This is a genomic window from Sphingomonas sp. NIBR02145, from assembly GCF_027359115.1.
In the GTDB taxonomy this organism is placed as follows: domain Bacteria; phylum Pseudomonadota; class Alphaproteobacteria; order Sphingomonadales; family Sphingomonadaceae; genus Sphingomonas; species Sphingomonas kyeonggiensis_A.
This window is the reverse complement of record NZ_CP114791.1, coordinates 1,450,001-1,680,686: the sequence shown is the minus strand read 5'-3', so window position 1 is coordinate 1,680,686 and position 230,686 is coordinate 1,450,001. Positions and strand designations below refer to the sequence as shown.

The following is a 230,686-nucleotide window of genomic DNA, read 5'->3' as shown; positions in this document are numbered from 1 at the left end:
ATGACGACCGGTCGCAGCCCGCTCCAGCCGGCAGGCGCCATCACCGGGAAGGTGTAGGTCATGTCCGGGGTAGGGCGCAGGTCCTTGTCGCCCGGGAAGCGCGCCAGCACCGCGGCTTCGTCGGCCAGCTCGACATCCACCGTATAGACCAGCTGGATCGCATTGCGCCGGCGCGCGTCATTGCCGCGGCGATAGACTGCGTGGCTTTTCAGCTCGGCGGGCGCGATGCCCAGCCGTTTGACGATCGCCTCGGGCAGGGCCTCAGGCGAATGGTCGAGCGGCAGATAGAGTCCGGAGAGGCGAAGCATCGCGAGCCTCTAGCGGCTTATCGTCCGCGCCTCAAATCCCCGCCGCCTCCGGTGACGGGGGGCTGGTGGTTCAGAGCCTCGTCTTCAGCCAGGCATAGGCCTGTTCGCGGACGCCGGGCGGGAAGTCGTGGTTGCCGCCTCCGGTGACGGGGGGCTGGTGGTTCAGAGCCTCGTCTTCAGCCAGGCATAGGCCTGTTCGCGGACGCCGGGCGGGAAGTCGTGGTTGCCGCCGGCCTCGTCGAAATAGATGGCATCCAGCGTTTTGCCCGATCCCTTGGCGCGGGCATGCGCGACCATGTCCTCGGTCTCGGCGACATGGCGCAGGCTCGCTTCGCGCCACTCGCCCCTGGTGCCCCATTCCCAGCGTCCGCGGGTGAGCAATATGTTCCGCGGCGCGATCATCGCCAGATAGTCGGCCGAGCGACCCAGCGTCGCCAGCCCGGGCAGCGCGATCGCGGCCGAGCGGCGCTTGATGGCGTCCTCGCGGTAGAAATTGATCAGTTCGAAGAAGCCGCAGGACGAGATGCCGGCCTTGGCGCGCCTGTCGGCGGCCATCCAGTAGGTCATCGCCATGCCGCCCGCCGAGTGGCCGATCCCGCCGATCCGTCCGGAATCGACATAGGGCAGGCTGGCGAGCAGGTCGGTGGCGACCATCGCGTCGAACACGTCCTTGCCGATCGAGTTGCGCCCGCGCAGCAGCAGCTGGCCGACGCGGTGGTCGTAGAGCTTGCTGTCGCGCGCATTGTCGGCCGGGGCGGCGGGGTCGAGGCTGCGGCGGCGCTCGGCGTGGTAGAAGCGATCCGGGCAGAGCACGACATGGCCGCGGCGGAACAGGTCGAGCCCGTAGAACAGGTTGGCATCCCCGGCGAGGCCGGCGGGCTCGGCCTTGCCGATATGATATTGCGGCCCGTCCTGGTGGAAGGCGAGGATCGCCGGCAGCTTCTGCCCGGCGGTGTGCGCCGGCACCAGCAGGTAGGCGCGCACCCGGTCCTCGGGTTCGCCGAGCGGCGGATAGGCGGCTTCCGCGAGATATTCGATCTTGAGCCGCTGCCCGCCTTCGATCCCGGTGGTCTCCAGGACAGTGAATTGCGGCTTGGGACGAGGCGGCATCGGGCCGAACAGCGCGAGCAGGGCGGAATCGCGTGCCTTCGGCGCCGGTGCGGCGGCCCGGGCCGGGGAGGGCAGCATGGCAGGCGCGAGCGCGGCGGCGACGCCCGCGGTCATCGCAGAACGGCGCGAAAGCGTGTGATCCCTCATGAAATCCCCTCATGGCTACATTTGTAGCGTGATCGCCCGTGTTAGTGCTTTAGTCAAGTGCCACGCCGTGCCGCCCAAAGCGTCGCCGCCTGGCCGGGAGTCTTGCTTGCAATGTAAGTTTCGTCTGGTTCCCTCCTCCCCATGCAGGGCGCGCATGGCATCATCGACAGGGTCGCAGGCCGGGCGACCAGGGGAGCGGAAAACCGGCGCCCCTCAGCCCATGCTTCGTAAACTTCCGCGCCGCGCGCGCCCTCCCATCGGCCCGTTTCCGCCGCAATCGCTTGGCAGTGCATCGCGATACCACTAGAGGGACCCCATGACCGACCGCGCTTCCGTCTTCGAGACCGTCACCGCCCAGATCGAGCCCTTCAACAAGAAGGGCGTCGCGCTGACCGACAGCACCACCTTCGCCGGCGACCTGGAGTGGGACAGCCTCACGGTGATGGATTTCGTCGCGGCGATCGAGGACGAGTTCGACATCATCATCACGATGAACATGCAGGCCGAGATCGAGAATATCGGCCAGCTGGTCGACGCCGTGCAGAAGCTCAAGGGCTGAGCCACGTGACCGACAGCCTGAACACCGCCGACGCGCTCCCCGCCAACCCGGCCGCCGTCGCGCCCGAAACCGACCTGATGTCGAAGTTCGATGCGCTGATCAACGAGCGCGAGCGGCTGCTCGCCAGCGGCGTCACCGACCCCTATGCGGTGGTGATGGAGCAGGTGAAGTCGCCCACCGAGGCGGTGATCAAGGGCAAGGACACGATCCTGCTCGGCACCTACAATTACATGGGCATGACGTTCGATCCGGACGTGATCCAGGCCGGCAAGGACGCGCTCGACAAGTTCGGCTCGGGCACCAATGGCAGCCGCATGCTCAACGGCACCTTCCACGACCATATGGACGTGGAACAGGCGCTGCGCGAATTCTACGGCGTCTCCGGCGCGATCGTCTTCTCGACCGGCTACATGGCCAATCTCGGCATGATCTCCACGCTCGTCGGCAAGGGCGAGTATGTCATCCTCGACGCCGACAGCCACGCCTCGATCTATGACGGTTGCAAGCAGGGCAATGCCGAGATCATCCGCTTCCGCCACAACAGCGTCGAGGATCTCGACAAGCGCCTCGGCCGCCTGCCCAAGGGGGCCGGCAAGCTGGTCGTGCTCGAGGGCGTCTACTCGATGCTCGGCGACATCGCTCCGCTGAAGGAAATGGTCGAAGTCGCCAAGAAGCACGGCGCGATGGTGCTCTCGGACGAGGCCCATTCGATGGGGTTCTTCGGCCCGAACGGCCGCGGCGTCTATGAGGACCAGGGCCTGGAAGGCCAGGTCGACTTCGTCGTCGGCACCTTCTCCAAGTCGGTCGGCACCGTCGGCGGCTTCTGCGTGTCGAACCACCCGAAGTTCGAGGCGATCCGCCTCGCCTGCCGCCCGTACATCTTCACCGCCTCGCTGCCGCCGAGCGTGGTCGCCACCGCGGCGACTTCGATCCGCAAGCTGATGCACGCGCACAACAAGCGCGCGCATCTGTGGGAGAATGCCCGCACGCTGCACGCCGGCCTCAAGGAAATGGGCTTCAAGCTCGGCACCGAGAACCCCGATTCGGCGATCATCGCGGTGATCCTCGAGGACCAGGTCCAGGGCGCGATGATGTGGCAGGCGCTGCTTGAGGGCGGCCTCTATGTGAACCTCGCCCGCCCGCCGGCGACCCCGGCCGGCACCTTCCTGCTGCGCTGCTCGCTCTGCGCCGAGCACACCGCCGAGCAGATCCAGCGCGTGCTGGGCATGTTCAAGGCGGCGGGCCAGGCCGTGGGCGTCATCGCCTGATATCGGGCATCCCTGGTTCCCCGGCGAAAGCCGGGGCCCGGGGTTTCTCTGCCGGGCCGCCTGTGGCCCTGGGCTCCGGCTTTCGCCGGGCAATAGCCAGGCCAAAGCGGGCACCGCGAGTAACGATCCGTCCCAAGGACGCTTTCCTACGCCGTCAGGGTCGATTAAAACCGAGCCCGTAATGAGTGAGAGTAACACCGCTCTGGAGCGTGCCGTCCGGGCGACGAACTGGCGGATGGCATTGCTCGGCGCGCTGGCGCTGCTCGGGATCGTCGTGCTTGCCGCCGTGGCGGTGATCCAGGCACGTACCGATGCCGAGCGCGATCGGGCGATCGCGCGCCAGCAGCATACGTTCGAAGTCATCATGCGGGTCAGCCAGCTGTCGGGCGCGATCCTGGGGGCGGAGGCGGCGCTCGGCCGCTATGTCGTCAGCGCCGACAAGAATCTCGGCCAGCAATATAGCGCGCGATGGGGCCGCGCCTCGGAACAGCTCAACCGGCTCCGCCAGCTGCTCGCCGACAATCCCGCCCAGCAGGCCCGCATCGTCCGGCTCAAGCAGGCGTTCGATGCCCGCGGCAAGGAACTCGATACCACCGCGCTCTACTCCTCCTACAAGCGGCACAGCGATGCCTGGGGCAGCTATTACCAGGTCCGTGCCAGCCCGGCGCGCAGCCAGCTCGAATCGGTGCTCACCGAGATGGTCGATGCCGAGCGGGTGACGCTGCGCCAGCGCAGCCAGGCCGCTGCCGATCTCGTCGCCAATTCGGGCTTTGCATCCCGCCTGCTCACCGGCTTCGGCATATTGATCGTGCTGGGCGCGGTGCTGCTCGGCTGGATGGCGATCGAGGCGCAGGGCGAGCGCGCCGTCGCCGATGCCAATGCCGATGCCGAGCGCGAACGGGCGGAGGAACTGCAGGAAGCGGTAGCCGAAGCGACCGAGCAGCTCCGTGCCGAGGCCAGCGAGCGCGAAGCCGCGCAGGACCAGCTCCGCCAGGCGCAGAAGATGGAGGCGGTTGGCCAGCTCACTGGTGGAATCGCGCATGATTTCAACAATATGCTGGCGGTCGTGCTGGGCGGATTGGAACTGGCCAAGCGCCATCTCCACAATCGCGGCCCCGATGCGCAGAAGCATATCGAGAATGCGATGGAAGGCGCCAACCGTGCCGCCGCGCTCACCCGCCGCCTGCTCGCCTTCTCGCGCGCCGAGCCCCTGCTGCCCGAAGCGGTGGAGGCCGGCACGCTGATCGAGGGCATGACGGATCTGCTCGATCGCACGCTGGGCGACGGGATCGCGGTCACCACTGCCGATGCCGGCAGGCACTGGCGCATCTGGGTCGATCGCCACCAGCTCGAGAACGCGCTGCTCAATCTCGCGGTCAATGCCCGCGATGCGATGGAGGGGCAGGGTACCCTCAGCATCAACACCGGCGGTATCCGCCTGGCCGATCACCAGGTCGGCGAATGCCTGGCCGGCGATTATGTCTCGATCGAAGTGGGCGATACCGGTCAGGGGATGACGCCCGAGGTGCTCGCGCGCGTGTTCGAGCCCTTCTTCACCACCAAGCCGGTCGGCAAGGGCACGGGCCTCGGGCTCAGCCAGATCTTCGGCTTCGTCCGCCAGTCGGGCGGCGAGATCGGCATCGATACCGCGCCGGGCAGGGGCACCCGCGTGACGCTCTATCTGCCGCGCCATATCGGCGAGGGCGAAGCGGCCGAGGCTTCCGCCGAATCGGGAGACGCGCCCGCGCATATCGGCCGTCCGCTCGAGATACTGGTGGTCGAGGACGATCCGCGCGTGCTGGCGGCGACGCTCGGCGCGCTCAAGGAGCTCGGCCACAGCGCCACCGGCTGCGATGATCCGCAGGCGGCGCCGGGCGCGCTCGCGCTGGTGCCCGGGCTCGATCTGATCGTGTCCGACGTGCTGATGCCCGGCCAGACCGGCCCGGAGATGATCGCCGCGCTCGGCGATCGGATCGAAGGGGTCGCGGTGCTGTTCGTCACCGGCTTCGCGGGCGAGGCCGATGCCGGCATCTTCAAGGGCCGCACCGTGCTGCGCAAGCCCTTCACCATCGCCGGGCTCGAAGCGGCGGTGAACGAAGCCATGGCCCATGAATCGCGCCGCGCCGGCAGGGCGGCGGCGGAGTAGCGCTGTCATGCTGAACTTGTTTCAGCATCCAACGTGCAACAGGGGAGGCGCTTGAGCCTCCTGCCCATCGCTCGTCGATAGTTGGACCCTGAGACAAGTTCAGGGTGACGAAGGAAGAAGGCTAGTCCGCCTTCGCGACCACCGGCTTGTAGTTCACCACGCACCAGTCCGGCGCGCAATTGGCCGCGGCCTCGATGATCGCGGCATAGCGTTCCACCACCGCGCAATCGGTGCCGGCGGCCTGGAGGAGGATCGGCCGGCGCGGCGTCTCGCGCGCGGCGCCGCTGGCGAAGTCCTCCAGCGAAGTGTCGCTGGCGCGCAGGACGCCCCACAGCGCCTCGCCGCCATTGTCGCGCACCTCATGGGCATTGGCGCTCTTCTTCGGCAGCTTCGTGCCCCATTGCGCCGACAGGTTGCAGCCCTTGTCCGGCACGGTCAGCGACAACAACGCGATCGAAAACAGGATCATGGCGGTTACTCCTCGCCGGGATGGCTATGCCCGTGATGCTCCCCCATCGTCCGCGAAAGCTGCGCGGCGGCGATCTCGCGGGCCTTGTCGCGCGGCAGGCCGAGTGCCCGGGCCATTGGTGCGCCGAGCAGCGCGTCGCCCACGGCCATCAGCACCAGCTGCAGCGTCTCCTCATGCAGCGAATGCGTCTTGTCGTCATGCCCCTCGGCCAGCTCGTCGACCAGCCGGTGGATCGCCTCCAGGATCGGGTCGAGCGCATCCTGGTTGCCGGTCAGGATCATCCAGCTCGCCAGCGCGCCGGCTCCGCCCTTGTCGAACGCGTCGAAGGTCATGTTGACCACTTCGCGGTCGTCATGGTCCGCCCCGGCACGCGCGCGCATCACCGCGGCGCCGATCTTGCCGGTCACGCTATCGGCGATATTGGCGGCCAGCGCCTTTTGCAGCCCCGATGCCGAGCCGAAATGGTGGAGCAGATTGGCGTGCGTCCGCCCGATCTTCGCCGCCACCGCCTTCAGCGTCACTGCGCCGGGTCCGGCCTCGAGCAGGAGTTCGCGCGCGGCCTCGAGTGCGGCGTCGCGGGATTCTTCGGGTGAAAGGCGTTTGCGTGGTGCGACGGTCATGTTCAGCGGTAAGCCCCCAAAGACACCGCTTACGGCATGATTTCCAAGGGGGAAAGCCGGTAGATCATACAATTCGGCCCGCAAGCTGCTCCCGCGAAAGGGACTCACCGCGGGCCCGACATGGAAGATTTGCGCCGCTATCGGCTCATTCGGTTCCCCGGCGAAGGCCGGGGCCCATTTTCGGCGCAGTTGGTTGGGGTGGTCAAACCTCTCGAACACCATGGCAACTGGACCCCGGCCTTCGCCGGGGAACAGCTGGATCAATGATGTTGTGACGGCCTCACGCTGCCATTCGGTGGTCCTCGTCCCCGCCGCCGCTGCAATCGCCCTCGCACAGGTCGATCTCGTAGCGGGTGGTGGGGGCTTCGCAGCCGCGGCCCCGCGAATAGATCGAGACGAGCTGGCCGGTCGGGCGGAAGCCCAGCTTGCGCAGCACCCGGCCCGATGCGGGGTTGTCGATGAAATGGCCGGCGGTCACCCGGCGGATGCCGCGTGCCCGCGCTGCCTGCAGCACCGCGCGCCCGGCCTCGGTCGCGATGCCGCGGCCCCAGGCGTCCGGCGTGTACCAATAGCCGAATTCATTGGGCTCGTCCTTCCACACGCTCAGGCCGGTGCCGCCGATCAGGCGCGTGGCGCCGTCCCGGTGCTCGAACACCAGGAACTTGGGATCGACGGGATCCTCGAAGCTCGAGAGGAAGGTCTCGGCCGCTTCCATGGGGTAGGGCCATGGCGCGCGCGACAGGTTGCGCACGACATTCTCATGGCCGATCGCCTGCATCAGGGCGGTGGCGTCCTCGGGCCAGCCGGGGCGCAATGTCAGTCTCTGCGTTCGCACGAACATGACCGTCTCCTTGGTCCTGCGACGCCCCACGCCACGTTTGTGTGACGAGGTTGTTGCGCCGTGGTGTCAGGGAGGAAATAAAAAAGGGAGCCGGGGCGACCCGTCTCCCTTTTCAGCTGGTTCGTTCGTCGAACCCGGGTCACCCTGGTGGGCAACCCGGTCGGTCACCCGATGTTATTCGGCAGCTTCCGCAATCATGTCTACCGAGCAGAACTTGCGGCCAAGCTTGCCTTCCTTGAACGACACGCGGCCGTCGACGAGCGCGAAAAGGGTATGGTCCTTGCCCATGCCCACGTTCACGCCCGGATAAATCTTGGTGCCGCGCTGGCGCACGATGATGTTGCCGGCGACGACTGCTTCGCTGCCGAACTTCTTCACGCCAAGACGACGACCGGCCGAATCACGACCGTTACGCGAAGAACCGCCTGCCTTCTTATGTGCCATGGTCTATACTCCTCGTATCTTCGCTTACGCTTCCGCGGCCGGGGCTTCAGCCTCGGCGGGAGCGGCGGCCTTCTTCGCCTTCGGCGCGGCCTTCTTGGCTTCCTGGGCACCGATCGCGGTGATCTTCAGGATGGTGTGGTTCTGGCGGTGGCCGTTCTTGCGACGATAGTTGTGGCGACGGCGCTTCTTGAAGACGATAACCTTCTCGCCCTTCGCCTGCGCAATGATCTCGGCCGAAACGGTCAGACCGTCGGTCGACTTCAGCTCACCACCTTCGCCGGCGAGCAGAACGTCGCCGAGCGTGACCGTCGAACCGGCCTCGCCGTCGAGCTTCTCGACAACGATCTTGTCTCCTGCGGCAACGCGATACTGCTTGCCGCCCGTGCGCACGATAGCGAACATCGGGTCTCTTCTCTGGTTCAAATGCTTGTGCCCGCCAAGGTTGCACCCCGGCAGGAGGAAGGGCGCAGCTAAGGGAGAGAGTCGCCGAAGTCAACCGGTAACTACCCATAAAGGGCAGTTTAGTGACGGTGCGTGCGCTTCAAAGTGTAGCGGCCGCCGGTATAGCCGTCGAAAAGCCCGTTGATCGCGGGGTGGTCGACCGGTTCCTCGCTGTCGTCGGCCACCAGGTTCTGCTGGCTGACATAGGCGACATAGCTCGATTCGTCGTTCTCGGCGAGCAGGTGGTAGAAGGGCTGGTCCTTGCGGGGGCGCACGTCCTCGGGAATCGCCTCGTACCATTCCTCGCTGTTGGCGAAGACGGGGTCGACGTCGAAGATCACGCCGCGGAACTCGAACTGGCGGTGGCGCACCACGTCGCCGATGGCGAAGCGCGCGGTCGCGACGGCGGGCATCGGAACTCCGGGCTCAAGGGGGGAAGGGGAGGCGCCGGGGGCTTGAGTCATGGACTTAATCTAATATCTCTTCGTTTAGGTACAAGGATGCGCTTGCAGTATCCGAAACGCTGCGCTAGGGGCCGCCCCTCACAGCGACCGACGCGGAGTTTTCCGCGCAGTAATCGCCTCGCGGAGAGGTGGCAGAGTGGTCGAATGCGCCGCACTCGAAATGCGGTTTACGGGTAACCGTAACGAGGGTTCGAATCCCTCCCTCTCCGCCATTTACGCCTTCTCATAGCGTCTCAGCTTGTCCCAAGTCGTCTCAAAAAATGAGCGATTTCAGATACTTGCTGAAAATCATTGTCTCGGTTAGTCTCAAGCAGGATCGGGGCAGCGCGCCGCAATTGGTGGTACCTTGTAGGGTACTGAATTGCGGCTCGGCCTTTTCGGGGACGATCCAACGACCAGCTGACCCATGGCGGGTACGGGTCTTGAACGGGAGTTCGAGACTATGACCGGCCGCACGCTCAATCGACTCACTGCCACCAAGGTCGCGGCGCTAAAGGAGCCCGGCAAGTACGCGGATGGGGGTGGTCTGTACCTCCATGTGGACGCATCAAGGCGCCGCTGGCTCTTCCGCTACTCCTGGCGAGGGTCTCGCTGCGAATTCGGCCTGGGTAGCGCCCGGTCGCTCTCGCTCGCGAAGGCGCGTGAGCAGGCAGCGGAGTGCCGTGAGCTCATTCTGGAAGGGCGAAACCCGAAGCTCGCTCGGGGCCGGGGCCATGATGCGATTACCTTCGGGGAGTTCGCCGACCAGTATATCGAGACGATGGCCCCCGCCTGGCGGAATCCGAAGCACGTGGCCCAGTGGAAGATGACGCTTACAAAATATGCTGCACCGCTTCGAAGACTAGCGATTGCGGACATCGGTACCGACGAGGTGATGCGGACGCTTCGACCGCACTGGTCCCGCGTTCCGGAAACGGCGGACCGGCTTCGCGGGAGGATCGAGAATATCCTAGACGCAGCTAAGGTTGCGGGCTTCAGAGATGGCGAAAACCCGGCCAGGTGGCGAGGGCACCTTAACCAGTTGCTCCCCAAGCGTCCTGGATGTCGCGGTCATCATGCGGCGCTGGCTTTCCAGAAGATCAGGCCGTTCATGAAGAAGCTCCGGACTCGTCCGGCTAATGCGGCTCGAGCGCTTGAGTTCCTCATCCTGACCGCAGCGCGGACCAAGGAAGTGCTGCTGGCAGACTGGAGCGAGATCGACCTCAGGCAGAAGCTCTGGATCGTACCTGCCGAGCACATGAAGGCTGGGCGCGTGCACCGAGTTCCCCTGTCAGATCCCGCGCTGGAAATTCTGCTTGCGACCCCCGAGGACAAAAGAAGTGGTTTCATCTTCAAGGGCGAGGGATTGGAAAAGCCGCTCACCATTATGGCAATGCCGATGCTGTTGAGGCGGATGAAAGTGGACGCGACCGTGCATGGTTTCCGTTCTACCTTCAGGGATTGGTCATCTGAGGAGACAAATTATCCCAATGAGGTGTGCGAAATGGCGCTCGCGCATAGCATTCCAGGAAAAGCGGAAGCCGCCTATCGCCGAGGGGATCTCCTCAAGAAGCGAAAGGCCCTGATGGACAGCTGGGCGAAGTATTGTGGGCCGCACCCCATGCCGAAGGTGAAACCGGCCTGAGCCAGGTCGGGCATCGCGGCGGGCGGAGCTGCGGTGCCCGACTATCTGGAAGACATGAGCAGGCTGGCCACGCGGTATCGCTCTTAGCCAAGGGATTATTGCATTATTCCGCTGGAGGCATTGTCCACGGCATTCCTGGCATGTCTAGATCCAATCGGCCGAAGGCGAGGGGACGACCGTCCGCCTGCTCCTCGGCCGCGAGTCCAGGCAGCTGGGCGCCGACGAATATGGGCTCGTGTCTTCGATGGAAGCTGAAGGCGGATCGGAGACGGTCCTCGTCGTCGAGGATGACGGCGAAGTTCGCGCCTACACCGTCGGCATCCTCCGCGAACTGGGCTATCGCGTGGTCGAGGCGCATGATGGGACACTCCGCGGTGCGCCTGCTCGAGCGCGACGATTTTTCGATCGATCTGCTGCTTACCGATGTGGTGATGCCCCAAATGTCGGGCGAGGAGCTCGCGCATACCGCGCGCTCCATGCATCCAGACCTGAAGGTCCTGTTCGCCTCGGGCTACACTCGCGACGCGATCATGCGGGACGATCGGCTCGAATCTGGCGTCGATCTGATCACCAAGCCATTCACCTACGCCACGCTTGCCGCCAAGGCGCGCGAAGTGCTTGGACGCTAGGGCGCCGGCGCGCGATTACATCGTCGCCAGTGTGTCCCCGGCGACCTTCCGCACCAGCTCGACAACGGAGGTGGCGGCGAAGCGCTGCATGATCCGCGCGCGGTGAAATTCGACCGTTCGCGGGCTGATGGCCAGGCGCAACGCGATCGCCTTGTTGCTGGCGCCTTCCTGCAACGCGAGCACCACTTCGCGCTCGCGCGCCGTGAGCTTGCCGGACAGGGCGATAAGCTGGGGGTCGGTGAGCGAAACGGGTGCGGCGCGCGCGCCGTACCTGTGCGCAGTGATCAGCCAGCCGGCCGCGTTGTTTGCGCCATCGAACGGCTCGGCCGTGACATACAGCTCGACGGCGCCGAGTGTGTCGCCTTCGATCACCCCGGTCCAGCGGCCCTGCGATGCGATCTCCGACATCGCCGCGTCCACATCAACGCCAAGCACACCCAGAATCGCCAGCCCATGGATGGCGTCTGCCCCGCCACCGAGAAGCTGGTTAATCGCGGGGTTGCGGAAATGTGCGGTAAAGTCGCGGTCGCAAACGGCGACACCAATGGACGAATGATCAATCGCTGCGAGGACAAAGTCGCACGAAGAAAACCCGAATTCGCGTCCCGGAGAAAGTTGCAAAACTCCCGAAATAAAGATTTCCTCCCGATGCAGAACTATCTGTCTAAAACAATTTTTTCATAAGATCAGTTATTTGGCCTAGTAGTCATACGAGTATCTACCTTGAAAGGTTGCGGCTAAGCGAAAACTAATCCGGGGGGACCTGATTCCAGGAGACCGGTTTAGATGTTCGTTTCGCACGTGATGGCGTCCGCCACCCCTGCAACCAAGTTGCGCCTCGCGCTTCTCGGTAGCGTATCCACCGCCGCAGCAATGCTGCTTCTGCCCACCAGCGCATCCGCGCAGGCGACCACCTGCTCGCAGACCGGCACCACGATCACCTGCGTCGATGGCGCGGCCACCGTGCTGACGGGCACCACCACCGCCGGCAATACGACGATTGCAGGCCCCGGCCTGGTGACTGTCGATGCGACCAGCCCGGCAACGACGACCTATACCGCCACCGGCCCGATTTCGACGACGGGCGTGACCGCGGTCAACCTGACTTCCACCGGCGGTGCGCTCAGCCTCACCCCTGCTGGCGCCGGCGCGCCGGTGAATATCAACGTCACCGGCGGTGTCGCTGCCAATGGCGTCACGCTCAATACGCTCGCTCAGCCTGCCACCTTCACGGTCGGCAACATCGCAACCAGCGGCGCCAATTCGTTTGGCGTGCTGTCGACGGCCGGCGGCGACCTTACGCTGCGGACCGGCAACATCAACGTCACCGGTGCGAACAGCACCGCGATCGACGCCGGCGCCCAGACCGGCGCCATCTCGACCACTGCGGGCAACATCACCGCGACCGGCCGCGGCATCCGCACGGTCTCGGCGACCAACGGCGCGAACACCGTTGTCGTGGGCAATGTCGTAACGGGCGATCGCGCGATCCTCGCCAATGGAGGCACCGTGTCGGTCACCGCCGGCAACGTCACCACCTCGACCAACGGCGCCACCACCCCCGGCGGCTACGGCGTCGCGGCGCAGGGCTTCACCGGTAACGTCACGGTCCGCACGGGCTCGGTCAGCACGGTCAACGGTGCTGGCATTATCGCCAACGCGTTCAGCGCGACCGGGGCGATCGACATTGGTGGCTGCCCGAGCGTGACCACGACTGGCGACAACGCAACTGCGGTCTCGGCACAGGCCGCTGGCACCGGATCGGTGACGGTTAATTGCGGCGCGCTCTCTACGACCGGCCTCAACAGCAATGGCGTGTTCGCGACATCGGTCGGCGGCAACATGGCGGTCAACATCGCCTCGGCGACCACCTCGGGCATCGGCTCCTATGGCGTCACCGCCAACACCATCGGCGCCGGCACGGTCACCACCAATGCGGGGGTGATCACCACCACCGGCAATGGCGGCACGGGCCTGTACATCCGCGCGGCCACCGGCGCGATCGATGCCGGCTACGGCAACATCACCACGTCGGGCATCGCGGCCGGCGTTAACAGCGCCAGTGCTCTAGATCTTGCCTCAACCGGCACGATCAACCTGCGCGGTAACGGCTCGACGCTTCGCACCAATGGAGCCGGCGTGACCGCCGCGCTCGTCACCGGCGCGGGCGTCACGGGCAATCTCGGCAACGTCACCACCACGGGTCTCGGCGCGCAGGGTGCGATCATCACCTCGACCGCGCCGATCAACCTGACCGTCGGCACCGTGGCGACGACCGGCAATGGTCTGATCGTCAACGCCGGCACCAACGCCGTCACGCTTACCACCGGTGCTGTAACCGCGACCGAGGCGGGCGCGACCGGCACGGCCGTCAATAGCACCGGCGCGGTGACCTTCACCGGCGGCAGGCATGCGGCCAATGGCGCGAACGCGCTTCGCATCACCGGTGGTGCTGGGGCGATCAACGCTTCTGTCGCCGGCGCCGGGACTACCGGCACCGGAACTGCGGTCGTCATCACCGGCACCGGCCCGGTGACGTTCGTCAACAGCGGTACGATCACCACCACCGGCGCCACGTCTGACGGCATCAACATCGTTACGCCGGGCACCATCGCCATCACCGGCGGACAGGTTGCCACCACCGGCGCCAACAGCCGAGGCATTGTCGCCAATGGCGGCGGGGCAGTCACCATTTCGGCGACCGGCGTCACCACCACGGGCGCGACGTCGAATGCGATCGTGGCGAACAGCACGGCAGGCTCGGTTGGCGTCTCGCTCAGCGGCACAAACAACTCGGCCAGCCTTGACGGCGTGAGCATCGCGGCGGCGACCACCGCCAATCTCGCCCTGACCTCAGGCACCCTCACCGGCCTCAACAACGGCGCAACGATCACGTCGGGCACGGGCACCACGGTGACCAACGCCGGTACGCTCGGCGGCGGCAACTATGCCCTCGCGGTCACCGGCGGCGCGGCGACGGTCAACAATAGCGGCACGATCAACGGCCGCATCCTGCTGACCGCCAATGGCGATACGGTGAACAACACCGGCACCTTCAATGCGAACAGCAACAGCGACTTCGGCGCGGGCGCGGACGTGTTCAACAACAGCGCCACGCTCCGCGTACTCGGCCTGGCGACGACCGCCGGAACGGTCACGCTCACCGGACTGGAGACGTTCAACAACAGCGGCCTGGTCGATCTGCGTAACGGCCATGTCGGCGATGTGCTGGTTCTGCCGGGCAGTTATGCCGGCAACGGCGCGGCGCAGCTCGGCGTCGATGTCGATCTTATTGCTTTCACCGCCGACCAACTGCGCATCGGCGGCGCGGCGACGGGAACAACGATCGTCTCGGTCGCCGCGCTCAATAATGTGCCGGCGGTGCTCAGCACCAGCGCAGGCGCAGTGGTGGCGCAGGCCGGCGCGGCCTCGTCCGCAACGGCGTTCACGCTCGACGGCGGCAGCGTCGATCAGGGCCTGATCCAGTATGGCATCGTCTACAACCCGACGACCTTCGCCTACAGCCTAGTCGCCACGCCCGGCGTCGGGGTCTATCGCGCATCGCTGTTCGCCGAAGGGGTGCGCAACCTCTGGCTGCAGTCGGGCGACAGCTGGTCGGGGCATATGCGCGAGTTGCGCGACAATGTCGCCGCCAATGGCCCCGGTGGTGCCGGCGGTCGCGTCTGGGCCCAGGTGCTTGGTCAGGTCGAGCAACGCGGCAGCAACCGCAGCTTCGCCTTCAACGGCGTCACTACCCCGGTCGATCTGAGCTACAAGCAGGACTATTTTGGCGGCCAGATGGGCGTGGATCTGGGCGCTCCGGTGGGTGAGGGCGGATTCGCCTTCGGCCTGACCGGCGGCTATCTCAATTCCAACCTGAACTTCGCCAACTCGCCTGACCGGATCAACTTCGATGCGGTCAATGGCGGTGTCTATGCCAGCCTCAACGCCGGCAGCTTCTTCGTCAACGCGCTCGCCAAGTACGACTATTATTGGGGCGACAATGTCAGCATCTCGGGTCGCTACACCCAGAAGCTGAAGGGCTCGATCTATGGCGGCAAAGCGGAGGTAGGCGTCCGCTTCGGCAGCAAGCTCTGGTTCGAGCCGGCGGCAAGCGTTTCCTACACGCATTCCGATTTCGACAATTTCGGCAATGCGTCAGGCAATTTCGCTTTCAACGACCAGGACGGCGTGCGCGGCCGTGGTGGCGCGCGGATCGGCTTCACCAGCGATATCGGTCCCGCCAAGATGACGCTCTATGGGGGCGGCAACTATGTCCATGAGTTCAAGGGCCAGGACCAGGTCACCTTCACCAGCGGCGGACAGACGGTGCGCTTCGGCAACCAGCGGCTGAGCGACTATGGCGAAGGGCTGCTGGGTCTGAACATCGGCTCACAGCGCGGAGCGATCAGCGGCTTCTTCGAGGGCCGCTATGCCGATGGTGGCGATTATGAAGGCTATGGCGGCCGCGCCGGGGTTCGTTTCCGCTTCTGATCTTGCGAGGGGTGTTCATGGGTCGTCTCGCAAGAGACGGCCCATGCGCATTTGGACGTGTGTCGTTATGCCAACGCTGAAGCAGGGAAACCGCATCGGTCGCCCGGCTTCCATCTCAGTGGGGCCGAAACTTGAGCGCGCGGTGCCATGCCATGCACGGTGAACGCGTCGCCCCCCAGGCGAAAAAGCTTTGCCATTGTGGCTTGCGACGATCGCGCCTTCGCGGCGAGCCTTCGAGTCAATCCACAAGCGCCGGCAGATCAGTATACGGCATCACGGAGATTGCCGAACATGGTAGCGATCCTTCGATCGCCGATGCGGTCCTGCAGAAGCCAGATTTCGCGGCCTGATCGAGGCTGAGGCGAACGCGGAGCCGACGGGCTGCGGCGCTACGCATTCCCGGGTCAAGCGCGGCGTGCCTCGACGCGGCGTGCAGGTCGCGGGAGCCGCGGCCCTTGAGGCGCGTTCAATTGCGATGCCGCGCAAACTCAAGGTCTTCCGAACTGCAATCGGCTTTCACGATGCCTATGTTGCCGCCGCCAGCCAAAAGGCGGCGCTTGAGGCCTGGGGTGCTGCGGCAAACTTGTTCGCGCGCGGTGCCGCCGAGCTGGTGAGCGATGCCGAGTTGTCGAAGGAGCCGCTTGCCCATCCAGGCAAGGTCATCAAGCGCCTCCGCGGTAGCGAAGCCGAGCATTTCGCTGCCCTCGAACGGGCGAGTGCGGCAGATAGCCGGCGAGAACCCCAAGCATCGGCTGCGCCAAAGAGAAAGCCTCGCCCCCGGCCCGATCGTAAGCCGCTCGACGATGCCGAGGAAACCCTGGATGGCGCGCAGCGTGCGGCCGAGCAGCTAGAGCGGGACTTCCGCGAACGGGAGCGAAGGCTTGCACACGAGCGCCAGGCGGCCGAGCGCGCGGCAGGCGAGCTCGTGCGAAAAGCCCGATCGGCGCGCGATGCCGAGAAGCTGCGCTACGAAGAGATGCTGGCGCGCTGGCGAGCGTAACCTCCTACGCGAGAAGCGCTAGGCGGCCCACCAAGGCGGGGAGGGAGGTTGTGATCCTTGCGATCAGGCGTCTCTGCCGAGACGCAGATCAACGGCGTCGCAGAATTTCACAGTCGACAGCTTGAGGCCGTCCGCCGCTTCGATATCCACATGCCCTCGCAAGTCGAGCAAACCCTTGCTCGTCACTTCGTCCGCAAGGATGGCCCGGACGCTCGCGATGGCAACGCGTTCCGCCTCTGCGAGGCTGCCGCAATCCTGGCCTTCTTCATCGAGGGCGGTTCCGAAGCCGTTGTGCACATGCAGGTGATACCTTGGCATGCTGCCAAAACTTACCGGATCTCGAACAGTTTCCGGCGCTCTAGTGGTTGAGGTGTACCTTGGGCCACAATGAGTCCCATAGGCACATGAGCATCCTGACCTGCGGACAGCGCTCATCCCCCCAATTCCGCTGCGCGCCACGTGGTGCGGAAGGAAGTGCGGGTTACCCGCCGCGCGTTGCAGGCAGCTTCGATGTCGAGAATGAACGACAGGGGCCGATCGCGCGCATCATGCTCACGGACCGGGCTCGGCAACTATTCTGGATAGCGCAGGCCGGCGCGGCAGTCCGGGCGTAAACCACGCCACTAACTATGTTGGCCGCATACCGATGCCCGGACGGTTACCCGGCACAACAGCGGGCATGCGGCCGTTCGACACTCGGGCGCGGTTCTGGCTGTTCTGCGTCAGGAACACCGCAAAGAAGGGAGGCATTGTGGCCGCGGTGCATGATGGGGAAGGGCTGCCGAAGCTGAAATCGGTGGGGCGGAAGCGTTGCAGCCGCGGAACAAAGCCGACCAGTATGGATTGCTCTGTCAGGTCTTCAGACAGGGAGAATTGAAGTGGGTTGGATCATCGCACTGATAGTGGGCGGCATTGCCGGCTGGCTGGCCAGCATGGTGATGGGTCGCAACGCCTCTATGGGCATCGTCCTCAACATCATCGTAGGCTGTGTGGGCTCGATCATCGGCAATTGGCTTTCCGGTCCGCTCTTCGGCGTCCGCGGCAGCGTGCAGGAATTCTCGCTGACCGGACTGATCATCGCATTTATCGGCGCCGTCGTGTTGCTCGGGATCTTCAATCTGGTGCAGCGCAGCCGCGTTCGGTGAGGTTTGACGTACCGTCTGCTGCACTGAGCAGCAGGCGGTACGCACCATCCAGGTAAGGGGCATTTGATGCGGACCAATATTCCTGACCTACGACCCGGGTCTTAGAGACGGCATCACGGAATGCCGGATCAGTTGATCTCCCGCTCGCGTGCTACAAGCCCATCCTCTTCAGCTTTGCTTCGATCTCTCCGGCCACGGCTTTGTTGCGGCTGACCTTGTTCAGAAGCGTCCAAAGCCGGGATGCAGCGTTGCGATAGGCTTGCCGCCTCGTGCGCCGCGCTGTGCGCGTGACATAAGGGGCGGGCAAATCGAGCTTGCATTCTTCCGCTTCCAGGAGTGCCTCTACGACCGCCAAGGCGGCGCGAACGCCTTCGGCCCGACCGGCCCGAAACTCTGTGCTTTCCATCCTGCCCTTTCACATCGATCCGCGAGAGACTCGCTTCAGCCCCCGCCTCGCCATGCCGGTTGGGGAAGCTTTCCGCCAGCGCCGCCCTGCGAGACGGCGAGGTCAAACGCATGCGCCGATGATATGATGAGGCGCTGTCAGCTGGCCTCGTCGCGGGCTTCCGGAGGTCAGGGAGGAAGGTAGATTGGGCTGCGGCAGTGCCGCGGCCCCGGGAAAGCGCTTTGATGGCTTTGCCCCCGGGTGGGTTCGGCGCTAGAGCCGGCGGAATTCGGCAAGCGCCGCACCAGTTGGAAGCCAACCAAGCATGCAGATCATCGTTCGCGACAACAATGTCGATCAAGCGCTCCGCGCGTTGAAGAAGAATCTGCAGCGGGAAGGCGTCTATCGTGAGATGAAGCTGCGCCGGCATTATGAGAAGCCTTCTGAAAAGCGGGCGCGTGAGCGCGCCGCGGCGATCAGCCGCGCGCGAAAGGCCGATCGCAAGCGGGCAGAGCGCGACAAGTAACAAGGGACGACACGCGCTGTCGTCTTCGACAAGAGGGTAGGGCACTGAATTGTCCGCTCTTCCCAGCGAAAGGATTTCCGTGTCGCTTGACGGCCCCCGCCTCGCTCCTCTCTCCGGTGCAAAACCGGATGCACTTGTCATTCTGATCCACGGATATGGGTCGAATGGGGACGACCTCATCTCCCTGGCTCGGATGATCCAGCCAGCGCTCCCCCACGCCGCCTTCGTGGCGCCCAACGCGCCAGCGCGGATGCCAGGGCTCGCCGAGGCCTATCAATGGTGGCCGATCGACACCTTTTCGATGGCGGAACGCGCTGCGGGGGCCGACGCGGCCGCGCCGGGGCTCGATGCCTTCATCACGCAGGAGTTGAAAGATGCCGGCCTGCCGAGCGGTCGGGTCCTCCTCATTGGTTTCAGCCAAGGGACAATGATGGCCTTGCATGTAGGGTTGCGTCGATCGGAGGCGCTGGCGGGGATCATCGGAATCTCGGGCATGCTCGTCGCGCCGGAGCGGCTTCCGTCGGACATTGCAAGCCGTCCGCCCGTGCTTCTCATTCACGGTACCGAGGATGACGTCGTACCGTTCCGCTCGATGAGCCTGGCATCAACGGCTCTTGCTGAGGCTAGCGTCCCGGTAGAGGCCCATGTTTCCCCAGGCGTGGCGCACAGCGTAGCGCAGGATGGCCTCGCGGCCGCAGCGGCATTCGCTAGCCGCCTCCTAGGCTAATGTCCCTGCGCGACGGGATCAATCCGGCCTGCGAACCATCGAGCCAAGTAGGCCGGGTGCGCCAATGTGAAACGCGTGCGCATGTCAGATGAAGCCACTGATATAAAGGAAAGCGGGTCAACTATGCTCGCCAACTATGGCGACACGGATCTTGGTCGTCGCTCGAGCATGGCACCTTGAAGGAAGCGGCACGTCCAACGACGTCACTATGAGCTTGAGCTACTCGCCCTCAAGCCAGATCGTCAGTCAGGTCCGCACCAACGACGCCTATGCGCGGGGTGGAGCATCTCAACGTCAATCGCCGCTATACGTCGAACGGCTTCAACCGGCTTGCCGCTTCCGGTGGCGTGGGCTTCAGCCGTGACTTGCGTGGCCATCTGACGTTCTCCCGGACTGATAGCTCGGATATTCCTCGGAGAATCTGCTGCTTATGCTTTGTAGCCGCCCCGACGCGAATTGCTGTCCGTGGCCGGGGCGGCCCCTCACCGGTGTCGTCCGGGTGAGGACTTGCACCGGCATAGATGGAACCACCGGGCGCGCTCATCGTTCCCTCCGCGTTCCGAAAGGGGCGCTGGGGCGCGCGCTGCTCTCGTCAAGTTTCTCGCGTCCCGGCTCTACCTTGACACGAATATGAGCTGCTTCCTGCACCTGTCAGCGAGATCGGCCGAGTTTCTGCGGTTGTGGCCGCCCGGTCCGCTATTATGGCTGGTCACTGCGGGCACCGGCGGACTCCTCATCTTATTTCCACGATAGGGAGACGGCACCGCAACTGGCCCGCCGTTGCCGAGCGCCCTCGGCGCCCAGCAGACAGCTTGCGGCGACGTTCCGGGCTCTACAGCGACTAGAGTGCTGCACGGCTCGCGGCTGCCAGGATCGCCGGCGCTGCCACGATCCTGCGCTGATGATAGCGAGTGAGCTGTCTGACGAGCAGGGCGGGCGGCTCAAGGCTGGGCGCGGCACGAGGAGCCGTTAGCCTCCGCTTGATCGGCTACTTGCCGAAGGCGTCACAGCGAGACTGCCATCGACAGCAATAGGCCTATCTCAACGCCTTCCTGGTAGTGATTTTGGGACCCCCGCAAATCGTGCAGACATCGCTGAGTCGTTCAAAGTGGTCGCTCCCGACCCGCTCGCGCGCAGCCTGGTTTGCTTGGGATTTCCAAGAAAGGCTCAGCTTCTCGGAGATGCACTCGTCGCAGATCGGGGCCGGCGCCAGCCTCTCGATCAGGCTTCGGACGCGCTCCAAAATCGTGGGTGTTCCCTGCATTCCTCCCCCTATGAAGGGGATCCGACGCACGAGCAACGGACGCTCCGGAATGGACACACACAACCCGGAACCTGCGACGTCGCCGACCCGAGTAGGCTGACGTCGTTTGGTTTCAGCTCCAGGTCAGAATCAGGCGGCCGTTCGCCGGCACGCGATAGTCGATGCGGTCGGCGGAGCTGGAGTGAGGGCGTAAGGCATCTCCGCCCACCGTGACGAGCCTGACGCTCGGGAGCTTCCGCCGCTTCCGGCGTACGAGACTAAACCCGGCCGTGCAGGTCTCTCCGCCATCCAAGGTCAGAGTCAGAGCATTGTCGCCCGTGCGTTCGCGCGCGCGAACGAAATGATCGCAGTGGACAAGGAAGGGCGCACCTTCGACCTGGTGAAAGGCACGCGTCGCGAAGACCATCGCCGCGCCCGCCCCATAGACCTCCTGGCCGACCTGGCCGGCAAGCTGCCCGTCGGGATAGAGATCCTCGAGCGGGAAGGAGAGCTTGCGATCGACATGCCCATTGGTCTCGCGCTGCTTCGGCGAGATCGCCTCGGGCGGCAGTGCGTCGGGATAATAGTACCAGGCGCGGTCAAGCGCATATTTGCAATATTCAGCGATCAGCATGCGCGCGGCCGGCTCAAGGTCGGGGCCGCTATCGTCGAGATACTTCTCGAAGGCCGTGTAGGCATCGAAGCATTCGTAGATCGCCATGTACGGCGCATCTTGCAGGCATGTCGCGCCAAGGAAGTTACGGTAGTGGACGGCGAGCTCGAGCTCGCTCTCCCAGATTTCGCAATTGTGGAAGAAGCTGGCGAGATAGACGTAGCTCTGCTCCAGATACACATCTTGCGAGGTGATCCGCCACAATCGCATGCACGCTGCGGCGCCCCACGCGGTCAGGTTCGCCTGATAGTTGATGCTGAATCGCAGCCCCACCGCGGCGTCGATCGCCCCACGCGCCTCGTCGAGGAAGCGCTTCTCGTCAGTGAGCTCGAATGCCTGGAGCATCACCCAGGCATAGACTCCGCCGACATCCGTCTGGCCGCGGCCATCCGCCCCAGCGATCTCGGTGATCACCGAGAAATCGGTGACGTTATACTGGACCGGCCATTTGTACTCGAAGTGCTGGGCTGCCTTAACTCCATAGTCGATCGATTTCAGAAACAGTGCGCGCGCCTCACCGTCGCCATCCAAGGCGAGGCGTCCCAGGTTCAGCATCGGATGATAGAGGTACCAGCTGTCCACGGCATTTGCGTCCTTGTCGTCGCCGACATTGGGCAAATAGCGCCGCATCGCCTTGAGCTTCGGATCGTAGAATTTGCCCAGGCCAGCCTTGAGTTCCGCTTCGAGCGGATGGGGTTCTCCCTGCCACTTGCTCCAGTCGTGGATCGCCGCAACGATCGACATCTGAACCATGCTGTCGGGATATTCGGCCGCGGTGTAGGGATGAATGTAGCGGTGCCCATAGTGCCGGATGCTCGCCTCGGGCGCTTCGTCCAGATCGCATAGCGTACGTTCGGCACGGTCGATCCAGTCGCGAAAGTCGGTACGCGGCTGGTCGATCATCCTGTAGGCGACGCCGAGCATCTGAAGGAATTGCCGGGCTGATTCACGTTCCCCGGAATCGGTTTGGTGCCGGAAGACCAGGATCGCGTCGGAGAGAGTGACTTCGGCTCCGGCAGGCAGCGGCTCGGTTGGCGGGGTGCCGCTCTGTGTTGGCGTCGGCGGCAGATAGCCGAGTTCGGGCCAAACGCCGCCCACAGCGCCGTCGGGGCTCGTCTTGGTTGCGCGATAGAACGGATTCATCGCGGTGAGGTTCTGGAAGTATAGGACATTGCCGAACGCAGGCTCATCGAGGCGGAAATAGAGCAAGCCCGAATTGAGTCCGCGTTGCCCCGCTTCGACCGTGCCGGACGAACCTAGGGGATCGTCATTAGCGTCGAGCGGATACAGGTCGCGCGGCAGGAACGGTACAAGCAGGGATTCTGAAGGGGTGAGCGTCACCGTAAGGCGCAGGTGCTCGAGTGCGTCTTCGCCGACGCGGACAACAATGAGATGTTCCCCGAGTATGCTCGTCACCCGAAGCCGCACGGACTCGCCCGCTTCCGGTTTCAGCTTGGTCACCTCGAACTCATCTGGGAGATAGGCGGCACGTAACGCGAGACCGCCTTGCTCCTGACGTCGGATCAGCGCCCAGACGGAATCGCGGCTGCGGACCATTTCAACGTCCAGCGCGCCGACCGCGCAATCCGCAATTTTCTTGGTCGCGCCTTCCGCAAGCGCCCGGCGTAGCGCCAGGACGAAAGGAGTGGCACTCGATGTCTTCGATTTGAGCGCGGTTGTCGCCATGCCTTCTCCGCTGATCTGGGTAGAACAGGCACGCAAACCGGCCGTCCCGATCTCCGGTTCCGGCACCACCTCCGTTCCTTGACCCAGGTTATGAAGATTCCCTCGGTATCAACTTACGGTCGGAACGACGCCTTCGGCCGGAGGTTGGTGTGGGCAACCACTAGGAGACGGAACATGGCCGACAAGCAGCCGATGCAATCGGATGGCGGCGCAAGCAAGCGCGCGCCAGACGGTGTCGAAGATCCCGCATCGAATGGTGAGAGCAAGGGCGGCGCCTACCCCAATCCGCATACGGACGGCGACGGAGGCCATTTCGATGGCGGCCAGAGCGACAAGGGCTATGAAGGGCCTGAAAATCCGAACGCCACCACCGGCTCGGATCGGTAACGGACACGAAGCTTCGCGGGGTTCTCCTGCATTTATCCTCTTGCGCGCGCTTTGTTCGGAACTCCCCCTGCCACATGGGGTTCGAGCGGCGAGGAGATGTCCATGTCAGACTTAGCCGCCCCCCCCGCCCGAAACCTGTCCGACGCGCATACTGCAATGCCAAGCCTTGATGGGCGCAAAGCGATCATCACCGGCGGCACCACCGGGATCGGGCGAGCCATCGCCACTCTGCTTGCCTCGGAGGGCGTCGACGTGTTCGTCTGCGGTCGGGACCCGCAACATCTCCAGGACGGGCTCGAGCGCATCCGCGAAGTCGGGAAGGGCGACGGTATCGCGATCGACCTAGCCGAACCGGAAAGCGTCGACCGCTTCGTTCAGGCAGCCAAGGGCTACTTCGGGGATTTCGATATCGCGATCGTCAACGCAGCCATCCCAGCCCAAGGCGTGACCAAGATGAGCGCTGACGAGCTGCGCTACGCGATCGCGACCGACTTCACCGCCTATCTCACGACTGCCCATGCGGCGGCGGAAGTGATGAAGGACAAGGGCGACATCGTGTTCATCGGATCGGTTTCCGCCCATATCTTGGGGGCGGGATCCAGCGTTTATGCCGGCATGAAGGCTGGCGTTGCCGGTTTTGCCGAGGCACTACGCAAGGAGCTCGCGCCGAAAGGCATCAAGGTCTGCAATGTCGAGCCTGCAAAGACCGGCGCTGATTTCCAGTATCAAAGTTTTACTGCAGAAGAGCAGGCAGAGCAGAATCGCAACGAGACGATGCTCCGCGCGGAAGATATCGCTGTCGCGGTGCACTTTGTCCTCACTCAGGCGCGCCGCGCGAACGTGCAGCAGGTTGTTATCGCGCCGCGTGCACGAGGTGAAGAATGAGCGGCTTTCCGATTGATCGCCTGATCCTTGGCCCGGACGACATCGACCTGACCCGCTCGCCGCTGGCGGGGCAATTCGAGGCTGAGACCTATGTGCTCGGCGCCTTCAACCCCGCGCTTACCAGGCTTCCCAACGGCAACCTTGCTATCTTCGTGCGGGTGGCGGAAGCGCTTCGCCGGCCGGTCTTCGATGGCTATATCCACGCGATCCGCTGGGAGGAGGGCAAGTATGTCCTCGATGCCTGGTCGCTCGAACTCGTTGACACCGCAGATCCCCGCAAATTCCTTCTTCGCGGCGGGCGGTGGAAGGTCATGGCGCTGACCTCACTGTCCTGGATCCTGCCGGTCGAACTCACCCCCGACGGCCTCGAGATCGTTGAGATCCATTACGACAAGGCAATTGCGCCGCAGGGCAGCTTCCAGTGCTACGGCATCGAGGATGCCCGGGTCTCGAAAGTCGGCGACCGCTGGCTGATGACGACCTGCTCGGTAAGCCCGGAGCGGCATTCGACCACACTCTACAGCTCGGACAACGGTCTGGACTTCCGTTTCGAAGACATCGTCCTCGATCACCAGAACAAGGACATGCTGATCTTCGAAGGCCTGGTTGACGGCAAGTACTGGGCACAGACCCGGCCGCTCGGAGATTTGTATTTCACCTATCCTCCAGGGAGCGAATGGCGCGGCGGTCCGTCGATCAATCTGGCGACCTCGCCGGATGCGCTGCATTGGAAGCCACACCGCGAGCCCGGCATCCGTCCGCACGCGGCGACGGTCGCGACCGCACGGATGGGCGGCGGCACGCCCCCGATTCTGACCGATGAGGGTTGGCTGACCCTGTGGCATGGCGTCGAACCCAAGGAGATCGTCGGCATCTACCGGACCTATTGGTCGGTCCTAGACCGGGACGATCCCGCGAAGGTCATCCGGACCAAGCACAGCGCGCTGCTCGAAGCAGCCCCCGATCTCACCAAGCCGCTCGAAGACAAGATGTATGTCCGCGACGTGGTATTCACGACCGGGATCGTCGATGCGGGCGACCATTATGTCGTAGCTTCGGGCGAGGCGGATCTGGCCTGCCGCATCACGCATATCCCCAAGACCGTCTTCCAGGCGGAACGGGTAGGGGTGGCCGCCTAGCCTGCGGCCATCAATCTCGGAATTTCGCCAGGCAGCTCTCGGGCAAGGAAGCCGATCTTGCCCGAGACCGTCGCACGGTTGCGCCCGGCCTCGCCGTGCAGCCAAACTGCCCAGGCGGCGGCAATGCGGGGCGCCGCCCCGCGCGAAAGAAGACCGCCCATGATGCCGGCGAGCACATCGCCGGAGCCGCCGGTCGCGAGACCGGGCCCGCCGCCCTCATAGCAAAGCACATCCTCGCCGGGCGCGGCGATCCATGTCTCGGAGCGCTTGAGGACGACAGTCGCGCCGAACCGCTCCGCCGCCGATCGAGCAAGGGCCTCCGGCCTGTCTCTCACCTCGTCCTCGTCGCATCCCATCAACTGCATCATCTCGCCGGGATGCGGCGTCAGTACGACACGGCCACCATGACCGCGCACGGCATCCGCGCAGCCGCTCGCGCCGCCGATCGCTGCTGCGTCGAGCAGGATGCTGCGCTCTCCAAGGGGTTTGGCCAGCAGCCGGCGCACGATCGAGGATGCAGCTGAGTCGGGTCCCATGCCCGGGCCCAACACCAAGGTGTCGCACGCTTCCAGAAGGTCGAGCAGTCTGGCGACTGCGCTCGCGGCGATCTCTCCGGTCCCGTTTACCGGCAGACCGAACACCGCAGCCTCGGGCATTGCGATCCCCAGCGGAAGAGCGGCCTGCTCGACCGTGGCCAATTGGACCTTGCCGGCCCCGGCACGAAGAGCCGCTTCGCCGGTCAGCGCGAGGGCGCCGGGAACGGTGAGCGAGCCGCCCGCCACCAGCACGCGGCCGCGCGCATTCTTGTCGGTCTCCGCGTCGACCCGTGGAAGCGGATGGACGGTTAGCCATTCGGCACGTAACGCGATCATCCGCGCGCCGCCACGGCCCGGTCCGGCTCGCTCGTCACCTCGGCAACCGGATCCTGTTCGATCGAGGCAATTTCATTGTAGCGCACCAGCTCAAGGCCGCCATCTTTCCCCTTCGAAGCGTTGAAGCGATATTCCGTGACGGAGCAATTTGCGACATCGCCCTTCCTGTCGATCGAGAGTATCTCTTCCTCGCTCAGATTCTCGATGATGTAGCGCAGGCAGAGCACCACCACTTGGTGGCCGACGATCATCACATGTCGTCCGCCGTAGTGAAGCGACACGGTGTCGAGCAGGCTACGCAGGCGCAGGATCACGTCGCACCAGCTCTCGCCACCGGGCGGACGGTGATAGAATTTGCCGAGCAGACGGCGAAATTCCGCCTGTTGCGGTAGCTGCGCCGCGACGCCGGCGGTGGTGAGCCCGTCGAGAATTCCGAACTCTTTCTCGCGCAGCCGCTCGTCGACGCAAACGGGTTCGTCCGGCGCGGCCCCGCCGGCGTCGCGGAAGCGGCGGGCGGTCTCGCGCGAGCGGACATAGGGGCTGGAAAGGATGACGTCCGGCTGACCGTTGCCCTGACCGTCGGCAAACCAGCGGCCAAGGGCGTCGGCCTGCTGTTCGCCCAACTGCGACAGCGGTACGTCAACGTCACGCATGTCGATCGGAATGCGCTCGAGGCCCGCGGCATGAGCTGCGTCGCGCGCGACATTGCCGGCGCTCTGGCCATGGCGGACCAGCCAGAGGCGCGCTGGCCAGCTGGACGTTTCGGCCCCGCTCACGCGCTACCGCGCCGACGCCGGGTCTCCCAACCCTTCTTCGCGGCGGCGGAGCGTTTCTCCGCGCTTTGGCTGGAGCCGCCTTTTTGGCCGCCTTTGCGGGCGCTATCGTGATTCTGTTTTTTACCGCGTCCCGAGCCGGACTTCTTGCCGCCGCCTGACTCCTTGTTCACGGTCGCCCAGGCGCGGCGCTCAGCTTCCTTCTTGGGCGTGCCTCGATCCTCGTAACCCTCCTCGATATGCTCGGCCTTACGCTTCTGCTTGTCGGTATAGGCGCTCTTGTCACCCTGCGGCATGGTCCTCTCCATCGACAGACGCGCTTTTCAACGACGCTGGCGGGAGAATGATCCGGTCGCGCGCAGGAGGGAATTTGGCATGGCGCCGCGCCGCAATGGGACGTTGCCGACGACCTAGGCGCGTCGGTTCGATCGCGATCGTCACAAGGCACTTGGCGCCTATATCCGGCAGGGTGCCGTTCAAAAAGAGCAGGCGAGCCACCCTATCGTCAACTGACTCTGCGTGGTGCCAGCTAGAGGAGCAGGGAGGAATCGACCCCGGGCGGAGCGCCATGGACTTGGCGGACCTTCAGGCTGCCGGGTGGGAGGATGCGGAGTATATCGGCTGCCGGTATCGCGGGATCCAGCCAAGCCGACCATTGGTCGCGAGCCAGAGGAATTATCTGGCGATGGTGATAGGGCGCGACGTCTGAGCCGGCGTCAAGAGTCAGCATCGTAAAGGCTTCGCCGACCTCCGGATGCTTGCGCCAGATGCCGGCAATAGCGAACCAGTCATGCTCCTCGAGCGTGAACAGCCATTTGTTCTGCCGCTTCTGTTTGGGGTCTTTCGCCTTGGTGAATTTGTAGAAGCCGTCCGTCAGGATCAGGCATCGGTTGGACTGGAATTCCCGGCTTTCCGCGCGATAATTATAGACGGGCTTTCCCGTCGGCCCCGGCCAGCTCCATCTGCGATTGAGGAGAGCTCCACGCGCGCGGGCCCCCGCCACACTGGCGACGATCGGCGCGATATCGGTGATCTTGATGTCTTCGCGGGCTGCGACATTCGGCGTGCCCTCGGGCGTGTCGATCGCGATCTCGAGCTCGTCGAAATCCTCCATGATCGAGGCGATATCGACCTCGTGGCGATAGTCATTGCACATGGCGAGCTCCCGATTTGCACCTCGAGCATGTTCGCATTATGTTCTCACCATGCAAGCAAGGCCCTTCGAGTCGGATGCACCCTTTGGCAGCCGCAAGATCATCATCCGGCGCAATCCGCGCACGGGCAAGCCTCAGGCGATCGAAGCGAGCTGGGGTCTCGAGCCGTGGGAGCCGGAGGGCAAGCCGTTCCGCTTCATCCGTTCCGAGGGACGCAGCTTTCCGCATCAGCGCTGTCTCGTGCCAGCGAGCGAGTTCCAGGTAACCAATGGCGACCGCAAGTTCCGGGTCACGCTCGACGACGGCAACTTCTTCTATCTCGCCGGCATCTGGCGGCCTTCCTCGGGTGAGCGCGACGTCAGCTACGCGATCATCACGATCGAGGCCGGACCGGATATCTTTTTCTATCAGGAGCGGCAGGGCGCGGTGTTGCTGCGGCGGCAGAATATTGCCTGGCTCGACCTCGCTCAGCCCGAGTCCGAGCTGCTGCGCGCGCTGCCGAAACATAGTTTTCATATCGAGGAAGTGGGCCCGAAAGGGCTCGCCGATCGCCAGCGCATGCTGGCCTTCTGAAAGGGCTTACCCATGTTCGCGCAAACATCGCCGGTTGCAGCCCCAACGTCTTTCGGCAGCGCCACCGAGCGCCTGAACGCGGTGCCCCTTGTCGGCGGGCAGATCTCGGCAGCGCTCGAAGTGCTGCGCTGCCGGCGGCGCATCGCCAGGATCCGCGGTCTCAGGCAGCGGTGCTGCAACCCTATGCGCGCGATGCAGGGTTCGCCGATGACGCGCTCGCAGGTGCGGCGCTCCACGCGCGCGTCACTGCGCTGGCGAAATGGACGGCGGCCCATGACCCGCTCCGCCAGTCCGACGCCGAGGCCATCGTCGAGGCGGCAGCACGGCATCCTCTGGTGGAAGGCGAAGCCGGAATCGGGTTCGAGGCACCGGCCTTTCAGGAGATGATCCTCTTTATCGAGGAGCTGCCCTGGTAGGCTGGCACCTATCGCTTCAACCGATTGGCCCGGCGCTACCGCGCAAGATAGGCCCGGACTGCGTCGGCGCTGTTGCCGACGGCATCGACCGCTTCCTGCAAGCGCTCCCGGCTGACGCCGAACTTTTCCGTCCAGTAGGAAACTTCATAATCCTCGCCCATCGCGACGCGCGAGCTGTCTTGCGGTCCACGTAACGTCTTGTCGTCTGCCATGCTCAAGCTCCTCTTGTCTGATCTTCCAACCTTCCGGATTCTCAAGAGTTTCCCAATGCTTGGCGTGACACGGAACGAACCCGCCTTGAATTGAGTCTAGGGACGATGAAAACGTCCGCTTCTACCGCACGTCGCGCGCGCCCAAAATCGGATCGGGTAAAGGTGCCGCCGCCGTTTAGGCCGGTACAGCTTGCCCAGCTTGTCGATGCCGTTCCTTCGGGCGACCGCTGGCTGCACGAAATGAAGTATGATGGGTACCGGGCTTTGATCGCGGTCGGCGGGGGCGAGGCGCGCGCCTATACGCGCTCCGGTCTGGACTGGTCGGACCGTTTCTCGGCCATTCTAAAAGAGGTTGCCGGGCTCAAGGTCGATTCCGCTTTGATCGACGGCGAGTCTGTCGTGCTGGACGCGAACGGCAAGTCGAGCTTCCAGGCGTTGCAGGGCGCGCTCAAGGGCGCGCCCGGGACGATCGACTATTTTGCCTTCGATCTGCTCGAGCTGGACGGCGAGGATCTGACCGGACTGCCGCTGCTCGAGCGCAAGGAAAAGCTGCGTGCCATCCTGCCGGAGGATAACCCGCACCTGCGCTACTCCGAACATATTCGCGGCAACGGTGAGAAGCTGCTCGCGAATTTCTGCAGCGCCAATCTCGAAGGCGTCATCTCCAAGCTCGCCACCGCAAAATATGTCGGCTCGCGCAGCGGCACCTGGGTCAAGACCAAGTGCATCAAGCGCCAGGAATTCGTGATCATCGGCTGGACGCCCTCGGACAAGTCGCGGACCTTCCGCTCGCTGATCCTGGGTATCCATGAGGATGGCGCGCTGCGCTATGCCGGCAAGGTCGGAACGGGGTTCAATACCGCCGAGCTGCTGCGTCTGATGGAGATCATGGCGCCGATCGAGCAGAAGGAGCCGACGGTGAAGGCGCCGCGCGCCGAGGTACGCGGCGCACATTGGTTGAAGCCCAAATTGGTCGCCGAGATCGCCTATACCGAGATGACCAACGAGGGCACGCTGCGGCATCCCAGCTATCTGGGGCTGCGCGAGGACAAGAAGCCCGAAGCGGTCGTGCTCGAGGTCGAGGCGCACGTCGAATCGGCTGCTGTGCCGGCAGCGTCCAGCGTCAAGATCAGCAACCGCGACCGCGTCATCTTTCCGGAATCGAGCATCACCAAGGGCGCGCTCGCCGACTATTATGCCGCGGTGGCGCCGATCATGCTTCCGTGGTGTGGGAGCCGGCCGATCAGCCTGGTGCGCTGTCCGCAGGGCCGTGCGAAGAAGTGCTTTTTCCAAAAGCACGATGCCGGCAGCTTCGGCGACACGGTCAAGCATGTCGGCATTCTCGAGAAGGACGGGCATGAGGAGCCTTATCTGTTCGTCGACACGGCCGACGGGCTGCTGACCTGCGTGCAGATGGGGACGATCGAATTCCATGGCTGGGGTGCCAGGATCGAGGATGTCGAGAAGGCCGACCGGCTGGTCTTCGATCTCGACCCTGACGAGGGGCTGGACTTCGAAGCAGTGCGAAAGGCCGCCTTCCATTTCCGCGACATCCTGAAGTCAATCGGACTCGAGACGTTCCCGATGGCGACCGGCGGCAAGGGCATCCACGTCATCGCGCCACTCGTGCCCAAGGCGGAGTGGGCCGAGGTGAAGGACTTCGCCCATCGCCTTGCCCAGGCGGTGGCGCAGAGCGATCCGGAGAATTTCACTGCCGCCTTGCCCAAGGTGCAGCGTAAGGGCCGCATCTTCGTCGACTATCTGCGTAACCAGCGCGGCGCGACCGCGGTGATGCCTTACGCGGTACGCGCGCGTCCCGAGGCGCCGGTGGCCGCGCCGATCACCTGGAAGGAAATGGAGACGATCGAGAAGCCGTCGCATTTCCATATCGGCGATGCTGCGGAGTTGGTGAAAAGGGCTGCATCCAAGGCGCTGTCTGGATGGGGACGCGCGGATCAAGTGCTGCCCGACCTGTAAAGTTCAGGAATACCAGCATACCACTCGGCATAGGGGGTGTTGCGCGCCATGCGGCGGTTATAGTCCTCGGAGCCATCGCCCCACCATACTGGCCCGCGTTCGCCGAGCGCGCGCTTTGCTCGATCGACTGCAGCACGCCCACTGTTCTGGGCATCCGCGTCGGCAGCGCGGCGAGCCATTCGGACCGCCCGCCGCGCCGTCATCAATTCGTGAACCAGTTTTTCCCGCTCGTGCGCGGGAAGGGATGGGTCTGACATGCGCCAGAGCCGCCCGCGGACCACGAAATAACGCCCATCGGGCGTAACGGGATTTTTGCCTGCCAGGCGCATGTCTTCAAGGATCCCCAACCTTCGCCGCGGCGATCTCGCGTGCGGTACTGCAGACTGCCAGCCATCGGGCGCGGTCGGCCTGCGCATCGGGCAGTGCGCGGTGGGCGGGCGCTTCGCCCGACGCGCCATTTTCGTTCCGCGTCAGGATCGCTTCGATCGCCGCTGCGAGATCTTCGTCCGCCAGCTTCGGCGTCAAGATCGACAAAGCGCATTCGCGCAGCGCCTCGGCGGTGCGTCGCAGCCTCAGGCTATGGCGGGGATAGCCGGCGGCGCGCAGCAGGGCGCTGAGCCACTTGCCATCCCAGGACGGCGCGCTCGCCAGCAGATCGTGCCCGGTAAGTTGATTGATCATGCGCTGGCTGACGAGATCGTGCGGCGTGCCATGCAGGGCGAGCGTCTCGCACGTAATCCCATGGATTGCTTGGGCCTCCTCGTCCCAATCGATCCAGGCGGGCGCCGGACGGATCAGATGGGTCTCCGAACGCCCGTCGGCGAATATCCAGGCGACCTCGATCGGATAGCTATGCTTGCCGAGCGACGAGGCTTCGAAGTCGAGAAAGACCAGCATTGGACCGGAACGACTGCAGCACGACAAGGCTGCATATGCGAAGGGCCGCCCCTTTCGAGACGGCCCTTCCATTGTCATCCGAACGCGGACAGCTCAGCCGAGCCGGACCCCCGCGGTGGAGGTCATGCTCGAAGATCCTGCCGCGCGCGGCATGTGACAATGAGACATCTGACCACCTCCTTTCCGTTGTTGAACGATCAACTTGATGTGGGAGCCCGGATCGGATTTTCAATCGGTCAAGACATTGGAGCGGCAGGAATTTCGGCGATTCCTCATGATCGGATCGCCTCGACTTCAAGCGCCCTCGGCCGGAATCGCAACCCCGCTTGGCGGCGGCTCCTCGCCAAACACGCTGCGCCCGCCATAGCTGTGCGAATTGTGGCGTTCCTCCGCAATCAATGCTTCTACCGACGGACCGGTCGCGCTGGATTCCAACCGGCGCGCCTGGGCATCGAGTCGCCGGATCGCGTCGAGTTCCTCGCTGTGGCCGAGCCGGGCATGGCGGACCGCGGCCTTCATCACCGAGATCGTATGGTCGTAGACCTTGATCGGCACGGGATAGGGATGCCGGTCCTTGCCGCCGTGCGCGAGCGAGAAGCGCGCCGGATCGCTGAACCGGCAGGGTGCGCCGTGCACCACCTCCGCGACCATCGCCAGCGCGCGCACCGTCCGGGCGCCGACGCCCGGCACGAGCAGCAGGTCGGCGAAATCCTTTGGCCCTTGCTCGGCGGCTGCGGCAAGCGCGCCGTGCAATCGGCGGCCGATGATATTCTCGGGGCGGACATCGTGGTGATCGGGCAGCACGAGATGCGGCAGCAACGCCTGGGCATCGGGCGGGGCGGGCGCCTCGAAGCGCGCGAGCTCGCGGGCGATGCCGTCGGGACCGATCGAGCCGAGCAATTCGAGCTGTCCTTGCCGCGATGCCTCCGCCCGCCGGTCGGCGAGATTGACGATGACGCCCTGGTCGCGCCCGTCGATCGCGGTATGCGGCGCGTCGACGAAGCTTTCCAATCCCTCGCTCAGCCAATGATAGCGTCGCGCCTGGCGGCGATCGCCGTTCATGCCCTGCTGGACGATGACCCAGCGGCCCTCGTCGGTGACGATGAAGCCGTGGAGATACAGTTCGAAGCCATCCTGGACGGCGGCGCTGTCGACCTTGGCGACGAGGCGGCTGGCATGGCCTAGAGCCGTGCCGTCGAGCCCGGTGCGCGCGCCGACGGTGAGCAGTTCGGCGGGCGTCGCGCGGCTATGCTTGCCGCGTCCGCCGCAGACATGGATGCCGAGTTCGTGCGCGCGGGGCGCCAGGCCACGCTTGAGCGACCCGAGCACGCTCGTCGTGATGCCGGACGAGTGCCAGTCCATGCCCATCACCGCGCCGAAACACTGGAACCAGAAGGGATGGGCGAGGCGGCGCAGCAATTCGTCGCGGCCATATTCGAGGACGATTGCCTCGACGAGGATCGTGCCGAGCTTGGTCATGCGCTCGCCGAGCCAGGCCGGTACGCGTCCCCCATGGAGGGGCAGGTCGGCGCTGCCGCCCCGGCGGCTCATGCCGGAAGCATCCCGCGACGCTCAACCCGCGGCCAGGCGATGATCTTAGAGGGCGGCTGCGCGTTCATGGCAATGCACATAGCAGATCGGGAACAGATTGTGAACAACGGGTCGAGCCAAGAAGGGAATGATGAGGCAATGGAGATCATCCGGTTGCCGCAAGGCGAGGCGGCTCCGGTCGACAGCGACTGCATCAGTGTCGACACGGTCGAGGGTGGATTCCGGTTGACCGGTTCGCTGCTCACCTCCGAGGAGGGCTTGCCGACCGAGAGCAGCCGGGTCAGCCGGCCATAGGCCATGCGGTCGGTCGAATAGACGAGCAGCCCGGTCTCGTCCGCCAGGTCGAGCCGGCAGCCGGCGATCGAGCGCACGCCGGTGGCGCGCTGCGCATCCCACGCACGGACGATTCCGGCGACCGAGTTGCGGTCGGCAATCCCGAGCGCAGGCATCTCGAGCATCGCCGCGGCGGCGAACAGCTCCTCGGGTGAAGAAGCCCCGCGCAGGAAGCTGAAATGCGTCGTGACCTGGAGTTCGACGTAGCGGGAAGCGGACATCGGGCTTCGCTTTCGGCAAAACATCGTTCCCTATATGTTCTTGTTCCGCGTGTCGATTCCAATCGCGCCGGCCCTGCCGCGCTTTCTCTACCGGCGATGCATCGGGCTGACCCATGGATTGGCAAGACTCGGAAACGAGGTGATTCGTTCCTTTTTTGTTCCTAATGGGATGAAAGAGTCAAGCGAGCGGCCGCCGGACGCTCGAAATCGGGCCTTGCAAGACGGGACGGTCAGGGGCCTTCGTGCAGCGGGTCGGTGCGGGGCTCGGGCGCTTCTACCGGGCTCGCGCGCAGATCGTCGACGGGCTCGCCGAGCGCGGCCGCGATCATCCGCTGCCAGACCGCGATGTCGCCGGCGAGCTCCATCTCCGCATCGGGCTCGCGCAGCGTCTTGAGCACCGCGATCGCATCGCCCTCGAATTCGTGCCACCGGTCGACGACCGCGCCTGCCGCATGGGCATCGTCGCCGTCGGCATTGGCGCTGAGACGCTGTCCGGCCAGCACCCGCGCGATCCGTTCGACCGCGCCCGTCGTTGCAATGTCCATATCCTGCTCCTCCACCGCGTTCCAACGATCGCCGCGCCCGGCGTTGCGGAGAGCCGGGCGCGCAAGCACGGGCCGCGATCTAGTCGCCGCCGCCCTGGCCGCGCAGATAGGTCTGGACCGCATGCGCGTCGCTGCCGACCGCACTAACTGCTTCCTCGAGTTGCGCGCGCGTCACCGAGTAACGGTCGGCCCAACGCTGCGCGGCTGCGGAGTCGTTCAGGTCGATCGTGGTAGCCTTGCGGTCGGCGATGCCCGGATCGCCCGCGGTGCCCGCGCCGATCGCCGGATTGCGCGCCGCGGTGCCGCCCGTGCCGTTCTTGTCGCCACTTTCGTTCGCGCCGCCGGCGGCGTCGCGTTCGATCGCGTTGCTATAGGCAGCGCCCTCGTCGGCGACGCCGGCCTGCTCGCTCTCCTGGGCGGCCCGTTCGGGCGTGGCTGGTCCGCCATGGGCTGGGTTGCGGTCCGACATCTGCATTTCTCCTCGGCACGACCAACCTATGGCCGGGGCCCGGGGTTCCTGCACCTTACGCTACCGGACCTTTCTCGACGCGTTGGGGGAAGGGGAGGGCTCAGCCGCTGGGTCCGGGCCCGGTCTCGCCGGCAACCTTGATGTCTTCGGCCGTGCCCGGGATGCGCGAGGGCTCGATGCTGTCGTCATCGCCGCCCGATTGGTTGGCAGCGTCCTTCTCGGCTTCGGGTCGGGAGAAATCGGCTGCGCTGCGACTATCGTCGGGCCCGGCGCTGACCTCGGCCAGCGGATCCTCTTCGCCGGTCTGGGGAATGCCCTGATCGTCCTTGACGGGCGAACCGGGCCGCGGCGCGGAAGGTGCGCCGGAACCATCGACATTCGCGTCGTTCGTCCAGCGGCCATCCGGCGTCGATGCGGTGCCGGTGACGTTGCGTGAATCCGCAGGTTCGAGTTCGCCGCCATGGCCTGGCGCCGGTGCGTCGCCGCTCCAGCGTCCGTCCGGCGTATGGGCAGTCCCGGTCACGTTTCGCGAGTCCCTGGGCTCCAGTTCGCTTCCTCCGGCCATCGTCGCTCTCCATCAAACGCCGCATCGAGGCGGCCTGGTTTCAAAGCGCGCCGACAGCGCCGGGAGTTCCGGCGATCGCGTCGATCGGCGCGCGGCGAAGCGAAAGCGGAACGCGGGGCCGCTTCGAAACGTCTGTCCCGCGTGAAGATCGCGACCTACAATGTGAACGGCGTCAACGGACGCCTGCCGGTGCTGTTGCGCTGGCTGGAAGAACGCCAGCCCGACATCGTCGTGCTGCAGGAGCTGAAGGCGCCGCAGGAGAAGTTCCCCGAAACGGCGATCCGCGACCTCGGCTATGATGCAATCTGGCATGGCCAGAAGAGCTGGAACGGCGTCGCGATGCTCAGCCGGGTCGGCGAGATCCACGAGACGCGCCGCGGCCTTCCCGACGATCCCGACGGCAGCCAGAGCCGCTATATCGAGGCGGCGGTCAACGGGCTGCTCATCGGCGGGCTCTATCTCCCGAACGGCAATCCGCGGCCGGGCCCCAAGTTCGACTATAAATTGCGTTGGTTCGACAAGCTCATCGAGCACGCCGCGGGGCTGCTGGAATCGGGCCTGCCGGTGATGCTCGCCGGCGACTTCAACGTCATGCCGACCGAGCGCGACGTCTATAAGCCGGAGCGCTGGCTCGACGATGCGCTGTTCGCGCCCGAGGTGCGCGAGGCCTTTTTCCGGCTGACCGGGCAGGGCTGGACCGATGCGCTGCGGACGATCCACCCCGACGAGATCATCTACACCTTCTGGGATTATTTCCGGAACGCCTATGGCCGTAATGCCGGCCTCAGGATCGATCACCTGCTGCTCAGCCCGATGCTGGCCGACCGGCTCATCGACGCCCAGGTCGACAGGCATGTCCGCGGCTGGGAAAAGACCAGCGATCATGCGCCGGTCTGGGTCGAGCTTTCCGACAAGCCCAAGCGCAAGCGGCGCCCATGACCGACAAGTCGCATCCGCTCGCCGACACGGTGCCGATGGAGGCGAAGCTGGTCGAGGCGTTACCCGCGCAGGGCGCGTGGCAGTTCGAGCCCAAATGGGACGGCTTTCGCGCGATCGCCTCGCGCCTGGGCGGCCATGTCGAGCTGCGCTCAAAATCGGGCAAGTCGCTGGCACGCTATTTTCCCGAGATCGTCGCTTCGCTGCTGGCGACCCGGTCCGACGATTATGTCCTCGACGGCGAGCTGATCCTGCCGATGGACGGCATCCTGTCCTTCGACGCTCTCCAGGCGCGGCTGCATCCGGCCGAAAGCCGGATACTCCGCTTGTCGCACGAGACGCCGGCGCAATTAATGCTGTTCGACTGTCTCGCGCTGGGCGGCACCGGACTGGCCGACCGGCCGCTCGCCGAACGCCGCGCGGCACTTGAGCGCTTCCATGCGCGTGACGGCAGCGCGATGCTGCTGCTATCGCCCCACGCCTCCGACCTGGCGGGCGCGCAGGCTTGGCTCGCCGCCAGCGGCGAGGCTCTCGACGGGGTCATCGCCAAGCCGCTCGACCAGCCCTATCGGCCCGGCGAGCGCGCGATGCTCAAGGTCAAACAGCACCGCACCGCGGACTGCGTCGTCGGCGGCTTCCGCCGTGCCAAGGACAGCCAATCCGTCGTTTCGCTGCTGCTCGGGCTCTATGATAAGGCTGGGCTGCTCAACCATGTCGGCTTCACCTCCGCGCTTGCGAAGCAGGACCGTGCCGCGCTGACCGAGCGGCTGGACGCGCTGATCGCGCCGCCTGGCTTCACCGGCAAGGCACCGGGCGGGCCGAGCCGGTGGAACGACGGCAAGGAAAGTGAGTGGCTGCCGCTCAAGCCCGAGCTGGTCGTCGAGGTGAGCTTCGACCAGGTCACCGGCGACCGCTTTCGCCACGGAACCGGCCTTGTGCGCTGGCGGCCCGATAAGGCGCCCCGGCAATGCCGCATGGAGCAGCTCGACTATGCGCTGCGGCCTTCGGAACTGGCGGATGTCAGCGGACCGCGCGGGTGATCCGTGCTTCGTCGATATCTTGCGCGAGCCGCTCCACAGACAATTGTGGCCTCGCTCACTTTTTGCCGTCGCGAACGGCGCGTGCCTGCTTGTCGAGCTTGTCCGCCTCGATATCGGCATTCCCGCGAATCTGATCGCCCCGGCTCTCGAGCGCCGCAGCATCCGCGTTCCGCGCCCTGCGATCGGCCGCTTCCACTTGGTCCTGCGCTTGGCCCTGACGCTGGTTCGGTCCATCGCCTGAGACATTTTGCCCGTTTGCCAGCGCCTCTGCCTGGTCCTTTTCGCGGCCCGCGCGCTCGTTAGGTCCCTGGCATGCGCCGAGCGCCAGCGATGCCAGGATCATTGCCGCCAGCGCCGCGCTCCGCATCAGCGTCCGGCCTGGGGTGACGCGCCGGAGCGCCCGTCCAGAGGCGGCTCTCCGGCGACCGCCTGCCATGCCTTGCCGATGCCGTACTGGACGGCCCAGCCAAGCGCATAGGTGGCGAGGACCGGTGCCAGGAAGCGAATCGCACTTTCGGCGACCGTCCCGACGATCGCACCCTTGATCCCGCTGTCGCCATCCTGACGGTCGATCGCGGCGCCGATCAGCGCGCCCAATAAATTGCTCATCGCCATACTCCTTTTCTGCAAAGCGCATGCGGGACGGGCAACGTTCCGCGCGGCGCGAAGCCCCGGCGAAGGTTTCCGGACTGGGCAGGGCCAGATCGTCCGCTTCGGCGCTAGGCTGGCGTTAGGGGAGGCCTGAGCGCGCGGCGATTTATTTCGGAGCGCATGCGCCCGCGTTCGATTCCAACGGGTTATAGCTTCACAATCCGCCGCACGAGGGAATGCGTCCTGTCGATCTCGCATCGACAGATGGCGTGCGCCTGCACGACGCGCGGCGTCACCGAGAGGAAAATTCATGAAGCTCTATATTCTTGCCGCGCTGGCGACCATCGCCAGCACCGGCGCGATCGCCCAGGACCGCCAGTCCTCGCCACACAACCCGGCCATGAAGGACAGCCGCGTCCATGCAGTCGCCCGTCCGGCGCGCGGGCATAGCTCGTTCACCCAGAGCCAGGCCCGGGGACGCATCGCCAAGGCCGGCTTCACGAAAATCAGCGGCCTTCGCAAGAACAATGACGGTGTCTGGCAAGGCCGCGCGATGAAGCACCGCCGCCCGGTGACGGTGATGCTCGACTTCAAGGGCAACGTCACTTCGCGCTGATTCATTGCATTTCAGGAGTATTGAATATGACCAGGACCATCACACGCCTGTTCGACGACTATTCGGACGCCAAGACCGCGGTGACCGAGCTCGAGCGCATCGGCGTTCCCCATGACGATCTCAGCATTGTCGCCAACGACGCGCACGGCAGGCACAGTGCCGACCGAGGCGACAATGACGGTATCAATGAAGATGGCGACGTCACCCGCGGCGCCTCTGCCGGCGCCGCCATCGGCGGCGTGGGCGGCCTGCTCGCCGGCCTTGGGCTTCTCGCGATTCCCGGCCTCGGCCCGATCGTGGCTGCCGGCTGGCTGGCATCGACCGCAGTCGGTGCGGCGATTGGTGGCGCCGGCGGCGCGGCCACCGGTGGTATCGTCGGCGCGCTGAAGAATGCGGGCCACACCGATGAGGAAGCCGGCGTCTATGCCGAGGGCGTCCGCCGCGGCGGAACGCTCGTCAGCGCGCGCGTCGAGGACAACCTCGTCGGCGAGACCGAGGCGGTGCTCGACGGCAATCGCGGTGTCAGCGCCGGCGCCCGCGGATCGGACTATAGGCAGTCCGGCTGGACCGGCTTCGATCCGGACGCGGCGCCGTATAGCACCGGCGAGATCGACAGCCATCGCGCTGCCTATCGCCGCGAGCCGACCGTGATGTAATCGATGGGGAGGCCGGCCATCGCGCCGGCCTCCTTACGCCACGCATTGCCGCGAACGCGGGCCGGCGCGCCGCATCGGCGCCTCCAGCCTGGGTCAACCGACCTGACCGCCGTCAGCTGACGAGGTTTGCACGGTCGCCGATTTGGATATGCCGTGCGGCGCGCCGGTGCAGCGAATTCGGGAGGTGCTCCGGCGTGATGAACGTCGCGGCGATTGATCGGTTAGCACCTGATGTCGGACATATTCTACTGGCCTCCGGAGCCCTATATCTCGGCGCTGGTCGGGATCGGCGTGCTGATCGCGCTCGTCGCGTGGCTGCCGCTTGCCTTGAAAAGGCTGCCACTGTCGCTTCCGATCGTCTGCATCGCGATCGGTGCTGCCCTGGGCCATTATGCGCCGACACCGGTGGTGCCCTTGCCCAGCGCGCATCCGGTCTTCGTCGAGCACTTCACCGAGCTCGTCGTCATCATCGCGCTGATGGGGGCCGGGTTGAAGATCGATCGGGTGTTCGGCTGGAAACGCTGGGCTGTCACCTGGCGCCTCCTGGGGCCCACGATGCTTCTGACGATAGGCGGGGTTACCTTGATCGGCGTTTGGGTGCTTGGCCTGCCGCTCCCGCTCGCCATCCTGCTCGGTGGGGTCATGGCGCCGACCGACCCGGTCCTTGCGGCCGATGTCCAGGTCGGCCCACCAAAGTCGGGCGAGGACGACGAGGTGCGTTTCGGGCTCACCTCCGAGGCGGGCCTGAACGATGGACTGGCCTTTCCGTTCGTGAATCTCGCGATAGCGCTGGCGGCAGCGAGCATGACCGGCGAAGCCTGGGCCACGAAATGGGTCCTTCATAGCGTGATCTGCGAAATCGTGGCCGGGGCCGGCATCGGCTGGCTGGTCGGCCAATTGTTCGGATGGATCACGTTCCACATTCCGGCCGAGAGCAAGCTGGCGCAGACCGGCGACGGCGTGATCGCGATCGCGGCGACGCTGATCACCTACGGGCTCTGCGAGATGGCGCAGAGCTATGGTTTCCTCGGCGTCTTTGTTGCCGCCATGGCCATTCGGCATGCGCATCGCAGCCATGAATTCCAGCGCGAAATGCACGACTTCACTGAGCAGATCGAGCGGATTGCAATGATGGCGGGTCTGCTGCTGTTCGGTGGCGCCCTGGTGAGCGGCCTCCTGGCACCCCTCGGCTGGCCGGAGATACTTGCCGCCGGTATCATCTTGCTCTTGGTGCGGCCGGTGGCCGGCGCGATAGGCCTTCTAGGCTTCAAGGCCGGACGCAGCGAGAAGATGACCCTGGCCTTTTTCGGGATCCGCGGCGTCGGCTCCTTCTACTATCTCGCTTACGGTCTGAACCATATGGAAGGGGGAGATCAGAGCCGGCTCTGGGCATTGTTGAGCCTCGTGGTCCTGGTCTCGATCCTGCTGCACGGGCTTACGGTCACGCCGGTAATGCGGTCGCTCGACCGTCATCACGGGCGCGATCCGGATGCGGACGAAAGCTCCCCTGGCCACGCCGCTTAGCCCAACTTGCTTCCGTCATGCGCCCCTCTCGCGGGGCTGAACGATGGCGCGATGTCGCTGTGCCCTGCGGTCGCGCGTTGCGGACATCGCGCGAGCGCGATGGCGTTTTCTGTCCGCGTCCGCGGACTGGCGCGGTGGGCGTCGCATCCCTGTGGTCCCGCCGCGGCGCGCCGCAAGCCGGGCGTTGCCCGGCTCCTCCACTGCGTTGCGGCCCTGCGGGTGCGGCCCGCCTCGTCCGGCGGGACCGGCGGTCCTGCTCCTGCCGCCCACCCCGCCATTCCGGCCCGGGTCGCGGTGTTTTTAGCAGGAGGAGGGCAGGGCGATGCGCCTGAACCGCAAGGGCCGTGTCCGCTTGGCGCGGTTGGAGGCTGCTGTGGCGACGATGGAGGACACCACGCGCGAGATATTCCTGATGCTCCGGGTGGACGGTCTGGCCTATCCCGAGATCGGCGCGCGGCTCGGGCTGTCTGTCGCCGAGGTCGAGCGAGGCTTCGTCGAGGCCATGGTGCATCTGACTCGCTTCATGGACGAAGCGGAGCGCGGGGAGGGCGACTGAACGCCTTTGGACCCGATGGGTCTTGCCATCTCGGCTTTGCCTGCCACAGGTTGCGGAAACACCATGCGAACCGGCCTCGATCATCTTCCCCAGTCCAAGCAGCGCGAGCTCGGCCATGTCGTGCGCGTGCTGATCGAGGAATTCGAGGCTGCTCATGCGATGGGCACGCTGAAGTGGAAGAAGGCAGGGCGCGTCTTCAAGATCGTGCTCTACGGCTCCTATGCGCGTGGCGACTGGGTCGACGATCCGGTCGGCGGCTACCAGTCCGACTATGACATCCTGATCGTCGTCAACGACGAGCGGCTGACCGAATTCGAATTCTGGTCGGCGGCCGAGGACCGGCTGATGCGCGATGCGACCATCACCAACGTGCTGAGCGCGCCGGTCAACTTCATCGTCCATTCGCTGGCCGATGTGAACCATCAGCTCGAGCGCGGCCGGCCGTTCTTCATCGACATCGTCGGGCAGGGGATCGCGCTCTACGAGGCGGAAGGCTTCCCGTTCGTGCAGCCGCGCGATTTGCCGCCCGAGGAGGCGCGCGCCGAGGCGCAGAAGTATTTCGATGAGTGGTTTCCGAGTGCGGAGCGCCGCTTGGACCTCGCCATGACAGCATTGTCGAGGGGCTACTTAAAGGAAGCCGCATTTGACTTTCATCAGGCGACTGAGCGGTTCTACCACTGCGTGTTGCTGGTCTTCCGGCTCTACAGCCCGAAATCGCATAGGCTCAAATTCTTGCGCTCCCACGCTGAGGAGGTGGCGCCCGAACTGGTCGCTGCCTAGCCGCGCGGAGACAAATTCAGCCGCCGCTGTTTCGAGTTGATCCGGCAGGCCTATGTGAACGCCCGCTATTCGCCGCACTACGAGATCACCGATGAGGAACTCCGCTGGATCGGGGAACGGGTAGCCGCGCTCCAGGCATTGGTTCTCGAAGTTTGTGAGCGTCGATTGGCAGCGAACGGCTAGTTTTGGGCCGGTTACGGAAAGTCCGGTTTTGGGCTGCCACCACGCGATAGCTGCCGTTGGCGAGAGGTATCCTCGAACGACAGGCGGCGCCCCACTAAACGCCGTTCGCCGATCCCTAAAGCGATCGTCGCTGTGGTGCCTACGATGTGAATTTTGCCGCCGTGATGGCCGCCCGTTTTCCTAGCTCTAATCTACGCTGTCGGCGACCGTCCGAATAATAGCAAGGTTTGCCCTGGGCATGTGCTATGATGCCAGCAAGGCCGAGTCCGCCATCACTCATGCGTGCGGCCGTGTGCTCTACATAGGACTTCATTCCGGAGAAACCTGGGGGCCGAAAGGACTCCACGTGCCCGACACAGCATCCGAAGCTCCCGAGCTGAGCCTCAATCTTGCCATGGCCGTAGTCGCATCGTCGCATGCGCCGGTGTTGCTCCTCGACGAGAATCGCGTTGTGGTCGGGGCCAGCGAAGCCTTTTGCGACGCCTTCGGCATCGATGCCGACACCATCGCAGGCCGTGAGTTCGCCAAGCTGGGTGCCGGCGAATGGGCTGTCGCACAGCTCCAATCGCTGCTGAAGGCGACCGCGTCGGGCTTGGCCGAAGTCAAGAACTATGAGTTCGACCTGAAGCGCGAGGGACGCGCGTCGCGCTGCCTGGTTCTAAATGCCCACAAGCTCAATTATGGCAGGGGCGAACCAGTCAGGCTTTTGCTCGCCATTGCCGACGTAACCGATGCCCGGATCGCGGAAAAGATGACCGAGGATCTGATCCGCGACAAAGGGATGCTCCTTCAGGAGCTCCAGCATCGCGTCGCCAACAGCCTTCAGATCATAGCCAGCGTGTTGATGCAGAGCGCTAAGCGGGTGCAGTCCGAGGAGGCGCGCGCACATCTGCACGAGGCCCATCACCGCGTGATGTCGGTGGCCGCCATCCAGAGGCAGCTCGCCGTGTCCTCGATCGACCGCGTCAGGCTCGGGCCATACTTGACCCAGCTGTGCGAAAGCATTGGCGCATCGATGATCCACGATCCCGGTCAGATCAGCCTCAACGTCACCAGCGACGAGAGCAGCGTGAATGCCGAGGTGTCGGTCAGCGTCGGTCTGATTGTCACCGAACTCGTCATCAATGCGTTAAAGCATGCCTTCCCCGAAGGGCGGCGGGGCAAGATCATGGTGAACTATGGTAGCCAGGGGCCCGTCTGGAGCCTGTCGGTGGTGGACGATGGCGTCGGCATGCCGAAGCAGCAGTCCGGGGCGTCTAAGGCGGGCTTGGGCACCAACATCGTCCAGGCACTCGCCAAACAACTCGAGGCGCATATCACGATCTTCGACGCGACACCCGGAACGGCGGTATTGTTGGAGCATGGCGAGGGCGGTCCTGGCATAGAGCCCGTCGCCGCTGTCTAAGCATGGCCACCGCCTCCAGCGGGAACTACGGCGGACTTATTGGTCAAAGGGCGGCTCGTCCTCGGCGACGCGAAGCGCGCATTCGGCGAGCGCTGAAGGATGTATCCTAACATTCTCGAATAGAGCCAATAATAATTATTGGCGATCATAAAATAAGATCTACAAATTATATTTGATTTTATTTTGGACTTTTGCGCGGGCCGAGCTGTTCTGTACATGACAACATCCGTAGTTAGGAACATAGATCATGAAGAACATATATCTTGCGGTCGCCATATTGGTCGTCGCGGCTCCCTCCTGGCCCGCGCTGGCACAGCCCAATCAACCTCGAAACGAACAGCGCGGGGACCTCCGCGCGGCCGACCAGGAATATCATGGGGACCGCGATGCCGACAATTCACGCGAGGGTCGCAAGGCCCAGCGTGCGTATGCGCGCAACCTCGCGGAAGCCAATCGCAACGCGCGACAGGCCAATCGCGGCTGGCGCAGATACGCCAATTATGACTGGGATCGCCGCGAACCCGGAATGAACCGCTATGACGCTGGGCGCTACTATCGCAGCGGCAACTACTATCGTACCCGGACGCTTGCCGCGAACGACCGCATCTATCGCGGCCAGAACGGGCGCTATTATTGCCGTCGCTCGGATGGCACGACGGGGCTGATCATCGGCGCCGCCGCCGGCGGACTGCTCGGCAATACCCTCGTGCGCGGCGACAGTCAGGTCCTGGGAACATTGGTCGGCGCTGCCGGCGGTGCGTTTGCAGGTCGAGCGATCGAGCGGAACGGCGTTCGCTGCCGATAAAGCTAGGCATCACAGGGAGGATGGCGGGAAACCGCCACCTTCTTCGAGAGGCCGGTGCCGGTATCGGGTGATCTGAATCGCCCTTGCCAGACCGAGTGCAAGAACTCCAGGCGCTGGAATTACCTATCGAACTGTACCTTTTCATTACCTGCATTCTGGCCGCAGTAATCGCACTGCTTGTCAGCGTGTGTGTCTGGACGCTGTGGAATGACGCGCGCCAGCGCCGGATCGCTCGGCGAAGTGAGCTATGATGGCTGGTGATTGGACAGTCTCCTCAACATGCTCGGTGTTCGCGGGGCCACGGCCTCCGAGGCTGAACGCAATCTCGGGCAATTCTCGCCTCCTGCGGCTTCCGCAGGATTTCCGACGCCATTGCCGCCGGATCCCGGAACTCCGCTAAACGACCGCTTCCGCCGGACCGCTTGCCGATAGCGGCCAGGAAGAATCACCCCTTCTCCGCCGTTCAGGCATCGCCGGGTTGATTTAGAAGCCGCCGGGCGGCTTCCGCCCCCCCCCAAGCAGCCTGTCGCCAATCCACCCGTCCTCCGCCGTTACAGTCCAAATGTGCCCAGCCATTGATCGCGGTCCCAGTGAGACCGGTTGTGCAGGGTCATCGCCCTAACAGCACGAGAAGCGGACGCGCTCCGCCTGTGCGACGAACGCTGGTGTTCGGCAGGCTTTTGGCGCGCGAGGCTGACGCGTTGGGTCGACCGAGCGGAATCATTACTAGAAATAAAAGGCATGAAAATCTCCGCGTCAGAGCGGAATCATGGATAATAAGCAGTCGTGTTCAAGCTATGAAATCACGGCACGATGCAAGGTATATGCTAACGGCATTTCACCTATAACAGTCCGACATTTGAAATCGGCAAATAGTTTAACTGCGCCCTTGCGATCCATCCTCGCACGCATGACATAGTTTAAGCGATCCTGAAGCTGATGCGTCGGCCCTTCGAACCGCCCGAGACAGCAAGTAGGATGAAAAGCCGATGTTTCTAGACGACCGCGACGCGCTGGCAGGCAACGAATTGCCCCTGCCCTGGAACACACCGCCCTCCAACCAAGGATCGAGCGAATGCCGCTGGTGTTGGCGCTTCATCTACGCGCCAGCGCTCCCATGCTCGGTCGAAGTGCTCCCCGGGCTCGCCGATATGTTGACATCGTCCGGGTTCGGAGACCGATGCAAATGGGAACTCGCTACTCGCATGCCTGCAAACGGCGCGCTCGCGGGAATACCCCTGTGACCAGCAAGCACCAGCGCTGGACCCAAACCGCAATCAACGACCTGAGAAGTGGGATTGCAAACGGGCTGGAAGTTGAGACCATAGCCGACACATTAGGGCGCACCGTGGAGGACACTAGAGCGATGGCTTTGCGGCTCCGTCTGCTCGTGGCGAGATAGCCGGCCATTGAACCGTTAACCTGACTCCGCCCCCTGCCGGCGGTAGGCCAGGCTGATCCGGTCATGTACCAATCACACCGTTGGTCAGCGCAAATGCGACCATATGCGACCGGTTCCGCGTTCGAGTCTTGAGACGTATATGGTCGATATGGCGCTCCACCGTCCGCGGAGCAATCAGGAGCTTCTTGGCGATCTCCTTTGCGGAAAGACCAAGCGCGACAGATTGTAAAACTTGAAGTTCTCTCGCCGTCAACCACTCGTTGGGCGCGTCGCGTTCGTCCATGGCTTGTCCAGTTCTGAGCGGAGAAGTGTCAGAAAACGCTTCGGCAACATCGGGAAAGCAAAAGGCCTCGATGAAAGTATATTTAGCGTAGGTTATAATATATTCTTAGTAAAGCGCTGAATTAATTTTTCTCCGCAGCGAGCTGATTTGCATCAAGTTGGGTGGAACAGAACTCGCTCAAACCGGCGCCGCTCATGCGCCACCGGAGCTGCAACCGAGCTTAATCGTGGAAGAGATTAGGCTACGACTGCACTGCAGGCGGTCATTACGAAAGAGAATGACAGAGCTCGGGCTCGAGCCCTCATCCACTCGCATTCCATCGCGACCAGCGGCTTTTGGGATCGCTCCCATATGACGACTATTGGAACGCAAGGCGGGCGATGGTGAGGAGGCCCGCGCCGACCGCTTTCCACCCACTAGCCGTCCACCCACCGCTTGAGTGAACGACGGCTTTGGTGATGGCTCGCGGATCGTTCGAACGGCCGAGATTGGGGCGCGTAGCTGACCGGCGGATCACGCGGGAGCCGTCCAGCGGCGTGCCCGGTAACAGATTTAATAATTGCGTGGTCAATATCCGCCGAAGCCTTCCGGCATAAGCACCCCTGCTCTGACAATCCGGACTAGATGGCCCAGTGCGCCAACCTCGCGCTGTGCCTTCCAGGCAGCGCCGATGCTCCATGCCGCTTCCTTCCCCTCCACAGCCAGAAGCCTCAATCGACCGGGAAGCAATGCTTCGGAACTGGCTGGTACGATGGCGCAGCCCAGCCCTGCTGAAACCAGTGCGAGGACTGTCTGTATGTCATCGGCTTCCTGCACCACCTTCGGATCAAAAGCGGCGGAGCGACACCAGGTTCGAACTTGGGCGGCGAGCCCAGGTCCCCGTGCCTCCCGCAGCGCAATGAAGTCCTGTGCTGTGAGCCACCCCAACAATCTCGCTCCCGAAGGGATGTCCAGATGCTGCGGAACTGCGATCGCAAGACGGTCGGATGCCAGCGGACACGACGTTAGGTCCGGTGGTGCGGGCATACGAATGAAACCGAGATCGAGTTCGTCCCGTCTAAGTCTGTTGACCTGCTCATGCGAAGAGTAGTCATTCATTGATACGGACACGCCGGGATGCGCGGCACGGAAGCGAGCGACGAGCCATGGCGCGACCGCGATCGTCGACAGCCCGAAACCAATATTCAAATGGCCGATCTGACCATCGACGGCACCACGCGCATCGTGCAGCAAGGCATCCGCATCCCGGACAAGCCGCCGAACCTGAGGAAGTAGAAGGGTCCCGAGCGGAGTCAGACGCACCGGCTGCCTGTCACGATCGAAAAGTTGACCACCAATTTGCTCCTCGAGCGCTCGGATCCGTTTCGTCAGCCCAGGCTGGGTAATGTGCAGTCGCTCGGCGGCATGGCCAAAATGACCCTGATCCGCAACCGCCAGAAATGCGCGTAGTCGTTCGACGTCCATTCCAATCAGCTATCACAGGCAGCCATATGTTTCATTGGAGTTTTGCAGCGCGAAGCTGGCATCGGTGTCTCAGGAGGACCCTATGACCAGAAATCTTTGCGTTGCGACTGTCCAGTTCCAGCACCAGGCGGGAAACAAGGACCATAATCTTTCTCGCATCGAACATTTTGCCCGACAGGCGGCGGCCTCGGGTGCCCAACTCGTCTGCATGCCGGAGATGTGCATTTCCGGCTATTGGCATGTGCCTTTCCTCGACGAAGCAGGACTGCATGCAATCGCGGAGCCGGTGGACGGCCCGAGTGTCCTGCGTGTGGCCTCACTCGCACGACATCTCGATCTCGCAATTGGCGTCGGCTGGCTCGAACTCGGCGAAGACGGGCGTCTCTACAATGCCTATCGGGTGTGCTTCCCGGATGGCAGCGGCCATACGCACCGCAAGCTCCACGCCTTCGAGCATCCGCTGATCGCGTCCGGCGAGCGCTACACGGTTTTCGACACCCCTTGGGGCGTGAAGCTGGGCATTCTGATCTGTTGGGACAACAATCTCGTCGAGAACGCACGCGCTTGTGCCTTGCTCGGAACCGAAGTCCTGCTGGCACCGCACCAGACAGGAGGAACCAACTCACTCAGCCCGCGAGGCATGAAACCCATCCCCGTCGAATATTGGGAGGAGCGCCATCTCGAACCCGAACGATGCAAGCAGGCATTCGCGGGCCCAAGCGGCCGAGCCTGGCTTATGCGATGGCTCCCTTCGCGTGCGCATGACAACGGGCTTTTCATCGTTTTCAGCAATGGCATAGGCCGCGACCAGGACGAGGTTCGCACGGGACACGCGATGGTCCTCGACCCCTATGGAGACATTGTCGAGGAGTCAGCTTCGCTGGACGACGACATGGTCGTGGCCCAACTTGACCTGAGCCTCATTGCTACGAGCAGCGGGCGGCGATGGATGCGCGGACGCCGACCAGAGCTCTATGCGAGACTGACCGAACGGGACGGAACCGAGTTGTCGCCCCATGCGACCCGGTTCGGGGGCAACGGCCGCGCCAGGGTATCGGCATGCTCAAGCGAGTAGAAGCGCGAATTGGCCGGGCAGATCGCATCCGCCCGGCCTAGATCTCTCTCAGGCAAAAAGCGGCCTGAGATCTGCGTTCCGAAGAGCTGTCGCGCCAGAAACCACTCAACAGCGGACACCGTTACCGAATGAACGAACGGCCGCTATCGGGACTTGCGACAGTCAGGCCGAAAGGCAGCAACTAGGGCGCATTTCTGCCCGGCGGCTTCCGCCAGCAGCAGCTAGTCGGCTCTTGGGCCGGTTGCAGACCGGCAGGTTTGGGACCGGCAGCTGGCTAAAGCGGCCGTTGCGCGTTCACCCTTTCAGGACCGAAGCCGCTGGACCGAGATATCCAGCAGCCCCGTCCAAATCCCCCGATAGCCGGTCGGATCTTTCACTGATCGGGCCAACCGTTCCGGACCGACTCAGGCCTTCGCCTTAACGGGCAGCCGAAACGGTGCGCCAAGGCGATTGAAAGCATTCATCGCTGCAATTGCGATGGTGAGATCCACTAGATCCTTCGGTTCAAATGCTGCCGATGCGGCCGCATAGGCTTCGTCCGAAGCATGGGTTTCGCTTACGAGTGTAACCTCCTCGGCCCAGGCCAGTGCAGCACGATATTGCTCAGGGAAAAGATGCGGCACTTCCGCCCAGACCGGGACCAAGGCGACCTTGTCGACCGACATCGTCTTCAGCAGGTCGCGCGTGTGGAGGTCTATGCAATGCGCGCAGCCATTGATTTGTGACACCCGTAGGAACACGAGATGTATCAGCTCCTCCGGTAGGTTGGTGCCGGTTGTGATGTAGTGGTGGATACCGAAGAGAGCCTTAGCGCCCTGTGGCGCGACCTCGTGCCAGATCAACCTTTTCGTCTCGCTCATGATCATGTCCTTAGCCTGTGGCGCCACTCAGCGGCGCTCCCGCAATTGACGAAACAGGATGGACCAGTGTGACATCTCCGGCGAAATTTTTCCGTGCGGGGCGGAGTGCATGTCACTACCGGGCACGCTGCTTCGTCTTGTGGGCATGATTATGAAGGAGACATTGGTGCCGACGGGCATCAGCGGAAATGCCGCCGATCGACGGAAGGAGCGACGTGAACAGCGCACCTCCATATTCGAGGCCGAACGCAGCCGCTTGAACCGGCTCGCTTACCGAATGCTCGGCTCGCTCAGCGATGCCGAGGATGTCATCCAAGATGCCTGGCTGCGATGGGATGCGGTCGAAGATGATATCGGCTTCCCTGCGACCTATTTGACCCGGATCGTTACCCGCTTGTGCCTTGACCGCAAGAAATCGGCGCACGCAAAGCGTGAAACCTACATCGGGCCGTGGCTGCCCGATCCGCTGATCGACTTCATCTGGCAGGACGAGACATTCGCCGACGACATCACTTTCACGCTTATGCTGGCGATGGAGCGCCTGTCACCTCTTGAGCGGGCGGCATTCCTTCTTCACGACGTGTTCGACGTTTCCCTGCCCGAGGTAGCCGTGACCTTGGAACGAGAGCCTGCCGCCGTGCGTCAGCTCGCGTCACGAGCCCGCAAACATGTTCAGGCGGCTCGGCCGAGATTCATTATCAAGGCAGCCGAGGCGGACAGGCTTGCACGCGCCTTCTTCACCGCCGCGCGGGATGGAGACACGGCCCGACTTTCGGAAATCCTGGCGCAGGACGTCCAGATCCATACCGATGGCGGTGGCAAGGTGCTCGCCTTCCGGAATGTCGTACGAGGCATGGAGTTTGCACTTCGTGTTTTCGCCGCGGTGCGTCGCAAGAATGCGCCACCGCCAACGCTGGTTCGCACCGTGATAATCGATGGTTTGCCCGGCTACATCAGTGCCGATCAGGGTCGCGCATTGCAAACAACGGCGCTCGAGATGCAGGACGGTAAGATCGTTGCGATTTACATAGTCAAAAATCCCGACAAACTTGCTCATATTTGGCCCTCAATCTCGGAGGACGACCGTTGACAGACGGGTCTAACTGGTCCCATTTTTTGCCGGTATGGACAACGCCGAGCTGAATGAACGCTCGGCAGCTTTCGCGGACCTACCGCTTCAAACGGAATGACCGGGATTGGGGCGCATTTTTGCCCGGCGGCTTCCGCCAGCAGCAGCTAGTCGGCTCTTGGGCCGCTTCCCGCCTATCCCCTATTGAGCAATCGCGCAGGGAAAGCCGACCTTCGTTCATCTCTCTGCTTAAGCCGCAAGATTCACAACCGGTCGTTCGCAAGCGCCCCTAGCCGCACTTTCGAACAGGCTGAGAATGTCGCTCAAACTTTAAATGCTTGAGGGAAGGCACGACGCGCGGCTGACACGCTTGACCAAAAGTAATGTTCCATGTTTGTTCTATTCGCTGCATCCAGCGAGCAGATTCAGGGATAGGTCATGCCGGCGTCCGCCCAACCGACATTATCCGATATGCTTGACAGCTGCGACGCCGGCATGGGATGCGCGACTCTTCTTCGATTCCGCGACCGATCCGTCCGTGCTGGCATGCGACATTGTCGGCGACGATCCCGAGGGGTTCGACCTTGCGAGAGTGGGCTGCTTCTCCGCAGTGCTACGGGGCGACGACCCCGTCGAGCATGTGCTGCTGAGCGATGGTCTGCATCGTCTTCGACTGGATGTGCGGGGTGGGACGGTTACGCATGCCCCGGTTTGCTTTCGCTTTGTCTTCGACGGACTGCGCAAGATCGACGCTCCGCTGCTGACATTGCAGCGTTTGGTCGCCGTCGGTCGGCGGGGCGTCTTGCCGCTTGGGCTGTTCGCCGCCGAGCGCCGGGCGGAACGTTGGATCGCCGCATTGCGGGCCCTCGACGCCCGAGAGGCCGGTGCCAGCCAGCGCGATGTGGCCGAGACCCTGTTTGGGGCAGACCGGGTGCGCGCGGACTGGGCGGGATCGTCCGACTATCTGCGTTCGCAGGTCAGACGCATGCTTGCCTTCGGAACGCGGATGCGCAGCGGTGGCTGGCGCGCCTTGCTTGCAGGCACCGGGTAAGTGATGCCGGTGGGCGGGCGTGCCGGCACCGCCGGCACGCCCGCCGATCAGACCTGGACCGCGGTGAGCGTCGTGGTCTCGGGTTTTGCCAGACCGCCCGCCTTGTAGCCGGCGATGAGCTCCTGCTTGCGGGCGCGCAGCTGGTCGCCGAGCGCGTCCATATCGAGCCCGGCCTTGCGCGCCTGGGCGAACATGCCCTCCATGCGCTGCTCTTCTTCGCCGATATGGTGCTCGATCTGCTCGGAAAGCACCGAGACCTTGGCGTCGTAGAACTCGTCGGACGGCGCGCCCGCCTCGATCTCGGCGATCAGCACCTTGGCGCCGTCATGCTCGACATAGGCTTCCTTGAGCAGGTCCTCGTCGATCTTGCCTTCGCAGGCCGGATAGAAGATCTCTTCCTCGATCTGCGCATGGACGGTCAGCTCGAGGCAGATCTGCAGCGCGATCTTCTGCTTTTTGCCGTCGCCGGTTGCCTTCTCGAATTGCTCGAACAGATCTTCCACCGTGCGGTGGTCGGCCTTGAGAAGGGCGATCGCGTCCTGTTTGGTATCGGCCATGGGAATGCTCCTTTCGGACACAACAAGAGGCGGAGATACTCGTTCCGCTTCCGTGCCCATTGCGAGTCGTTCGCAGGCTTGGCGTCAGGACCAAAGCGCGCGTCGATAGGCTTCGAAGCAGCGCGCGCCGCATTTGAGCCGGATCAGGGCGCCTTCGGCCATAGCCGTGGCACGCGCCGGATCCTCCTCGACCGCCGGACGGATCGCTTCCTTGTTCCATTCGATGCTGTGCTTGATGTCGAGCACGGCATGGACCGAGAAATAGCGGCGCTCCTTGCCCGACAGGCCGATCCGGCCCAGGCCATCGGCGACCATCGCCGAGCGACCCGGCGCGGTCAGTTCGATCACGCCGAGCGCACCCACCGAGTGCCAGGCGTAGCGCCGGTTCGTCGCCATCGCGGTCATCGCGTTGGCGAGCGCGAGGCTTTCCCAGACCGTGCGCTCGATCGACGGCGACACCTGCAGCGTCTCGACGAGCGCGTCGAGCATAGGGCCGTGCATGCCCTTGGCGGTGCCGTGGCCCATCTCGTCCCAATAGTTGCGCGCGAGTTCTAGCTTGGGGCGCGTCGGCAGCTTGACCTGCGTCATCGCGACGAGGTCGTCGAACCCCGCCTCGCCGGCGGCTTCCTGTTCGAAGAACCAGCGCAGCTGGTCGCGGTCGGCCGTTTTGGCCAGCCAGGGGAAAAGCGGATCATTTTGGCCCGAGCCGGTGGCCTTGAGGGCCTCGAACCAGGCGATGAAGCCGTCAGCATCGGTCGGGGCGGACGCCGCCTCGTCCGTCACCTCGGCGCGCAGCTCCTCGAGAAACGCGCCTTCGAGGCGTTGCATGCGGATGTCGCGCTCGAAGGTCTTCTGCCAGTCGAGGCTCGGGAAACCGGGTTCGAGGCGTTCGCGGTTCCAATGCGCGAGGCCGCGCTGGAAGCTGTCGGTGAGGAATTGCGATCGTCGTTCGGTTTCGAATTCAGCGGCTCTGGTCGCCATGGGATATGCTCTCCTGTTGCGCGCCAGAACCAAGCAAGAGGATGGCATGTTCCCGCTTCGCCGCCAAACATAACCCAGGTTATCGAACTAGTTGCGGGAACTCGGCGGTCCGGCGCGCCGCGCGGAACGATCGCTTCGCGATGCGTTGTGTTGGGTAAGGAGCATTGCCATGACACGTCCGAACGAACCCGATGCCGACCTTCGCCCCAAGGCCGGCAAGCGCCCCGTCCTCGCCAGACCCGTGGATCCCGGGGCAGGGGCCAAGATCGGCACTGGCGGCGGCTATTCGTGCCAGGAATATGAATGCGCGGGCCAGACGGAATGGCGTGCCGAACAACAACGCCGTGCGCTACCCGCCGACGGCGCCGTGCACGGCAGCGGCGCAGGCACGGGCGGCGGCAATCCCGGCGAGGATTACGATCCCGACAGTCAGAACGGCTCGGGCTATCCGCGCACCGGCGCCGAAGGCGAAGCGCAAATCGAGGCTGCCGAGGATCAACCCTAACCTGCTTAGTGTACCCTTATCCGATTGAGACCCAAGACTCTCCCGGCACGCGCGATGTGGCGCGAGCGGCGAGGGAGAGACGGATGAGCACCTTGATCCTGTTCGGCATCGGCATCGTGGCCGGCCTGATCGCGGCCTTTCGGCGCGGTCCCGGCAGGCGGTTCGTCTTCCTGCATGTCCTGGTCGGGATAGTCGGCGCGATGGTAGGCGGCGTGCTCGTCGCGCGCTTGCTCGGCGACAAGGCCTATCACCCCGATCATTTCGATGCCGGGGCCAGCGCGTGGGCTGCGGGCGGCGCGTTGCTGTTCCTCGCCCTTGCCAAGCTGATCGGCGCCGCACTGGCGCGCCGGGCCGGCTAGGGGCGCGACAGGAACGGCGCGTCGGCAAGGCCGTCGAAGAGGAACTGGACCGCCAGCGCCGCGAGCAGGATGCCCGAGACGCGGCCGATCACGTCGGCGCCGGTGCGTCCGAGCTTGGCGACCAGCCATTCCGAAGCGCGCATCGCGGCGTAGGTGAGCGCCAGGCACAAGCCGAGCATCGCGAGCACGCCTGTGCTTTCGAGCGTCGTGCCGGTGCGCCCCATCAGCAGGACGACTGCCGAGAGCGCGCCCGGGCCGGCGATCAACGGAAAGGCGAGCGGGAATACCGCGATGTCGCCCGGGCGGCGCGCATCGCGCTTCTCGGGCTCGCTGATCGAGGAGAGGCCTGGACTCGAAAACACCAGGGTGAGGGCCTGGAGAAGCAGCAGGATGCCCCCGGCCACACGGAATGCCGGCATCGAGATATGGAGGAGCGACAGCAGCAACTGTCCGGCGACGGCGAACAGCAGCAGCACCAGCCCGGCAATGCCGATGGAGCGCGCCGCCAGTTTCAGCCGGTCCGGGCGATGCACCTCGGCGGTCAGGGAAGCGAAGATGGCGGCGGTCTCTACGGGTCCGATCGTGACGAACAGCGTCACGAAGGCGGAAAGGATGGACGGCGCGACATGCATAATCGGGCTCCACGACTCCTTGTGCAAAATCGCGCAGTTAGGTTCGCTTCGCGGGTACGCAAGGTCCTGGAATAAAGAGGAAAAGACGGTTGCGGGTCCGTGCGAATTTTTTGCGCGCGCGATCTTGAAGCCCGTTCTGCCATTCCTAATTCTGCCCTCGCCGGTGCGCGATGGCGGCCGGCTCTGAGGGCGCTGGCTCTCTCCGGCGTGCCTTGTGACCAAGTTGCTCTATGGAGGATTTGCACATGAGGACCAATTTCGACTTCTCGCCTTATCGCCGCTCCACCGTCGGGTTCGACCGGTTGTTCGACCTGCTCGAATCGAGCGCGCGCGCCGACACTGGCGACGGCTTCCCGCCCTTCGATATCGAGGCGATGGGCGAGGACAGCTACCAGATCACGCTTGCGGTGGCCGGTTTCCGCCCGGACGAGATCGAGATCGTCGCGCAGAACAACCAGCTGACGGTCAGTGGCCGCAAGGGCGAGGACGGCGACAGCGGCCGCTATCTGCACCGCGGCATCGCGACGCGCGCGTTCGAGCGGCGATTCCAGCTCGCCGACTTCGTCGAGGTGCGCAGCGCCGATTTCGACAATGGCCTTTTGCGGATTTCGCTGAAGCGCGAAATCCCCGAGGCGATGAAGCCGCGCCGCATCGCCATCGGTTCGGCGGCGCCGGCGAACGACCGGCTCGAAGGTCCGCGTTCCGAGCAGGATGCAGCCTGAGCATGGTGGCCCGCCGCCTGTGCGGCGGGCCTTTCCCGGGCTAGCCCGCCTTGCTGACGGTAGCGGCAACGAGCGCGATCCGGTCGACGTTGCGGTACGCCGGGCGCTCCAGTTCCTCGCCGAAGACGTCGGGATCGAGCTCGCGGTAGCGCAGCGTACATTCCCCCGTTTCCGCTGCTCGAATCAGCGCCGAGCGCAGGGCATCCTCGCCGGCGACGATCGCGCTGCCGGTATAGAGGATCAGCCGCCCGCCCGGCGCCAGCCGGGCGATCGCGGCCTGCGCCATGCCGAGCGCGACTTCTGCTCCGTGCATGCCGCCGCCATCGCGGTAGCGCCGCTTGTCGTCGTCGATGATGTAGGGCGGATTGGCGAGCGCCAGATCGATCGGGCGCCCGACGCCGCAGAGATCGTCGCTCTGGACCCCATGCAGCGCGACGTCCGCGGCGCGCGCGTTGATCGCCGCCAGCCTGAGGGCCTGGGGATTGACGTCCGTGCCGGTGGCGGCGCCCAGTCCCGACAGCTTGGCAGCAACGATGGCGCCCACGCCGGCGCCCGTGCCGATGTCGACGATATGGCCGTGCTCAGGCACCGGCTCGGCGGCCAGCTCGGCTTCGATCAGCGCCGCGAACCGGTAGCTGTCGGGCCCGAAGAACACCGCGTCGCGTCCATCGGTCGGATAGGCGGAATGCAGATACAGCGCGTCCCGCAGCGACGACGCGCGCAAATGGCTGCGGAGCAGGCCGCGGCTCACCGGCTCGACCATGCAGGCGAGCTCGAGCAGGCCGAGCAGCTCTGGCTCGAGCGTATCGCGGGCGAAGGGCAGGCTCCAGCCGAAGATATCGGTGAGCGAGCATGCCCGGTCGCGCCCTGGCCGAGCCACCACGCGAGCGTGCGAGGCCGGGGTAGGGGTGACGAAACGATAGCCGCGCTCGCGCAAGCTATCGACCAGCTGGAGCAGCGCCACGTCCTCGCGGCCGAAGACGAAGCGCTTGCCCAGGCCGCCAGAGGTCTCGCGCCGCATCCGTTCAAGCGTGCTAATCGGCTCTCTCCTCACGGCTCGCGGCGGCTTCGCCGGGCACCCTGCGCTCAAGGTCGAAGCGGTCGCCTGCGCTCAGCACGTGCAGACGCACATCGTGCATCGACAGCGTACGCTCGGGCCGGGCCTCGGCGATATTGGAATGGGTGACGCTGGAGCCGTCGACGATATAGACCGCACCGGCGCCGATCGCGCCGAAGCAGCAGCCTTCTACGACGATCGCGGTGTCCTCGTCGATACCGATGCCGAGCACGCGCGGGTTCTGCGCGACCGCGCCGAGCAGCCGGCCGATCCGGCCGCGTTCGGCGAAATGCTGGTCGATGATGACGTCGGGGACGAGGCCGAGGCCGGGGGCCATGTGCAGGTCGCCGACCCGGTGCGATTCCGAGCTCGTCCCTTTGACCAGCATCGTCTCGCTCATCACCGCGGCGCCCGCCGAGGTTCCGGCGATCAGTCCGCCGCGTTCGTGCAGCTCGCGGACCATCCGCTCGATCGGCGTGTCGCCGATCTGGCTCGATATCCGCAATTGGTCGCCGCCGGTGAAGAAGACGCCGGCGGCACCCTCCAACAACTCGGCGAACCGCGCCTCCCGCGTCTCCCCGCGCTCATGGACATACAGCTCGACTAGGTCGGTGACGCCAAGGGCGCCAAAGGCTTCCTTATAGGCGTCAAAATACCCTTCGGGCTCGTGGCTCGCGACCGTAGCGATGACGAGCTTGCCGTCGCGCACGCGGTCCGCGACTTCCTTTAGGATGACGCGGTCGTGCTTCTTGTCCTCGTGCCCCCCGATGATAATGATGGGCCCTGCTTGATCAGTCATGGTCGAGGACGTCCTTGAGTTCGGAGGAATGGAGCGCGGCCCGCGGCTCGGGCAGCCAGCTCGCATGCAGCGCGAGCGCGAAATGCTCGCTGTTATGGGCCACGCCGAAACGGCCCGCCCGATCGATCACGATCGCCCCGGCTTCGCCGCCGACACGCGCAAGCCTGGCGATCGCGGCCTCGGCCGCGGGCGTCGCCTCCATGGTCTCCAGCGCCTGCATCACGCGGGCGGCGAGCATGGTCCGCAGGATGCTCTCGCCGTCGCCCGAAAAGGCGACGCCGCCGAGCTGGTCGTCCGCGTAGAGGCCGGCGCCCGGGATCGGCGCGTCGCCGATCCGTCCGGGATGTTGGCCGGTCAGCCCGCCGGTCGAAGCGGCCGCAGCGATATGCCCGGCGGCATCGATCGCAACGCAGCCGACCGTGTCGTGTTCGGGGCTGCCGGCAGCGGCTGGGGGAGCCGCCAGCGCCTCGGGCTCGCAAAGCGCGATGCCATGGTCGCGTGCGAAACGCTCGGCGCCTTCGCCGACGAGCAGCACCGGCAAGGCGTCCAGCATCTTGGCCGCGGCGCCGATCGGATTGCGGATCCTGCGCACCGCGGCGACGGCGCCGATCGCGAGCATGGTCCCGTCCATGATCGCCGCATCCATCTCGATCTCGCCATCGGCGTTGGGCACCGAGCTGATCCCGGCGTTGAAGGTGTCGTCGTCCTCGAGATGGCGTACCGCCGCTTCGGCCGCTGCCACGGCGCTGCCGCCACCACCCAGGATTTCCGCGCCGATCCGCGCGGCGGCGAAGCAGCCGGCGCGGTTGGCCTCCGCCTTCTCCGGCGCGATCGACTTCGCCCCGCCATGCACGATGAGGGCCCAGCACCCATTCGCATCATGCATGCGCGGCGGCCTTGGGCTCGGCGGCTTCCGCCGCCGGCTCGAAATCGAGGACGAGGCGCCAGACGCGCTCGACCGCGGTCGGCATCAGCACGACCAGGTCTCCGGGCGCCGCCATCCGCAGGCATGCCTCGGCCGCCCGATGTTCGTCGACGATGCGGCGGATGCGCTCGGGCGCGAGGCCCGAGCCAAGGGCTGCGTCGGACATCAACGAGGTCACCTCGCCTTCCTGCCGCCCGCGTCCGTCGGGCGCTTCGCGGAAGACAATCTCGTCGAAGATCGCGCCGGCGAGGCGGCCCATCTCGGCGATATCGGCGTCGCGCCGGTCGCCGGGGATGCTGACCATGCCGATCACTCGCCCGAAGCGCTCGCGCATCTTGCCGATGACCTGGCCGAGCGCGGTGAGGCTGGCCGGATTATGGGCATAGTCGACGATGACGCGGAAGCCGTTACTGTCGTCGATGTTGAGCCGCCCGGGGCTTTCTTCGAAGGACGAGGTGAAGCCTGCCAGCGCGCGCCGCACCGTCTCGACCGGCACGCCGTGCGCGAGCGTCATCGCGGCGGCAGCGAGCGCGTTCTCGATGTTGAACTCGGCGATCCCGCCGATGGTCGCCGGAATTTCCGCGGCGGGCATCACGGCGATACGCTCGCCATCCCGGTGCAGGACGATCGTGCCGCCATAGGACCCGGTCTCGCGTACCACCGCCATGCCGCCGGCCTGGACGTGATCGCGCAGCCGGGCCGGCATCAGCGTGTCGCCGAACATCGAGAACCAGACAGGCGTGCCGCGCGCGCGCCGGGCGATCCTTTCGCACATCGGATCGTCGGCATTGAGGATCGAATGGCCGCGCCGGGCGACGCTCTCGACGACCACCGACTTGACGTCGGCGAGGTCCTCGAGCGTGTTGATGCCCTTGATCCCGAGATGGTCGGGGGTGACGTTCAGCACCGCGCCGACATCGCAGCGGTCGAACCCCAAGCCTTCGCGCAGGATGCCGCCCCTGGCGGTCTCGAGGATCGCGGCGTCGACCTTGGGATGGCGCAGAATGGCGCGCGCGCTCTTGGGGCCGCTCGCATCGGCCTCCTGGGTCAGGCGGCCGTCGATATAGATGCCACTGGTCGTGCTCATGCCGGTGGTGAGGCCGTGCTCGCACAGTATGCGCGACACCATGCGGACCGTGGTCGACTTGCCGTTGGTGCCGGTGATCGCGAAGATCGGGATGCGGCTGCGCGAGGGCCGCGGAAACAGCGCGTCGATCACCGGTCCCGCCACATCGCGCGGGGTGCCGCTCGACGGTTCGAGATGCATGCGGAAGCCCGGGGCTGCATTGACCTCGACGATTCCGCCGCCGGTCTCGGCGATCGGGCGGGCGATGTCGCTTGTCAGGAAGTCGATGCCGCACACGTCGAGGCCGACAACCGCCGCCACCTGCTCGGCAATCGCGACCGTGTCGGGATGGATGGCGTCGGTGCGGTCCACCGCGGTTCCGCCGGTCGAGAGATTGGCGGTCTCGCGCAGCACCACTTCCTCGCCCGCCATCGGGACGCTTTTGAGCGTCCTGCCGCTCTTCGCGAGCAATGCCTCCATCGCCGCGTCAGGGACGATCCGGGTGAGGACATTCTCATGCCCCACGCCGCGGCGCGGATCGGCGTTCACATCGGCGATCAGCTGCTCAATGCGGTGCAGGCCGTCGCCAATCACGCGGGCGGGCACGCGCTCGGCGACCGCGACGACCTTGCCGCCGACGACGAGGATGCGATGGTCGTTGCCCGCCACCTGTTGCTCGACGATCACCCGCCGCGAATGCGCGGCAGCGCGGTCGAAAGCCGAGCGGACGGCGTCTTCAGAATGAAGATCGGAGCTGACGCCGCGGCCGTGATTGCCGTCGAGCGGCTTGACCACGATCGGATAGCCGAACCGCGCCGCTTCTTCCGCGGCAGCGTCGGCGGTGCGCACCACCGTGCCGCGCGGCACCGGCAGGCCGGCCTCGCTCAGGAGGCGCTTGGTCAGGCTCTTGTCGGCGGCGATCTCCACCGCGATGTGCGCGGTCGCGCCGGTGATGCTGGCGCGCAGGCGCCGTTGGCGGCTGCCATAGCCGAGCTGGACGAGACTAAAGTCATCGAGGCGTAGCACCGGGATGCCGCGCGCGCGGGCCGCCTCCACAAGGGCGCGCGTGGTGGGGCCGAGCGCGGTCTTGCGCAGCAGTGCCTCCAGCGCCGCGATCATCGCGGGCACGTCGCGGACGTCCTCGATTGCCGGCGCGTCCAGCATGCGCAGGCCGGCGATCGTGTCGAGCCCTTCGGGCAACAGCGCGGCGATGAGCCGGATCGCGAACGCGCCGGCGGCGAGCGCGGTGGCTTCGTCGCGATATTCGTAGAGGATGTTGTAGACGCCGGGCCGGTCCTTGACCGAGCGGGTTTTGCCGCGCGTGACCGCACTGCCGGCCAGCGTCTGCAGCTCGAGCGCGACATGCTCGATGATATGCCCGAGCCAGGTGCCGTCATGGAGGCGGCGCAGAAATCCGCCGGGCTCGCGGTAGCTGCAGCCATGGTTGGCAAGGCCCGGCAGGAGTTCGGTCAGCTGTTCCGCGAAACAAGGCAGCCGGTCGCTCGGCCAGCTTTCGAGCTCGCCCAGGTCGATCTGGATGCGCACCATCGGCCGCACGGAATAGAGGTGCGGGCCGCGATAGACGCTCCGCTCCAGCACCCTCATCCCGCGCGCGCCGGCTTGTCGCGTACGGGTCGCACCCGTGCGCCGCTCTAACGCCGTCATAACTGCCCCGTGGTATCGGCCCGGACTGGGGCCGTCAGATCATGCCGAAACAAAAAGGCGGGCAGGGCAGTTCCGCCAAAACACCGCAACCTTAACCCTTGTTATCAAGAAAGAATCGCCGCGCCTGTGGGGCGGGCCGGCCTGCAGCAACCGGCCGGATCGCCCTAGGCGTCGGCGCCCATGTAGCGGGCATATTCCTCAGCATAGCGCTGGGCGATGCGCGCCTGGTCGTCCGCACCGGCGGACTCGGCCAGTTCGGTGAACCAGGTGCCTTCCTCGGAATAGATATGGTGGGCAACCGCGCCCTCGATATGCCCGAGCTTGTCGAGATAGTCCTGGCTCATCGGGTCAAGCCGCTCGAGCAGGCCCATTTCCATCTTGGCGGCCGACTGCTCCTGATAGGCGAGCTCGGCATGGCCGACCTGCTTGTTGGCGGCGAGCGCCGGATAGATCGCGGCTTCTTCCGCGATAGAATGTCCGGTGAGAAGAATGCCGAGCTTCTTCTGCTCGGATCGGCGGGATGCCGCGTCGGTCGCGGCCTTGACCACAGCGAACTGCGCCTCGATCCCGCGATGATGGTCGAGGATCTGCGATAGCCAGTCGCCAGGCCTCGCCGCTGCCTGTGCCTTGGCTCGCGCCTTGGCGCGCGCCGCGTCGCTCTCGGGCGGCGTGATCGCTGCTATCGCCTTGTCCAGTATCGACATTTTCACTCTCCAGCCTGGTTTCGTGGCGCCTGAACCCGTCGGGCAGTCCGGTGTTCCGCAAGGTGCTGGGCGACCTCGATATTTGCTTGCCGCTGCCCTGGCCTCACTCCTGGCCCATGGCCTTGACGCCGACCTCACCCGAAAGACGGTCGAGCGCGCCTGCAGCGCGGCGTTACGCCGCTTCTCGCCCTCGAGGAGCACCAGCGCGAGCGACAGCGCGGCCCCCGACAGGAGGAGGGCAAGCACCTGCAGCGCGCCGCCGGCGAAGATCCAAAGGCCCGAGGCCGCCATCAGCAGCAATTGCACCGCCGGCCCCTTGATGCGCGGCGTCGCGCGCCGCGCCGGTCGTGAAATTCCTGTTCAAACCGCAAATGCTTGCATGGGGGATGGGCGACCGGCGCCGCCCCTAATGTAGGCTGCGCTCCTGCCCGGGGGCTGACCAGGACTGCGCCGCGAGCACCGGCCCGGTAGCCGTACCCATTGCGCGCCGCTCATATTCGGCTGCCATTGCCAGATGCGTGACCGCTGCCGCCTTGTCGGTGTGACCTCGGCGCGCGCGCGTTCGGTCTGTGCGCGCCACGCATAATAAAGCCTGTCCCTGTCGCTTTCCATCGCTAGCCTTACCGTAGCCCCAGCTCGGGATCGGGTCGAACCTAGCGGCTCCGTGATCGGCGATCCTTATACTGGATTACGATTGATCATGGATTGTCGCGCGGGCGCACCTTGCGGCCGCCCTTCGGTCGCTGCCGGTATCGGATTCAGGCGCCATCGTACGAGCGGGCAGGCGACACGCCCGGCTCGACGGCATGCCGCCTCTCCGTCAGCGCGGCTCGCTCTCCAGATAAAGATATTGCGGGTTGAACTCGGCGATCGCGTGAAGCCGCGCCAGATCCAGGATGCGGACGCGCCCGCGCTGCATGTCGACCGCGCCTTCCTCGCGCAGCAGCTTGAGCGTGCGGTTGACGTGCACGGGCGTCAGTCCCACGCACTCGGCGAGGTCGACCTGCGTCAGCGGCAACCGGAACTCGAGTCCGTGCGTCAGGCCGACCAGGCCGAGGCGGACATGCATTTCGGCGAGGAGATGGGCGATCCGCGCGATCGCCGAGCGCCTGCCCAGCGAGAGTTCCCATTCACGGTGCACCGCGGCATCCATGTTCGTCGTGAACCAGTAAAGCCGGGTCAGATGCGGATGCTCGTGCGATAGCGCCAGCAACCGCTCGTGCGGCACGACCGCGATCTTGCATGCCGAGAGCGCCATGAGGTTGTGGTCGAGCCGCTTGAGCGTGAAACTGTGCAGATCGACGAAATCGCCGGCGACGTGCAGTTCGCTGATCTGGCGCTGCCCGTCGCTCAGGTCCTTGTAGCGACACATCAGGCCCTCGAGGAGCAGGGTCGAGGTGGTGAGGCGCTGGCCCGCACGGATGAAGGTCGTCTTGGCCGGTATCTCGCGCACTTCCGAGACGAGCGCGCGCAAGACCTGCTCTTCCTCGGCCGAAACCTCGTCGCGCGCCCGGAGCTTGGCGAGATGCTTCTCGATCATGGTTCGTCCCCATCCGGTATCCGCAGCTCGATCGCTTCTCTGAACGGGACCGAAAGGAGGACGGTTCCTTCGCGGTCGCAAATGTCGAGACGGCCGTTGAGATCGACCAGGCCCGATTCGAGCTCCTCGCCGAGCAGCGACCGGATCCCGGCCAGGGCGACTTTTCGTGCCGCCGCGAGATCGGTCAGCTCCTGGCCTTCCCGGTCCTTGGTCAGTCCGGTACCGTTATACACGTGGAAGAAATACCGCCGCATCGGATCTACCTGTTGGTCGGAGGATGAAGGTTTCGACGCCGGCATCGAGTGCACACCTACAGCTTGATGAGAAGCCAACTGTCTGAAGTAGCCGCAGGTTGCGTAAGACGCCCCGGACTTAATGTCGGTTATGAAGAATTGCCGGCAAGCGGGTCGGGGGCGGGGGCCGGCGCGTGCGCCCCCCCAGATTCGCGCTGCGGGCGCCGTGCCGCCCGTAGCGCGACCTCATGCCGGGCCGAGCTCGGCGGCTTCGCGCAGGGCCGAGAGCATCTCGTCGTAGCGGTGCGCCATTTGCTGCGAAACTGGATGCCGTGCCCTGGCCGCCGACCGGAATGGCGCCGCGCTGAACCCCGGCACGGCCGGGACCGGGCATCACCCCGAGCCCGTGCGCCGTGCGAGCAGCTCGTCGACCGACATCGGCGGATTCGGCATCAGCGTCGCCAGTACCAGCCTTCCGTTCGAGCGCATCGCGGATCGCGCAGATCTCCTTGTCGGTCAGATGCTCGATGCCGATGCATTCCGGACGCGCCTTGTTGACCGCGCGGAGCAGCTCGTCGAGCTTTGCCTGGATCGCCGACCCGTCGCGGTTCTGACTGTTCTGGATCAGGAACACCGCCAGGAAGGTGAGGACTGTGGTCGCGGTGTTGATCACCAGCTGCCAAGTGTCGGAATAATGAAAAACCGGGCCGCTCACCGCCCAGACGATACAGGACAAGGTGGCAAAGATGAACGCCATCGGATGCCCCATTACGGCGGCGCTGCGCGACGCGAGCGCGGTAAAGAAGCGGTTCAATGGCGATCATATTCTCGCTTGATCCCCGGCGAACGTTTCGCAGCCTTTATGGTGCCGCCGTGCAAGGGGCGCGCCCGGATAAGCTCAGTCCCTGCCGCGCAGCGCTATTGCCGCGCGCGGGCGCCACCGCCAGATCGCGCAGGCGCCCGCGATCGCGGCGGTCGATAGCAGCGCGGCGGTGAGCCTTGGGCGCATCGCGACCTGCGTGTAGGGGCTGGCCTTGAGCCCCACCTCATGGGGAGAGCGTTCTTCCCCGTCCGGGCCTGGCTCGAACAGGTTGCTCCCTTCCCGCTTCGGGATGGCGCGGTTCTGCAGGAAGGGGATCACCAGCGGTGCGAGGCGCTCGAACAGGGCCGGGAAGTGCTCGGCGAACAGCACCTGGGCACGGCCGGCGCCGCCGACCGTGATCTCGCGGCGCGGCCGTTCCGCGCAGCGCAGGATCGCCTCCGCCACGAGTTTCGGGTCGTAGGGCGGCGGTGGGATCATCGCCGCGCCGTCGAGATGGTTCGCGGCGTGCAGTCCGATCGGCGTCGCTATGCCGGAGGGCTTGATGAGCGAGACGGAAACGGGCGAGGCCGCCGCCTTCAGCTCGATACGCAGCGATTCCACGAACGCCCGCACCGCATGTTTCGATGCGGCATAGGCGCCCATGATCGGCGTGCTCATATCCGCCGCGATCGACGCGACGGTGATGAGGTTTCCGCCTGCTGCGCCGAAGTGTTCGAGCGCGACATGCGACCCGTTGACCACGCCGAAATAATTGGTGCGGAACAGGCGCTGGTGCTCGTCGCCCGGGGTGGCGGCCAGCGTCGCGTAGATTGCTACCCCGGCATTGTTGACCCAGGTATCGATGCGGCCGAACCGCGCCACGCCTTTCGCGGCCGCTTCGCTGAGGGCGGCCCGATCTCCGACGTCGGCAACCGCGAAGCAGGCCGCTCCGCCGTCTGCTTCGATGCCGCGCACGATCTCGGCAAGCGCAGCTTCGTTGCGCGACACCAGGATCACACCTGCGCCGCGCGCCGCGGCAAGCCGAGCGGTGACGAGCCCGATCCCCGAGCTCGCCCCGGTGATCAGGATCACCTGGTCGCCGATCGGGCGACATGCGCCGCTCAACTGCGCGGCCGGGACGCGGCGGTGGCGACGGAGACGAAGGGGTGCGCAGCGCGCCGCACCCCGGTCTCCGCTTTGTCGATTGGGGAGCCGCGCCGCTTCACTCTGCTGCGAGCGCCACGCCGGGCTTGAGCACGACCTTCGTCACTTCATTCTGGTTGTCGTGGAATATCTTGTACCCTTCGGGCGCCTGCTCGAGCGGCAGGGTGTGGCTGATCAGGAAGGTCGTATCGATCTTCCCCTCCATGATCGCGTTGAGCAGCGCCGGCATGTAATGCTGGACGTGCGTCTGGCCGGTCTTGAGCGTCAGGCCCTTTTCCATGAAGGCGCCCAAGGGGAACTTGTCGACGAAGCCGCCATAGACCGCCGGCATCGAGACGCGCCCGCCCTTGCGGCAGGCATGGATCGCCTGGCGGATCGAGTGGATGCGGTCGGTGCCGAGGAAGGTCGACTTCTTGATCTGGTCGATGACGTTGTCGACGAAGAAGCCGTGCGCTTCGAGCCCGACCGAGTCGATCACCGCGTCGGGACCGATCCCGCCGGTCATCAGCATCAGCGCCTCATAGGTCGCGGTTTCCTCGAAATTGATCGTCTCGGCGCCGAAGCGCTTGGCGAGCTCAAGCCGGTGCGGGAAATGGTCGATCGCGATGACGCGCTCGGCGCCCATCAGGAAGGCCGACTGGACCGCGAACAGCCCGACCGGGCCGCAGCCCCAGACCGCCACCGTGTCGCCCGGCTCGATCCCGGCATTCTCCGCCGCCATCCAGCCGGTGGGCAGGATGTCCGACAAGAACAGCACCTTCTCGTCCTCGATCCCGTCGGGAATGACGATCGGGCCGACGTCGGAGAATGGCACACGGACATATTCTGCCTGACCACCGGCATAGCCGCCGGTCAGATGGCTGTAGCCGAATAGCCCGCTCATCGGCGTGCCGTACATCTCCTGGCCGATATCCTGGTTGTCGGCGGGCAAGCCGTTGTCGCAGGCGGAATATTGGTGCTTGCCGCAATGATAGCAGCTGCCGCAGGCGATGGTGAAGGGCACGACGACGCGCTGGCCCTTCTGGAGCGTCGACTTGGCGCCGACCTCGACGACTTCGCCCATGAACTCATGGCCGAGGATGTCGCCGGCCTGCATCGTCGGGATATAACCGTCATAGAGATGGAGGTCCGAGCCGCAGATCGCGGTCGAGGTGATCTTGATGATCGCGTCGCGCGGATTGAGGATCTCGGGATCGTCGACCGTGTCGACGCGCACGTCGTGCTTGCCGTGCCAGGTGAGCGCGCGCATCAGCGTGCTCCCTTTTCAAAGAAATTTCCGCGCATCAGTTCTTTTCCTCTTCGAGCTGCGCGCGGGTGCGCGAGCTGGTGGCGATCTCGCCGGTTTCCATGAGCTGCTTGAAGCGCCGGAGATCACGCCGCGCCTGGATGGCGGGCTCGCGCTGGAACATCTTGGCGATCACCTTGCCGATAACGCCGGCGGGCGGATCGTAGAGGATGGTCGCGGCGACGACCGTGCCGCGGGCGCCGGCGTCGCGGAACTCGATGCGCCCGCTATTGGGCACTTCGGCGCCTTCGTCCGAGGACCAGGCGATCAGCGCGTCCTCGATCTCCTCGGTGACGGTCGCATCCCATTCGACGGTCTTGCCGCCGGGCGCCTTGACCACCCAGTGCGAGCGGGTCGGCGACAGGATTTCGATGCGCTCGACATTGTCCATGAAAGTCGCGAGGTTCGCGAAGTCGCGCCAATAAGCGAAAAGCTCCTTGCGCGGACGATTGATCGTGACGGCCCGCCCGATCAGCGTGTCGCCGCGTGGCTCAACGAGCTGGTCGGAAGCGATGTCGACTGCGGCGGAGGCGTGCTTGGACGTTGCCAGCGGCGCGTCGTCGGCTCGGGCTGGCTCCAGGATCTCGGACATGAACGGCTCTCCTATGGGTCCGTCTCAAACCCGGCCCGACCGCCGCCGTTCCCGACGGGCGCAACATAGAGTAAGATTTCGTCTTTATTATCAGCAGTTAATTGGCGGCGGGCGCCGCGGCAGGCTTAGCGGAGCTGGCTGTCCTTGCTCCCGCGACGATTGAACGCCGAGAAAGCGGGCTTGCGGTCGCGCGTCGACTGGCATTGCACGCAGGTCCGCGCGCTCGGAAGCGCCTTGCGGCGCGCCTCCGGAATCTCCTCGCCGCATTCCACGCAATGCGTTTCGCCTTCGCCCGAGGCCATGCGGGCGCGCGCGAACTGGACCGCGTCCGCGACCGTGTCGTCGATCTGGTCCTGCACCGCGCCGTCACGCGTCCAACCTCCGGCCATGTCCGCCACCTTCCCGAATTTTATCTGCTGGACCAACGCTTTGAATGCTTTGGCGATCCGATGCGGCGAAGCTGCAGGGCAGGGGCCGTTCGGCCCTGCCGCGATGCGGACGCGGGCGGTATCGAGCGCACACTGGCGGACTTCTGCGAAGCCGCCAGGGTTCGCGCGCTTTCTTGGGCCCGCGCGCACACTCGGGAGCGCCTTGGGGGCGGGGTGGCGGCTGGCGCACGGTCGCGCGCGCACGCCGCCCCGCCTTTGGCGGCGTCCCGAGAGTGCGGTTCCTGAGGTCGGGCCGAGGCCCGTCCAGGATCGGGCTCAGGATATCTGCAGCATCAGCTCTCGCAGATAGATGCGGGCGACCGGTTGACGGTTGGCGTCCTGGATATCGAGCGTGCCGCGCACCTCATCCGGCCCGCAGCGTATATGGCGGCGCAGCACTGCGCGCGCGCGGCTATTCGCCTTTTGCATCGCTGCGGTCAGGTCGGGCAGGTCGTAGCTCTCGTCACGGAACGGAACGTCCCGGCCCGGGCGATTGAGATGGAAGATGTAGTGCGGCACGCAGCGACAATGCACAGCGGCCCGACTGGTTGCTCGGCAGTCTTTTTCCGTCCGACTTATGTCCGGGCGGGGAGTCCTCCGACCTCGGGCATGGGGGTCAGCCCCGCGCGAGTGGCATGGTGAGGCAATGGAGTCCGCCGCCGCATGCCGCAAATTCGGAAATGTCGACCGGAAGCGGCTTGAACCCCGCCTGCAGCAGCATCGCGTGGAGGCGGTGCTGTCCCTCGGCGATCAGGATCGTGGAGCCGTCCAGCGAGAGGATGTTGCACCCGAGCTTGCGCGACTCCGCCTCCAGCGCCGGTAGAACCCGGATGCCGCGTGCCGCGAGCGCGGACAGGAACGCCTCCGGGAGCGCGTCGATGCATGCAAGCGCGAAATGCGCGTCGAGCATGCAGAAGATCGTATCGAGATGGAGGTGGTAGGCGTCGAACGGGCACAACAAGACTTCCCAGCCATGGCCGCGAAACAACTCGCCCAGTATCTGTGCGCCAGCAAGGCTGGTCCGCTCCCCGGACCATCCGATGATCGCGAGCCCGTCGCGCGCGACGCAGACGTCGCCACCCTCGACGGTGCCGCCTTCGATCCGCAGCAGCGGCCCGCCGCCCCGATTTCCGAGATAGCGCGCGACATGGTCCACCTCGCGCCGCCGATGCGCCACCGCCGGATTGAGCAGCACCGGTCCCCACGGGGTAGCGACCGCGCAGTCGCGCGTGAAGCATAGGTCGGGAAGGTCCGGGAGCGGGTCGAGCACATGGCAACGCGTCCCGAGCTGCTCCAGCAACGCCTGCAACTGCCGGTGCTGCGCGAGCGCCTTGGCGGTATCGGTTTGATGGCCATCGCCCAGGCTGTCGCGCGTGACCGAGCAGCATGGCACCGGAGCGAGATAGGCGGGTCCGCACAGCAACACCTCGGATAGCGGATCGCTTTCGCTGCGGACCGACCAGCGCTGGGGATCGCGACGCGTGATCGCATGGGTGGGGATGGTCAGGAATTCGGGTTTCATAGGTCCTCGTCGAAGGCCCTTGCGGGTGCCTGCGCGCGCCGAAGCCAACGCGCGCCTGCGACCGGGGCCACCGTTCATAGGGCAGGCACCCGCGCGCGATCGGGATCGTACGTGTCCGGCTACCCAACGTTCTGGTCACCGCCCAACCCACAGGATCGCGCGAGGTTGCGGCCAAGCTCTGCAGTTTAACGTGCGTTAGGACGATTGGCTCGACGGAGCGGCATGGCAGTATCATTTGCTTCGATCGTGAAGAGCCCGAAGGCCGACTGTCATTTCGCCGATACGTCTTAGTAGCGCAAATATTCTCTGAGCTGGTGAGCAATATTACATGCGCGCGCCTCGTTTAAATTTGGTAGAATTGCCTCATTATCATTGAATGGCTTAATAATATTTGTCAGGTGACAGTGGTTCGCGCCTGAGTTGGCGCTAGCGCGAGTATAGAGGCGCGGGATCGATTAAGGAGGTTCGATTGATCGAACAGGCTCGCGAATGTAACCAGCGGGAACTCGCAGAGCTTCGCCGTCAGGCGCGCGTGCTGACGAGCGGCGTGTTTGGCATGAGCGGTGACGCCGAGCTCTCCCAAATCGTTGAGTGGGTCGCCGCAGAGACCGGTTTTCCCTTTTCCGCAGTGTCTATCGTCGACCGCTCCACATTGTGGCTAGCCGTCGCCTACGGCTTCGATCCTAGGGAGTTCGCCAGGCCGGACAGCTTCTGCGACGCCGCGATTGGAGTTCGCAATTACGCGCCTTTGTGTGTCCCCGATGCTTGGCACGAGCCACGCTTCAAGTTCGCTCCCGCCGTGCTTGAGATGAACGTGCGTGCCTATTTCGCCGCACCTCTCGTAACCAGCGATGGCTTTGCGCTGGGTACGTTATGCCTTCTGGACCAGAAACCCCGGACCGTGGACGCGAACGGCCTTGAGTTCCTGAAGGCCCTCGCAAGCCAAGCGACAGAGGTGATCGAGCGCGAAGCAAATGCGCTGGCATACGCCAAATATGCCATGGCCGAGCTCAGTACCCGCATCCGCTTCGCAGTTGCGGACCAGAACGATGCTGAGGTGGCCGTGCTTGATGAGGAACTTCGTCGGATGGAGGCGAAATTTGGGGCTCATTGGAAATAGAGGCTCCGGGGCTGGTCGCATGCAGCGCAAGATGTGCCCTTGGAACGGCTAGGGAAGCGCTGATATCGGTCGGGCGGCAGTCCACCGCTTGTCGGTCGCTCAGCCGGGCAGCCGCCCGTCCAGAAGCGGACAGGAGGCCAAAAGCCCCAATTCCGGACCGTCGTCGTTATGGCGATGCCGCACGTTGCGCGACGCTTCATCGGAGGCACGAACCAGTGAACACAAGTTTAGAGGCGATACCTCCAGGTTGATCTGAGTTAGCGCGCGCGCCGCTCGAATGGTTCACATCCCGGCGCGGCTGGAAAGGTGGCCTGCAGAATATGTCGGACGCCCCGAGAGCTCCATCAATCGAAAACCTAGTGGTCCGGCTTCTCCCGAACCGAGGGCATGGCACCGCAGTGCGATATGGGACCAGCGCTCTTATCATCCTTTCAGCGACGGGCCTTCGTTACGCGCTCGAGGGGCCGCTACAGCATTTTCCCCTGCTGCTATTCATTCCCGCGGTATTTCTCTGCGCACTGCTGTTTGACCGGGGGTCTGGATTCTTTGCGACTATCCTCAGCGCGGCGATCGCTGCCTATCTCTTCATAGAACCGAGATTCACACTCAACGTCGGGATGCAGGCGTGGCTGGCCTTGGCGATATTCGTCCTGATCGGATTTACGATGTCGGCCGTCACGGAGTTGTTGCGCAAGACGATCACGAAACTCAACGAAAGCGAGGCCGCTAAGGCATTGCTTCTGGAGGAACTCGCGCACCGCACAAAAAACGATCTCTCAATCATTTCTGCCGCCATGAATCTGCAAAGCCGCGCATCCAATAATCCCGAGGTCCGCGCGGCGCTCGACGCAGCCAACGCGCGGGTGCTCGTCGTGGCCCAAGCGCAGGAGCGGCTGCGCGAGAGCAGAAACTACCGACGGGTGAATCTTGCGGACTATGTCGGCGGATTGTGCCACGGGCTGGGAGATCTTTTGCGCGACGTGCGCCCCATTGCGGTGCGGGTGAAGTGCGACCCCATTGACGTGGCTGGACCCGTTGCAGTCCAACTCGGCCTGATCGTGAACGAACTGGTGACCAACAGTTTCAAATATGCGTATCCCGGCGAGAGCGGTGGGATCGTGAGGGTTGAGATCACCCAGAGGGACAGCGGCTTGGAGATCATCGTTTCGGATGATGGCATCGGTTGTGACAGCGAGAGCAAGCCCGGCCTCGGGTCCAAGCTTGTTCGACTCCTCGCGAAGCAACTCGGAGGCAAGGTGGAGCGGCGACACAGCGCTTCAGGGTTTACGACAGCCGTATTTATTCCGGATGTCGAGGGGGGGTGATCTAAGGTGCACGCCTGGACCCAGGATGGGATTGCTCACCTCCGTCTCTGTCCGGTCGACTAATCTCCCAAGTCTCGCAAGGCCGATCCTCGCAGAAGCCGCCCGTCCGCTTTCCACCCTTTGTTGGCCGCCCGGGTAGCAACGCGCCTGATGACGGGCGTGGGTAAAACCCATGGCTTGACGAAGGGACGATATGCGCGGAACATAATGGGAACGAACGAGTCGTTATTCCCTTATGCAAACCGCCGCTCCCTTTCCCGAGAATGATCGCGCACGCCTGCTCGCCGAGCTGAAGGCGCGTATCGCCGTGCCGGTGACGAGCGGTGCCCCATTGTTACCATTCGGGATCGAGGCGATCGACTCGCGGCTTGCCCATGGCGGGTTGGACGGTGGCGGCCTGCACGAGATCGCGGCTGCATCTCCCACCTTGGGCGACGATGCAGCGGCGACCCTGTTCGCTGCCGGTGTGGCCGCGCGTTTTGCCCGTGAAGCCACTGCGACCAGTGTCTGGGCTCTGACGAGCTTCGATCTCTACGCGCCGGGCCTTGAGCAGGCGGGGCTCCCGCCGACGAAGCTGATCTATTGCCAGGGCAGGGACGAGGTCATGGCACTCGCCCTTGCCGAGGATTGCCTGCGCGACGGGAGCTTTGCCGCGGTAGTTGCCGAGGTGAAGGCGGCCGACCAGACCGCAACCCGCCGGCTTCAGCTCGCTGCCGCGGATGGGCGCACGCCGATGCTGCTGCTGCGGCGCTGGGCGCGAAAGGCGCGCGATCCGCTCGAGATCCCGTCCGCAGCATGTACGCGCTGGCGGATCGGCTGCGCGCCGTCGGTGCCGTTGGCGCATCCTGGGGTCGGGCGGAGTTGCTGGTCGGTCGATCTTGTTCGCCAGCGCGGCGGCAATCCCTTTTCTCTTCTGGTCGAGGCTTGCGATGCCAAGGGTCGCCTCGCTCTACCTGCCCCAGTTCGCAATCGAGCGGCTGCGGCGGCTGGAGCGGCCAGTCGCGCCGCCTGAGCGGTTCTGGTCCACAGCATCCGTCCTGCCGCCGGCGGTCGACGATGACCCCGGGGCATGCTCGGTCCCGCGCGGCGGTGGCTGGCGACCCGGCTCCCGCTGGGCGCAGGACGCTGCGCATAGCCGGCAAGGGGAAGCGGAGCGGATTGCCAGGCTGCCGGCGCATCAGCGCCCGCCCATGCGGGAGCTTGGCCGGCGTTCTGAGCCGGCGCAGCATCCGTTTCGTGCCATGCCGCCAGATGAGGGGGCGCCCCCGCAGCCTGCAATGCCGAGGCCGACCCTGGAGCTTTGGGAACGCCCGACCGTCCTGATCGAGCGTGTTGGGCAGCGTGAAGTGGTGACGGCGGCCTGTCCGATTGCCTTGGCGCGGGATCTGGCGCCCGGCATGGCTGCGGCACACGCCCGCGCGCTGGTAGCGGATCTCGATGTGCGCGAAGCCGACCCGGAGGGCGATCAGGTCTGGCTTGAGCGTCTGGCGCTCCATGCCGTTGGCAGGTGGACGCCAATTGCCTCTCCCTCCGGTCCCGATGGGATCTGGCTCGACCTGACAGGGGCCACCCATCTGTTCGGGGGCGAGGCACGCTTTTGCCGGCGGGTGCTGCGATTCCTTGCGCGCCTCGGCTTCACGGCACGGATCGCAATCGCGGGTACCGCCGGAGCCGCCCATGCGTTCGCTCGCTTTGGGGGAGAACCAGTGACGATCCTGCCGTCCGGGCAGGAGGTCTCAGCGCTGGCGCATTTGCCGGTGGCCGCGCTTCGGCTCGAGGGCGAGGCGTTGGCATCGGCGGCACGTTTCGGGCTCGAGCGCATCCAGGATTTGCTGCCGATGCCGCGCGGACCATTGGCACGGCGTCTCGGCCTGGCGGCGCTTGCCCGGCTCGATCAGGCGCTGGGGCGCGCTGCCGAGCCCATCGTGCCGGTCATCGCGTTCGAGGCGCCGGAAGTATCCCGGCGGCTGCTCGAGCCTATTGGCACGCCCGAGGCAATCGCACAGGTAATCGCGGATCTTGTGGGAGACCTTGTCCTCGTGCTCGAGCGGCGGGGGCTGGGCGTGCGTACCGCCATGATCACGGCCGAGCGGGTTGATGGAGCCGACCAGCACCTCTCGATCGGGGCCGCACGGGCCACGCGGGATGGGCGGCATCTCAAGCGAATGTTCGGCCTGCGGATCGACCGGCTCGAGCCCGGTCTCGGCATCGAGGCAATGCGGCTGACAGTGCCGCATAGCGAGCCGCTCGGCGCGCGTTCGGGCGCGGCCCTGCTGGCGGATGAGAACGTGCCTGCTGACCTGGCCCCGGCCGTTGACCAGCTTACCGGCAGGGCCGGGGAGGGCGCGGTGTTTCGCCTGGGGCTGGAGCAGAGCGACGTCCCCGAACGCGCCGTCCGGCGGTTGGCGCCTCTTGTCGATCCGGAAGGCTGGCCGGTCTGGAAGCGGCCGGTACGAATCCTGCGCCAGCCCGAACTGCTAACCCATGTGGTGGCGCTGCTGCCTGACCATCCGCCGCGCCGCTTCACTTGGCGGGGCAAGGCGTATCGCGTCATGGCCGGCGACGGGCCTGAGCGCATCCATGGCGAATGGTGGCGGACCGACCGGGAGCTTTGGGCGATCCGCGACTATTTCCGGGTCGAGGTCGAGGGCGGCCAGCGCTTCTGGCTGTTCCGCCGGGGCGACGGCGTCGAGGCCGAGACCGGCGACCTAAGCTGGCACCTGCATGGCTTTTTCGGCTGATGGCACAGGTTCAGCGAACGGTGCCTCAATCGCCCGGGTCAGGTGGCCAGTCAATCGCCTCCAGCTTCTCCAGGACATCTGCAAAGCTTTCGCCATCCTCGACCGGGATCGCCCGGGTAAAGCTGCTTCCCAGCCTCTCCAGGTCGAACGCGGTCAGAAGCCCGACGGCGACGATGTTTTTTCGATTGTCCATGGCGCACCAACAAAGGAGCTATGCTGTCGATCCATGGACTTGCCGGCAGCGTCCATCGATGGGGCGGGGAGCGGCCCCGGGATGACAACCTATGTAGAACTCCAGGTGACAAGCCACTTCTCGTTCTTGCGCGGCGTGAGCGCACCCGAGGAACTGTTTTCGGCCGCGGCGCTGCAGGGCCACAAGGCATTGGGCCTGGCGGACTGGAACAGCGTCGCCGGGGTCGTTCGTGGTTGGGACGGGCAGAAGGCGACCGGCGTTCGCATGATTCCCGGCGCGCGAGTCGACCTGACGGATGGCAGGGCGCTGCTGCTCTATTCGACCGATCGGCCGGCCTGGTCCCGGCTGACCCGGCTGCTATCGCTCGGCAAAGCGCGAGGCGGCAAGGGGCGGTGCATCCTTGATTGGAGTGATATTGCTAATCATTCTGAGGGATTGGTCGCGATCCTGGTGCCGGACTTGGCCGACGAGGCGACCGCTGGCCACCTGGCTGAGCTGGCGGACCTGTTCGGGACCCGCAGCTATAGCGCGATGAGTTTTCGCCGCCGTCCGGACGATATGGCCCGGCTGCATGCGCTGGATGCGATGGCCCGGGCCGCCGGGGTGCGGCCGGTCGCTACCGGGGACATTCTCTATCACAGTCAGGACGCGCGGCCGCTCCAGGATTTGGTGACCGCTATCCGACTGGGAACGACGGTCGAGGCGCTGGGCTATCGGCGCGAGCGCTTCATGGACCGGCATCTCAAATCGCCGGCTGAAATGGAGCGGCGCTTTGCTGCCTTCCCGGATGCGATCGAAGCGAGCGCGGATATTGCGCGGAGATGCACCTTCGATCTCGGCGAGATCCAGTATCAATATCCCTATGAGCAGGTGATGGCGGGCCGGACCGCGCAGGAGGCCCTGGCAATCCTCACCCAGGCGGCTGCCGATGCGAAGTTCCCGGACGGCGTGCCTGCCGCTTACGCTGACCAGATCGCACATGAGCTCAAGCTGATCGGCGAGCTTGGCTATGCGCCCTATTTCCTGACGGTTCGCTCGATCGTCGAGGAAAGCCGCCGGCGGGGCATTCTCTGCCAGGGGCGGGGGTCTGCCGCGAACAGCTGTGTCTGCTTCCTGCTCGGCATCACTTCGATCGACCCGATCCAGCATGAGCTGCTCTTCGAACGCTTCGTCTCCGGCGAGCGCAAGGAGCCGCCCGATATCGATGTCGACTTCGAGCATGAACGGCGCGAGGAGATAATCCAGTGGATCTATGAGACCTATGGCCGACATCGCTCAGCACTGACCGCGGTGGTGACACGCTACCGGACGCGCGGTGCCGTGGCAGAGGTCGGCAAGGCACTGGGGCTGCCGCGCGATCTTACCAAGATGCTCACGGGCCTGGTCTGGGGCTGGTCGATGGATGGCATCTCGGACGAGCAGATCGAAAGCCTCAACCTCAATTCGAACGACCACCGCTTGAAGCTGACCCTGCGCCTGGCCCGCCAGCTGATCGGCACCCCGCGGCATCTGTCCCAGCATCCCGGCGGCTTCGTGCTGACCCAGGACCGGTTGGACGACCTGGTGCCCATCGAGCCGGCGCGGATGGAAGACCGCCAGATCATCGAGTGGGACAAGGACGATATCGACGCCCTGAAGTTCATGAAGGTCGATGTGCTGGGCCTCGGCATGCTCGGCTGCATGAACCGCGCCTTCAACCTGCTCGAAGAGCATAAGGGTGTGCGCGTCGGCATGGCCGACCTGCAGGACGACGACCCGCAAGTCTATGCGATGATCCAGAAGGCCGACACGCTCGGTGTCTTCCAGATCGAGAGCCGCGCGCAGATGTCGATGCTGCCGCGGATGAAGCCGACGCGCTTCTACGACCTCGTCATCGAAGTTGCGATCGTGCGACCTGGCCCCATCCAGGGCGACATGGTCCACCCTTATCTGCGCAGGCGCGAGGGCAAGGAGAAGCCCGAATACCCCAGGCCCGAGCTGCGCGCCGTGCTCGAGAAGACCCTGGGCGTGCCGCTCTTCCAGGAACAGGCGATGAAGGTCGCGATCGTTGGTGCCGGCTTCACCGCGGTCGAGGCTGACCAGCTGCGCCGCGCCATGGCGACCTTCAAGCTTACCGGGGGCGTCAGCCATTTCTACGACAAGCTGGTCGGTGGGATGATCGCGCGCGGCTATCCCAAGGACTTTGCCGAGCGCACTTTCAAGCAGATCGAAGGCTTTGGCAGCTATGGCTTTCCCGAGAGCCACGCCGCCTCCTTCGCCAAGATCGCCTATGCCTCGTGCTGGATGAAGCATCATCATCCGGACGTCTTCTGCACTGCCCTGCTCAACGCCCAGCCCATGGGCTTCTACGCGCCGGCCCAGATCGTGGCGGATGCGCGAAAGCACGGCGTCGAGGTCCGACCGGTCTCGATCAACCACAGCCATTGGGACTGCACGCTGGAGCCGGGCAGGGGCCGCTATCTCGCCGTCCGCCTGGGTTTCCGTCAGGTGCGCGGCCTCGCCAATGTCCACGGGGCCGCGATCGCGGTAGCGCGTGGAGACGAAGTCTATGAGAGCGTCGAGCAAGTCTGGCGCCGCGCCGGCGTGCCACGCGCCGCGATCGAACGGCTGGCGGAGGCCGACGCCTTTCACTGCCTCGCCGAGGACCGCCGCCAGGGGCTTTGGAAGGTGAAGGGGCTGGGCGAGGCGCCCTTGCCCTTGTTCGCAGCGGCTGACGCTCGTGAGGGCGGCTTCTCCCCCGAAGGCCGGGAGCCTGATGTGGCCTTGGCGCCGCTCACCGACGGGCGCGAGGTGGTCGAGGATTATCGAACGCTGCAGCTGTCGCTGCGCGCGCATCCGCTTTCTTTCCTGCGCGAGCAGCTCTCCGCCGAGCGGATCGTGAAATGCGCGGATCTCGCCGGCATCCGCGACGGCCGGCATGTCGAGGTTGCGGGCGTGATCCTGGTGCGCCAGCGCCCGGGATCGGCGCGGGGCGTGCTGTTCATCACGATCGAGGACGAGACCGGCGTCGCCAACGGCATTCTCTGGCCCGACCGGTTCGAGAGGCAGCGTCGCGTGGTGATGTCGGCCTCGATGGTTTCACTACGGGGGCGGCTGCAGAAGGAGGGAGAGGTGATCCATGTCATCGTCGACCGGGTGGTCCCGCGCGACGATATGCTGCGCTCCATCGGCCGGATGGATTTCCCGCTGACGCAGGGCAGGGGAGATGGTGCGTCCCACCCCGGTAGTCCCGATCGCGGGGACCCGGGCTGGAAGCCGCGCGATCTTTATTCGCCGCCCTTTCCGAACGGTGTCGATCCCGAGGACCTGATCAAGGTCCGTAGCCACGACTTCCATTAGGCGTTGTCACGGAGACGGTCAGGGCTTGACCTCTTCTAATGGCTGGCCACGATAACCAGGCGATATCTGGCCAGGGCGGCGGGGCGTGCCGGTCGTCCAGGGCCTTCGAGTGTCGCCTTACGGCATGCCGTTTCGACGGAATGGGTAGCAGGGAGCAGCAATGAAGCAGATTGGCGGTGGCGGATCGGCCCTTTTCTCGCTGACGGCGGCAGAGCTGGAGAAACTGCGGGAAGCGATCGAAAGTAATCGACTATCATCCCCCATATCGATCCACCCCGAAGGGCCAGCAGGCGGCCTCGTCCGCTTTCGCTCGATTGACGATGCCAAGCTCGCAATGGCCGCGATCGCCTGAGGGTCACACAAGCTGCCGTCATATTCCGCATCAGGCGGCAGGCCGCACCCCGGAGCCGTTCTGCCGTCTGCGCCTCGAAACGTCGCGCCTGGACTGGAACTCGATAGGGGCCATGTAGTTTAGCACGGACCGGGCCGATGCGGGGCGCTTTCCCACGCATCGGCGCGGACCAAAGCTCTCTGTAATGGGCCGAAATGGCGTGGGCGGAACGAACACGCGTCGCCGGAATTCTACGCGAATGGCTCAGTCAATCGCGCGAAGCATTCAACCAGCTCCCGACCTGTCCCGCGCCGCGGTGCTCGTCCTCGCTATCGCCCAGGTCGCGGCCGCAGCGATGCAGGCTGTCGGCCTGGGAACGCCTATCGGAGAGCAATCCGACGCCGTCCGCACCTTGATAACGCCCGCCGGCTGGGCGTTTTCGATCTGGGGTGCGCTGTACACGGGATCGTTCGTCTTCGCGATCTATCAGGCTCTGCCCTCACAGCGCGATAACGCCTATGTCAGCGGTCTGCGCTGGCCGGCGGCCTTGGCATTTCTCGGCAACACGCTCTGGGCACTCTACGTCCAGCTGGTCGATCTCAGCGCAATTTCCGTCGCGATCATCTTCCTCTCGCTCGGTTCGCTCCTGGCAGCCCTCAAGCATATGACAAGCTGGAGCGGTCCGCTGTCTGCAGGGGATCGCTGGTGCGTTCGCCTTCCGCTAAGCGCCCTTGCCGCCTGGTTGACCGCGGCGACGATCGTCAACATTGCAGCTTCCCTGCGCTTTCACGGTATAGAGGCCGATGCGTCCGCGGCACCCGTGATTGCGGCGGGGGTCCTCGCGCTCGGCGGCGCGATCGCCGGTACGGCATTGGCGCGCAGTCGAGGAAACCTGCCCTTCGCTCTGGTATTTCTATGGGCGCTTGCGGCCATCTATGCGGCCGGCGGACAGCTGTCCTCCTGGGTCGCTTTCGCCACGATCTTCGCTGCTCTCGAAACGCTGGTCGGGACGATGGTCGGTCAATGGCTCGAACGCTCGCGCAGGGCCCGCAAGGGTAATTAAGGTCCGTCGCGCCTCCCCGGCACTGATCCATGCCGGTTGTGGATCGCCCGCATGATGATAGCATCCACACCCAAGGGGAGGGCGGGAATGGTCAGAGTCATCATGGTAACGACAGCCTTGCTGGCGAGTGGCACCGCTGCGGCGCAGGAGCGCCTGTCAGACTATGTCCGCGGCATCTATGAGGAGCGCTGCCTCAAGGAGGACGTCTCGGCCTGCAGCGACCTGATCAATGCGGGCGGCGTTCCAGATGCCACGCGGGCGCGCGCCCTGGCCATTCGAGGAACCGACCGGCTGCGCAAGGATGCCGTCGATAGGGCCCTGCCGGACCTCAAGGGGGCGCTCGAGATCGCCGAGGCGACGCAGGACCCGGCAATGGCCAAGCTCGACGCGATGCGCGGGGTGGCCGGCTTCACGCCGGCCTGGCGCAGCTCAGTCCATGCAAGATTGTCGGACGCCTTGATGCGCAGCGGGGACAAGCCGGCGGCTCGGACCGCGGCGGAAAAGGCGATCGTGCTCGATCCGCGAAACGGGCTTGCCTATTCGATGCGTGCACGGCTCGCCGGCAGCGAGGAGAAATGGCCATTGGCCATGGCCGATTTCGACAAGGCAATTCGGATCGGCATGGACGACAAGGCCGAGCTTGGACGGACCTATTATCTCCGCGCCCTGGTGCGCGGTGCGCTGGAACAGCCGGAACAGGCGCAGCTTGTCGACTTCTCCAGCGCAATCGCCACTGATCCCGGCTTCGCTCTGGCCTATGAGCGACGCGGGGACCTGTACAATCGCCTGGGCCTATATGAAGAGGCGCTTCGCGATTATGACGCGCTGACCGTTCGCGCGCCTGATTATGGAGCGGGCTTCAATTCCGCGTGCTGGACGCGGGCCGCCTATCTCAGGCGCGAGTTCGACAAGGCACGGTCCCAGTGCGATCGGGCCGTTGCCCTGGCGCCCGAGCCGAACAACTATGACAGCGCGGGGCTGGTCGCGCTTCAGCAGCAGCGTTGGCAGGATGCCTGGACCTTTTACGACAAGGCAGTGAAGGGCGATGCGAAGATGGCGTCGGCGCTTTATGGTCGCGCTATTGCCGCAAAGAGCCTCGGCCGCACAGCCGAGGCGACCGCTGATCTAGCCGCCGCTCAGAAGCTCGACGCGAAGGTGGCTTCGGCTTTTATGCGCTACGGACAGACGCCCTAGCGCCGGTGGCGGGTGACGCGGCTTTCCCTAGCGGGCGGCGCTGCATATGGCGGTGAGCCGGCCGCCATTATCCCAGTTCGGCTTGTAGATCGCCTGGCGCCGCTTGAGCTGCCAGCAGGAAAGGTCGCCCCTGGATCCGGACACCAGGGCAAGTGTGCGTCCATAGCGGTCGTAGCCGACGCGCCGGATGTTCAGAGGAGGGGTCAGCGCTTCACTGAGGCTGCGCATCGAGGCGAAGCCGTTTCCCGGCGCACAGTTACGACCCTGCGCGCAGTGGCCCGGGAGCTCCGGCGCATCTATCCCGAGTAACCGGATGCGTTCATCGCCGCAGCGCAAAGTGTCGCCGTCCACGACCCTGCAGCCTGAGAAAGTCGAGGTCGCTTGGGTCCTGCCGGGGAGGGCGGTAAACAGAGAAGTGGCGATGCCGGCAGCGACGAGCCAAGCCAAAGCGAAACGCGAGAACATCCGACGCTCTTGCGTCGGGCCGCTGTCCATGTGCAAGGCCGATCGCGACGACGTGCGATGCGACTTAGCCGCTCGGACCGGGGCCGGTCACACCCTCGACGTCGATTTCCTGCGCCGAGCCTGGAATGCGTGATGGTTCGATGCTGTCGTCATTCGGACCGGCGTCCGATTCCGACAGATCGGCGACGGCATCGGGGTCCTGTTCGGTCGTGCTTACCTCGGCGAGGGTATCCTCCTCGCCCGTCGGGGGGATACCCTGATCGTCCTGCGTGAGCGTCTGTCGGCCCGCAGGCGGGACATAGGCTGTATTCTCGTCGGCGATGTTCGCGTTCGTGGCGCGCTCTGCGGCGTCGCGATCGGTGTCCGGCTGGTTCGTGGCGTGATCGGTCATGGCTTTTCTCCCGCCGGCAACAGCGCGCTGCTTTTCCCGGCGTTCCCGAACTTCATCCCGTCCGGAGCTGATCGGCCCCAGTTACCCGGCGGTTCGCATTATCTCCTGATGTCAGTGATTTGCTTCTTGAAAATGTGCCGGAGCGCTCACGATCTTCTTTACCATCGTCGACAAACGCAAGGAGATGGTCTGATGTCTCATTGTCCAATGCCGCATCTGGCGGACCTGGGCCTGGCCTCCGCCCCGAAGGCGTGGCCCGTCTAAGCCGTCCGCGTTCTGCGAGACGATGCAAAGCGCCGCTTTCTAGGACGACCCTTTGCATTCGGGCCGACATCCCGGCGACAGAGTTATGTTTTCGGGCTTGTGATCCCGAGCGCGAAGCGCCGCCAATATCTCTGACCGCAAGCTGTCGCCATGCAGCACCCGGTGTTTCACGTAACTGGGATACCCGGAGGCGGATTTCAGCGGGACAGAAGCGCCAGGGCCTGGACCTGGGCATGATTGAACCCAAGAGCCATCAGTTCGGGCACCAGGTCATCCGCTTCATCGCTACGGCGCTTCTTCATGCACACGAACTGCCGGACTGCCTCGAGGCGCGGATTAGCGAGGGGCGGGGCTGGGTGCCGTCCGGTCATCATCATGCCAATTCGAGCGAACCGAGCGCGCAGCGAGCCGGGCGCCGGTGGCGGCGCACAATCCAGCTCGGCCGCATCGCTCAGCGCTACAGACACGGCCATCCATTCCGCGTGATCGAGATCCAGTGAATGGGGTTGCTGCACGATAGTCTCCGGTTAACTTCTTCCCCGGTCATGTTTCTATTCTTACCGACAAGCCATTATACGTGAGTATCTGCGGAGCAACGCTTTCGATCAGTCGGTGCCGGGTGAACGATTAGCTCGATCGTCCAGGATAGGTCAGTGTCCCCATTTCCCGGGATCGGTGTTGCAGGTAATTGGCAGCGAGCCGGGGCATGGACGAGGCCGTTCAATCTCTGGCGCTTGAGGCGGGCACGCTTGAAACGCCGCGATCGCCCAGCCATCTCACGCGCTGCCTGACATTGGAGAACTACAGGAAGATTGCATGACGACTACTGAAGCCACGCCCGAAACCCGCTCCTTTGAAGCCGACGTCGCCAAGCTGCTTCACCTCATGGTGCACTCGGTCTACTCGGACAAGGAAGTCTTCCTGCGCGAGCTGGTCTCTAACGCAGCCGATGCGTGCGAGAAGCTGCGCTATGAGGGGCTTGGCAATCCCGCGCTGCTCGGAGACGATAGTGAACCGCGCATAACCGTGACGCTCGATCCCGAGGCGCGTCGGCTGATCGTCGAAGACAACGGTATCGGCATGAGCGAAGCTGAGCTCGCGGATGCGCTCGGCACAATCGCCCGCTCCGGTACCAAGGCCTTCATGGAAAAGATCGCGGGCGCCAAGGATGGTGCCAATAGCCACCTCATCGGGCAATTCGGCGTCGGCTTCTATTCCGCGTTCATGGTTGCGGACCAGGTCGAGGTCATCTCGCGCCGGGCTGGCGCAGACAGCGCAGCCTCCTGGTCGTCGGACGGGCTGGGCACCTATACGATCCAGTCCGTCGAGACGTCGGATGCGCCGGTCCGGGGTACCCGTGTGCTGTTGCATCTGAAGGAAGACGCGGCGAGCTACGCGCAAGTCTTCACGGTGGAGAGGATCATCAAGGCACAGTCCGGCCACGTGCCCGTCCCGATCTTCCTCAAGGAGAAGCCCGATTCCGAGCCCAGGCAGATTGCCGATGGTGGTGCGCTCTGGCTCCGACCGAAAAGCGAAATCACGTCCGAGGAATATAAGGACTTCTATCGAAGTGTTGCTGGCCCATTCGATGAGCCTGCCTTGACCTTGCACTACCGTGCGGAGGGTCTGCACGAATATAGCGTGCTCGCCTTTGTGCCACAGACCAGGCCATTCGACCTGTTCGAACCCGACCGAGCGGGCCGGATGAAGCTCTATGTCCGTCGCGTCTTCATAACCGACGACGCCGAGATCCTGCCGCGCTACCTGCGATTTGTGCGTGGCCTGGTGGACTCGAATGACCTGCCGCTCAACGTCTCGCGCGAGATGATCCAGGAGAGCCCGATCCTCGCGGCGATCCAGAAAGGCGTCTCAAATCGCGTGTTGTCCGAACTCGAAAAGCTCTCGACCAATGACAGCGACCGCTACCTGGCCCTCTGGGACAATTTTGGCCCGGTCCTCAAAGAGGGGCTTTACGAGGATTATGCGCGCCGCGAGACCCTCCTTGGCCTTGCTCGCTTCAAGACGACTGCGTCCGGCGGCGAATGGCGCTCGCTCAAGGACTATGTTGACGGGCTCAAGGAAAATCAGACCGCGATCTACTATGTGACCGGCACCGATCTCGATCGCCTTGCGACGTCCCCGCAACTGGAGGGCTTCCGCGCCCGAGGTATAGAGGTTCTGCTCCTAGCGGACCACGTCGATAGTTTTTGGGCAGCTTCTGGGCTTGATTATGGAGGCAAGCCTTTCAAATCCGTCACACAAGGTCTTGCCGACCTGGCGCTGATCCCGCTCGCCGATGGCGAGCAACCGGCCCCGGCCACTTCGCAGGCCGTCAGCGGCTTTATTGCATTCATGAAGGACATACTGGGTGATGCGGTGTCTGAAGTGCGGATCTCCGACCGCCTTACCGAGAGCGCCGTCTGCCTGGTAGCTCCCGATCATGGCATGGATCGCCAGCTTGAGAAGCTCCTCGCGGGAGCGGGGCGCCTCGATGCGAAGGCGAAGCCAGTGCTGGAGGTCAATCCACGGCATGCGCTTGTCGAGAAGCTCAGTGCGCTTGAAGGCGGGGATGAGAATGTCCGCGCCGATGCTGCGCATCTCCTGCTCGACGAAGCCCGTATCGCCGACGGTGAGCTGCCGGAAGATCCCCGGGCTTTCTCCGCGCGTCTGATGCGCCTGATGGAGCGTGGCATCGGCTGACCGGACAGTCAGCGCGGACTTTGGCATAGCTCCGCGCTGACTCTGCTTACGCGCTGGGTGCTTACGTCGGTGGAAGCATCACAAGCGTGTTTCCGAGCTCGCTGATCTTCGCTGTCCTGGGGCTTTCAACTGCCGGCAAACACGATGGGCCTCGGCTCACGTCCCGGACTTGTCTGCTTCCTTAAGCGCATTTGCAATCATCGCTGCCAGCGCTTCCTCGGCGCGTTCGCGCGTCGCGTGATCCTTTGTGGCCATCTCTTGGCGTATCCATTCCGGTGCACGCGCAATTATGTCTGCGATGGCGGATTGAAGGGGATCGCTCATGCCACGGTCTAGTGCCGCGAACGAGCGGCCTGAACAAGGACTTTGGCAGGAGTCCTGCTTTCTGCAGAACGGGCCGCGATCATTCTCTATGGCTTATCGCGGACGAGGGCGCATATCCGATCGGAGCCTGACGCTCGAAGAGCGACATCCCCCGTGCCCGTCCCCACGACGATTTCAATGAATCACCGCGACAAGAATGAAGTTTCCAGATGTTAATCATGATCAAAGCCTGGTCTTGGATGATCCTCGACCTGCTGCGTAATCATTCGCGCACATTCATGGCTCTCGACTGCGGAGAAGAGGTTCAGCAGTTCCTCGATTCCGACATCGTGGTCATCGGCGCCGGCTTTTATAACTTCAGTATCCCAAGCCAGCTCAAGGCCTGGATCGACCGCATCGCCGTACGCGGCAAGACGTTCGGCTACGGCGAAAACGGCCCTGTGGGTCTGGCGAAGGGGAAGCGGGTGATCATCGCGCTGGCTCGGGGCAATGTTTACAGCGACGGCTCGCCGTTTGCCCCATACGAACATGCCGAAACACTCCTTCGCTCGGTCTTCGGCTTTGTTGGCGCGGAGGTGGAGGTGATCGTCGCTGAGGGTGTCGGTCGAGGCGACGAAGCGCGTCGCGACGCGATCGATACCGCGCTTGCACAAGCAAGCGGGCTCGATCGGGCGCCCGTCGTGCAGGCTGCATAGCTTTACTCCGCTGCGGCCTCGGTCCGGCCAGAGTCGGACCGGGCTGCCGGAGCTATGTGCGACCGGTGCTTTATCAAGGATGTCGCCTTGCCCGGTGCGTGAAACCTCGGCCGGCCGAACGGCGATGGGCAGGGCCGGCAGGCAGCGGCGGGCCCTAGTTGCTGGCGCCCGGCATTGCCCAGCGAGCGCCGAGAAGCGGACCGTCATTCGGCTCGTGCGCCAATCTCCTCCACGACCTGGATGCCGGCCGAACATGCTGCCGTGAATTCCGCCGAAAGCGAACATCACCCGCCCATGGCGCTTGCGCCGCGACAACCGGCTTCCGGTCTGATCGAACAGAATCAGCCGCAAAGGCCGTTGCTCCTTCAAATTGGCGAGCCGGCGGACGACTTCATTTGACCAGGGCGCATGGAAACGGCAACTAACCCGCAAGGTTTTGCGGGCATCGCCGGATAGAACTTTGGAGGACCTGGAAATGGCGGACGAAAATCGGCTCAACGCGGTGGAGCTCGCAGCCGAGCTAACGATCGCCTGGCTTGGCAACCAGAACAATCGCGTGAATGCCGACGAAGTGCCTGCATTCCTCCGCACGATGCATGCGACGATCAACGAACTTTCTGCCGACAAGGATGCGGTTGAACCATCTGAGCCGGCAGCTGCACCAGCGGAGGCGTTCACGCCGGCAGTATCCGTGCGCAAGTCGCTTGGGTCGAAGGACTTCCTGATCTCCATGATCGACGGCAAGCCCTACAAGACGTTGCGCCGTCATCTTTCGACCCATGGCCTGACGCCGGAGCAATATCGCGAGCGCTACAATCTCAAGCCGGACTATCCGATGGTTGCCGAGAATTATTCGGCGCAGCGCCGCGAGATGGCCGTGAAGATCGGCCTGGGTGCCAGGGGGCGCGGCGCAAAGGCCGCCGCTGCGGCGGCACCCGCGCCTGCGGCCAAGCCGGCGCCGCGTCGCGCAAAGCGTGCCGGCTAGGCTTGAGGCGTTTGGCCCGGCGGAGATAGCTACGCGCCGGACATCCTGTTCGGGATCCATGTTGTCTGCTCTGGCCAAACGGCGGGCTTTGCTGCTGCAATCCTGTCTCCTCCCCGTGCCGCGCTCGTTTGGGTTGCCCGCCTGCTTGGCAGGCGACGGCTTTAGCGGTGCTGGGCGCCGGTCGCGCTCCAGCTGCGCTTGAGCTTGGGCCTGACAGGATCCGCTGGCGGAAGGAGAAGGGCGCGGAAGGGGCGGGCAGTGCGTCAGAGCAAGGCGGCGATGGGGGGCTTGAGGTCGAGGCGGCGCTCCGCGACTTCGCCGAAGCGCCGGCGTGGCAGTGCGGTTGGCCAGAGATCGCTGCTCGCGCCGATCCGGCAACTCGACCAGGATGGCATCCTCTTCTGCGGTCCAGGGGAGGGAAGGGGGACGGACCCATTTTCGGCGGCGAGGCATCGGCGCGCGTTAGCCAGTGCGGGAGTCGGTCGTCCAGTCGTTCTGATTGCGCGCGGGAGAGGGAGGGCGCCCCGCCCCGGACTTACTAGGTCGTGAACTCATAAATCGGTGGGCCGTTGACGACGCTGGCGCTAGACTGACGCGATGACGAACCGAGTTGAACCGACCAATGATGAAGTGGAGCGCGAGCGTGGGCGTGTCGCGCTATGGTTGGACCCGTCCGACGTAGATTGGTTGTCGCGTAGGTGCGATTGCCCAGAGGGCGCGAGCGAAGAGCAGCACGAACGTTGCGCGCGTGTCCGTTTTCGCGCTCGGGCAGCACTCCATAAAGCCGGCCTAACAGAAGGCTGACTTTGCTGCCTGTTTGTGATTCAGGCTCTGCATGAGCCGATATGACCTGACCGACTTCGAGTGGCGCGTGATTGAGCCGCTCTTACCCAACAAGCCGCGAGGCGTTCCACGCGTCGATGATCGTCGCGTGCTAAACGGTATCTTCTGGGTGCTGCGATCCGGTGCGCCATGGCGCGATCTGCCGGAGCGCTACGGTCCACGCACCACCTGCTACAACCGCTTCGTGCGATGGCGGAAGGCCGGTGTCTGGGATCGGATGATGGATGCCATCACCGCCGCGCACGATGGCGACATCCAGATGATCGACAGCACCTCCGTTCGCGCCCATCAGCAGGCCGCGACGGCAAAAGGGGGATCGAGATCATTGTCTCGGTCGCTCCCGAGGCGGCCTCACGACCAAAATCCACGCGGTCGTCGATGCGCAAGGGCTCCCGATCCGGCTGAGCCTGACTGTTGGACAGGCGCATGACGGACAAGTCGCTGACACGCTGCTCGACCATCTCGGCCCTCACACGATCCTGCTAGCCGACAAAGCCTATGACGCTGATCGCATCCGCTCACTGATCGAGGAACAGGGCGCTACGCCCAACATCCCGCCTAAAAGCAACCGACGCTGGAAGCCCTGCTTCAGCAAGCGCCTCTATCGTGAGCGCAATCTGATCGAGCGCTTCTTCTCCAAGCTGAAGCACTTCCGCCGCGTGGCCACCCGCTATGACAAGCTCGCCGCCAACTTCCTCGCTATGGTCCAACTCGCATCAATGCGGCTATGGCTCCGCGCTTATGAGTCTACGGCCTAGCTGTTAAGCGAATTTCCGCAAATGGGGCGATTGCTGCCCGAGCGGTTTCGGCGTCGCAAATTTGTACCGAAACGACCGAGATTGGGTGGTTAGAGGAGATAATTTAGATTCATTGCACTGCTCCGTCATGTGCAGGGAGGTTCAGGGGCGCCCGGCCTTGCGCGATGTGAAGCGCACCCAGTCGACCAGCGCATCGAGGACGCGGCGATCGACCGAATAGCCGGGCAGTTTCGTATAATCGGTCACGCCGGCGGGATTGGGCGTCAGGAGATGGCCGACCCCTTCGAGCGCGCGGTACCGGACCAGCCGGTTGCCATTTTCGTGGATCGCCTCTGCGAGCTGGCGCCCCTGGGGCGGCCGTACCTGCCAGTCCTCCAATGCCTCCAGGACAAGGGCAGGTCGCCTGACACCGGCAGCGGTCGCGCGCCCGTCATAGTCGAGCAGATCGGCGAGCGAGGGGCGCGACTGCTGGAAGCGGATCTCCTCGTCATATTTCCCGCGCAGCCAGATTTCGAAATCGGCATCGCGCATGCCAACGGGGCGCGGCGTCTCGATCCGGATCTGGTCCCAGGTCATTTCCCGGCCCGATTTCCAAGGTGCGCCGGCGAGCGCGATCCCCGCGACCAGCGGATCCTGGGCGGCAAGCTGCATGGCGAAGATCGCCCCCTCGCTATGGCCGAACAGGAACATGCGCCGGGTATCGACACCCGGCACGTGCGCCGCGCGATCGAAGATCATACGGACGTCCATTTGCAGATCGGCGGAGCGCGCTGTCTTGTGATCCCCGGTCGAGGCGCCGGTGTTGCGCTCATCAAAACGGATCACGCCGATCCCGGCCGCGAGCAATGCCCGTGCGATGTCGCGATGCGGATGGTAGCGGCCATCAAAGGCCTCGAAGTCCCGTGACTGACGGCCCGTGCCGCTGACCAGCATCATTACCGGCACGCGTTTGCCCTTGCCGGGCAGCAGCACTTCACCTGCCATCACATGGCCATCCGCCGCCGTGACGCGCAACTCGGTCTGCCGGCACGCCAGATCGGCGAGCGGGGCGGGGCAGGCGGCTTGGGCCGATCCCATGCCCGCGATCAGCATGACGGAAGCCGCGACTTTCAGGCCGATGGTGCCAGCGTTCAAGATCATGCCGATATTCCCTTCGCGACGGCGCCAATTATGCGTTCCGGCGCATAGGGCCGGGCGGTGCGGAAGGGCTGCCCCGGTCGTGAAAGCGCCGTGAAAATGGCGATCCGCAGGTGTCTCGCCCGATCTTCGCGTGCGCATTTCCTACCGAACCGGAGGCCGAGCCGCGAATTCACGGGCATTTCACGACGGCGCGGCCCGGCATCGGCAGCGGGCTTCCTATCCGGCACGCCAGCGCACGCTTTGGTGCGGCTTGTGAAGGAACGCACGAGAATGAAGACCCTACCCATCGCCGCCGGCGTTGCGAGCCTTTTGCTCGTTGCGCCGCTCACTCCCGCTTCGGGCCAGACCAGCCCCGCTCCCGGCGCCCGCCCCGGCGACAAGGAAATGAGCTGCGAAGCCGTGGCCAAGGAACAGGAGCAGATCAACAAGGACATCGAGAAGCGCTTCAAGCGCAAGCAATCCGGCAAGAAGCTGGGCGGCGGCTTGCTCGGCTTTGCGAAGAACCTGGCATCATCGACGATCGTGCCGAAGGTGGGCGGCCTTGCCGGTGACGGCGTGGTCGGCGGTGCAGTGGGCCGCGCGGCCACGCAGAGCATCGACGGGGCCATTTATGATGCGGGCCGGCAGACCGGCAATTCGCAGCCCCAAGGTCCGCAGGCATCGCCCGAGCAGCAGGCGCGGCTCGACCGGCTGGCCAAGATCTCCGCCTATCGCCAGTGCGCGGCCGGCTGAGCGCCGGAGCGCACCGCTTACATGCCGCTCTGGCGGCAAATGGGCGCCTCGCCGGAGCGGAGGGGCGCCCTTATTGAGACTTTACCAGACAGGAATTCAACATGCGTATTCTGGTTGCAGTGCCAGCACTGCTCCTGCTCTCCGGCTGCGGAACTTCCGGCGGAGACGGTCCCGGCAAAGTGGAAAACGGCACGGCGGCGATCGCTGCATCCGAGGCGCCGGCATCGGCAAAACTGCGGCCGGGCCTATGGAAGACTAAGGTTCTTACCGCGTCCGCCGGCGTCGATACCGAACCGGAGGAACATTGCGTCGATGCAGCGACCGACATCATCGACAATTTCGGCGGCAAGAATGAAGGCGAGTGCTCCAAGCGCGAGCTCCGGCGCGAGGGCGGCCATTACGTGATCGACGTTCAATGTTCGAGCAAGGAGCTCAACTCGTCGATCAAGGGAACGCTGGGTGGCGATTTCACCACGGTCGTCACCGCGGACCTGACGATCGGCCTCGGCGTCCCCGGTGGCGGCACGGACATCAGCCGGGTGACCTATGAAAGCCGTTATGCCGGCAGCTGCACGCCCGATCAGGGCTGACACGTTCAAGCCAAGCGAAGATTTGGCCGACTATACGAGATCTGGCCGGCATGCGAGGCGGGAACCGCGTTCGCATGCCGGCCAAAGCCGTTACCACTCCGGTTCGGAGGCCGGTGTGGGTTGGAGCGTTGCGGTGACGGACCCGTCCGAGACCTTGAACGGCCCCGCCACCGGCTGATCGAACAACACGCGCAGGCGCGCGATTGCACCGGGCTGGATCGGTGCAGACCCGGTGGGCGTGACCGGTGTGCCGCGGATCGAGAAAGTCTCGCGCTGGATGGTCACTTGCTGATCCCCCGATCCGATCGCCGAGAAGTTCAGGTTGCTGCCGCCGAGATACTGGACAGACGTGCTGCGGTTGCGCGCGGTAAACACCAGCTCGAACCGGCGGCCCGGATAAGGCGCGGCCCTGTCCAGACGAACCTCGAGATTGCGCAACGGCGAGAATGGACCATTCCCCGCTGGCGCGCCTTCCGTGACGTTCGGCCGGGTTGCCAGGGCTGGGAGGCCGAAGCTGATTGGCGGCGCGCCATTCTGCTGCACGGAGAGCGTGACGAGCCTGGCGTGAACCGTCTCCGGCTTGAGCAGGAAGCGGATTTCCCGCGTGGCGCCGGGTGCGACATTCGGCATGATGTGGAACGGCTGGGGCGTGCCGGTGCCGGGCATCCACAGCGCACGCGTGGGGACGCCAAGACCATCCTCGTCGGTGACGGTCACCGTCCAGTCGCCATTGGCCACCAGCTTTGCCGCGCGCGTCGCGTTGCGCAGGTTGAGCAGCACATCGACCTGGCCACTCGCATCGACGGTCGCCCGGACGATTCGGACATCGAAATCACGCGTGCGGCGATAGCCTTCCGGTGCCGGCGTCGGCGCGGCGATCCCGCCATTGCCGGGGGTGGAGGCGCCCGTGCCGGGAGCGGAGCCTCCTCCAGTGCCGGACTTTGCTCCGCCAGCTGCGCCGCCCGGCGCGCCGGATGGCCCCGTCGCGGGGCCGGGGCCGCCACCGTTGCCTGGCGGCTTTCCTCCCGGGCCCGGGCCCGAGCCGGAACCGGAAGGCGGACGTCCGCCCGATCCGGACGGCGGGCGGCCCTTCAGCGTGTCGTCGGACTGGTCATCCTCATCCTTGTCGTTATCGATCGGGCCGCGATTCTTGCCTAGGCTGTCAGCCGGCACGAGCTCGTAGGATTTGATCTCCCGGTTGCGACAGGTCTTCCGTCCACCCCAGCTCACTTCGAAGATGCCGCAGGGATCGGCGCGGATACGCTGGATGAGGACCATGCCGTCCGGCCGTTCCTCAAGGACGATCTCGTCGACATGGGTCATGCGGCCGGGTTTTCGCGGCTTTGGCATTTTGGGTGGGACCAGCGGCGCGATCAGGTCGGCATCGGGATCGACCAGGGGCGCGATCAGATCGGCATCCGGATCGACGAGGGGCGCGATCAGGTCCGCATCCGGATCGGCGAGCGGCGCCAGCTCCTGGGCATGGGCGGGAGGCGCCCCGATACCAAGGAACAGGGCGCTCGCACCGGCCAGGTAACGGCGCTTGCCATGGCGAAGAGGGTGCATGTTGATTTCCATTGAAGCGTTCGAAAGGCTGCCTCGTGCATGTCGTTCCGAGGATGGCGGAGACATGCGCCGTGAAAATCGAGTGAATTGGGTCCGGGGCCTAGAGCCTAGAGCCTAGAGCCTAGAGCCTCGAGCCTAGAGCGTGCAGAGCCCGCCGAGCCTGCGCCCCTGGGTGGTGACGCGCATCTCTCGGGGCGATCCACCGGCGCTGCCCAGCGTTCGGGTCCGGATCTCGAACGTCCTTTCGGTATAGGCGCCCGTGATCTCGGTGAGCGAATGGCCGTGATCGGCGGGGCCACAGCGCATGACGATCTCGATCCGGCCGCCAGACACCAAATCCTTCTCCATGCGGCATCCGGCGGCGGGCAGCGGCCGCGCAAAGGCGCCCTGCGCACGCTTCGCCGAGATGCACGCTCGCGTGCTGGAGGACAGGGCAGTATTGGCGCCGGTGGTGGTCAGCTCATACAGGCCGGGTATCAGGCCGGGTGCCTGCACCGGTGCGGCAAGCGTGCCGAGGACAAGCGGAAACAGGATGCGGGCCATGCCGCCTGACAGGCTCATGCGAGCGCTCCTCATGGAACTCGGCAATATCGCCGATCACCCGGAGCGGACTAGGGACGCCTGCCGCCTATGGTGACGCAGGATGCGTGAAACGGCGGTGAAATCGGCGGGCAGAGCGCGTCAGTGCAGATCCGAGCCATAGATGTCGATCTGCAGATCGCGCCGGGTCAGAAGGAGGCCGCCATCGCGGCGCAGCCCGAAGCTGGCGCTCCAGTATAGCGGCCCGGCGTCGGTCAGATCGGTTTCCTTTCCGGTTGCCAGATCGTGCCTGCGGATCATCCCGGCGGAAGTGCCGCCCTCGCGCGCCACATAAAGGATCGCGTCGCGCGTGACGTACCAATTGCGCCAATCGCGCGGATGGAGATCGACCACCAGCTGCTCCGGCCCCGTGACCCGGCCGTTCGGGCCGATCTGGCGTTTGCGAATGCCGCGTTCGCCATCGACCACATAAAACAATGCCTTGCCGTCTGACGAGGGAATGGCACGCCAAGGCCCCTCGCCGGTTACCGGCTGCGCCGAATTGGCGCGCGAGGGATCCATCCGCCAGATTCGCCAGCCACCGCCACGGCGAGATCCGAAATAGATATACTGCCCGTCGGGCGACCAGAAAGGATGCTCTTCCTCAACAGCATCCGCCGTAAGCCGGATCGGCTCGCCGCCGTCGCGCCGGATCATGTAGAGGTCCGAGCTTCCTCCGCGAATGCCACTGAAGGCGATCCATGTGCCGTCCGGCGACCAGCTGGGTCCATGAATGATCCAGCTACCCAGTCGCGTACGCTGCCGCGCCGGCTGACCCGGGGTTGCGATCCAGACTTCATCCCTGCCGCCGCGGCGGGAGACAAAGGCGATGTCGCCCAGGGCCGACTGCGTGGGGAAGCGGTCGAACAGGCCGGGCCGCAGCCCGGGCACGACCTGCGGAGGTGTTCCGGCCCGGGCGTCCGGCGCAAGCTCCAGCAATGTGCGGCGATCCTGCATCGCCTCGAACGCGAGCCGCTTTGCCTTGCGCGAATAGGCCAGTTGGCGGAATTCGGAAACGCCGACGGAGAGGCGTCTCGGCTCCGCGCCATTCCGCAGGTCAAGCCACCACAGCCCGGCGTCGCCTCCCCGATCGGCGGAGAACAGGATGCTGTCGCGTCCGTACCAGACCACGCTCCAGATGTGCCCGGCGTCCCTGGTGAGCCGGCGCTCAGCGCGTGTGGCCAGGTCGAGCAACATCACATCGGTGGCGTCGTGTCCGAACATCCGCACGAACACGGCGCGGCGCCCGTCGGCGGATACCTTCGGATAAAGGTCGCCGATCGTTTCCGCAGGCGGCGCCGTGACGACCCGAACGGCACCGGTATCGACACGCAGCAAATAGAGCTGGTTCACTGCGCCCGCCTTGGGGCTGTCGCTGAACAGGATCTGCTTGCCGTCCGGCGTCCAGTCCAGGTCGGTGACATGGGTGGTGGCGCAGCGGCCGACGACACGCTCGTCACCCGCCGGCATCATCTTGACCACGATTTCGCAAGGGCGATCGCCGGCGGCGGGGACACGGACAAAGGCGATCGCCAGGCCGTCAGGCCGCCAGGCTGCGCCCTCATCGGCGGCAGGATCGCTGGTCAGCCGCAGCGGCGTACCCTCACCCTTTGCCGGCAACAGATAGAGATCGGTGTTGCCATCCTTCATCATCTTGAAGACGAGCTGCTCGCCATCGGGCGACAAAGCGGGCTCCGCCTCGATGTCGTCCGCCTTGGTGATGGGGTAGACCGTGCCAATCGTCGGGGGCTGTTCGCCCGGCCATGCGAGGAAGCCGATAGCTGCGGCCGCCGCTCCTGCAATCCCGATCCCGGCCACCCATGCCAGGCGGCGCCGGTGACGCGGCTCCCGGGCGGGAGGGGCGGACCTGTCGGGTTCCTCCGATCCCTGGGCCGGCGGTACGGGGATTACGGTCGGCGGAAGCTCAAGCGCACTGGCTGCCGGGGTTTCGGGCAGCTTGCGCCTGCCTGCTGATAGTTCCTGGTACAGGACAGTGGTCGCCTGTTCCGGGGCGACGCCCAGTTCGCGCCGCAGCAGATCCGACAGGGCACGATATTGCGCCAATGCCAGCGAGGCGCGCCCCTGCCGCGCATAGAGCGCCATCAGCCCGCGATGGCCCATTTCGTTGAAGGGATCGATCGACAGGAGGTGGAGGCTGTCGGCGATGCCGGCGTTGAGGTCGCCTTCTGGCCGCTGTGCTTCTTCGATCAGGCTCACCAGGGCGCCGACCACGCGTTGGCGCAGTCTTGCCTGTTCGACGCCCAGCCATTCGTTGAACGCAACCGAATCGCGCAGCGAGAAGCCGTGCAACAGATCCGTGCGGTAGAGCGCCACTGCCTCGCGGCGCTCAGGGGGAGTGCCCTTGGCGAGCTGCTCGAAGTTGCGGACATCGATTTCGACATCTGGGGTGAGCTTCAGGAAGTCGCCTTCGCTCACTAGGATCGGCGGGCCGTCGCCCTCGATCCTGCGGATGGCGGCGGCGGCCTGGCGCAGACTCACCCGGGCCTGTGCCGGGTCCGCATTCTCCCAGAGCAGGGTGGCAAGCACCTCGCGGCGAGCCATACGGTCCGGCTGGAGCGCGAGATAGGCGAGCAACGCGATGGCCTTGCGCGCGCTGAGTGCAGCCTCGCCATCAGGGCCCGTCAGCCGGAAATTGTCGAGCAGGCGCAGCCGCCAGCCGGATTGCGCTCCCACTCCAAAACCCCGGATTAGTGCGATTCCGGCGGCCTATAGCTCGCTCCACGCGTGCGGCAAAGATGATCGGCAACCGGTTTCACGCGGATTTTACGCCGCTCCGCCCCGCGATGACGAGGGCTGCTGCGAAACGGGAACCGAAAGCGATCCCGAAGACAAGGACCCATCCTCATGCACGAACTCCTTCCCATGCTGACCAGCCCGAACCAGACCGTGGCACGGACGGATTTCTGGATCGCGGGCGCGGTCCTGTTCGTGGTGGGCTTGGTGCTGTCGATCATTCCACTGCTCGGCATGATCGTCCCGCTGGTCCTGCTCTATCCCTGGACCTGCCTGGCGATGGGCCGGCTGCGCGACATGGACCGCACGCCGTGGATCGCGTTCGGCCCGGCGGCGCTGTGCGCGCTTTGCGGGGGCCTGGGCTTCGCCACGGCGGTGAGCGCGATGACCCCGGCCGGGCTCGCCCTCGCGATCGTGCTCGGTGGGGCGACGCTCACCGTCGCTACGCTCGCCTTGCCGCTGACACTGGGCTTCCTGCTCTGGATCGGTCTTACCGATGGCGAGGAACCGGCGCGCCTGTCCGCCCCGACCCGTCGCTGACGGAGCGGCGCCATGAAGGTTGCGGCGGGTGTTCTGTTCACCGCGGGCATGGGCCTCAGCCTATCGGCATGCGAAGGAGGAGAAGGCGCTCCCGCCGCTTCTGCCGCACAGGAGGGGGAGGCGGTGCGCCTGCCCCGGCTCCGTCCCGGACGCTGGCTGTCGGTCGCGATGACCGACGGTGGCATCGACGATCCGGAAGAGACCTGTGTCGGTCCCGACTATGATCTGGCCGAGCGCTTCGGCATCGAACGGAGCCGCGCCTGCAAACGACAATTGCGTCGCGAGGGCGATCATTATGCGATCGCCGCCACCTGCTCCAACCCGCTCGCCACGGTAGCGCTCAACGGAACGATCGACGGCGACTTCCGCAATGTCCTGACAGCGGTGCTGCGCCTGGAGGTCACGCCCGCCGGCCAGCCCGGCGAGGTGACCGAGATCGCGCTGGAGAGCCGGTACCAGGGCCCATGCACCCGGCGCATCGGGATCCTGCCCTGAGATTTTCAACCCGGCCCACCGCTCACGCGAACCCCTGCAGGCCGAACCATTCGGAGGACGATCATGAAGAAGACCCTTTCGCTGGCTGCGCTTTCCGCCGCCGGGCTGCTTACAGCCTTCGCGCTGACCGGCACCGCGGCGCCCGCATCCTCGCCGATCGGGCACTGGACGCAGTCGAGCAGCGGGCTCGAACTAGTGCTCGCGCCCAGGTTCAAGCTGCAGCCCAATTATGGTCTCAGCACCGGCACCAACCTTGGTGGATCGGTCGGGCAATATTCGGCCACCCGCACCACCATTGTTACCGAGCCGGTGCCGATGCAGGTCAGCCGCTCGATGGCGCTCGACATCCAGCCGAACGGCCAGTTCAGCTGGAGCATCGAGAAGCGCCATCCCGAAACGCCGAACGGCACCTGCCTCAAGACGACCCGGACCCGGAAGACCGGGCAGATCGAGCAGGCGGGCGGCCGCATCCTGTTCAAGGTGACTGGCGGCACCGAGAGCTGGAGCAAGAGCTGTGGCGGCGAGGGCAGTGCCGCGCTGGCCGGCTCCAGCGAAACCTATGCGGTCACACTCGAGCCGACGCGGATGCGTCTGGTCGATGGACCGGTGAATTGGGTCTTCCGCCGCGCAGGCTGAAGACCCCGGGGCGGCGCCACCCCCGACCCCCGGCGCCGCCCCATACCGACGCTCCCTTCAGCCAGTCTCAAGCAGGAGAAATCCGATGCACCCTGTTTCGCTTCCCGTCGGCCATTTTCATCGCGGCCGCGCGTTGACCCTGATGCTCTTGGCCACTGCGCTTGGCACCCAGCCCGCCATGGCGAGACAGGATGTGCCCAAGGCGCAGGAAGGATCGCAGCAGGGGACCATCGTCCGCGCCGAGGATCAGGCGCTGAGCTGCCCGCAGCTCCAGGCGGAAATCGATAGGCTGATGGTTCGGCTCGGCGAGGATGCTGTCCGGATGCAGGATAATGCCGAGGCGGTTCAGCGGCTCAATTCGGAGACCACGGCGCGGACCGGGGAGATCGTAAAGAACGCGCAGTCAGGCCAGGCCATGAGCTCGATAGCCTCGGGCATCGCCGGCGTGGTGCCGGGCGGCGGGTTGCTGTCCGGCCTGATCGGTGCCGCGGCCAGCGCGGCGACCGGCCAAGCGGGCAAGTCGAAGAAGCTCGTCGCGCAGCAACAGGCGGCGGCCCGCGAGATGCAGGAGAAGATGCAGCGCATGTGGGAGCAGGCGAGCACGCCGATGCCGGCCGCGCTGCGCCTTCAGCACCTACAGACGCTGCAGGGCCAGAAGCGCTGCGGCGGCTGACGCAGGCGGCGACGGAGACGCGCAGTGTTCACGGTCCTGAACGCCGAGAAACTGCGCGTCCTGCATGCCGGCGGATCTGAGGGTCGGCCAGAGCAGGTCCTCCCGCTCGGCATCGATGTCCAAGCGCTCGTGCCTGGCAGCGCCGGCTATATGGGGTCCTCACCCTATGCTGTGCACTATCGCGATCTTGTGCAGACAACCCTCGCAACGGCGCACGAAAGCGGAGGCGTCAGCCCGGAGTGCCTCGGTGAGAGTATCGCCGAGGCACTGTTTCGGCGGTTTGCGCGGATTGAGGAACTGGAAATCCGGATTTCCCGGCTGGGAGCCGGGAAGGACAGCCGTCTCCTGCTTCGGCTCCATCGAACCAATCCCAAGCGCTGCGGCTGACCGCATGAATTGCCGGGAAGGCGTTGCCGCCTGGTAACTTCGGCAGCTACCAGCTACCCCAGCGGGCAGGCTTCTCCGCGCGTATGGGAGCCTTGCCGAGCGGCGGCGCTTTCAGACGTATCCGAACGAAGGGCCCCAATGGCAGCGATTCGGCGCATAGGTCCTTTTCGACCGTGACATTGTGACGCAGCTCGAAGGTCGTGCCTGCGACGAAGTCGCTACGCGTGTATAGGATGCGGGCAAGGCGATCGCCCGGCAGCCGGCTGAAGCCGTTGGCGCCATAGAAGCTCTCCATTTCCTGCATCTTCCTGGCCATCACGCGCTTTCCCGTCTGATCGGCCCAGCTGTAGAGACCCGTGATCCCGATCGAGCCGACCCGCGAATAGCTGTCCCGAGGCTGCGCGAACTTCTGGTCATATTCCGCAGACACCGAGAGGCCGGACGTGAAGATGAGATCTCCCAACCGGTTCATGCACCGTACCGGCCTGAAGCCGGGCGGGACCGGCAAGGGACCGTAGAACTTTTCCACGAACGCGAAGGGGTCCAGCACACCCTCTCTCGCCTCGCTTGTGGCCCTTGTCCAAGCCTGACCATCGATGCTCTTGACGCCGATCCAGTGTGACGGAAGCGCGCCGGCAGGCGCGATGCTTGAGCTTGCCGCGCCTCGCGAGCCAAGTCTGGACGAGGGGGAGGGTACAGGTCTTGTCCTCGGCACCGGGGTCTTGCCGAGCGCCGCCTCGAACTCGTCGGAACCTGTCGGCGCGGTCTGCGCCGTGGATGGCGCGGTGATCATCAGCGCCAGCAACGCTGCGCCTCCCTTAAGTCCCCATGCTTCGATCTTCACTTCCCACTCCTACGCGTTGCAACCGCCACCAGCGATCGCTGCATGGGTTGCACCGTGAACCGATCCAGGGCGCTGCTTCGGAGCGTGAAGCCGACGTGAAAGCCGGAATCTCCCTTGTCTTCCCAGCCCAGGGCAGCGGGCGTTGCAGGGTGCAATGCCCCGCGCCACGCCGGGCGTAGGGTGCTGACGGTGCCCGGATTGGGGCGCTGATCGGTGCTGGCCAATCGTTCATGGGACCGGTCACGCCGGTGGTGCATGAGCAGGTTGTAGAGCGCGACCGTCTCGCTTTCCGGCGCCACCTGCAATTCGCTGCGGAGCAGGGCGACCAGGCTACGGAACTGCTGGATGGCAAGCGCCGTGCGCCCCTGCCGGTGATAGATCCGCATCAGTCCGCGGTGTGCGGGTTCGTTGAACGGATCGATCCGGAGCAGTCGGAGGGCCGCGGTGACGGCCATGTTATGGTCCGAGAGTTCGGCGACTCCCTGCTCCGTGATGCCGGCCAGGAGCGCGACGCAGCGATTGCGCAGGCGCGCCTGCTCGATGGCGAGCCATTCGTGAAACGCATCGCCATCGCGCAGATGGAAGTTCGCGAGCAGATCGCCGCCGTAGAGCCCGCATGCCGTCAGCCGGGCCGCGAGATCTCCGTCGCAGAGTGTCTCGAACCGGACGCAGTCGATCTCGACTGCGTCGGACAGCGCGATCATGTCGCCTTCGAAGATCAGCAGGGGAGGCACGCCGTCCTGCAGCTTCCGCAGCGAGGCTATCGCCTGGCGCAGGCTGACCAGCCCTTGCGAGCGATCCACATATTCCCACAGCATCGCGACAATGGTTTCGCGGCTGGCCGCGCGTCGGTTCTGGAGCGCGAGGAAGGCGAGCAGCGCCGCCGCCTTGCGAACGGTCAGTCGAGCCGGCGCGCCATCGTGCAGCAGCTGGAATCCATCGAGCAGGCGCAGTTCCCACGTCCCAGGCACGTCAGCCTCCTTTTGAAGGCCCGATGCATGGACCCTTGCGGCGCGGTAGGCGGGGCTGCGGGGGAGGGCAGCCGGATATCGATCACGCGACGGGCGCGCGTTCAAAGGCAGATCCGCGGCGACGAATTGCCGGCGGGCAGCGGCCGCTGCCCTTAGCTGTCTTCACGACCTGCTTTTAGTCGGGCCAGATCTGCCTTTCGTCGGGTATCCGACGACTGATCGCCAATCGGTGGATAGGGAAAGATTGACGGGGCCATGGAGTGGCACATGGTATCGAACACCTGCAACATCCCGCTCCGCCCGACCGGTTCTACGGAAATTGCCCAATGACGCATGCGCAAACTCCCAATGCCGGCTCCGGGCTCTCCCATGAGGGGTTTCTCGGCACGCTACGCGACCGGCTGCGCAACGAAGTCGATTGCGACGTCATCCTGCACCAGACCTCGCGGCGTCTTGGCGAACATTTCGGCGCCAGCCGGGTCGGCTATATGGAGCTCGACGATTCGACGGTTGATATGCTCGCGCGCGGTCACTGGACCGATGGCAGTGTGCCCGAGATCGCCGGCCGCATGCCGTTCGAGTCCTTTGGGAAGGCAATTACCAGCTCCCATCGCCGGGGCGAGATCTGGATGCACAACGGTCTGGACAGCCCACAGCTCGACGAAGTCGGCCGCGCGGCCTGTACCGCCTATGGCATCGTCTCCGCGATCACCGTCCCCCTCATCAAGAACGATCGGCTGGTGTCGATATTGTCTGTCCAGCAGAGCAGCCTGCGCAGTTGGTCGAGCGAGGATGTCGAGCTGGTGGCAGAGGTGGCCGAACGCACCTGGGCGACGCTGGAGCGGGCCCGTGCCGAGGCCGCCCGGCGCGAGAGCGACGCCTTGCTCTACACGATCATGACGCATGCCCCGATCGGCATTTATCTAAAGGACGCCGCGGGCCGCTATCTCGTCGCCAACCCGGAAATCGCACGCAGGCTGGGCCGGCCGGCCACGGAAATCGTCGGCAGGACGGCTCCCGACCTGCTCGCAAAACCGCTCGCCTGCCAGATCGAGCAGCTGGAGAAGGAAGCGTTGCGGCGGGACACGCTGCAAGTTAGCGAACAGCAGTTCGGCGCGGGAGATGAGACAGTGCTGGCGATGCGCTTTCCCGTGCGCCCCGATCCCGACATGCCGGCGCGGGTGGCGGGGTTTGATGTGGACATCACGGCGCTCAAGCGCGCCGAACGGGAGCTGGAGCGTTCCCGCGAGGCACTCTATCAGTCGGAGAAGCTGAACGCCCTGGGCTCGTTGCTGGCCGGCGTGAGCCATGAGCTCAACAATCCGCTGGCGATCATTCTCGCCCAGGCCGAGCTGCTCGAACATCAGCTGGCGGGCAGTCCGGAAGCAGATCGCGTCGGCAAGATCCGTCGCGCCGCCGAACGGTCCGCCCGCATCGTCCAGACCTTCCTTGCCATGGCGCGGCAACGCAGCCCCAGGCATGCGCCGGTTTCGATCAACGAGGTTGTGACGGCGGCGCTCGACCTGACCGAATATGGCCTGCGTTCCTCGGGCGTGTTGCTCGATCGCCGACTGAGCGCCGATCTGCCCGCGCTGATGGCGGACTCCGATCAGCTGCATCAGGTGTTCATGAACCTGATCGTCAATGCGCAACAGGCGATGGAAGGGCATGCCGGCAAGCGGAAACTTAGCGTAACCACGGCAGCGGGGCAGGAGCCCGGCACCGTCGTTGTGGAAGTGGCCGATACCGGCCCGGGCGTGCCGGCGGAGCTGCAGCGCCGCATCTTCGAACCCTTTTTCACGACCAAACCCCAGGAGAAGGGCACGGGCGTCGGCCTGTCCTTCTCGCTCGGCCTGGTCGAGGCGCATGGCGGGCGGCTCGAGGTGCTCGATCGGCCCGGCGGCGGTGCCTGCTTCCGGGTGTCGCTGCCGATCGGCGCCGTCGCTGCGCCGCAGAGCGAAAGCAAGCCCGACGTCCAGGCGATGCAAAACGGGCGAACCGCGCTCATCGTCGACGACGAACGTGACATCGCCGAAGCCCTGGCCGATCTGCTTGGTCTCGAAGGGTTTCGCTGCACCATCGTCGGCGGCGGCATCGAGGCGCAGGGGCATCTACGCGATGGCGAGTTCGACCTGATTATCTCCGATCTGCGCATGCCGGACATGGATGGCACCGCGCTGTTCGGGTGGCTGCAGCGCGCGCGCCCCGAGTTGCTGCGCGGCTTCGCCTTCTCCACCGGCGACACGCTGAGCCCAAGCGCCGCCCGGTTCCTGGCGCGTGCCGGGCGCCCGTGCCTTGACAAGCCTTTCACCCGGGCGGCCTTGCGCGCTCTGCTCGCGCAAGTTGCCGATGCGAGCGCGCGGGCATGAGGCGCGCGCCGCATATCATCGTCGTCGATGACGAACCGGATCTGCGCGATTCCGTCGCGTCCTATCTGCGCATCCACGGCTTCCACACCTCGGAAGCGGATGGCGCCGCAGCGCTGGACGCTCTGCTGCTCGAACGGCGGGCGGATGCAATCCTCCTCGATGTGAACATGCCTGGCGAGGATGGGTTCAGTATCGCCCGGCGGCTTCGCGACAAGCATGATGCTGCGATCATCATGCTGACGGCACGCACCGACCTGATCGACCGCGTGGTAGGGCTGGAACTGGGTGCGGACGATTATGTCGGAAAGCCGTTCGAACTGCGTGAGCTGCTGGCCCGTGTCCGTGCCGTGCTGCGACGTAGTGAGAGGCTTGCTGCGCCAGGCACTGCGGCGGTGGAGCAGAGCAGCTATCGCACCGACTTGTGGGTCCAGGAGCGCGGAATGATGGTCCGCGTGCCGGTGGAGTCGATCGAGATGATCCGCGCCGACCGCGACTATGTCACGCTGCATGGCCCGCAACGCTCCTATATGCTCCGCTCCACCATGGATGCACTGGAGGCCGTGCTCGACCCGGCGCAGCTGCCGCGCGTGCACCGGTCGGCGTTCGTCCGGCTCGAGCTGGTCAGGGATTTCCGGAAGACGCCGCGGGGAGGCCGCATCATCCTGGCGAATGGCCTCGCTCTTTCCGTGGGACCTCGATATCTGGCCGGTGTGATCGAACGTCTTGGGCTGCACCAGGGTTAGAACGGGCCGGGTCCGAGTGCGGAGATCCCCGCCCGCGTCACCGCGAGCGGGGATAGGATGCATCTGTTAGAAGCGCATGCCGGCGCCGAGACGAACCTGCGCGCGATGTGCACCCAGGGCGTAACGATAATCCCCATAATGGGCGCCGCGATAGGCGAGTGAGACATAGGTGCTGCCGCCCAGCTTCTGCTCGACGCCGCCACCCCAGAGGAAGCCGCCCTTGGTGCCGTTGATCTGATAGCGATCCGGACCCGAGTGGTAGACGACGTTCAGGCCGGCATTGGAATAGCCCGCCGATGCGAACAGGAGCGTGCTGCGGGTTACCGGCGTGCCGATCCGCGCTGCGGCATAGAGTTCGCGGCCGGGCTTCGCCGTGAGGGAGTCGCTACCCAGATGTGCGATCTGCTTGTCGCCGAGCGGCTTGCCGAAGCCGAGTTCGGCGCCGACCAGCAGGCCCTTCGTGACCATATGATCATAGCCGGCGGAAATGCCGATGGTGGCCGTGTTGAAGTGGCGCGGCAGATCCACATAGTCATCGGACGCATCGAGCTGATCATAGGCGATGTCGAGCTGAACGCGCGGTCCGCTGAACCCTGTGTCCTGCGCGTTCGCCTGCGCGGGCAGGGAAAGGGCGACGAGACCGGTCGCCGCGATAAGGGTCTTCATGATCGTTTCTTCCTAACCTTGATATGGTGGAAGCGTGCATGCCGCCCGGCTTGGCGATCCCGTCGCTCGGCGGCGTGAAAGTGGGGTGAAAGCCGGATCGCAATGAGCACTTGCGGGCTAGGCTGAGCCGGCTCCGCCAAATCAAGCAGGATCGAAGCGAATTCACGCCGGATTGACGTTCCGTCGCGGCGTCGCCGCGCGCGGATGGAGACGGACTACACCTGACCTATCCGGAGAGAAACATGGCCACCGACTTTGCTTCCGATCGCCGTGCGCTGCTGAAGGCAGCGGCGATCACCACCATGATGCCAACCCCATTGCTGGCGGCCTCGGCAACACCTCCCGTCGCCGATTCCTTCATTCGCGCGATCAACGGTTCCGCGGAAGATCGCCGTGCCTGGCTCGCGCTTCACATGTCACCGGCGGGCTTGAAGCGCCAGCCGCTCGAAGAAGCCGCCCGGCTTCTTGACGGGATCAGCCTGCGCTCTGGCGGATTGTCGCTTCTCGACGTCGCCGCAGAACCGGGCCGGCTGCTGCTCAAGGTCAAATCGAGTAAGGGAGGCAAGGTCAGGACTGCACAATTGCGGCCTGACCGAGATGATGCCTCCAAACTCTATGGGCTTCCGGACATGGCGACGCCCATGTCCTATGCGCGGCGGCTCATCGAGGTACCGGTTTCCCGCTCGAAGCTGCGTGAGGCCATCCTGCATCGGATCCGGTTCGCTGCGATCCATGACGAGTTTTCCGGCGCCGTTCGCGTTGTCGCGCCAGACGGCGAAACCCTGGTCGATGCCGCCTTCGGTTTCGCGGATCAGGAGGCTGGCGAACGCAACAGCATCGAGCATCGCTTCAACCTTGGATCCGCCGACAAGAGCTTTACCGCAATCCTGGTGGGACGACTCGTCGAGCAAGGGCGGCTGAGCTTCGACGCGCGTGTGATCGACATCCTTCCCGAATACGCAAATCGCGCCGCCGCCGAGAAGGTCACTGTCCGTCACCTGCTCACCCATTCTGCGGGACTGGGGGATTTGTGGAGCCGTCCGGGCTTTTCGCGCGACACGGACTATGCCCGCGTCTCGGATATCGTGCCCAGCTTCTGGGATGCGGCACCGTTTTTCGAACCCGGTTCGCGCTATGCCTATTCGAATGAGGGCTATGTCCTGCTCGGCGCGATCATCGAGAAGGTGACCGGTCGCGACTGGTGGAGCGAGCTGGCCGAACACATTTATGCCCCGGCCGGCATGCGGCGCAGCGCGCATTTCCTGAACACGGATTCCGCGCCGTTGCGTGCGATCGGCTACAAGCTGCAGCTCGGCGACGTACTCGCGCTTGAGGATCGCGTTGCCGACCGCTCGCGGGTTGCCGGGCACAGCGGCAATTCGTGCGGCGGCGGTTATTCCACGGTTGCCGACATGACCGCCTATCTGCGCGCCTTGCGCGAGGGCGCCTGATGTCACGTGAGATGACCAAGCAGATGACGATGGCGGTTCCACACGGGCTCGAGGTCACCGGTCTTGGTGTGCGCGAAAAATATGGCATGGGCTTCACGTTCAACCGCTTCCACGACAGGACCATTCGTGGGCATGGCGGCGGCGGCCCCTTTTTCCGGAATCGACGGACGTTCGGGCATCGTCTGGGAAACCGGCTGGGCCTATTCGATCCTCGGCAATTATGACTCGCCCTATGCTGCTGCAGTTGCCCTCGAGATCGCCTATATGCTGGCGTCCCAGGACTAACCCACAAGGACGGGCAAGGAAATATGGAGGCGAGCCGTCCTCGCCTCCATATTATTTAGACAACAGTCTGATCCTGGGTCGTCCGTAGCCGACTGACAGGACGATGCTATTTGTCGAATGTCTGTGAAGGGGCCATGATGATTAGTACCCGCCAGGCGCCGCCCTGGGAGAGTTGGGCGAAGCTCAAAAGCATGTCGGCGGTACCCGTCGTCTACTTGCGCGAGCCGAAGGAGCCAGGCGACCGGTCGCCTGTGCGCCGGGCCGAACCGGATAACTAGGGCCTGCTCCACCGCCGCCTGCTCTGTCGTTCCGCTGACAACGCCGGAGACAGTGCATGCTGTTGCCTCCATGCCGCTCTTTCCGGTCCGGATCTGGGCGCTGCCGGGCCCTTGGTGAAATGGAAATACTGCTCCGACGGACCAAGAGTGGTCGTCCAACCCAAGGCGTGTATAGCGGACGGCGCGATCGGCCCTGTGCACACGACTTTCAGGCAGGCGAGGGTGGCGTCCCGCACGGCTTGAGGCGTCACTTTCACAATTCCAGTGAGCATGGGCATTGCACGCGACATTGCCGGGAGACCGGTTGGCAGTTGCGGATCGGCATCCCCGTGACCTGCCGGCTCCATACGGTTGGCTTGCGGGGGAGATGTAGGCGGGGTCGGTGTGCCGATGGTCGGCTTGCGCGGCGCAGGCCGAGCCAACTTTCCACGTGACAGCGCCTGCTCGAAGGCATCGTCGTCACCCGGCCGCTCCCGCGCGACTGCGGAATTGCAGATACCGCATACCGCGAATACCGCCCTTGGCTTCGGGTCGCGCAAACGATCGATCAGTTAGCCTGGAAGCCGCCCGTTGGGTTTGCAGAGGCCTTGGAACACGCGGTGTCGCTATCGCCTGAAGTCGTGCATCCCCGCCGCGGACCCCGATCCCGCTGTGAAAGCCATTATTCCCTGGCAGTGCGCTTTTTCCGCACTCTCGGGTTTCCGGCCCAGAACCTTGGCGAATTCCTGGCGAAGGTAGGGTTTCACGGCGTTTTGACGCCACGCCCATGCCGAACACGGGACGCGACCGCCATCGCGGATCGATCTGAAATCCGTTGGCGCCGGCGTAACCGCTCGTGCGCCGCAACGCTGCGATAAGGGTATGGGAACAATGACGCATGGCAACACCCGAGCGACGCCGTATCGGCTCGCGGCTGTGACGATTGGATGCCTGGGCTTGATCTCATCCGTGCCGGCGTTCGCGCAGGAGCAGGGCGGCAGCACGATCGACGGCATTGAATTGGCACCGCTGGTTCCAGAGCCCGATCCGGAACTCGCGCCTCTGGTTCAAGAGCCAGACCCAGACCTCGCACCGTTGGTTCCCGAGCCCGACCCCGATCTCGCGCCGCTGGTGCCGGAGCCAGACCCGGATTTGGCGCCACTGGTTCCGGAACCAGATCCGGAACTCGCGCCACTGGTGAGACCCGATATCCACCCGGGACAGAAGCAGCTTAGCGAGGAGGAACTGATCGAGCGCGGCGCCGCCACCCTGCGCGATCCCGATGCGGCAAGGAAATCGATCGCCCGCTCGATCGAATGGGCAGGCCGTGAGTTCAATGCAGCGATGAAGAAGGGCAAGGTCTCCGACGAAGATATGCGCAAAGCGATCAAGGCGGTTGAGGAAATGAGCCGCCTGGACAAGGCCGGTGCATCGGGAGCCGGCACCGGATCCCGCCAACCGGCCGGCAAGCCGATCCCGCTTGAGATCAATGTCGCCGAGCAATTGGAATGGCAGCGCCGCGCGGAAGCCAGCAATGGTACGATGACATTGGTGGAAAAGCCGCTCCGCGTCACCACCTGCCGAGGAGGCAATTGCACGACGAAAATGGTGATGCACTACGAACTCCGGCCGGTGGCGCCACTTGAGTGAACATGGCCGGCTGGGAACGGCTCATTGCAGCTTCTGGATGCCTGCGTCGCTGGCTGACGGCGCCATTTTCACGCTGGCGCTACGCTTCGCTCGCAGCCGCCATCACCAGGCGGTGGCACTGCCATTCGACGTGGGAATCAAGCCTTGGCCCCCAAAGGTGATTCCGGAGAAATATTGCATGTCCATTCCAAGCTCTGGGGATCCGATCCTGTCGAAACCTCACTACGCGCGATCTAGGAACGGCGCTCTCGCTCAGGCGCCGGCTTCCAGGCGTAAACCCGGTGCGCAATCGGGCGCCGGCACTAGGGGCGTGACGTTCGGGCGACCAGGTCGAAATCTCCGATGCCGCAAAAGCCGCGTTCGAGGCCTCGGCGTCCGCAGACGCCGAGACGCAGACGGTCAAGCAGCGGGTGATGGCGCAATACCAGCAGTTCAACAGGCCGGCTCCTTCATATCCTTTGACCTGTCGAACGGAAGGCAATTCCTCGATCTGTTGAGCTTCAGCGACAACGAAGTGGCGCAGATCGCAGTCGATCGAAACGGCGAATTCTCGGGAGAAGAATCCAGCCGCGGCGTCGCCTCGCTTCGTTTTCACTCGCTTTTCACGCCGACCAACCGCTCCGCCGAGCAGTGGCCTGCCAGGGCCTTGGTATCGAGACGCGGAGTAAAGAGAACGGGGATGAAAAAGTTCATATCGGCGGCAAGTGTCGTCGCCTGCGGATTGGCAGTGCAGGCTAACGCGCAAACTGCGAGCTTCACCGGGCCGCGAGTTCAGCTAGATGCCGGGTACGATCAGCTCGACGCGAGCGACGAGTATCCCGACCTGCCGCGGCACTTCGATAATGCGTATCTCGCAGCGACCCTGGGCTATGATGTGGTGATGGCGGGGGGTATTGTCGGGGGTGCCGAAATCGGCCTCGGCAAGCCGCTCGGCGGAAGCAAGCGTGCGTCGCTCGGAAGTGACGCGCTGACCGTCAAGCCGAGCCGCGAATGGATCGACGCCATTCGCCTCGGCACAAAGGTCACGCCCTCGACCTTGCTGTTCAGGACCGCGAGCTACTCGAACGCCCGGATCTCCGCCGCATACCAGTCGCCCGCTCTCCGGAGGGCGATCGCATTCGGATCGAAGGCACCAAGGGGCCATTCTTTGGGGAGGCGGCGTCGAACAGGCGATCTCGGGCAATGCTTGCGCTTCGCCGTGCGCATTATGGCAGCTATGATTATCAGTGCGGTGTGAAGTGTACGCAGATCCGGGTGGGGCTCGGCGCTCGGTTCTGAGGGCCGGCACCTTGTCGCCCAATGCTCGAACCGGCCCGCGCCGTTCGCCATTCAAGCCGCGAAACCGTCCGACGGTCTCCAAAGTGAAAGGATGTCTTTTGATCACTTCCATCGCGTTAGCCCTCGTCTCGCCGCCGGCCTCGGCGACGGCGCTTCAGTCTCGTCCAAGTGCCGACGCAGCCGATCAGGCGAGCATAGTCCGCATCCCGCTCATGGAGCGCCAGCTGTCGCCGGAAAAGCAGGTCGAAACCGTCAAGGTGGCGCGGATCGACTTCCGACCCGGTCAACGGACGCACAGGCATGTCCATCCAGTCCCGACCATGGGAATCGTCCTCAAAGGGGCGATCAGGCTACAGGTCGAGGGCGAGCCGGCTAGGATCCTGAAGGCGGGTGAGAGCTTTTTCGAACCGGCAAATACCGTGGTGCTGCACTTCGAAAACGCCTCCACTCACTCCGCGGCGAGCTTCGCCACCTTCTATCTGCTCGGACCAGACGACGACGAGATCATCCGCGAGGTCCGTTGAGCGATTGCTCACGCCGCCGAGGCGATCCGCGCGGAAGTAGCGGAAGAAACCGGTTTCGAGATAGCGAACCCGCAGCCGGTCTTCGAAGCCTTCATGAGCCCAGGATCGATAGCCAAGAAGCTTTTCTTCTTCGTTGCGAAATATGCCCCCCCCGACCGAAAAGGGTTGGGCGGCGACAAGCTGGAAGAGGGCGAGGATATCGAGGTAGCGGAGGTCACTATCGAGCAGGCGCTCGACATGATCAGCCGCTGACAGATCTGCGACGGCAAGACGATCATGCTCGTCCAGTTTGCTGCGCTGCACCGCTATAAGAAATAATCCCCTAAGGTAGCACGAGGGCGGTCGTCGCTTCGCCGACATGGTGGCGCGCATACCTGGGAAACCATCCGGATGGCTTTGAAAGAGGTTACGTCGAGAATGCGCCAGTCTGTATTCCGGCTTATGTTGAACCGGCTCAGCATGGAGTGCCATCGCCCGCTTTCTGGCCAAGACCGCCAATAGCCGCCAGTCTGCTACCGGCCCAAGAGCCGACTGGCTGCTGCCGGCGAAAGCTGCGGGGCAGAAATGCGCCCCATTGCCGCCGTTCCGCGGGCCGCCTGCTGATTCCAAAAGCCGCCGTTCGTTCATTCGGGAACCAGTGTCCGCTATTGGGGGGAAAGCGGGCTGACAGCTTTGTGCCAGAGCGATAGGAATTGAGGGTCACCGATGCGTTGAATTCGAACCAATGGTAAAGCCGGGTCCCGTGTACATACGTTTCGTTTGCTATCAGTTGGTGGAGTCGCAGCGCCAGCGTCTGGGCCTGTTTCAGGCATTGGACGAGGCCCGCGGTTGTGATTTCGCGCCGTCATGGGCCTTGGAGCAGATCGAAGAGATATACGGCTGGTTCAAGAAGAACTTGGCAGCGCCAGCGCTATTTTCACGCGGTGGGTGGAAAGGCTGGGGGCAACCAGGACTCTCTTGGTTCAAGCCTGTCGCTGTCGAGCACATACGCCAGATGCACCAACTAAAGCTCGCTCTGGAGGCGTGCGGTGTTCACGTGGATGTTCTTACGACACGCGACCCCGGATACATTATCTGGCAAGATCAGCACCAACTTGTGGCCGAGCCGGGAGCACGAAAATTCTGAGAACGAATGTCCGTAAGTTGGTACTCCTATCGAGCCGCTTTCGCCCTCGGCTTGCAAGCGCCGGAAAACAGAAATTGGGCGGTTAGCCGACAGTCCGCTTTCCACACTGAAGCCAGAATATAGTGGCAAAACTAACTGCGCCTCCGACCGCCGCCGCGCTTATCGGTATCCCGAGGCTTTCGAGAATGCATAGAGCGGCAATCATGATGAGCAGGCCGACCGAATAGCGAAGCATCGCAATCATCCGTCAGTTTGAGGTGGGTGTCCCTGGCAGCTTACTCAGACAGGTGAAGGGAAGGCGCTTGGGCGCGGCGCCGATATCTGCCGGAGCCACCATCTGGTTGGCCGACAGCAATTGGGCCCGGCGCCGATATCTGCCGGGGCCACCATCTGGTTGGCCGACAGCAATGACGACATCTGGTGGTCAGCTACCGTTAAATACCGAGGCGAAGCGCGTTCGCCTGCCGCTCAGCGCTCTCGAACCTTCGCCAACAGCCTCGCCGATATCGTCCAGTAGACGGCGAAATCGCTCAGTTCCAGATTGCCCACCTCATCCGCGCCACCGAGGAAAAGCGGCTGCCGATAGCCAATACATTGATCGTAGGCCGGACGGCTCCCACCGGTGGACAGCCACTGCTCGAAGAACGAATAAGCTACTGCAGCGTCAGGCTCCTCTATCAGTTCCTGCTCATGGAATGCGATGCGATCCAGCGGTATCTCAAGAGCCTCGCCGGTGCCTGGCTCAAGCAAAAGGACCAGTGGTTTGTCTGCCACGATGCGTCCTTCGTCCGTAGCAAACTGCCGGCCCAGCCAGTCGACGCCGAAGCAGCTGATCTGCCCGGCGAAAGCCGGAAGGCCTCCGTCGCAAGGGCGGTGAAACGTGCGATATCTTGCGGACGATGCAGGCGATATGCTCCTTGCAGGTAGGTGTCACCGTCCCGCGTTTGGGCATCCACACCGGGTTTTGCCTTTTTCCCCCAACCGAACATCAACGAACCTCCCTGCGGCACGTCTCAAACCAACTTGGCCCTCCCGGCCCAGCGTCGGCCCTCACTTGGCATATGAGCCGCCCAAATTGAAAGACGCAGTAGGCGTCGGATTAACACTTCAGCGGGCGGGGCTTTTTGCCGGCAATAGCCGCCGGTCGCCTTTTCGAGCGCAGCTGCCGGGCGCTCTGGCCGGTCGCTCAGCGGGGAAGCAGGCGCGCGCGTCGCTGGCTTCCACGATAGGATCTGCGATATGGTTGCAGCCACGGCGTTCATGGAACGATGAGGGATGGCTTTGACGAGGTGGACCAGTCCCACGCAGGAGATCATTGGCTCGATCCGGCTATCGCCCATTGCTTCTATCGTGACCGATCCCAGGGCCGACGATAACCCGATCATCGCGGCGAACCGCGCGTTCGAGCGTCTTACCGGATATTGCGAAAACGAGCTCGTCGGGCGCAATTGCCGCATTCTCGCCGGCCCTGATACCGACCCCGTCAAGAGGGCGGCTCTGCGCGAAGCGATTGCGAGCGCGACGCCAACCATGATCGAGCTCGTGAACTACCGGAAGGACGGCAGCAATTTCCTCAACGGGCTCATGATCGCGCCCGTTCTGGACGACGACCGAAGGCTGGTCTGCTTCGTGGGAAGTCAGATGGAAATCGATCGCGCGCCGCGCCAGGGGATACCGTCGTCGGCTGCGGAGCGACTAAGCGTGCTTACACCGCAGCAGCAAACAGTTCTTCGGCTGGTGGCGCGAGGCTGGCGCAACCGGCAGATCGCGGAGGAACTGGGGCTGACCGAGAAGACCGTCAAAATATATCGCAGCGCCCTCGTAAAACGCCTTGGTCTCGCCACCAGCGGCGAGGCGATGCGTCTGGCGATAGAAGCCGGTTTCTAGACTCCCCGCCGACGCCCGCGGGGCGAATCCTGTTGCGCATAACTCCATGTTCAGTATGGACTTTGGTCTATAGTAGAGCCGGGGGGGTCGACACAGGATCAGCCCATTGCATTTGTCGGACTCACGCACGCAGCCCTCTCCGGAAACGTTTCAGCTGCTCGTTGACGCAGTCAGCGACTACGCGCTCTACATGCTGGATCCGGCTGGCCGCATCGTTACCTGGAATAGTGGTGCTGAGCGGTTCAAAGGCTATTCCGCCGAGGAGATCATCGGCGAGCATTTCTCCCGCTTTTTCTTGCCGCAGGATCGTGAGGCCGGCGTCCCGGCGCTGGCCTTGGAAACTGCTGCCCGGGACGGCCGCTTCGAAGCAGAGGGTTGGCGAATCCGCAAGGACGGCAGCCGCTTTTGGGCGCATGCTATCCTCGATGCCATCCGCGGCGACGATGGCTCGCTTGTGGGGTTCGCCAAGATCACCCGCGACATCACCGAAAAGCGACGCCTCGAACAGGCGACCTATGAGAGCGCGCTGCAACTGAAGATGCTCGTCAAGGGCGTGCGTGACTACGCCATCTACATGCTGGACAGGGATGGCAGGATCACGAGCTGGAACGCCGGCGCGCAAGCCATCAAAGGCTATGCCGAGGAAGAGGTGCTCGGGAAGCACTTCTCTCTCTTCTATACTGCGGAAGATCGCGCCGGCAGCACGCCGGAGAGGGCACTCCAGGCCGCCTTGGAGGAAGGCAAGTTCGAGGCAGAAGCGCAGCGGGTACGCAAGGACGGTTCACTCTTCTGGGCGCATGTGGTGATCGATCCGATCTACAACGACGCCGGCGAGCATGTCGGCTTCGCCAAGATCACGCGCGATGTCAGCGAGAGGAAGCAGGCGGAGCATGAACTGCGCCAAACCCAGGAAGCCTTGCTTCAGTCGCAAAAGCTTCAGGCGCTTGGAGAGCTCGCCGGCGGGATCGCGCACGACTTCAACAACCTGATGACCGTCATGCGGGGCTCGGCTGACTTCCTGTTGCGCCAGCCGGACATGGATGTCGAGAAACGCAACCGTTATCTCAGCGTCATGCTGGACACGGCAGAGCGGGCGACCGGGCTCACCTCGCAGCTGCTAGCCTTTGCACGTCGCCAACCGCTAGAGCCCGAGGTTATCGACCTTAGCGTCCGGCTCGATGCCATGGGTGAGATGCTGGGGCGCACCTTGGGGAGCCTCTATGAGCTCGAGCTCAATCTCGCGCCGGCGCTTTGGCCGGTCGAGATCGATCCGAATGGCCTTGAGGCGGCGTTACTCAATGCGGTCGTCAACGCCCGGGATGCGATGCCCCATGGCGGAAAGATCACCCTGTCAACCGCCAATGACAAGCGGTCGGAAGGCGACGGGGTCCTTCTGTCGATCCGGGATACCGGCGAGGGAATTCCACCTGAGACGCTGAAGCGCGTTTTCGAGCCGTTTTTCACGACCAAACCGATCGGCAAGGGCACGGGCCTAGGCCTCTCGCAGATCCATGGCTACGCGCTCCAATCTGGCGGCTCGGCCAGGATTGAATCCGAAGTGGGTAAAGGCACCCTGGTGGAGCTCTGGCTGCCGCGAACGAACAAACATCCGCTCAGGGAAGCTGTTTCACAGCTTCACGCGATGATTCCGGCCGGGCTCCGAGTCCTCGTCGTCGAGGACAGCGAACATGTCCGCTACTTCGCGCGGCAACTGCTCGATGATCTCGGCTGCAAGGTGATCGAAGCATCGAATGGCAGCGAAGCGCTCGAGCTTCTGAAGGAACATGACGTCGATCTCGTCTTTTCGGATATCGTCATGCCGGGAATGAGCGGTTTGGAACTGGCAACCCAGATAAGGGATACCTATACCGACATCCCGGTATTGCTCGCGAGTGGGTATAGCAGCAAGCAATTCATTCCCCGAGACGAGCGGGAGTTCCCGATACTGCGAAAGCCATACAACCTCGCGACGCTCGCCGCCGGGATCAATCAGCTCGTGAATGCCGCCGATGGTAGGGACCGGGGCAAGGAGTCGTAAACGCGGATAGGAGCGGCAGTACCTTGGCCCGTCCTTTCTGCGGCCGCTTTCTGCTTCTGGTCGCCGAAATCCGACGGACCGTTTCCGGCCCAAGAGCCGCTTGGCAGGTTTTGGGGAAAGCAGGCGGTCGGCAAAGCGCCCTATTGCCGCCGCTCCCGTAGCCATCCCCGAGTCCTATAAGCGGACGGTCCGCTTTGGACGAAGGCTCGCGCCAGGATGTCTGCAATTGGGTGGCTTGCCGACAGGCAGCTTTGCGGAAGATGTCCTCTAAAGCGGACATTGTCATGGATCCGTGCAGCCGCTTATGTTTTTGCTTTCGACCGGGAACCAACATGCACCAGCCTCTTGTCGCAAAGCTCATCGCCTGCCTTGCTCTCCTCTCCTCCGCAGCAGCTGCTACCAGTGACGACAAGGGGATCGACGGCCGTTTCGACGTGGGCGGGCGCTCCATACGCCTCGCCTGCAAAGGCACAGGCGGCCCCGCCGTGGTGATCGATGCGGGAATGGGAACGGCGCCTGTCGAAGACCCGGGCTGGCAGGCCATCGCTGACCAGGTGGCCACGGTTACGCGAGTTTGCCTATACGATCGGGCCGGTCTCGGCGGGAGCGATCCGGCACCGTCAGGGCCACGCTCCAGCCTCGATTCCGCTGCCGACCTGCACGCCGCGCTCTCGGCCGCGGGGATAAAGGGGCCCTATCTTCTGGTCGGCCACTCGGTAGGCGGACTCCATGCGCAGGTGTTCGCAGCCAGATTTCCATCCGACACCGCCGGGCTCGTGCTGGTGTCGACGACGCATCCCGATCAATTTTCGAAATGGCTCGCGCTGTTGCCCGCGCCCGCCCAAGGGGAGGAAAAGACCGTCACCGACGCACGCTCCTTCCTCATCACCATGCAGACAGACCCCAGCAAGAACGAAGAACGCCTGGATATGCGGACAAGCGCGAGGCAGGCACATCTCCTAACCTCGCTCGGCAGCAAGCCGGTCATTATCGCTACGCACAGCCCCCGCTTCCGGATGGTGCCGGGATTGTCGGAGCCGCTCGCCGTCAAGCTGGAAGACGCGACGCAACGCATGCAGCGCGGATATCTGTCGCTGTCGACCAATGCGCATCAGAACGTTGCCGAACGCGCAGGCCATGGCCTGCCGCACGAAGCACCGAAGTTCGTAGTCGACAATATCCTTCAAGGTGTCGTGGCGGTCCGGGAACAGGCGGTTCATTAATTGGCCGCGTGGCCGTCGCTCCCCGAGCCCGGCGCGAAAGCGTGTTTGCCTGGTCCTCTTTGAAGAACGCATTTCGTTTCATCTAACGGCCGGGATTGGGTGAAAGCGGAACGGCCGGTTTTGGAAAGCGCCGCCGGAGAGCGCCGCGGCGCTCACGGCGACGCATCGAGTTTCATCTGTCGAACGATAGCGTCGTGATCGCCGACCACGGAATAACAATGATGTGGAAATCCCCGGCAGCAGGTTCGGCTGAAATACCGAACTCATCAGCTGCCTTGACGATTAAGTTCAGACATTCGGATTGGCCGACGAGTTGGACCACGGCTTTCGCAGCTCCGGCCTTGCGCACGATAGCCTGTTGCGCCGCCACTAGCATCGAGTTCACCCTCCTTCTTCAAGTAGAGCTATGCAGTCTCTGCGACGCGGAAATATGGTAAGCGGTGGCCCTGCTCGCAACTTCACCTCGCGGTGGCAGCGATCTCGCGCACGCGCCTGATCAGGGCTTCTCGCGGTTGCCCGCCGTGAGCCAGGCGATGATCTGATACGCGTGCCGGCGGAGGCAATTGGGCTCCTGGATCAGCAGCGTGCACGCACCATGCGGATCTCGCTCAGCAAAGGAGGCGAGCTCGTGCAGGTCGCCTCGATAGTTGCGCAGGATCCGGATCGCCGCCAAGCCCATCCCGGCTGCCTCTTCCGCCTGGATCTCCAACGCCCGTTGATAGATGACGTTCGCCCGGCTGGCGCTAACGTGCAGCGCGTCGCCGATCGCCTGGAATGTTGCGCCCTCCTCGCGCATGCGCAGAGCCGTCTGGTGCCGTTCCCTCATGTGAGGGAGATAGCATCCGCTGTACCGATGTCACCAGCGCTGGCGACGAGCGCCTGCAGGGCAACCCTGCCGCCACGTCGACAGCTAAGCGGCGCCAATGACGATTTCGTGCCGGACCCAGATCCCGGGATGTGGGGCGCGTGATCCGGGCCCGAACCCATAGACGGCAGCTTTTGAGGCGAGCGTCCGAGATTGGGTGGAAAGCGGTCTGGCAGCTGTCGGGCGGCTGGGGCTGGAAAGCGGCCTTCGGGCGCCCTGAACGTTTCTGCGCTGGACGAAGGTCCGGTAAGGCGCGGGGAACCCTGGGGGCGATACGGTCCCGCGCTCCAGTGCTATGGCAGAGTACGGGTGGTTAATTCTCGATCTGCTTTCAAGGACGATAACCGCCGAAGCCGCCACTGGGGCGTGACAGGACAGTTCGGTCCTGACGGCCAACCTCACCGGATACGTCGGGCGACGGATGTGATCAGCCACCCGCCCCCTGTCCGCGCAAGCTCGAGGCGGTCAAAAACAATCCTGGGCTTTTCGGCGCGGCTCTTGCCGTTGACGTCAAGATAGTAAACGGTCGAGCGTGTCCTCGCATCAACGATCGCGCGATTGGAGGATATCCGTGCGATCGTCATGCGTAGCAAACGCGGTTCAGAAACAACGCCGGAGCCTGGCACATTCCTCCAGAGCCGCTTTCTATCCCGGTCCGAGCGAGGCACGTCCAACAGCTCCAGTGTAGCATCGGGTGCTATTCCGGATTTTTCCCCAGATTCCTCGAAAATGCGCACCATCCTGAATATGTCAGCGTATGCGCTTTTGTTCGTAACCGCTCGCTTATCAGATCGCACGAGTGGCTTAGCGAGCGAGGCCGCTTGCGGCATGGCCAACGTAATCAGAATGCCCAAGAACATAAGGCAGACTAACGACAGAGCTTAAGAACTCAACTGGCGTATGTGTCATAACCGGTCGATTCTGACACTCTCGCCCGGCTGGCGCAGGTTCGCCAATTCCGCAGTCAGAACCCCGCGTTACGATGTCGGCTTTCGGGATTGGCGCACCGCCTCGGCTATGACCGGCTCTGGGGCGTTTGCAGCCAAACCGCTTCTAGATCAGCTGCTCCGCCGCCAAACGTCCGAGAATGGGTGGGAAGCGGTCGTCAGGACATTGACTGAGCCTCGATGATCCATTCGGTGAGCTTGTCCAGATAATGTTGCCCGCGCGGCTCGATCCCTTCGACCAATGATAGCGCCGCGTAGGTCGCCTCGCTCTCGCCCAGGTCCGGATTGTTCGTCAGTCTTAAGATTGATCCCGACAAGCGGTGGATGAACTCACTCGACCGATAGAGCCTAACCGCGTCACCGGGATAATCTAGATGCGCAGCTCGCACATGGATTGTCTCCATGTGAATGGCCCGAGCAAGAACTGCGGTTTTCCCTCTCGACGAGAGGGAAAGGAATGTTGCGACGATGCCTTGCTGCATGGTGCGAAGATCGCGCGACCACTACCTCCCGTCAACGTCCGCTTGTGGGGCGTGAGCTGCCCGACCGCTTTTGGATCGGCCGCCTCCCCGCCGAACGGCCGACTATGGGTGGAAAGCGGGCGTTAGACGGTTGGACATTGGTGGGTTCCGTCGGAGGGAAGGGGTTGGCAAACCATATGCGCTAAGCCGGATTATCACTACACCCGTCACGGCGAGCAGCGGGATTTGAGGAGAGTGTGATGCGTTATTGGAGGTGGTCGGCGGCGATCGGAACTGCCGTCATGATGTCCAGCTCAGGTGCAGCGAGCCCGGCGCAAAATGTGGTTTCAGGCATCTATGACCGCGCCCCAGAAGGGAGCGACGCCGCCTTTCAAGCGATCGAGAGCGCTATTGCTGGCCTTCCCAACGCCAACCGCCCTCTCGCTCGCATGAGGCTGCGCAAGTCCATTGCTGTATCAAGAATCAGAATCTCGAGTTCAGGAGATCGTCTCTCGATCGCGTATGATGCCAAAACACCTATCGTGGTTCGGATAGGCGGAGAGCCGATCAAGTGGAAGCTCGTGGAAGGGCTTGTTTTCGATGTGTCGGCAAAAGCGAATGGTGAAGCCATATCGCTAACATTCCGTGGGAACGACAGCGAGCGGACCACAGTTTATCGTAGCGTTGGACAGCAGTTGGTGGAGGAGACTATCATCATCAGCCCACTGCTCTCTACACCAATTAGCTACAAGCTCGTCTATAATCGAGCGAACTGACAGGATCGACGAGTCGGACTTTCTGGTGAGAAGCCGTCGAACCTTTTCTCAAAGATGTGGATGCCGGTCCAGATGATCTCTCCAGCGTCTGCTTTGAGGCACTCTACGAGCGTGAAGGAACGGCAATAACTGGGGCGTGAGCTGCCATTGGGGCGGCTTCGCACCGGAGAGGCCGCTATCCGATGGTCGTCGCCCGAAAGCGGACAGTCTACTGACTGGCCATCAGCGGGCGTTGATGTTCGAAGTCGTGCGTTCGGAGATCGCTCCGATTAGATCGCGTGATGCACCCTTGCTCGTTCAAAGTTCGCCGAACGGGTTCTCGTCCTCGGGGAACACGCGTCTCGCAATGAAGATGCCGCTGATCGGCACCTGCGGATAGCGTGCCGACAGCACGCGGTGCATTGCCTTGAAATGGGTGCCGTTGGTCAGCACGTCATCGACGATCGCAATCGCGGTCGGCGCGGGGAGGGTCAGGTTCTCTGCGATCCTGTAATTCTGGACCAGATCGTCGATCCGCGGCCGCTGGCCCTGGCCGAGCTCGTGCGCGGCCGTGGTCGAGTTGACCTGCTGCACAATGGATCGGACATCGATGTTGCCACTGACCAGCCGGCAGATGCGCTCGACCCGGTCGTCATAATCGGGATGGCCGATTGCCTTGGACGGCGGCGCCGGCACCAGCGTCGCGGTGGCGAGCCAGTCGGGGTGGATCGCGCCGCGCAAATGGACCGCGCATTGTGCGATTGCCTGGCCCTTATAGTGATAGCCCGGCCGATTGCTCTCGCTCGGCTTCTTCTTGAGGTTGCTGATCAGGTTGTTCGTCGCGCTGAAGCTGTAGCCACGGTGCGAGGTATATTCGAAGAGGAAATAGCAGCTGTCATCGGCCGACAGGTACGAATGGTCCCCGACGTTCGTCTCATCGATTTCGGTTAGACGAACCGGCTCAGCCAAGCGTGCCCCAGATATCGTCGATCTCGCGAACCCGGATCGCGCCGAGCGCTGCATATTTGGCGGGCCAGGTGATGTCCGAGCGCTGGAAGCAGGAATCGAGGATGAAGAGCTTGCGGCCCTGGTGCAGCGCCGCGCGCGCCTGGGTCAGCGTGCCCGAGGTCTCGCCTGCTTCGACAATCACCGTCGCTTCGGTCAACGCGCTCATCGTGATATTGCGCTCCGGGAAGAATAGCCGGTTCTGCGGGACCTTCTGCGCGCGGTAGCGCAGAACGGGCACCTGCGAGATCAGCAGGTGCTCAGCCGCGATGAATGCCTGCATTTCGGCATGGGGGCGTGGATAGACGGTGCCCAGCGGCGTGCCGATCACGGCAATCGTCCGGCCACCGCGCTCGATCGCGGCACGGTGCGCCGCGATGTCGATCCCTTCGGCCAGCCCCGACACGACGGCATAGCCACGGTCGACGAATGCGCGCGCGAGTCGCTGCGCGCGCCGAACCCCGTCGTCGCTCGCCTTGCGGCTCCCTACGATCGCGATCGAGGGCAGCTCGCTCAACTCCCATTCGCCCTGATAGTAGAGGAGTTCGACCGGATGCCGCGCAGCCCGCAGCCTGGCCGGATAATCGCCGGCGTGATTGATGCGCACCCCGAAGCGGTTGACGCCGGCCGCGTGCAGAATCGTCGTGACTTCCCGCGCCTTTTCCTCGGCAAGGCCGGATGGGACGAAATCCGACGGTAGCGCAGTGGGATCGCTGGCAAAGCGTTCGGCGAGTGTCTTGAAGCTTGCGCCTTGCTCGAGCCAAAGCGCTTCATAGGCGCCGAGTTCGCGGAATGGCGAGATTGGCGCGAGCGCAGGCCCGGAGCTCGCAGGCGCGAGCTTGCCCATCATGTTCAACGCGCTATCCCTTGCGCCATAAAGTCTCCGTGCCCTTTTCCACGGCGGTATCGCGGTGGATGCAGCGATTTGACCAACGACGCAATACGCCATTTCGACCCTCCGATCGTCGACCGATCGGCTCGGATCGGACCGGGATATCAAAGTCGTTCACTATATGTTCTGTTGGCGCTTAGCAATGGCAGACGCATCGTCGGTGGTGCAGCGCGATGAATGAATGGGTGCTCGAGCGCATGGTTGAGCGGATAGGGAGGGAGCATGGGACAACGAATGGATAGCGTGGTTCGATAATTCAGGATGGCTTGCAGGGGAGGGCGGCTGCCCTCTGCGCGGGCACCGCGGCTCTACCGGCGCTGCGCGCCGCCCGAGCGCCAGCTGCGCTGGCTCTCGGCCCTCGCGGGTGACGATCCGCTGCCGGCAGGGGAAGGGCGCGGAAGGACGGGTGGGCGAGCGTCAGGGCAGGGCGGCGATGGGTGGCCTGCGGCCGAGCAGCGCTGCGCGGCTTTGCCGAGGCGCCGGGGTGTCAAAGCCGTCACAGGCGGCTCAAGCCCTCTGTTGGCGAAACCTGCCAGTCGGCAATGCGCCCCAATCCCGGTCATTCCACGTCGCACTGGTCGATCCCGAAAGCCGCCATTCATTCAGGCGACGCGGGAACGGCAATGATTGGGACTTTGCCGCCATTCCCGACAATATGTCGATAGGCCAGCTACATGGCCGAAACCTGCCATGGCGCAAACGACCTGATACCCGCGCATTTGTGACGACAAACGGGTTTCCCTACATTCCGCCTTTTTAAAGCCTTGTGATGGGGTAAACTCGTCATTCGCAATTTCATCCCGCTGAGCCTACGAAGGCAGCGCTCTCTTGCCAACCTGACTTGAGAACAGTTCGAAGCACTTTTGTGGTATCTTCGCCAGCTGTCCTATCACCACCCGCCCAAGCGATCGCAAGGGCACCGAGGAACAGATCGCGTCCGGTTACATGAGTACGCGCGAGACCTTTTCTCTGCGCCGCTTTGAGAAGCCGTTCAGTCGTTGCAATCACCGCCTGACATGTCCGGGTCAGCGGGGACTCGCTTCGGCACGCTGCCCGCAGGGGTTCCGGTAAGCCTTCATAGGCAAGCATCCAGTCGCCGAGCGCCTCGATCCAGCGCTCCAGCGCTCGCGCCTCATCCTCCTCTGCAGCTTCGATTTCGAGGCGGCGTTCTTCCAACCCCTCGTAGTGACGGTCCAACAGGGCGGCCAACAGGGCGTCTTTGTTCTCAAAATTGCGATAAAGAGTGCCGGCGCCAAACCCCGCCATCTTGGCGATGGCATCCATGGATACATCGATACCATCGCGATCGAACGCGGCTCTCGCCACGTCGAGAATGTGGGCGCGGTTATGCTGTGCATCTCGTCTTGAGGCTCCCCTGACCGGCGAGTTGGACATATTTTTCCCTACCTCTTGAATATCGGAGATGCTCTCCGTATCTGCAAATTATGAAACGGAGATATTCTCCATATAGTGTGTTGCCGGCAATAGAACAGCCCCAACACCGTCAGCAAACGATGGTGCCATGGCCAAGCAAATGATGATCGGCATGCATCTGGGGAACGGTTACGGCAACGTGCCAGGTGCCTGGCGTGAGCCTTCGGTCGATCCCCGCAGCTATACGGATTTCAATGCGAAAGTCCGCTACGCGCAGGCCGCCGAGCGCGGAAAACTGCAATTCTTGTTTCTGCCCGACGGCCCCACGCATGTCGGTGACATCGCGAACGAACCCCCAAACTTCAATCTGGATGTCATGGTCACGCTTGCCGCAGTCGCTCGCGAGACGAGACGGATCGGACTGGTCGCGACCGGCTCCACCACCTTCAACGAACCGTTCAATCTCGCACGGCAATTCAAGGCGCTCGACATTCTGAGCCATGGCCGTACGGGATGGAATGCTGTCACCTCGAGCGGTGAGGATGTCGCTGCTAACTATGGCGCACGCCTGCCGTCCAGCGCCGATCGCTACGGCCGCGCGCATGAGACGATCCAGCTCGTGCAATCCTTGTGGGGCAGTTGGGGTCAAGACGCTTGGGTGCACGACCAGACAGTCGGGCGGTTCGCGGACGCCGAGGGGATCGCGCCGATCAATCTTGGCGGCACCTACGTTGCGTCGCGCGGCCCTCTCTACATCCCGCCTTCCGAACAGGGTCAGCCCGTCGTTTTTCACGCCGGCGGCAGCCCCAATGCGTATGAGCTTGCCGGCCGCTACGCCAATGCGGTGATCGGCGCGGCATTCACTATCGACGATGCCCATGCACAGCGCGCCGCGTTCCGGGGCGCGGCGGAACGTGCAGGTCGGGACCCGGACGAACTTAAATTCTTCGCTGGCCTTATGACCACGATCGCCCCGGATCGTCGTCAGGCGCTCGATCGGCGGATTTCCTTGAGCGGTCGCATTTTTCCACAGCGCGCGGCCTATCTGGGCCAGATGCTCGGTTTGCGGATCGATCCCGCCAATCTCGATGCACCGTTGTCGCCGGAACAACTTGCTGTCGCCCGTCCCTGGTCGGGTGATCCTCGCTCGGCAAACGCGCTTAGGATTGCGCGCGAAGGATGGACCGTGCGTGACGTGCTCGCTCACGGCGTTATCGACTACCATCCCGTTATTGCCGGCCCCGCTATTGAGGCTGCGGACCACATGCAGGCCTGGTTCGATGCCGGGGCGGTCGATGGCTTCTGGGTATCGCCCGACATCTACGAGGATGGGGTAGATGCCTTCGTAGATGGGGTCGTGCCGCTGCTACAGGAGCGCGGCCTTTTTCACCGGGGTTATGAGGGCGCCACCCTGCGCGACCATCTTGGGGCTCCGCCACAATATGGCATCGACCCGCGACTGACGCGGTGATCATCATCACAGGCACAGGAAAGGAAGCGAACATGAATATTGGTATTATCGGCGCGGGAAACATCGGCGGCACTATCGCCCGCAAGTTGGCGGCGGCCGGACATGCGGTCAAGCTGGCGGGGGCGGATAGCCCTGAGAAGATCCGCGGCAAGGCAGAGCAGATCGGTGCGACAGCGGTTCATGCGCGCGAAGCGGTCAAGGACGTGGAGGTTATCATCCTCTCCATTCCTTTCGCTGAGATATCGAACGTTGCATCGCATTTCGCAGGCGTTCCGGACGATGTAGTAGTGATCGACACCGGCAACTATTATCCTTTCCGCGACGGCAATATTGCTGAGATCGACAACGGCAAGCCTGAGAGTGTGTGGTCAAGCGAGCAGATTGGTCGGCCCGTCGTCAAGGCGTTCAACGCGGTGCTCGCCGAAACCTTGGCAAACGGCGGCTCGGTAGAACAAACAAGCGGCAGGATCGCAGTGCCTGTCGCAGGCGATGACGCCCGGACCAAAGCCATAGCCTCCGGCCTTGTCAACGAAACCGGCTTCGATGCTCTCGATGCAGGCGTGCTGGCCGACTCGTGGCAGCAACAACCGGGCACCCCGGCCTATTGCACCGAGCTTACGCTGCCTGAACTGCGCGATGCGCTTTCCGCAGCGGACAAGGCCCGTGCTTCAATGGATCGCGACGCGCTGATCAAGAGCTTCATGGAAGAAGAAACCGCGCTGACCCACGAGCAAACGGTCGCCCGCAATCGCGAAGTGACCGCGCCGCGCCGTGCCTGAGCGGCTGCAAGACATCTGAACGTGGCTGGACGCGCGAGCCCCCCGAGCGTCCAGAAGTTGCCAGATGGGTGATAACATCAAGGAGGCTTGAATATGGTTGGAATTCTAAGCGGCAAGGTTGCCATCATTACCGGCGCCGGCTCCGGCATCGCTGCGGCCGCAGCGCGGCTCTTTCACAAGGAGGGCGCCCGCATCCTGCTGGCAGATGTGAGCGGGAAGGAGGCCGAACTGGCGGCCGAACTTGGCGACGGCGTGGCGTTCTGCCGAGCCGATGTCAGTAGCGGCGCCGAGGTGCAGTCGATGGTCGAGAGGGCGATCGCCGAGTTTGGCCAACTCGACATCCTGTGCAATGTGGCCGGGATCACGGGACCGCAAGGGTCGGTCGAGGATGCAGACGAAGAGAACATCGATCGCGTGATTGCGGTCAATGTCCGCGGGCTACTGCTTACCATGAAACATGCCCTGCCGCATCTGGTGGTCGGCGGCGGCGTCATCGTCAACATCTCGTCGGCGACGGCGCTAGTCGGCATGCCTGGGCTAACAGTCTATTCCGCGACCAAAGGGGCCATCATCGCCGCGACCCGCGTCGTTGCCGCGGAATATGCGAGTAAGGGCGTGCGCGCCAACGTCATTTGCCCCGGCGGGATCGAAACGCCGATCTACCTAGAGCACCTGGCACGCGACCCTGAGGCGGTGAACAAGACCGTCAGCCTGATACCCGCCGGTCGCGTGGGCAAGCCCGAAGAGATAGCGCAAGCGATGCTGTTCCTCGCCTCTGACGCTTCCTCGTACATGACAGGCGCGGTCGTTCCTGTCGATGGCGGGCAGACGGCCGTCTGATCTAACTTCGGACATAGGGAAAAGGACCATGAAGATAGGAATTATCGGAACTGGCTTGATCGGCGCCAATCTTGCCCGAAAATGGTCCGCCGCGGGACATACCCTACGTATCGCCAACGATTTCGATGTCGCTACGCGCGACAAACTTGCGGCGGAGATCGCCGGCACGCCAGTGGCATTGGTGGATGTTGTGGCCGACCTCGATGCGGTTGTGATTACCATTCCGCTCAACGCTATCCCGTCGCTGCCGAATGGCCTGTTCGACGCATTGCCGAGCGACGCAATTCTGATCGATACCTCCAACTACTTCCCCGCGCGCGACCAGACCATTCCGGCGATCGAGGGTGGCATGGTGGAGAGCCTCTGGGTGGAGCGGCAGATTGGCAGGCCCATTATCAAAGCGTTCAATAACCTGCTGGCCTACACCCAGGCGCATGAGGGCCAGCCAGCGGGCACACCCGGACGCATTGCCATGTCTGTTTATGGCGATGATACCGAGGCGAAGAATAGGGTGATCGGCCTCATTGACGATCTTGGTTTCGATGGCATCGATGCAGGTCCGCTAGAGGAATCGTGGCGGCAGCAACCGGGGACACCGGCCTATTGCACTGAGTTGACCGCTCCGGAATTGCGCAAAGCGCTCGACAGGGCCGTCAAGGAGAGATCGCCCAAACTGCGGGATCTTTCTCTCAAGCGGCTCGAGGCTTTTGGTGATGGCTTTCTAGCGTCGTTGGGGATTGGCGAATACACGCTTGGCCATACCAGCAAGGACGTCGTGCAAATGTATCGATCGCTAGAGTCCAAACCAGACATCTAATTGCAGTCCGCTCTTACTAGGATCGTGCGCGAAATAGCAGAATGGGAGATGTCGCTGGGACTTCAATTGCGGTCGCGCCGCGCTTTCTTGGCGTGCGAGACAAGAATCCGTTGATCACGCGCCCTGCGACTCTAGCAAAACGCGTGCTGCGTCGCGACTGGCGCTGCCAACGCCTTCGCCGTAGGTCGCTTGCGCCATCACGATCGCACCTTGGATCAGCGACAGTATCTGTAGCACCGCCTGACGCGAATCGGCGAGGTTCAAAGGCTCGATGAGGCCGGTGATCAACCTGTCCAGATCTTCGAAATACGTATTGATCATCGCCTGTATCTGGGGCGTATCCCCGTCGGGGCCGAATTCGGCCAGCCCCTTTACGAAGGGGCACCCGCGGAACGGCCGCTCCTGAAACGACGCATTGAGTGCATCAAAGATCGCCAGGATACGCTCGAGAGGGGTCAAGCCCGGCCGCTCGGTCGCGCTGACCAACATGTACATCCAGGCGGCGGCCTGACTGCGCAGATAGTCGGTGATGAGGCACGCCTTTGACGGGAAGTGCTTGTAAAAGGTCATCTTGGCGACCCCGCTCTCGGCGATGATGCGGTCGATTCCAACTGTATGAATGCTTCGCCGATGGAACAGGTCGGATGCCGTCCTCCGGATGCGCTCGCGGGGCGGGAGGGCGGCGAGTGGCTGGCGGTCTAGATCAGTCGTTTGGTGCAGATTCATGGCTTTCATCCTGTCAATATAGCGCGGAAGCAGAAAATGGACAGACCGGTCTATCTTGGCTCTTGAATAAACAGACAGGTCTGTCTATTCAGCGAGTCATTCAGGCAAAACGGGATTTTGATATGAGCAGTAAAATTGTGGTCGTAACAGGCGCGAGCAGCGGGTTTGGAAAGCTCACCGTCCTGGAACTTGCACGGCAGGGGCACACCGTGATCGCGACCATGCGTGACGTCGACAGGCGCAACAGTCCGGTTCGTGCGGAACTCATCGAGATGGCGAGGAAAGACGGAAACTCGTTGCAGGTCCTTGAAATGGACGTGGCCAACGACGCTTCGGTCGAAGCGGCCGTCGACAGGGTGGTCGCGGATTATGGCCGCATCGACGTACTGGTCAACAACGCGGGCTTGATGCCGATCGGGGTAACGGAGGCCTATACGGCGACAGATGTGGAGCGCTTGTTCGCTGTCAACGTCTTCGGTGCGGTCCGCACCAACCGTGCCGTCCTTCCCCATATGCGGGCCGCCGGAAGCGGGCTGCTTGTGCAGGTCACGTCCCTGATGGGCCGATTCACAATCCCGTTCTTCGGTGTCTATGCCGCCAGCAAGTTCGCGCTGGAGGCGTTGGCCGAAACCTATCGCTACGAACTTGGCAGCTTCGGTATCGATTCTGTCATTGTGGAGCCTGGTCCGTTCCCTAGCAACCTGATCGCATCCAGTCCGCAGCCTTCCGACGCAGTGGTGTTGGAGGCTTATGGGGAGGTTGCAGCGATCCCCGGTCAGATTAAGGCCCATTCCGATGAGCAATTCGATCCTGCCAACCCGCCGCGCCCGCAACTAGTAGCTGACGCGATCGCCAAGCTGGTCGCAACGACGGAACGGCGTCCCCTTCGAACGGTGGTAATGCCCGACGGCCTCGATTTCGGCGTGCAGCAAATCAACGATGCGGTAGCGCCGATTCAGAACAGTGTCCTGAAGGCGATGGGAATGGAAGCCATGATCTGATGATGGTTTGACCGGGTGCGCGACAACGCCGAGAGTTGGAAGGACGTATCTATCTCGCTTGATGTGGAAGACTAAGGTTCCCTTGCGGTCGATCGCAAGGGAAGGCTGCATCGCGAGCGGCCGCTTTCATTTGATTCAGACGTTCAAGACGAAAGAAGGGAACGTCGTAACCTGGTCGGAAGCCGACATGCGCCATCTTTGCCCGGCTACAACGGCTTTCGTGAGTGGATCACCTGAAAGCTGCCGCTCACCTTACTGTCGTTCCGCAATGCCGGCAGACAACCGCCTGATGTCGGCCCCCGACAAGGATCGCCGTTGAACCATCCTTTTCGATGGTTGCAAAGTCCCACTTTTGGCCTTTCACTACAGCGCCGGGTGTCGAGCATGTTTACCGAGAGGAACCGATGTCTTCAGTTGGGGATTGCGAAGCCCCCGACGGATGTCACCGGATGGGCCTTTTGTTGCAAAGACTTCGAAAAAAACATCTGCTTTCGAGACGTGGTTGCCGAGAGCCGAAGGTCCGCAACCCGCCCAATGCCGCCATTTGCCCGCGAATCTAACGGCGGTTAAGCGGGATGGTCGCGTCGCCGACTCCGACAGTGCCGGTCTGATCATTTCGACCATCCGGATGTGGCTATTCTTGCCCCTCATGAATCGCGCAAGGCTTGCGGACGCCATTCAGCCGGCTGTCACACCACCGACTGCGGCGATTGATCATATCCCGGTCGCCTCCTGATTGCCTGCCGCGTGCGCACGCTTCCGTCGTCTTACTTCTATGGGCTGAAGTCGATCGAACGCTGCATCAACGCGAGATCGTCCCGCTCTACGCGCAGCGTTCCTGTCAGGCACTCGATGCTCGTTGACATGCCGTCGCTCGCGAAGAGCGACGCCGAATATACGCGGCGGCCGCCATTGACGAAGATTTCGACCAGCGAGCCGTCAACAAGGATCTGCAGGTCGATCCGGGCGGGCAATGGCAACCGGGTGGTCGTCTTCCGCTCGAAGAAATCCACCGGACCGAACGCGGACGCATGACGTTCGAACGAGATTTGTTCGCCGCCGAAAGCGACAGTGATGGTAAGCAGCGTTTCGTGTCCGTCGCTCAGGGACACGGTTCCTGTTGTTCCAGCGTCACCGCCGAGGCTGATGTCCTGCCAGAAGGATTTCTCGCGCGCGAACGAGACCTGCGAGGCGGCTGCCGCGAGGGAGCCGGTTACTCCGCGCCTCTCGGCGCTGCGCAGGCCCGTAAGGGCCTTTAGCGGGCGCTGCCCGAGCTTCAGCTTTTCGCCTTCCGGAAACAGGTAGAGTTCCCGGGGCAGCGACATCGCGCCCCGCCACGGATAGGTCGGGTAGGCCTTGCCCGACTGATGATTGGACTGCCATCCGATCCAGACCGGGCTCGCCTGTTCCGCCGGGAGATCGGACCACGTCACCGCGGCGTAAAAATCCGGTCCCTGGTCGACAAGTGCCCCGGACAGGCCGCTAAGCTCAGGATCCATCGTGAAGCGATGTCCGTCAAACTGCCCGACGAAATATTGCGCCCCTGAACCGCCATCGACGAGCCCGACGTCGACATCGACTTTCAGAACCCAATGAGCATTTGCCGGATCTTCGTCCATGGAAAGGCGAATAAGGTCGGGGCACTCCCATTGGCCGCTCGTCGAACCCATCGGGCCGAAGCTGCCCGCTAGCGTCCAGTCGAGCAGATTCTGCGAGCGATAGAATTGGATATAGTGATCGCGCGCGAGCGCCACGAGCATGATCCAGGCGCCGCTTTCCGCATGATAGAAGACCTTCGGATCACGGAAATCGGCGAGGTCGAGATCGATGATCGGATTGCCGGCATAATGGACGAAGGTGCGACCGCGGTCATGGCTGACCGCGAGATGCTGCGATTGGATCGAGCGCGCTTCGTCAAAAGCCGTGAAGAAAGCCAGCAGCGGCGGAGCTTTGCCCTCGCCCAGGCCGGAGACATTTTCCCAGTCTACCACCACGCTTCCCGAGAAGATCATCTGGTCGGTTTCCGGGATGGCGACGGGCAGTTCGCGCCAGCTGACCAGGTCCGCGCTGACCGCATGGCCCCAGCTCATATGGCCCCAATCCATGCCGTGGGGATTATATTGGTAGAACAGATGATATTCGCCCTCGAAATAGACGAGGCCGTTGGGGTCGTTCACCCAGTTGCGCCGGGGCGTGAAGTGATATTGCGGGCGAAAGGGCTCGGTGCCGATCGCGTCGTCCATTTCGCCTTCGGGGTTTGGCTGTGTCAGCATGAGATCCATCTTGCGGCAGGAGGAAAGAGATTGGTCAGCAGGCGGTGCTGGAGAGGCTGTTGCCTTCGGCATCGAACACATGCGCCGATGCCGGATCGAAATCGAAACCGACCCGCTGGCCGGGAGAGACGCCGCGCTCCTGGGCGCCGAGCCTCACGGCAAGCGGCGTGGCGGTGCCGGGCAAGTCGACAAAGGCGAAGGTATCGGCGCCGAGGCGCTCGAGCATCAGGACGGTGCCGACCAGCGCGGCGGTATCCGGATCGCTGATGCGGCAATGTTCGGGCCGAAGACCGAGGGTGACCGGGGTTCCACTCGGGAGCGGCCCGGAGACAGGAAGGGTGACGATCGGCGGCTGCCCGGCGGCGAGCGACAAAGCGAGTCCGTCGACACCGCCATGAGCGGCTACGGTTTCGAGGAAGCCCATGGTTGGGGTCCCGATAAAGCCCGCCACGAAGCGGTTCGCTGGGCGCTCGTAGAGTTCCATCGGCGTCCCGACCTGCCGGATATAGCCGCCTTCGAAGACTACGATGCGGTCGGCCAGCGTCATTGCCTCGACCTGGTCGTGCGTGACGTAGATCACCGTGTTCTTGAGCGTCTGATGCAGCTTCCCGATTTCCATCCGCATCTGGCCGCGCAGCGAGGCGTCGAGGTTGGAAAGCGGCTCGTCGAACAGAAACACGTTGGGCTTGCGCACGATCGCCCGGCCGATGGCGACGCGCTGGCGCTGTCCGCCCGAAAGCTGGCTCGGCTTGTTATGGCGAAGCGCGGTGAGCTGGAGCACGCGCAACGCTTCCTCGACCCGCGCCTTGAGCTCTGCCGCGGGCTTCTTCGCGAGCTTCAGCCCGAAGCCGATATTTTGCTCGACCGTCATGTGCGGATAGAGCGCGTAGGATTGGAACACCATGCCGACGCGCCTCCGCGCCGGGTCAAGGTCGTTGACGATATTGCCGTCGAACAGCACTTCGCCGGACGTGATCTCCTCCAGGCCGGCGATCATCCGGAGCAAGGTCGACTTGCCGCACCCCGACGGGCCGACGAACACGACGAACTCGCCGGGCGCGACCGTGAGGCTGACGCCCTTGATGATGTCGGAGGCGCCATAGCTCTTGCGCACGTCGCGTAATTCTACGGTTGCGGGCATTGTTCTTCTCTCATCCCTTGACCCCGCTGCCGACGACGCTGCGCACGAACCAGCGTTGGAAGAATATGAAGGCGATCAGCACCGGCACCGTGATCAGCGCGGCATAGGCCATGACCTCGCCCCAGGCGGTTTTGCGTGCACCGAAGAACTGCTGCATGCCGACCATCAAGGGTCGCGCAGACTCGCCCGGAACGGTGATCAGCGGCCAGAGATACTGGTTCCACATCGCCAGCGCCTGGAGGATCGTGACCGTCGCGAACACGGGAAGCGACGACGGCACAATCACATGGCGGTAGACCTGGAACGGCGTCGCGCCGTCGATATATGCGGCTTCGTCGAAGTCCTTCGGTATGTCGCGGAAGAACTGGTAGAACAGGAAGATCGAGAAGGCGTTCGCGATGAACGGGATGATCTGCACATAGAGCGTGTCGAGCCAGGAACGCGTCCAGACGAGCGCGCCGCCGTCGAACGCAAGGCCAGGCAGCTTCGACACGAGGAGCATCAAGGGCACGCTGATCGCCTCGAACGGCACGATCAGGAGGATCACCAGCAGTGTCAGGACCGCCTGCTTGCCGCGCCATTCCATGCGCGCCAGGGCGAAGGCGGCCATGCTGTTGACGATCAGCCCGAGCCCGACCGTGATCACGGTCACCAGCACCGAATTGAACAGGTAATGGCCGATATTGCCGCGCGCGAAGGCATGGACATAATTGTCGGCCGTAAGCGTGCCGACCGGCAACAGCGCCCGGATCGATTCGAGATCCGCGAAGATTGCGTCGTTGGACTTGAACGACGACGCGACCATGAAAAGAAACGGGAACAGGAACACCAGGGCGAGCGCGGCCATCAGCGCGTAGAGCGCGAACCGCAGCGGCACCGATTTGCGCTGGCTGGGGGTCACGAGATCACCTTGGCGCGCCGGCGCCCGAGCACCTGCTGGAGCAGGATCACCAGCGTGATCAGCAAGAAATAGACGACCGAAATGGTCGCTCCGTAGGAGATATTCTCCTCGCGCACGCCGCGCTGGACCGCCTCGAACATCACCGTGGAAGTCGAGCCGCGCGGCCCGCCGCCGGTCATCACGTCCACCTGGGTGAACAGGCCGAGCGCGGCGATCGTGGTCACGATGAGCACGAAGGCGATCGTGTGGCGCAGGCTTGGCAGAGTAATGTAGCGGAACCGCTGCCAGGGGTTTGCGCCGTCGATCCGCGCCGCATCGTACAGCTCCTGTGATATTCCCTGCAGTCCGGCCAGCAGGATCAGCATCTGGAACCCCGCCCCCTGCCATGCCGACATGATGACGACCGCCGGCATCGCGGTGGTGGGATTGCCCAGCCAGTCGATCGGCTTGATCAGCCCGAAACTGATTGCGCCCAGCGCCTGGTTGAACAGCCCCAGATCCTTGTCGAACAGAAAGGCCCAGACGACCGAGACGATCACCATCGACATGACTACCGGCGAGAAATAGATCGCGCGGAAGATCGTCTGGCCCTTGAGGCCTGCATTGACCAGCAGCGCCAGCGCCAGCGCCATTGCGCATTGCAGGGGCACGACCAGAAGGGCGAACAGGAAGGTGTTTCCGAGTGCCAGGAGGAAGGCGGGATCCTTGGCAAGGATCGTCACCCGATTCTGGCCGACGTGGAACTGGGTGAGCGGGCGATAGCCGCGATAGGCCGGGTCGGTCCGCGTTATCGCGCGCAGCCTGGCATAGGTCGGCCTTCCGCCGGCGTCGGATTGCGGCGTTTGCACGATGTAGCTGACCGATAGGAGCCGCTCGTAATTGCGCAGGCCGACGATCGATCCCGGCTCGGGGGAGACCAGCCGCTGGTCGGTGAAGGTGAGCCCCAGCGCCATCAGGAAGGGCAGCACCAGAAACACGGCCAGTCCAAGCAGGGCTGGGGCGCCGAACAGGAACGGCAACAACCGCCGACGGCGCGCGCTTTGCGGGAGCGAGGCGGCGCTCATTCGCCGCCTGCCGAGGCGAGGCCGGGATTGTCCGCGATCGTGCCGTCGATATCGTCGACCGCATCGTCGAGCGCGTCCGCCACGTCCTTGCCGTCCATGATGTCGCGCGTCGCGAAGGTGAAGGCGTTCGAGACGACCGAGAAGGCCGGCGTTGCCGGGCGTCCCCTCGCGAAACGCTCCATCAGTTCGTAGAAGATCCGGCTCTTTCCGTCCGGATTGAAGTCGCGCGACCGGGCGGCGCCGGCCGCGGTGACCGGGACGTTGCCGGTGCGGTCGCTCATCGCCGCCACTTCGCTTGGCTGCAGTATGAAGTTGATGAAGCTGCCCGCGCCTTCCGGATGGGCGCAATGCTTGCTGATCGCCCATTGCCAAGAGCCGCCGCCGATCACCACGCCGGTACCGAAGTCGGGCGGGGGCAGGATGGCGAGATCGTCGCCCGCATATCGGCGATAGTCCGGCGCCCACCAACCGCCGGTATAGACCACGGCGGCGCGGCCTTTGACGAACGCGCTCTCGTCCGGCTCCTTGCGGTTCACAAGCCCTTTTGCGAACAGCGCCTGGAACCAGCTGCCGAAACGCTGCGCCGCGGCCCCGTTCAGCGCGCCTTCGGCGCTTCGCATCGAGCGGCGGTCGATGAGGTCGCCGCCGAAGCTCTGCAGCATCGGGCTGAAGGCATAGGTCCACCAGCTCGCCTTGTCGTCGCGCGTGGCGAGATCGAGCGGGTAGCGATACCGTCCGCTCGCCTTCAACCGCTCGAGGAAGGTCTGGAACTCCTGAAGCGTCCAGGGCCGCTCGAGCGTCGGGACGCGGGTGCGGGTCTCGGCAAGGATCGATTTCCTGGTGAAGATCGCCAACGCGGCGTCGAACTGGCCGACGGCATAGACCTTGCCCGCATAGCGGCCGACCGCGGCGCGGCTGACCTGGTCCAGGTTTGCGGGTGCGACATAGCCGTCGAGCGGGCGCACATGGCCCGCCCATGCATAGCTCGCGACCATCGGGCTATCGACCGCGACGATGCAGGGCATCCGGTCCGCCAGCGAAGCAGCGACGATCGACTGGTCATAGCCGCCCTGCGGCAGCGATTGCGCAACGACACGCCATTTCGACTGCGACGCATTGAAGCGGGCGACCATCTCCCTGGTCGCTTCCTCCTCGTCGAGGCCGGCCTGGTTCTTCCACAGGACGAGATCGGTCCGCCGCTCCGCCTTTCGTGCGGGTCCGCACGACCACAGCACCGTGCAGAGCGCCAAGGCCGCGATACGGGCGTGCCAGTCAGGCACCCTGGAGATCCCCTGTAACGGTTGCGCGCGCCAGTTCGATGGCGCCGACAAGGCCGGGGTCCTGCAGCACGGGAGGGCAGATGAAGGTCTCGACATCGGCGCTGTGGCGGTCGAGCGCGTAGTCGGCCGTCAACGCGCCGAACTGACGCCGGACCGCCGGGTACAGGGCTCCATGCTCCAGGACGCCGCCGCCCAGGATGATGCGTTGCGGCCGGGCGATATAGGTCAGGTTGACGCAGATCGCGGCGATGTAATGCGCCGCATAATCCCAGGCAGGGTGATCCGCGGGCAGATCCTCGGCGGAACGGCCCCAGCGCGCCTTCATCGCCGGGCCGCAGGCGAGGCCTTCGACACAGTCCTGGTGACGCGGGCATATGCCTGCGAAGTCGTCGCCGGGTGCCCTCGAAACCCGGATATGGCCGACCTCGGCATGCGCGACCGGGGCGTGGAGGGCACCGCGTTCGAAGAGGCCGACTCCGATGCCGGTTCCCACCGTCATGTAGCAGAGCCGGTCGAGCCCCTGGCCCGCCCCGTGCGTCGCCTCCGCCATCGCGGCGCAATTGACGTCGGTATCGATGCGGCTTGGCGCGCCGACGATGTCGGCGAACCGGCCCAACATGTCGACCGACGACCAGCCCGGCTTTGGCGTGCGCGTCAGATGGCCATGCGAGGCGGAAGCGGGATCGAGGTCGAGCGGCCCGAAGCTGGCGATGCCGCCCGCGCGGATCGGGCCGTGCTCCTCGCGCTGGGCACGATAAAAAGCCGCGATCGCATCGAACACCTGGTCGGGGGTCGTGGTGCCGATTCGCACCTGTGCGAGAAATTCGCCATCGGCATTGGCGACGGCACAGATCATTTTGGTGCCGCCGGCTTCCAGTGCTGCAAACAGATCCTTCGACATCGCCTCAACTACCAAAATTCTGCGCGCACCCGAAGCTAGATCGCGGGTATGCGGCGAGGGAAGCCGTCGGATGCGGATACCACGTCTTCCAGGGGGAACGGCCGGCGCTCGTCGAGCGCGCCACGAGCGTCGGCACCTCTGTCAAAATCGGTAATTGATCGTCAGGCGGCCGGTCCGGCCGAACAGGGGCCGTGCAACGCCGCGATTGCTGACGCCGTCCGGCGCCTTCAAGTCGAAGAACAGGGGATCGCCCTCGGTGAACGACAGTTGGTTCGTTAGGTTGGCGACGTGCACCTGGACCGAGAGGTTTCGTGTGAGGTCGACCAGCGCGCCGACATTGATCACGTAATAGGACGGATATAGCGTGACATTGATGTCCTGCGAGTTCGAGTAGCGCGCCGAGCGATACTCATATTGCCCGTACAGCTTCACCGGCAGCGAAGTCAGCGGCTTTAGATCCCAGCGCGGCTGGATGTTGAGCGTCGTGGTCGCTTGGCGGCCCTCGCGCCGGCCGTCCTGGCTGATCGTCCGATACTCGTAGCTGTTGCCGACCTGATTGACGACGGTGTAGCCCGAGCCGTTGACCTTGGGATCCTGGAGCGTGACGTTCGCCTTGATGTCGAAGCCCGGGACGAAGGGCGGTCGGACCACGACCTCGAGCTCGGCACCGTAATTGGTGGTGCCATAGGCATAGGCTTCGGAAATGTTTGGGCATGACGTTATAGTGGCGGTGGTCGCCGTGGTCCCGCCGGCCGTGCACAAGGAGGAATGGATGTCCTGATAGGTGTTGATCAGGGTCCGCGGCGTGAACTTGTTGTAGAAACCGGTCGCCGATGCATCGATGAAGCGCGACTGGAATCGCACGCCGCCTTCGAACTGCGTGATTTTCTCGACCGGATCCGCCAAGGGCGCGCTTTGCGCAAAGGCGATGCCGTCGTTCAGGCTGGGCAGGCGGAAGGATTGCGACGCGAGCGCATAGACAGCGAGGTTGCGCTTGACCGCGAAATTGGCGCCGACCGACCAGCCATGGCCATAGTAGCGGTCGTTGAGATATTGGGGATCGCCGAGCGTCTGGACCTGGGTGAAGGCGCGGTTACCGTTCGGTGCGTTGCCGGGGATGAAGGAGGTGCAGCAGTTCCGGTTCCGAAACCTGACGTTGAGACGTTCGGTCTCCCAGCGGAATCCCGCATCGATCCGCAGCCGGTTGTTGAACAGCTCCCAATGGTCGAGGACATAGCCGGCAAAGTTCTCGGCGTCGCCGTCCACGGCGTTGCCGTAGAAACCGGGAAGGAAGCTGCCGTTCAGCGAAAGCGATGGGCCGACCTTATTGCCCGCGGCGTCGATGATGTAGAGGTTCACCAGCTCGCTCGGTGACGCCAGCGTCGAGATAGTCAGCGCTGCCTGAAAGTCGTAATTGTCGCTGTTGGTGCTGTGATAGGCGCCGAAGGTCAGATGATGCGACCCGAACAGGTCGAAGTCCTTCTGGATCTTTAGGTTCTGCGTCGCGCTGGTCAGCTTCGACTTCACGATCCACGGGATCTCGAAGCTCAGGAAGCTGCCGGCGGGGATGGGCTTGCCGTCGCGGACGTTGAACGCCCCGATATAGCCGCCCGGCCCCGCGATCGTCTGGTTGGCGCCGTAGAGAGCGCGGATCTGGTCGAAATTGCCGAACCCGGCGGCGAGGATCGGGTTCTTGTAGTTGTTGTTGAAATCGGTCGGGCTCGCCGCGTTGAAATAGGTCGCGAGGATATTTCGGTTGTAGAAGGGCGAATTGTTCGGTGTCCCTTCGGACTGCTGCCAGTTCGCATCGAAGGCGGGCTGAAGCACGTCGCCGACCCAGCGATTGGCGAGGAAGGATTCGGCCGTGGCCGCGTCGTTGCCGGCGAAGAGCGCATTGAATCCGCTCGTGCCGTCGACATAGTTGGCCTCGAAATCGAACCGCCAGCCGGAATCGAGTTCCTTGGAGAATTTCGCGCCAAGCGTGACGAAGTTCGGATGGATCCCGTCGGCCAGATCTGCCGTGGTGATGCGGCCGCTATTGTCGATCTGGGTGACATAGCGGTTGGACGGCGAGAGCAGGGTGCCGTTCTGGAAATTGATGCCGATCGGCCGGACCGTCTTCGAATCGATCTTGATCGGATCGTCGGCCGTGCCCGGATTGCTGAAGCCCGGAACCTGGATCGGCAGGTTGTTGTACACGGCGGTCCGGTCGTTCAGCACGGTTGCGAAGAGACCGACATTGGTCGTGCCGTCGTCGCTATTATAGGTCAGATTGCCACGAATCTGGCCGCCGCGATCAGCGGTATAACCGGTATCGCGCAGGCCGTTCGAGGTGCGATAGAAGCCGCCCACCGCGAAATGGAGATTCTTGGTGATCGGGCCGGAGAGGAAGAGGTCGTTGCGGATGAAGCCGTAGGTGGCCAGCTCCAGCTTGTAGCCGCCCTCGAAATGGTCGCGGCCGGTCTTGGTGACGAAGTTGACGACGCCGCCCAGGCCGTTCGAGTACAAGGTGCCGCCAGGGCCGCCCTTGATCGCCTCCACTCGGTCGGTCATCAGATCCGCCGAGAAGAAGACGTCGCTATTGGCGAAGGGCACGTCCGAATCCTGGAATACGGGCATACCGTCGACGAGCTGCGGGGCGTAGCGATAGCCGCTGCTGGGCAGGCCGCGCACAGTGACATTGTTGCTGCGCTCGCCGGCGGTGCTGCCTTCGGCGAAGAAGCCGGGGATGTTGTTCAGCAGGTCGGCCGTGCTGATCGGGGCCAGGCGCTGAATGTCGTCGCGATTGAGCGTGTCGATGGTGAAGGTCGTGTCGAGCTTGCGTGTCGCGCGCACCACGCCGGTGACGACGATCTCGTCTTGCGTCTTCGTATCGGCGCTTTGATCCTGATGGCTGGTGCCGTCCGGATTCTGCGACGCGGGGGCCGTCTCCTGGGCATGGGCGATGGACGGAGCGGCGAGTGCCAGGGGTGACACCGTCACCGTCAATAGAGTCGCAAGCCGCGCAGTAGCCTTCATCATCTCTCTCTCCCCTCCCGTATGTGCGGTTTTTCCGCTGTCTGTCGGTTCAGTGCGGCTGGTAGAGCATGAGATTGTCGACGTCGTCAATTGAAATTGTCGACGTCGACAAAGAAAGTGCAATTGCGACCTTTGTGCTGCACAATACAGCAGGGGGCGGCAGGGGCCGCTCGCAGCGGAGCATCGGTTTGCAGACGATCAAGGACGTAGCTGAACTCGCCGGTGTCTCGGACCGCACGGTGTCGCGTGTGGTCAATGGCGAGCCGAATATCAGTCAGAAGACCCGCGTACGCGTCGAGGAGGCTATCGCACGGCTCAACTATATCCCCAATCTTGCCGCGCGCATGGTCAGGACGAACCGGTCTGGTGTGGTGGGGCTGATCACCGACGTGGTTTCGACAACGCCGAACTCGGTCGAGATCATTCGCGGGATCCAGGACAGTGTGTCGCGCGCGAGCCAGAGCCTGCTCATCGCCAACACCTCGGGCACCAAGGAGGCTGAGGCACGCATCTGGCGGACCTTCCAGGAGCACCGGATCGACGGTGTCATGTTCGCAACCATGTACCATCACGAGGTCGACTTCGATCCGGCCGCGCACAATATCCCGACGGTGCTGGTAAATTGCTTCGCGTCGGGCCGCGACGACGTCGCGGCGATCGTGCCCGACGACTTTCAGGGCGGCTATTCCGCAGCCCGCCATGCGATCGACAAGGGACACGAGCGGATCGCCTATGTCACGCTCAATCCGCTCATCCTCGCGGCCAATCTACGCGGCCAGGGGTTCGAGAAGGCGATGGGCGAGGCCGGGCTCCCCATTCGCCCCGACTGGGTCCAGCCCGGCATCCGGGGGGCGCTCGACGCCGAGGAAACCTGCGCCTTCGCCGTCGCCGCAGATATCCTTTCCGGCCCAGCGGGAGATCGGCCGACAATCCTGCTCGCCGGCAATGACGAGATCGCGATGCAGTGCCTTTTCGCGGCGGCGCACCTGAAGCTGAGGGTGCCTGAGGACGTCGCGATCATAGGCTTCGACGACTTCCGGATCATCTCCGAAAGAGTCGTCCCGCCGCTGACGACGATCGCGCTGCCCTATTACGATATCGGCGTCCGTGCGGCAGACAAGCTGTTCGCGATGCTTGGCGGCACCGACGACCAGCCGCTGGTCGAACGGCTCCCGTGCCCGCTCGTCGAGCGCGGCTCCGCCTGAGCTACCGGATCGGCGCGGCCGCCAGGCGCCACGCCTGAACCTCTGCACCGACCCGGCTGCTCGACCTTATGGCGAAGCGCGTGCTGTCGGCGCGGGTTGGATAGATCCGGAAGGAGAAGGCGGCGGCGTCGTTGACGAACACCTCGACGACCGAATGATCGATGAACACGCGGAAGTCGCGCGGCCGGCCGAAGGCGGCTTCGTCATAGGCGCCACGCAGCAATTGCGGACCTTCGCCGTCCTTGCCGAGCGTCGAGTGCTGCTTGTCGAGCACCATCTCCTTGCGCTCGGCGTCATAATATAGCCGGGTCGTCTCGCTACCGTCGGGTGACGTGGCGATGTCGAGGCCGTAGGTGCCCTGGGCGAGCGGCGGGTCGAACCGGGCCGTGATCTCCACGGCCTGGCCGAGATCGCCGACGGGAAGCTGGCCGACGCCCTCAATCCTGCGCTGGATCGCGCCGTCGGGCAGCCGGAGCTTCGTCAGCGCAGGCAGCGGCGACTGGCCGAGCGTCTTGCCGTCCGACAGTAGCCGCCACACGCGCGGTAGGCCGAAGGTATGGGCCCAGCCGGCGCGCAACTGCGCTTCGGGCGTGCGCCGCTCGTCTACGATGCCGATGCCGACGAGCTGGCCGCTCGCATCGCGCGCGACCGTCGGGCTCAGATGTCCGGGCAGCAGGTCGAGCATCTTCGCCTGCAGCGAATCCGGCCTGAAGGTGGCGCCGTCCCAGGTCCCGATCCAGTAGACGCCGCGCGTCGACGGATCTCCGTATTTGCTGACCTTCCCGCCGATGGGGTTGACCTCGAGGATGTACTTGCCGCCACCGATCGCGGCGAAGACCGGCATCTCCCAGATCTCGGAGCCGATATCCATCTGTCGGAAGGGAGCGAAGTCCGGCTGCCGCTTCCAGCAGCTCCGGCTCGCCAGATTGGCGCACCGATAATAAGCGAGCCCGCCCGAGCCGCCGAGCGCGGCACCGACGATCATGCGCGTCTCGCCTTTTTCGAACCAGACATAGGGGTCCCGGAAATCGTCGACGCCCGTGCGGTCGACGAGCGGCCCCACTTTCTTCCAGTTGAGCAGGCCGGGATCGTCGCTGATCGCCAGCGAGATGCCGGGATTGTAGAAGGTCGCGCTGTGGTTGACGCTGGTGTAGAAGGCATAGGCGAAGCCGCCAGGGCCGGTCACCACGTCGCCCGACCAAATCCCCTTCATGTCAAAGCCGAAATCGTCCTTCTGGAGCTCAGGACGCAAGGCGATCGGCAGGCTAGTCCAGTGGACTAGGTCTTCGCTGCGCAGATGGCCCCAGGTCATCATCGTCTTGTAGGGGCCGTTGGGCGTACGCTGATAGAAGAGGTGCCAGGTACTCCCGCGCAGGACGAGCCCGTGCGGCTCGTTGGTCCAGTTCGCCGGTGGCATACCGTGATAGACAGGCCGCTGCAGGTCGGCGGCAAAACGCGTCGTCGGCACGATCAGCGATTCCTGCGCATCGGGCGGGGCGACGTTCTTCGTCGCCGCCGCGATCTCGGCGGCCTCGTGCGCACGGTCGAAAACCCGCACATCGTCATAGGCGGCGTTAATGCCATTGATGTTGAACACGCCCAGCGGCGCCCCGCGCCAGCTCGCCGCGATCCGGAAGTCGCTTGCCGCAGGCTTCCAGCTTGACGGCTTGCCGGATTTTTCGCCGACCGGTGCGCCATCCAGATAGAGTCTTGCCGCGCCCGTGGCCGGATCGAACGTCGCGGCGACATTTGCCCATTTGTAGAGCGGGAAAGGCTCGCGCGCCGTGATCCGCAGCGTTCCGGACGCCGTCGAGATGCGCACCCCCCACCGGCCATAGGCGTCAACGAAAATGTCGAATCCGGCGTCCTTGCCGGCCTGCTGGATTAGCGAGCCGGGAATCTGCTCGTCGACCGGCTTCTCATAGCCCGCAGGGTAGCTTTCGAGAGCCACCCAGGCCTGGACCGTGAAACCGTGGTCCGGGGACAGCCGCAGCGGCGCAAAGACCGAGCTCGAAAAACCGTCGCTGCGCCATGCCTGCCCCGTTACGCCCGGCACGAAATCGGGTTGCGGGAACTGGGTCTTGAAGGAGGGCCCGGCCATGTCGCCATTCGCGTTCGAATCGAACGTCCAGTCGAGCACGGGGCGGTCGGTCGCGGGTTGGGCGAGCGCGGTGCCGCAGGTCAGGCTGGTGAAGGCCAGGCCGAGCGCGGAGCATCTCCGAAGTCGATCACCAACTGCCTGTATGATGACCTTGGCCATAGTTCTCTCCAACCGTGGACTGGCTTCGAACGGGCAGTCCTCGCGTCGTACGTAAGGCGACCCACCGACCGGTCAACAAAAAAATGTCGACGTCGACAACTGCGGCGTGCGAGCTTATGGAGAGTTGAAAGGCATCAACCTCAAAGCGTGGTCCGGTGAACGGCAAAGAGGATCCGGCAACGGCGGTTGTGCCTCGCGATGGAGCTGCGGCTTTAGGCGGGCAATGTCTGATCAACGAAGAATGGGCGACCCGGACCGCGCTGATGCAAGGACCTCGAGGCTTTATGGCTGCTTTCGCGGTCGGAATGCCTGGAAGCGGCCAGTCGGCAAACGGCCCAAAGGCGGGCGGACCGCTTTCGGCGTAAGCTGTCAGACAGCTATGCGCCCTAATCTAAGTCATTCGCCGCCTTTCCCAGATGCCCGGAAGCTGCCGTTCGTTCAGGCTAGGCAGCCGGGGGTAACCGCCCGACAGCACGTTTGTCACGCGGGCGTCCATAACGAGCTGAAACTCTCGTGAATCGAGTGCGTTAGGTCAGCCAGGAGGACGCAAATGGCTGACAACAGGAACGACACCGGCTCTCCCGATCGCGACCGCATCAGTCTCTCAGAAGACTTTGAAATTCGTGATTGGACGGAGAGCCTTGGCGTCTCGGAAGAACGTCTCCGCGAGGCTGTGAGCGCGGTCGGCAACAGCGCCGATAAGGTCCGCGCCTACCTCAACAAATGATCGCAAACCGTCGAGGCCTACCCTGGACGGACGAGGAGGCAGAGCAGCTCAGGGCTTTGCTTCATGTCGGAGCGTCGCTGCCAGAAATGGTGGCGGCGCTTTCGCGTTCTGGCGAAGGCATTGACCGGCAACTCGCTAAAATGGGTCTATCACGAACCGGCCGGACGCGATCCCGAAAAGAGGTCAACTAACTGCCGAGGCAGACCCCTCAAGCACGGGCGAGGTTGCGCTGAGCGCTTGCACCTTGCGCTCATACGCTTGTGCAAACTCGCTGTGAATTCGTTGCCCCGCCGTATCGCTTGCGCCCTCCGCGCGCGACCGTTCTTCTTCGGCTCTCCGAGCCCAGTACGCGATATCGGTTTCCATCGTCGGACGCTCCGTCTGCCCTGCGCTCTAGCATGGATTGTGGAGGAAGCCCGGTTTGCAGTCGACAATTTCGATCAAGATCGCACGTCGATCTGCCGCATCATCCGATAGGCGTGCTATCGACTTCCGTGAGCAAGGTGGAGATTGCAGTCACGAGTTGTGCGTCGGCGAACGGCTTCTGTAGAATGAGGCTCTTAGGTACGCCTTGAGCCGCCCAGTCAGCCGCGCTGTCACCGGTCATGTAGACGACAGCCATCCGGCCATTCATTTCGCGGGCCTTTCGCGCGACCTCCCAGCCGTCCATATCGCGGCCCAGCCGCACGTCGGTGATCAACCCGGCGAATTCCTCAGATTGCTCTGCGAGGCGAGCCATCGCCTCTTGTCCGTTCAGCGCAGTCACCACGGTATAGCCCCCGCTAACCAGCGCATCTTCAGCGTTCACGAGGATCATCGGCTCGTCTTCAACGAGCAAGAGCAAAATCGTCTTAGTCACTGAACCCCCAGCAATGGCACGAGTGAAGCGGTCGACAAGCTTCGCGGCAGAATTCTCAAAGCCGTGTGTGGTTCCGTTCACTCCCAGGAGCGGTACCGGGCGGGCGAAGAGGGATCAAACAGCCCGCCCGGTGGCCAAGTAGGTTCCCCACCCCGGCCAAATGCCACGATAGCGGATCGACCACCGGAAACTACCCGGAAACATACACTAAGGGCTGATACGGGCGGTGGCCCTTAGAAGCCTCCGCTGTCGTCCAGCACTTCTCCACGGTAAATTGGATCGACAGCCTCTCTGTCCGCTGGGCGGGCCGGTCGCGATGGCTTTGTCGGGGAGGGCGGCTGCCCGCTACGCGGGCACCGCGGCTCTAGCGGCGCTGCGCGCCGCCCGAGCTCCCGCTGCGCGGGATCTCGGCCCTGCCGGGTGACGATCCGCTGCCGGAAGCGGAAGGGCGCGGAAGGAATGGGGTGGGCGTGGGTCAGAGCAGGGCGGCCATGGGTGGCTTGCGGTCGGGCTGCGCTTTGGGGCTTCGCCCGAGCGTCGGCGTGGCATTTCGGTTCGCAAAAGGCGTCCTTACCTGAGGCAGGCGTCCTTCCGCCACACAGTCAGCCGCCGGGCGCTTGCACAGCCGGCCATCACGAGGACAAACGTCACCGCCACTGCATTCAAGTTCAGGTCGAAGCCGGACGCGGCGGCTTAGGTTCCTGGGACCGGATCTCCGAGCATAGGAGCCGGGCTCGTGCTGTACGTACCGCCGTTCCCGAAAGTCGGAATCCATTTGGGCGGCTCGGCCCGCTTGCCAGAATGATAGGCTTGCAACGCACGCGTCCACAGCACGCTGTTTTCGAATGGATCTGTGCTGAACTGCTCGGGTGTATGATGGGTGATGCCATGCGGATAGACGCTTTTCCGACAGGCCAGATGCGCCAGGCGCGCGCCGTCCGGGCCGATAGGGCACCACCCGCTAGCGCCCGGCGCAGCGGTCCACGAGACGCCTTGGGCGAAGCAGGAAAGCGCTCGGAACCGTGGAGAAATGACGCTGCGACCGGTCTCGTCCTCCAGCCCCCAAAGGCCGTCTTTCTCCACGAACCGCAAGCCCCCGGGACAGATGAGGCGTTGTGCGCGCTGCGCCAATGTCGCCTTGGGCTGTTCGATCTCTTTTCCCGAGGAGTCGATCCAGGTGTTCTTGCCGGCTTGGGAAGCGGTGTAGATATCCGGTCCACGCGGTTGCAGGGTATCGTAGCGCGGTCTCACCGTGAAGGCGCCGGACCGATCGATGACGCCCCATTTGCCGCCGAGCTGCACGGCACCGTGCTGGCCGATGAATCCATATAGGTTGTCGAACCCGTCCGGGCCGCCGAGGATGGTGCCGTCTTCGAGGACGACAAACCACCGACTTCCTTGCTTCGCCGCGATGGGTGCGCCGCAGTCCTTTTGGCGATACCAGCCGTTGTCGAAGTGGCCGATCGAGGCGCCGTCGCTTCGGCGAAACTCGACCGCCTCGCCCCGGTTGATGATACTGACACCGCCGGGGCAGGTGACGAGCGGACTGCCCTCCAGCTGGTCCGGCACGAGGCGCCCGTCGGGCGTGATGCTGTGCCAATCCTTGCCGATGCGTACGCGTGGCAGATGGCCATCCTCGCGCAAATCGACTTCGTCAAAATAGCGTTGGCCAAGCAGGCTGCCATCGCCGCGGACGAGACCCGTGCCGCTGGCCTGCGGCTTGCCTCTCGCATCATAGGGCTTGCCTTCCCGGGCAAGGCCATAGCCAGCGCGCCAATAGCTGAGAAACTGGAACTTGAGCGGCACGGCGAGTTTCCCATCGCGGTCCACTGCGCCGGAAAGGATTGCGGCCTGGCGGGCCTCTGGTGGCAAATTCGGATCCGGCGCCGATCGCACGACCGCTCGCGTGTCCGCCAGCGCCTGGACATGTCCATATCGCGGGCTGACCCGCCACGCTCCATCCGCCTGCAGCAGGCCCCAGATCTCGTCATAACGCCCGGTCTTCCGCGCCGCCCAGATCAGTCCTCGCTGTGTCCTGTCGAAATGCTGAAACGCCAGGTTCTGCTCGGTCAGCCACCCCTTGCGGAGATGATAGAGGCCGGCTGAACCGAGCCAGGGCATTGGAACGATATCGTCGAAGCTATCCAGCTGCATATCCTGATCCGGAGTCTGCTTCTCGCCGGGCTGCAGGGGCTCGGCGATGAAACTATCCCCGCTGAACGGGATGATGCGCCTGAATCTGGCGGCCACCACCAGCCGGCCGCTACGATCGATGATGCCGGAAGCGCCTTGCACGCGGACCTCGGCATAGTCGCCAAGGAATGGCCCGGCATTGATGAAGCGCGGGGCGATGACCTGCTTGCCGCTCTTGTCGACATAGCCGTAGAGCCCGTTGACGCGGACCGCGGCCAGGCCCTCGCTGAACGGGCGCGCGACTTCGAACTGCTCCGATATCAGGAGCGTGCCGCTTGCCTTGTCTGCGTAGCCGCAGGTCTGGAAATGTCCGCCGCAGCGCGGGATCGGGTCGGTGCCCTGCGCGTTAGCCGTTTCGACCGCCGACAGGGCTATGAGCGCTAGTGCGATCCACCGGCCCGACATGCGTTACCCGTTCCTTCCGTGGTGAAGCAGCCCGTGGGCTGAGCAAAGCTGATTTCGGCAGGTTGGGAAAACGATAATTGTCCCGGCGTGGTTGGAATCGGCGCGGTAACCTACGCGATATCGCCTCATTCCTTTCTATGGACTCGGCCCGCTTGGCCAATCATCTTCAGGCTATCCATGCGACATCCAGGACAACCAAAATCGCCTCCGGCCTGGTACCGGGACCGGGGACAATCCTGGATCGAAAAGCAGTTTTCAGCTGAGCTCGACGACCTGGCTGACCTGATCGAGAGTGAGCATTGGTTCGGCGACGCCGAGAAGCACGCGCGATATCGCGTCGATTTCATCCTGAAGGATGCCCGGTTGATCATCGAGCTCGATGGTCACGAATATCATTCGACCAAGGAGCAACTCGAGAAAGACGCAATCCGGCAGCGGTATCTCACGCGAGCCGGCTATTCGGTGATCCGGTTTACCGGACGGGAGATCAATCGCGATGCCGCTGCGTGCGTCCGGGAGGTGCGGGAGATGTACAGGGAGCGCATGCAACGTGCGCCGGCCAGGTATCGCGTGCTGTACATCGACTACCAGTTTCTGATCCGCCAGATGGTGAAGGCAAGGGAATTTTATCAGGAGATCCATCCTGAAAAGAATCTGCGGATCCCAAGCCTGGAAGGGTTCATCGCCCATGCTGTGGGTTGGCTGCACGAGAAATCCTTCATCACCGCCTTTGTGTTTGTCCCGACGGAGGAGGAATACAATATCAAGCCATTGGACGGGCAGACGACCGAGCACGACAGGGGCGAGGTGCGGATCAATGTCGTGGCGCATGACCTCTATGCCGCCGAGCTGGGGGATCACATGGAGAGCTACGCGCACTTGTTCGACGAGTTTTTCCTGGTCGGGGACGATCCCGGCTACGTTCTTCCGCTCCGATCGGTGCTGCCCGGTGAGGTGAGCGATCACCTTGTCGGCGATCAGAAGTTCAAGTTTCTGGCGGGGGGCAAGCTTTTGCGAAAAGGAAATGACGAGACGGCATTTGCTGGGACGGATCTCGCAAGGGTCCGCTGGCAGAATGTGTGGTATCCGATTGGCACAGCCATGGGGCTTGATACGTACGAGCTGTGATTAAGAGGGGCTTGCTGTCACAGCGGTCCTGCTCACCGGGCACGGCGGCTTCGCGTTCGCGTCACGGCTGTGACGCTCAACGGCAGGGGCTATCCGCCGAAAGCTTGTGGGACGGGAGGTCTTTCTGGCTTTGTAGGGCAAGGGCAGCTGCCCGCTGCGCGGGCACCGCGGCTCTAGCGGCGCCGGGGCGCCGCCCGAGCTCCAGCTGCGCTGGATCTCGGCCCTGCTGGGTGACGATCCGCTGCCGGGAGGGGAAGGGCGCGGGAGTGGAGGGGGAAGGGCGCACTTGCATGCAGAGATGCATTGGTTAGCATGCCTTGGGGGGTGCAAATGCCATATCGGAATGCGCAGTGGTGGTTGTTGGGTCTGTTCCCATTGATCGCCATCGCCTTTTGGCCGGGCTATTGGGGCCAGTTGTCCAGGGCACCCTTTGCTCTGCACGCGCATGGGATCACCGCCACTGCGTGGCTGATTCTGCTGACTATGCAGAGCTGGGCGATCACCGCCCGAAAATTTGCGTGGCACCGCGCTTCGGGTCTGGCGACATTTATCGTCCTGCCGCTCTTCGCCGCGGCGGGGCCGCTCGCACTGCAAGGCATGGCGGTTCTCTGGAGCACCAGGGCCGACCCGTTTCATTCGGCCTATGGTTCACGCCTCGTCATCGCCGACATGATCGCCGGGCCCTCGGTCGTGATACTGGTCGTCTACGCCTTCCTCCATCGTCGGCGCGTCGAGGCCCATGCATCGGCGATGCTGGCGACAGCACTGCTTGTTCTGCCGCCTATCATTGGGCGCCTGTTTCCGGCGGTCCCTGGCTTCCCCCATGGCGGTTGGGCCGGTTTCGCAGGCTTCCGATTGGCGTTCCAGCTCGCCGAGGCGATCACGCTGATCATCGCGCTATCGCTGGCCTCCCGATCCCGCGCGGCCCGTTTCGGGTTTGTCTTTGCGGCTGCCGCTACGGCCGCCCAGATGATCGCCTTCGAGACGATCGGGACCATTAGCATATGGGACCAGTGGGTCACCCTTCTGGTGGGCCTTCCCGCCGCTCCCATGTCGCTGGCGGCGGGGGCTGTAGCAGCGGCGCTGCTGATCTGGGCCTGGAAGAAGGTCCCGACGCGGTCGGACGACGGGCTTGAGGCGCACCCCGCCGTCTAGCTGAGAATGTAGCTGGACGGCGGAGTTTTTCGGCGGATTGCTGGCGCAGCGAAGGCTTCGACGATCGAGGGCTTTCTAAGCAGAAACTTCGTTCATGGCCCAGCTTCTGCTTTCCATGATAGGTCTGTCCCACCACGGATATGACGTGGCGGGACAGTCTCATCTTATTGGTAGCCGCCTTCCTTGCGCTCCTCGGCGGCGTCCTCCTGCACATCCTCGAGATCGGCCGTGTTCTCTTCCTCGGGGCCATCTTCGAGGGTCGTCTCGGACGTGCTGCCCTGATCCTCCGGAAGCTCGTTCTGGTCGTTCTCGAAACCGGGTTCTTCGTTCTGCGGGGTGGTCGCCATGATCATGCTCTCCTTGGACGACCTCAACGAGCCGAATTAGGCTAAGATGCAGAGGTTTAGGAATAAAAGCTTGTCTGGGGAATTTGTCGAGAATGGCTGGCGGCCCGTTGGCTGCGGTCCTGCGATGGCAGGATCGGGGATACGGTTGGGCGCGTTGCCAGATCGATTGAGCGGTGAGTTGTAGCGGGAGAGGCTGCGGCGGCTGCCCGCTGCGCGGGCACCGCGGCTCTATCGGCGCTGTGCGCCGACCGAGCTCCAGCTTTGCTGGATCTCGGCCCTGGCGGGTGACGATCCGCTGCCGGGTAGGGGAGGGCGCGGAGGTGGGGGGTAGGGCGATCCGATTGCACGAAGACGGAGGAAGCTCAGCTAGCGTCTGCCTGACCGGGGATCCGAGCTAGCACCTGCACGGCTTCTTCGGCTGATAGCGGGCGCTCCCAACCTGCTCCAACAGCACAAGGGCTCAAGCGTCGGCATGGCCGACCCGGACAATGATGGCTCCGAGGTCTACCAGATGATCAAGCAGGACGGAAAGCTTGGTATCTTCCCCGATCAACCACAGTCGCTGGGGCTACATGCTGGAGCCAGGCAGGGCAGCCGTCTCGCTGTTCGGCTCGGCTTTCGGCAGGTGCGCGGTCTCGCCAATATCCATGGCGCTGAGATCGCGGTAGCGCGGGGAGAGGCCGCCTATGAGAGCGTGGGGGCTGGGAATCCGGCATGAAGAAGCTCCGATAACTGGCTCGGGGCTGGAAAAAAGGGCTGGGTCGGCTTCGGCAACACCCTTCAGGCGATGTGCAAAGGTATAGAATTGGGCGAAGTCGTCGGCGCGCTCGGCGAGCAGATCGCCCAGCTTGGCGAGGATCGGGGTGCGGGTGTCGACCGGGTCGTTTGCCCAGGCCGACTTCGACAGCGCGTACGAAGTGGCGAGGGCCTGCTCCATCTCCGCGTCGCTATGTTCGGAATAGGTGCGGACGACATCTTCGGTGAACGGATTGATGGTCACATACGCCATGACTGCCTCGACATCTTGGTTGGAGCGATGGCCGGAAATCTATCGAGGGTGCCGGTGGCGCGGAGCCTGTCTGTTCAGCTGCGCGGGTCATGCGATGGTATGATCGGGGATATGGTTGGGCTGCGTTGCAAAGTCGCGCGGGGCGAGGGTGGGCGCCGGGAGGCGAGGGGCGGCTGCCCGCTGCGCGGGCACCGCGGCTCTATCGTCGCTGTGCGCCGACCGAGCTCCAGCTGTGCTGGATCTCGGCCCTGTCGGGTGACGATCCACTGCCGGGGAGGGTGGGCGCGGGGGTGGGCGAAATCAGAAGGAGTGTCAGGTGCCAGAATCAACGCATCTTGTGCACGGTCGGATCAGGCAAGCTCCACCGAAATGATTTATTCGGCAGGCTAGGAACTTGACAAGCAAGGGTGCTAGCGACTGTTTTAAGTTACAAGAGGGGTGTGCAGACATAATGGCGTTCAAGATTACTGCGCGCACGTTGCTGGAATTAGGGGCCGAATTGATTGGCTCCGACGCCGTGGCTCTCTACGAGCTTGCCAAAAATTCTGTGGACGCTCGATCTCCCGTTGTCCGCATACGCGTGCAGTCGGTTTTGCCCTATTCGCGCTTCAGGCACGCTATCGACCTCTTGGACGAAGGCGATATGCCGCTGGCAGAGATTCGCCAGAACATTGAGCAGTGGATTGTCTCGGATGCACCGGCAGGCGTTGCACGACCTCTTCTAACCCGTTTGACTGGTGCTAAGGACGCGAGCGATTTTCGTCGCATGTTGGTGGATGGCTATCGCGAGCTCAATTTCGTTGAGGTCTCCGACGACGGCGAAGGAATGTCACTTCGCGATCTCGAAGACATATTCCTCACGATCGGAACCCGTTCGCGGCGGGAAGAAAAAAGCAGTTGGAACGATGGTGGCGATGATCCCTCCCGGACGCTTTTGGGTGACAAAGGCGTAGGCAGGCTTTCCGTCATGCGGCTCGGCGACCATTTGTCCGTCCGAACCACGAAGGCAGGCGAATCCCGGTGGAACGATCTTACGATCGACTGGACCAGGTTCAGCCATGATTCCGACGCGCTCCTAGAAGAAATCGCGGTCGCTCCCGAGCAGGGCCCGCGGAAGGACGATCCGGGCGTCCAAGGAACTACGATTCGGGTTTCACAGCTTAAGGGCGATTGGACGCGCGCCAAGTTTGGCGAAATGCTCAATGCGGAATTCTCGAGAATGGTGGATCCATTCGATCGGAGGCGCGGCAACAAACTGTTCAGGATAACTTATAACGATCAGCAAGTTACTCTTCCACAGATCCCGCAAAGGCTGTTCGATCTAGCTCACGCGAAGGTTTCTGCGCGGTTCGAGTATCTAGATAGTCGGGAAGCGCAGCTCGTTGTGGAAATGGATTACCGGCTCAATACCCACAAAAAGCTTGTCGTCACCTTGCCGGAAGTGAAACTTGTATCCGTGACTCAATCTAGATCGACGCGGGTACTTCGTCGGCTGGGGCCGTTCAAAGTAGAATTCCTTTGGTTTAATCGCCTATTCCTGACTGCAGTGGAGGGACTAGGCACCAAGTCGGATATCCAAGGGATGGTTCGCCAGTGGGCGGGGGGGCTCATGGTTTTCCGAGACGGCTTCCGCATCAACCCGTATGGGGGCGGAGACGACGACTGGCTCCAGCTCGACAAGCGTGCATTCGGCCGAAAGGGCTACAAGCTCAATCGGCAGCAAGTCATCGGCCGGGTGAATCTCACTTGGCGCAATCGGCGCTTGGTTGAGCAGACGAACCGTGAGGGTCTTGTCGATAATGAGTACAAAGAGGCGCTCGTCAGCATCCTTCAAAAGGTCTTGGAGGATTTCAAAACGTTTAGCCAGAACATCGAAGACGAACTTAAGCAAGAGGACCTTACCTCGGTTGATGTTTTGAAAGCTCGCGTCTCTAAGTCGAAGACTGATATTCAACGACGTATCCGCGAGATCGCAGTGGATGCTCCTGAGCAGGCGGGACCGCTCAAGGAGGTTGAACGGTTGGTTTCTGCGCTCGCGTCGCAGATCGACGACGTCGACACGATTATCGACGACTACAAAGATGAGCGCAGGAAGTTTGTCCACCTCGCAGGGCTAGGTTTGATGGTTGAGCTCATCCTGCATGAACTCGGGCGAAGCAGCAGCAGCACTCTCAGTACCCTTGAGGGCGTGGATAAGTCTCAACTGGCTGGTAAGCTGCCAGCTGTCTTTCAAACTCTCGAAAGTCAGTTGCGAACCCTCCAGAAGCGAATTGAGACCTTAGATCCGCTTAGCACCTCTCGCAGGCAGACGAAGGAAGCCTTCAATGTCGAGGATCTAGTGCAGCAGGTCGTGGATGCTCGGGATGCGCAGGCGAAGCGGCACAAGGTGAACGTTACGATATCTAGTGCTTCAAAGCAGCCGTGGCGAATAAAGGCAGTTCGCGGAATGCTTATTCAGATTATCGAAAATCTGCTTTCTAATTCCTTCTACTGGCTTAAGCAGCAAGCTATAGTTCAGCCTGATTTCAAGCCTCGCATTCACATCGAGATCGATCAGGCCGGTAGATCCATTCAAATTTCCGACAACGGTCCAGGCGTCGAAGCGGCGGAGGCGGAAGAGATCTTCAAGCCATTTGTAACGGCTAAGCCGGCCGGTGAAGGCAATGGTCTGGGTCTCTACATTGCTCGCGAACTAGCCGAGTACCACGATTGGACTCTCGATTTGGTCGGCCCAACCGGCGAGAAGGTGTGGCGTCGATTCTCGCTTGGTCTGATCGGGAAGGGAAAATGAGCGATAATTTGGAGCAGGCCGCAAGGGTGGGTGGCGTCGAGCTCCTTGCCATTGTCGACGACGCCTACGATCCCCCGCGTGGTGAGGAAATCTCCGAAGACGCCTTCAATCGCTTTGTCCAATCGCTGGAAGATGACGCGCCGCGCTTGACCGCTTTGACGGCGGCGAGCGCATTCGTCGAAGATGACCTTGACGACTGGGAAACCTTCGCCGCCAAAGCTGAGCTGGTTGAGCATCTCTGGAACCTCAGTGTCGGCGTCTTGACACACGATGCCATGACCGAAGGGGTCATCCTGAGCCTAGAAATCCTGTTCTCCGACGTGAGCCAGGACCGAATAAGCAAGTTGCAGCAATTGAAGCCTCTCGAGAAGCTTTTGGCCGCAACCAAAGTCCGCGTGATGAAGCTCGGCGCCGATCCGGAGCCCAGCTTGGTGGCCAAGGCCAACGTCGTCTTTCTCGACCTTTTCCTTTCGGCGGATGTTCCACCAAACCCTGTCCCGGGCGAAACGCCGCGAACGCTCTTGGACAGGGCGAGGGAGCGGGCCACTCGCTATCTAGAAGATGTCAGACGAGAGACTGAGAACGACATCACCGCAGTGCCTCCCGCGTTTATCCTTATCTCCTCGCTCGGCACGCAGCAGGTCGCGCAGAACTTTCGTAGAAAGACGTCGCAAACGGCCTCCCGTTTCCGTTTTGTGCAGAAGCAAGCGCTGGAGCGGGAGGATCCGCAGGATCTGCTCGCTATAGCCGAGATTCTCAGGACCTGTCGGGCGAGTGCTCTGTTTGAGCCGCTGCGCAAGTCCCTTCCGACCGTCATCGCCGAGGCTGAGGATTGGGTCAGCCAGAGGCTTGTCGATCTCGACATCGCGGACTTCGCCCGGCTTTTCGAGCTAAGTCTCCAGTCCGAAGGCCAGATGATCGAGGATTACATCAAGGAGGTGGTGGCAGGCGCGGTGGCCGAGCGCATAATGTGCTCATTCACGAAGCACGCGCCGACAAAGGATCGGCCCAATCCCTTTGAGGAAGTTCCAAGCCAGTTCGTGGAAGCTCCCTCTAACGCGATGGCTGAGCTCTATAATGCCACGCGTATGACCACGGACCGCGGTTATCGCGGGCCAGACGACAGCATGCCTGTATCCGGCGACCTTTTCCTAGAGGGCGCGTTGCCGAAGCGAACCAGCACTTCGCTTGTTGGCCGCACGGTTACGGCGGTGATGACTCCTATCTGCGATCTTATGAGCCGCAAAGGAGGAGAGCCAGCTGCAACGTCCGTATTGATGCTGCAGGGGACGCTCCGCCCGACCTACCATCATCATATGCTGGACCCCCAGATCGTCATTATAAATGGGCGGTTTTACGAGGTCGATTGGGGAATGAAACATCCTCAAGCGCTTCTGCTCAAGGAGCTTAGGAAAGACGTCCGCCAGAAGAGGCGCATATGGCTGGGCAGATTGAAGGCAGAGCATTTCCTGTCGCTTCAGTCTGAGTATTTGTCCTCGTTCGCGAGAGTAGGCCTTCTCAAGGCGCCCGCATTGTTTGAGCCCCTGGCGGGGAAGTTGCTCGTGAGAGAGGGCGGCAACCTGATCGAGCTCGACGCCGGCTTCGACTTCAAGAGCGGTTTTGCGTTTCAGTCGCCGCAGCGTGGAAAGGACGCTACGAAGCAACCGGTATTTTTCACGGGAGCGTTCCTCGAGCACCTTCGCGAAGTCTTACAGCGGACTGCAGACGATGCTGCCCGGCACGCGGATACAAGGGCCAAGGCGCGAGGACTTCTTGAGCGAATGGACCAGCTCATGATGATGGTGACGCGTCGTTCGCCAGCGGCGCAGGCGATCAATGGCTATTTACGGGTCGAGCTGCTGCCACACCGAGGGGCACCGGTTCCTGAGTCGCCCAACCATGTCATCGTGGTTGCCCTTAAGACCTGAAGGGAGTGGGAAAGGTTCCTAGAGACTGCAGATAAGGCAGCCTTCCGGTTCCTCCTCCTCAATCTCCGCTCCTCCAAGGACAGCGGAAAGGGGGAGGTTCTCCCGTCGCGCAGAACGGCGTGCCATCGCGGCTTCGTGATTGCTCTCGATTTGCTCCATGCGGTCGGGTTGCTCCAGTTCGGTGAGCGATTCCCCACTGCACCAAGTAAAGCTCTCGCTGACCGCGGCGCTGCGGACCTCGTACTCCTTCGCGAGATCGAAGTACTCTGGGTGCTTGCGCTTGAGGCGAACCCACTCGATCTTCTGCTGATAGAAGCAGAAATAGCAGCCCGAACGGGACCGTCCCCATTCCATATAGGGAGGTAGGCCGAGGCCGCTGTCTTCTAGAATCCTGATGACATCGGCACGTACCAAGCCGTCTTCCTGAAACGGATAAACCGCGGTGATGTTGGGCTTGGTGCTGATATAGCCAGTACGCTTCTCGTCGGCGCGCAGGCCCACATAGTTGATGGTGGGGTCGTCGCCGATATAGGTCTCGAAGGGCTTTAGCTTGAGCATCTTCGTGCACCAGCGGCGATGGTTTGACGGCAGCATGTCACCATAGACCGCGAGCCAATGTTCGAACGGGTCGTCCGGGGTCGTGCGCGTCACCGGGCAATCGAGAATGCTCTCGAGCCGGGCCATATAGTCGTAGGTCTCTGGGAGCTCCTTGCCCGTGTCGTGGAAGATGTACTCCATCTCCGGCACACGATCGCGAAGATAGATCGCGAGGGCGGCGCTGTCCTTGCCGCCAGACAGGCTAAGAATGTGTCGGGTCATCCGTGATCCCGTTCGGCTTCCTGCTTGCCCAACGTCAAGTCCTTATCCTTGTGCATGCTTTCCAGCGACAACAGTGCAGCCACCCGGTCCAGGCTCAGGTCTGCTTCCGCCGCCATGCGCTCGATTGCGCCGAGCACCGTGGTCTGATGATCGGTGAGACCGTCGACGTCGACGATCACGGCCCGTTCCTGCCCGTCGATCCGCGTGAGGGAAACCCGCACCGCGTTGCGCTTTGCCTCGGTCTTTCCGAACGCCGTTGCCTCGACGCGCAGGAATTGCGAACCGATATCGGAAAGGCGCGAGCGCCACGTTGCCACGTCATGGTCGAGCCAGCGGACCGGCGGCTTCATCAGCACCGCACCGCCCAGTGCCTCGATCCACTTCTCTTCGGACAGCTTGGTATCGGCGAGACGCAGGGCAAAGGTCCGCAGATGTTGCTCGGTGAGCCGGAAAGAGAGGGCGGCGGCACGCTCGCCGAGCGCTTCCCGGGTGGGAGCGCCAAGCGTCTCGAGCACTTCCGCCCGCATTTGATCAAGAAGCTTGGGATAGCAGCTACGTAGCTCGGTCACCGCAGCATCGAGGGTGCGCACGAAGCTGTTCACGCGCTGCGCGTCCGGCGCTGCGTCGTGGGTGAAGGGCTCCACGCCGCAGGCCGCTGGCAACTCGTCGAACACCAGATCGACCGGGCTGCGAGCCCTCGACAATACCTGCCGGACGGCGCGCGCCTCCGCGCTTACCGACGCGGTGCTCTGCGCATGGAAGGGCAGGTCGACACCGAAGCGGATGAGTGGATCGACCACGGCCCGGATTCCCGGTTGCTCGGCGCCCCGTCCCAGCAGCTCCGCGAGTTGCCGATAAACTTCGGCGCGGATGCCCTGCAGCGACACCAGCTGAAGCGTGAAGTGCTCCGGCGATTTGAGGATGCGCATGAAGGCAGCCCCGTCGATGCGCGGGCAATAGGTGCCGCGCTCGAACAGCGCGACCCGGTGACCGGCCGCCACGAGCGTCACCGCGAGCAGGAGCGGTGCAAGGCCAGGCCGCACGCCCAAGGGTTTCGCCTCAAGAACGGCATAGATGTCCGGTATCGCAACGCGTTCGCCGGTCGCCGCCAGGCAGGAATCGATTGCCGCCAGTGCCGGCGCCACGCGCAACGGGTCCTGGTCCGGCGCGGGCGGTGTGATCGCCCAGGCGCCATCTTGCTCACGATGCAACCCGCCGCGCCGCAGGAGCGATAGATATAGTGCCCGCTCCGGCGGGGCCTTCCCAGGCGCGAAGCCCAGTTCGGGATCATGTGCGGCAGCGAACATCTTCTCGATCAGCCGCTGCCGGGCACCGGCACCCGCCGAGGTCAGCGCCTGCTTGTTGATCAACTCATTCTCGACAAGCGGGGCCTGATTATAGATCTGGTCGCACAGCGCCGATGCGAATGTGTGGATCGGGCGATCGATGAAAGCCAGCTCGCCCTTCCAGAAGGCGTCGATTTCCGAGGCAGGTGCATGGCCGCCCAGACCAAGCGTCGATTCCATCGCAGAGATCAATCGCGCTTCCAGGTCGCCGATGCTGCGCTCGATTTCGGCAGTCGCATAGGCGTCTTCCTGGAGTGCCGAGGCATTTGCCACGACCCAGCGGTGCCGCAACAGGTCCACCATCGCATGCGCGAGATCGCCCTGGCGGGGTACCGCGATCGCGATCACCGTTTCGTCCTGGCTCGTCATCTCGGCGCACCATGCGCGAGCGATTCCCAGGTCCTGCGCATTGCCGCAAAAAACCGCGACGATCCCGCCATCGGCATTTCCGTGGCCCGCATAGCCGGCGAGCGCCGAAGGATGGGTGCAGCGAACCGCAAATCGGCGGTTCGTGCCTGTGATCACGGAATGGCGGCGTGCCAGGACATGCGGTCGGATCGGCAGGCTGCAAAGGTGACGCGGGAGTTCCTCGATGACGGCTCGAGCATCGATCTCGCGTTCTGCGTCATTCCAGATCTGCGACAAGTCGACGCGGCGGCTGGTCCAGAGCCGGAGTTCTGCGCGACCCGGGCGCCGGAACAACAGGCCGCCGCCGATGAGGCGCTCGAAGGCTCCGTCGATCTCGTCCGTCGTGAAGTCGGGGGCCAACGCCTCCTGGACGCTTTCCACACTCGCGGACAGATCCGGAGCGTCGAGCAGATTCAGGAGCCCGACCGTCTTGAGTACGGCGGTCTCGACCAGATCGGCATCCGTCGCTCGATCGAGCACCGAACGGATCCGGGACCATTCACCTGCGCCAGCCTTTGAGGTGAGCCGGTGGCCGAACGAGGAGGCGACATAGTCGAAGAAATGCCGGATGCCGTAAAGGCAGGTAGCCGCCTCCGTCTCTGCGGCAAAGGCGCGCAAGCCGTTGGGCTCCTCGCTCGCGGCAAACCCGAAGAGCGAGCGCTCATTCTGACCGAAGCCGGCGAAAAACCGCGCCATGACGGGGATCGCAGCTGGATGGATGGGCCAGCATCCTCCATCTCCCTTGCCGCTGCGCGGGCCCAGCCAGCCAAGCGCGCGAACGCGCTCAAGTGCGCTGGCGTTCGCCTTGCGGGCGCCTGCGGGAATCTTTGCCTGGTTGACGCTCAGCGCCGCCGACAGGAGCGCCGCGGTGTGCGACAGGGGATGGTCGAAGACCATTTCCTCGAACCGCTCCGCCACCTTCTCCCATTCGCTGCGGCGGGCGGTTCGCCAGTCCTCGGCATAGGACTGAAACCCCTTATGCAGGATCAGGATTACGCCCAAGGGCGCATCGCCGCTGCGCGCAGCCTCTTCGGCTAGCGCCTGCAGCCGGAAGACATCAAAGCCTTCCTCCTCGCCGGCAGCCTCGAGGAATTTGCCCATCTCGTCGACGACCAGCAGCAGGCCATCGAACGCGCCGGTCTCGCGAAGCGCGTCGCGCAGGCCGGCGATCGCCTTGAACGGATCCTTGCTCTTGGCGAGCGCGGTTGCGCGCTTCGGTGCGATCAGCCCTTCGGTTCCGATCGCCCCGGCAATCGCGGCATGCAGGCTGGCCGCCAGGCCGTCGCGTGACCCGGTGACGAGCAGGGGGAACATGCGCGGCGCGCCGCCGGCGGCATCAACCAGGCTGCGCATCGGCATGTCGGGATGCGCAATCCGCGGATCCAGCGCCTGCACAATCGCCAGGGCCAGCGCGGACTTGCCGACGCCGAAATCGCCGATCATGCGCCAGGCGCGGCGCGTGCCGCCGGCCTGTAGTCCGGACAATATCTCGGTAGCCCCGCGTTCCAGCCACGGTGTCAGGACGAAGGAGCGTCCCGCGGAGGCGTCGCCTGCATCCCGTTCCAGCGCGACCGACCGGTAGAACATGCCAGGCGCGCCGAGCAGGCTCGAGATGGTTACTGCCTTGCTCACGCGTAAACCTTCTTCAGTAATAGGGACTCGTCCAGTTCGGACACGGCCGTGATGGTGCCGGCGTCGCCAGATGGCCGGTACGACCACAGGTCTGGCGATCGTTCGAGATGGTCGCGCAGATCATCGGTCTCGATGCGCAGCGTAGCGCCCGGCGACCCCTCGCCATGAGCGAGATCCCGGAACGTCACCACCGTTTCCCCGGCGCGTCGCGCATTCCAATAGCTGGCGATCGCGTAATCGATCACCGCCCCGCCGATCTCATCGATGGGAAGTCTGGCCAGGGCGAATACAGGTTCGAACCGGTCGGTTCCGCCACGACGACGGCCGAGCCGGCGCAGTATGCCCAGGTCGACCAGCGGCCCATCCAGCGCGTCTTCGGGTGATGCCGGGTTCTGCGATCCGAGATAGCTGTGAATGAAGACGTCGGCGTGCTGGAGCAGCGTCACATCGGAATGTTCATAGCCCAGGCGCTCGCCTTCGAGCCGCATTTCCGCCAACAGCTCCGAGCGCGTGAAGTCGGGGCGCATCCGTCGATACAGGATATGGCGCCAGGCGAAGAGCGGCGTTTCCACCTTCGTGCTGAGCCGCCAGTGCAACAGCCACTGCGTCTCGACGCGCTCGATGAAGGGATCAAGGCCATGCTGGCCGAACAGGGACTGGCCAAAGGGCAGCAGGGACCAGGTGCCCGCCTCGACCGACGCCACGTCGAAGGCTTCGAGCCAGAAGCGAAGGGCGCGAACCATGTTCTTGCCCAGCCCTAGCTCCAGAATGGCGCGCTCGTCGTCCGACAACGCCTTGGGGTCGCGCGCGATGAGCCGGACCGCCTTGGGCAGCCATGCAAAGCGGCAAGCAAATGTCTCGTGCCCGCTGAAGCGGGGCCGCACCGCGGCAAGTGTCATGCGTATCTCCGTGAGGGCGTGCCCGCATTCAGGGCTGCGGCGATCATCTCGCCGGCCTGCGCGATCTCATCCTCGGTGTTGAAACGGCCGATGCCGATCCGAATGGCGCCTTCCCTGGCCCAGTCCGGAATGGCCATAGCAGAAAGCACATGGGATGGGCCAGGAACTCCGGACTGGCACGCCGCACCGCTGGACAATGCTATTTTTCCCCACAGACGGCCGATTGCGGCTTCTCCGGGGAGATGCGGCGTCGACACATGCAAGCTACCGGGCAAGCGCGACGCAAGCGCGCCGTTGACCCTGAGCCCAGGAACATGCGCCATGAGTACCGATTGTAGCGCATCTCGCATGGTGGCGATACGCGCCTCGTCGGCTCGGCTTTCGGTAGCGCGGAGGGAAAAGGCAAACGCGAGCGCAAGCGCGCTTGGGGCATCGGGAGTGCCGAAGACATCGTGCGCAAGGCGGGACGCATGCCCGCTCAGCTTCCCGATCAGCACCCCGGCGCGCCTGGGACCATAGGCCTTGGCGCCACTGACCACGATCAGGTCTGCGCCAAGCGCCGCGGACATGTCGGTTCGCCCCGCTGCTTGGCTGGCGTCGACCAGATGCCTGGCACCAAATCGAACGGCGAGGGCGGAAAGCCCGCCGATATCGCTGATGGTACCGACCTCGTTGTTCGCCGCCATGGTGCAAAGCAGGTCGGCACCGTCCTTCAGGGCATTCTCCGCCAGTTCCAGTCGCGGCGCACCGTCTTCGTCGACGCCGATCAGCGAGAGGGTCAGGCGGCCATCCGCTTCAGCTCGGCGCAGCGCTGCGAGCAGGGCCGGATGCTCGACTTCGGTCGCCACGACCCGCGCCAGTCGCCCGGAAGCGCGCCCAATCGCGTCTTCGACAGCGATCCACAGCGCCGCCGAGGCGCCCGGAGTGAACAGGACATGCTCGGATTCGGCCCCAACAGCCCTGACAAGCGTTCTTCCCGCCTGATCGATCGCTTCCTGAGACTTGATGCCAAGGGCATGTTCGGAGCTGTTGGGGTTAGCCGGATTTTCTGTCATCGCCGCGCGGTGATGGTCTGCGACCCGGGGATCGACAGGCGTTGCGGCCATGTTGTCCAGATAGATCGTCAATTGGTCCCCGGCTTCGAAAATACCCTTCGATCACGCTACACGACCGGGAATCTCAGGTCATTAGGTGATTGCGCCCGTCTGGCGCATTCTGCCGGCAGCGTGGCGTCGCATGGGCGGGAGCGGAATGGACGAGCTTGGTGAGATGGCGGCAGGTTCGCGGCATGTCGGGCGGAATCCCGATTGGACGCGCGACGAGACGATCTTGCTGATGGACCTGTATCTCCTGACGCCCAGGGCGGAGAAGGGGCATCCGGAAGTCCAGGCGCTTTCGCACATCCTGCGCGCCGCCGGACGCCGGGACGGGCGCACCATGCTGGCGTCCTTTCGCAACCCGGCCGGTGTCGCGATGCGGCTGCGCAATTTCGCGAAACATGATCCTGAGGCCCCGCCGGGCCGCAATGCTGGGCTGCGTCCGGGCGGTGCGATCGATCGCCTGGTATGGGAGGAATTCACTCAGGACCGCGCCGCGCTCGCCGTGGAAGTCTCCCGAATCCGTCGCGCAATCTCGGCCGGAGACTGGGTGGCGCAGCGGAAAAGCTCTCGCGGGCCGGCGCCGGTCTTCTCGACGCGAACCGTCCAACCCGTCGATGGTCCTTGCTGGGTGTATCTACTTCTCGTCGATGGACCCGCCGCGGTACTGGCGCCTCACATCGTGCCGCGCGAAACCCACGCCGTCTTCAAGATTGGCAGGACTTCGGACGTGGACCGCCGCATGGCGGAGCTCGGCCATGGTCTGCCCCCGGGCGCGGGAATCCGCTATGTCCCGCTCTGCCTCAAACCAGCCCCTTCGGCGCAGGTTGCCCATGTCGAGGAACGCCGCCTCCTGGACCTCTGCGACCGGATGGGCTGGTCGCTGGGCGGCGAGTTCGCGTATGCGCCATTGCACGCATTGCGACTGGCGATGTCGAACGGCGATATGGCCGTGTAGCGTCGCCGACTGGCGTCGTGGCGCGGCCCCGCCTATGTTGACGGCGGAGGTTGCTGATCCAGATGCTGTCGACCGAAATTCTTCACCCCGCTGTGCAGGCATCGTCCGAAGCGAGGGGCCGGGAGGGCGAGAGGCTCAGGAGCACCCAGCTTTATTATGCTGCCAGCGCCCTGGACTATGCCGAGCTAACGGCAAGGATTGATACGTCGGAGCGGATCGATGCATTCGTTGCGCTCCTGCCTCATGCGGCACGTGTCCTGGACGCCGGATGCGGTGCCGGGCGGGACTTGGCGCAGTTTCGATCGAGAGGCCTGACCGCAGTCGGGCTGGATCTCTCACCGGAATTGGCCGAGCTCGCCCGTCAAAGGTCCGGATGCGAGGTGATCGTGGGCGACCTGGCCGCCCCGCCGGCGCTTGGAAGCTTCGATGGTATCTGGGCAATGGCCTCCCTTCTGCACATCGATCGGTCTCGCATCGGCGCCGCGCTGGAAGGGCTTCGCGCAATGCTCAATCCCGGCGGCGTGCTCTTCTCTTCGGTCAAGCGCGGGCGCGGAGACGTGTGTGACGAGACCGGCCGTTGGTTCACGCTCTACGATGAGGAGGCATGGGCCGAGCAGATGACCCAAGCGGGCTTCGATATCCTGGAAATCAACGGCGAGCCCCCGGTGTCGGGCGCATCCACCGGCACGGTTGCACCTGGTTGGATCTCCTGCATGGCACGCCTCTCGTGAGTCCGGTCCGGATCGGCCTGGCGCTGGCGTCAACGCTGGCCGCAAGCGCGCCACTGGCAATGGCTGCGCCGTCCCCGGCCAATGGTGTGGCGACGGCCCCGATCGACGACGCCCCGGCGTCCACCGCGCCCACGCCGCGGGCTGGCCCGATGGAGGCCGTCCTGACGGTCCGGGAGCCCGTTCGAGTGCAATCGGGCGGCGGACTCAACCCCTTGTGGACAGCCGCGCTGAGCGGACTCGCGGCGCTTTTGGGTGCGGCGGTCGGCTATGTCGGGACAACCAGAAACGGCCGTGCCACGATCATTCAGAAGACCAATGAGCTTGAGATCGAGTCGATCGAGAAGCGGTTGTCCGAGTTCGTCGGACCGTTTCTGCACTTGAGCGGAGAGAACAAGATTCTCGCGCTGGAGCTGAAGCGCAATCAGCCAGATGCTGCGAATTTCCGTACGCTGACCGCGCTATTGACCAAGGGGTGGCTCGCCGGGCTTGCTCCGGGCGACAAGACCCTGCTCGACGCGGTCGTCGAGAATGGCAAGGAACTGCGTAAGCTGATGTCCGAAAAGGGCAGCAGCGCGGTATCTATCCAGCTCATGCCCTATTTCAGCAAGGCCAGCGCCCATTTCCGGATGCTCGAACTGGCGGCGGCGGGAAGCCTGGAGATGGATCCGGCGCGGTATAGCGAGTATGTTTACCCCCGGCAGCTGGACGGCGTCATGCTTGCAGAGCAGAAGCGGCTTCTCGATCGCCGGGAAGCACTGCGAAGCAAGCCGAGCAAGGCGCACCCGAGTATGCCGGATCTTGTCATTCCTGGCGACCTGAAGCTTCCCGATAAGCCGGCTTCAGTCACGACCAGTCCCTAGCCAATTGTAAACAGCCAGCGATCAAAGTTGCACGGGTACCACGTAGAGAAAATGATGAACCTCTTCGCGGAAAGTTGGTGTTTCAGCATTGGCATTACGAGGTAAAGCTGCCGCTTCGGTCGTCCGCCAGATGGCGTCCCTCGAAACAATTTGGTCGTTCACGTAGCGATCTTACCGCTCAGTTCCCGGATTCTCTCGGCGCAGACGGTCTGGACGATCTGCCCGAGCTGCTCCACGCAGAGTCCAAGCCACTCAAGCTCTTCCGCCGAGACGCGATAGTGCTTCGAGTAGCGTGCCTTGACGTAAGCGTCCTTGAGTTTCGTGAATTTTGCCCGGTCGGCGCGGCTGTCCGAGGGCCAGACATTGACCAAGCGCCTGTCCAGCTTCTCCGCCTGGTTTCTGAGGAAAGCGATGTTGTGGGAGTGCGGGGTGTAGAAATTCACGACCAATAGCGCGCAGTGATAGAGCCTCTCGGTTGTTTGATGAAGGTCGAAAGCTGCGTCCTTCCAGAAGCCCTTCTCGACGCCGTACTTGAAAAGCTCATATCGCTTCATCGCCGACGGAAACCACTCCTCGAAATACTCCTTCGCGAGTTCGAGTGCTTGCTCGGGCGTCTTCGGCCGCGGCTCCAGAAGCTCGCTGTCATCGGACTGATAGAGGGCAATGCCGTCCCGAGCGATGTCCATGAAGAAGTACCGGCCGTGCGCGAGCCCATCGTTCACTTCCTGCAGGGTGTGAACGATGAAGTTGACCGGCGTCTTGAGCGTCTTCCCGATCAACCCTTCAATGAGCCGGGCCTCCGCGCCCTCCCAATATGCGACGCGGTCCGTGAGGTCCTTCTGGTTCACGATGTCGTCAACCAGAAGGAGCTGACCGACCGGGTCGACTACTGGGTGCGCGCCGAGGAGCGGCTGATCCGCGAACTCGCGATTACCAAGACCCTGCGTACCCCGGTCAATTTCATCGTTCATTCCCTACAGGAGGTGAATGACGGGCTGGCCCACGGCCGCTATTTCTTCATGGACGTCGCGAAGGACGGGATCGCGCTCTACCAGAGCGACGATACGCCGCTGCTCGATCCCAAGCCGAAGACGCCAGAGCAGGCGCTTGCGCTGGCGACGGAGTATTATGGGGAGTGGTTCTCTGCCGCGATGAGGAAGGGCAAGCTTGCGTCGGATGCGGTAGCCCAAGGCTTCTCTAAAGAGGCCGCCTTTCTGTACCATCAGACGGCTGAGAGCTTGTATCACGCCGTCCTGCTGGTGCTGACCTTCTACACGCCGCACGTCCACAATTTGGCGTTCCTGCGCTCGCAGGCCGAGCGGTTGGATCGTCGTATCCATGGCATCTGGCCTTCGAACAATCGGCGCGAACGCGCGATGTTCGAGAAGCTCAAGGATGCCTATGTGAAGGCGCGCTATTCCAAGCACTATCGGATCACCGAAGAGGAATTGCTCTGGTTGTCCGAGCGGATCGAGGAATTGGGGCGGGCCGTGCACGATGTGTGCGCGGATCGTCTGGCCCAGCTCGAAGCGGCGGTATCGGAGAAGCGCTAGCCGCTTCGGATACCTGCCTGCGCGAGCAGGAGCGTCCCCAGCTTCTCGGATGCGGTCGATAACGCGCCATCGGCAAGATGCGCATATCTGGCGGTCATCTGGACGCGGCTATGCCCCAGCAACCGAGACGTGCAGAACAGGGTTTCACCCGACATTATCGCATGGCTGGCGAAGCTGTGCCGCAGGTCATGGATGCGGAGCTTGGCCGGTAGCTGCGCCTGTTGGCGAATAGCAAGCCACGCCGAGCGAACGGACTCATAGCGTTGTCCGGCCTCCAGCGGGAACACGAAGGAGTGCGCGGAGCGGGCGCGCAGGGGAAGGCCGATGCGGTGCTTTTTCAGGAAGCGTATCGCGCTCGCACCGAGGATCACCTCGCGGGGGCCGGTCTTGCTGTCTCTCAGCTTTAGCCTGTCCGTCAGGACGTCGCGCCATTCGAGGGTGATCGCCTCGCTTACCCGGCATCCGGTGAGCGTCAGGAACCGGAGGAGTGCGGACGCGGTGCACTTCTCGGCCTCGCGCTGGTCGAGGATTTCGCCGAACCGCGCCATTTCGTCTTCGCTCAGGAAGGTGCCGACGATCCTGCGCCGGTTCATCCGGACGCCCGTAGTCGGGTTGCGCCAATCAGGGGGCAGATATCCCCACGCGGTGGCACAGCTGAGCAGGTGGCGCAGGATGCCGAGCGCGCGGTTGGCGCCACCTGGACGGGTGACGCTATAGCCCTCGAACCAGCGCACGACATCTTGTCGCGTGATCGCATCGAGCCGCATGCCGCCGAACGCCGGGATCAACCGGCGGGACACATAGGATTGATAGGTGCGCAGCCCTTCAGGCTTGTAGAAGGCACCGGCCCGGCGCTCATGCTCGGCCTGAAACACCTCGAACAATGGCGCGGCAGGGTTGGCCGCCGGCGCCGGTGTGTCTCCCGCCATCAGGGCCGCAGCGATCCGCCGGGCCGTGCTTACGTCGGTATCGGGGAAGGAACCAAGCACCTGACGCACGGACCTGCCGTCCTTGCGTGTGCGCATGATCCAGCTCTTCGCGCCGCAGGGCTGCACTCTCAGGGCAAGGCCCGGCTGGCGGATATCGCGCAGTGCATATTCCCGCGCTTCGGGACGGGTGCGGGCGCAGGCCCGGTCGGTGAGCGAGAGGGCGAGATTAGCCATGACGCGCCTCCCGAGCGGGGGTGGCAGGCTGAGGCCCGCGCCCTCGCATCGAGCGGTCGATCAGACCCGATACCCGGGTCGCCGACCTCTTGAGCGCGTCGGTTGCGATGTGCGCGTAGCCTAGCGTGCTGTCGATATCGTGGTGCCCGAGCAGCTGGCCGACAAGGCGCAGATCGATGCCGTTCGAGACGGCCAGCGAGGCGAAGTGGTGGCGCAGATCATGGAGCCTCAGTGCGCCGAGATCGGCTTCCTTCCGGATCGTGTGCCATTGCCGGTCGATCACGCCGATCGGGCCGTCACTCCTTTGCGCGGGGAAGACGAAGCGGCTTTTGCGCGCATCCCTGCGCGTGTCGAGAATGGCGCGCGCCGGGGCGTTGAGCCAGATCGTGCGCGGGCCGCTTTTGGAGTCCTCCAGCACCGCCCGCGAGCCTATGATCCGGTCCCATTCCAGCGACAGTATTTCGCTGCGCCGCGCGCCTGTCAGGAGCAGCAGCCGCACCGCGTCACAGGCATCGGGCATGTTGCCTTGCAGGCGCTCCAGCGCCTGCCACAGGCGCTTTACGGTTGTGGCCGGGAGCAGTTGGCCGCGATGGCCTTTCTGCTTCTTACGCATGCCCCGGCACGGATTTGTGCCTGCATCCCTCAGCCCGTGGTCCTCGGCATAGAGCATCAGGCCCGACAGCGTCGAAAGCGCCATGCGCACCGCTGTGCTTCGCGCGGCGATGTCCAGCCGCCATCGCGCGACTTCCTCGGCCGAGACTTCCCGGACCTTCCGGCGGCCCAGCAGGGGCAGAATATGGGCGTCTGCGACGGCCCGCATATTCCGCAGCGTGCCCGCCTTCCAGCGACCGCTTTCCCCCGATTTGAGGAAGTGCGGCATCACATCCATGATGCGTGCATCCGGCCCGAACAGGGGCGCGCGGGTGGTGGTGGTAGGTGGTGGGGGCGCTGCGCTCGCCATGCGGCGAGCGGCGTCCAGAGGGATATGCGACACCTCTCCAAGGGTGTTGCGCGACGTCTTTCCAGACACGCGCCCGAACACCACCCATGTTCTGCTTCCGGAGGCTCGCAGGCGCAGGGCCAGGTTCGGTGCGAGGGTGTCGCGCAGGAGGCGTTCGCCGCTCGCGGGTAGGGCGATAGTCCCGGGATCGAGGGTGGAAAGGTCCTGTGCTTCTGCGCGTCGCATAGCGTCGTCGCTCCATAATCCCGGCCCTGAAAGGGCCGTCAGAGCGCGTCCGGAGGGATGTTCCCCAGGACACGCGGGGATTTATGGGAAGCGGTGGAAGTACGGCTCGACCGGCGCTCTGCGCCGCTCTTTGCCGACCCTTCAGGGCGTGGAATGTTTGCCCTTTGGATCAGCTATTTAGCCCTCCTCGCGGGTGTCGAATCTGGCGCATGACCAAGGTCATGCGGTTGTCTCGACGCACGCCCTGAAGGGCGAAGTTGTAATGCACCGTACGCACGGGTGCTGCGGCCCTGAAAACCGCGGGAATCCGCCCTTTTTGCGAGGTGCGAAACGTCCGCCAGCGCCGTGACATTTGTCCGCCATGTCCGACGCGTCGGACGGGCCCATTCCTAAGTGCCTGTTTCTGCTTGTCATATGCGTAGGACGGTGTCGGCGCTTCAAGATATTGAGATCATGGCGCTTCTTTGCTATTGGAAGAGCGCTTCATCACGTGCCGGCGCTGGACGGGGTCCATGCATGGCACGCTTTACACTTCGCCTCGACGACGCGCTTTTCGACTGGGCGCTCGACCAGTCGCGACGCGGCGGCATCACGCCGTCGGCCTTTATCCGGGACGTTCTCCAGCGTGCTCAGGGCGCCGACCCGGGCGAGTTTCACGATCGTCTCGACGAGATCCACGCCACCGGCATCCAGACGCTGGCGATCCTCGCCACCTCGATCGGCAAGCGGACGCCCGAGACGCTTGAGGAGGGGCTGCGCGAGGCGCGGCGCCTGCTCCGCGAAAGGGGGCTGCTCGATCCCGAGCAGGACCAGGCATGAGCATCTTCCGGCACGACACGCTGGGCAGCTGGACGCGGGGCGGCCAGGCCATCGTCCATAATGTCCGGATGACCACCCAGGTCCTCTACCAGACCACGGTCGCGGGCCTGGTCCTGTGGCTGGGCGGGGTCTTCTGGTACACGCTCGAGAAATCGAGCGTCTATGAGCGCTATGTCGCGACCAAGCTCGCGCAGGCGGTCCTGATGGGGGACGCAGTCCCGGGCAATGCGACGCCGATCCAGTTCTCCGGGCCGGACGGTCATCTGGTCTGGACAACGCCCCGGATCCTGCTCGAATCCCAAGTCGCGCAGGTCACGCTCCACGCCTTCGAGCGCTACCTGATCCAGGGGGCCTTGCTGTCGGGCGTCTTCGCCCTTGGCGTGCTGTTCTGGGCCTGGTTCTATTTCACGCGGACGGGGCGCGGGCTGGGGTCGAACCAGTTCCTCCGCGGCGCGCGGTTCGGCACGGTGCGGCAGGTCCGGCGGGCGCTGCGGCGCCAGCCCAGGGGCAGCTTCTCGATCGGCGGCGTGCGCATGCCGGCGGCCTTCGAGCCCGAGCATGTGCTGATCTGCGGGGCTCCGGGAACCGGCAAGACCAATATCATCGTCAAGATGCTGGCGGGGATGCGCAAGGCGGGCCGGCGCGCGATCGTCTATGACACCGCCGGGACCTTCGTCGAGAAATTCTATCGGCCGGGCATCGACGTGCTGCTCAACCCGCTCGATCGCCGGTCGGACCTGTGGTCCCCTTGGGTCGATGTGCCGCGCGACTATCATTACGACCAGATCGCGGAGTCCACGATCCCGGACAAGTCGGGCGATCCCTTCTGGGCCAAGGCGGCACGCGGAACACTCGTCGCGGTGCTGCGCAAGCTGGCGCGCCAGGAACGCACCCTGGTCTCGATCCTGCTCGACACGCTGTTGCGGTCCCGGCTGAAGGACCTGGCCGCCTTTGCGAGCGGCACCGACGCCGCAGCCTTCATCTCGACCGAGGGGGAGCGTACCAGCGCCGGCATCCAGGCCGAGCTGGCCTCGGTGATGCGCAGCTTCTCCTATCTCGACGATACCGAGGACGGGCTGTCGATCCGCGACTGGGTCGCCCATGAGAAGGACGACAGCTGGCTGTTCATCACCGTCAAGGCGGACCAGCTGCCCTCGCTGCGCCCCCTGATCACGGTGTGGCTCGACATCGCGATCAGTGCGATCATGAGCCTGTCGCCGGACCGGGGCCGCCGTCTCTATGTGGTGATCGATGAGCTGCCCACGCTGCAGAAACTGCCATCGCTTTCAGACTTCCTCGCCCGTGCCCGCAAATATGGCGGCTGTGGCATTCTCGGCTTCCAGTCCTATCCGCAGCTCGAGGCGACCTATGGCATCCAGGACGCCGCCGCAGTCACCGGCTATTGCTCGACCTGGGTGGCACTCCGCGCCAACGACACCCCGACAGCGAAGCACGTCAGCGAAAATCTCGGCCAGGTCGAGCAGGTCGAGGCCAATGAAGGCATGTCCTATGGTGTGAACGACATGCGCGACGGCGTGAACCTGTCCCGCATGCAAGTGACCCGTCCGCTGGTCCTGCACACTGAAGTGACCAACCTGCCGAACCTCACCGGCTATCTCCGGTTTGGGCGCGATCTTCCGGTGGTACGCTTCGAAGACCGGTACAACGACATTCCATCGGTCGCGGCGGGTTTCGAGGAGCGCGTCGACGACCCGCGCAAACTCGCCGTTAGGCCAGGGGATGGAGATCGGGAGGTGGATCCGCCGGCGGGAGATGGTCAGGCGCCGTGCCGCGCGCCGCTAAATCCGATGCCTGATCTGCCCTTGCAAGACTCCGGCCCCGACGGCCCGGAGTCTGTCGAGGGCAGTCGGGGGAGCGCGGCGCAACCTCCCGCGCGTCCAGCCCCGGAAATAGTCCTTTACGGAAAGCCGGCAGGCTTCCGGCTGCGCCAGCATGGCCGCGCGGCTGGAACGCGAGATGCGGCGAGGCCGGCATGATTCATCCCCGCCGTCTAAAGGGCACGTCCGCCAACATCGCTCGCTACTATGCGGTTGGTGATTACTACACCAAGGGCGGAGACGAACACTCCGAATGGGGCGGCAGGATAGCGGCCGAGCTGGGGCTGGAGGGCGAGCGCGTCGATGCTCGCCAGTTCCAAGCGTTACTCGAAGGCAAGGTCGGGGACGTTCAGCTAGGCCGCCGGCGAAGGGAAGGGCAGATCGTGCACCATCCCGGCTGGGACTTCGCGGTCAACGCGCCCAAATCGGTCTCGGTCATGGCACTGGTCTTGGGAGACGAGCGCATTCTGGCCATGCATGAAAGGGCCGTGGGGGTGGCGCTCTCCTATCTGGAGGAGCACGCCACGCTCCGGCACCGGGTTGATGGCGAGATCGCACACGAAACCACCGGTCGGCTGATCTTCGCGCGCTTCACCGAACATGCTTCGCGCGAGCTCGACCCGCATCTTCACACGCATGTCGTGGTGATGAACATGACCAACCGGGCCGACGGGGAGCGCATGTCGAGCCTCGAGACCCGGGCGATGTTCGCCGAGCAGATGGTCGCCGGCCAGATCTATCGCAGCGAGCTCGCCCATGGCCTGAAGGAGATCGGCTACGACATCGCCTTCGACCCTCGCTCGGGGATGTTCGAGATCGCCGGCGTCCCCAAGGGACTGCTGGCCGCCATGTCGCGGCGTGCCGAGCAGATCGACGCCCATGCCCGCGAGCATGGCCTGACCGGTCAGGCGGCGCGGCGGATTTCCTTCTACGAGACCCGCGGGGCCAAGGAGAAGGTCTCGCTCGAGGCGTTGCAGGCGCGCTGGTCCGCGCGGCTCGGCGACCACAGGCAAGCGGTGGAAGACGTACGGCTCGCAGCGGAGCGAACCGGGGAACGAGCGATCCTTCCGGGGCCCGGCCAGGCCGCGCGGGCGATGCTGTTCGGAATCCGGCAGGAGGAGGGAAGGGAAGCCGTCAACAATCTCGGGCGGCTGCTGGCGCGGGGGCTCGCCACGGATGTCGGGACCGTCCGCCTCACGGATATCCGTCCCCTCGCCGAAGCCCATTCGGCGCAGCGAAAGCTGCTGGAGACCAGGCACCACACCGGCGACGAGATCCAGGCCCGGGGCAGGACTACCCGGCGCACCGCGCGCCTGGAACTAGCGCTTTCGGATCATCTCGCCTTGGCCCTTGGCGATGCGGTGCCGGTCGCAAGCGCCGAGCGTCTCCAGGTGGTAGGCATCGCATCGGGCCTCACGCCGGCCCAGCTTGCGGCCCTGCTCCATATCGGCGCCGGCACCGACCGGGTGGTAGGCGTGCCCGGCGTCGCGGGTGCCGGCAAGTCGACTCTGATCCGGTCGCTGGGGGAAGCCGCGCCCGCGGAAATGATCCTGATCGCGCTGGCGCCGACCTCGTCCGCGGCCGCCAATCTTGGCAAGTCCGCCGGGATAGAATCTCGGACCGTCGCCAACCTCGTCGCCAGCGGCGGTAGGGGGGTGGACGCAAGCCATGTGCTGGTCGTCGACGAGGCCGGGCAGCTCGGCAACCGGCAGGCGCTGCGGGTGCTGGAGATCAGCCGGATCAGCAGGGCAAGGGTGATTTTCCTGGGTGACCATCGCCAGACCGGCGCGATCGAGCAGGGAAAGGCTTTCTGGCTGATGCAGCGCCTCGGCTTGCCCGTCGCCGAGCTGACCGAGTCCGTCCGGCAGGAAACGAGGACGATGAAGGCCGCAGTGACCCAGGCGCGGCTGAAAAACTATGCCGAATCGTTGGCCAACCTGGACCGTGTCACTTCGGGCGAGCCGGCCGATAGGCTCGCTGAGCGAATGGTCGGCGAATGGTCGAGGCTGAAGCCCGAGAGTCGCGACAGTACCAACATTCTCGTGCTCGAGAACGCGACCCGCCTCATCGTCAATGCCAAGGTGCGCGAGGCGCTCAAGACGGAGGGCGCGGTCGCTGCCGAAGAGGCGCGCCTGGAAGTGCTGGCGCCGGCCGGCATGACAGCTCAGGAAAAGCAGATCGCGCGCTTCTATTCCGGTGGGCAGGTCGTGACATTTTCGCGCGACAACCCCGATCTTGGGATCGCACGAGGGACCGAGTACCGCGTTCTCGGCACGACCGTCGGCGCCCGTGGCCGGCAGGTTGTGCGGCTGGTTGACGAGCAGGGTCGCAGTATAGAGTGGGATCCTAGGCTGCAGCGAGCGAGCCAGGTCAACGTGTTCCGAAGCGAGCGACGCGATCTCGCCGCCGGCGACCGCATTCAATGGCGCCTCGTCGATCATGCGCTTGGTATTCGCAACGCAGACCGAGGGACCGTGGAGCGGCTTTCAGGAACCGAGGCGACGATCCGGTGGGATCGGGACGGCCGCGTCCAGCAACTAGATCTCTCCAGGCACAAGAACTGGGACCATGGCTATGCCGAGACCGTCTACTCGGCCCAGTCCAAGACGTATGATAGGGTCTATATTCTGGCGCCGGTGAACTCGCCGCTGGTGACGGGACAGAATTATTACACCGCGATCACCCGGGCCCGCTTCGGGGTGAAGCTTTGGACGGAAGACCAGAAGCGGCTGGTCGACCGGCTGGAACGGCGGTCCGGTGAGAAAACCTCTGCATTGGAGGGACTGGGCCGACTGGACCGTGATGGCGTGAAGGCGCGCCTACAACGGCACGGGGATCGGCTCGACCGCCTTCGGGCGCAACAGCTTGCCGACAGAGCCGAGCGAGCGGTTTGGCCTGAACGGGAGCGCGAGCATCAGGCCCGCGGGTTGCCGGCAGCCATTGCGGGACGCGCGCAATCGGTCGCCCAGATGCTGGATCGCTGGATGCACTCTCTTGTTCAGGGCGGCCGCACTGAAACCGGGCGGGTTGAGGGGCCCCGACATGAGCCTGATCGCCCGGGACAAATTCCATCCGAAAGAGGAGGCGGCCGTGGTCGTTGACCTTGTCCGCCGCGTGACGGCACTCCTCGGGCTCGCCGCTCTGCTGTTGAGTCCGCCGGCGCTCGCCGTGAACGATCTGCACGGTGAGGTTGTCGCGAGATGCCTCTCTCGCTCCGCTGGAGGTCGTGTTTGGTTGGAGAAGACGTTATGGGCGCTTCACGATCAGGAGCGCGGATGGGTCGGTGCCGAGATCCGCAATGCCAACGGAACCCATGATCTCGGGCCGCTGCAGGTCAATAGCTGGTGGGTGCCGAAGATTGCCCGGCTGATCCGTCGCCCGGAGGGGCAGGTCCGGCTATGGTTGGTCCATGACCCCTGCTTCAATGTCGATGTAGCGCGCTGGATCTTCCTGTCGGGACTTGCAGTAACTAGGAGCTATTGGAGGGCTGTCGGGATTTATCACAGCCCGAAGTCCGGACGGCAACGCGTGTATATCACCGCAGTCGCGCGCCATCTTGCCCGGCGCTACGGAGCGGGCATTTTCCGTCGCTGACAGTATTTCTCCCGCTCCCATCCTGTCCATGCCTCCCCATCCTATAACCGCAAGATGATGCCGAGAGGAGGAGGCGATATGGCACTGATGATCGAGATGACGCATCTGCGTGCGCTGCACATGAGTATGCGGAAACTAGGTATCGACGTGCAACAGTTTCGCGTTCCGTCGGGCGCCGCCGGATTCGATTGCCTGTTTTCCGTCCGAGAGAGGCCGTTCGTTCTGTCGTTGACGTCGAGGGGCGAAAATCCGAAATTCTTCCGCTTCGATGTTCAGCACGGTTACCGGATTGAGGCCAAATTCTCCGAGCAAGATTACTACGCGCTTGCCAAGCTCTTGCGGACGCATGGGCGCAGCAGAGGCAAGCTCATCCCATCGGAATTTCTAAGCCGCCTTGATAAGGAGATTCCGACGGATGCGCGGGGAGAAGCGGTACCCACCGAACAGGAAATTGTCCGGTTGCGACGCGATCTTGAAGAAACCGACAAGCCGTATTTCGATCATTGGGGTTCGAGGGGCAGCGGCCCAAGCGACCGAAACAAGGCTAAGACACTGGCTGTGCTCGGTCCCGAGGCGCTTAAGTTCAGTATCTCGGTCAACAAGTCCGGCATCTGGAGTCCTGTGCCGCTCGTAAGGGATTGGCGTTCAGGATGATGTCGCTGGATATCTACGTCTATCCAGCTTAGTTCCGGGCACCTCGCCAGCTCCCAGAAGATCCAGCGTTCGCAAGTCAGCGCATGTCAGAGCCGGCTCGCAAGCCCTAACCTGAGTTCAATGTCGGGAGTTCCTGTTAGCAGTTTGGATGCAGGTCCAATGGAGGCGCAGATAAACGCGAACGGCGGCGGCGACCGGTCAACCCAATGTAAACTAGCTGATCGGCGACACGATTCTTTGCAGCTCCACAAGTGGCCTGTTCAGTGCTGGGTCGTTGCTAGAATAGAGACTGATCGAGAACCCCCAGAGGCCGCCTACTGTCGCGGGGAGAACCTGCTGCCGCCATTCTTCGACGGTGTCGATGATCGACCGGACGGTTTGCGCGGCGCTGTAGTGGAAGCGCGGGCGCAGCCGGACCGGGAGAAAGGTCTCCAGCGGCGGATTCCCAGCTGCGAGCGTGTAGCCATAGCGGATCGCGACGACAATCTCGCGACCGACCGGATCGTGGTCGAAGAGGGTGTCGAACAGGCCCGTGAGGGGATTGGTCGCCGGATCAGTGGTCCATCTGCCGATTGAAAGGCGGTCACTTACGGTGATCAAGGGAACCAGTGGCTCCGGGAAACCGAGCTGAGGCGTGCTGTAGACGAAGGCGGTGCACGTCTCCGCCCCGGAAGCGCCAAGGAGATGTGCATTGCGGATCACCGATATCGCCGAGGCGGCGTTCTGATAGGTGGCGATGTGAAGGCGTGGGACCGACCAGCGGAAGGCGAGCCGCGTGAATGCGGGAACGCGATCGAGGGGATCGGATCGCGGGAAGCTATAGGTGTGCGTGTCGGAATCCTCCGCGTCTGGGGCCAGCACCGGCGCCGAGAGCGGTATCACTTTGCCGTCTTCGCGGATTACTTCGATCGCTGGCCAAGCAACCACGCCATCGGCACTGAGGCGCTTGAGCGTCAGGGAAGTGTAGACGTCGCCACCCTCGATCAGCTCGGCGTTGAGGGTCGCGAGATAATGATAGAATTCGTGCGGCGCGCTCGCCGGTTCCGCATCGCCGGCCTGTGGCGCGGCGCGGCGAGTGGAGGGCACAAGCCCGACATGCGCGGCGCGCGGGCTGCCAGCCCTGGCAACGATCTCGTTGCAGCTTCCGATACCCCACCAGCCTGCCCAGGCGGCGGATACCTCTGCGGCGAGCTCTGCATAGCTGGCAAGGGCGTTGGCCAGCACCGGATCGCTGGATGGTGCTGTCGAATGCTCGAGAGCACCGAGAATATGCCAAAGCGTGTCGCTGGCCGATGCATATTCCGCCAGCTTCTGGAACAAGGTGTCGTCGGTGATCGCCAGGCGCTGGGCGACGGGGCCGCGATTGAACTCGAGCTCGATCCGCATCTGGTCCTGAGCGGCGCTCTGATGGGTATAGGTGAAGACATAAGACCAGAGCAGCGCATCTTCGGAGCTCTCCGGATTGGAAGCAGTTTCGGCGATTTGCGACACCAGCGCGGGCAGTTCGGGATAGGCGCGCAACGGTACGGGCGCCACCGGCGTGCCTAGCGGTGCCGAGAAAGCCGAAGGGGGGAAGCGATCAAAGGGGCGGACGAAACTCAGCCAATTCGACGCCGCATAGCCATCGACGACGGGCGCGATGTTGAACTCGATCTCGTTGATCGCGAAAACCGGTTCGAGCGTGACCGAACGATGTCGCGATGGCTGCGACACGTCGAGCGGGAAGGAAACGGTGGCAGTCTCGTTCGCTGCCAGCGCCACCTTCGCATTGCCAAGCTGCGAAACCTTCCACGCACCCGACTCGCCCCCTGCCGCCGTTACGCGCGTGCTCAGGCCGGCATCGAGGGGGCGAAGCTTCGCCGCGCCGACCAGCTTCGCCGCATCGGCTGTGGACGGAGAGACAACAGTTGCCGGGAATTGCAGGATCGCCGTGGTGTCATAAGCCTGGCTGAGCCGCGCGAGCAGGCGTTCGTGGAGCACTTCGCGTGCCGATTGCCAAGCCGGGCCGCCGATCGTGCCGCCGCTGGCTTCCTGTTCGGCGAAGATCGGCGACAGTCCGTCCGCGACGGCACATGCCAATAGCTTCTTAGCCGCCAGCAGATCCGCCAGCGCCGTCGGCGCGACCTTGTAGGCAGGCGCCGAATAGGGCGCCGTGCAAAGCAGATCGAGCCCCGCGAGCCAAGCTCGCGCCCAGACTTCCATGTCGATGCCCTGGTAGTCCCTGACCTCGACATTGCCCCATTGGCCGGTAGCCGGATCCAGCGTGCGGACTTCCACGCCTGCCTTCGACTCGAGCGCGTTCGACAGTGGGCGAAGCGCGAAGCTCAACGGCTGCAGGCCTTCGGCGCCCGCGACTTCGACTGCGGGCGCGATGTCCACGGTGGTAATGCCACCCGGATCGACGAAGGACACCGCCCAGATATCGGTGGGCGCCGGGTCGCGCTCGGCGGAGAGCACCCGTCCGGTGGCGAGCTTGAGGCCCGGAATCGCGGCTTCCAGCTCCGCCGCGAGCAGGTCGAGCGTATAGGCGCCGTCCTCCTGACGTTCCGGCGCTGCGCTGCGCGTGGCGGCGATAGGTGAGACTGCGCGGACCACCGGGCTCGGCATCTGAGCCGTCCCGCGAAATGCCGGATGGACGAGCGCGCTGTCGCGGCTGAGGGTGATCGAACTGCGCACCGGGAAGATAACATCGGGGAACTGCCAGCCGCCGGCGCCGAATGTGGCGGCGAGGCGCGTGTCCGCCGGTGGCAGCAGCAGCAAGGCGCCGGGCGCGAGGAACGGGATATCGAAATTGCCCTTGACCAAGTCGCCCAGCGTCACCGACGCGCCGGCGATCGCGAAACGGCGCAGGATCGCGTTGAGGCTGTCCGATGCCGCTGTGGTGACCGTCGGCGTATCGGCCAGTGGGGACGCCTTGAGCGTCATCCCTGCTAGGATCGCTCCCGCGGTGGCTGTATTGGCACTCAGCAGCAATACCGGATCCAGCCCGTAGAGAGGCACGAGCGCAGACGGCGAGATACCTTCCGATCCGTCGGCGAGTCTTGCGGGCGGGCAGAGCAGTAGCGCGCCCTGCGCCAGCGCCGTATCGTTATCGGCTAGCGCAGTGGCGAAGTCGGCGAGCGTGACCGGCGGATCGGCACGGGCAATCAGCGCGTCGAAGCTGTCACCGGCTTCGGTGTGCAGATCCTGTCCCGCGACGGTGATCATCTGGCCCGCAGCGAGCGTCCCGGGGAGCGCGCGACTCGCCTCGGTCAGCGCCTGTTCCGCAGAGATCTCCGAGCCGGCCGGCGCGGCGGACAGGAATCGCGATGCGATCGTGGTCAGGCTGAGCCCGCCCGGGATCCGATAGGGAACCCGCAACAGGCCGGGCGTGGGGGGCAGGGCGGCCAATCCGGGGATCGGAAACCCCGTGCCGGCACTTGGCGCGGCTGGGAGGAGGCCGGCATTGTGGCGAAGCAGATCGCCCGGCTCAATCGCATAGGCTCGGGCCAGCGCGCCGAAGGGCGCGGTTTCCGCCCCGGTTAGCGGAGTCGTCTCCAGAAACAGCGGTGTGCTCGCGGCGAACAGATCGACCGTATCTACATTGTCTGCCGCCAGCGTCGCCGCGGGAATGCCGGTGCCGTTCGTCGCAAGCGTCCAGCCTGGAGCGACGATCTGGCGATCGACCTTGAGTAGCGCGTCCTGCCGAAACATGCCCGGGGCGTCGCCGCTCGCCACGGCGACCATCACGGCGTCGAACGGCACGCCATTGTCACGATAGGTCCGCGCGATCGCGTCGAGAGTAGCGTCCGCCCCCGGCACGCCGAGCGGCGGGACTTCGACTTCAAGCCCCTGCGCGCTGAAGATGAAGTCCGGGGCGAGCAGCGCGGGCCGATTCTGGTTCGCACGCACCAGGCTTGCCGGTGTGACATTGAAATGTCTGGCGAGCGCGTTCAGCGAAAGCCCGGGCTCGGGCTGGGTCCGGTCGGCAATGGGGACGACGAGTTCCGTGCCCGGCAAAAGCGGCAGTGCGACATTGTCGGGATCCGCGAGCACGGTGGCGGGATCGAGCCCGGCGGGGACCAGCGCCGAGACCGTCCCACCGGCGACGAAAACTGAGAAGCTCGGGATGTTGAGCCAGGCCTCGGTCAACGCGAACAGCGACCCGCATGGCCGCTCGCCGGCGGCAAGGCCAAGCGCCTGCCAGTCCACGCCATAATGGGTAACGATCTGGGCCACCGTGCGGGTGATGCCCGGGTCGGCGACGCTAGCCCCCAGGGCTGCCGCTGCATTGCTGAACGCATAGCAGCCGGCGATATGGGCGCGCAGTCCGTCGATGCCGGCCGCCAGCACCGTGGGCGAAGCGCCCGCTGGCTGGTCGAGCGATGTGGCCAGCGATACCTGCATGTCCGGCTGCACTAGCTGGTACCAGATCGCGGCGAAGCGGGACGCGATGTCGGCGGCGGCGGCCGACGCGGCGTCGCCCGGCGCGGTCCCATTGGGCAGCAGGCCCGCGGGCTGCATCGTCACGCGGAACACCAGGCTGGCGCCGGCACCGCCGATGGCCATCTCGACGCCCCAGCCGATCGTCGTCGATGGCCATTCGGCGACGCCGACCACCGGATCGGTATAGCCGACGATCATCTCAACGGTGCCGGGAGTCGCTGCCAGGGTCGAGGATTCGCTCATTGCCTGTTTCTCGCGTCCGACGGCGCGGTGCCATCGCTGCTGTTGTTTCCGAAAATGTCGTGGAAGCCGAGCGTCACTTTCGCGACCGGCATCGCGCCGCCGCCCGAAGCGATGCCCGCATAGGGATCGAGCGCTGCGGGCGGCAGACCGGCGGCGCTCGGCACGCTCGACTTGCCGGCGTAGCGGTGGATCGGGATCACTTGCGCGATCGTCTGGTTGTTGTCGTCGACTGGCGCCGATGCCGCGCCGGCCATGCGCATCGCGCGCATGCCACGGCCGCGGTCGACTTGCGCGGCGACCGGCTGGCCGGCACCGCTCTTTAAGAAGACATCGGTCTCCACGAGCTGGTAGCCGGCGAGATTGTAGAGCCGGCGCGCGCGAAGCTCGGCGGTGTCGCCATCGTCGGGCGGGTTCGTGATGCCGACGGTGAAACCGACATTGCCCGGCGCGACCGTCGCTTGGCGAACGAGCTCGCGATCGTCCGGGGCGGCGACGAACAGGGCCGTTGCCGAAGTGTCGATCGGCACCCCGAGCAGCGCCGCATTGTTGAACGAATGCAGCTGGCGGTCGGGTGCGGCGCTGGCCTGACTTTCGAGAACCGCGACGAGCGTGACCACGGCGCCGCCTTCCTGTCCCCAGATCGCTTCGTCGAAGCCGTTGCCGGCGGCGTCGGTCAAGGCGAGCCAATAGCCGCCCCCGCCGACCACACTCGCTTCCCAAAGCAGAGTGAGAAAGCCGAACGCGTTCGACATCGGGGCGAAATAGGGGCCCGAAGGCGGCGGCGTGCCGACACCGAGCGCGCCGCGGCTAGCCGCGGCGCCCGAGCGTGTCTCTGTCGAAAGGTTGGTGCGCACCAGATAGGTGGCATCGGGGTCACCGGCCTGGGTGGCGATCCCGGCAGCGAGGCCGGCCGCGGGCGATAGCTGGAAGCCGAAGAAGAGATCGGCGGTATCCGCCGTGCCGGCCGCCTTGAGATATTGCCAAAGTTCGAGCAGCTGCTGGCGTCCTGCCGTATCGGCGCCGACCAGTTCCGCCATGTGCGGACGGCCGGGAATGCGGTTGAGCCGGATGTCGATCGTGGTCGACCAGACAAAGGCTTCGACCGGAATAGCCGGAGCGTCGGGCCCGCGCTCGGGATCGGTCCGATAGACCAGCCAGGGCTTCGTTTCGCCGCGCGCCGCGATCGCGGACAGGGCCGGCGTGAACGGCCAGAGCGACGGCATGCCGACCGCCGGCGCGTCCAAGGGGGCGCCGAGCGCCGGAAAATCGGGCCGTACCGCGGTTTGCCAGAGCACACGCTGCGGCAGGCCGTGGCGGACCGGCACATCCTCCCACAATTGCATCGCGCGTGGGGGATCGGGCAGGACCGGGGCGAGCGTGGTGGCGGGATACTGCGCCAGCATCGCCTCGGTGACTTCGATCACCAGATTTGCGGCGCCGCCGATATCGAGAATCATGCCCGGCCTCAGCCGATCCTGCGCGACTGCCGGATTGCGCGCGGCCAGCGCTGCATCCGGCGCGAGCGCCATCGCGCCGCCCCCTCCCGGCGGGACCACATGCGTATCGATGAACTCCAGCCAGGCGGCGGTCGCCGTCTTTGCCAGCGTAAGCGAAAGCCGGACCGCTTTCGGCGGGTTTTCGGAATTGGGCACGGGACCGCTGACCTGCTGGCCCACCAGCGCATACATGCCGTCCAGCTCGTCGCTGCCGGGGGCGGGCAGGCGCTGGCCCTGCAGCATGAATCGCGAGACCTGTCCGGCGACGTCGCGGATCGGGGTGCCACTCATCAGCTGCTCGATCAGCAGGGGCAGACGCACGGCAGTGAGCGTGGGCACGGTGAGCGGCAGCACGGGATCGGGGACGATCAGGCCGGCGACATCCGACGCGATCCTGCCGACAGTCTCGACCGTAATGTCGTAGGTGGTGGCGAAGCTGCGCAGCGTCTGTCCGGCTACCGTCAGCAGCGCGCAATCGGTGACGATCACACTGGCGAGCGGCGCGAGCAGCTCGGCGGGCGCGACGAGCGCCGCGAACGCGGCGCTGGGCGTGACAGCGACGGCGATGGGATCGGTGACCAGCAGCAGCCGGGCGGCAAGCGCGCGCAGCGGCTCGACGGGAAGCAACGCGGTCGCCGCGGCGGGCAGGTTCACCGCGCCGCTGACAAAGGCCGGATTGTCCGCCTGAACCTGCGCCAGCCAGGTGGCGAAGCCCGGATCGGCTGCCGGATTCTGCCAGAGCGCGGCAGCCGCCGCGATTAACGCCAGCGTGTCGCCTGCGAGCCGGGGCCATGCGACCGGATTGGTCAGCACGTCATAGGCCGACGGCACGAGGACCGTAGCCGGCAGCGTTCCGTCCGCGTCGATAGCGCCGGGGTTCAGCTGGGCGATTGCCTCGGCGTACCAGCCGGCTTCGGGCACCAGCGCGGATACGGGCGTGCCGGCATGGAACCGCACGTAGAATAGCGCCGCGACCTGAACGAGCGAGAGCTCGGTCGGATTGGGATAGGCGATGGCAGGCAAGGCGAGCGCCGCACCAGCGCGCGTGATCGCGGGATCGTCGAGAGCGGCCGGGCTGGCGAGCCACTGCGTGACGTTGGATCCAAGCCGCGCGCACAGCGTCGCGGGCGTCTCGCCTGACAGGATCTGGGTCTGGAGCGCATGCGCGGCGATGGTTTTGCCCGGTGAGATCGGTCGCTCGGGGTTCGCCGCGGCGATGCTCTCCGGCGTCACGCCCAACACCACTTGGATCGCGGATCCAGGGGTGGTGATCTGCAAGGCTCGCACGATCCCCGGATTGAGCGCGAGAAGTTCGGCGCTGCCGTAACCGAAAGCGGCGGCGACCTGCTCGACCGTGTCCCCCGCGTGGACGACATAGGGAAGCTGGACGGTCTCGAAGCGGGCCGCGATGTCCGTCAGGGTCGATTGCGTGTCTATCGCGACGGGGAATTGAGCGAACAGGTCCTGCGCCGCCTGCACCATCGACTTGGCGACGAGCAGCGCATATTCGCGGAACATCACCGCGGCGAGTGCCTCCCCCCCGGGTATCCCGCCGGAAGGCTCGTTGCCATCGCCGAGCGGCTGTGGCGAGAGCTTTCGGAAATAGGCGGCGATACGCGCCGCATAGGCGTCGTCCACAGGCTGATAGGTCGCGAAGTCGCGATTCTTTTCCGGTTCGGGCAGGTCGGCGTCGGCCCAGCCGATCACGGGCGGGATGGGGAAGCTGACCCCGCTCACCGTTTCGGGATCGGCATCGCCCCCCGGCTGTCCCGAGAGGTTGAGCATCACGTTGCTGGTCAGGAAGCCGCTCAGATTGGTGAGCGCGAAGCCTTGCGCGAAGGTTTGCGGGAAATCCATCTGCCGCGCGAGTTCGGCCAGATCCCCGGCGGTCAGCGTGGCGTTGCGCGGATCGAGGCCGATAGCGGACACCGACCAGCGGAACAGGCCCTCGGCAAACAGCGCGAACGGAGTCTCCGCTTGCGACCGCGCGCGCGCCGTGGGGGCGAAGGCACCGGTGCGGGCCTCGTCGAGCGACGCCGCAGCCGCCGGCCCAGGGCCATCCATCGCGCAGGTCAGCACCACGCGATAGGCGGGGCTGGGATTCGTCGGCACCGTTCCGCCCGGCCACGCGATCGGCATGGCCGCGATTGTCAGCGCAGGGACGACGCGCACGTCGAGCGGCTTGATCTCGCCGTCCGCATAGACTTTCGCGTTCGGGGAGAAATTGAGCCGGTAGTCGGCTTCGGCGGCACGATCGGCCGGCGCAGCGACATCGCGCATCGCGGCCTGGTCCTCGAGCGCGTGGGTGCCATAAGCGGCGATCTGGAGGCGTTGGAGCGTCGCGAGGCGCGTCACCCGAGCCATGTCGGCGGGCCGGCGCCGAGGCGCCTGCAGGGTGTGGGAGGCGGCGTGACAGGGAACCGTGCCGGGAAGCGCGATCGCCTGGACGCCGGGAGTGCGGCCCGATTGATCGGCTGACAGGATCCAGGGCGGCGTCGATTGCGATCCTACCGCGAACGAGACGTCGAGGCTCGTCTCGAACGAGAAGGAGATGCGGACGAACAGTATCTTTACCGAGGCATGCACCCGCACGCCCACGCGCATTTCGATCAGCGTCGGTCGATAGGCAGCAAGCGTGAGCGTCGCCGCCGCATAGGCTTCGAAGCTGACATCGACGGAGATGACCTTGAAATCGACCTTGCCATAGACCTTGCCGACCAGCGCTGCAGTGCCGCGCGCCCAATAGTACATCGACGTGGAGCCCGCGGCGTCCTTGGGATGGAACCAGGCGAGCACGCCCTCGAAGATGACCTCGACCTGGATGTAGGCGCCGGCCTTGAGCGGGCCCTTGTTGAACTCGCGGCCAACGCCCACCGCAAGGCCGATCCCGAGCTCGAGCACCGGGGAGAAGGTGCCGTTGGTGATCGCCGGGACGCTGGTCGAGGTGTCGCCGTTGAGATAGCCGAAATAGATACCGCCCTTGCCCATGAACGGTCCGTAGGACAGCCCGAAGCTGAGGGTGAAATCGCGGCCGTGCGGGAAGCCCAGATCGATCTTGAAATTGCCGTTGGTGAAGATATCGACGGTGATGATGCCCAGCGTTATCGACACGACCCCGAAATCGAGCTGGCGGAACATGTCAGGCACCTGGAGTCGCGCATGGAAGACGCCGATATCGTCGGTTACCTTCTTGTACAGCAACTCGAAGCTGAAGCCCGCCAGCGTGCCGGCATCGGGTCCCGCGAGCGCGACGAGCACGCCGTAGAGATCGGGGTCGTGCATCACCAGCTTGACGGTGACCGTGCGCATCAAGGTCACGTCGAGCCCGATCAGCCATTGGCTCGATTCATCGAAGTGCAGCTGGTTGCCGCTCGGCTGATCAAGTGGGTTGCGCATCGGATCGTCCATCGGCTGGAGCTGCGCGCGCATCAGCTTGACGATCTCGGAAAGCGAATCCGGCCGCGTCAATCCATTGAGCGAGACGTGCTGGCCGAAACCCAGGTAGCGCAGCTCGATCAGCCGCATGCCCTCGCCCGGGATCGCCGGCGGGCTGTCATTGAGCGCGTCCCAGGCGAGGGGCGCCATCCCCGGCTCGCGGCCATAGTCCTTGCCGAGGAAGTTGCCGGTGATCTCGATATCGACCTGTGGCTCGCCGGTGCTGCGCTGATAGCGCAGGCCAACCGTCTTGATCGTCATGAAGCCGAGCTTCAGATTGATCGCATAGTCGAGCGATACGGCCTGTTCGGTCGGGTCGATGACCAGCTTGAACCTGCCCAGGTCGATGCTGTTGAGGAAAGTCCACGGCGCCTCGAGCCGGTAGTTGGCGTTCGGGTTGGCGAGAGCGGCAAGGCTCTCGATCATCGCGCCCAGGGTGACGCCTTGCATCTCGACGGTGAGAATTTGATGGCGCTTGGCACCTTCGCCAATCCAGGCTGTCCGCCCTTCCAGCGAAAACCTGTCGAGCTGCAGTCCGAACAGCCAGGTCATTTCGCTCGACACGAAGGACAGGCCGACCGAGACGATCAGGTTGTTGATCTCGAACGAGCCCTTGACCTTGCCCTCGTAGATCATCGCGGGCGTGTCGTTGGCCGCATCGGCGAGCATGATCGCGTGGAGGTCGGGGCTGTTCGCGGCGAGCCCCGCGATCAGCACGGCGTCGCGCGCGCCTGCGATCGTGCCGGCCGCGGCCTTGGGGCGCCGCCGCACTTCGGCCTCCGCCGTCAGCGCCAGCTTGATGCCGAGCACCTCGGGGTCCCATTGCACCGCCACCGCGGCCGAGACCGAATAGGGATTGCCGGGGCCGGTTGAGTAATCGGCCCACAGGTCGCGAAGGATGAGACTGGGGAGCCAGCTCGGCGCCGTGACGCCGAGAAAGGCTTCCGCCATCCGGGTAAGATTTAGCGGGCCAAGGGCAAGCCCGCCCTGGAAGCGCCAGCTGCCGTCCCCCGGATAATAGGCGCCCGCGGTCAATTGTGCCTTGGTCTCGCCGCCGACCGTGACGCCGACCAGGCCGGAAAGCCCGCCCCACACTTCCGCGGGGCCGACCGAGAATTGGAATTTGATGCCGTCGAGCGTGAACTTGACGTTGCCGACCGGGATTTCCCACGTGCCGTGCGCCTTCAGCGTGGCGCCGAAGGTCTTTTCGGGAATCGAAGCCGAAAGGCCGATATAATCGACCATCAGGTCACCGCCCACGCTGGGGTTCGTGCCGGGATAGAAGACCTGCATCGCTTCGACGATGCCTAGCCTGAAGACACCACGCGTCTCGGCGTTGATCGAAAGGTCGGGCAGCGATACGCCGACATCGAGGAAGACCGGATCGCCATTCTGGTCGGTCGGTGCGCCGGCGACGATCGCCGGGCCGGTGCCCGCTGCCGTTTTCGCGCCGAAGCGCATCGTGCCGAACAACGTCGCGCCCCAACTTGGGCTCGGGCCGAACCAGTTCATCAGCCAGTTTACGCCCACCTCTTCGACTGTCACGAACGGAATTGGCGGGTTCCAGGCAGATGTCGAGGTGATGGTCGCGCCGGTATAGAGCGTCTGTTCCGGCACCGGCAGTGTTCCGGTGGTCTGAACGCCGTAGCGAAGCGCGGACAGGCCGAACGCGTCGAGCGCGGCAACGCCGGCAGGCAGCTGGAAGGTGGCGGGCGCGGCGCCCGGAAACAGCCGCATCAACGCCACGAGCCCGTCGCTCAGGGTGAATGCCGGATCGAAAATGCCAGCGATGTCCCAGATGTGATCGCCCTGAAGCAACGGCACCAGCACGTTGACGTTGTGATCTCGCCCGGTGTTGACCGTCAGCGTCATCTGCATTTCAACGCTGGAAACGAAGGGCTTGGGCTCGGCCAGGCTGTAGGTGTTCACCGCGCGTGTGGAGAGCAGCATCGCCAGCTGCTGAATAGGAATCTTCTCCCAGCCGCCTGTCAGCGCCGGAGCCACCGCGACCAGATCGACCTTTTCGTTGACGAGCGCGCTCGCGCGCGGGTCAATTGTACCGGCCAGCGCGAGTTCCGCCGCTCCCATCACGGACTGATATTCGCTAAGCGAGGTGCCCGGCAGCCGCAGCCACCCCGAAATGCCGGGCCTCGGGGCCGGCACGTCGGCATCGTCCAGGGCCGACGCGCCGAGCACCGTTTGTTCGGGCCCGAGGCCGGTCAGTACCGACGCGCTATCCATGAGTGCCCCAGCCGTGTCGGGTGCGGCGATGGTGGAATTAGGCAGGGCGGGAACCAAGGTGCCGAGCGCGACGAACCCCTTCGCCGTCTGGGCGGTGAGCGTGAGGGTCAGCAGGTCGCGGCCATCCTCGACCGTACCGATCAGCTTGAGAGTCCAGCGGGTGCCGCTTGGCCATTCGGTGACCCCGGTGAGCTCGGCGGCGGCAGGTAGGCGGGATGGATCGCCCTGGGTGAGCGACAGTTTCTCGACACCAAGCGCGGCAACGAGCTTGCCCATCAGCGGCAGGACAGCGGCGCTGACTTCGCCTCGCGACGCAGCCAGGGAAAAGGCGGAGTAGAGGCTGTTGATCGACATCGGCCGCTCCCCGATCAATCAGGCCGCACGCGCCGCGTGGGCGCGCGCCGGCGCGACGAGGCGGCGGCGTTTCCGGCAGAAGGGCGCGGCGCGTGAACACGCGGCTCGGGATCGGCGGCGCGAAGCTGGGGCTGGGCGGGGGACCCCAGCGGCAGCGGGGTCTCGAACCATTGTACCGGACTGCGGGGGATCGGGAAGTCGGCTTCCTGGCGGATCGCGAACATATCCTGGGTCACCATGTCGATGACGTCCTCGTCTTCCTCCTCCTCGACTGCGTCGATCTGGTCGTGAAGGTCGATTTCGCTGAGCGCCGGCGCGGATAGCAGTCCCGGAATGCCCGCTTCGAACAACTGGCGGCCGGTTCCCGCCGTGGTTGGCGTTAGGCTGAAGATCCAGTTGCAGGACTGCACGGGGGAGGTGAGGTTGAGAACCGTCGTGTATTTATTCGCCTTGACGTCCCGGCGGAGCATGAACTTGGTGGTGTAGACCACAAGCGGATGCGGCTCGAACTGCGCCACTTGTTCAGTGAATTTGCCGAACGTCGTCAGGATGATCTCATGCGGATGCTTATGGGTGTTCTCGAAACCTGCACTCGCAAAGATCTGATAGGGCTGGGTGTAGTCGGTGAACCATATGAGGTTCGACAGGCCGCCGGCGCGCTTGCCCTGATAGATGGTGCGGTATGCGCCATGGTGGGGAACCGAAGTCGCATAGCTGTACGCAAGCGGGTTCTGCGGCCAGTTGGCCATCATGTTCTTGAATGCGCCCAGCGTTTCCCAGGTTGCGTCGCCGGGTAAGGTGAACGCGTATCGACCGATCTGCAGCATCACCATTGCCGATGAGCAGTTCCGAACGATGTCCAGCTTCATCTTCTTGCCGGTGGTCTTGCTGACCTTGCCAGTGTCCTTCGAGGCGACGTTGGTTACAAGCATCAGCACTTGCATGTCGCCGACCCAGGTGACCGGCTCGATGCGGTCCGCTATCTGAAAGCTGCTGAACATCGTCTGCCACCAGCGCCAGTTTCGCGCCCGGTTGAAGAATGCCTGCACGCCCTCTTCCGAGCTTTCCAGCCATTCGGTGCCACAGGCCAGCATCCGCTCGACGAGCACGTCCAGCTTCTCCGCGATGATGCGCTCATTGAGCTCGCTGAGCAGCGACCAGTGATCATTGTCCTGATGGCTGATGAGCAGCAGTTCGATCGTTGGCCGTCGTCCGGCTTTTTGCTGCATCTTCAATTGCTCGATGATGAAATGCACCGGCGGTGTCACGCCCAGCGCCTTCTTGCTTTCGCCCAGCCCGCCGGCGCCCAGGTCGAACAGGCACAGCCAGTCGGCGGCGGTCGTAGCAGGATCGGCGGCTTCGTCCCGGAAGACCCGGACCATGTGCGCCATGCCCTGGCCGCACCACAGTGCGTCGAGGATCACCTTCATCGGCCGTCCTCCGTCGGACGCTCGCCGCGGGCCGGCCGCGCGTTCCGGAGCAGGGTGCCCAGCTGCGGCACGGCTTTCTGCTTCTCTTCCTTTCCGCTGTCATAGGCAGCGTACCAGCCGAGCTTGGTGTTCGAATTCTGGTCGGGATTGCCGAAGAGCGTGATGTCATTCTTGCCGGGCGGGAAGGACAGGCCAAGCACGTGCAGACCGAAGTCACGCAACCGCATCAGGTACTGGCGGCGGCCGTCACCATCGTCATAGGTGCTGAACTGGATTGTGCGGAAACCGATATCGAGGATGCCCTGAAGCGGCAGGGTGACACCCAGCGCCTTCTCAACCCCGGGCAGCGCAACACCGAAATAATCGGCGCGCGGCACGCCGGGGGCATTTGACGGGCTCCAGGCTGCCAGCAGCTGGACCTTGAGCCCCACCGATCCGGCAAGCGCGCCCAGCGTCCCGAGATCGACCTCATAGACGAGCCCGTACCAGGGCTGGGTGAGCTTGCCCTGCTGCAGCGGTGCCGAGATCGAGACGAAGCCGTCATCCTCCGGAGTCCGGCTGGAGGGGGCGGTGCCGGTAACCTGGGGATCGCTGGTGCCGACCAGCCCCGTCAACCGCATCGGGAAGCGCGCGATCAGCGAATTGAGCCGAGGTACACTGTTGGCGGCGTCGAGGGTGATCGCGCTCTCGGCGATCGAGAAGGCCACCGCCGTCGGATTCGAGAGCGAGAAGCGCATCGTGATCGCGTAGTTGGAATAGAGCAGCCCGGTCGACACCGGGACATCGGGCTCCGCTTCGTCCGTGGCGGGACCCCAGCAATAGGGATCGAAATTGGCCGGCTCGGCGAAGCGGAGCCTGCCGGAGAGCTGGAACGCCGCGGTGACAGTGGTGTCACCGCCGGCCGGGTCCGCGGCGCGCACGGTGACCAGGCGTGCGGTTTCGACGCCGACTTCGCGAAGGGTGCTGAGCCCCAACTCGAACGCGCCGGCGCTGCGGAGCGCGAACAGGAAGGTGTCGCGGGACTGCCCGGAGGCATCGCGCTCGGTCTGGTAGACGCCGTCGAGGATGAGGTTGTTGCCATGCTCGCTCGGCCACAGCCGCGTGCGCGCGCCGAAGAGCCGGTTGGCCATAAGCTGGGCCGAGCTCGAGAAGCTCGATAGCTTTCCGTTCTCGAAGCCGACAGTGAGCTGCTGGACGCGGAACGCGAAACTGATGTCGCTGGCGAAATACTGGTCCTCGGGGTTCTGATAGTCGATCAGCCCGAAGCTCGACGTCACGTCGAAGTCGATCGCTCCACCCTCCGACGTGAAGGAGGTGGCGGTCAGGCCGAGATGATGCGCGTAGAAATTCTTCGGATCGATGCCTGCGGCCAGCGGCTGGAGCGGTTCCGGGAGGCTGTCGAGCGGCGATTCCACCGACAGGGCGAGCACGCCCGCCCAGTCCGGATCGTCAATGACATCGATAAAGCGCGCATAGGGCGAGGCGAGGCTCTTGGCCCGCGCGACAGCATCGCCCTCTCGTGCGGATCGGATGATTGCCTGGATATCGTCGCGGGCACTCGATGCTAGGCCATCGACCGATGAGGCCTCCGGCCAACCCCAGGCCGCTGTGTCCGCGACCAGTTCGGCGAGCGAGCGTCCGTTGACAAACTTGAAGATCAGCCGGGCGTTGTTGGATACGCTGCGATCGGGCGCCAGCCAGTTGCGCGGGCTCATCCGGAACAGCCAATCGCCAATCTTGGGCGAGAGCAGCCCGGCAAAGCGCTGGAACACGCGCTTCTGCTCGGTCGTAATCGTGCTGACAGCGCCCACCAGCATCGCATCGAAATCGGTTTCGGTCGGATACACGCGGTAGCCGGCGCGTGCCGCTGCTTGGGCCACCGCGTTATAGACGTCCAGCGGCACGCCTTTGGCGGGGGGGAGCGCCTTGATTAGGCTCAGCGAGGCGCGCGTGAGCTGATAGGCGACCGAGGCGCTGGCCATCACCGCGTCCGGGTCGCCGAGCACCATGAAGAGACGATTGCTGAGCAATGCCTGGCGGAAAGCACCGTCGACGGCGGTGAAGCGCAGGTCAGGCAGGCCGTCCTCGCCCGTCCCGGTATTGCCGATGGCCAGCCAGGACCAGGGCACGCCGTCTCCCGCATAGCCGAGCGCGAGGCCCATCGGTGCCACGGCTGGAGTGACCGCGCCGTTCGCGGTCAACTCGGCCACGCTCGCCGCGAGGGCTTCGGGCGGCGCGGGAGCCCATTGCGTCCGCGTAGAAATCCCGATCTGTCTTCGCCGCTCCGGAGCAATGCCTCGCGCCTCGATCTCGGCGGCGAAATCGCTCTCCGCCGGATCGAGACCGGCATACCCAACCATCGGAAAGGCGGGGGAGGGGTCCGGGCTGGTCAGCGCCGCCGTCGCCATTTCGAGAAAGTTGAGAAAGCCGGCATCGCCGCCGGCATAGAAAGGGGCCTCCTCCGGCTGCGCATAATAGCGTGCCGCGGCGTGTCCGCCGACCCAGCACCAGGCGGTCGTGCCGAGCGCCGTGAGCGCGGGAGGCGCCGCCTCCTCCTCCTCCTCCTCCCGGGCGGCGAGGCGTGCGACCCTGGTCTGGTCGGTGGCCGGCGGCGCATAAGCCGGCTTGCCGCCGCGGAAGCTCAATATCGATCCGGTCGCGGCGGCGAGCCCGATATAGTCGAGCCCGCTGGTGCCGCACAAAAGCCGCTCCGCAGGCCCCGCGACGGCCTCGTCGCGGGTATTCGCGACCACCAGCGCCCCGTCCGTATTGGTCAGGACGATCTCGAAATCGCCATCGGGCGTCAGATAGAAGATGCTCGGCACGTCAGCCGGCATGCCTCCGGGCGCGCCCGTCACCAGCGGTTGCACCGCGAAGACGAACCCCGGAGGGGTCGCCGAGGCGAGGTTGCGCGTGGCCAGCGAAACGCCATAGCCCCGCGCGCTGATATAGCCGGTTCCGAAGGTTGGCGGTGCGCCGAGCGTGGCGTTGAACGGCAGCAGCGCCAGCCGGGTCCGGGCAGAATCCAGCGGCGCGAGAGGGTCGAGGCAGCAATAGAGCGTCAGTGCCTCGCGCTGGCGCAGCGCCTCGATCCTGAGGACATGGACGGCGCCGGGATCTGTGGCATCGGGGCCGAAGAAGCGCAGGCCCGCGCCAAGTGCGGAGAGGCCGGCCCCGGTACCCCCTTCCGCCGGCCCCCCCAGCGCGAGCCTCCAGGCCAGGCATCCGACCTGGCCGGTGCCATAGCCAAAGCCCGCGCGGCCGCCCGCTGCGCTCGTCAGCGCGTCGGGGGTGGCGAACACGAGGCAAGGATCGCCCTGCACCTGGAATCCCCAGCCGCTAAAGCCTTCGTCATATTCGCCGATCGTGACGCGTCCGCCCGCGGCGATCTGCGTGCGGACCCCGCCGGCAACGAAGGCAGCGCCCGCGGCGATCAGCGTTTCGTCGCCGCGCCGGTCCATGTCCATCGCGGTGCCTCGCCACGCGCTGACGTCAGCAGCCGCTGTGCCGGCGATCCAGAGCGCCCGCGGCCCGCGCGGCGTCGGCAGCAGCGAGAGATACGCGGCTAGTGCCGCCGCGAAGGCGATATCGTCCTCTGGCGCGGCATCGAGCCAGAACCAGAGGCCGCGCATGTCGGTCCAGCTCTGCGTCAACGTCACGCTGTTGCCGAAGGCCACGGCGCCCGAGGGCTGGAAACCCGCATGCCGGTCGCCATTCTCCAGCCAATAGATCGCTGGAGCCGAGCCGGATTGGGCAAAGCCAGGCTCGGGCGTGCCGGTCACGCCGCGCGGCCGCCGAGGCGGACGCGGTCGCCCCCGAGTAGCGGCAGCGCGAGCAGCGCCGTGTTGCCCGCAGGGGCCCAATCGACCCGGAGCGGCATGCCGCTGCCCGCATCATAGCTGCTGGGCGACCCTACCAGCGCCGCGCCGATTCCCCGCGTTACCTCGATTCCGGTGAGCGGCAGCCCGACCGGCGACGGTTCCATCGCCCGCCCCGCGAGCATGTCGCCCAGCGTGCTGCCCAACGGCACCAGCTGCTCGATATCGTTTAGGAACACCCGTAGCTCGGGAACCAGCGTGGTGCGGCCGCGGAAATAGAGCGTGCCGACTCTTGGCCCGGCCGGATTGCCGGCCCGCAGGTTACGCGTCGCGGCCTCAAGATCGGACAGCTTCGATGCGGCGAGCAGCACCGCATTGAACTCGGGATAGGGGGTGCCGATCTCGTTGGTGCCGGGGAAGGTCGGGGGATAGACGAGGCGGAGGAAGGGCCGCTGCAGGTTCGCATAGCCGCTGTCGATCAGGCCGCCGGCCCCGGCCTGCTTCCGGTTGGTGATCACCGGCTCCGACACGCTCGTGCCGCCCGTTGCCATGAGCCGGGCGATAAAGGCATCAAGCCCCGTCAGCGTGGTGGCCCCGCCCGCGGAGCGAACGATCGGATAGCGGGCGACCGCGGTGGTGATGAAGCCGTTGAGCTCAGCCTGGTTGGGCGTCGCGGCGCCCATCGTCTGATAGCTCTCATATTCGACGCGCAGGACCATGCCCGGTGTGAGATCGGCATACCCGCTCGCGCCAGTGAAACCATAGCCGTAGAGCATCGTCTCCGCGAAGCTCTGCGGCATCGCGCGGGAGATCGCCTGCTGGACCGTCTGCAGGCCGAGCGCAGTGGCACTCGCGTCGGAAAGCTGTGTGAGGAATGCCGTATAGGCTTGGAGCAGATCGGCGCGGATCGGGTCCGCGGTGAAAGTCCAGGGCAGCGCATCGGCTACGCCGTCGATCGTCAGCACATAGCTGTACGGCGCCGTCCCGGCCGTCAGCGCGAAAGGCGCGGTGGCAGGCAGGGTGCCTTGCGGAGCTGTAGTGAAGATTTGCGGCAGCCCGATCGCAATCGGATGTGCAGCCATCCCCGGCGCGATCGCCGGAAGCAGCGCGGCGGTGTTGCCCGTGACGAAGCTGGGATAGAGACCCGCGCCGAAGATCGGTGCGCTGGCTGCGGGGCCGGTCGCGCCGCCGGCCAGCGCCTGCACGGCGAGGCTATAGGCTTTGGCCGGATCATAGCCGAGCGCGAGCGACGCCGAAGCCTCGGCGCTGAACCAGGGCTGGCCGCTCTCGGCACCGTCGAGCAACAGGACGGCGCGATAGCCGGTGGCACCTGCGACAGGCGCCCAGTGCGCCGCGAGGCGAGCGCCGTCATAGCCGATTGTGAGCGCGGCGGGCGCTGCCGTGACGATCTCCGCCAACGCACTCGACGGCCCGGTGAGCACCGGCGGGCCGCTGACCGTCGCCAGTACCTGAAAGCGGTAAAGCGCGCCGGGGCCGAGTACTCCCGCCGGCACGGTGTAGCTTGGGGCTGCCGAGTCGGCTTGGTGGATGAGCGTGGCGCCGTCGTAAATGGCAATCTTGTAGCCGGTGGGAGACGGGCCGCTGGCAGGCGCTTGCCAGCTCAGAACGCATTGCGTTCCGGTCGAGGTCCATGCTGCCTTAGGCTGGCCAGGTGCGATCGTGATCGGGGTGACGGCGGCGCTGGCAGGGCCTGTCACCGGCCCGGCGACGCCCGATACCGCGAAGCTCGATCCGGCGACGGCGGGCAGCGATCCGCTGGTGCCGCCAGCCAGCGTGCTCGTGACTTCGGCACCGCCTGACATGGCGCTCAATCGATAGCCAGTTAGCCCCGCGTCCGGGATCGCGCCCCAGCCGAGCGTGGCCATCCCGGCCTGATCGACCGTCACCGAAGCGATCACCGGAAGGCTCGTCACCAGCGGCAGCCCGCCGCTTACGGGCTCGCCGGCACCCGGATACGCGCTCGCGCCGGTCCATGGGCCGATGTTCATCCCGCTGGCCTGCGCACCATATAGCAGATAAGCCGCGCCGATCCGCGCCTGCGGGATCGGCAGCCGGGTCTTGAAGCCGGCCATGAGCGGGGTGGTCACGGTTACGGTGGCACCTTCGATCGGTACGGTGGCGGCGATGCGTGAGGCAGTCGCCGCTGCCCCAGGGCCCTCGAAGGGGGTCAGGACAACGTCGATGACGCGATCGGCACCCTGTGCGGTTACCGTGGCGCTAAGGCCTTGGGGTTGCAGCAGGTTCAAGGGAGTCGCCACGCCAAGAGGGCCGGTGGCGATGCCCGCGATTGCCGACGACTGGGCCACCGCCACCTCGAAGACGGACGCGAGATTGAGCGGATAGGCCAAGCTCACATTGGCGGTGCAGGTCGTGAAGCCGTCCCTGCTTTGCCAACTGCCCGTGAAGGGCGCGGTGGTGAGGAGCGTGGTGCCGTGCGATCGCAGCGCGGCGATGAACGAAGTCTGCCCAACCTGCTCGCCGGCAAGCTGGATCGCGACCTGCAGGTCGATCGCAGTCGGCTGGGTCGCGGGACCTTTCATGCCCAGCACCGTCACGCCGGCAATCGTCGTGGTCGCGTGATAGACCGTCGCCGGGTCGCTCTGGGGCCCGCTCGAAATGTCGAACTGCGGCGTCACATAGACGGTCCAGTCGCCGCTGCCGCCTCGCAGATTGGCGCCGACGATCATGGTGCCGAACCCGCTGGTATCCGAAACCGTCGCCTGCGCGCCTGCCGGACTGAGGAGCAGGATCTGCGCCGATCCTGCGGGCGTGAGCGAGGCGGGCGGGCTCCAGCCCACTTGCAGCGTCACGCCATCGAACAAGGTGGCAACCGCCGTCACCGGAGCGAACAACAGCGGCGCCTTGTTGCTGATCACGCCGGGAAAGCCCGTCGCCTCGGCCTGGACCGAGTAGCTGTCGGTCGCGGCGTTCATGGCCTGCGTCGCCGTCCAGGTCGCGCCATTGGGTCCGGCCATGCTGGTGGTGCCCGCAATCGTCGCCCCGGCATTGTTGGTAACGACGACCGAGTAGGGACCCTGATAGTCCTGAGGCTGCCAGACGATGTCGAAGACCGGATTGGTGCCCCCGCTCTGGCACTGCACCGCGGTGATGGTCGGAGCGGCCGGCGTGGCGGCGAGGCTGGACATCTGGACTATTCCCCAATTGGCGTGGCGACAGGGTTCGCCTGGGGCGGCAGCCGGATGGCCGCCGCCGGCCGGATTCAGGCGTGCAGCTGCTCGATCGGGACGAGGCCCTCGGCGATCCGGCTGCTGTTGAGGATGTCGAGCCGCCATTCCGGCCCGTGCGTGACGAAGGGGCTGGGGCCGGCGCGCATCGCCGCGCGCTCGTTGAGGACGCCCTGCATCCGGTTATCGCCAACCAGGATGCCGCCCGCTTCGAAGGCCGTGATCGCATCGTTGTCGATATCGGCGAGGGTTTCGGCGTCATCGGGCAGCAGGTCGAGATTGATGACGGCACCGTCGTAGGAGACCCACTCCACCGCGACGAGAGGCTCGGGGCCGTGCTCGGTGGTGACCGTCATGCCGACGGCCAGATCGCTGGCCGCCACCACGCCGTCGGCGGTCGGCACCGGATGGCCTTCGGTTAGCAGCGCCTCGGCGCCTGACGCCGTCGCGATCCGGCAAAGCGGCTTGCCTTCATGGCCGCGCCACACTTCGGCGATGCGCAGACCGCGGCCGGGTCCGGCCACGCGCTCGCCGGCGCACAACGTCTCGATCGCGCGCCGCTGCCCGTCGGCCATCCGCACGAGCGTGCCGGTCGCGACGCACCCCCATACGAACTTGATCGGCGCCACGGTGCCAAGGTTCGTCGGTGGTGTGCCGATGCCCTGAGCGACGCTGGTAACGCGGAGCGTGGCCGTGCCCGTCGGCTGGACAGCGAAGCTCAAGGTGAAGTCGAGATCGACGATGTCGCCCTGATCCCAGGGCGCGCCCTGCAGCCAGTCGGGGCCGATCGCCCACGTGACCGCATTGCCGCTGCCCTTGCAGGCCTGCGGGATGTTGGCGGAGGGGAAAGCCAGCGTCGCGCCGCCGCCGGTGCCCGACCGACGCACCAGGACGCAGGATCCGCGGAACGCGGGATTGGCGGCAACGGAATAGCCCGCGATAAGCGTCGCGCTGCCGGAAACCTGCAGCCCGACGATCGGCTTCGATCCCTGATTGCCATATTGATAGTAATAGTCGCAGTCCGCCACTTGGTCGGGCGTCCGGTTCAGGCCGACCTTGACGAAATCCCGATCGGGATGGCTATTATGGTTCGGATCGGTCGGGCTCACCTTGGCGATCGGCGTGGCCAGTTCGGAGGATTGGGCGGCTTGGGCAGCATCGGACGCTCCGGCGCCGGGCGGGCCGACCAGCGGCACGGTCGCCGAAACCTGCCTCGGCTGGGTGGAGCCGGCTTCCAGATATTGGACGGTGAGCACGGCGTACACGTCTTCCGCGCGCGAAGTCTGCGGCAGGATGCCGTTCAGATTGGTGATCTGTGTGCTCAGGTTGAACTGGGTCGGCACCGTGATCAAGCCGAGCACCCCGCCTGTACCCTGATCGACAAACTTCATCGTCGAGGTCATCGATGATGCCATATAGGGGAGCGTCACCACGCCCTGGGCGACCAATCGGACGCCATCCCCCTCGAGCCCGACATAGCTGATATTGACAAGCGGATGCCAGGCGTCGGTTGCGGGATCCTCCATCTCCAGCAGCGTGGCAGGCGTGGGCCCGCCCTGCGCCTCGTGCGCCTGACGTGACAGCTCGACGAGGTTGCGGGTCGAGGGGAAATAACGCTCGAGGAATTCCTCCCCGCCGAACTGATCGAGCACAAAACCGCGATGTTCCGCACGCGACATGTCGAGGCTCAGCACGCCGTATGGCGTCGCCATGCTCTCAGCGATGACGCCGCGCATTGCCTCGGACTGCTCCGACGTAAGTGTCGGAAGCGTGCGCCCGTAGATGTCGGAAGCCGGATCGGTCGGCGTCGTGCTCATCAGAATATTCCCCCGATTGCGAATGGTCAAAAGGACACGCGTCCACGCGCCGTGTTTCACGCGGAGACTTGATCGAAATTACGAGAATCAATGAATTAGCTGACTTGTTCTCGGCCTAGGCCAGTCCGAGCCGACTGTTCAATCTGAATTAGGCGCATTTTGAATGTAATGAGGAATGCGGATCTCAGGGATGCGTGGACGCCACGACTGATTGGCACCTGCTGCCACACAATGGCACATGAAATGCAACCGTGAAATTCGTAGAAGCGGCCAAAGCTTGGACGTCCCCCAGCAGCCTGGCAAGTGAGGCGGCGTGTCACGACGGTCTACCCGCTCTCCCTCACAAGCAGACAGGCCAGATGTGCCGATTTCAGCCGCGAAGCTTAGGCTTTTGAGCGTCGCCGTTTTTCTAGTACAGCAATTTCTGAATTCTCGTTTAGAGACCTTATGCTAGTCGGTCCAAATCTTGGATTCTCTATTGTTCCGTTTTTGGCTTCAGAGCAGCGCCCAGAAGCTTATTCCCGCTTGCCGTTTACGCGGTTGGAGGCGTCGCCGAACTCCGAGGGCGAAGCCATCCAACGAAGTATCGCGGACAGTCGCCAACCGACAGCCCTTACTCCGATGCGCTCTTGAAGAGGGAAGCGACCTTCAGCCATCATTCTATAGATCGCTGCGCGGGAGCGGCCGGTTTTATCGATCACCGCTTTGATCCGCAGGAACTTGTCGTCAGCGTCATTCATGCAAACCGATCCAGTCGGCCTGCCCGCGGTCGTAATGATGCATGCCGGCGGCTTTCTTGGCAAGCCGCTCGGTCGCCAAGAGGAGTCGGAGCGGGGGGCTTTGAGCGCAGGAAAAGGGGTCGATTCGGCCTGGATCGCTTGTTAAAAATGGCGCCGCTTGGTATTTCTCTAGGTCAGAAATTCCATGCTTCGAGAGATGGTGGTCCCTTGTTGGGTACCGCCGAAAAATGGAGCCCGAATATGCCTTATTATCAAGGTGTTAAGGGCGTGATTTGGCGGACTCCCTCTCCGCCACCTACCACCAGTTTTTTGCGGAATTGCGCCCGCGAATCGCTCCATGGGGCAACCCGGCGTTTACCGCTTGCCCCTAGATCCCCGGCTCTCCCTCGCCATCCGGGCCGCTCGTGACAAACTTCGCCTTCTTCCTGCCGGTCATGTTCAGCACCTTCGCGCTGCTGTTCCTCGCCATTTCGCGCCTCGGTCCCGCCGCGGCCCCTTTATGGGCAGCGGGTTTCGGCTGTGCGGCGCTGGGATTCTGGGCTCCGGCGGTCGACCAGCTATTGCCGTCCCCGGCCTGGCCGCTCCTCGCCGATACCCTCTTCGCCTGTGCATTCCTCGCCTATAGCGAAGCTCTCCTGGTGCGTTGGCGCGCCCGCTGGCTCCTGCGTTTGCGCCTGTTCATCGCCGTCGGGGCGGTCCTGGGTTGTGGCGTCGCCATATTGCTGCAGGTGCCACTGCTGGAGCTTGCGGTTTCGGACGCGGCCTCCTTCGTCCTGATTGCGCTGCCGCTCGTGGCGGCGCTCCCGCATCTTCGCAATCGCCTGGACCAAGCGCTCGCCCTGGCCGCGCTGCTCGTCGCGTTCGACGGCCTCAGCCGTCTCGCCACCTTGCTGGTCACGCGAGGCTCCGGTGCCTTTCTCGACAGCGTCTATTTCTTCCTGATGCAGGCGTTCGCGAGTGTATTCGGGCTATTCCTGGGCCTCGCCGCGCTTGCCGGCTGCATGTCCGAACTCATCGCCCGCTATCGCCGCGAAGCCGAACTCGATCCGCTCACCCAATCGCTCAACCGGCGCGGTTTCGATCGGGCGAGCGTCGGCGCCCATGATCGCAAGGGTGCGGTGATCAGTTGTGACATCGACTGGTTCAAGGCGGTCAACGACCGTTTCGGACATCAAAGCGGCGACCAGGTGATCAGCGCATTCGCCCGTGTCATCATGGCGCATATGCCCGAGGAGGCGCGGGTCGCCAGGTTTGGCGGAGAAGAGTTTGTCATCTATCTCCCGGGCGCGGACCTGGCGAAGGCGATCGGCTGCGCGGAGACGATCCGCCAGGCGTTTGCCGCCACCGGTGCCGAGGCCGCGAGGATCGACCACGCCCTGACCGCAAGCTTCGGCGCTTCGGCGATCCTGGCCGACGATGGGAGCATTTATGATGCCCTGAACCGTGCGGATCGCGCGCTGTACGATGCCAAGAACAAGGGGCGTAACCAGGTCTGTGCGGCAAGTTTCCTCCGCCCGATCGCCGCTCGTCCGGTCGGCGATGGCCTGGCGCGTGGGATCGGCTGAGGAATAGCGGCCGCCCTTCGGCGCAGCGTCAATCCGGGCGGATCTTCAGCGTCATGTTCTGCTGCCGCCCGGTACCGTGCAGCTCCACGCGATCCTTGAAGAAGTCGAGCCGGGCATAGCTGGTCTCGGGCGTGTCGAGCATCGCCTTCATGTTCACATAATGTATGCCGGCGCGCTCGCCGTAATTGCCGTCGTGATTATGCCCGTCGAGCCAGACCTTGGCCGAGGGATGCCGCTCCAGCAGCGCGATCACCGCGGGCGCGTTCCACAGATTGTGCTTGTTCTCGGGGTAGACCGGAAAATGGCTGAAGATCATCACCTTCAGGTGGCGCTTGTCGGCACGGCCGAGCTCGGCGTCCATCCAGGCCATCTGCTCGCCGCCGATCGCGCCGTCCCATAGCGGCTTGTCGGCATAGAGCGCCGTATGCGCGGCCATGCTGCGCTTGTGCTCGGGGCTCCCGGCCGGCCAGGCATAGCTGCTCAGATCGTTGCCGTCGGTGACGAGGAACAGCCAGCCCTCGCGCTCGAAGCTGTAATAGCGCTTCTTCATGCCCAGCTTGGCCGGCACCTGCAGCTTGTACGCGTCATCGACCGAGAACTCGTGGTTGCCCAGCACATAATGGACCGGGTGGCGCAACTTGGCGGCCACCGGCAGTAGCGCGTCATAGCTCGCCCAGTCCTTGTCGATGAAGTCGCCGAGATGGACAACGAAGGCGAGCTTCTGGCGGTTGAAATCCTCCACCGCAGCGGCAAGCTTGCCCGGAGAGGTGTGATACATGCGCTGGCTGCTGTCGGGCGCGTCGGCATATTGCGCGTCGGCGATAGCGCCGATGCTGAACGCCGGCGTCTCTTCGCGCGGCGCAGGACCCGCGCCAATTGCCGCCAGCGCCAGCAGGATCGTCCACCGCATCACATTTTCCTTTCGTCCGATTCGCAGGGGCTTAGGCGCGACAGGTTGCAGTTTTAAGCAGCCGGGCCGGGGCGGTTGTCATGCGAGCTTCACGGAGCGTGCCTAGCGCTGAAGCAATGAGCGGGGCGATTCTCAGGCAGGGGAGAAGCGGCATGACGGCGCCGGCGCGGTCTTGCTTCAAGGGTGTGGCGCGGTGAACGAGTTCACTGCCATCGCCGCGCGCCGCCACGCCGCGGCCGAGGATGCCGCGCTGCGCGCCGCGCTCCACCGCTTCGTCCAGGGCCGCCTGCGCGACCGGGACGAGGGCGAGGACATCGTCCAGGAAACCTATGTCCGCCTCTACGACTATCGCCGCACCAGGGGCGTCGCCGATGTGGGCGCCTTCTGCTTCGCAGTGGCGCGCAACCTGGTGTTCGATCATTTCCGCCGCCGCCAGGCGATGCCCGCCAGCGCCGAGCTCGCAGAGGATATTGTTTGCCCGATGCCTCGCGCGGAGGAAGTGCTCGACTATCGCCAGCGCGTCGACATTCTCGTCGCGGCATTGAAGGTGATGCCGGTGCTCCGCCGCGAAGTGTTCCTCCGCCGCCGGCTCGACGGGATCGCCTGTGCGACAATCGCCCAGGATCTCGACATGAGCCTGGCCGCGGTCGAGAAGCATTGCACCCGCGCCGTCGCCGACCTGCGCGCCGCGCTCGAACGCCGCGGCCTGCCGGCGGGAGCTGCCCGGTGAGTCGCCGCGCCGCCCTGAAAGATGCCGCCCGCTGGGCGATGCGCGAGGATGACGCGGTCCTGCGCGAGGCGCCGCCGGCTGCTGCGCCCGATATCCAGGCTATGCTTGACGACCCGGCGCTTGCCGATGCCATGGGCCAGGTGCCCCGGCTGTCGGACGGCGACATCCTGGCGATGCGTGCCAATAGGCGCCGTGCGCTGGGGGCGGGTGGGGCGCTTGCGCTGGTTGCGGCGATCGGTGTCGGCGGCTGGCAGGCGGGCTGGTACCGTCCGGCCGCTCCTTCGCCGCTCCACTATGAGACCGCGCGCGGCCAGCAGCTCGATGTCGAGCTGGCCGATGGCTCGAAGCTTCATCTGAACGGCGAGACCAGCCTCGACGTGACGCTGGGCGACAAGGCGCGCAGCGTCGCGATGCAGCGGGGCGAGGCCTATTTCGACATCGCTCACCGCCCCGACAAGCCCTTTACCGTGGTGGCGGACGGCTCGGCGACGCGCGTGCTCGGCACGGCCTTCGACATCGATATCGCGAGCGGCGGCGGCGTGCGCATCGCCGTCTATCGCGGCAAGGTCCGCTTCGGCGGCGCGGCGGCGGGCAAGGACGGCGCGGTGATCGTCGAGGCCGGCTGGCGCACCCGTTTCGCCGATGGCAAGGCGCGGGCGCCGACCCGCTTCGACGCGACGCAGCAGGATTGGCGTCAGGGCTGGCTCGATGTCGATAATATGAAGCTCGGCGAACTGGTCGATGCGCTCAACCGGCGGGGTGGTCCGCCGATCGCGCCTCCGCCGGGAGCGTTGGCATCGGTCGCAGTTGCCGGGCGTTTCCGCGTCGATAATCCGCATCAACTGCTCGACGCGATGGGCGCGGCTTACGGCTTCGACGTGGTCCGCAAGGGCGAGGAACTGCACCTCGTTCCCACCGCCAGAAGTGACACAAAAACGTCAGATCAATGACGCTGCACTGCAATAAAATTCTTTTGTCCGGAAGCTGATCCACCCCCGTCTTCCCCCGAGGCGCGCATCGCGCCCGAGCGGAGGAACACATGGATCGTATCAGGGGAATCTCACTCATGGCTGTGGCTGTCACGCTCGCCATGCCGGCAATGGCCCAGGCCCACGGCGCCGAAGCATCGATGAGCGCACAGATGCGCTTTGATATCGGTGCATCGGACCTGCGCAGCGCCATCTCGCAATTCTCGCAGGCGACCGGCCTGCAGGTCGTGGTCGCGCCGAACGCGGTCGCCGGCCGCCGCACCGGGGGCGTGCGCGGTGCGCTGACCGTTCGCGCTGCGCTCGACCAACTGCTGCGCGGCACCAACCTGACCGCTTCGGTGCGTGGCGGCGTGGTCGTGCTCACCCCGTCGCGCGCAGCGCCGGCGCCGCGCCGCACCACCCGCGTTGCCGCCGCTGCCCCGGTTGCCCGCCCGCTGCCCCAGGCCGCCGCGCAGGAGCCCGAAGTTCAGGAAGAGTCGCAGATCGTCGTCTCGGGCTATCGTGAGAGTCTCAACGCCGCGCAGGACCTGAAGCGCAAGGCCGTCGGTGCCGAGGACGACATCGTCGCATCCGATATCGCTGCCTTTCCTGACCTGAACCTCGCCGAAGCGCTGCAGCGCGTGCCCGGCATCACCATCACCCGCGACAGCGGCGAAGGCCGCCAGATCGCGCTGCGCGGCCTGGGTGCGGACTTCACCCGCACCCAGCTCAACGGCATGGAAGTGATGGGCAACACGGCCTCGGGCATGGACAATCGCGGCGCGGTCAGCCGTTCGCGCTCGTTCGACTACAGCTTGTTCGCCTCGGAACTGTTCAACCGCGTCGCGGTGCAGAAGTCGTTCGCGGCCGAGCAGGACGAGGGCGGCATCGCCGGCACCGTGCAACTCTACAGCGCCAAGCCGTTCGATTATGCCGGCTCCAAGTTCGTCGTCTCGGCCAAGGGCCAGACGAACACCAACACCAGCGGCATCACCCCGCGCCTGGTCGGCCTCGCTTCGGTCCGTTCGGGTGATTTCGGCGCGCTGGTCTCGGTTGCCTACAGCCAGATCAAGAACAACGAATATGGCTATCGCAACTGGGGCTGGGGCCTGACCAAGTACGGCACCGCCAATATCGGCCCGGAAGTGGATGCCGCGACCCGCACCAAGCTGCTCGCCGGCGTCTACCAGCCGACCGCCCAGTCGCCCTCGACCTGGTATAATGACCGCCGTCGCCTCGGAATCACCTCGTCGGTCCAGTATCATCCGGGCGACAATTTCAAGCTGGACGTCGACTTCCTGTACGGCCGCCTGTGGGACTATCGCGACGATTATGCGCTGGCGACCGCGGGCAGCAATCCGCTGACCGGCTCGAGCGTCACCGGCACCCAGGTGATCCGCAGCGCGGTGATCGACGACAGTAACACGCTGCGCGCCGCCAGCTTCACCGGCATCGATCTCCGCTCGGAGCATCACATCGTCAAGAACCACACCGATTTCTATCAGGGCGTGGCGAACCTCAGCTGGAAGCTTGGCGATCGCCTGACCATCCACGCGCTCGGCGGCTATGAGGAATCGGACTTCGCCCAGCCGGTGTTCGACAAGGTGTTCATGGAGGCCAAGCAGACGGCCTTCAGCTACGACACTCGCCCGCGAATCCCGGTCAACACTTATGGCATCGACCTGACCAACCCCGATCTCTGGACCGTCCAGCGCCTGGACGTGCAGGAGAACAAGATCGTCAACCGCTATACCAACGCCAAGCTGGATGCGGCGTATGAGCTGAACGACGCGCTCACCTTCAAGGCCGGTGGCGCCTACAAGCACTTCACCAACAGCGGCTACACCTGGGTGAACAAGGTGTTCCACAACGTGCCGGCGAACATCGTCGTGCCGAACAGCGTGAAGCAGCTCGTCGGGCCGGACACGCTGCTCCAGTACATCGTCGGCAATGTCGACGGCGTCTATGCCGCGGTCGGCGACAAGCGTGACCTGACCGCCGCCAATCTCCAGGCGGGCAGCGACTTCGATGTCGACGAGAAGAGCTATAACGGCTTCGCCCAGTTCGATCTCGATACCCATCTCGGCGACATGCGCCTGCGCGCCAATGCCGGCGTGCGCTACTACTCGACCGACCTGACCTCGTCCGGGCACCTTGCCACCGGCGCAGGCTTCGTGCCGGTCGTCATCGAGACCAACAGCAAGGGCTGGCTGCCCTCGGCCAATGTCGCGCTCGACGTGACTCGCAACCTGGTGGTGCGCGTCAGTGCCAGCCGCAACGTCAATCGTCCGGGCCTGGGCGACCTGGCGGCGGCGGGATCGATCACCACGCGTCCGAACGGCGGCAGCCTCAGCCTCGGCAACCCGTTCCTCAAGCCCTACAAGGCAACTTCGGTCGAGGGCTCGATCGAATGGTATATGGACCGCTCGGGCTTCGCCTCGATCGGCTTCTTCTACAAGAACATGGACAGCTTCATCTCGCCATCGACGGTGACGATGCCCTATGGCCAGACCGGCCTGCCGCTGTCGCTGCTGATCCAGGGCCAGGATGCCAACACCCCCTATGACGTGAGCCAGCCGATCAACGGCCCGGGCGCGGACATCAAGGGTATCGAAGTCGCGTTCCAGCACGACTTCACCTTCCTGCCGGGCCCGCTCAAGCATCTCGGCGTGACGGCCAACGGCACCTGGTTCGACGGTCACCAGCAGGGCAAGGTCGGCAACACCTTCGTGCGCTTGCCGCTGTTCCAGCTCTCCAAATGGGCGGCGAACGCGACGCTCTATTATGAGGACAAGGACTTCGGCATCCGCGTGTCGGACGCCTATCGCAGCAAATACTACACCGGCCTCGGCACGGTCGGGAATGTCGGCGACTATATCGCCGCCACCCATAACATCGACTTCCAGGCCCATGTGAACCTGACCAAGGGCATCCGCCTGATCGCCGAGGGCATCAACCTCACCAACGAGCCGATCGAGCAGTTCGCCGGCGGGGAGATCGCGCGCCGCGTGGTCTACACCACCAGCGGGCGCACTTTCACCCTGGGCGTCAGCGCCGAGTTCTAAGCCGTTCCCCAAGCCTTCCGCCCCGGCGCAAGTCGGGGCGGATCTTTCCCGGCTCGTGTAAATCGCGTCAAAATGGTGACACCCGGTTTTCCATAACCAATGGTTATGTTGCAGCGCGGCTTTCCGACGTTGTGATATCGCCAGTTTCGGCAATCATGTGACTCGAACCACAGGTTGGGGTTTCCGATGATTGCCAGTCCCTATCTCCTGTACCTTGGCCACTCGCACGACGAAGTTGGCATCAAGACCTCGCGCGGCCTGGCGGTGTTCCGCCCGAACGACTGCGTGGGGGAATTCCGGTACGACGATTGCCCGCTGACGCTGGAACTGCCACGCATGGGCTTTGCCGAGGCGGTTGCCGCCGGAGCGAAGACCCTGGTGCTCGGCATCGCCAATGCCGGCGGCCGGATGGGCGCCGATCTGGTGGCCGATGCGATCGCCGCGATCGAGGCGGGGCTCGACGTCGCCTCGGGCCTGCATCACAGGCTGCGCGACGAACCTTCGATCGTCGCGGCAGCGGCGAAGCATGGCCGCAAGCTCCACGATGTCCGCGATCCCAAGCCTGGCATTCCGGTCGGCAACGGCAGGAAGCGCGCAGGCAAGCGCCTGCTCACCGTCGGCACCGATTGCTCGGTCGGCAAGATGTACGCCACGCTCTGCCTTGAGCAGGGCATGCGCGCTCGCGGCATGACCGCCGATTTCCGTGCCACCGGCCAGACCGGCATTCTCATCGCCGGCAGCGGCGTGCCGCTCGACGCGGTGATCGCGGACTTCATCTCAGGCGCGATCGAAGAGATTTCCCCGGCGCGCGACGATGACGGCTGGGACCTGATCGAGGGGCAGGGCTCACTCTTCCACCCGAGCTTCGCCGGGGTCTCGACCGGGTTGCTCCACGGCGCCCAGCCCGCGGCCCTCGTGCTCTGCCACGATCCGGTGCGCCCGCACATGCGCGGCCTGCCGCACTATCCGGTGCCGGGTCTCAAGGAGACGCTGGAGGCCAATCTCGCGGTCGCCCGGCTCACCAGCCCCGATGTCCAGGCAGTCGGCGTCGCGCTCAACACGTCCAAGCTCTCCCGCGCCGAAGCCGGGCGGCTCTGCGCCGAGACGGCCGATGCGCTCGGCCTGCCCTGTACCGACCCCTTCGCCATGGGTGTGGATCCCATCATCGACAGGATCAATGCATGCTTCGAACCCTCGCCGCGCGTAGCGACGCTTTCGCTCTAGCCACCCCCTTCCGCATCTCGCGGGGGGTGAAGACGGTCGCCGATGTGGTGACCGTCTCGGTATCGGCCGAGGGTGTTACCGGGCGCGGGGAGGGGGTTCCCTATCCGCGCTACGGGGAGTCGATCGAAGGCGCGCTGGCGGAGATCGAGGCCGTGCGCGGCGCGATCGAAGCGGGCATCTCGCGTGAGGAGCTGCTGGTCGCGATGCCGGCCGGCGCCGCCCGCAACGCCGTCGATTGCGCGCTCTGGGATCTGGAAGCCAAGCTCGCAGGGCGCAGCGTCACCGAACTGCTCGGCCTGCCGTCGCTCGGCGCCACGCCGACGGCGATGACCGTCAGCCTCGATACGCCTGATGCGATGGCAGCCGCCGCGGGCAAGCTGGCGGATGTGCCGCTCATCAAGATCAAGGTCGATCGAAGCGATCCAGAGGCGCAGATCCGCCGGGTGCGCGAGATGGCGCCGGCGCCGCGCGTGATCGTCGATCCCAATGAAAGCTGGACGATTGCCGAGATCGAGCGCCTGCAGCCGATGCTGGTCGATCTGCGCATCGATCTGCTCGAACAGCCTTTGCCGGCGGGCGAGGACGATGCGCTCGAAGGCTTCAACCCGCTGATCCCGATCGCTGCCGACGAGTCCGCGCACATCGCCGACGATGCCGCCGCGCTCGCCAGCAAATATCAGGTCATCAACATCAAGCTCGACAAGACCGGCGGCCTCACCGGCGCGCTGGCGCTTGCGGACGCGGCGGCAGCGGCGGGGCTGGGTGTGATGACCGGCAGCATGATCTCGACCTCGCTGTCGATCGCGCCGGCATTGGTGATCGCCGCGCGCTCGAGCTTCGTCGATCTCGATGGACCGTTATGGCTGGCGGAAGACCGGCCGGGCGGGGTGCTTGGCAAAGGCGGCGTGCTCTCGCCGCCGTCGCCGGGCTTCTGGGGAGCGCCATAACCGAAAGCCATAACCAAACAGGGAGTCGCGGCACATGGTTCGGGGACATAGACTGAAGATTGGAATGGCGGCGGGCATCACGCTGGTCGCCGCCGCCGGCGTCGCTCTCGCGCAGGGAGGTAGCCCGGAACCCGCCGCCGACCTGATCCTGCGCGGCGGCACCGTCTATCCGGGCAATGCCGCGCCGTTCAAAGGCGATGTCGCGATCCGCGGCGATCGCATCGTCTATGTCGGGCCCAAGGCACCGGGCACGGCGACGAAGATCATCGACGCCACCGGCATGATCGTTGCCCCCGGCTTCATCGACACGCATACCCATGTGAATGGCGCGCTCGCCTCGGGCGATCCCGCCGCGCGGCTGGTGATGCCGTTCCTCACCCAGGGCGTGACCACCGCGTTCATCGGCGTGGACGGCGGCGGCGATCCCGATGTCGCCCGCACCTTCGGGCGCGACAGCGGCGCAAAGGGCGGCGAGGGCGAAGCGGCGCTCGGCCAGTCGAGTCGCGATTATGGCATCAACTTCGCCACCTATGTCGGGCTGGGCGCCGTCCGGCTGAAGGTGATCGGCCCGGACGATCGCGCGCCGACGCCGGAAGAACTGGCGAAGATGCAGGGCCTCGTCTCCAGCGCGATGTGCCAAGGCGCGCTAGGCCTCTCCACCGGCCTGTTCTACGCGCCGCAGAGCTTCGCCAAGCGCGACGAGGTGGTCGCGCTGGCAAAGGCGGCGGCGGAGAAGGGTGGCATCTATGACAGCCATCTGCGCGACGAATCCTCCTACACGATCGGCCTCAAGGGCGCGGTTGCCGAGGCGATCGAGATCGGCCGTGAGGCCGGCATCCCGGTCCATATCGCGCACATCAAGGCGCTCGGCGTCGATGTGCAGGGCCAGGCTCAGGCGATCATCGACCAGATCGAGGCGGCGCAGAAGGCCGGGCAGATGATTCATGCCGACCAATATCCCTGGTCGGCATCGGGCACCGGACTTTCCGCCGCGCTCATCCCGCGCTGGGCGCAGAATGGTGGTCGGCGGGCGTTGCTGGAGCGATTCGAAAACCCCTCCGTGATGGCGAAGATGCGGCCCGAAATCGCCGACAACCTGCGCCGCCGCGGCGGCCCCGCATCGCTGCTCATCACTTCCGGCCCCGCAGACGCCGAAGGCAAGACGCTCGAGCAGATCGCCAAGGCCCGGGGTATCGACCCGATCGACGCGGCCATCGCGATCCTCAAGCAGCGCGAAGCCGGCGTCGCCTCGTTCAACCAGAGCGAGGCGGACATCGCCGCCTTCATGAACCGGCCCTGGGTCGTCACCAGCTCCGACGCCTCGCAGGGCCACCCGCGCTACTACGCCTCGTTCGCCCGCAAATATGCGAATTACGTCCGCGACAAACAAGTGATCGACCTGCGCGCGTTCATCGACCGCAGCACCGCCGTCACCGCCGACATGTTCAGCCTCGACGGCCGCGGGCACCTGAAAGCCGGCGCCTTTGCCGACGTGATCATGTTCGATCCCGCCCGCTTCGCGCCGCGCGCCGATTACATCCATCCCGCGCTGTTCTCCACCGGCATGCGCACGGTGGTCGTCAACGGCGTGATCGCAATCGAGAATGGCGAACCGACCGGCGCCGCCGGCGGCCGCCCGCTACCCCGCCAGCCGAAACCGGGGAGCTGTCGATAGGAGGCCAATAAGGACCGCAGGACGGGGCCGATGCGGTGCAGCCGGGGCAACCGGCGCACGGGAGGCATCAACGCTCCACCATATTGATCAAGGGGAAGAAACATGACCAGGTCACTGAGAGCCGCTTCGCTGCCCGCGCTGGCAGTCGCGCTGCTGTGGAACGCCGCGGCGTTCGCGCAGGACACCCAGACCCCGCCGGCACCGGCGCCCGAACCCGAAGCCCAATCGGCGGAGATCACCGTCACCGGCACGCGCATCCAGCGCGACGGCTACCAGGCCCCGACGCCGCTCACCGTGATCAATGCGGGCGACATCGAAGCGACCGCCCCGGCCAACGTCGCCGATTTCGTCAACGAGATCCCCTCGCTGGTCGGCAGCGTCACCCCGGCCAACTCGAACCTCAACATCTCGGCCGGCACCGCGGGCGTCAACGCGCTCAACCTGCGCTCGCTCGGCACCGCCCGCACGCTGGTGCTGCTCGACGGCCAGCGCTCGGTCGGCTCGACCGTCACCGGGCTGGTCGACGTCAACACCTTCCCGCAAGGCCTGATCAAGAGCGTCGAGATCGTCACCGGCGGCGCCTCCGCCGCCTATGGCTCGGACGCCGTCTCGGGCGTGGTCAACTTCATCCTCGACAAGGAATATTCGGGCCTGAAGGGCTCGGTCGAATACGGCATCTCGACCTATGGCGACGCGCCCAACTATCGCGCGACGCTGACCGCCGGCACCGGCTTCGCCGGCGGGCGCGGCCATATCCTGCTCAATGGCGAGATCGCGGTGAAGGAAGGCCTGCACGGCGTCCCGCGCGACTGGAACAACAAGGGCTGGTACATGATCAACAACCCCGCCTATGTGGCGGGGAACGGCCAGCCCGAGCGCCTGGTCGTGTCGGGCGCCGGCCTGAGCCAGGCGACGCGCGGCGGCGTCATCCTGAACACCGCGCTGCGCGGCACCCAGTTCGGGCTGGGCGGCGCGGTCAGCCAGTATAATTTCGGCACCAACCGCGATCCCTGGCAGATCGGCGGCGACTGGCAGGCGACCCAGGTCAACGGCTTCCAGTCGCTCGATCCGGAGGAGAACCGCAAGAGCCTGTTCGGCCGCGTCAGCTTCGAGGTCGCCGACTGGCTCAACGTTTTCGGCCAGGCATCCTATGCCAAGTCGGAGAATCTCGGCTGGCTGGGCGTGCAGCTCAACCAGAACAACGTGACGATCCGATCGGACAATGCCTATATCCCGGCTTCGGTCCGCAGCCAGCTCGGCGCGATCACCAGCTTCACGCTGGGCACCAGCAACGCCGACCTGCCGATCCGCAAGAACGACACCGAGCGCGAGCTGCAGCGCTATGTGATCGGCGCGAACGGCAGCTTCCCGCTGTTCGCCGGCACCGCGCGCTGGGACGTCTATTACCAGAAGGGCATCAGCCGCACGCGCGAGATGGCGCGCGACATTACCAACAATGCCCGGCTCGCGCTGGCGCAGGATGCGGTGTTCGCGCCCGCCGGCAACGCGATCGGCGTGCCCGCCGGCACGATCGTCTGCCGCTCGACGCTGACCGCGCCGACCAATGGCTGCGTGCCGCTCAACCGCCTGGGCATCGGCGTCGCCAGCCCCGAGGCGCTCGCCTATGTGCTGGGCAATCCCTATCGCAAGCAGAAGTTCGAGCAGGACGTGGTCGCCGCCAACCTGGCGTTCGATGCGTTCAACCTGCCGGCCGGCGCGGTCTCGGTCTCGATCGGCGGCGAGCATCGCCGCGAGAAGGTCAGCGGTTCGGTGCCCACCGAATTCCAGACCGGCTGGTTCGTCGGCAACTTCCTGCCCAGCTTCGGCAGCTACAGCGTGACCGAAGGCTATGTCGAGCTGGTGGTGCCGGTGATCAAGGGGCTCGACCTGAACGGCGCGGTGCGCGGCACCGACTATTCGACCTCGGGCTATGTCACCACCTGGAAGGCGGGCGTCACCTTCGAGCCGATCCCCGACATCCGCTTCCGCGCCAGCCGATCGCGCGACATCCGCGCGCCTAATCTGGGCGAGCTGTTCACCGCCGGATCGACCCGCATCAACGTGCTGATCGATTCCTCGCAGAACAATGCATCGGTCACCTTCGCGGGCACCACCCGCGGCAACCCGCTGCTCCAGCCGGAAAAGGCCGACCAGTGGGGTGTCGGCGTGGTGCTGCAGCCGACCTTCGTGCCCGGCTTCGCGATGTCGGTCGATTACTACAACATCAAGATCAACGGCGCGATCGGATCGGTTGCCGCCCAGACGATCGTCGATCGCTGCAACGAAGGCATCCAGGCCTTCTGCACCGCCGTGGTGCGCGGGCCGAACTCGTTCGGCAACAGCCTGCAGGTGTATGAGAGCCCGTTCAACTTCGCGGTGCAGAAGGCGCAGGGCATCGACTTCGAAGCTTCGTACCGCACCCGGATCGGCGCCGGCAACTTCACGCTGCGCGGCATGGCGACGCGCTACATCAAGAACTATTTCGACAACGGCATCGATGCGCCGACCGACACGGTGGGCCAGAACGCCCCGGGCGGCACCCCGAAATGGCTCTACCGCGCACAGGCCAGCTATGACGTCGATGATTTCAACCTCACGCTGATCGGGCGCGGGGTGAGCGACGGCGTGTACGACAACAGCTTCGTCGAATGCACCAGCGGCTGTCCGGCCTCGACGGTGACCAACCGCACGATCAACGACAACCGGATCAAGGGCGCCTTCTACATCGATGCCTCGCTGACCCAGGGCTTCAAGATGGGCGGCAAGGAAGTGCAGCTGTTCTTCAACGTCTCCAACCTGCTCGACAAGGATCCGCCGGTGGTGGCGCCGGGACCGGCCGGCAGCGCCTATGCGACGCCGGCGACCAACCAGTCGATCTACGACCTGCTCGGGCGGACCTTCCGCATCGGCGCCCGGTTCAAGATGTGAGAGGGAGGCGCAGCATGACATTCGGCACGCGCCGAGCACCCAGCTGTTCCCCGGCGGAGGCCGGGGCCCAGTTGCAACGTAGTTCGGGAGGTTTGCCCCTCCTCGCCGGGTTCGCCGAAACTGGACCCCGGCCTTCGCCGGGGAACCGGAACTCTGGATATCGGTGGGGCCTGACCGCCCTCGCGCTCCTCGCCAGCACTTCCCCGGCGCTTGCGCAGGACTATGACGTGCTGATCCGGGGCGGCACCGTCTATGACGGCAGCGGCGCGCCGGGCCGGAACGCCGATGTCGCGATCCAGGGCGATCGCATCGTCGCGGTGGGAGCGATCCCCGCTTCGGCGACCGCGAAGACCACCGTCGATGCCCGGGGCAAGATCGTAGCCCCGGGGTTTATCGATCCGCATTCGCACGCGGCGCCCAATATCCAGACGCCCGAGCTCGCGCCGGCATTGCCGATGCTCTACCAGGGCATCACCACCTTGTTCGCCAATCCGGACGGCGGCGGCCCGGCCGACCTGGCGCCGCAGATCAGGGACCTTCGCGCCAACACCCCCGGCGTCAATGTCGCGCTGATGATCGGGCACAATGCCGTGCGCGCCGCGGTGATGGGCAATGTCGATCGCCACGCCACGCCCGAAGAACAGGCGAAGATGGAGGGGCTGGTCACCGCCGCGATGAAGCTCGGTGCGTACGGCTTGTCCGACGGGCCCTTCTATATCCCGGCCAAATATTCGAACACCGCCGAGATCGTCGGGCTGGCAAAGGCCGCCAGCGCCTTCCCGCACGCCTTTTACGAAAGCCATATCCGCGACGAGGGCAATTACGATATCGGCGTGGTCGCGGCGGTCGAGGAAGTCATCACCGTTGCGCGCGAGGCGAAGATCCCCGGCGTCGTCACCCATATCAAGGTGCTCGGCCCCCAGGTCTGGGGCAAGTCGGCCGAGGTGATCGCCCATATCGACAAGGCGCGTGCGGCCGGCGTCCAGGTCTGGGCCGATCAATATCCCTATACCGCCTCGGGCTCGAGCCTGATGGCCTCGCTCGTCCCCGGCTGGGCGCAGGAGGGTGGGGCGGATGCGCTGGCCAAAAGGCTGGAGGATCCGGCGATGCGCGCGAAAATCCGCGCCGAGATGGTGCCCAATCTGGAGCGCCGCGCCGGGCCGCACGCGATCCAGATCCGTGCCTACAAGGCCGATCCCTCGCTCGACGGCAAGCGGCTCGACGAAGTCGGTGCGATCATGAAGCTCGAGCCGCTCGATGCCGCGATCGAGATGCTCAAGAAGGGCGGGGCGCCCACCGTGTCGTTCAACATGAGCGACAAGGATGTCGAGGCGTTCATGCGGCAAGGCTGGACGATGACCTCCACCGATGGCGGGCTGCCGCCCTTCGGCAAGACCGCAGAGCATCCGCGTGCGTACGGCGCCTTCCCCCGCAAGCTGCGCAACTATGTGCTCGACAAGCCGGTGATCCCGATGGCCCAGGCCATCCACGCCGCCACCGGGCTGCCGGCCCAGGTGTTCGACGTGGTCGATCGCGGGGCGCTGCGGAAGGGCGCGTTCGCCGACGTGATCGTCTTCGATCCGAAGACGGTGCGCGACACCGCCACCTATGAGAAGCCGCACGCCTATGCCCAGGGCATGGACTATGTCTTCGTCAACGGCCGGGCGGCGCTGGTGAATGGCAAGCCGGTGGCGGCGCGGTTCGGGCGGATTTTGCTGCGGGGGGAATAGGCAGCTGGATTCCGCTTTACTCCCCTCCCTGTAAGGGAGGGGTCGGGGGTGGGTTGCGACCCCGGCGAAGGCCGGGGGAGCTCAGCCAGCCGGCGGAGACAAAGAAAAGGCCGGGCATCGAGCCCGACCTTTTCTAACCCACCCCTAGCCCCTCCCTTGCAGGGAGGGGAATTTTGTCGCCTCCTACCGCCAGCCGCTTGCCTTCGCCTTCGCCTCGGCGCCGGCGTCGAGCGGGTCGCCCGCCATCATCTCCTGCGCGGCCGCCATCAGTGCGGGATCGGTGCTGCCGGCCTGGGCATAGTCGGTCTTCGCGGCGCTCGCCCCCGCCCTGGTCTGGCGCAGCGCCCAGCCCCGGGTATCGCGGCAGGCGATGCCGTCGGCGGTGGCCGAGGTGAAGACGCGGCAATAGCTGCCCTTGGCGTCGCGGAAGCTTACAGGGACCTGGACCGCGCCGGTATTGGAGGCGAGCTGCTGGTCGAGCGCACCGGCAAGCGTACCGGCGGCGTAGAGCTGGTCGCCGTGCGTCTGCACCACGCCCGGGTCCTGCAGACCGTGGCCGATGAAGAGGCCGAGCACCAGCGATGCCGCGATCGCGCCGCCCCAGCGCGTCCAGCCGGGGATGCGGCGGGCGGGCTTGCGGATCGGCAGCGCGACGACATTGCTATTGCTGCGCAATAGCGCAGCGAGCCGGTCGGGCACGGGCTCCTCCGCCACCGGGGCGAAATGGCCGCTGAGCCGGGCGCGCAGGGCCCGGTGGCGGGCGACTTCCTCGCCCAGCGCCGGGTCGGCGGCGATGGCGCGCTCGACGCGCCTGGCCTCGAGCGGGCTCAGCTCGCCATCGGCATAGGCCATCAGCATTTCGGGATCGATGCTCATGCCGCTTCTCCCAGCTGCGCCATCAATGCCTGTCGCCCGCGGACCAGCCGCGAGGTGAGCGTGCCCATCGGGATGTCGAGCACTTCGGCGGCCTCCTTATAGGCCAGCCCCTCGATCAGCACGAGCGCGACGGCCTCGCGCTGCTCGTCGGGCAGGGTGTGGAGCGCGGCGTCGATCTCGCTTAACGCGACGCGCGCCTCGGCGCCGCCGTCCGCGCCGATACCGAGCCCGGCATCGGGGTCGACAAAGGTCTGCGCGGCGCGGGCGCGGCTGCGCGTGGTGTCGATCCAGCTGTTGCGCATGATCCGGTACATCCAACTGTCCATCCGTGTGCCGGGCTGCCACGATGCGCGCCCGACCAGCGCCTTTTCGAGCGCGACCTGGCACAGATCGTCGGCATCGGCGGCGTCGCGGGCGAGCGCGCGGGCGAACCGCCGCAGACGCGGCAGCAATGCCAGCAGGTCGTCCTCGAAAGCCGCCAATCCCGGTTCCTCTTGTCCGTGGATGAAACGGACGGGGTGCCGCGTTTAATCCACATGATCTTCATTTTGTGCAAGAAGGGCGCGATGCGCGGCAGATGGCTCTGGATCGGGTGGATGGCGCTGGCGGTGCCGGCGCATGCCCAGCTGGCGCCGGGGCTGCCCGCGCTGCCGCTCCCGGCGGGGCAGGTGCTCGACCGGGTCGGGCAGGAGGTGCAGGGCGTGACCGGCGGGGTCGCGCAGCGGCTCGAGGATGTCCGGCGGACGGCGGCGGCGAAGCTGGTGCGCGACAATCCCGATCGCATCGCGCTCGATCCCGACGGTTTCCCTGCGCGTGCGGGAGAAGTGGTGGTCGACGATCCCGATGACGCGCTGATCGCGAGGGCGGTGGCCAAGGGCTATGCGGTGATCGCCCGCGAGGATGTGCTGGGGGTCGGCTATGCCCGGCTGTCGGTGCCGCGCGGGCGTTCGCTGGGCCAGGCGATCCGCGAGCTGCGCAAGCTTGGCGGCAAGGAGGTGAGCGCCGACCAGCTCCATGCGCCGAGCGGGGCGCTGCCGGGTCCCGCCGCGCCGGTCGCGGCGGGGGGCGGGACGGTGGTCGGGGTGATCGACGGCGGCGCGGCGGGAGCGGCGCTGTCCTCGGGCTTCGCGACCGGGGCGCCGCGGGCGAACGACCATGGCACCGCCGTAGCCTCGCTGATCGCCGGTGCGGGAACGGTGCGCGGCGGACTGCCGGGCGCGCGGATCGCCTCGGCCGATGTCTATGGCAGCGATCCGGCCGGCGGCAACGCCACCGCCATCGCCCGGGCGGTCGGCTGGATGGTGCAGAACCGGGTGAGCGTGGTGACGATCAGCCTGGTCGGCCCCGCCAACCCGCTGCTCGGCAAGGTGATCGCGGCGGCGCAGGCGCGCGGCACGGTGATCGTCGCGGCGGTAGGCAACAACGGGCCCGCCGCGCCGCCGGCCTATCCCGCCTCCTATCCCGGCGTGATCGCGGTCACCGGCATCGACGGCAAGGGCCGCGCGCTGATCGAGGCGGGGCGGGCGAGCCATCTCGACTATGCCGCCCCCGGCGCCGACATGCTGGCGATCGGGGCAAACGGCCGCACCATGCGGGTGCGCGGCACGTCGTTCGCCGCGCCCTTCGTCGCCGCGACGATCGCGCGCGTCTACGCAACGCCGGACCCGGGCGGACTGCGCGCCGCGATCGGCAAGGTGGACGCACAGGCACGCGACGCCGGATCGCGGGGGCCGGACAAGCTTTATGGCCGCGGTGTGCTGTGCGAGGCGTGCCGAACGCCCGCACAATGAATTGATTTCGCGCCGAAAAGCAGAAATTCCGAAAAATGTTCACGCTCTCGGGATTAAACCCGAACCGGCCACCGTTCTCCCGATGTCAGTGAATTTTTGGGAGAACGGACATGATCAAGCTTCTCGGCACCAGCGCCTTCCTCGCCATCGCACTCGCGGCGGCTCCGGCTTCGGCGCAGATCCTCGGCGGCGGTGGCGGCCTGGGCGGCGGTCTTGGCGGCGGCCTGGGTGGCGGCGGCCTCAGCGGCAATATCGGCGGCTCGGGCATGGGCACGCTCGGCAGCACGATCGACGCCCCGACGCGTCGCCTGCCCAGCACCAGCGACACCACCAGCAGCCTGCGCGGCTCGTCGCATACCGAAAAGAACGTCAACGCCCGCAAGGGCCGCGTGACGGCTTCGAACGACAGCTCGCTCGACTCCACGGTCGCGAACAGCACCCGGGTCGGCGATCGCACGATCGGCGGCAGCGGCTCGGCCTCGGGCAATGCCGGTGGCCGAGCCGACGCGCAGCTGGTCGGTACCGATGCGGTGCGCGGCACGGCAAGCAATGCCGTGGGCCGCACCCGCGACACGGTGTCCAATGTCCGTGACCGTGCCGGCACCACGACCGACCGCGTCCGCGATACCACGGGCAATGCGGTGAGCCGCACCCGCGACACGGCCGGCAACGCCGTCTCGCGTGCCCGCAATGCCGTGCCCAGCACGGATGGTGTCTCGGCAGCCGCTTCGGGTGCCGCCAATGGTGCGGCTTCGTTCGGAGGCAACACCCTGGCCCTCGCCGGCTCGGCCGCGGCCAATGGCGACGGCGCCTTCCCGGTCTCGGTCGGCATGCCGGTCACCGATGCCAAGGGCAAGCTGATCGGCACCGTCCAGTCGGTGCGCACCGCCGGGCGCGGCAAGGTCGAGCAGGTGCTGGTCAAGGTGAAGGACAAGACCGCCACGCTGCCCGCCGCCAATTTCACCGGTTCGGGCAACGCCCTGGTCTCGGCCATGGGCAAGGGTGAAGTGCAGAAGTCGGCAGACTGACGGGCGGCGGCAGCCCGCCTGGACAGCAGGACTGCTCCGCCCGCGGCGCGTCTGGCCTCCAAGCCAGGCGCGCCGCATCTGCATGTGGATCAAGCCAAGTCTTGCATCGATCCATCGCGGCTTTGGTTTGGACGCGAAGGGGATCACCCAATAGCTAACGATCGAACCCGACCCCCGTCGATGCGACGGGCGGCGATTAGGAGAAGATCGTGACGACCTGGAGCCCGGTTGAAATGGCGCGCAGCCTTGGCGGCGGCCTGTTGTCCTTTCCGGTCACGCATTTCGATGCCGACGGCGCCTTCGTCGAGGATGCGTATCGCGCGCATTGCGCCTGGATGCTCGAGCATGAGCTTACCGGCCTGTTCGCCGCCGGCGGTACCGGCGAGTTCTTCTCGCTGACCCCGGCCGAAGTCATCACCGTCGTGGCGGCTGCCGTGGCCGAGGCCAATGGCAAGCTGCCGGTGATCTCGGGCTGCGGCTATGGCACCGCCATCGCCACCGAGATCGCGCAGGGCGCGGAAAAGGCCGGCGCCGACGGCCTGTTGCTGCTGCCGCCCTATCTGGTCGGCTCGAGCCAGGAAGGCCTGGCCGCGCATATCGAGAAGGTGTGCCGCTCCACCGGGCTCGGCGTGATCGTCTACAACCGCGACAATGCGGTGGTGAACGACGAGACGCTGGCCCGCCTGTGCGAGCGCAATCCCAACCTGGTCGGCTTCAAGGACGGCGTGGGCGACATCGAGCTGATGACCCGCATCTTCGCGCGGATGGGCGACCGGCTCACCTATATCGGCGGGCTGCCTACGGCCGAGACCTTCGCCACGCCGTACCTCACCATGGGCGTCACCACCTATTCCTCGGCGATCTTCAACTTCATGCCGGAATGGGCGCTCGACTTCTATCGCGCCGTCCGCGCCGGCAACCAGGCCGAGGTAATGGCCCAGCTCAAGGCGTTCGTGCTGCCCTATATCGCGCTGCGTAACCGTGGACGCGGCTATGCGGTGTCGATCGTCAAGGCGGGCATGCGCGTCGTCGGGCGCGATGCGGGCCCGGTGCGCACCCCGCTGACCGACCTCACCGCCGCCGAGCATGACGAGCTGCGCGCGCTGGTCGAGGGTGTCTCCGCCAAGTCGGTCGCGCACGCCGCGTGACAGGGAGAAGCCAACTGCGATAGGCTGGGTCCATGTTCGAGCTAAGCCAGCTCCGCTGCTTCGTCGCCGCGGCCGAGGAACTCCATTTCGGCCGCGCGGCGCAGCGGTTGAACATGACCCAGTCGCCGCTCAGCCGGCAGATCCAGCTGCTCGAGCGCATCCTCGGCGTCACCCTGCTCGAGCGGACCAGCCGCCAGGTGAGCCTGACCCCGGCGGGGCAGGTGTTCCTGATCGAGGCGCGGCGCATCGTGCGGCTTGCCGAAAGCGCTTCGCTCTCCGCCCGTCGGGTGGCGCAGGGCGATGCCGGCAAGGTCGCGATCGGCTTCACCGCCGTCTCGGGCTATGGCCTTGTGCCGCACATCGTCGCCAATGCCCGGGCGAGCCTGCCCAATATCGATCTCGACCTGCACGAGATGGTCAGCGGCGACCAGGTCGATGCGCTGCTCACCGGGCTGATCGACATCGGCTTTGTCCGCCCGCCGATCGACCGGCACGAGTTCGAGACGCTGTGCGTGCTGCACGAGCCGCTGGTGGTGGCGCTGCCGCCGGGCGATCCGCGCCAGTCGCGGCCGAGCTTCGAGCTGGCCGACTTCGATGACGAGCCGCTGATCATGTATGCGCGGCAGGGCGCGGGCTATTTCCACAACATGCTGGTGCGGCTGTTCGACGATGCCGGCGTCTCGCCGCTTTATGTGCAGCACGTCACCCAGATCCATTCGATGCTCGGGCTGGTCCATGCCGGGCTGGCGGCGGCCTTGGTGCCGCAATCGGCATCGGGGCTGCACCTGATGGACGTCCAGTTCCGCGCGCTGCGCACCGATCCGGAGAACCCGGTCGAGCTCCACATGGCCTGGCGCCGCGACAACGCCAATCCGGCGCTCGAGCCGATGCGCCGGCTCTGCGCCCAGACGGCGGGCGCGTGATAGACCGGCGCGGCGTGGTGCTGGGCGGGGCGTTGCTGCTGCCCGCCGGCGCGGCATTGGGCAGGGCGAAGGGCGATCCGGTCGCCAGCACCCGCCATGGCCGGGTGCGCGGGACGAACGAACAGGGCGTGCTGGTGTTCAAGGGCGTGCGCTACGGTGCCGATACCAGCAGCCGCCGCTTCCAGCGCGCGCTGCAGCCGGTGGCGTGGAAGGGCGTGGCCGACGCCACGCGCTATGGCTTGTCCGCGCCGCAGACCAGGGCCGAGGAGCCGACCGGCGAAGACTGCCTGTTCCTCAATATCTGGACGCCCGCGCTCGATGCCGGGAAGCGCCCGGTTATGGTCTACCTCCATGGCGGCGCGCATGCGCACGGATCGGGATCGGACCCGCTCTATGACGGCAGCCATCTCGTCCGCCGGGGCGATGTGGTGGTGGTCACGCTCAACCACCGGCTGGCGGCATTGGGCTATGCCTATCTCGCGCAGCTCGGCGGACCGGCGGAATCGGGCAATGTCGGCAATCTCGACATCGTGCTCGCGCTGCAATGGCTGCGCGACAATATCGCGGGCTTCGGCGGCGATCCCTCGCGCGTCATGATCTTCGGCCAGTCGGGCGGCGGCGCCAAGGTGGTGACGCTGATGGCGATGCCCGAGGCGCGCCCGCTCTTCCACCGCGCCGCGACGATGAGCGGCCAGCATGTCACCGCCGCGGGGCCGATGCACGCCACCGCGCGGGCCAGGGCCTGGATGGCGAAGGCGGGCGCCGCCGATGTCGGTGCACTGGCGACGCTGCCGGTCGAAAAGCTGGTCGGGGCGATGGGCATGACCGATCCGCTGGAGGGGAAGGGCGAGATCAGCTTCACCTCCACGCTCGATCACGGCGTGCTGCCGCGCCATCCCTTCGTGCCTGATGCCCCGCGCGAGGCGGCGCATATTCCGCTGATCGTCGGTAACACGCATGACGAGACCGGCTTCTGGCTGGGCGAAGTGCTGAAGCGCGGCGATACCAGCTGGGATAATCTGACCGAGCGCGTCGCGGCGCAGATCACCAAGGACGTCGCGCCCGATTGGGTGGTGCAGCGTTACCGCGAGATCTATCCGGAGAAGACGCCCGGCCAGATCCTGCTGGCGGCAAGCACGGCGGGGCGTTCCTGGCCCGGCCATCTGATCCAGGCCGAGGAGCGCGCGAAGATCGGCGCGCCGACCTGGATGTACCAGCTCGACTTCCCGTCGCCCGAGGCGGGCGGGGTGCTCGGCGCCTTCCATACGCTCGATATCCCGCTGGTGTTCGACAATACCGGCGCCAGGGGCGCGCGCGCCGGCGACGGGCCCGAGGCGCGGCGGCTGGCGGGGCGGATGGCGGACGTCTTCATCGCCTTTGCCCGCACCGGCGATCCGAATTGCGCTGGCATCCCGGCCTGGCCGCGGTTCGAGCTGGAAAAGCGACCGACGATGGTTTTCGATGTGGATACGCGCGTGGTGGACGATCCGCGTCGCGAGGAGCGGCTGCTCTGGTCGGTCGCGCCCTATATCAAGCCGGGCGGTTAGGCTGGCTGTTCCCCGGCGAAAGCCGGGGTCCGGGGTTTCTCCATCGTCTCGCTTGTGGCCCTGGGCCCCGGCTTCCGCCGGGGAACCGGAAGTGTGTATGGATACCCTTCCGAAGGAGATCGCCATGGCCAGGCTCGTCTACGCCCTGAACCAGTCGCTCGACGGCTATGTCGATCACATGGCGTTCGCGCCCGACGAGATCGTCTTCCGGCACTTCATCGAGGATGTGCGGAGCCTGACCGGCAGCATCTATGGCCGCCGCATGTATGAAATCATGCGCTACTGGGACGACGAGCATCCCGAATGGGACGCGGCCCGGCGCGACTATGCCGAGGCGTGGCGGGCGATGCCGAAATGGGTGGCGTCGCGCTCGCTGGAATCGGTCGGGCCCAATGCCATGCTGCTTGGAGATGACCTTGCGGCGGCGGTGCGGGAATTGAAGGCGGGGCGGGACGGGGTGATCGAAGTCTCGGGCACGATCCTGGCGCAGAGCCTGACCGAGCTGGGGCTGATCGACGAGTATCGTATCTATCTGCACCCGGTCGTGCTGGGCGGCGGCAAGCCCTATTTCGCGGGGCCACGGCCCAGGCTGCGGCTGGTGGCGGACGAGCGGATCGGTCCGGATGTGATCCGGCTGACCTACGTGCCGGCGTAGCTGGGGCCGTCATTCCACTTTCGGTTCCCCGGCGGAAGCCGGGGCCCAGGGTTTCTCTGCTGTCTCGCTCGTGACCCTGGGCCCCGGCTTCCGCCGGGGAGCATCCAGCTTGTGAAACCTACCGTCCCCACGGAAACGCCAGGGTCGGCCGGTTCGCGAACCGCCGCATCGCCAGGCGCAGCCGCGTGCCGCAGCCCGGCTCCAGCCGCAGGGTGAAGTCCGGGCGGCCGATCCGCGTCTCGATGCCGTCGATCACGACGCTCTCGATCCGATGCTCGGCCCAGGCGCCGCCCTGCACGATCACATTGCGCGGCGCCTCGCCGAGATTGACCAGGGTCACCTCCGCCGAGCTTTCGCCCAGCGCATGGACCAAGGCCGCGACCTCCTCGGGCACGCCGGCGCGGCGCTTGTCCGCGTCGAAATAGCGCAGCCGGCAATGGAGCGGCACGCCGCCCTGGTTGGGCGAGGTCGGCGACCAGGGCGGGCGGCCGATGTGCAGCCCGCCGGTCATCAGCTGGATCAGGCTGGTGATGCTGGCCGGGGTGATGTCGAGCGGCCAGTCGGCCAGCCGCGTTTCGGGTGTGGTCGGGTCCTCGGCCTGCGCCTTCTCCCGCGCGGCGATCCGGTCGAGATCCGCCTGCATCGCCTTCAACGGATAGCCGGGATTGGCGCCCTCGAGGAACGAGACCCAGGGGTGCTCGCCCGCCGCCGCGCGGTCCTTCGGATCCTGGGTGAAATACCAGATCTCGAAGCCGTTGCTGCGATAGGGGCCGGGCTTCCAGCCATACCAGCCCTGCGCGCCGTACATGGTCGGCGCCTCGAACTTCCCGTCGCGTTGCCGCCCGGCCTCGTTGATCCGCGCGTTCTGGCGGCGCCACAGCTCGACATAGGAGAGGTCGCCGGTCAGCACCGTGCCGTTGAAGAAGGCGGTGATCGAGCGGGGCACGCGGTTGCGGTCCTCGCGCTTGCCGGTTTGCGGGACGACCGGCGAGAAGCCCCAGCCATAGGTGCCGCGCCACCAGTTCGCGCCGACCTTGCCGTCGAGCCCGACATGGCTGGGCAGGATGTCGTTGTTGGCCTTGGCGCGGTCGACCCAGGCGTCGAGATAGTCGAGCGCCCAGCGCCGATAGCGTTCGCCCCCGCCCAGCGCATAGGCGTTGAGCCCTAGCGTGGTCGCCTGGAGGTTGAGCGGGTTGTCGCCGACCACGTCGCCATATTCGGCATAATGGTCGAGCGTCTGCTGGTACGTCGTCTCGCCATGCTCCATGTGGAAGCGCTCGCCTGCCTCGAACGGGTCGCCGGCCCAGTCGAGCGGGGTCGCCTCGCGCAGCATCGGGCCGCGGCTGCCGTTCATCATGCTGCGTATGATCCGGCGCTCGGGATCGTAGTTCCGCACCGTCGGGTCGCGGCCGGTGTAGAAATCGGCGTAGCGCATCGTCCGCGCCAGCAGCTTGCGGTCGCGCGGGATCGACAGGCCCATCACGTTGAAGCTGGTGAGGCCCTCGCTGTTGTGCTGCCAGTCCATCTGGACCGGGAACTCGCGGTGATACATGCCCTGCCGCGCGATTGGCACCTCCAGGGTGCGGGCGGCGGTGTACTGCTTGAGGTGCCCCTCCCAGAAGCGCTGGGCGAGGGTGAGGATGCGGTCCGAACCGCCGAGCGCGTGAAGCACCAGCCAGTCATTGGTCGCCTCGGCCGCGTCGTCGGGGCCGTCATTGGCGCCCCAGCGCTCGAACACCTTCAGCCAGCCGCGCGCGTCGACATATTTGGTGTAGAAAGCCTCGCAGGCGGCGGCGTTGCGGGCTAGCAGCCTGCGCTGCAGCACCGCCCAGTCGGGTGCGGGCATCTCCGTTCTGGCGACCAGCCGGGCAGGCGCGGCATGGGCGGTGGCGGGCAGGGCGACCGCGCCGGCGGCGCCCTGAAGCAGGAACTGGCGGCGATCGACGGTCATGCGGCGATCTCCACGCGGCGGATCGGGCCGGCGATGACGAGGAAGGCGAAGATCGTCAGCAGGCAGTGCGCGCCGACGAAGACCAGCGCGAGGTCGAACGATCCGGTGCCCGCGACGATATAGCCGACCACGATCGGGGTCACGATCCCGGCGATGTTGCCGAACATGTTGAACACGCCGCCCGAGAGCCCGGCGAGCTTCTTGGGCGCGACATCGGCCATCACCGCCCAGCCGAGCGAGGCGACGCCTTTGCCGAAGAAGGCGACCGACATCAGTGTGACGACCAGCCATTCCTGCTGCACCCAGACACAGGCGATGATCGCGGTGGCGAGCAGCATGCCGATGGTCAGCGGCGCCTTGCGCGCCCAGTCGAGCGAGCCGGTGCGCTTGAGAATGCGATCGGAGATGAAGCCGCCGGCGAGCCCGCCGACAAAGCCGAACAGGGCGGGCGCGGCGGCGGCGAAGCCCGCCTCCATGATGTTCAGCCCGCGCTCCTTGACCAGGTAGATCGGGAACCAGGTGACGAAGAAATAGGTCAGCACGTTGATGCAATACTGCCCCAGATAGATGCCCAGCATCATCCGGTTGGCGATCAGCTTGCGGACATTGGCCCATTCGAACGCCGCCGAGGATCCTGCCTGGTCCTCCATATGGATCAGCCCGCCACCGGCCTCGATCTCGTCGAGCTCGGCGCGGTTGATCGAGGGGTGCTTCGCCGGGCTGTGGATGAAGCGGAGGAAGGCAAGGGTGGCGAGCAGGCCGAGCCCGCCCATCGTCCAGAATACCGAACGCCAGCCGAAGCTGTGCGCCAGCCAGCCCATCAGCGGCACGAAGGCGACGATCGAGAAATATTGCGCCGAATTGAAGATCGCGGAGGCGGTGCCGCGCTCGGCGGCGGGAAACCAGGCGGCGACCAGCCGGGCATTGCCCGGGAAGGACGGCGCCTCGGCCAGACCGACCAGGAAGCGCAGCGCGAACAGCATCACCGTGGCCGAGAGGATCGGGATCAGCCCGGCAAAGCCCTGGCTGAAGGTGAAGAGCGACCAGAGCGCGATCGCGCCGGCATAGACGCGCTTGGTGCCGAACTTGTCGAGCAGCAGCCCGCCCGGGATCTGCGACAGCGCATAGGCCCATGCGAAGGCGGAGAGGATATAGCCGGTCTGCACCGGCGTGAGGCCCAGCTCGCCGGCGGCGGCATTGCCCGCGATCGAGAAGGTTGCGCGATCGGCATAGTTGACGCTGGTGATCACGAAGATCAGCGCAATGATTGCATAGCGCACTCGCGTGGGCCGGACGGCCTGCTCGGACAAATCTCTCTCCATGGGTAGCGCGCCTGTTGCCGACGCTTCGCGATCCTTGAGGCGTACCGGGGGAAGGGGGCGCGGTCCAAGCCAAAATGGGGAATGATCCAGTCCCGCCTTGGCTGGATCGCTGGGGTTCATGGCTGGATCATTGCCGATCAGTGCAAGAAGCGCATCGATCCATGTTCGATTGAGGTTGGCTTGTCGCGGCGGTTCTTCGCTAACCAGCCTGCAATCAAATCCGCTCGGCAAAGAAGCGGACACATTATGGGAGAGACAGAAGGCATGTCCCGCACTCGAATCCTGAAATCCGTCCTTGCCCTGTCCAGCGCGGCAGCGGTGCTCGCCGCGGCGAGCGCCCATGCACAGGATGCAGCCGCTGCCGCCGATCCGGCGCCGCAGACCGCCGCGCCCGAGCAGGACGATGGTCCTTCCAACGAGATCGTCGTCAAGGGCTTCCGCGCCAGCCTCAACAACGCGCTCAACATGAAGCGCAACGAGACCGCGACGATCGACGCGATCAAGGCCGAGGACGTCGCCGAATTCCCCGACCTCAACCTGGCGGAATCGCTACAGCGCATCCCGGGCGTGGCGATCAGCCGCGTCAATGGCGAGGGCCGCAACATCTCGATCCGCGGCCTCGGCCCGGAATATAGCCGCGTCCGCATCAACGGCATGGAAGCGATCGGCACCACCGGCGGCACCGACAATTCGGGTGGCGTGAACCGCGGCCGCGGCTTCGACTTCAACATCTTCTCGTCGGACCTGTTCAACAGCCTGGCGGTGCGCAAGACCGCCACTGCCGATGTCGAGGAAGGTTCGCTCGGCGGCACCGTCGACCTGCAGACCGCGCGCCCGTTCGACTATCGCAAGCCCACCGCGGTGGTGCAGGCGGCGGCGAGCTACAATGACCTTGCCCGCAAGGCCAAGCCGCGCGTCTCGACGCTGCTCACCACCAGCACCGCCGATGGCCGCTTCGGCGTGCTGCTCTCGGTCGCCTATGAAGAGCGTGCGCTGGTCGAGGAAGGCGCCAATATCACGCGCTGGACCTATGGCGGCTTCAACGGCGGTTTCGCGCCGACCTCGACGATCGCCGGCAAGACCATCGCCCAGATCAACGACACCAATCCGGCCACCGCGCTCTATCACCCGCGTATCCCGGGCCTGGTGAGCTATGCGATCGACCAGAAGCGCCTGGGCGCCGCGCTCGGCGTGCAGTTCCGACCGACCGAGAAGACGCTGATCTCGATCGACGGCCTCTATTCGCGGCTCGACGGCACCCGCCAGGAATCGCAGTTCCAGGCGATCAGCTTCAGCCGCTCGGGCACCGGCAAGCCGCAGACGATCATCCGTTCGGGCACCGTCGATGCGAACAACAACATCATCAGCGGCACGTTCGATAACGTCGATCTGCGCAGCCAGGCCCGCTACGACAAGCTCACCACCGATTTCTACCAGCTCACTGGCACGCTCGATCAGAAGATCGGGGAGTCGCTGAAGTTCGGCGCGATCGTCGGCTATTCGAGCTCGCAGTTCCGCAACCCGATCCAGACCACGGTGACGATCGACGCGGCCAACACCAACGGCTTCTTCTACGACTTCTCGACGCGCTTCCCGACGATCCGCCCGGGCGTGGACATCGCCAACGTCGCGAACTTCGCCTTCACCAACGGCACGTCGGAAGTGCGCATCCGGCCGCAGACCGTCGACAACAGCTTCACCAACGCCAAGGGCTTCCTGGAATGGACGACCTCGCCCGAGCTCAAGCTCAAGGCGGGCGTGGACTGGCGCCGGTTCGAATACAGCTCGACCGAGCAGCGCCGCCTGTCGGGCGAGACGGTGGTGACCACGCTCACCGCGGCCCAGCTCGCGCCGCTGACCAACGTGTTCTCGGGCTTTGGCCGCGGGCTCACCATCCCCTCGGGCACGCCGACGTCGTGGGTCGTGCCGAACCTCGAAGCGTTCCAGGCCTATCTCAACACCTACAGCAACCCGACCTACGCCACCGGCGGCGTCGAGAACGCGACGGCGCGCGGCTCGTTCGTCACGGTGCGCGAGGAGGATCTGGGCGCCTGGGGCATGGCGGAGTTCAACCTCGCCAATGCCGGCCTGCCGGTCCGCGGCGATGTCGGCCTGCGCTATGTGAAGACCGACCAGTTCTCGACCGGCTATGCCAGCCAGGGCACCGCGATCAACCTGGTCAGCGCGGATCGCAGCTATGAGAACTGGCTGCCCTCGGCCAACCTCGTCTTCGACGTGACCGACAATCTGATGGTCCGCTTCGCAGCGGCCAAGACGATCGCCCGCGCCGGCATCGGTTCGCTCACCCCGGGCGGCAACCTCAACGTCTCGGGCGGCAACCGCACCTTCAGCTCGGGCAATCCGGACCTGAAGCCGACCAAGTCGACCAATCTCGACGCCTCGATCGAATGGTACCCGACGCGCGGCGCGATCTACGCGGTCTCTGCCTTCCAGAAGGACATCGGCACCTTCGTCCAGACGCTGAGCACCACCGTGCCCTATAGCAGCCTGGGCCTGCCCAACTCGCTGCTCAACGGCACCACCGCAAGCCCGACCGACGCGTTCATCGTCAGCCAGCCGGTCAATTCGAAGGGCGGCTTGCTGCGCGGCTTCGAAGTGAACGTGCAGCAACCCTTCAGCTTCCTGCCGGGCTTCCTGAGCAACTTCGGCGTGCTGGCCAACTACACCTATGTCAGCTCGGACATCGAGTATCTGACCTCGGCCAATGGCGCGACCACGGTGAAGGCGCCGCTGCTCGGCCTGTCCAAGCACGCCGCAAACGGCACGCTCTATTACGAGACCAAGAAGTTCGCGATCCGCGGCTCGGTCGCCTATCGCTCCAAGTATCTGACCGCCGTGCCGGGCACCGAAGGTAACTCGTACAACGGCACCAACTCGACCACGAACATCGACGCGCAGATCTCGTACAACGTCACCGAGAACTTCAAGCTCAGCCTCGAGGGGATCAACCTCACCGATGCGCTGAACGACCAGTTCGTGGACGTGAGCAACCGCCTGAACGTGCTCACGCACAGCGGGCGCCAGTTTGTCCTGGGTGCCCGGCTGGCCTTCTAACGCCTCCAAGTCCAGCCATCCCTCCACCCCAGGAACGGGGCCAGCCAACCCCCTTGGCTGGCCCCCTTTTTTGTCTGCCCGGCAGCACAATGTCCGCCCGGTTCGGCGACACGCCGGGGACGGGAAGGGGCAATCATCCAGCAACATTTTGCTACCTGGAACCGGTTACACGTGCTACCGCAAAGGCGATCGGTCCCGACGACTCGTCGAAATCTACGCAAAATGCGGGATTTCCGGCGAGGCTGCAGAAGCGGGCCGATCGGACAAAGGGGAGGAAATTCATGTCCGACAGGGTGAATGAACGCGCGCGCGTGCGCCGCAGCCGCGTGATGGAAGTCGCAGCAGCATTGATGCTTGGCGTGTCGCTGACCGCCGTCGCGGTAGCGCCCGCGCATGCACAGGAATCCGATGCGTCGCTGCGCGGAACGGTGACGATGCCGGCCGGCACCACCGCCACGCAGATCGTCGCGGTGGAAGTGAACACCGGCTATCGCCGCACTTCGGAGGTCCGTCCCGACGGCGGGTACGTGTTCGCTTCGCTGCGTCCCGGGCTTTATCGGCTCGAAATTGTAACCGGTTCCGGCACGCGCAACACCGATGAGTTCCGGCTCTCCGTGGCGCAGAACGCGCAGCTCGACTTCAACTTCGCGGGCGAGGATGCCGGTGCCAGCGGCGCGATCGTCGTCACCGGCAGCAAGATGCGCTCGATGGAGGGCGGCGAAGTCGGCGTGAACATCTCGACGCGCCTGATCGAGCAGCTGCCGCAGAACAACCGCAACTTCCTGGCCTTTGCCGATCTCGCGCCGGGCGTGCAGTTCGTCACCGGCGCCAATGGCGCGTCGCGTCTGCAGGGCGGCGCGCAGGACAGCCGCACGGTCAACATCTTCATCGATGGCGTCGGCCAGAAGGACTATGTCCTCAAGAACGGCGTGACCGGCCAAGATTCCAGCCAAGGCAATCCCTTCCCGCAGCTCGCGGTGGGCGAGTACCGGGTAATCAGCTCCAACTACAAGGCGGAGTTCGACCAGGTCAGCTCGGTGGCGATCACCGCGGTCACCAAGTCGGGTACCAACGAGTTCCACGGCGAGGCGTTCGTCGATTATACCGACCAGTCGCTGCGCGCGAAGACCCCGACCGAGGAGCGGAGCCCTACCGGCAAGGCCCGCACCCGCGACTTCCAGTTCGGCGGCGCGCTCGGCGGCCCGATCATCAAGGACCTGATGCACTTCTTCGTGACCTACGAAGGCAAGCGCCAGCAGGTCCCGGTCGACATCTTCCCGGGCAGCGCGAACAACACCGCCAATATTCCGGCGGCGTTCCAGAGCCAGTTCGGCTCGACCAACCGGACGTTCAACGAAGACCTGTATTTCGGCAAGATCGACCTGGTGCCGTCGACCGCCGACCTGTTCGAGCTGTCGCTCAAGGTCCGCAAGGAAACCGGCGAGGGCATCAACAGCGGCTCGAACCTGCGCAGCAACTCGATCGACACGGTGGTCAACGAGTATCGCGGCCTGGCGCGCTGGGAGCATACCGGCAGCAACTGGGTCAACGACCTCAAGCTGACCTATGAATATGCGCAATGGGCGCCGACGCCGCGCGTGTTCGAGAATTCCTTCGTCTTCCAGGACGCGAACAACGCCCAGATCTTCCGCACCGGCGGCGGCGCGAACTACCAGGACAAGGGCCAGAAGGGCTGGGGCGCGCAGAACGACTTCACCTTCACCGGCATCTCGGGCCACACCTTCAAGGCGGGCGTGAAGGCCAAGTGGGTGAGCCTCAAGTCGCTGCAGCTTAACAACTACAACCCGGTCTATTTCTACAACACCCAGTATAATGGCGCGACCTGGAACGACGCGACCCCGTACCGGGTGCAGTTCGGCTATGACTCGGGGCTGGGCGGCGATCCGACGGTGAAGTCGGACAATTTCCAGTTCGGCGCCTATATCCAGGACGATTGGGAAGTCACCTCGCGGCTGACGCTCAACCTCGGCCTGCGCTGGGATTACGACCGCACCCCGGCCTATGTGAACTTCGTCACCTCGGCCTCGTCGCTGGCAGCGGTTTCGCCGACCAACTATCCGAACCTGAACAACGCCGACTACAAGATCGCCGACTACATCTCGAACGGGAAGAACCGGAAGACCTTCAAGGGCGCCTGGCAGCCGCGCATCGGCTTCAGCTACAATTTCGATGCCGAGAAGCGCTACACGCTGTTCGGCGGGTTCGGCCGTTCCTACGACCGCAACCAGTTCGACTTCGTCCAGCAGGAAACCCAGGTCGGCTCCTATTCCACCCGTACCTTCAACTTCCTGGTGCCGGGCGACACGCGCAACAATTGCGCGCCGAGCTCGACCTGCGTGGCGTGGAACGCCAATTATCTGACGGCGCAGGGCAGGGCGCAGCTGGTCAGCTCGGTCGGCGCGCTGGGCGGCTCGGAGCTGCGCTTCCTCAAGAACGACCTGAAGGTGCCCTATTCTGACCAGTTCAGCCTCGGCCTGCGCGGCCGCGTGCTGCCGCTGTTCGAGGCGGAGTTGGGCTACAGCCATGTCGAGAGCCATGACGGCTTCGTCTGGCTGCTCGGCAACCGCCGTCCGGACGGCACCTTCTTCGCGCCCACCGGCAACCAGAGCTCGCCCTTCGGCAACGCCCCTCCGGGCCGCGGCTCGATCATCCTGGGCGACAACGGGCTCGAGACCAAGGCGGACTCGGTCTATGTGAAGCTGACCAAGAGCTATTCGGCCAGCTCGCCCTGGAGCCTCAACGCCACCTATACCTATACGGATGCGGTGGAGAACCGGCAGTTCGGCGAGACCTTCTCGCTCGATTACCCGTCGATCAAGGACTATCCGGTGCTCGCCTCGGCCGGCGTGCCGCGGCACCGCTTCGTCGCGGCCGGCAGTGTCGATGCGCCGCTGGGCTTCACCTTCTCGGGCAAGGTGACCCTGTCCTCGGCGCCGTTCGTGAAGGGCTTCTACAACGACACCGCCGGCATCCGCCACATCGCGGTGATCGAGGGCAACAACAAGCAGCCCTTCATCCTCGGCGACCTGTGGGCGCTGCGCCAGGTCGATCTGGCGGCGACCAAGTACATCAAGCTCGGCTTCCTCGGCAATTCGCGGGTCCGGCTGCGCGTCGATGTGCTCAACGTGCTCAACGAGAACAACTACACCACCTATAACAGCAACTTCACCGACACCAATCCGGCGCCGCTGTTCAACCGCGACAACAAGGTGGTCGGCGTAGTCAATGCAGCCGGCAACCCGGTCGACAATGGCCGGTTCGGCGACCTGAGCGGCTTCAGCGTCGGCGGCAATCCGCCGCGGACGTTCAAGTTCTCGGCCGGGTTCAGCTTCTGATCCTGGCTATCTGGCCGCCGCGGGGCTGTCCCGTGGCGGCCATACCTACCGACGTATAAGGACCGTCCCGCGACGCCGGGTGTTACGCCCTTGCCGATACCAGCAA

196 protein-coding genes, 1 tRNA gene and 1 pseudogene (1 of these 198 only partly in view) are annotated in these 230,686 nt (G+C 64.7%); 102 read left to right on the top strand and 96 right to left on the bottom strand.

What is annotated here, in order from left to right; genetic code table 11:
• Both O3305_RS07505 and O3305_RS07500 read right to left on the bottom strand, forming a co-directional pair.
• A protein-coding gene (locus O3305_RS07505) for an NAD(P)/FAD-dependent oxidoreductase (protein ID WP_269575841.1) crosses the window boundary here: on the bottom strand, positions 1-308 show its 5' portion. It extends 1,330 nt beyond the left edge of the window; the window shows 308 of its 1,638 coding nt (coding positions 1-308); the start codon lies at positions 306-308; its stop codon lies off the left edge, out of view.
• 162 nt (positions 309-470) lie between these two features.
• Positions 471-1,532: an alpha/beta hydrolase family protein gene (locus tag O3305_RS07500; RefSeq protein ID WP_269575840.1), complete on the bottom strand. Its 1,062-nt coding sequence runs from the start codon at positions 1,530-1,532 to the stop codon at positions 471-473.
• A gap of 349 nt (positions 1,533-1,881) precedes the next feature.
• Between O3305_RS07500 and O3305_RS07495 the strand changes: the two genes are divergently transcribed.
• From O3305_RS07495 to O3305_RS07485, 3 genes are all read left to right on the top strand, one after another.
• The gene (locus O3305_RS07495; protein WP_116842527.1) at positions 1,882-2,124 is read left to right on the top strand and encodes an acyl carrier protein; all 243 of its coding nucleotides are present in this window, start codon (positions 1,882-1,884) and stop codon (positions 2,122-2,124) included.
• A gap of 77 nt (positions 2,125-2,201) precedes the next feature.
• Positions 2,202-3,392 (top strand): serine palmitoyltransferase, encoded by a 1,191-nt coding sequence (gene spt, locus O3305_RS07490; RefSeq protein ID WP_502958198.1) that lies wholly within the window; start codon positions 2,202-2,204, stop codon positions 3,390-3,392.
• Positions 3,393-3,573: 181 nt separating this feature from the next.
• Positions 3,574-5,538 (top strand): ATP-binding protein, encoded by a 1,965-nt coding sequence (locus O3305_RS07485; protein ID WP_269575838.1) that lies wholly within the window; start codon positions 3,574-3,576, stop codon positions 5,536-5,538.
• A 121-nt stretch (positions 5,539-5,659) separates the two neighbouring features.
• On the opposite strand, the gene O3305_RS07480 is transcribed toward O3305_RS07485, so the two are convergent.
• The 6 genes from O3305_RS07480 to hspQ form a co-directional block, all read right to left on the bottom strand.
• Positions 5,660-6,007: a hypothetical protein gene (locus O3305_RS07480; protein ID WP_269575837.1), complete on the bottom strand. Its 348-nt coding sequence runs from the start codon at positions 6,005-6,007 to the stop codon at positions 5,660-5,662.
• 5 nt (positions 6,008-6,012) lie between these two features.
• Positions 6,013-6,627, bottom strand: coding sequence for a TetR/AcrR family transcriptional regulator (locus O3305_RS07475; protein WP_184171206.1), 615 nt, complete (start codon positions 6,625-6,627; stop codon positions 6,013-6,015).
• 280 nt (positions 6,628-6,907) lie between these two features.
• The gene (locus tag O3305_RS07470) at positions 6,908-7,468 is read right to left on the bottom strand and encodes a GNAT family N-acetyltransferase (RefSeq protein ID WP_269575836.1); all 561 of its coding nucleotides are present in this window, start codon (positions 7,466-7,468) and stop codon (positions 6,908-6,910) included.
• 174 nt (positions 7,469-7,642) lie between these two features.
• A complete protein-coding gene (rpmA, locus tag O3305_RS07465; protein ID WP_180144722.1) occupies positions 7,643-7,912 on the bottom strand; it encodes a 50S ribosomal protein L27 in 270 nt (89 codons plus the stop codon).
• A 24-nt stretch (positions 7,913-7,936) separates the two neighbouring features.
• Entirely contained in the window at positions 7,937-8,314 is a 378-nt protein-coding gene (gene rplU / locus O3305_RS07460) for a 50S ribosomal protein L21 (protein ID WP_184000535.1), read from the bottom strand.
• Between the two features lie 119 nt (positions 8,315-8,433).
• Positions 8,434-8,766, bottom strand: coding sequence for a heat shock protein HspQ (hspQ, locus tag O3305_RS07455; RefSeq protein ID WP_184171213.1), 333 nt, complete (start codon positions 8,764-8,766; stop codon positions 8,434-8,436).
• Positions 8,767-8,939: 173 nt separating this feature from the next.
• On the opposite strand from hspQ, the gene O3305_RS07450 reads away from it, so the two are divergent.
• From O3305_RS07450 to O3305_RS07440, 3 genes are all read left to right on the top strand, one after another.
• Positions 8,940-9,029, top strand: a tRNA-Ser gene (locus O3305_RS07450).
• A 230-nt stretch (positions 9,030-9,259) separates the two neighbouring features.
• The gene (locus O3305_RS07445; protein WP_269575835.1) at positions 9,260-10,441 is read left to right on the top strand and encodes a tyrosine-type recombinase/integrase; all 1,182 of its coding nucleotides are present in this window, start codon (positions 9,260-9,262) and stop codon (positions 10,439-10,441) included.
• Positions 10,442-10,797: 356 nt separating this feature from the next.
• Positions 10,798-11,070 carry a response regulator gene (locus tag O3305_RS07440; protein ID WP_269575834.1) on the top strand — a complete coding sequence of 91 codons (273 nt, stop codon included), beginning with the start codon at positions 10,798-10,800 and terminating at the stop codon, positions 11,068-11,070.
• Positions 11,071-11,085: 15 nt separating this feature from the next.
• On the opposite strand, the gene O3305_RS07435 is transcribed toward O3305_RS07440, so the two are convergent.
• Positions 11,086-11,691: a helix-turn-helix domain-containing protein gene (locus O3305_RS07435; RefSeq protein WP_269575833.1), complete on the bottom strand. Its 606-nt coding sequence runs from the start codon at positions 11,689-11,691 to the stop codon at positions 11,086-11,088.
• Between the two features lie 252 nt (positions 11,692-11,943).
• Between O3305_RS07435 and O3305_RS07430 the strand changes: the two genes are divergently transcribed.
• Both O3305_RS07430 and O3305_RS07425 read left to right on the top strand, forming a co-directional pair.
• Positions 11,944-15,564 carry an autotransporter domain-containing protein gene (locus O3305_RS07430; protein ID WP_269575832.1) on the top strand — a complete coding sequence of 1,207 codons (3,621 nt, stop codon included), beginning with the start codon at positions 11,944-11,946 and terminating at the stop codon, positions 15,562-15,564.
• A 475-nt stretch (positions 15,565-16,039) separates the two neighbouring features.
• On the top strand, positions 16,040-16,564 hold the full coding sequence (locus O3305_RS07425; protein WP_269575831.1) for a hypothetical protein: 525 nt from the start codon (positions 16,040-16,042) through the stop codon (positions 16,562-16,564).
• 63 nt (positions 16,565-16,627) lie between these two features.
• Here O3305_RS07425 and O3305_RS07420 read toward each other — a convergent pair whose 3' ends face one another.
• Complete coding sequence (locus O3305_RS07420; RefSeq protein ID WP_269575830.1) at positions 16,628-16,861, bottom strand: DUF6894 family protein; 234 nt, start codon at positions 16,859-16,861, stop codon at positions 16,628-16,630.
• Between the two features lie 581 nt (positions 16,862-17,442).
• On the opposite strand from O3305_RS07420, the gene O3305_RS07415 reads away from it, so the two are divergent.
• The gene (locus tag O3305_RS07415) at positions 17,443-17,709 is read left to right on the top strand and encodes a GlsB/YeaQ/YmgE family stress response membrane protein (RefSeq protein WP_116842202.1); all 267 of its coding nucleotides are present in this window, start codon (positions 17,443-17,445) and stop codon (positions 17,707-17,709) included.
• A 151-nt stretch (positions 17,710-17,860) separates the two neighbouring features.
• On the opposite strand, the gene O3305_RS07410 is transcribed toward O3305_RS07415, so the two are convergent.
• Complete coding sequence (locus tag O3305_RS07410; protein WP_269575829.1) at positions 17,861-18,115, bottom strand: hypothetical protein; 255 nt, start codon at positions 18,113-18,115, stop codon at positions 17,861-17,863.
• A 304-nt stretch (positions 18,116-18,419) separates the two neighbouring features.
• Here O3305_RS07410 and rpsU point away from each other — a divergent pair, with 304 nt between their 5' ends.
• Positions 18,420-18,620 carry a 30S ribosomal protein S21 gene (gene rpsU, locus O3305_RS07405; RefSeq protein WP_269575828.1) on the top strand — a complete coding sequence of 67 codons (201 nt, stop codon included), beginning with the start codon at positions 18,420-18,422 and terminating at the stop codon, positions 18,618-18,620.
• Positions 18,621-18,699: 79 nt separating this feature from the next.
• Positions 18,700-19,347: an alpha/beta hydrolase gene (locus tag O3305_RS07400; RefSeq protein ID WP_269575827.1), complete on the top strand. Its 648-nt coding sequence runs from the start codon at positions 18,700-18,702 to the stop codon at positions 19,345-19,347.
• Between the two features lie 1,376 nt (positions 19,348-20,723).
• On the opposite strand, the gene O3305_RS07395 is transcribed toward O3305_RS07400, so the two are convergent.
• A complete protein-coding gene (locus O3305_RS07395) occupies positions 20,724-23,018 on the bottom strand; it encodes a hypothetical protein (protein ID WP_269575826.1) in 2,295 nt (764 codons plus the stop codon).
• A 105-nt stretch (positions 23,019-23,123) separates the two neighbouring features.
• Here O3305_RS07395 and O3305_RS07390 point away from each other — a divergent pair, with 105 nt between their 5' ends.
• From O3305_RS07390 to O3305_RS07380, 3 genes are all read left to right on the top strand, one after another.
• On the top strand, positions 23,124-23,336 hold the full coding sequence (locus O3305_RS07390) for a hypothetical protein (protein WP_269575825.1): 213 nt from the start codon (positions 23,124-23,126) through the stop codon (positions 23,334-23,336).
• A gap of 102 nt (positions 23,337-23,438) precedes the next feature.
• The gene (locus O3305_RS07385; protein ID WP_269575824.1) at positions 23,439-24,221 is read left to right on the top strand and encodes an SDR family oxidoreductase; all 783 of its coding nucleotides are present in this window, start codon (positions 23,439-23,441) and stop codon (positions 24,219-24,221) included.
• Positions 24,218-25,360 (top strand): glycoside hydrolase family 130 protein, encoded by a 1,143-nt coding sequence (locus O3305_RS07380; protein ID WP_269575823.1) that lies wholly within the window; start codon positions 24,218-24,220, stop codon positions 25,358-25,360. The genes O3305_RS07385 and O3305_RS07380 overlap by 4 nt, the downstream gene beginning before the upstream one ends.
• Here the strand turns inward: O3305_RS07380 and O3305_RS07375 are convergent.
• The 4 genes from O3305_RS07375 to O3305_RS07360 all read right to left on the bottom strand — a co-directional run bounded on the left by O3305_RS07375 (position 25,357) and on the right by O3305_RS07360 (position 28,161).
• The gene (locus tag O3305_RS07375) at positions 25,357-26,232 is read right to left on the bottom strand and encodes an NAD(P)H-hydrate dehydratase (protein WP_269575822.1); all 876 of its coding nucleotides are present in this window, start codon (positions 26,230-26,232) and stop codon (positions 25,357-25,359) included. The two genes, O3305_RS07380 and O3305_RS07375, sit on opposite strands and share 4 nt — an antisense overlap.
• Positions 26,229-27,008: a histidine phosphatase family protein gene (locus O3305_RS07370; RefSeq protein WP_116842209.1), complete on the bottom strand. Its 780-nt coding sequence runs from the start codon at positions 27,006-27,008 to the stop codon at positions 26,229-26,231. The genes O3305_RS07375 and O3305_RS07370 overlap by 4 nt, the downstream gene beginning before the upstream one ends.
• The gene (locus O3305_RS07365) at positions 27,005-27,301 is read right to left on the bottom strand and encodes a plasmid stabilization protein (RefSeq protein ID WP_269575821.1); all 297 of its coding nucleotides are present in this window, start codon (positions 27,299-27,301) and stop codon (positions 27,005-27,007) included. Before O3305_RS07365 ends, O3305_RS07370 begins: the two co-directional genes overlap by 4 nt.
• A 233-nt stretch (positions 27,302-27,534) precedes the next feature.
• Positions 27,535-28,161 (bottom strand): SOS response-associated peptidase family protein, encoded by a 627-nt coding sequence (locus O3305_RS07360; RefSeq protein ID WP_269575820.1) that lies wholly within the window; start codon positions 28,159-28,161, stop codon positions 27,535-27,537.
• Here O3305_RS07360 and O3305_RS07355 point away from each other — a divergent pair.
• Both O3305_RS07355 and O3305_RS07350 read left to right on the top strand, forming a co-directional pair.
• The gene (locus O3305_RS07355) at positions 28,160-28,732 is read left to right on the top strand and encodes an SOS response-associated peptidase family protein (RefSeq protein ID WP_269575819.1); all 573 of its coding nucleotides are present in this window, start codon (positions 28,160-28,162) and stop codon (positions 28,730-28,732) included. The genes O3305_RS07360 and O3305_RS07355 overlap by 2 nt on opposite strands.
• A gap of 170 nt (positions 28,733-28,902) precedes the next feature.
• Positions 28,903-29,148, top strand: a complete 246-nt coding sequence (locus tag O3305_RS07350) for a hypothetical protein (protein WP_269575818.1) — start codon at positions 28,903-28,905, stop codon at positions 29,146-29,148.
• 35 nt (positions 29,149-29,183) lie between these two features.
• Here the strand turns inward: O3305_RS07350 and O3305_RS07345 are convergent, their stop codons facing one another.
• Complete coding sequence (locus O3305_RS07345; protein ID WP_269575817.1) at positions 29,184-29,360, bottom strand: DUF3606 domain-containing protein; 177 nt, start codon at positions 29,358-29,360, stop codon at positions 29,184-29,186.
• A gap of 240 nt (positions 29,361-29,600) precedes the next feature.
• Between O3305_RS07345 and ligD the strand changes: the two genes are divergently transcribed.
• Positions 29,601-31,337, top strand: coding sequence for a DNA ligase D (ligD, locus tag O3305_RS07340; RefSeq protein ID WP_269575816.1), 1,737 nt, complete (start codon positions 29,601-29,603; stop codon positions 31,335-31,337).
• Here the strand turns inward: ligD and O3305_RS07335 are convergent.
• From O3305_RS07335 to O3305_RS07305, 7 genes and pseudogenes are all read right to left on the bottom strand, one after another.
• Complete coding sequence (locus tag O3305_RS07335) at positions 31,316-31,666, bottom strand: hypothetical protein (protein ID WP_269575815.1); 351 nt, start codon at positions 31,664-31,666, stop codon at positions 31,316-31,318. The two genes, ligD and O3305_RS07335, sit on opposite strands and share 22 nt — an antisense overlap.
• Positions 31,667-31,670: 4 nt before the next feature.
• Positions 31,671-32,234 carry a 3'-5' exonuclease gene (locus O3305_RS07330; protein ID WP_269575814.1) on the bottom strand — a complete coding sequence of 188 codons (564 nt, stop codon included), beginning with the start codon at positions 32,232-32,234 and terminating at the stop codon, positions 31,671-31,673.
• 294 nt (positions 32,235-32,528) lie between these two features.
• Positions 32,529-33,785 carry a DUF763 domain-containing protein gene (locus O3305_RS07325; protein ID WP_269575813.1) on the bottom strand — a complete coding sequence of 419 codons (1,257 nt, stop codon included), beginning with the start codon at positions 33,783-33,785 and terminating at the stop codon, positions 32,529-32,531.
• A 257-nt stretch (positions 33,786-34,042) separates the two neighbouring features.
• Positions 34,043-34,339, bottom strand: a pseudogene (locus O3305_RS23200) (PHP domain-containing protein); the annotation flags it as partial.
• A gap of 230 nt (positions 34,340-34,569) precedes the next feature.
• The gene (locus tag O3305_RS07315; RefSeq protein ID WP_269575811.1) at positions 34,570-34,884 is read right to left on the bottom strand and encodes a hypothetical protein; all 315 of its coding nucleotides are present in this window, start codon (positions 34,882-34,884) and stop codon (positions 34,570-34,572) included.
• A 79-nt stretch (positions 34,885-34,963) separates the two neighbouring features.
• A complete protein-coding gene (locus tag O3305_RS07310) occupies positions 34,964-35,353 on the bottom strand; it encodes a DUF3606 domain-containing protein (protein WP_269575810.1) in 390 nt (129 codons plus the stop codon).
• 100 nt (positions 35,354-35,453) lie between these two features.
• On the bottom strand, positions 35,454-35,876 hold the full coding sequence (locus O3305_RS07305) for a hypothetical protein (RefSeq protein WP_269575809.1): 423 nt from the start codon (positions 35,874-35,876) through the stop codon (positions 35,454-35,456).
• Positions 35,877-36,059: 183 nt separating this feature from the next.
• On the opposite strand from O3305_RS07305, the gene xth reads away from it, so the two are divergent.
• Together xth and O3305_RS07295 are read left to right on the top strand one after the other, a co-directional pair.
• Positions 36,060-36,857, top strand: a complete 798-nt coding sequence (xth, locus tag O3305_RS07300; protein ID WP_269575808.1) for an exodeoxyribonuclease III — start codon at positions 36,060-36,062, stop codon at positions 36,855-36,857.
• Positions 36,854-37,894: an ATP-dependent DNA ligase gene (locus tag O3305_RS07295; RefSeq protein WP_269575807.1), complete on the top strand. Its 1,041-nt coding sequence runs from the start codon at positions 36,854-36,856 to the stop codon at positions 37,892-37,894. Before xth ends, O3305_RS07295 begins: the two co-directional genes overlap by 4 nt.
• A 55-nt stretch (positions 37,895-37,949) precedes the next feature.
• Here O3305_RS07295 and O3305_RS07290 read toward each other — a convergent pair whose 3' ends face one another.
• Positions 37,950-38,237 carry a hypothetical protein gene (locus O3305_RS07290; protein WP_269575806.1) on the bottom strand — a complete coding sequence of 96 codons (288 nt, stop codon included), beginning with the start codon at positions 38,235-38,237 and terminating at the stop codon, positions 37,950-37,952.
• Positions 38,238-38,260: 23 nt separating this feature from the next.
• Positions 38,261-38,503 carry a hypothetical protein gene (locus tag O3305_RS07285; RefSeq protein WP_269575805.1) on the bottom strand — a complete coding sequence of 81 codons (243 nt, stop codon included), beginning with the start codon at positions 38,501-38,503 and terminating at the stop codon, positions 38,261-38,263.
• Between the two features lie 292 nt (positions 38,504-38,795).
• Between O3305_RS07285 and O3305_RS07280 the strand changes: the two genes are divergently transcribed.
• From O3305_RS07280 to O3305_RS07250, 7 genes are all read left to right on the top strand, one after another.
• Positions 38,796-39,101, top strand: a complete 306-nt coding sequence (locus O3305_RS07280; protein ID WP_269575804.1) for a hypothetical protein — start codon at positions 38,796-38,798, stop codon at positions 39,099-39,101.
• A gap of 26 nt (positions 39,102-39,127) precedes the next feature.
• The gene (locus O3305_RS07275) at positions 39,128-39,757 is read left to right on the top strand and encodes a general stress protein (protein ID WP_269575803.1); all 630 of its coding nucleotides are present in this window, start codon (positions 39,128-39,130) and stop codon (positions 39,755-39,757) included.
• Between the two features lie 231 nt (positions 39,758-39,988).
• A complete protein-coding gene (locus O3305_RS07270) occupies positions 39,989-41,281 on the top strand; it encodes a cation:proton antiporter (RefSeq protein WP_269575802.1) in 1,293 nt (430 codons plus the stop codon).
• A 322-nt stretch (positions 41,282-41,603) separates the two neighbouring features.
• On the top strand, positions 41,604-41,837 hold the full coding sequence (locus O3305_RS07265; protein WP_269575801.1) for a sigma factor-like helix-turn-helix DNA-binding protein: 234 nt from the start codon (positions 41,604-41,606) through the stop codon (positions 41,835-41,837).
• 15 nt (positions 41,838-41,852) lie between these two features.
• Positions 41,853-42,617 (top strand): nucleotidyltransferase domain-containing protein, encoded by a 765-nt coding sequence (locus O3305_RS07260; RefSeq protein ID WP_353739227.1) that lies wholly within the window; start codon positions 41,853-41,855, stop codon positions 42,615-42,617.
• Between the two features lie 529 nt (positions 42,618-43,146).
• Positions 43,147-44,205 (top strand): sensor histidine kinase, encoded by a 1,059-nt coding sequence (locus O3305_RS07255; protein WP_269575800.1) that lies wholly within the window; start codon positions 43,147-43,149, stop codon positions 44,203-44,205.
• A gap of 247 nt (positions 44,206-44,452) precedes the next feature.
• Positions 44,453-45,010 carry a glycine zipper 2TM domain-containing protein gene (locus O3305_RS07250; protein ID WP_269575799.1) on the top strand — a complete coding sequence of 186 codons (558 nt, stop codon included), beginning with the start codon at positions 44,453-44,455 and terminating at the stop codon, positions 45,008-45,010.
• 1,463 nt (positions 45,011-46,473) lie between these two features.
• On the opposite strand, the gene O3305_RS07245 is transcribed toward O3305_RS07250, so the two are convergent.
• Positions 46,474-46,695 (bottom strand): response regulator transcription factor, encoded by a 222-nt coding sequence (locus tag O3305_RS07245; RefSeq protein WP_184000833.1) that lies wholly within the window; start codon positions 46,693-46,695, stop codon positions 46,474-46,476.
• A gap of 567 nt (positions 46,696-47,262) precedes the next feature.
• Entirely contained in the window at positions 47,263-48,159 is an 897-nt protein-coding gene (locus O3305_RS07240; protein WP_269575798.1) for a LysR family transcriptional regulator, read from the bottom strand.
• A gap of 82 nt (positions 48,160-48,241) precedes the next feature.
• Here O3305_RS07240 and O3305_RS07235 point away from each other — a divergent pair, with 82 nt between their 5' ends.
• A complete protein-coding gene (locus O3305_RS07235; protein ID WP_269575797.1) occupies positions 48,242-49,234 on the top strand; it encodes a nitrilase family protein in 993 nt (330 codons plus the stop codon).
• A 404-nt stretch (positions 49,235-49,638) separates the two neighbouring features.
• Here O3305_RS07235 and O3305_RS07230 read toward each other — a convergent pair whose 3' ends face one another.
• Entirely contained in the window at positions 49,639-50,094 is a 456-nt protein-coding gene (locus tag O3305_RS07230; protein ID WP_269575796.1) for a carboxymuconolactone decarboxylase family protein, read from the bottom strand.
• 58 nt (positions 50,095-50,152) lie between these two features.
• Here O3305_RS07230 and O3305_RS07225 point away from each other — a divergent pair, with 58 nt between their 5' ends.
• Together O3305_RS07225 and O3305_RS07220 are read left to right on the top strand one after the other, a co-directional pair.
• Positions 50,153-51,184 carry a sigma-70 family RNA polymerase sigma factor gene (locus O3305_RS07225; protein WP_353739226.1) on the top strand — a complete coding sequence of 344 codons (1,032 nt, stop codon included), beginning with the start codon at positions 50,153-50,155 and terminating at the stop codon, positions 51,182-51,184.
• A 454-nt stretch (positions 51,185-51,638) separates the two neighbouring features.
• Complete coding sequence (locus O3305_RS07220) at positions 51,639-52,214, top strand: DUF2285 domain-containing protein (protein ID WP_269575795.1); 576 nt, start codon at positions 51,639-51,641, stop codon at positions 52,212-52,214.
• Between the two features lie 47 nt (positions 52,215-52,261).
• Here O3305_RS07220 and O3305_RS07215 read toward each other — a convergent pair whose 3' ends face one another.
• Positions 52,262-52,771 (bottom strand): hemerythrin domain-containing protein, encoded by a 510-nt coding sequence (locus tag O3305_RS07215; protein ID WP_269575794.1) that lies wholly within the window; start codon positions 52,769-52,771, stop codon positions 52,262-52,264.
• A gap of 84 nt (positions 52,772-52,855) precedes the next feature.
• Positions 52,856-53,752: an iron-containing redox enzyme family protein gene (locus O3305_RS07210; RefSeq protein WP_269575793.1), complete on the bottom strand. Its 897-nt coding sequence runs from the start codon at positions 53,750-53,752 to the stop codon at positions 52,856-52,858.
• A 169-nt stretch (positions 53,753-53,921) separates the two neighbouring features.
• Between O3305_RS07210 and O3305_RS07205 the strand changes: the two genes are divergently transcribed.
• Positions 53,922-54,257 carry a hypothetical protein gene (locus tag O3305_RS07205; RefSeq protein ID WP_269575792.1) on the top strand — a complete coding sequence of 112 codons (336 nt, stop codon included), beginning with the start codon at positions 53,922-53,924 and terminating at the stop codon, positions 54,255-54,257.
• 83 nt (positions 54,258-54,340) lie between these two features.
• A complete protein-coding gene (locus tag O3305_RS07200) occupies positions 54,341-54,616 on the top strand; it encodes a hypothetical protein (protein WP_269575791.1) in 276 nt (91 codons plus the stop codon).
• On the opposite strand, the gene O3305_RS07195 is transcribed toward O3305_RS07200, so the two are convergent.
• Positions 54,613-55,248: a MarC family protein gene (locus tag O3305_RS07195; protein ID WP_269575790.1), complete on the bottom strand. Its 636-nt coding sequence runs from the start codon at positions 55,246-55,248 to the stop codon at positions 54,613-54,615. The two genes, O3305_RS07200 and O3305_RS07195, sit on opposite strands and share 4 nt — an antisense overlap.
• Before the next feature lie 245 nt (positions 55,249-55,493).
• Here O3305_RS07195 and O3305_RS07190 point away from each other — a divergent pair, with 245 nt between their 5' ends.
• Positions 55,494-55,970: an Hsp20 family protein gene (locus tag O3305_RS07190; protein ID WP_269575789.1), complete on the top strand. Its 477-nt coding sequence runs from the start codon at positions 55,494-55,496 to the stop codon at positions 55,968-55,970.
• Positions 55,971-56,010: 40 nt separating this feature from the next.
• Here O3305_RS07190 and O3305_RS07185 read toward each other — a convergent pair whose 3' ends face one another.
• The 14 genes from O3305_RS07185 to O3305_RS07120 all read right to left on the bottom strand — a co-directional run bounded on the left by O3305_RS07185 (position 56,011) and on the right by O3305_RS07120 (position 69,752).
• The gene (locus O3305_RS07185; protein ID WP_269575788.1) at positions 56,011-56,991 is read right to left on the bottom strand and encodes a methyltransferase; all 981 of its coding nucleotides are present in this window, start codon (positions 56,989-56,991) and stop codon (positions 56,011-56,013) included.
• Between the two features lie 13 nt (positions 56,992-57,004).
• The gene (locus O3305_RS07180) at positions 57,005-57,826 is read right to left on the bottom strand and encodes a cyanophycinase (RefSeq protein WP_269575787.1); all 822 of its coding nucleotides are present in this window, start codon (positions 57,824-57,826) and stop codon (positions 57,005-57,007) included.
• Positions 57,819-58,712: an isoaspartyl peptidase/L-asparaginase gene (locus tag O3305_RS07175; RefSeq protein ID WP_269575786.1), complete on the bottom strand. Its 894-nt coding sequence runs from the start codon at positions 58,710-58,712 to the stop codon at positions 57,819-57,821. Before O3305_RS07175 ends, O3305_RS07180 begins: the two co-directional genes overlap by 8 nt.
• Positions 58,705-61,422 carry a cyanophycin synthetase gene (gene cphA, locus O3305_RS07170; RefSeq protein WP_269575785.1) on the bottom strand — a complete coding sequence of 906 codons (2,718 nt, stop codon included), beginning with the start codon at positions 61,420-61,422 and terminating at the stop codon, positions 58,705-58,707. Before cphA ends, O3305_RS07175 begins: the two co-directional genes overlap by 8 nt.
• Before the next feature lie 224 nt (positions 61,423-61,646).
• Positions 61,647-62,186 (bottom strand): hemerythrin domain-containing protein, encoded by a 540-nt coding sequence (locus tag O3305_RS07165; protein ID WP_269575784.1) that lies wholly within the window; start codon positions 62,184-62,186, stop codon positions 61,647-61,649.
• An 820-nt stretch (positions 62,187-63,006) separates the two neighbouring features.
• Positions 63,007-63,726, bottom strand: coding sequence for a Crp/Fnr family transcriptional regulator (locus O3305_RS07160; RefSeq protein WP_269575783.1), 720 nt, complete (start codon positions 63,724-63,726; stop codon positions 63,007-63,009).
• On the bottom strand, positions 63,723-63,980 hold the full coding sequence (locus O3305_RS07155) for a DUF6894 family protein (protein ID WP_269575782.1): 258 nt from the start codon (positions 63,978-63,980) through the stop codon (positions 63,723-63,725). Before O3305_RS07155 ends, O3305_RS07160 begins: the two co-directional genes overlap by 4 nt.
• Positions 63,981-64,098: 118 nt before the next feature.
• Positions 64,099-64,773, bottom strand: a complete 675-nt coding sequence (locus O3305_RS23195; RefSeq protein ID WP_502958189.1) for a low affinity iron permease family protein — start codon at positions 64,771-64,773, stop codon at positions 64,099-64,101.
• Between the two features lie 84 nt (positions 64,774-64,857).
• Complete coding sequence (locus O3305_RS07145; RefSeq protein WP_269575781.1) at positions 64,858-65,853, bottom strand: SDR family oxidoreductase; 996 nt, start codon at positions 65,851-65,853, stop codon at positions 64,858-64,860.
• Positions 65,854-65,983: 130 nt separating this feature from the next.
• Positions 65,984-67,174, bottom strand: coding sequence for a zinc-dependent alcohol dehydrogenase (locus O3305_RS07140; protein WP_269575780.1), 1,191 nt, complete (start codon positions 67,172-67,174; stop codon positions 65,984-65,986).
• Positions 67,175-67,208: 34 nt separating this feature from the next.
• Complete coding sequence (locus O3305_RS07135; RefSeq protein WP_269575779.1) at positions 67,209-67,802, bottom strand: SRPBCC family protein; 594 nt, start codon at positions 67,800-67,802, stop codon at positions 67,209-67,211.
• 125 nt (positions 67,803-67,927) lie between these two features.
• The gene (locus O3305_RS07130; protein ID WP_269575778.1) at positions 67,928-68,191 is read right to left on the bottom strand and encodes a DksA/TraR family C4-type zinc finger protein; all 264 of its coding nucleotides are present in this window, start codon (positions 68,189-68,191) and stop codon (positions 67,928-67,930) included.
• Positions 68,192-68,506: 315 nt separating this feature from the next.
• Positions 68,507-68,749: a DUF6894 family protein gene (locus tag O3305_RS07125; protein WP_269575777.1), complete on the bottom strand. Its 243-nt coding sequence runs from the start codon at positions 68,747-68,749 to the stop codon at positions 68,507-68,509.
• A gap of 97 nt (positions 68,750-68,846) precedes the next feature.
• Positions 68,847-69,752, bottom strand: coding sequence for a dimethylarginine dimethylaminohydrolase family protein (locus O3305_RS07120; RefSeq protein ID WP_269575776.1), 906 nt, complete (start codon positions 69,750-69,752; stop codon positions 68,847-68,849).
• A 469-nt stretch (positions 69,753-70,221) separates the two neighbouring features.
• Between O3305_RS07120 and O3305_RS07115 the strand changes: the two genes are divergently transcribed.
• The 4 genes from O3305_RS07115 to O3305_RS07100 all read left to right on the top strand — a co-directional run bounded on the left by O3305_RS07115 (position 70,222) and on the right by O3305_RS07100 (position 74,938).
• Positions 70,222-70,872: a GAF domain-containing protein gene (locus O3305_RS07115; protein ID WP_269575775.1), complete on the top strand. Its 651-nt coding sequence runs from the start codon at positions 70,222-70,224 to the stop codon at positions 70,870-70,872.
• 398 nt (positions 70,873-71,270) lie between these two features.
• The gene (locus O3305_RS07110) at positions 71,271-72,197 is read left to right on the top strand and encodes a sensor histidine kinase (RefSeq protein ID WP_269575774.1); all 927 of its coding nucleotides are present in this window, start codon (positions 71,271-71,273) and stop codon (positions 72,195-72,197) included.
• A 235-nt stretch (positions 72,198-72,432) separates the two neighbouring features.
• Positions 72,433-73,209 carry an ImuA family protein gene (locus O3305_RS07105; protein ID WP_269575773.1) on the top strand — a complete coding sequence of 259 codons (777 nt, stop codon included), beginning with the start codon at positions 72,433-72,435 and terminating at the stop codon, positions 73,207-73,209.
• Positions 73,210-73,474: 265 nt separating this feature from the next.
• The gene (locus tag O3305_RS07100; RefSeq protein WP_269575772.1) at positions 73,475-74,938 is read left to right on the top strand and encodes a DUF6504 family protein; all 1,464 of its coding nucleotides are present in this window, start codon (positions 73,475-73,477) and stop codon (positions 74,936-74,938) included.
• 25 nt (positions 74,939-74,963) lie between these two features.
• Here O3305_RS07100 and O3305_RS07095 read toward each other — a convergent pair whose 3' ends face one another.
• The gene (locus O3305_RS07095) at positions 74,964-75,131 is read right to left on the bottom strand and encodes a hypothetical protein (protein WP_269575771.1); all 168 of its coding nucleotides are present in this window, start codon (positions 75,129-75,131) and stop codon (positions 74,964-74,966) included.
• Between the two features lie 81 nt (positions 75,132-75,212).
• Here O3305_RS07095 and O3305_RS07090 point away from each other — a divergent pair, with 81 nt between their 5' ends.
• The 4 genes from O3305_RS07090 (at position 75,213) to O3305_RS07075 (ending at position 81,058) form a co-directional block, all read left to right on the top strand.
• Entirely contained in the window at positions 75,213-78,470 is a 3,258-nt protein-coding gene (locus O3305_RS07090) for an error-prone DNA polymerase (RefSeq protein ID WP_269575770.1), read from the top strand.
• A gap of 160 nt (positions 78,471-78,630) precedes the next feature.
• On the top strand, positions 78,631-78,822 hold the full coding sequence (locus O3305_RS07085; protein ID WP_269575769.1) for a hypothetical protein: 192 nt from the start codon (positions 78,631-78,633) through the stop codon (positions 78,820-78,822).
• A 238-nt stretch (positions 78,823-79,060) separates the two neighbouring features.
• Positions 79,061-79,864: a TspO-related membrane protein gene (locus O3305_RS07080; RefSeq protein WP_269575768.1), complete on the top strand. Its 804-nt coding sequence runs from the start codon at positions 79,061-79,063 to the stop codon at positions 79,862-79,864.
• Positions 79,865-79,951: 87 nt separating this feature from the next.
• A complete protein-coding gene (locus O3305_RS07075) occupies positions 79,952-81,058 on the top strand; it encodes a tetratricopeptide repeat protein (RefSeq protein ID WP_269575767.1) in 1,107 nt (368 codons plus the stop codon).
• A gap of 27 nt (positions 81,059-81,085) precedes the next feature.
• On the opposite strand, the gene O3305_RS07070 is transcribed toward O3305_RS07075, so the two are convergent.
• Complete coding sequence (locus tag O3305_RS07070) at positions 81,086-81,523, bottom strand: thermonuclease family protein (protein ID WP_269575766.1); 438 nt, start codon at positions 81,521-81,523, stop codon at positions 81,086-81,088.
• A 64-nt stretch (positions 81,524-81,587) separates the two neighbouring features.
• Positions 81,588-81,914 (bottom strand): hypothetical protein, encoded by a 327-nt coding sequence (locus O3305_RS07065; protein ID WP_269575765.1) that lies wholly within the window; start codon positions 81,912-81,914, stop codon positions 81,588-81,590.
• 497 nt (positions 81,915-82,411) lie between these two features.
• Here O3305_RS07065 and O3305_RS07060 point away from each other — a divergent pair, with 497 nt between their 5' ends.
• Positions 82,412-82,678 carry a hypothetical protein gene (locus O3305_RS07060; protein ID WP_269575764.1) on the top strand — a complete coding sequence of 89 codons (267 nt, stop codon included), beginning with the start codon at positions 82,412-82,414 and terminating at the stop codon, positions 82,676-82,678.
• A gap of 316 nt (positions 82,679-82,994) precedes the next feature.
• A complete protein-coding gene (gene htpG, locus O3305_RS07055; protein WP_269575763.1) occupies positions 82,995-84,878 on the top strand; it encodes a molecular chaperone HtpG in 1,884 nt (627 codons plus the stop codon).
• A 156-nt stretch (positions 84,879-85,034) separates the two neighbouring features.
• On the opposite strand, the gene O3305_RS07050 is transcribed toward htpG, so the two are convergent.
• Positions 85,035-85,202 carry a DUF6771 family protein gene (locus tag O3305_RS07050; RefSeq protein ID WP_269575762.1) on the bottom strand — a complete coding sequence of 56 codons (168 nt, stop codon included), beginning with the start codon at positions 85,200-85,202 and terminating at the stop codon, positions 85,035-85,037.
• Between the two features lie 218 nt (positions 85,203-85,420).
• On the opposite strand from O3305_RS07050, the gene O3305_RS07045 reads away from it, so the two are divergent.
• From O3305_RS07045 to O3305_RS07035, 3 genes are all read left to right on the top strand, one after another.
• Positions 85,421-85,897, top strand: a complete 477-nt coding sequence (locus tag O3305_RS07045; RefSeq protein WP_269575761.1) for an FMN-dependent NADH-azoreductase — start codon at positions 85,421-85,423, stop codon at positions 85,895-85,897.
• A 475-nt stretch (positions 85,898-86,372) separates the two neighbouring features.
• Positions 86,373-86,882, top strand: coding sequence for a Ros/MucR family transcriptional regulator (locus tag O3305_RS07040; RefSeq protein WP_269576472.1), 510 nt, complete (start codon positions 86,373-86,375; stop codon positions 86,880-86,882).
• Positions 86,883-87,717: 835 nt separating this feature from the next.
• Positions 87,718-88,483, top strand: a protein-coding gene (locus tag O3305_RS07035; RefSeq protein WP_269575760.1) for an IS5 family transposase whose coding sequence is annotated in 2 segments (ribosomal slippage) — positions 87,718-88,034 and positions 88,033-88,483 — 768 coding nt in all. Because the reading frame shifts where the segments join, the coding sequence is not laid out codon by codon here.
• A 141-nt stretch (positions 88,484-88,624) separates the two neighbouring features.
• Here the strand turns inward: O3305_RS07035 and O3305_RS07030 are convergent.
• On the bottom strand, positions 88,625-89,623 hold the full coding sequence (locus tag O3305_RS07030) for an alpha/beta hydrolase family protein (RefSeq protein WP_269575759.1): 999 nt from the start codon (positions 89,621-89,623) through the stop codon (positions 88,625-88,627).
• Positions 89,624-89,893: 270 nt separating this feature from the next.
• Between O3305_RS07030 and O3305_RS07025 the strand changes: the two genes are divergently transcribed.
• Together O3305_RS07025 and O3305_RS07020 are read left to right on the top strand one after the other, a co-directional pair.
• Positions 89,894-90,355: a hypothetical protein gene (locus O3305_RS07025; RefSeq protein ID WP_269575758.1), complete on the top strand. Its 462-nt coding sequence runs from the start codon at positions 89,894-89,896 to the stop codon at positions 90,353-90,355.
• 101 nt (positions 90,356-90,456) lie between these two features.
• Positions 90,457-90,945 carry a DUF3617 domain-containing protein gene (locus O3305_RS07020; protein ID WP_269575757.1) on the top strand — a complete coding sequence of 163 codons (489 nt, stop codon included), beginning with the start codon at positions 90,457-90,459 and terminating at the stop codon, positions 90,943-90,945.
• 90 nt (positions 90,946-91,035) lie between these two features.
• Here O3305_RS07020 and O3305_RS07015 read toward each other — a convergent pair whose 3' ends face one another.
• From O3305_RS07015 to O3305_RS07005, 3 genes are all read right to left on the bottom strand, one after another.
• Positions 91,036-92,511 (bottom strand): hypothetical protein, encoded by a 1,476-nt coding sequence (locus O3305_RS07015; protein WP_269575756.1) that lies wholly within the window; start codon positions 92,509-92,511, stop codon positions 91,036-91,038.
• Positions 92,512-92,646: 135 nt separating this feature from the next.
• Entirely contained in the window at positions 92,647-93,072 is a 426-nt protein-coding gene (locus O3305_RS07010) for a DUF3617 domain-containing protein (RefSeq protein ID WP_269575755.1), read from the bottom strand.
• A gap of 120 nt (positions 93,073-93,192) precedes the next feature.
• Complete coding sequence (locus O3305_RS07005; protein WP_269575754.1) at positions 93,193-95,685, bottom strand: BTAD domain-containing putative transcriptional regulator; 2,493 nt, start codon at positions 95,683-95,685, stop codon at positions 93,193-93,195.
• A gap of 270 nt (positions 95,686-95,955) precedes the next feature.
• On the opposite strand from O3305_RS07005, the gene O3305_RS07000 reads away from it, so the two are divergent.
• From O3305_RS07000 to O3305_RS06980, 5 genes are all read left to right on the top strand, one after another.
• Positions 95,956-96,384, top strand: a complete 429-nt coding sequence (locus O3305_RS07000) for a hypothetical protein (protein ID WP_269575753.1) — start codon at positions 95,956-95,958, stop codon at positions 96,382-96,384.
• A gap of 123 nt (positions 96,385-96,507) precedes the next feature.
• The gene (locus O3305_RS06995) at positions 96,508-96,879 is read left to right on the top strand and encodes a DUF3617 domain-containing protein (RefSeq protein WP_269575752.1); all 372 of its coding nucleotides are present in this window, start codon (positions 96,508-96,510) and stop codon (positions 96,877-96,879) included.
• Between the two features lie 63 nt (positions 96,880-96,942).
• On the top strand, positions 96,943-97,515 hold the full coding sequence (locus O3305_RS06990) for a hypothetical protein (RefSeq protein ID WP_269575751.1): 573 nt from the start codon (positions 96,943-96,945) through the stop codon (positions 97,513-97,515).
• 85 nt (positions 97,516-97,600) lie between these two features.
• Positions 97,601-98,188: a hypothetical protein gene (locus O3305_RS06985; protein WP_269575750.1), complete on the top strand. Its 588-nt coding sequence runs from the start codon at positions 97,601-97,603 to the stop codon at positions 98,186-98,188.
• 24 nt (positions 98,189-98,212) lie between these two features.
• Positions 98,213-98,575 (top strand): tunnelling fold family protein, encoded by a 363-nt coding sequence (locus tag O3305_RS06980; RefSeq protein ID WP_269575749.1) that lies wholly within the window; start codon positions 98,213-98,215, stop codon positions 98,573-98,575.
• A gap of 46 nt (positions 98,576-98,621) precedes the next feature.
• On the opposite strand, the gene O3305_RS06975 is transcribed toward O3305_RS06980, so the two are convergent.
• Both O3305_RS06975 and O3305_RS06970 read right to left on the bottom strand, forming a co-directional pair.
• On the bottom strand, positions 98,622-99,419 hold the full coding sequence (locus O3305_RS06975; RefSeq protein WP_269575748.1) for a hypothetical protein: 798 nt from the start codon (positions 99,417-99,419) through the stop codon (positions 98,622-98,624).
• Positions 99,416-100,390 (bottom strand): AfsR/SARP family transcriptional regulator, encoded by a 975-nt coding sequence (locus tag O3305_RS06970; protein ID WP_269575747.1) that lies wholly within the window; start codon positions 100,388-100,390, stop codon positions 99,416-99,418. The genes O3305_RS06975 and O3305_RS06970 overlap by 4 nt, the downstream gene beginning before the upstream one ends.
• A gap of 326 nt (positions 100,391-100,716) precedes the next feature.
• Here O3305_RS06970 and O3305_RS06965 point away from each other — a divergent pair, with 326 nt between their 5' ends.
• Both O3305_RS06965 and O3305_RS06960 read left to right on the top strand, forming a co-directional pair.
• On the top strand, positions 100,717-102,759 hold the full coding sequence (locus O3305_RS06965; protein WP_269575746.1) for a hybrid sensor histidine kinase/response regulator: 2,043 nt from the start codon (positions 100,717-100,719) through the stop codon (positions 102,757-102,759).
• Entirely contained in the window at positions 102,756-103,502 is a 747-nt protein-coding gene (locus O3305_RS06960) for a LytR/AlgR family response regulator transcription factor (RefSeq protein WP_269575745.1), read from the top strand. The genes O3305_RS06965 and O3305_RS06960 overlap by 4 nt, the downstream gene beginning before the upstream one ends.
• 66 nt (positions 103,503-103,568) lie before the next feature.
• On the opposite strand, the gene O3305_RS06955 is transcribed toward O3305_RS06960, so the two are convergent.
• Positions 103,569-104,168 carry an outer membrane protein gene (locus tag O3305_RS06955; protein WP_269575744.1) on the bottom strand — a complete coding sequence of 200 codons (600 nt, stop codon included), beginning with the start codon at positions 104,166-104,168 and terminating at the stop codon, positions 103,569-103,571.
• Between the two features lie 242 nt (positions 104,169-104,410).
• Here O3305_RS06955 and O3305_RS06950 point away from each other — a divergent pair, with 242 nt between their 5' ends.
• The 7 genes from O3305_RS06950 to O3305_RS06925 all read left to right on the top strand — a co-directional run bounded on the left by O3305_RS06950 (position 104,411) and on the right by O3305_RS06925 (position 110,739).
• Positions 104,411-105,619 (top strand): serine hydrolase domain-containing protein, encoded by a 1,209-nt coding sequence (locus O3305_RS06950; RefSeq protein ID WP_269575743.1) that lies wholly within the window; start codon positions 104,411-104,413, stop codon positions 105,617-105,619.
• 132 nt (positions 105,620-105,751) lie between these two features.
• The gene (locus O3305_RS06945; RefSeq protein WP_269575742.1) at positions 105,752-105,904 is read left to right on the top strand and encodes a hypothetical protein; all 153 of its coding nucleotides are present in this window, start codon (positions 105,752-105,754) and stop codon (positions 105,902-105,904) included.
• A 1,148-nt stretch (positions 105,905-107,052) separates the two neighbouring features.
• Entirely contained in the window at positions 107,053-107,811 is a 759-nt protein-coding gene (locus O3305_RS06940; RefSeq protein ID WP_269575741.1) for a hypothetical protein, read from the top strand.
• A 493-nt stretch (positions 107,812-108,304) separates the two neighbouring features.
• Positions 108,305-109,048, top strand: coding sequence for a hypothetical protein (locus O3305_RS06935; RefSeq protein ID WP_269575740.1), 744 nt, complete (start codon positions 108,305-108,307; stop codon positions 109,046-109,048).
• Positions 109,049-109,301: 253 nt separating this feature from the next.
• Positions 109,302-109,613, top strand: coding sequence for a cupin domain-containing protein (locus tag O3305_RS23130; protein WP_353739234.1), 312 nt, complete (start codon positions 109,302-109,304; stop codon positions 109,611-109,613).
• A gap of 93 nt (positions 109,614-109,706) precedes the next feature.
• Positions 109,707-109,865 (top strand): NUDIX hydrolase, encoded by a 159-nt coding sequence (locus tag O3305_RS23125; protein ID WP_353739225.1) that lies wholly within the window; start codon positions 109,707-109,709, stop codon positions 109,863-109,865.
• A 490-nt stretch (positions 109,866-110,355) separates the two neighbouring features.
• Positions 110,356-110,739 carry a hypothetical protein gene (locus tag O3305_RS06925; RefSeq protein ID WP_269575738.1) on the top strand — a complete coding sequence of 128 codons (384 nt, stop codon included), beginning with the start codon at positions 110,356-110,358 and terminating at the stop codon, positions 110,737-110,739.
• Between the two features lie 468 nt (positions 110,740-111,207).
• Here O3305_RS06925 and O3305_RS06920 read toward each other — a convergent pair whose 3' ends face one another.
• A complete protein-coding gene (locus O3305_RS06920; RefSeq protein ID WP_269575737.1) occupies positions 111,208-111,513 on the bottom strand; it encodes a T6SS immunity protein Tdi1 domain-containing protein in 306 nt (101 codons plus the stop codon).
• Positions 111,514-112,089: 576 nt separating this feature from the next.
• On the opposite strand from O3305_RS06920, the gene O3305_RS06915 reads away from it, so the two are divergent.
• The 3 genes from O3305_RS06915 (at position 112,090) to O3305_RS06905 (ending at position 115,887) form a co-directional block, all read left to right on the top strand.
• Positions 112,090-112,626, top strand: a complete 537-nt coding sequence (locus O3305_RS06915) for a response regulator transcription factor (protein WP_269575736.1) — start codon at positions 112,090-112,092, stop codon at positions 112,624-112,626.
• Between the two features lie 106 nt (positions 112,627-112,732).
• Complete coding sequence (locus tag O3305_RS06910) at positions 112,733-114,664, top strand: hybrid sensor histidine kinase/response regulator (RefSeq protein ID WP_269575735.1); 1,932 nt, start codon at positions 112,733-112,735, stop codon at positions 114,662-114,664.
• A 332-nt stretch (positions 114,665-114,996) separates the two neighbouring features.
• A complete protein-coding gene (locus O3305_RS06905) occupies positions 114,997-115,887 on the top strand; it encodes an alpha/beta fold hydrolase (protein WP_269575734.1) in 891 nt (296 codons plus the stop codon).
• A 172-nt stretch (positions 115,888-116,059) separates the two neighbouring features.
• Here O3305_RS06905 and O3305_RS06900 read toward each other — a convergent pair whose 3' ends face one another.
• The 3 genes from O3305_RS06900 to O3305_RS06890 all read right to left on the bottom strand — a co-directional run bounded on the left by O3305_RS06900 (position 116,060) and on the right by O3305_RS06890 (position 118,181).
• The gene (locus O3305_RS06900) at positions 116,060-116,272 is read right to left on the bottom strand and encodes a hypothetical protein (RefSeq protein WP_183998693.1); all 213 of its coding nucleotides are present in this window, start codon (positions 116,270-116,272) and stop codon (positions 116,060-116,062) included.
• 111 nt (positions 116,273-116,383) lie between these two features.
• A complete protein-coding gene (locus tag O3305_RS06895; protein ID WP_269575733.1) occupies positions 116,384-116,713 on the bottom strand; it encodes an RNA polymerase sigma factor sigma-70 region 4 domain-containing protein in 330 nt (109 codons plus the stop codon).
• A 1,144-nt stretch (positions 116,714-117,857) separates the two neighbouring features.
• On the bottom strand, positions 117,858-118,181 hold the full coding sequence (locus O3305_RS06890) for a hypothetical protein (RefSeq protein WP_269575732.1): 324 nt from the start codon (positions 118,179-118,181) through the stop codon (positions 117,858-117,860).
• Between the two features lie 239 nt (positions 118,182-118,420).
• On the opposite strand from O3305_RS06890, the gene O3305_RS06885 reads away from it, so the two are divergent.
• Positions 118,421-118,936, top strand: a complete 516-nt coding sequence (locus tag O3305_RS06885) for a hypothetical protein (RefSeq protein ID WP_269575731.1) — start codon at positions 118,421-118,423, stop codon at positions 118,934-118,936.
• Between the two features lie 297 nt (positions 118,937-119,233).
• On the opposite strand, the gene O3305_RS06880 is transcribed toward O3305_RS06885, so the two are convergent.
• The 3 genes from O3305_RS06880 to O3305_RS06870 form a co-directional block, all read right to left on the bottom strand.
• Positions 119,234-119,884, bottom strand: coding sequence for a hypothetical protein (locus tag O3305_RS06880; protein WP_269575730.1), 651 nt, complete (start codon positions 119,882-119,884; stop codon positions 119,234-119,236).
• The gene (locus O3305_RS06875) at positions 119,877-120,869 is read right to left on the bottom strand and encodes a DNA-processing protein DprA (RefSeq protein ID WP_269575729.1); all 993 of its coding nucleotides are present in this window, start codon (positions 120,867-120,869) and stop codon (positions 119,877-119,879) included. Before O3305_RS06875 ends, O3305_RS06880 begins: the two co-directional genes overlap by 8 nt.
• Before the next feature lie 738 nt (positions 120,870-121,607).
• On the bottom strand, positions 121,608-122,096 hold the full coding sequence (locus O3305_RS06870; protein ID WP_269575728.1) for a TetR/AcrR family transcriptional regulator: 489 nt from the start codon (positions 122,094-122,096) through the stop codon (positions 121,608-121,610).
• Positions 122,097-122,334: 238 nt separating this feature from the next.
• Between O3305_RS06870 and O3305_RS06865 the strand changes: the two genes are divergently transcribed.
• The 4 genes from O3305_RS06865 (at position 122,335) to O3305_RS06850 (ending at position 126,093) form a co-directional block, all read left to right on the top strand.
• Entirely contained in the window at positions 122,335-123,657 is a 1,323-nt protein-coding gene (locus O3305_RS06865) for an NtaA/DmoA family FMN-dependent monooxygenase (protein WP_269575727.1), read from the top strand.
• Entirely contained in the window at positions 123,654-124,436 is a 783-nt protein-coding gene (locus O3305_RS06860) for an NADPH-dependent F420 reductase (protein ID WP_269575726.1), read from the top strand. The genes O3305_RS06865 and O3305_RS06860 overlap by 4 nt, the downstream gene beginning before the upstream one ends.
• 93 nt (positions 124,437-124,529) lie before the next feature.
• Complete coding sequence (locus O3305_RS06855) at positions 124,530-125,276, top strand: SDR family NAD(P)-dependent oxidoreductase (RefSeq protein ID WP_269575725.1); 747 nt, start codon at positions 124,530-124,532, stop codon at positions 125,274-125,276.
• A 28-nt stretch (positions 125,277-125,304) separates the two neighbouring features.
• Complete coding sequence (locus O3305_RS06850; protein WP_269575724.1) at positions 125,305-126,093, top strand: NADPH-dependent F420 reductase; 789 nt, start codon at positions 125,305-125,307, stop codon at positions 126,091-126,093.
• A 114-nt stretch (positions 126,094-126,207) separates the two neighbouring features.
• On the opposite strand, the gene O3305_RS06845 is transcribed toward O3305_RS06850, so the two are convergent.
• Positions 126,208-126,828 (bottom strand): TetR/AcrR family transcriptional regulator, encoded by a 621-nt coding sequence (locus tag O3305_RS06845; RefSeq protein ID WP_269575723.1) that lies wholly within the window; start codon positions 126,826-126,828, stop codon positions 126,208-126,210.
• Between the two features lie 113 nt (positions 126,829-126,941).
• On the opposite strand from O3305_RS06845, the gene O3305_RS06840 reads away from it, so the two are divergent.
• Complete coding sequence (locus O3305_RS06840) at positions 126,942-127,820, top strand: SDR family oxidoreductase (RefSeq protein WP_269575722.1); 879 nt, start codon at positions 126,942-126,944, stop codon at positions 127,818-127,820.
• 773 nt (positions 127,821-128,593) lie between these two features.
• Here the strand turns inward: O3305_RS06840 and O3305_RS06835 are convergent.
• The 7 genes from O3305_RS06835 to O3305_RS06805 all read right to left on the bottom strand — a co-directional run bounded on the left by O3305_RS06835 (position 128,594) and on the right by O3305_RS06805 (position 138,401).
• On the bottom strand, positions 128,594-130,102 hold the full coding sequence (locus tag O3305_RS06835; protein ID WP_269575721.1) for a glycoside hydrolase family 32 protein: 1,509 nt from the start codon (positions 130,100-130,102) through the stop codon (positions 128,594-128,596).
• 25 nt (positions 130,103-130,127) lie between these two features.
• A complete protein-coding gene (locus O3305_RS06830; RefSeq protein WP_269575720.1) occupies positions 130,128-131,234 on the bottom strand; it encodes an ABC transporter ATP-binding protein in 1,107 nt (368 codons plus the stop codon).
• A 10-nt stretch (positions 131,235-131,244) separates the two neighbouring features.
• Entirely contained in the window at positions 131,245-132,135 is an 891-nt protein-coding gene (locus tag O3305_RS06825; RefSeq protein ID WP_269575719.1) for a carbohydrate ABC transporter permease, read from the bottom strand.
• Positions 132,132-133,199, bottom strand: a complete 1,068-nt coding sequence (locus O3305_RS06820; RefSeq protein ID WP_269575718.1) for a carbohydrate ABC transporter permease — start codon at positions 133,197-133,199, stop codon at positions 132,132-132,134. Before O3305_RS06820 ends, O3305_RS06825 begins: the two co-directional genes overlap by 4 nt.
• The gene (locus O3305_RS06815; protein WP_269575717.1) at positions 133,196-134,479 is read right to left on the bottom strand and encodes an extracellular solute-binding protein; all 1,284 of its coding nucleotides are present in this window, start codon (positions 134,477-134,479) and stop codon (positions 133,196-133,198) included. The genes O3305_RS06820 and O3305_RS06815 overlap by 4 nt, the downstream gene beginning before the upstream one ends.
• Positions 134,472-135,380: an ROK family protein gene (locus tag O3305_RS06810; RefSeq protein ID WP_269575716.1), complete on the bottom strand. Its 909-nt coding sequence runs from the start codon at positions 135,378-135,380 to the stop codon at positions 134,472-134,474. Before O3305_RS06810 ends, O3305_RS06815 begins: the two co-directional genes overlap by 8 nt.
• 141 nt (positions 135,381-135,521) lie before the next feature.
• Positions 135,522-138,401: a TonB-dependent receptor gene (locus O3305_RS06805; RefSeq protein ID WP_269575715.1), complete on the bottom strand. Its 2,880-nt coding sequence runs from the start codon at positions 138,399-138,401 to the stop codon at positions 135,522-135,524.
• A 71-nt stretch (positions 138,402-138,472) separates the two neighbouring features.
• Here O3305_RS06805 and O3305_RS06800 point away from each other — a divergent pair, with 71 nt between their 5' ends.
• Complete coding sequence (locus O3305_RS06800; protein WP_269575714.1) at positions 138,473-139,603, top strand: LacI family DNA-binding transcriptional regulator; 1,131 nt, start codon at positions 138,473-138,475, stop codon at positions 139,601-139,603.
• Between the two features lies 1 nt (position 139,604).
• Here the strand turns inward: O3305_RS06800 and O3305_RS06795 are convergent, their stop codons facing one another.
• The gene (locus O3305_RS06795; RefSeq protein WP_269575713.1) at positions 139,605-141,863 is read right to left on the bottom strand and encodes a LamG-like jellyroll fold domain-containing protein; all 2,259 of its coding nucleotides are present in this window, start codon (positions 141,861-141,863) and stop codon (positions 139,605-139,607) included.
• Positions 141,864-142,413: 550 nt separating this feature from the next.
• Between O3305_RS06795 and O3305_RS06790 the strand changes: the two genes are divergently transcribed.
• A complete protein-coding gene (locus O3305_RS06790; protein WP_269575712.1) occupies positions 142,414-142,590 on the top strand; it encodes a DUF3606 domain-containing protein in 177 nt (58 codons plus the stop codon).
• A 466-nt stretch (positions 142,591-143,056) separates the two neighbouring features.
• Here the strand turns inward: O3305_RS06790 and O3305_RS06785 are convergent, their stop codons facing one another.
• Entirely contained in the window at positions 143,057-143,449 is a 393-nt protein-coding gene (locus O3305_RS06785) for a response regulator (RefSeq protein ID WP_269575711.1), read from the bottom strand.
• 693 nt (positions 143,450-144,142) lie between these two features.
• Positions 144,143-146,047 carry a WG repeat-containing protein gene (locus O3305_RS06780; protein WP_269575710.1) on the bottom strand — a complete coding sequence of 635 codons (1,905 nt, stop codon included), beginning with the start codon at positions 146,045-146,047 and terminating at the stop codon, positions 144,143-144,145.
• A gap of 177 nt (positions 146,048-146,224) precedes the next feature.
• Between O3305_RS06780 and O3305_RS06775 the strand changes: the two genes are divergently transcribed.
• Both O3305_RS06775 and O3305_RS06770 read left to right on the top strand, forming a co-directional pair.
• On the top strand, positions 146,225-147,175 hold the full coding sequence (locus O3305_RS06775; RefSeq protein ID WP_269575709.1) for an endonuclease domain-containing protein: 951 nt from the start codon (positions 146,225-146,227) through the stop codon (positions 147,173-147,175).
• Positions 147,176-147,550: 375 nt separating this feature from the next.
• Positions 147,551-148,330, top strand: coding sequence for a hypothetical protein (locus tag O3305_RS06770; protein ID WP_269575708.1), 780 nt, complete (start codon positions 147,551-147,553; stop codon positions 148,328-148,330).
• Positions 148,331-148,494: 164 nt separating this feature from the next.
• Here the strand turns inward: O3305_RS06770 and O3305_RS06765 are convergent, their stop codons facing one another.
• Both O3305_RS06765 and O3305_RS06760 read right to left on the bottom strand, forming a co-directional pair.
• Positions 148,495-148,677 (bottom strand): hypothetical protein, encoded by a 183-nt coding sequence (locus O3305_RS06765; protein WP_269575707.1) that lies wholly within the window; start codon positions 148,675-148,677, stop codon positions 148,495-148,497.
• A gap of 568 nt (positions 148,678-149,245) precedes the next feature.
• The gene (locus O3305_RS06760) at positions 149,246-149,686 is read right to left on the bottom strand and encodes an aldehyde dehydrogenase family protein (RefSeq protein WP_269575706.1); all 441 of its coding nucleotides are present in this window, start codon (positions 149,684-149,686) and stop codon (positions 149,246-149,248) included.
• A 451-nt stretch (positions 149,687-150,137) separates the two neighbouring features.
• Between O3305_RS06760 and O3305_RS06755 the strand changes: the two genes are divergently transcribed.
• Together O3305_RS06755 and O3305_RS06750 are read left to right on the top strand one after the other, a co-directional pair.
• Entirely contained in the window at positions 150,138-152,477 is a 2,340-nt protein-coding gene (locus O3305_RS06755; RefSeq protein WP_269575705.1) for a sensor histidine kinase, read from the top strand.
• Positions 152,474-154,405, top strand: a complete 1,932-nt coding sequence (locus tag O3305_RS06750; protein ID WP_269575704.1) for a hypothetical protein — start codon at positions 152,474-152,476, stop codon at positions 154,403-154,405. Before O3305_RS06755 ends, O3305_RS06750 begins: the two co-directional genes overlap by 4 nt.
• A gap of 18 nt (positions 154,406-154,423) precedes the next feature.
• Here O3305_RS06750 and O3305_RS06745 read toward each other — a convergent pair whose 3' ends face one another.
• From O3305_RS06745 to O3305_RS06730, 4 genes are read right to left on the bottom strand one after another with little or no spacing between them, the layout of a single operon-like run.
• The gene (locus tag O3305_RS06745; RefSeq protein ID WP_269575703.1) at positions 154,424-155,224 is read right to left on the bottom strand and encodes a phosphoadenosine phosphosulfate reductase family protein; all 801 of its coding nucleotides are present in this window, start codon (positions 155,222-155,224) and stop codon (positions 154,424-154,426) included.
• Positions 155,221-158,610 (bottom strand): hypothetical protein, encoded by a 3,390-nt coding sequence (locus O3305_RS06740; protein WP_269575702.1) that lies wholly within the window; start codon positions 158,608-158,610, stop codon positions 155,221-155,223. Before O3305_RS06740 ends, O3305_RS06745 begins: the two co-directional genes overlap by 4 nt.
• Entirely contained in the window at positions 158,607-159,509 is a 903-nt protein-coding gene (locus tag O3305_RS06735; protein WP_269575701.1) for a DUF4007 family protein, read from the bottom strand. The genes O3305_RS06740 and O3305_RS06735 overlap by 4 nt, the downstream gene beginning before the upstream one ends.
• Positions 159,506-160,636: a cysteine desulfurase family protein gene (locus O3305_RS06730; RefSeq protein ID WP_269575700.1), complete on the bottom strand. Its 1,131-nt coding sequence runs from the start codon at positions 160,634-160,636 to the stop codon at positions 159,506-159,508. The genes O3305_RS06735 and O3305_RS06730 overlap by 4 nt, the downstream gene beginning before the upstream one ends.
• Positions 160,637-160,760: 124 nt before the next feature.
• Between O3305_RS06730 and O3305_RS06725 the strand changes: the two genes are divergently transcribed.
• Genes O3305_RS06725 through O3305_RS06715 form a run of 3 tightly spaced genes read left to right on the top strand, consistent with a single transcriptional unit; the run spans position 160,761 to position 163,155 of the window.
• Positions 160,761-161,564, top strand: a complete 804-nt coding sequence (locus O3305_RS06725) for a GIY-YIG nuclease family protein (protein ID WP_269575699.1) — start codon at positions 160,761-160,763, stop codon at positions 161,562-161,564.
• A gap of 50 nt (positions 161,565-161,614) precedes the next feature.
• Positions 161,615-162,295, top strand: a complete 681-nt coding sequence (locus tag O3305_RS06720) for a class I SAM-dependent methyltransferase (RefSeq protein WP_269575698.1) — start codon at positions 161,615-161,617, stop codon at positions 162,293-162,295.
• A 59-nt stretch (positions 162,296-162,354) separates the two neighbouring features.
• Complete coding sequence (locus O3305_RS06715; protein WP_269575697.1) at positions 162,355-163,155, top strand: hypothetical protein; 801 nt, start codon at positions 162,355-162,357, stop codon at positions 163,153-163,155.
• Between the two features lie 158 nt (positions 163,156-163,313).
• Here the strand turns inward: O3305_RS06715 and O3305_RS06710 are convergent, their stop codons facing one another.
• Positions 163,314-163,877, bottom strand: coding sequence for a HEPN domain-containing protein (locus O3305_RS06710; protein WP_269575696.1), 564 nt, complete (start codon positions 163,875-163,877; stop codon positions 163,314-163,316).
• Between O3305_RS06710 and O3305_RS06705 the strand changes: the two genes are divergently transcribed.
• Positions 163,857-164,708 carry a HEPN domain-containing protein gene (locus tag O3305_RS06705; protein ID WP_269575695.1) on the top strand — a complete coding sequence of 284 codons (852 nt, stop codon included), beginning with the start codon at positions 163,857-163,859 and terminating at the stop codon, positions 164,706-164,708. The two genes, O3305_RS06710 and O3305_RS06705, sit on opposite strands and share 21 nt — an antisense overlap.
• Here the strand turns inward: O3305_RS06705 and O3305_RS06700 are convergent.
• Positions 164,705-165,871 carry a site-specific integrase gene (locus O3305_RS06700; protein ID WP_269575694.1) on the bottom strand — a complete coding sequence of 389 codons (1,167 nt, stop codon included), beginning with the start codon at positions 165,869-165,871 and terminating at the stop codon, positions 164,705-164,707. The two genes, O3305_RS06705 and O3305_RS06700, sit on opposite strands and share 4 nt — an antisense overlap.
• A complete protein-coding gene (locus O3305_RS06695; RefSeq protein ID WP_269575693.1) occupies positions 165,864-167,057 on the bottom strand; it encodes a tyrosine-type recombinase/integrase in 1,194 nt (397 codons plus the stop codon). The genes O3305_RS06700 and O3305_RS06695 overlap by 8 nt, the downstream gene beginning before the upstream one ends.
• A gap of 516 nt (positions 167,058-167,573) precedes the next feature.
• On the opposite strand from O3305_RS06695, the gene O3305_RS06690 reads away from it, so the two are divergent.
• The 5 genes from O3305_RS06690 to O3305_RS06670 all read left to right on the top strand — a co-directional run bounded on the left by O3305_RS06690 (position 167,574) and on the right by O3305_RS06670 (position 173,962).
• Positions 167,574-167,876: a hypothetical protein gene (locus tag O3305_RS06690; protein WP_269575692.1), complete on the top strand. Its 303-nt coding sequence runs from the start codon at positions 167,574-167,576 to the stop codon at positions 167,874-167,876.
• A complete protein-coding gene (locus O3305_RS06685; protein ID WP_269575691.1) occupies positions 167,873-169,873 on the top strand; it encodes a type IV secretion system DNA-binding domain-containing protein in 2,001 nt (666 codons plus the stop codon). The genes O3305_RS06690 and O3305_RS06685 overlap by 4 nt, the downstream gene beginning before the upstream one ends.
• Entirely contained in the window at positions 169,870-172,815 is a 2,946-nt protein-coding gene (gene mobF / locus O3305_RS06680; protein WP_269575690.1) for a MobF family relaxase, read from the top strand. The genes O3305_RS06685 and mobF overlap by 4 nt, the downstream gene beginning before the upstream one ends.
• On the top strand, positions 172,757-173,308 hold the full coding sequence (locus O3305_RS06675; protein WP_269575689.1) for a lytic transglycosylase domain-containing protein: 552 nt from the start codon (positions 172,757-172,759) through the stop codon (positions 173,306-173,308). The genes mobF and O3305_RS06675 overlap by 59 nt, the downstream gene beginning before the upstream one ends.
• Positions 173,309-173,386: 78 nt before the next feature.
• Positions 173,387-173,962: a DUF6037 family protein gene (locus tag O3305_RS06670; protein WP_269575688.1), complete on the top strand. Its 576-nt coding sequence runs from the start codon at positions 173,387-173,389 to the stop codon at positions 173,960-173,962.
• Positions 173,963-174,175: 213 nt separating this feature from the next.
• On the opposite strand, the gene O3305_RS06665 is transcribed toward O3305_RS06670, so the two are convergent.
• From O3305_RS06665 to O3305_RS06635, 7 genes are all read right to left on the bottom strand, one after another.
• The gene (locus O3305_RS06665) at positions 174,176-178,630 is read right to left on the bottom strand and encodes a hypothetical protein (protein ID WP_269575687.1); all 4,455 of its coding nucleotides are present in this window, start codon (positions 178,628-178,630) and stop codon (positions 174,176-174,178) included.
• Positions 178,627-186,156 carry a LysM peptidoglycan-binding domain-containing protein gene (locus O3305_RS06660; RefSeq protein ID WP_269575686.1) on the bottom strand — a complete coding sequence of 2,510 codons (7,530 nt, stop codon included), beginning with the start codon at positions 186,154-186,156 and terminating at the stop codon, positions 178,627-178,629. The genes O3305_RS06665 and O3305_RS06660 overlap by 4 nt, the downstream gene beginning before the upstream one ends.
• Positions 186,157-186,170: 14 nt before the next feature.
• The gene (locus O3305_RS06655) at positions 186,171-187,586 is read right to left on the bottom strand and encodes a ComEC/Rec2 family competence protein (RefSeq protein ID WP_269575685.1); all 1,416 of its coding nucleotides are present in this window, start codon (positions 187,584-187,586) and stop codon (positions 186,171-186,173) included.
• Positions 187,583-191,368, bottom strand: coding sequence for a hypothetical protein (locus tag O3305_RS06650; RefSeq protein WP_269575684.1), 3,786 nt, complete (start codon positions 191,366-191,368; stop codon positions 187,583-187,585). Before O3305_RS06650 ends, O3305_RS06655 begins: the two co-directional genes overlap by 4 nt.
• Positions 191,365-194,571, bottom strand: coding sequence for a fibronectin type III domain-containing protein (locus tag O3305_RS06645; protein WP_269575683.1), 3,207 nt, complete (start codon positions 194,569-194,571; stop codon positions 191,365-191,367). Before O3305_RS06645 ends, O3305_RS06650 begins: the two co-directional genes overlap by 4 nt.
• A 74-nt stretch (positions 194,572-194,645) precedes the next feature.
• Positions 194,646-196,427 (bottom strand): Hint domain-containing protein, encoded by a 1,782-nt coding sequence (locus O3305_RS06640; RefSeq protein ID WP_269575682.1) that lies wholly within the window; start codon positions 196,425-196,427, stop codon positions 194,646-194,648.
• A gap of 515 nt (positions 196,428-196,942) precedes the next feature.
• Complete coding sequence (locus O3305_RS06635) at positions 196,943-197,167, bottom strand: helix-turn-helix transcriptional regulator (RefSeq protein WP_269575681.1); 225 nt, start codon at positions 197,165-197,167, stop codon at positions 196,943-196,945.
• A gap of 404 nt (positions 197,168-197,571) precedes the next feature.
• Here O3305_RS06635 and O3305_RS06630 point away from each other — a divergent pair, with 404 nt between their 5' ends.
• Positions 197,572-198,732: a GGDEF domain-containing protein gene (locus O3305_RS06630; protein WP_269575680.1), complete on the top strand. Its 1,161-nt coding sequence runs from the start codon at positions 197,572-197,574 to the stop codon at positions 198,730-198,732.
• Between the two features lie 28 nt (positions 198,733-198,760).
• On the opposite strand, the gene O3305_RS06625 is transcribed toward O3305_RS06630, so the two are convergent.
• Complete coding sequence (locus O3305_RS06625) at positions 198,761-199,642, bottom strand: metallophosphoesterase (RefSeq protein ID WP_269575679.1); 882 nt, start codon at positions 199,640-199,642, stop codon at positions 198,761-198,763.
• Positions 199,643-199,835: 193 nt separating this feature from the next.
• Between O3305_RS06625 and O3305_RS06620 the strand changes: the two genes are divergently transcribed.
• From O3305_RS06620 to O3305_RS06585, 8 genes are all read left to right on the top strand, one after another.
• On the top strand, positions 199,836-200,372 hold the full coding sequence (locus O3305_RS06620; protein ID WP_269575678.1) for an RNA polymerase sigma factor: 537 nt from the start codon (positions 199,836-199,838) through the stop codon (positions 200,370-200,372).
• A complete protein-coding gene (locus tag O3305_RS06615) occupies positions 200,369-201,322 on the top strand; it encodes a FecR family protein (protein WP_269575677.1) in 954 nt (317 codons plus the stop codon). Before O3305_RS06620 ends, O3305_RS06615 begins: the two co-directional genes overlap by 4 nt.
• 116 nt (positions 201,323-201,438) lie before the next feature.
• Positions 201,439-204,405, top strand: coding sequence for a TonB-dependent receptor (locus O3305_RS06610; protein ID WP_269575676.1), 2,967 nt, complete (start codon positions 201,439-201,441; stop codon positions 204,403-204,405).
• 186 nt (positions 204,406-204,591) lie between these two features.
• Positions 204,592-205,629: an N-acetyltransferase DgcN gene (gene dgcN / locus O3305_RS06605; RefSeq protein ID WP_269575675.1), complete on the top strand. Its 1,038-nt coding sequence runs from the start codon at positions 204,592-204,594 to the stop codon at positions 205,627-205,629.
• Positions 205,587-206,576 carry an N-acetyl-D-Glu racemase DgcA gene (gene dgcA / locus O3305_RS06600; RefSeq protein ID WP_269575674.1) on the top strand — a complete coding sequence of 330 codons (990 nt, stop codon included), beginning with the start codon at positions 205,587-205,589 and terminating at the stop codon, positions 206,574-206,576. Before dgcN ends, dgcA begins: the two co-directional genes overlap by 43 nt.
• A 64-nt stretch (positions 206,577-206,640) precedes the next feature.
• Positions 206,641-208,251, top strand: a complete 1,611-nt coding sequence (locus O3305_RS06595; RefSeq protein WP_269575673.1) for an N-acyl-D-amino-acid deacylase family protein — start codon at positions 206,641-206,643, stop codon at positions 208,249-208,251.
• A 102-nt stretch (positions 208,252-208,353) separates the two neighbouring features.
• A complete protein-coding gene (locus tag O3305_RS06590) occupies positions 208,354-211,179 on the top strand; it encodes a TonB-dependent receptor domain-containing protein (RefSeq protein ID WP_184171240.1) in 2,826 nt (941 codons plus the stop codon).
• Positions 211,180-211,406: 227 nt separating this feature from the next.
• Positions 211,407-212,909, top strand: coding sequence for an N-acyl-D-amino-acid deacylase family protein (locus O3305_RS06585; RefSeq protein WP_269575672.1), 1,503 nt, complete (start codon positions 211,407-211,409; stop codon positions 212,907-212,909).
• 183 nt (positions 212,910-213,092) lie between these two features.
• On the opposite strand, the gene O3305_RS06580 is transcribed toward O3305_RS06585, so the two are convergent.
• Entirely contained in the window at positions 213,093-213,785 is a 693-nt protein-coding gene (locus tag O3305_RS06580; RefSeq protein WP_269575671.1) for an anti-sigma factor family protein, read from the bottom strand.
• Positions 213,782-214,267 carry an RNA polymerase sigma factor gene (locus tag O3305_RS06575; RefSeq protein WP_269575670.1) on the bottom strand — a complete coding sequence of 162 codons (486 nt, stop codon included), beginning with the start codon at positions 214,265-214,267 and terminating at the stop codon, positions 213,782-213,784. Before O3305_RS06575 ends, O3305_RS06580 begins: the two co-directional genes overlap by 4 nt.
• 54 nt (positions 214,268-214,321) lie before the next feature.
• On the opposite strand from O3305_RS06575, the gene O3305_RS06570 reads away from it, so the two are divergent.
• From O3305_RS06570 to O3305_RS06545, 6 genes are all read left to right on the top strand, one after another.
• Positions 214,322-215,575: a S8 family serine peptidase gene (locus tag O3305_RS06570; RefSeq protein WP_269575669.1), complete on the top strand. Its 1,254-nt coding sequence runs from the start codon at positions 214,322-214,324 to the stop codon at positions 215,573-215,575.
• A gap of 110 nt (positions 215,576-215,685) precedes the next feature.
• Positions 215,686-216,603 carry a hypothetical protein gene (locus O3305_RS06565; RefSeq protein WP_269575668.1) on the top strand — a complete coding sequence of 306 codons (918 nt, stop codon included), beginning with the start codon at positions 215,686-215,688 and terminating at the stop codon, positions 216,601-216,603.
• Positions 216,604-216,812: 209 nt separating this feature from the next.
• Positions 216,813-217,751: a 5-dehydro-4-deoxyglucarate dehydratase gene (gene kdgD / locus O3305_RS06560; RefSeq protein WP_269575667.1), complete on the top strand. Its 939-nt coding sequence runs from the start codon at positions 216,813-216,815 to the stop codon at positions 217,749-217,751.
• A 32-nt stretch (positions 217,752-217,783) separates the two neighbouring features.
• Positions 217,784-218,674, top strand: a complete 891-nt coding sequence (locus tag O3305_RS06555; RefSeq protein ID WP_269575666.1) for a LysR family transcriptional regulator — start codon at positions 217,784-217,786, stop codon at positions 218,672-218,674.
• A complete protein-coding gene (locus tag O3305_RS06550; protein ID WP_269575665.1) occupies positions 218,671-220,221 on the top strand; it encodes a carboxylesterase/lipase family protein in 1,551 nt (516 codons plus the stop codon). Before O3305_RS06555 ends, O3305_RS06550 begins: the two co-directional genes overlap by 4 nt.
• Positions 220,222-220,318: 97 nt before the next feature.
• Entirely contained in the window at positions 220,319-220,876 is a 558-nt protein-coding gene (locus tag O3305_RS06545; protein WP_269575664.1) for a dihydrofolate reductase family protein, read from the top strand.
• A 118-nt stretch (positions 220,877-220,994) separates the two neighbouring features.
• Here O3305_RS06545 and O3305_RS06540 read toward each other — a convergent pair whose 3' ends face one another.
• Complete coding sequence (locus O3305_RS06540) at positions 220,995-222,827, bottom strand: DUF8034 domain-containing protein (RefSeq protein ID WP_269575663.1); 1,833 nt, start codon at positions 222,825-222,827, stop codon at positions 220,995-220,997.
• Complete coding sequence (locus O3305_RS06535) at positions 222,824-224,107, bottom strand: MFS transporter (RefSeq protein WP_269575662.1); 1,284 nt, start codon at positions 224,105-224,107, stop codon at positions 222,824-222,826. The genes O3305_RS06540 and O3305_RS06535 overlap by 4 nt, the downstream gene beginning before the upstream one ends.
• Positions 224,108-224,413: 306 nt before the next feature.
• Between O3305_RS06535 and O3305_RS06530 the strand changes: the two genes are divergently transcribed.
• On the top strand, positions 224,414-227,224 hold the full coding sequence (locus O3305_RS06530) for a TonB-dependent receptor (protein ID WP_269575661.1): 2,811 nt from the start codon (positions 224,414-224,416) through the stop codon (positions 227,222-227,224).
• A gap of 281 nt (positions 227,225-227,505) precedes the next feature.
• On the top strand, positions 227,506-230,580 hold the full coding sequence (locus O3305_RS06525) for a TonB-dependent receptor domain-containing protein (protein ID WP_269575660.1): 3,075 nt from the start codon (positions 227,506-227,508) through the stop codon (positions 230,578-230,580).
• The last annotated feature ends 106 nt before the right edge of the window (positions 230,581-230,686 follow it).

Coding starts and splice junctions, on each gene's coding strand:
- O3305_RS07500 (WP_269575840.1), bottom strand. CDS start 1,532: ATGACCGCGGGCGTCGCCGCCGCGCTCGCGCCTGCCATGCTGCCCTCC.
- O3305_RS07495 (WP_116842527.1), top strand. CDS start 1,882: ATGACCGACCGCGCTTCCGTCTTCGAGACCGTCACCGCCCAGATCGAG.
- spt (WP_502958198.1), top strand. CDS start 2,202: ATGTCGAAGTTCGATGCGCTGATCAACGAGCGCGAGCGGCTGCTCGCC.
- O3305_RS07485 (WP_269575838.1), top strand. CDS start 3,574: ATGAGTGAGAGTAACACCGCTCTGGAGCGTGCCGTCCGGGCGACGAAC.
- O3305_RS07480 (WP_269575837.1), bottom strand. CDS start 6,007: ATGATCCTGTTTTCGATCGCGTTGTTGTCGCTGACCGTGCCGGACAAG.
- O3305_RS07475 (WP_184171206.1), bottom strand. CDS start 6,627: ATGACCGTCGCACCACGCAAACGCCTTTCACCCGAAGAATCCCGCGAC.
- O3305_RS07470 (WP_269575836.1), bottom strand. CDS start 7,468: ATGTTCGTGCGAACGCAGAGACTGACATTGCGCCCCGGCTGGCCCGAG.
- rpmA (WP_180144722.1), bottom strand. CDS start 7,912: ATGGCACATAAGAAGGCAGGCGGTTCTTCGCGTAACGGTCGTGATTCG.
- rplU (WP_184000535.1), bottom strand. CDS start 8,314: ATGTTCGCTATCGTGCGCACGGGCGGCAAGCAGTATCGCGTTGCCGCA.
- hspQ (WP_184171213.1), bottom strand. CDS start 8,766: ATGCCCGCCGTCGCGACCGCGCGCTTCGCCATCGGCGACGTGGTGCGC.
- O3305_RS07445 (WP_269575835.1), top strand. CDS start 9,260: ATGACCGGCCGCACGCTCAATCGACTCACTGCCACCAAGGTCGCGGCG.
- O3305_RS07440 (WP_269575834.1), top strand. CDS start 10,798: ATGATGGGACACTCCGCGGTGCGCCTGCTCGAGCGCGACGATTTTTCG.
- O3305_RS07430 (WP_269575832.1), top strand. CDS start 11,944: ATGCTGCTTCTGCCCACCAGCGCATCCGCGCAGGCGACCACCTGCTCG.
- O3305_RS07425 (WP_269575831.1), top strand. CDS start 16,040: ATGCCGCGCAAACTCAAGGTCTTCCGAACTGCAATCGGCTTTCACGAT.
- O3305_RS07410 (WP_269575829.1), bottom strand. CDS start 18,115: ATGGAAAGCACAGAGTTTCGGGCCGGTCGGGCCGAAGGCGTTCGCGCC.
- rpsU (WP_269575828.1), top strand. CDS start 18,420: ATGCAGATCATCGTTCGCGACAACAATGTCGATCAAGCGCTCCGCGCG.
- O3305_RS07390 (WP_269575825.1), top strand. CDS start 23,124: ATGGCCGACAAGCAGCCGATGCAATCGGATGGCGGCGCAAGCAAGCGC.
- O3305_RS07385 (WP_269575824.1), top strand. CDS start 23,439: ATGTCAGACTTAGCCGCCCCCCCCGCCCGAAACCTGTCCGACGCGCAT.
- O3305_RS07380 (WP_269575823.1), top strand. CDS start 24,218: ATGAGCGGCTTTCCGATTGATCGCCTGATCCTTGGCCCGGACGACATC.
- O3305_RS07375 (WP_269575822.1), bottom strand. CDS start 26,232: ATGATCGCGTTACGTGCCGAATGGCTAACCGTCCATCCGCTTCCACGG.
- O3305_RS07365 (WP_269575821.1), bottom strand. CDS start 27,301: ATGCCGCAGGGTGACAAGAGCGCCTATACCGACAAGCAGAAGCGTAAG.
- O3305_RS07355 (WP_269575819.1), top strand. CDS start 28,160: ATGGCGAGCTCCCGATTTGCACCTCGAGCATGTTCGCATTATGTTCTC.
- O3305_RS07360 (WP_269575820.1), bottom strand. CDS start 28,161: ATGTGCAATGACTATCGCCACGAGGTCGATATCGCCTCGATCATGGAG.
- O3305_RS07345 (WP_269575817.1), bottom strand. CDS start 29,360: ATGGCAGACGACAAGACGTTACGTGGACCGCAAGACAGCTCGCGCGTC.
- ligD (WP_269575816.1), top strand. CDS start 29,601: ATGAAGTATGATGGGTACCGGGCTTTGATCGCGGTCGGCGGGGGCGAG.
- O3305_RS07335 (WP_269575815.1), bottom strand. CDS start 31,666: ATGCGCCTGGCAGGCAAAAATCCCGTTACGCCCGATGGGCGTTATTTC.
- O3305_RS07330 (WP_269575814.1), bottom strand. CDS start 32,234: ATGCTGGTCTTTCTCGACTTCGAAGCCTCGTCGCTCGGCAAGCATAGC.
- O3305_RS07325 (WP_269575813.1), bottom strand. CDS start 33,785: ATGAGCCGCCGGGGCGGCAGCGCCGACCTGCCCCTCCATGGGGGACGC.
- O3305_RS07315 (WP_269575811.1), bottom strand. CDS start 34,884: ATGGACATTGCAACGACGGGCGCGGTCGAACGGATCGCGCGGGTGCTG.
- O3305_RS07310 (WP_269575810.1), bottom strand. CDS start 35,353: ATGTCGGACCGCAACCCAGCCCATGGCGGACCAGCCACGCCCGAACGG.
- O3305_RS07295 (WP_269575807.1), top strand. CDS start 36,854: ATGACCGACAAGTCGCATCCGCTCGCCGACACGGTGCCGATGGAGGCG.
- O3305_RS07290 (WP_269575806.1), bottom strand. CDS start 38,237: ATGATCCTGGCATCGCTGGCGCTCGGCGCATGCCAGGGACCTAACGAG.
- O3305_RS07285 (WP_269575805.1), bottom strand. CDS start 38,503: ATGAGCAATTTATTGGGCGCGCTGATCGGCGCCGCGATCGACCGTCAG.
- O3305_RS07280 (WP_269575804.1), top strand. CDS start 38,796: ATGAAGCTCTATATTCTTGCCGCGCTGGCGACCATCGCCAGCACCGGC.
- O3305_RS07275 (WP_269575803.1), top strand. CDS start 39,128: ATGACCAGGACCATCACACGCCTGTTCGACGACTATTCGGACGCCAAG.
- O3305_RS07270 (WP_269575802.1), top strand. CDS start 39,989: ATGTCGGACATATTCTACTGGCCTCCGGAGCCCTATATCTCGGCGCTG.
- O3305_RS07265 (WP_269575801.1), top strand. CDS start 41,604: ATGCGCCTGAACCGCAAGGGCCGTGTCCGCTTGGCGCGGTTGGAGGCT.
- O3305_RS07260 (WP_353739227.1), top strand. CDS start 41,853: ATGGGTCTTGCCATCTCGGCTTTGCCTGCCACAGGTTGCGGAAACACC.
- O3305_RS07250 (WP_269575799.1), top strand. CDS start 44,453: ATGAAGAACATATATCTTGCGGTCGCCATATTGGTCGTCGCGGCTCCC.
- O3305_RS07245 (WP_184000833.1), bottom strand. CDS start 46,695: ATGGACGAACGCGACGCGCCCAACGAGTGGTTGACGGCGAGAGAACTT.
- O3305_RS07240 (WP_269575798.1), bottom strand. CDS start 48,159: ATGGACGTCGAACGACTACGCGCATTTCTGGCGGTTGCGGATCAGGGT.
- O3305_RS07235 (WP_269575797.1), top strand. CDS start 48,242: ATGACCAGAAATCTTTGCGTTGCGACTGTCCAGTTCCAGCACCAGGCG.
- O3305_RS07230 (WP_269575796.1), bottom strand. CDS start 50,094: ATGAGCGAGACGAAAAGGTTGATCTGGCACGAGGTCGCGCCACAGGGC.
- O3305_RS07225 (WP_353739226.1), top strand. CDS start 50,153: ATGGACCAGTGTGACATCTCCGGCGAAATTTTTCCGTGCGGGGCGGAG.
- O3305_RS07215 (WP_269575794.1), bottom strand. CDS start 52,771: ATGGCCGATACCAAACAGGACGCGATCGCCCTTCTCAAGGCCGACCAC.
- O3305_RS07210 (WP_269575793.1), bottom strand. CDS start 53,752: ATGGCGACCAGAGCCGCTGAATTCGAAACCGAACGACGATCGCAATTC.
- O3305_RS07205 (WP_269575792.1), top strand. CDS start 53,922: ATGACACGTCCGAACGAACCCGATGCCGACCTTCGCCCCAAGGCCGGC.
- O3305_RS07200 (WP_269575791.1), top strand. CDS start 54,341: ATGAGCACCTTGATCCTGTTCGGCATCGGCATCGTGGCCGGCCTGATC.
- O3305_RS07195 (WP_269575790.1), bottom strand. CDS start 55,248: ATGCATGTCGCGCCGTCCATCCTTTCCGCCTTCGTGACGCTGTTCGTC.
- O3305_RS07190 (WP_269575789.1), top strand. CDS start 55,494: ATGAGGACCAATTTCGACTTCTCGCCTTATCGCCGCTCCACCGTCGGG.
- O3305_RS07185 (WP_269575788.1), bottom strand. CDS start 56,991: ATGCGGCGCGAGACCTCTGGCGGCCTGGGCAAGCGCTTCGTCTTCGGC.
- O3305_RS07180 (WP_269575787.1), bottom strand. CDS start 57,826: ATGACTGATCAAGCAGGGCCCATCATTATCATCGGGGGGCACGAGGAC.
- O3305_RS07175 (WP_269575786.1), bottom strand. CDS start 58,712: ATGCATGATGCGAATGGGTGCTGGGCCCTCATCGTGCATGGCGGGGCG.
- cphA (WP_269575785.1), bottom strand. CDS start 61,422: ATGAGGGTGCTGGAGCGGAGCGTCTATCGCGGCCCGCACCTCTATTCC.
- O3305_RS07165 (WP_269575784.1), bottom strand. CDS start 62,186: ATGTCGATACTGGACAAGGCGATAGCAGCGATCACGCCGCCCGAGAGC.
- O3305_RS07160 (WP_269575783.1), bottom strand. CDS start 63,726: ATGATCGAGAAGCATCTCGCCAAGCTCCGGGCGCGCGACGAGGTTTCG.
- O3305_RS07155 (WP_269575782.1), bottom strand. CDS start 63,980: ATGCGGCGGTATTTCTTCCACGTGTATAACGGTACCGGACTGACCAAG.
- O3305_RS07140 (WP_269575780.1), bottom strand. CDS start 67,174: ATGCGCGCGCTCACCTGGCACGGCAAGCACGACGTGCGCGTCGACACG.
- O3305_RS07135 (WP_269575779.1), bottom strand. CDS start 67,802: ATGTCCGAGATCCTGGAGCCAGCCCGAGCCGACGACGCGCCGCTGGCA.
- O3305_RS07130 (WP_269575778.1), bottom strand. CDS start 68,191: ATGGCCGGAGGTTGGACGCGTGACGGCGCGGTGCAGGACCAGATCGAC.
- O3305_RS07120 (WP_269575776.1), bottom strand. CDS start 69,752: ATGAAACCCGAATTCCTGACCATCCCCACCCATGCGATCACGCGTCGC.
- O3305_RS07105 (WP_269575773.1), top strand. CDS start 72,433: ATGCAAACCGCCGCTCCCTTTCCCGAGAATGATCGCGCACGCCTGCTC.
- O3305_RS07100 (WP_269575772.1), top strand. CDS start 73,475: ATGCCGAGGCCGACCCTGGAGCTTTGGGAACGCCCGACCGTCCTGATC.
- O3305_RS07095 (WP_269575771.1), bottom strand. CDS start 75,131: ATGGACAATCGAAAAAACATCGTCGCCGTCGGGCTTCTGACCGCGTTC.
- O3305_RS07090 (WP_269575770.1), top strand. CDS start 75,213: ATGACAACCTATGTAGAACTCCAGGTGACAAGCCACTTCTCGTTCTTG.
- O3305_RS07085 (WP_269575769.1), top strand. CDS start 78,631: ATGAAGCAGATTGGCGGTGGCGGATCGGCCCTTTTCTCGCTGACGGCG.
- O3305_RS07080 (WP_269575768.1), top strand. CDS start 79,061: ATGGCTCAGTCAATCGCGCGAAGCATTCAACCAGCTCCCGACCTGTCC.
- O3305_RS07075 (WP_269575767.1), top strand. CDS start 79,952: ATGGTCAGAGTCATCATGGTAACGACAGCCTTGCTGGCGAGTGGCACC.
- O3305_RS07070 (WP_269575766.1), bottom strand. CDS start 81,523: ATGTTCTCGCGTTTCGCTTTGGCTTGGCTCGTCGCTGCCGGCATCGCC.
- O3305_RS07065 (WP_269575765.1), bottom strand. CDS start 81,914: ATGACCGATCACGCCACGAACCAGCCGGACACCGATCGCGACGCCGCA.
- O3305_RS07060 (WP_269575764.1), top strand. CDS start 82,412: ATGATTGAACCCAAGAGCCATCAGTTCGGGCACCAGGTCATCCGCTTC.
- htpG (WP_269575763.1), top strand. CDS start 82,995: ATGACGACTACTGAAGCCACGCCCGAAACCCGCTCCTTTGAAGCCGAC.
- O3305_RS07050 (WP_269575762.1), bottom strand. CDS start 85,202: ATGAGCGATCCCCTTCAATCCGCCATCGCAGACATAATTGCGCGTGCA.
- O3305_RS07045 (WP_269575761.1), top strand. CDS start 85,421: ATGATCAAAGCCTGGTCTTGGATGATCCTCGACCTGCTGCGTAATCAT.
- O3305_RS07040 (WP_269576472.1), top strand. CDS start 86,373: ATGGCGGACGAAAATCGGCTCAACGCGGTGGAGCTCGCAGCCGAGCTA.
- O3305_RS07030 (WP_269575759.1), bottom strand. CDS start 89,623: ATGATCTTGAACGCTGGCACCATCGGCCTGAAAGTCGCGGCTTCCGTC.
- O3305_RS07025 (WP_269575758.1), top strand. CDS start 89,894: ATGAAGACCCTACCCATCGCCGCCGGCGTTGCGAGCCTTTTGCTCGTT.
- O3305_RS07020 (WP_269575757.1), top strand. CDS start 90,457: ATGCGTATTCTGGTTGCAGTGCCAGCACTGCTCCTGCTCTCCGGCTGC.
- O3305_RS07015 (WP_269575756.1), bottom strand. CDS start 92,511: ATGCACCCTCTTCGCCATGGCAAGCGCCGTTACCTGGCCGGTGCGAGC.
- O3305_RS07010 (WP_269575755.1), bottom strand. CDS start 93,072: ATGAGCCTGTCAGGCGGCATGGCCCGCATCCTGTTTCCGCTTGTCCTC.
- O3305_RS07000 (WP_269575753.1), top strand. CDS start 95,956: ATGCACGAACTCCTTCCCATGCTGACCAGCCCGAACCAGACCGTGGCA.
- O3305_RS06990 (WP_269575751.1), top strand. CDS start 96,943: ATGAAGAAGACCCTTTCGCTGGCTGCGCTTTCCGCCGCCGGGCTGCTT.
- O3305_RS06985 (WP_269575750.1), top strand. CDS start 97,601: ATGCACCCTGTTTCGCTTCCCGTCGGCCATTTTCATCGCGGCCGCGCG.
- O3305_RS06965 (WP_269575746.1), top strand. CDS start 100,717: ATGACGCATGCGCAAACTCCCAATGCCGGCTCCGGGCTCTCCCATGAG.
- O3305_RS06960 (WP_269575745.1), top strand. CDS start 102,756: ATGAGGCGCGCGCCGCATATCATCGTCGTCGATGACGAACCGGATCTG.
- O3305_RS06955 (WP_269575744.1), bottom strand. CDS start 104,168: ATGAAGACCCTTATCGCGGCGACCGGTCTCGTCGCCCTTTCCCTGCCC.
- O3305_RS06950 (WP_269575743.1), top strand. CDS start 104,411: ATGGCCACCGACTTTGCTTCCGATCGCCGTGCGCTGCTGAAGGCAGCG.
- O3305_RS06945 (WP_269575742.1), top strand. CDS start 105,752: ATGGCGGCGGCGGCCCCTTTTTCCGGAATCGACGGACGTTCGGGCATC.
- O3305_RS06940 (WP_269575741.1), top strand. CDS start 107,053: ATGACGCATGGCAACACCCGAGCGACGCCGTATCGGCTCGCGGCTGTG.
- O3305_RS23130 (WP_353739234.1), top strand. CDS start 109,302: ATGGAGCGCCAGCTGTCGCCGGAAAAGCAGGTCGAAACCGTCAAGGTG.
- O3305_RS23125 (WP_353739225.1), top strand. CDS start 109,707: ATGAGCCCAGGATCGATAGCCAAGAAGCTTTTCTTCTTCGTTGCGAAA.
- O3305_RS06905 (WP_269575734.1), top strand. CDS start 114,997: ATGCACCAGCCTCTTGTCGCAAAGCTCATCGCCTGCCTTGCTCTCCTC.
- O3305_RS06895 (WP_269575733.1), bottom strand. CDS start 116,713: ATGAGGGAACGGCACCAGACGGCTCTGCGCATGCGCGAGGAGGGCGCA.
- O3305_RS06890 (WP_269575732.1), bottom strand. CDS start 118,181: ATGCAGCAAGGCATCGTCGCAACATTCCTTTCCCTCTCGTCGAGAGGG.
- O3305_RS06885 (WP_269575731.1), top strand. CDS start 118,421: ATGCGTTATTGGAGGTGGTCGGCGGCGATCGGAACTGCCGTCATGATG.
- O3305_RS06875 (WP_269575729.1), bottom strand. CDS start 120,869: ATGGCGTATTGCGTCGTTGGTCAAATCGCTGCATCCACCGCGATACCG.
- O3305_RS06870 (WP_269575728.1), bottom strand. CDS start 122,096: ATGGATGCCATCGCCAAGATGGCGGGGTTTGGCGCCGGCACTCTTTAT.
- O3305_RS06865 (WP_269575727.1), top strand. CDS start 122,335: ATGGCCAAGCAAATGATGATCGGCATGCATCTGGGGAACGGTTACGGC.
- O3305_RS06855 (WP_269575725.1), top strand. CDS start 124,530: ATGGTTGGAATTCTAAGCGGCAAGGTTGCCATCATTACCGGCGCCGGC.
- O3305_RS06850 (WP_269575724.1), top strand. CDS start 125,305: ATGAAGATAGGAATTATCGGAACTGGCTTGATCGGCGCCAATCTTGCC.
- O3305_RS06845 (WP_269575723.1), bottom strand. CDS start 126,828: ATGAAAGCCATGAATCTGCACCAAACGACTGATCTAGACCGCCAGCCA.
- O3305_RS06840 (WP_269575722.1), top strand. CDS start 126,942: ATGAGCAGTAAAATTGTGGTCGTAACAGGCGCGAGCAGCGGGTTTGGA.
- O3305_RS06835 (WP_269575721.1), bottom strand. CDS start 130,102: ATGGATCTCATGCTGACACAGCCAAACCCCGAAGGCGAAATGGACGAC.
- O3305_RS06830 (WP_269575720.1), bottom strand. CDS start 131,234: ATGCCCGCAACCGTAGAATTACGCGACGTGCGCAAGAGCTATGGCGCC.
- O3305_RS06820 (WP_269575718.1), bottom strand. CDS start 133,199: ATGAGCGCCGCCTCGCTCCCGCAAAGCGCGCGCCGTCGGCGGTTGTTG.
- O3305_RS06810 (WP_269575716.1), bottom strand. CDS start 135,380: ATGTCGAAGGATCTGTTTGCAGCACTGGAAGCCGGCGGCACCAAAATG.
- O3305_RS06805 (WP_269575715.1), bottom strand. CDS start 138,401: ATGATGAAGGCTACTGCGCGGCTTGCGACTCTATTGACGGTGACGGTG.
- O3305_RS06795 (WP_269575713.1), bottom strand. CDS start 141,863: ATGGCCAAGGTCATCATACAGGCAGTTGGTGATCGACTTCGGAGATGC.
- O3305_RS06790 (WP_269575712.1), top strand. CDS start 142,414: ATGGCTGACAACAGGAACGACACCGGCTCTCCCGATCGCGACCGCATC.
- O3305_RS06780 (WP_269575710.1), bottom strand. CDS start 146,047: ATGTCGGGCCGGTGGATCGCACTAGCGCTCATAGCCCTGTCGGCGGTC.
- O3305_RS06775 (WP_269575709.1), top strand. CDS start 146,225: ATGCGACATCCAGGACAACCAAAATCGCCTCCGGCCTGGTACCGGGAC.
- O3305_RS06765 (WP_269575707.1), bottom strand. CDS start 148,677: ATGGCGACCACCCCGCAGAACGAAGAACCCGGTTTCGAGAACGACCAG.
- O3305_RS06760 (WP_269575706.1), bottom strand. CDS start 149,686: ATGGCGTATGTGACCATCAATCCGTTCACCGAAGATGTCGTCCGCACC.
- O3305_RS06755 (WP_269575705.1), top strand. CDS start 150,138: ATGGCGTTCAAGATTACTGCGCGCACGTTGCTGGAATTAGGGGCCGAA.
- O3305_RS06750 (WP_269575704.1), top strand. CDS start 152,474: ATGAGCGATAATTTGGAGCAGGCCGCAAGGGTGGGTGGCGTCGAGCTC.
- O3305_RS06745 (WP_269575703.1), bottom strand. CDS start 155,224: ATGACCCGACACATTCTTAGCCTGTCTGGCGGCAAGGACAGCGCCGCC.
- O3305_RS06735 (WP_269575701.1), bottom strand. CDS start 159,509: ATGACACTTGCCGCGGTGCGGCCCCGCTTCAGCGGGCACGAGACATTT.
- O3305_RS06725 (WP_269575699.1), top strand. CDS start 160,761: ATGGACGAGCTTGGTGAGATGGCGGCAGGTTCGCGGCATGTCGGGCGG.
- O3305_RS06715 (WP_269575697.1), top strand. CDS start 162,355: ATGGCTGCGCCGTCCCCGGCCAATGGTGTGGCGACGGCCCCGATCGAC.
- O3305_RS06700 (WP_269575694.1), bottom strand. CDS start 165,871: ATGGCTAATCTCGCCCTCTCGCTCACCGACCGGGCCTGCGCCCGCACC.
- O3305_RS06695 (WP_269575693.1), bottom strand. CDS start 167,057: ATGCGACGCGCAGAAGCACAGGACCTTTCCACCCTCGATCCCGGGACT.
- O3305_RS06690 (WP_269575692.1), top strand. CDS start 167,574: ATGGCACGCTTTACACTTCGCCTCGACGACGCGCTTTTCGACTGGGCG.
- O3305_RS06685 (WP_269575691.1), top strand. CDS start 167,873: ATGAGCATCTTCCGGCACGACACGCTGGGCAGCTGGACGCGGGGCGGC.
- mobF (WP_269575690.1), top strand. CDS start 169,870: ATGATTCATCCCCGCCGTCTAAAGGGCACGTCCGCCAACATCGCTCGC.
- O3305_RS06675 (WP_269575689.1), top strand. CDS start 172,757: ATGAGCCTGATCGCCCGGGACAAATTCCATCCGAAAGAGGAGGCGGCC.
- O3305_RS06670 (WP_269575688.1), top strand. CDS start 173,387: ATGGCACTGATGATCGAGATGACGCATCTGCGTGCGCTGCACATGAGT.
- O3305_RS06665 (WP_269575687.1), bottom strand. CDS start 178,630: ATGAGCGAATCCTCGACCCTGGCAGCGACTCCCGGCACCGTTGAGATG.
- O3305_RS06660 (WP_269575686.1), bottom strand. CDS start 186,156: ATGTCGATCAACAGCCTCTACTCCGCCTTTTCCCTGGCTGCGTCGCGA.
- O3305_RS06655 (WP_269575685.1), bottom strand. CDS start 187,586: ATGAAGGTGATCCTCGACGCACTGTGGTGCGGCCAGGGCATGGCGCAC.
- O3305_RS06645 (WP_269575683.1), bottom strand. CDS start 194,571: ATGTCCAGCCTCGCCGCCACGCCGGCCGCTCCGACCATCACCGCGGTG.
- O3305_RS06640 (WP_269575682.1), bottom strand. CDS start 196,427: ATGAGCACGACGCCGACCGATCCGGCTTCCGACATCTACGGGCGCACG.
- O3305_RS06635 (WP_269575681.1), bottom strand. CDS start 197,167: ATGAATGACGCTGACGACAAGTTCCTGCGGATCAAAGCGGTGATCGAT.
- O3305_RS06625 (WP_269575679.1), bottom strand. CDS start 199,642: ATGCGGTGGACGATCCTGCTGGCGCTGGCGGCAATTGGCGCGGGTCCT.
- O3305_RS06610 (WP_269575676.1), top strand. CDS start 201,439: ATGGCTGTGGCTGTCACGCTCGCCATGCCGGCAATGGCCCAGGCCCAC.
- dgcN (WP_269575675.1), top strand. CDS start 204,592: ATGATTGCCAGTCCCTATCTCCTGTACCTTGGCCACTCGCACGACGAA.
- dgcA (WP_269575674.1), top strand. CDS start 205,587: ATGCTTCGAACCCTCGCCGCGCGTAGCGACGCTTTCGCTCTAGCCACC.
- O3305_RS06595 (WP_269575673.1), top strand. CDS start 206,641: ATGGCGGCGGGCATCACGCTGGTCGCCGCCGCCGGCGTCGCTCTCGCG.
- O3305_RS06590 (WP_184171240.1), top strand. CDS start 208,354: ATGACCAGGTCACTGAGAGCCGCTTCGCTGCCCGCGCTGGCAGTCGCG.
- O3305_RS06580 (WP_269575671.1), bottom strand. CDS start 213,785: ATGAGCATCGATCCCGAAATGCTGATGGCCTATGCCGATGGCGAGCTG.
- O3305_RS06570 (WP_269575669.1), top strand. CDS start 214,322: ATGATCTTCATTTTGTGCAAGAAGGGCGCGATGCGCGGCAGATGGCTC.
- O3305_RS06565 (WP_269575668.1), top strand. CDS start 215,686: ATGATCAAGCTTCTCGGCACCAGCGCCTTCCTCGCCATCGCACTCGCG.
- O3305_RS06555 (WP_269575666.1), top strand. CDS start 217,784: ATGTTCGAGCTAAGCCAGCTCCGCTGCTTCGTCGCCGCGGCCGAGGAA.
- O3305_RS06545 (WP_269575664.1), top strand. CDS start 220,319: ATGGATACCCTTCCGAAGGAGATCGCCATGGCCAGGCTCGTCTACGCC.
- O3305_RS06540 (WP_269575663.1), bottom strand. CDS start 222,827: ATGACCGTCGATCGCCGCCAGTTCCTGCTTCAGGGCGCCGCCGGCGCG.
- O3305_RS06530 (WP_269575661.1), top strand. CDS start 224,414: ATGTCCCGCACTCGAATCCTGAAATCCGTCCTTGCCCTGTCCAGCGCG.
- O3305_RS06525 (WP_269575660.1), top strand. CDS start 227,506: ATGTCCGACAGGGTGAATGAACGCGCGCGCGTGCGCCGCAGCCGCGTG.